The 227,652-nt window shown below is 66.6% G+C and carries 238 protein-coding genes, 4 tRNA genes and 1 pseudogene (2 of these 243 running past the window's edge); 112 read left to right on the plus strand and 131 right to left on the minus strand.

The features are described 5' to 3' along the window. A protein-coding gene (locus A5686_RS15075; RefSeq protein WP_067935578.1) for a glutamate--cysteine ligase crosses the window boundary here: on the plus strand, positions 1-527 show its end. The gene continues 559 nt to the left of window position 1, outside the view; only the last 527 of its 1,086 coding nucleotides appear in the window; its start codon lies beyond the left edge, outside the window; it ends in the stop codon at positions 525-527. Between the two features lie 46 nt (positions 528-573). Here A5686_RS15075 and A5686_RS15080 read toward each other — a convergent pair whose 3' ends face one another. The 3 genes from A5686_RS15080 to A5686_RS15090 form a co-directional block, all read right to left on the minus strand. Next, positions 574-1,359, minus strand: coding sequence for a sulfite exporter TauE/SafE family protein (locus tag A5686_RS15080; protein WP_067935581.1), 786 nt, complete (start codon positions 1,357-1,359; stop codon positions 574-576). Positions 1,360-1,424: 65 nt separating this feature from the next. Continuing rightward, entirely contained in the window at positions 1,425-2,366 is a 942-nt protein-coding gene (locus tag A5686_RS15085; protein ID WP_067935584.1) for a catalase family peroxidase, read from the minus strand. Positions 2,367-2,384: 18 nt separating this feature from the next. Next, positions 2,385-3,176, minus strand: a complete 792-nt coding sequence (locus A5686_RS15090) for an SDR family NAD(P)-dependent oxidoreductase (protein ID WP_067936192.1) — start codon at positions 3,174-3,176, stop codon at positions 2,385-2,387. Between the two features lie 208 nt (positions 3,177-3,384). On the opposite strand from A5686_RS15090, the gene A5686_RS15095 reads away from it, so the two are divergent. Together A5686_RS15095 and A5686_RS15100 are read left to right on the plus strand one after the other, a co-directional pair. Next, positions 3,385-3,975, plus strand: a complete 591-nt coding sequence (locus A5686_RS15095) for a hypothetical protein (RefSeq protein ID WP_067936194.1) — start codon at positions 3,385-3,387, stop codon at positions 3,973-3,975. A gap of 114 nt (positions 3,976-4,089) precedes the next feature. Next, a complete protein-coding gene (locus tag A5686_RS15100; RefSeq protein WP_067935586.1) occupies positions 4,090-5,649 on the plus strand; it encodes a long-chain-fatty-acid--CoA ligase in 1,560 nt (519 codons plus the stop codon). A gap of 31 nt (positions 5,650-5,680) precedes the next feature. On the opposite strand, the gene A5686_RS15105 is transcribed toward A5686_RS15100, so the two are convergent. The 3 genes from A5686_RS15105 to A5686_RS15115 all read right to left on the minus strand — a co-directional run bounded on the left by A5686_RS15105 (position 5,681) and on the right by A5686_RS15115 (position 7,356). After that, on the minus strand, positions 5,681-6,505 hold the full coding sequence (locus A5686_RS15105; RefSeq protein WP_197520595.1) for an enoyl-CoA hydratase/isomerase family protein: 825 nt from the start codon (positions 6,503-6,505) through the stop codon (positions 5,681-5,683). Between the two features lie 93 nt (positions 6,506-6,598). Then, complete coding sequence (locus tag A5686_RS15110; protein ID WP_067935592.1) at positions 6,599-6,892, minus strand: hypothetical protein; 294 nt, start codon at positions 6,890-6,892, stop codon at positions 6,599-6,601. Positions 6,893-6,918: 26 nt separating this feature from the next. Continuing rightward, positions 6,919-7,356, minus strand: coding sequence for a hypothetical protein (locus A5686_RS15115; protein ID WP_067935595.1), 438 nt, complete (start codon positions 7,354-7,356; stop codon positions 6,919-6,921). A 349-nt stretch (positions 7,357-7,705) separates the two neighbouring features. On the opposite strand from A5686_RS15115, the gene A5686_RS15120 reads away from it, so the two are divergent. The 13 genes from A5686_RS15120 (at position 7,706) to A5686_RS15175 (ending at position 15,321) form a co-directional block, all read left to right on the plus strand. After that, positions 7,706-8,887 carry a site-specific integrase gene (locus tag A5686_RS15120; protein WP_067935597.1) on the plus strand — a complete coding sequence of 394 codons (1,182 nt, stop codon included), beginning with the start codon at positions 7,706-7,708 and terminating at the stop codon, positions 8,885-8,887. A 161-nt stretch (positions 8,888-9,048) separates the two neighbouring features. Continuing rightward, positions 9,049-9,258, plus strand: a complete 210-nt coding sequence (locus tag A5686_RS15125) for a helix-turn-helix domain-containing protein (RefSeq protein ID WP_067935599.1) — start codon at positions 9,049-9,051, stop codon at positions 9,256-9,258. Between the two features lie 11 nt (positions 9,259-9,269). Beyond that, positions 9,270-9,530 (plus strand): hypothetical protein, encoded by a 261-nt coding sequence (locus A5686_RS15130; RefSeq protein ID WP_156750078.1) that lies wholly within the window; start codon positions 9,270-9,272, stop codon positions 9,528-9,530. A gap of 35 nt (positions 9,531-9,565) precedes the next feature. After that, entirely contained in the window at positions 9,566-10,153 is a 588-nt protein-coding gene (locus A5686_RS15135) for a hypothetical protein (protein ID WP_067935606.1), read from the plus strand. A 111-nt stretch (positions 10,154-10,264) separates the two neighbouring features. Continuing rightward, positions 10,265-10,687 carry a hypothetical protein gene (locus A5686_RS15140; RefSeq protein ID WP_067935609.1) on the plus strand — a complete coding sequence of 141 codons (423 nt, stop codon included), beginning with the start codon at positions 10,265-10,267 and terminating at the stop codon, positions 10,685-10,687. Continuing rightward, on the plus strand, positions 10,680-10,877 hold the full coding sequence (locus tag A5686_RS15145; protein WP_067935610.1) for a hypothetical protein: 198 nt from the start codon (positions 10,680-10,682) through the stop codon (positions 10,875-10,877). The genes A5686_RS15140 and A5686_RS15145 overlap by 8 nt, the downstream gene beginning before the upstream one ends. 12 nt (positions 10,878-10,889) lie before the next feature. Continuing rightward, positions 10,890-11,051 (plus strand): hypothetical protein, encoded by a 162-nt coding sequence (locus tag A5686_RS27270; RefSeq protein ID WP_156750079.1) that lies wholly within the window; start codon positions 10,890-10,892, stop codon positions 11,049-11,051. Between the two features lie 38 nt (positions 11,052-11,089). Beyond that, entirely contained in the window at positions 11,090-11,284 is a 195-nt protein-coding gene (locus A5686_RS15150; protein ID WP_067935613.1) for a hypothetical protein, read from the plus strand. Further along, positions 11,281-11,568 (plus strand): hypothetical protein, encoded by a 288-nt coding sequence (locus A5686_RS15155; RefSeq protein ID WP_067935616.1) that lies wholly within the window; start codon positions 11,281-11,283, stop codon positions 11,566-11,568. The genes A5686_RS15150 and A5686_RS15155 overlap by 4 nt, the downstream gene beginning before the upstream one ends. Before the next feature lie 136 nt (positions 11,569-11,704). Continuing rightward, positions 11,705-13,132 (plus strand): phage major capsid protein, encoded by a 1,428-nt coding sequence (locus A5686_RS15160; protein ID WP_067935619.1) that lies wholly within the window; start codon positions 11,705-11,707, stop codon positions 13,130-13,132. Positions 13,133-13,679: 547 nt separating this feature from the next. Further along, positions 13,680-13,898 (plus strand): hypothetical protein, encoded by a 219-nt coding sequence (locus tag A5686_RS15165; protein WP_067935620.1) that lies wholly within the window; start codon positions 13,680-13,682, stop codon positions 13,896-13,898. Further along, positions 13,895-14,287, plus strand: a complete 393-nt coding sequence (locus A5686_RS15170) for a hypothetical protein (protein ID WP_156750080.1) — start codon at positions 13,895-13,897, stop codon at positions 14,285-14,287. The genes A5686_RS15165 and A5686_RS15170 overlap by 4 nt, the downstream gene beginning before the upstream one ends. Positions 14,288-15,009: 722 nt before the next feature. Then, positions 15,010-15,321, plus strand: coding sequence for a hypothetical protein (locus tag A5686_RS15175; RefSeq protein ID WP_067935626.1), 312 nt, complete (start codon positions 15,010-15,012; stop codon positions 15,319-15,321). A gap of 154 nt (positions 15,322-15,475) precedes the next feature. Here the strand turns inward: A5686_RS15175 and A5686_RS15180 are convergent, their stop codons facing one another. From A5686_RS15180 to A5686_RS15190, 3 genes are all read right to left on the minus strand, one after another. After that, positions 15,476-16,168, minus strand: a complete 693-nt coding sequence (locus A5686_RS15180) for a DUF732 domain-containing protein (protein ID WP_067935629.1) — start codon at positions 16,166-16,168, stop codon at positions 15,476-15,478. 105 nt (positions 16,169-16,273) lie between these two features. Then, complete coding sequence (locus A5686_RS15185; protein ID WP_156750081.1) at positions 16,274-16,627, minus strand: hypothetical protein; 354 nt, start codon at positions 16,625-16,627, stop codon at positions 16,274-16,276. 178 nt (positions 16,628-16,805) lie between these two features. Further along, positions 16,806-16,877: transfer RNA gene (locus A5686_RS15190), tRNA-Val, on the minus strand. 180 nt (positions 16,878-17,057) lie between these two features. Here A5686_RS15190 and A5686_RS15195 point away from each other — a divergent pair. From A5686_RS15195 to A5686_RS15210, 4 genes are all read left to right on the plus strand, one after another. Next, positions 17,058-17,130 (plus strand) — tRNA-Gly (locus A5686_RS15195). Between the two features lie 28 nt (positions 17,131-17,158). Next, positions 17,159-17,232, plus strand: a tRNA-Cys gene (locus tag A5686_RS15200). Between the two features lie 16 nt (positions 17,233-17,248). Continuing rightward, a tRNA-Val gene (locus A5686_RS15205) sits at positions 17,249-17,323 on the plus strand. 282 nt (positions 17,324-17,605) lie between these two features. Continuing rightward, positions 17,606-17,944, plus strand: a complete 339-nt coding sequence (locus A5686_RS15210; RefSeq protein ID WP_156750082.1) for a hypothetical protein — start codon at positions 17,606-17,608, stop codon at positions 17,942-17,944. A gap of 674 nt (positions 17,945-18,618) precedes the next feature. Here A5686_RS15210 and A5686_RS15225 read toward each other — a convergent pair. After that, positions 18,619-19,641 (minus strand): hypothetical protein, encoded by a 1,023-nt coding sequence (locus tag A5686_RS15225; RefSeq protein ID WP_067935643.1) that lies wholly within the window; start codon positions 19,639-19,641, stop codon positions 18,619-18,621. A 596-nt stretch (positions 19,642-20,237) separates the two neighbouring features. Here A5686_RS15225 and A5686_RS27275 point away from each other — a divergent pair. The 4 genes from A5686_RS27275 to A5686_RS15245 all read left to right on the plus strand — a co-directional run bounded on the left by A5686_RS27275 (position 20,238) and on the right by A5686_RS15245 (position 23,641). Beyond that, positions 20,238-20,693: a hypothetical protein gene (locus tag A5686_RS27275; protein WP_156750083.1), complete on the plus strand. Its 456-nt coding sequence runs from the start codon at positions 20,238-20,240 to the stop codon at positions 20,691-20,693. 816 nt (positions 20,694-21,509) lie between these two features. Next, positions 21,510-21,839 (plus strand): YegP family protein, encoded by a 330-nt coding sequence (locus A5686_RS26685; protein ID WP_082947661.1) that lies wholly within the window; start codon positions 21,510-21,512, stop codon positions 21,837-21,839. Continuing rightward, on the plus strand, positions 21,836-22,063 hold the full coding sequence (locus A5686_RS15235) for a hypothetical protein (protein ID WP_067935648.1): 228 nt from the start codon (positions 21,836-21,838) through the stop codon (positions 22,061-22,063). Before A5686_RS26685 ends, A5686_RS15235 begins: the two co-directional genes overlap by 4 nt. A gap of 1,284 nt (positions 22,064-23,347) precedes the next feature. Beyond that, positions 23,348-23,641 (plus strand): DUF732 domain-containing protein, encoded by a 294-nt coding sequence (locus A5686_RS15245; RefSeq protein WP_067935654.1) that lies wholly within the window; start codon positions 23,348-23,350, stop codon positions 23,639-23,641. An 85-nt stretch (positions 23,642-23,726) separates the two neighbouring features. On the opposite strand, the gene A5686_RS26690 is transcribed toward A5686_RS15245, so the two are convergent. The 7 genes from A5686_RS26690 to A5686_RS15280 form a co-directional block, all read right to left on the minus strand. Continuing rightward, the gene (locus tag A5686_RS26690) at positions 23,727-24,002 is read right to left on the minus strand and encodes a WhiB family transcriptional regulator (RefSeq protein ID WP_082947643.1); all 276 of its coding nucleotides are present in this window, start codon (positions 24,000-24,002) and stop codon (positions 23,727-23,729) included. A 471-nt stretch (positions 24,003-24,473) separates the two neighbouring features. After that, a complete protein-coding gene (locus tag A5686_RS15250; protein ID WP_231986381.1) occupies positions 24,474-25,145 on the minus strand; it encodes a hypothetical protein in 672 nt (223 codons plus the stop codon). A 618-nt stretch (positions 25,146-25,763) separates the two neighbouring features. After that, positions 25,764-26,549: an SDR family NAD(P)-dependent oxidoreductase gene (locus A5686_RS15255; RefSeq protein ID WP_067935657.1), complete on the minus strand. Its 786-nt coding sequence runs from the start codon at positions 26,547-26,549 to the stop codon at positions 25,764-25,766. A 1,132-nt stretch (positions 26,550-27,681) separates the two neighbouring features. Continuing rightward, complete coding sequence (locus A5686_RS27280; protein ID WP_156750084.1) at positions 27,682-28,020, minus strand: hypothetical protein; 339 nt, start codon at positions 28,018-28,020, stop codon at positions 27,682-27,684. 119 nt (positions 28,021-28,139) lie between these two features. Then, positions 28,140-28,352 carry a CsbD family protein gene (locus A5686_RS26695; protein WP_082947645.1) on the minus strand — a complete coding sequence of 71 codons (213 nt, stop codon included), beginning with the start codon at positions 28,350-28,352 and terminating at the stop codon, positions 28,140-28,142. Positions 28,353-28,551: 199 nt separating this feature from the next. Beyond that, a complete protein-coding gene (locus tag A5686_RS15275) occupies positions 28,552-29,331 on the minus strand; it encodes a hypothetical protein (protein ID WP_197520584.1) in 780 nt (259 codons plus the stop codon). A gap of 298 nt (positions 29,332-29,629) precedes the next feature. Next, positions 29,630-30,088 (minus strand): universal stress protein, encoded by a 459-nt coding sequence (locus A5686_RS15280; RefSeq protein ID WP_067935671.1) that lies wholly within the window; start codon positions 30,086-30,088, stop codon positions 29,630-29,632. Positions 30,089-30,234: 146 nt separating this feature from the next. Here A5686_RS15280 and A5686_RS15285 point away from each other — a divergent pair, with 146 nt between their 5' ends. Beyond that, positions 30,235-30,756, plus strand: a complete 522-nt coding sequence (locus A5686_RS15285; protein ID WP_067936199.1) for a hypothetical protein — start codon at positions 30,235-30,237, stop codon at positions 30,754-30,756. 68 nt (positions 30,757-30,824) lie between these two features. Here A5686_RS15285 and A5686_RS15290 read toward each other — a convergent pair whose 3' ends face one another. Next, complete coding sequence (locus A5686_RS15290; protein WP_067935673.1) at positions 30,825-31,325, minus strand: hypothetical protein; 501 nt, start codon at positions 31,323-31,325, stop codon at positions 30,825-30,827. A 94-nt stretch (positions 31,326-31,419) separates the two neighbouring features. Further along, positions 31,420-31,653 carry a hypothetical protein gene (locus A5686_RS15295; RefSeq protein WP_067935676.1) on the minus strand — a complete coding sequence of 78 codons (234 nt, stop codon included), beginning with the start codon at positions 31,651-31,653 and terminating at the stop codon, positions 31,420-31,422. 340 nt (positions 31,654-31,993) lie between these two features. On the opposite strand from A5686_RS15295, the gene A5686_RS15300 reads away from it, so the two are divergent. The 4 genes from A5686_RS15300 to A5686_RS15315 all read left to right on the plus strand — a co-directional run bounded on the left by A5686_RS15300 (position 31,994) and on the right by A5686_RS15315 (position 34,267). After that, on the plus strand, positions 31,994-32,212 hold the full coding sequence (locus tag A5686_RS15300) for a hypothetical protein (RefSeq protein WP_067935679.1): 219 nt from the start codon (positions 31,994-31,996) through the stop codon (positions 32,210-32,212). A gap of 372 nt (positions 32,213-32,584) precedes the next feature. After that, positions 32,585-32,947, plus strand: a complete 363-nt coding sequence (locus tag A5686_RS15305; RefSeq protein WP_067935683.1) for a DUF732 domain-containing protein — start codon at positions 32,585-32,587, stop codon at positions 32,945-32,947. Between the two features lie 37 nt (positions 32,948-32,984). Further along, complete coding sequence (locus A5686_RS15310) at positions 32,985-33,302, plus strand: hypothetical protein (RefSeq protein ID WP_156750086.1); 318 nt, start codon at positions 32,985-32,987, stop codon at positions 33,300-33,302. A 44-nt stretch (positions 33,303-33,346) separates the two neighbouring features. Continuing rightward, complete coding sequence (locus A5686_RS15315) at positions 33,347-34,267, plus strand: cation diffusion facilitator family transporter (RefSeq protein WP_067935687.1); 921 nt, start codon at positions 33,347-33,349, stop codon at positions 34,265-34,267. Positions 34,268-34,336: 69 nt separating this feature from the next. On the opposite strand, the gene A5686_RS15320 is transcribed toward A5686_RS15315, so the two are convergent. Continuing rightward, positions 34,337-34,681: a DUF732 domain-containing protein gene (locus A5686_RS15320; RefSeq protein ID WP_067935690.1), complete on the minus strand. Its 345-nt coding sequence runs from the start codon at positions 34,679-34,681 to the stop codon at positions 34,337-34,339. Positions 34,682-34,728: 47 nt separating this feature from the next. After that, the gene (locus A5686_RS15325) at positions 34,729-35,046 is read right to left on the minus strand and encodes a DUF732 domain-containing protein (protein WP_067935693.1); all 318 of its coding nucleotides are present in this window, start codon (positions 35,044-35,046) and stop codon (positions 34,729-34,731) included. A 102-nt stretch (positions 35,047-35,148) separates the two neighbouring features. On the opposite strand from A5686_RS15325, the gene A5686_RS15330 reads away from it, so the two are divergent. The 3 genes from A5686_RS15330 (at position 35,149) to A5686_RS15340 (ending at position 37,051) form a co-directional block, all read left to right on the plus strand. After that, the gene (locus tag A5686_RS15330) at positions 35,149-35,910 is read left to right on the plus strand and encodes a Clp protease N-terminal domain-containing protein (protein WP_067935697.1); all 762 of its coding nucleotides are present in this window, start codon (positions 35,149-35,151) and stop codon (positions 35,908-35,910) included. Positions 35,911-36,002: 92 nt separating this feature from the next. After that, positions 36,003-36,515 (plus strand): hypothetical protein, encoded by a 513-nt coding sequence (locus A5686_RS15335; RefSeq protein WP_156750101.1) that lies wholly within the window; start codon positions 36,003-36,005, stop codon positions 36,513-36,515. Next, positions 36,503-37,051 (plus strand): GNAT family N-acetyltransferase, encoded by a 549-nt coding sequence (locus A5686_RS15340; RefSeq protein WP_067935701.1) that lies wholly within the window; start codon positions 36,503-36,505, stop codon positions 37,049-37,051. Before A5686_RS15335 ends, A5686_RS15340 begins: the two co-directional genes overlap by 13 nt. Here the strand turns inward: A5686_RS15340 and zapE are convergent. Continuing rightward, complete coding sequence (gene zapE / locus A5686_RS15345) at positions 37,029-38,150, minus strand: cell division protein ZapE (protein ID WP_156750087.1); 1,122 nt, start codon at positions 38,148-38,150, stop codon at positions 37,029-37,031. The genes A5686_RS15340 and zapE overlap by 23 nt on opposite strands. On the opposite strand from zapE, the gene A5686_RS15350 reads away from it, so the two are divergent. Genes A5686_RS15350 through msrB form a run of 4 tightly spaced genes read left to right on the plus strand, consistent with a single transcriptional unit; the run spans position 38,149 to position 42,342 of the window. Continuing rightward, complete coding sequence (locus A5686_RS15350; RefSeq protein WP_067935709.1) at positions 38,149-38,946, plus strand: pyrimidine reductase family protein; 798 nt, start codon at positions 38,149-38,151, stop codon at positions 38,944-38,946. The genes zapE and A5686_RS15350 overlap by 2 nt on opposite strands. A 14-nt stretch (positions 38,947-38,960) precedes the next feature. Beyond that, the gene (locus A5686_RS15355) at positions 38,961-40,526 is read left to right on the plus strand and encodes an alpha/beta hydrolase (RefSeq protein WP_067935711.1); all 1,566 of its coding nucleotides are present in this window, start codon (positions 38,961-38,963) and stop codon (positions 40,524-40,526) included. Positions 40,527-40,554: 28 nt separating this feature from the next. Continuing rightward, positions 40,555-41,907: an arabinofuranan 3-O-arabinosyltransferase gene (gene aftC / locus A5686_RS15360; RefSeq protein WP_067935714.1), complete on the plus strand. Its 1,353-nt coding sequence runs from the start codon at positions 40,555-40,557 to the stop codon at positions 41,905-41,907. Between the two features lie 24 nt (positions 41,908-41,931). Further along, on the plus strand, positions 41,932-42,342 hold the full coding sequence (gene msrB / locus A5686_RS15365; protein ID WP_156750102.1) for a peptide-methionine (R)-S-oxide reductase MsrB: 411 nt from the start codon (positions 41,932-41,934) through the stop codon (positions 42,340-42,342). Between the two features lie 144 nt (positions 42,343-42,486). Here msrB and A5686_RS15370 read toward each other — a convergent pair whose 3' ends face one another. The 4 genes from A5686_RS15370 to hemE are packed head-to-tail and all read right to left on the minus strand — an operon-like array spanning position 42,487 to position 46,359. Further along, a complete protein-coding gene (locus tag A5686_RS15370; protein WP_067935718.1) occupies positions 42,487-43,239 on the minus strand; it encodes a class I SAM-dependent methyltransferase in 753 nt (250 codons plus the stop codon). Next, positions 43,236-43,931 (minus strand): hydrogen peroxide-dependent heme synthase, encoded by a 696-nt coding sequence (gene hemQ / locus A5686_RS15375; RefSeq protein WP_067935721.1) that lies wholly within the window; start codon positions 43,929-43,931, stop codon positions 43,236-43,238. The genes A5686_RS15370 and hemQ overlap by 4 nt, the downstream gene beginning before the upstream one ends. Positions 43,932-43,936: 5 nt before the next feature. Next, positions 43,937-45,313, minus strand: a complete 1,377-nt coding sequence (locus A5686_RS15380; protein WP_067935723.1) for a protoporphyrinogen oxidase — start codon at positions 45,311-45,313, stop codon at positions 43,937-43,939. Then, positions 45,310-46,359 carry a uroporphyrinogen decarboxylase gene (hemE, locus tag A5686_RS15385; protein ID WP_067936203.1) on the minus strand — a complete coding sequence of 350 codons (1,050 nt, stop codon included), beginning with the start codon at positions 46,357-46,359 and terminating at the stop codon, positions 45,310-45,312. Before hemE ends, A5686_RS15380 begins: the two co-directional genes overlap by 4 nt. Positions 46,360-46,446: 87 nt before the next feature. Between hemE and A5686_RS15390 the strand changes: the two genes are divergently transcribed. The 3 genes from A5686_RS15390 (at position 46,447) to A5686_RS15400 (ending at position 49,347) form a co-directional block, all read left to right on the plus strand. Further along, positions 46,447-47,256, plus strand: a complete 810-nt coding sequence (locus tag A5686_RS15390) for an enoyl-CoA hydratase/isomerase family protein (RefSeq protein WP_067935726.1) — start codon at positions 46,447-46,449, stop codon at positions 47,254-47,256. A 119-nt stretch (positions 47,257-47,375) separates the two neighbouring features. After that, a complete protein-coding gene (locus A5686_RS15395) occupies positions 47,376-48,011 on the plus strand; it encodes a DUF3000 domain-containing protein (protein WP_156750088.1) in 636 nt (211 codons plus the stop codon). A gap of 1 nt (position 48,012) precedes the next feature. Then, complete coding sequence (locus tag A5686_RS15400) at positions 48,013-49,347, plus strand: ribonuclease D (protein WP_067935728.1); 1,335 nt, start codon at positions 48,013-48,015, stop codon at positions 49,345-49,347. A 65-nt stretch (positions 49,348-49,412) separates the two neighbouring features. Here the strand turns inward: A5686_RS15400 and dxs are convergent, their stop codons facing one another. From dxs to A5686_RS15420, 4 genes are all read right to left on the minus strand, one after another. Then, a complete protein-coding gene (dxs, locus tag A5686_RS15405) occupies positions 49,413-51,338 on the minus strand; it encodes a 1-deoxy-D-xylulose-5-phosphate synthase (RefSeq protein ID WP_067935731.1) in 1,926 nt (641 codons plus the stop codon). Between the two features lie 38 nt (positions 51,339-51,376). After that, positions 51,377-52,849: a cation:proton antiporter gene (locus A5686_RS15410; protein ID WP_067936205.1), complete on the minus strand. Its 1,473-nt coding sequence runs from the start codon at positions 52,847-52,849 to the stop codon at positions 51,377-51,379. A gap of 221 nt (positions 52,850-53,070) precedes the next feature. After that, positions 53,071-54,249: a class I SAM-dependent RNA methyltransferase gene (locus A5686_RS15415; protein ID WP_067935734.1), complete on the minus strand. Its 1,179-nt coding sequence runs from the start codon at positions 54,247-54,249 to the stop codon at positions 53,071-53,073. 41 nt (positions 54,250-54,290) lie between these two features. Further along, on the minus strand, positions 54,291-56,285 hold the full coding sequence (locus tag A5686_RS15420) for an APC family permease (RefSeq protein ID WP_067935735.1): 1,995 nt from the start codon (positions 56,283-56,285) through the stop codon (positions 54,291-54,293). Positions 56,286-56,412: 127 nt separating this feature from the next. Here A5686_RS15420 and A5686_RS15425 point away from each other — a divergent pair, with 127 nt between their 5' ends. Continuing rightward, entirely contained in the window at positions 56,413-57,078 is a 666-nt protein-coding gene (locus tag A5686_RS15425) for a TrkA family potassium uptake protein (protein WP_112710436.1), read from the plus strand. Positions 57,079-57,112: 34 nt separating this feature from the next. Continuing rightward, positions 57,113-57,790: a TrkA family potassium uptake protein gene (locus A5686_RS15430; protein ID WP_067935741.1), complete on the plus strand. Its 678-nt coding sequence runs from the start codon at positions 57,113-57,115 to the stop codon at positions 57,788-57,790. A gap of 56 nt (positions 57,791-57,846) precedes the next feature. Here the strand turns inward: A5686_RS15430 and A5686_RS15435 are convergent, their stop codons facing one another. Both A5686_RS15435 and A5686_RS15440 read right to left on the minus strand, forming a co-directional pair. Continuing rightward, a complete protein-coding gene (locus A5686_RS15435; RefSeq protein ID WP_067935743.1) occupies positions 57,847-58,503 on the minus strand; it encodes a DUF3159 domain-containing protein in 657 nt (218 codons plus the stop codon). Between the two features lie 53 nt (positions 58,504-58,556). After that, positions 58,557-58,925, minus strand: coding sequence for an OB-fold nucleic acid binding domain-containing protein (locus tag A5686_RS15440; protein ID WP_067935746.1), 369 nt, complete (start codon positions 58,923-58,925; stop codon positions 58,557-58,559). A gap of 138 nt (positions 58,926-59,063) precedes the next feature. Here A5686_RS15440 and A5686_RS15445 point away from each other — a divergent pair, with 138 nt between their 5' ends. Then, the gene (locus tag A5686_RS15445) at positions 59,064-59,762 is read left to right on the plus strand and encodes a hypothetical protein (protein WP_067935749.1); all 699 of its coding nucleotides are present in this window, start codon (positions 59,064-59,066) and stop codon (positions 59,760-59,762) included. 4 nt (positions 59,763-59,766) lie between these two features. Here A5686_RS15445 and A5686_RS15450 read toward each other — a convergent pair whose 3' ends face one another. Beyond that, entirely contained in the window at positions 59,767-60,543 is a 777-nt protein-coding gene (locus A5686_RS15450) for a DUF3710 domain-containing protein (RefSeq protein ID WP_082947647.1), read from the minus strand. Next, positions 60,540-61,004, minus strand: a complete 465-nt coding sequence (gene dut, locus A5686_RS15455) for a dUTP diphosphatase (RefSeq protein ID WP_067935755.1) — start codon at positions 61,002-61,004, stop codon at positions 60,540-60,542. Before dut ends, A5686_RS15450 begins: the two co-directional genes overlap by 4 nt. A gap of 25 nt (positions 61,005-61,029) precedes the next feature. Here dut and A5686_RS15460 point away from each other — a divergent pair, with 25 nt between their 5' ends. After that, positions 61,030-61,515: a DUF3093 domain-containing protein gene (locus A5686_RS15460; RefSeq protein WP_067935756.1), complete on the plus strand. Its 486-nt coding sequence runs from the start codon at positions 61,030-61,032 to the stop codon at positions 61,513-61,515. A gap of 9 nt (positions 61,516-61,524) precedes the next feature. On the opposite strand, the gene A5686_RS15465 is transcribed toward A5686_RS15460, so the two are convergent. After that, positions 61,525-61,827 (minus strand): DUF4193 domain-containing protein, encoded by a 303-nt coding sequence (locus tag A5686_RS15465; RefSeq protein ID WP_036468275.1) that lies wholly within the window; start codon positions 61,825-61,827, stop codon positions 61,525-61,527. A 193-nt stretch (positions 61,828-62,020) separates the two neighbouring features. Between A5686_RS15465 and cei the strand changes: the two genes are divergently transcribed. Next, a complete protein-coding gene (gene cei / locus A5686_RS15470) occupies positions 62,021-62,671 on the plus strand; it encodes an envelope integrity protein Cei (protein WP_067935759.1) in 651 nt (216 codons plus the stop codon). A 9-nt stretch (positions 62,672-62,680) separates the two neighbouring features. Here cei and A5686_RS15475 read toward each other — a convergent pair whose 3' ends face one another. After that, positions 62,681-63,550, minus strand: coding sequence for an inositol monophosphatase family protein (locus A5686_RS15475; protein WP_067935762.1), 870 nt, complete (start codon positions 63,548-63,550; stop codon positions 62,681-62,683). Between the two features lie 102 nt (positions 63,551-63,652). Here A5686_RS15475 and ppgK point away from each other — a divergent pair, with 102 nt between their 5' ends. The 11 genes from ppgK to A5686_RS15530 all read left to right on the plus strand — a co-directional run bounded on the left by ppgK (position 63,653) and on the right by A5686_RS15530 (position 74,113). Next, a complete protein-coding gene (gene ppgK / locus A5686_RS15480; protein WP_067935764.1) occupies positions 63,653-64,462 on the plus strand; it encodes a polyphosphate--glucose phosphotransferase in 810 nt (269 codons plus the stop codon). A gap of 176 nt (positions 64,463-64,638) precedes the next feature. Beyond that, entirely contained in the window at positions 64,639-66,171 is a 1,533-nt protein-coding gene (locus A5686_RS15485; RefSeq protein ID WP_156750089.1) for an RNA polymerase sigma factor, read from the plus strand. 91 nt (positions 66,172-66,262) lie between these two features. Further along, on the plus strand, positions 66,263-67,180 hold the full coding sequence (locus tag A5686_RS15490) for a tyrosine-type recombinase/integrase (RefSeq protein ID WP_231986383.1): 918 nt from the start codon (positions 66,263-66,265) through the stop codon (positions 67,178-67,180). A 173-nt stretch (positions 67,181-67,353) separates the two neighbouring features. Further along, the gene (locus tag A5686_RS15495) at positions 67,354-67,641 is read left to right on the plus strand and encodes a hypothetical protein (RefSeq protein WP_231986384.1); all 288 of its coding nucleotides are present in this window, start codon (positions 67,354-67,356) and stop codon (positions 67,639-67,641) included. Positions 67,642-68,059: 418 nt separating this feature from the next. Beyond that, positions 68,060-70,606 (plus strand): AAA family ATPase, encoded by a 2,547-nt coding sequence (locus A5686_RS15500; RefSeq protein ID WP_067935769.1) that lies wholly within the window; start codon positions 68,060-68,062, stop codon positions 70,604-70,606. 237 nt (positions 70,607-70,843) lie between these two features. After that, a complete protein-coding gene (locus A5686_RS15505; RefSeq protein WP_156750090.1) occupies positions 70,844-71,233 on the plus strand; it encodes a hypothetical protein in 390 nt (129 codons plus the stop codon). Further along, on the plus strand, positions 71,230-71,724 hold the full coding sequence (locus A5686_RS15510) for a WhiB family transcriptional regulator (protein ID WP_082947664.1): 495 nt from the start codon (positions 71,230-71,232) through the stop codon (positions 71,722-71,724). Before A5686_RS15505 ends, A5686_RS15510 begins: the two co-directional genes overlap by 4 nt. A 25-nt stretch (positions 71,725-71,749) precedes the next feature. Further along, positions 71,750-72,193 (plus strand): helix-turn-helix domain-containing protein, encoded by a 444-nt coding sequence (locus A5686_RS15515; protein WP_067935777.1) that lies wholly within the window; start codon positions 71,750-71,752, stop codon positions 72,191-72,193. 30 nt (positions 72,194-72,223) lie between these two features. After that, positions 72,224-72,799, plus strand: a complete 576-nt coding sequence (locus tag A5686_RS15520) for a hypothetical protein (protein WP_156750091.1) — start codon at positions 72,224-72,226, stop codon at positions 72,797-72,799. Positions 72,800-73,390: 591 nt separating this feature from the next. Further along, positions 73,391-73,750 carry a hypothetical protein gene (locus A5686_RS15525; RefSeq protein ID WP_067935783.1) on the plus strand — a complete coding sequence of 120 codons (360 nt, stop codon included), beginning with the start codon at positions 73,391-73,393 and terminating at the stop codon, positions 73,748-73,750. Then, the gene (locus tag A5686_RS15530; RefSeq protein ID WP_067935785.1) at positions 73,751-74,113 is read left to right on the plus strand and encodes a hypothetical protein; all 363 of its coding nucleotides are present in this window, start codon (positions 73,751-73,753) and stop codon (positions 74,111-74,113) included. 48 nt (positions 74,114-74,161) lie between these two features. On the opposite strand, the gene A5686_RS15535 is transcribed toward A5686_RS15530, so the two are convergent. After that, positions 74,162-74,836 carry a hypothetical protein gene (locus A5686_RS15535; RefSeq protein ID WP_082947649.1) on the minus strand — a complete coding sequence of 225 codons (675 nt, stop codon included), beginning with the start codon at positions 74,834-74,836 and terminating at the stop codon, positions 74,162-74,164. An 86-nt stretch (positions 74,837-74,922) separates the two neighbouring features. Between A5686_RS15535 and A5686_RS15540 the strand changes: the two genes are divergently transcribed. After that, on the plus strand, positions 74,923-75,735 hold the full coding sequence (locus A5686_RS15540) for a GAF domain-containing protein (protein ID WP_082947650.1): 813 nt from the start codon (positions 74,923-74,925) through the stop codon (positions 75,733-75,735). 462 nt (positions 75,736-76,197) lie between these two features. Here the strand turns inward: A5686_RS15540 and A5686_RS15545 are convergent, their stop codons facing one another. The 3 genes from A5686_RS15545 to A5686_RS28435 form a co-directional block, all read right to left on the minus strand. After that, on the minus strand, positions 76,198-76,542 hold the full coding sequence (locus tag A5686_RS15545; RefSeq protein WP_156750092.1) for a hypothetical protein: 345 nt from the start codon (positions 76,540-76,542) through the stop codon (positions 76,198-76,200). A 170-nt stretch (positions 76,543-76,712) separates the two neighbouring features. Then, a complete protein-coding gene (locus A5686_RS26705) occupies positions 76,713-78,866 on the minus strand; it encodes a serine/threonine-protein kinase (protein ID WP_369829713.1) in 2,154 nt (717 codons plus the stop codon). A 561-nt stretch (positions 78,867-79,427) separates the two neighbouring features. Next, on the minus strand, positions 79,428-79,628 hold the full coding sequence (locus tag A5686_RS28435; RefSeq protein ID WP_369829714.1) for a hypothetical protein: 201 nt from the start codon (positions 79,626-79,628) through the stop codon (positions 79,428-79,430). Positions 79,629-79,827: 199 nt separating this feature from the next. On the opposite strand from A5686_RS28435, the gene A5686_RS27625 reads away from it, so the two are divergent. Continuing rightward, on the plus strand, positions 79,828-81,600 hold the full coding sequence (locus A5686_RS27625) for a serine/threonine-protein kinase PknH/PknJ (RefSeq protein ID WP_197520585.1): 1,773 nt from the start codon (positions 79,828-79,830) through the stop codon (positions 81,598-81,600). 943 nt (positions 81,601-82,543) lie between these two features. Continuing rightward, complete coding sequence (locus tag A5686_RS15560; protein ID WP_067935798.1) at positions 82,544-82,918, plus strand: RidA family protein; 375 nt, start codon at positions 82,544-82,546, stop codon at positions 82,916-82,918. Here A5686_RS15560 and A5686_RS15565 read toward each other — a convergent pair. After that, the gene (locus tag A5686_RS15565; protein WP_067935801.1) at positions 82,906-83,286 is read right to left on the minus strand and encodes a DUF952 domain-containing protein; all 381 of its coding nucleotides are present in this window, start codon (positions 83,284-83,286) and stop codon (positions 82,906-82,908) included. The two genes, A5686_RS15560 and A5686_RS15565, sit on opposite strands and share 13 nt — an antisense overlap. 132 nt (positions 83,287-83,418) lie before the next feature. Here A5686_RS15565 and A5686_RS26715 point away from each other — a divergent pair, with 132 nt between their 5' ends. Beyond that, complete coding sequence (locus A5686_RS26715; protein WP_082947666.1) at positions 83,419-83,604, plus strand: hypothetical protein; 186 nt, start codon at positions 83,419-83,421, stop codon at positions 83,602-83,604. Positions 83,605-83,670: 66 nt separating this feature from the next. Continuing rightward, the gene (locus A5686_RS15570; RefSeq protein ID WP_067935802.1) at positions 83,671-84,675 is read left to right on the plus strand and encodes a YihY/virulence factor BrkB family protein; all 1,005 of its coding nucleotides are present in this window, start codon (positions 83,671-83,673) and stop codon (positions 84,673-84,675) included. Here the strand turns inward: A5686_RS15570 and A5686_RS15575 are convergent, their stop codons facing one another. Beyond that, positions 84,676-84,915, minus strand: a complete 240-nt coding sequence (locus tag A5686_RS15575; protein ID WP_067935806.1) for a DUF3039 domain-containing protein — start codon at positions 84,913-84,915, stop codon at positions 84,676-84,678. It abuts the gene before it with no gap. Positions 84,916-84,973: 58 nt separating this feature from the next. Here A5686_RS15575 and A5686_RS15580 point away from each other — a divergent pair, with 58 nt between their 5' ends. From A5686_RS15580 to A5686_RS15590, 3 genes are all read left to right on the plus strand, one after another. After that, a complete protein-coding gene (locus A5686_RS15580; RefSeq protein WP_197520586.1) occupies positions 84,974-85,408 on the plus strand; it encodes a DUF3099 domain-containing protein in 435 nt (144 codons plus the stop codon). A gap of 169 nt (positions 85,409-85,577) precedes the next feature. Further along, the gene (gene sigB, locus A5686_RS15585) at positions 85,578-86,537 is read left to right on the plus strand and encodes a sigma-70 family RNA polymerase sigma factor SigB (protein ID WP_067127016.1); all 960 of its coding nucleotides are present in this window, start codon (positions 85,578-85,580) and stop codon (positions 86,535-86,537) included. 128 nt (positions 86,538-86,665) lie between these two features. After that, a complete protein-coding gene (locus tag A5686_RS15590) occupies positions 86,666-87,355 on the plus strand; it encodes a metal-dependent transcriptional regulator (protein ID WP_067935812.1) in 690 nt (229 codons plus the stop codon). A 19-nt stretch (positions 87,356-87,374) separates the two neighbouring features. Here A5686_RS15590 and A5686_RS15595 read toward each other — a convergent pair whose 3' ends face one another. Next, entirely contained in the window at positions 87,375-88,433 is a 1,059-nt protein-coding gene (locus A5686_RS15595; protein WP_067935813.1) for a DUF4192 domain-containing protein, read from the minus strand. A gap of 113 nt (positions 88,434-88,546) precedes the next feature. Here A5686_RS15595 and sthA point away from each other — a divergent pair, with 113 nt between their 5' ends. Then, positions 88,547-89,962, plus strand: a complete 1,416-nt coding sequence (sthA, locus tag A5686_RS15600; protein WP_067935814.1) for a Si-specific NAD(P)(+) transhydrogenase — start codon at positions 88,547-88,549, stop codon at positions 89,960-89,962. A gap of 163 nt (positions 89,963-90,125) precedes the next feature. Here the strand turns inward: sthA and A5686_RS15605 are convergent, their stop codons facing one another. Next, complete coding sequence (locus A5686_RS15605) at positions 90,126-90,962, minus strand: serine protease (RefSeq protein ID WP_067935815.1); 837 nt, start codon at positions 90,960-90,962, stop codon at positions 90,126-90,128. Positions 90,963-91,199: 237 nt separating this feature from the next. On the opposite strand from A5686_RS15605, the gene A5686_RS15610 reads away from it, so the two are divergent. From A5686_RS15610 to A5686_RS15620, 3 genes are all read left to right on the plus strand, one after another. Beyond that, a complete protein-coding gene (locus A5686_RS15610) occupies positions 91,200-92,171 on the plus strand; it encodes a proteasome assembly chaperone family protein (protein ID WP_067935818.1) in 972 nt (323 codons plus the stop codon). Between the two features lie 63 nt (positions 92,172-92,234). Then, positions 92,235-93,266, plus strand: a complete 1,032-nt coding sequence (locus A5686_RS15615; protein WP_067935821.1) for an alpha/beta fold hydrolase — start codon at positions 92,235-92,237, stop codon at positions 93,264-93,266. Between the two features lie 45 nt (positions 93,267-93,311). Further along, entirely contained in the window at positions 93,312-93,998 is a 687-nt protein-coding gene (locus A5686_RS15620) for a PhzF family phenazine biosynthesis protein (RefSeq protein ID WP_067935824.1), read from the plus strand. Between the two features lie 11 nt (positions 93,999-94,009). On the opposite strand, the gene A5686_RS15625 is transcribed toward A5686_RS15620, so the two are convergent. The 3 genes from A5686_RS15625 to A5686_RS15635 all read right to left on the minus strand — a co-directional run bounded on the left by A5686_RS15625 (position 94,010) and on the right by A5686_RS15635 (position 95,655). Next, positions 94,010-94,495 (minus strand): peroxynitrite isomerase, encoded by a 486-nt coding sequence (locus tag A5686_RS15625; RefSeq protein WP_067935830.1) that lies wholly within the window; start codon positions 94,493-94,495, stop codon positions 94,010-94,012. Positions 94,496-94,547: 52 nt separating this feature from the next. Further along, the gene (gene nrdR / locus A5686_RS15630) at positions 94,548-95,012 is read right to left on the minus strand and encodes a transcriptional regulator NrdR (protein WP_067935835.1); all 465 of its coding nucleotides are present in this window, start codon (positions 95,010-95,012) and stop codon (positions 94,548-94,550) included. A gap of 148 nt (positions 95,013-95,160) precedes the next feature. Then, positions 95,161-95,655, minus strand: a complete 495-nt coding sequence (locus A5686_RS15635) for a LysM peptidoglycan-binding domain-containing protein (protein ID WP_067935838.1) — start codon at positions 95,653-95,655, stop codon at positions 95,161-95,163. 290 nt (positions 95,656-95,945) lie between these two features. Here A5686_RS15635 and lexA point away from each other — a divergent pair, with 290 nt between their 5' ends. After that, positions 95,946-96,644 carry a transcriptional repressor LexA gene (gene lexA / locus A5686_RS15640; RefSeq protein WP_067935841.1) on the plus strand — a complete coding sequence of 233 codons (699 nt, stop codon included), beginning with the start codon at positions 95,946-95,948 and terminating at the stop codon, positions 96,642-96,644. A gap of 17 nt (positions 96,645-96,661) precedes the next feature. Here the strand turns inward: lexA and A5686_RS15645 are convergent, their stop codons facing one another. From A5686_RS15645 to A5686_RS15675, 7 genes are all read right to left on the minus strand, one after another. Next, complete coding sequence (locus A5686_RS15645; protein WP_067935844.1) at positions 96,662-98,842, minus strand: LGFP repeat-containing protein; 2,181 nt, start codon at positions 98,840-98,842, stop codon at positions 96,662-96,664. 652 nt (positions 98,843-99,494) lie between these two features. Next, positions 99,495-100,655: an acyl-CoA dehydrogenase family protein gene (locus A5686_RS15650; RefSeq protein WP_067935847.1), complete on the minus strand. Its 1,161-nt coding sequence runs from the start codon at positions 100,653-100,655 to the stop codon at positions 99,495-99,497. Between the two features lie 142 nt (positions 100,656-100,797). Further along, positions 100,798-102,237, minus strand: a complete 1,440-nt coding sequence (hflX, locus tag A5686_RS15655; protein WP_067935849.1) for a GTPase HflX — start codon at positions 102,235-102,237, stop codon at positions 100,798-100,800. A 45-nt stretch (positions 102,238-102,282) separates the two neighbouring features. Then, positions 102,283-103,155, minus strand: a complete 873-nt coding sequence (gene dapF / locus A5686_RS15660) for a diaminopimelate epimerase (RefSeq protein WP_067936215.1) — start codon at positions 103,153-103,155, stop codon at positions 102,283-102,285. 4 nt (positions 103,156-103,159) lie between these two features. Beyond that, positions 103,160-104,107 (minus strand): tRNA (adenosine(37)-N6)-dimethylallyltransferase MiaA, encoded by a 948-nt coding sequence (miaA, locus tag A5686_RS15665; RefSeq protein WP_067936218.1) that lies wholly within the window; start codon positions 104,105-104,107, stop codon positions 103,160-103,162. A gap of 8 nt (positions 104,108-104,115) precedes the next feature. Then, positions 104,116-104,808 carry a hypothetical protein gene (locus A5686_RS15670; protein WP_067935851.1) on the minus strand — a complete coding sequence of 231 codons (693 nt, stop codon included), beginning with the start codon at positions 104,806-104,808 and terminating at the stop codon, positions 104,116-104,118. 74 nt (positions 104,809-104,882) lie between these two features. After that, complete coding sequence (locus A5686_RS15675; RefSeq protein WP_067935852.1) at positions 104,883-105,860, minus strand: DMT family transporter; 978 nt, start codon at positions 105,858-105,860, stop codon at positions 104,883-104,885. A gap of 633 nt (positions 105,861-106,493) precedes the next feature. Between A5686_RS15675 and A5686_RS15680 the strand changes: the two genes are divergently transcribed. Next, positions 106,494-107,822, plus strand: a complete 1,329-nt coding sequence (locus tag A5686_RS15680; protein ID WP_067935855.1) for a DUF349 domain-containing protein — start codon at positions 106,494-106,496, stop codon at positions 107,820-107,822. Here A5686_RS15680 and A5686_RS15685 read toward each other — a convergent pair. The 4 genes from A5686_RS15685 to recA all read right to left on the minus strand — a co-directional run bounded on the left by A5686_RS15685 (position 107,819) and on the right by recA (position 111,575). Beyond that, positions 107,819-108,445, minus strand: coding sequence for a hypothetical protein (locus A5686_RS15685; RefSeq protein ID WP_369829710.1), 627 nt, complete (start codon positions 108,443-108,445; stop codon positions 107,819-107,821). The genes A5686_RS15680 and A5686_RS15685 overlap by 4 nt on opposite strands. A gap of 8 nt (positions 108,446-108,453) precedes the next feature. Further along, entirely contained in the window at positions 108,454-109,986 is a 1,533-nt protein-coding gene (gene miaB, locus A5686_RS15690; protein WP_197520597.1) for a tRNA (N6-isopentenyl adenosine(37)-C2)-methylthiotransferase MiaB, read from the minus strand. A 61-nt stretch (positions 109,987-110,047) separates the two neighbouring features. Beyond that, positions 110,048-110,569, minus strand: coding sequence for a recombination regulator RecX (recX, locus tag A5686_RS15695; RefSeq protein ID WP_067935863.1), 522 nt, complete (start codon positions 110,567-110,569; stop codon positions 110,048-110,050). Further along, the gene (gene recA / locus A5686_RS15700) at positions 110,535-111,575 is read right to left on the minus strand and encodes a recombinase RecA (RefSeq protein ID WP_067351039.1); all 1,041 of its coding nucleotides are present in this window, start codon (positions 111,573-111,575) and stop codon (positions 110,535-110,537) included. The genes recX and recA overlap by 35 nt, the downstream gene beginning before the upstream one ends. A gap of 280 nt (positions 111,576-111,855) precedes the next feature. Here recA and A5686_RS15705 point away from each other — a divergent pair, with 280 nt between their 5' ends. Both A5686_RS15705 and A5686_RS15710 read left to right on the plus strand, forming a co-directional pair. After that, positions 111,856-112,521, plus strand: coding sequence for a (2Fe-2S)-binding protein (locus A5686_RS15705; RefSeq protein WP_067936220.1), 666 nt, complete (start codon positions 111,856-111,858; stop codon positions 112,519-112,521). 56 nt (positions 112,522-112,577) lie between these two features. After that, a complete protein-coding gene (locus A5686_RS15710) occupies positions 112,578-113,204 on the plus strand; it encodes a flavodoxin family protein (protein ID WP_067935866.1) in 627 nt (208 codons plus the stop codon). A gap of 10 nt (positions 113,205-113,214) precedes the next feature. On the opposite strand, the gene A5686_RS15715 is transcribed toward A5686_RS15710, so the two are convergent. Genes A5686_RS15715 through A5686_RS15725 form a run of 3 tightly spaced genes read right to left on the minus strand, consistent with a single transcriptional unit; the run spans position 113,215 to position 114,940 of the window. After that, the gene (locus A5686_RS15715) at positions 113,215-113,421 is read right to left on the minus strand and encodes a DUF3046 domain-containing protein (RefSeq protein WP_067935869.1); all 207 of its coding nucleotides are present in this window, start codon (positions 113,419-113,421) and stop codon (positions 113,215-113,217) included. Positions 113,422-113,454: 33 nt separating this feature from the next. Next, the gene (locus A5686_RS15720; RefSeq protein ID WP_067935871.1) at positions 113,455-113,727 is read right to left on the minus strand and encodes a hypothetical protein; all 273 of its coding nucleotides are present in this window, start codon (positions 113,725-113,727) and stop codon (positions 113,455-113,457) included. 46 nt (positions 113,728-113,773) lie between these two features. Further along, complete coding sequence (locus A5686_RS15725) at positions 113,774-114,940, minus strand: glycosyltransferase (RefSeq protein ID WP_067935875.1); 1,167 nt, start codon at positions 114,938-114,940, stop codon at positions 113,774-113,776. A gap of 50 nt (positions 114,941-114,990) precedes the next feature. On the opposite strand from A5686_RS15725, the gene A5686_RS15730 reads away from it, so the two are divergent. Next, a complete protein-coding gene (locus A5686_RS15730) occupies positions 114,991-115,422 on the plus strand; it encodes a limonene-1,2-epoxide hydrolase family protein (RefSeq protein WP_067935878.1) in 432 nt (143 codons plus the stop codon). Positions 115,423-115,440: 18 nt separating this feature from the next. Here A5686_RS15730 and A5686_RS15735 read toward each other — a convergent pair whose 3' ends face one another. The 4 genes from A5686_RS15735 to pgsA all read right to left on the minus strand — a co-directional run bounded on the left by A5686_RS15735 (position 115,441) and on the right by pgsA (position 118,256). Further along, positions 115,441-116,250, minus strand: coding sequence for a hypothetical protein (locus A5686_RS15735; RefSeq protein ID WP_067935881.1), 810 nt, complete (start codon positions 116,248-116,250; stop codon positions 115,441-115,443). 10 nt (positions 116,251-116,260) lie between these two features. Continuing rightward, on the minus strand, positions 116,261-117,088 hold the full coding sequence (gene pspA, locus A5686_RS15740) for a phage shock protein PspA (RefSeq protein ID WP_067935884.1): 828 nt from the start codon (positions 117,086-117,088) through the stop codon (positions 116,261-116,263). A 134-nt stretch (positions 117,089-117,222) separates the two neighbouring features. Beyond that, complete coding sequence (gene clgR / locus A5686_RS15745; RefSeq protein WP_067935887.1) at positions 117,223-117,549, minus strand: transcriptional regulator ClgR; 327 nt, start codon at positions 117,547-117,549, stop codon at positions 117,223-117,225. 116 nt (positions 117,550-117,665) lie between these two features. After that, positions 117,666-118,256 (minus strand): CDP-diacylglycerol--glycerol-3-phosphate 3-phosphatidyltransferase, encoded by a 591-nt coding sequence (gene pgsA / locus A5686_RS15750; protein ID WP_082947653.1) that lies wholly within the window; start codon positions 118,254-118,256, stop codon positions 117,666-117,668. A 38-nt stretch (positions 118,257-118,294) separates the two neighbouring features. On the opposite strand from pgsA, the gene A5686_RS15755 reads away from it, so the two are divergent. Further along, positions 118,295-118,828, plus strand: coding sequence for an amino-acid N-acetyltransferase (locus A5686_RS15755; protein WP_067935892.1), 534 nt, complete (start codon positions 118,295-118,297; stop codon positions 118,826-118,828). Between the two features lie 64 nt (positions 118,829-118,892). Here the strand turns inward: A5686_RS15755 and A5686_RS15760 are convergent, their stop codons facing one another. Continuing rightward, positions 118,893-121,391 carry a DNA translocase FtsK gene (locus A5686_RS15760; protein ID WP_197520588.1) on the minus strand — a complete coding sequence of 833 codons (2,499 nt, stop codon included), beginning with the start codon at positions 121,389-121,391 and terminating at the stop codon, positions 118,893-118,895. Between the two features lie 163 nt (positions 121,392-121,554). Here A5686_RS15760 and A5686_RS15765 point away from each other — a divergent pair, with 163 nt between their 5' ends. Genes A5686_RS15765 through A5686_RS15775 form a run of 3 tightly spaced genes read left to right on the plus strand, consistent with a single transcriptional unit; the run spans position 121,555 to position 123,580 of the window. After that, entirely contained in the window at positions 121,555-121,872 is a 318-nt protein-coding gene (locus A5686_RS15765; RefSeq protein ID WP_067935895.1) for a putative quinol monooxygenase, read from the plus strand. Next, positions 121,872-122,702, plus strand: coding sequence for a mycofactocin-coupled SDR family oxidoreductase (locus A5686_RS15770; protein WP_067935898.1), 831 nt, complete (start codon positions 121,872-121,874; stop codon positions 122,700-122,702). The genes A5686_RS15765 and A5686_RS15770 overlap by 1 nt, the downstream gene beginning before the upstream one ends. 5 nt (positions 122,703-122,707) lie before the next feature. Beyond that, the gene (locus A5686_RS15775; RefSeq protein WP_082947654.1) at positions 122,708-123,580 is read left to right on the plus strand and encodes an SAM-dependent methyltransferase; all 873 of its coding nucleotides are present in this window, start codon (positions 122,708-122,710) and stop codon (positions 123,578-123,580) included. Between the two features lie 210 nt (positions 123,581-123,790). On the opposite strand, the gene A5686_RS15780 is transcribed toward A5686_RS15775, so the two are convergent. From A5686_RS15780 to A5686_RS15810, 7 genes are all read right to left on the minus strand, one after another. Further along, positions 123,791-125,467, minus strand: a complete 1,677-nt coding sequence (locus A5686_RS15780) for a ribonuclease J (protein ID WP_067935903.1) — start codon at positions 125,465-125,467, stop codon at positions 123,791-123,793. Between the two features lie 19 nt (positions 125,468-125,486). Next, complete coding sequence (gene dapA / locus A5686_RS15785) at positions 125,487-126,389, minus strand: 4-hydroxy-tetrahydrodipicolinate synthase (RefSeq protein WP_067935906.1); 903 nt, start codon at positions 126,387-126,389, stop codon at positions 125,487-125,489. 62 nt (positions 126,390-126,451) lie between these two features. Beyond that, entirely contained in the window at positions 126,452-127,216 is a 765-nt protein-coding gene (gene thyX, locus A5686_RS15790) for an FAD-dependent thymidylate synthase (protein ID WP_067936225.1), read from the minus strand. Positions 127,217-127,226: 10 nt separating this feature from the next. Next, entirely contained in the window at positions 127,227-128,483 is a 1,257-nt protein-coding gene (locus A5686_RS15795; RefSeq protein WP_067935909.1) for a winged helix-turn-helix domain-containing protein, read from the minus strand. Between the two features lie 36 nt (positions 128,484-128,519). Next, positions 128,520-129,230: a cell division protein DivIVA gene (locus A5686_RS15800; RefSeq protein WP_067935911.1), complete on the minus strand. Its 711-nt coding sequence runs from the start codon at positions 129,228-129,230 to the stop codon at positions 128,520-128,522. A gap of 69 nt (positions 129,231-129,299) precedes the next feature. After that, a complete protein-coding gene (locus A5686_RS15805) occupies positions 129,300-129,824 on the minus strand; it encodes a dihydrofolate reductase (RefSeq protein ID WP_067935914.1) in 525 nt (174 codons plus the stop codon). A gap of 61 nt (positions 129,825-129,885) precedes the next feature. Then, entirely contained in the window at positions 129,886-130,686 is an 801-nt protein-coding gene (locus A5686_RS15810) for a thymidylate synthase (protein ID WP_067935915.1), read from the minus strand. A 153-nt stretch (positions 130,687-130,839) separates the two neighbouring features. Here A5686_RS15810 and A5686_RS15815 point away from each other — a divergent pair, with 153 nt between their 5' ends. After that, positions 130,840-131,589, plus strand: coding sequence for a dienelactone hydrolase family protein (locus A5686_RS15815; RefSeq protein ID WP_067935916.1), 750 nt, complete (start codon positions 130,840-130,842; stop codon positions 131,587-131,589). On the opposite strand, the gene A5686_RS15820 is transcribed toward A5686_RS15815, so the two are convergent. The 4 genes from A5686_RS15820 to A5686_RS15835 all read right to left on the minus strand — a co-directional run bounded on the left by A5686_RS15820 (position 131,578) and on the right by A5686_RS15835 (position 135,341). Further along, the gene (locus A5686_RS15820; RefSeq protein ID WP_067935919.1) at positions 131,578-132,189 is read right to left on the minus strand and encodes a glycosyltransferase; all 612 of its coding nucleotides are present in this window, start codon (positions 132,187-132,189) and stop codon (positions 131,578-131,580) included. The two genes, A5686_RS15815 and A5686_RS15820, sit on opposite strands and share 12 nt — an antisense overlap. A 73-nt stretch (positions 132,190-132,262) precedes the next feature. Then, positions 132,263-133,366, minus strand: a complete 1,104-nt coding sequence (locus A5686_RS15825) for an acyl-CoA dehydrogenase family protein (RefSeq protein ID WP_067935922.1) — start codon at positions 133,364-133,366, stop codon at positions 132,263-132,265. Then, positions 133,363-134,562 (minus strand): acyl-CoA dehydrogenase family protein, encoded by a 1,200-nt coding sequence (locus tag A5686_RS15830; RefSeq protein WP_067935925.1) that lies wholly within the window; start codon positions 134,560-134,562, stop codon positions 133,363-133,365. Before A5686_RS15830 ends, A5686_RS15825 begins: the two co-directional genes overlap by 4 nt. Continuing rightward, on the minus strand, positions 134,559-135,341 hold the full coding sequence (locus tag A5686_RS15835) for an SDR family oxidoreductase (protein WP_067935928.1): 783 nt from the start codon (positions 135,339-135,341) through the stop codon (positions 134,559-134,561). The genes A5686_RS15830 and A5686_RS15835 overlap by 4 nt, the downstream gene beginning before the upstream one ends. A gap of 134 nt (positions 135,342-135,475) precedes the next feature. On the opposite strand from A5686_RS15835, the gene A5686_RS15840 reads away from it, so the two are divergent. After that, positions 135,476-135,805 carry a PE-PGRS family protein gene (locus A5686_RS15840; RefSeq protein WP_067935932.1) on the plus strand — a complete coding sequence of 110 codons (330 nt, stop codon included), beginning with the start codon at positions 135,476-135,478 and terminating at the stop codon, positions 135,803-135,805. A gap of 3 nt (positions 135,806-135,808) precedes the next feature. Here the strand turns inward: A5686_RS15840 and A5686_RS15845 are convergent, their stop codons facing one another. Together A5686_RS15845 and A5686_RS15850 are read right to left on the minus strand one after the other, a co-directional pair. Next, positions 135,809-139,054: a carboxyl transferase domain-containing protein gene (locus A5686_RS15845; RefSeq protein WP_067935935.1), complete on the minus strand. Its 3,246-nt coding sequence runs from the start codon at positions 139,052-139,054 to the stop codon at positions 135,809-135,811. Next, the gene (locus tag A5686_RS15850; protein WP_067935937.1) at positions 139,051-140,574 is read right to left on the minus strand and encodes a class I adenylate-forming enzyme family protein; all 1,524 of its coding nucleotides are present in this window, start codon (positions 140,572-140,574) and stop codon (positions 139,051-139,053) included. The genes A5686_RS15845 and A5686_RS15850 overlap by 4 nt, the downstream gene beginning before the upstream one ends. Before the next feature lie 44 nt (positions 140,575-140,618). Here A5686_RS15850 and A5686_RS15855 point away from each other — a divergent pair, with 44 nt between their 5' ends. Next, on the plus strand, positions 140,619-141,452 hold the full coding sequence (locus A5686_RS15855; RefSeq protein WP_082947655.1) for an acyl-CoA thioesterase domain-containing protein: 834 nt from the start codon (positions 140,619-140,621) through the stop codon (positions 141,450-141,452). A gap of 45 nt (positions 141,453-141,497) precedes the next feature. After that, positions 141,498-141,989: a hypothetical protein gene (locus tag A5686_RS15860; protein ID WP_067935939.1), complete on the plus strand. Its 492-nt coding sequence runs from the start codon at positions 141,498-141,500 to the stop codon at positions 141,987-141,989. On the opposite strand, the gene A5686_RS15865 is transcribed toward A5686_RS15860, so the two are convergent. The 6 genes from A5686_RS15865 to A5686_RS15890 form a co-directional block, all read right to left on the minus strand. Then, positions 141,986-142,387: a flavodoxin family protein gene (locus A5686_RS15865; RefSeq protein WP_067936229.1), complete on the minus strand. Its 402-nt coding sequence runs from the start codon at positions 142,385-142,387 to the stop codon at positions 141,986-141,988. The genes A5686_RS15860 and A5686_RS15865 overlap by 4 nt on opposite strands. Positions 142,388-142,449: 62 nt before the next feature. Next, positions 142,450-142,905 carry a hypothetical protein gene (locus A5686_RS15870; RefSeq protein WP_067935943.1) on the minus strand — a complete coding sequence of 152 codons (456 nt, stop codon included), beginning with the start codon at positions 142,903-142,905 and terminating at the stop codon, positions 142,450-142,452. Next, positions 142,902-143,639, minus strand: coding sequence for a 4-hydroxy-tetrahydrodipicolinate reductase (gene dapB / locus A5686_RS15875; protein ID WP_067935945.1), 738 nt, complete (start codon positions 143,637-143,639; stop codon positions 142,902-142,904). The genes A5686_RS15870 and dapB overlap by 4 nt, the downstream gene beginning before the upstream one ends. An 87-nt stretch (positions 143,640-143,726) precedes the next feature. Further along, positions 143,727-144,281 carry a hypothetical protein gene (locus A5686_RS15880; protein ID WP_067936231.1) on the minus strand — a complete coding sequence of 185 codons (555 nt, stop codon included), beginning with the start codon at positions 144,279-144,281 and terminating at the stop codon, positions 143,727-143,729. Positions 144,282-144,402: 121 nt separating this feature from the next. Further along, the gene (locus A5686_RS15885) at positions 144,403-145,485 is read right to left on the minus strand and encodes a dihydrodipicolinate reductase (protein WP_067935947.1); all 1,083 of its coding nucleotides are present in this window, start codon (positions 145,483-145,485) and stop codon (positions 144,403-144,405) included. Beyond that, the gene (locus A5686_RS15890) at positions 145,482-146,489 is read right to left on the minus strand and encodes a Rieske 2Fe-2S domain-containing protein (RefSeq protein ID WP_067935950.1); all 1,008 of its coding nucleotides are present in this window, start codon (positions 146,487-146,489) and stop codon (positions 145,482-145,484) included. Before A5686_RS15890 ends, A5686_RS15885 begins: the two co-directional genes overlap by 4 nt. Positions 146,490-146,610: 121 nt before the next feature. On the opposite strand from A5686_RS15890, the gene A5686_RS15895 reads away from it, so the two are divergent. Continuing rightward, complete coding sequence (locus A5686_RS15895; RefSeq protein WP_067935954.1) at positions 146,611-147,261, plus strand: TetR/AcrR family transcriptional regulator; 651 nt, start codon at positions 146,611-146,613, stop codon at positions 147,259-147,261. A 199-nt stretch (positions 147,262-147,460) separates the two neighbouring features. On the opposite strand, the gene A5686_RS15900 is transcribed toward A5686_RS15895, so the two are convergent. The 5 genes and pseudogenes from A5686_RS15900 to A5686_RS15920 all read right to left on the minus strand — a co-directional run bounded on the left by A5686_RS15900 (position 147,461) and on the right by A5686_RS15920 (position 153,296). Next, positions 147,461-148,537 (minus strand): PDR/VanB family oxidoreductase, encoded by a 1,077-nt coding sequence (locus tag A5686_RS15900; RefSeq protein ID WP_067935957.1) that lies wholly within the window; start codon positions 148,535-148,537, stop codon positions 147,461-147,463. A gap of 12 nt (positions 148,538-148,549) precedes the next feature. Then, positions 148,550-150,307: an SDR family oxidoreductase gene (locus A5686_RS15905; protein WP_067935959.1), complete on the minus strand. Its 1,758-nt coding sequence runs from the start codon at positions 150,305-150,307 to the stop codon at positions 148,550-148,552. A 4-nt stretch (positions 150,308-150,311) separates the two neighbouring features. After that, positions 150,312-151,220 (minus strand): metal-dependent hydrolase, encoded by a 909-nt coding sequence (locus tag A5686_RS15910; RefSeq protein ID WP_067935962.1) that lies wholly within the window; start codon positions 151,218-151,220, stop codon positions 150,312-150,314. Between the two features lie 127 nt (positions 151,221-151,347). Then, a pseudogene (locus A5686_RS15915) lies at positions 151,348-152,811 on the minus strand (flavin-containing monooxygenase). 23 nt (positions 152,812-152,834) lie between these two features. Further along, positions 152,835-153,296, minus strand: coding sequence for an SRPBCC family protein (locus A5686_RS15920; protein ID WP_067935964.1), 462 nt, complete (start codon positions 153,294-153,296; stop codon positions 152,835-152,837). Positions 153,297-153,386: 90 nt separating this feature from the next. Here A5686_RS15920 and ald point away from each other — a divergent pair, with 90 nt between their 5' ends. Then, positions 153,387-154,502, plus strand: a complete 1,116-nt coding sequence (gene ald / locus A5686_RS15925) for an alanine dehydrogenase (RefSeq protein WP_067935967.1) — start codon at positions 153,387-153,389, stop codon at positions 154,500-154,502. 14 nt (positions 154,503-154,516) lie between these two features. Here the strand turns inward: ald and A5686_RS15930 are convergent, their stop codons facing one another. The 5 genes from A5686_RS15930 to A5686_RS15950 all read right to left on the minus strand — a co-directional run bounded on the left by A5686_RS15930 (position 154,517) and on the right by A5686_RS15950 (position 161,209). Then, positions 154,517-155,542, minus strand: a complete 1,026-nt coding sequence (locus A5686_RS15930; RefSeq protein ID WP_067936234.1) for a nitronate monooxygenase — start codon at positions 155,540-155,542, stop codon at positions 154,517-154,519. Between the two features lie 19 nt (positions 155,543-155,561). Beyond that, a complete protein-coding gene (locus tag A5686_RS15935; RefSeq protein ID WP_067936237.1) occupies positions 155,562-156,944 on the minus strand; it encodes a pitrilysin family protein in 1,383 nt (460 codons plus the stop codon). Next, positions 156,922-159,177, minus strand: a complete 2,256-nt coding sequence (locus A5686_RS15940) for a polyribonucleotide nucleotidyltransferase (protein WP_197520589.1) — start codon at positions 159,175-159,177, stop codon at positions 156,922-156,924. The genes A5686_RS15935 and A5686_RS15940 overlap by 23 nt, the downstream gene beginning before the upstream one ends. A 397-nt stretch (positions 159,178-159,574) precedes the next feature. Then, the gene (gene rpsO, locus A5686_RS15945; protein ID WP_067935973.1) at positions 159,575-159,844 is read right to left on the minus strand and encodes a 30S ribosomal protein S15; all 270 of its coding nucleotides are present in this window, start codon (positions 159,842-159,844) and stop codon (positions 159,575-159,577) included. 390 nt (positions 159,845-160,234) lie between these two features. After that, a complete protein-coding gene (locus tag A5686_RS15950) occupies positions 160,235-161,209 on the minus strand; it encodes a bifunctional riboflavin kinase/FAD synthetase (RefSeq protein ID WP_067935976.1) in 975 nt (324 codons plus the stop codon). A gap of 110 nt (positions 161,210-161,319) precedes the next feature. Between A5686_RS15950 and mntR the strand changes: the two genes are divergently transcribed. Then, entirely contained in the window at positions 161,320-162,012 is a 693-nt protein-coding gene (gene mntR / locus A5686_RS15955) for a manganese-binding transcriptional regulator MntR (RefSeq protein ID WP_067935978.1), read from the plus strand. A 92-nt stretch (positions 162,013-162,104) separates the two neighbouring features. On the opposite strand, the gene A5686_RS15960 is transcribed toward mntR, so the two are convergent. From A5686_RS15960 to A5686_RS15980, 5 genes are all read right to left on the minus strand, one after another. Continuing rightward, on the minus strand, positions 162,105-163,367 hold the full coding sequence (locus A5686_RS15960; protein WP_067935981.1) for an acyl-CoA dehydrogenase family protein: 1,263 nt from the start codon (positions 163,365-163,367) through the stop codon (positions 162,105-162,107). 7 nt (positions 163,368-163,374) lie between these two features. Then, entirely contained in the window at positions 163,375-164,577 is a 1,203-nt protein-coding gene (locus tag A5686_RS15965) for a lipid-transfer protein (RefSeq protein ID WP_067935984.1), read from the minus strand. A 171-nt stretch (positions 164,578-164,748) separates the two neighbouring features. Then, positions 164,749-165,666 carry a tRNA pseudouridine(55) synthase TruB gene (gene truB / locus A5686_RS15970; protein ID WP_067935986.1) on the minus strand — a complete coding sequence of 306 codons (918 nt, stop codon included), beginning with the start codon at positions 165,664-165,666 and terminating at the stop codon, positions 164,749-164,751. Then, a complete protein-coding gene (locus tag A5686_RS15975) occupies positions 165,663-166,343 on the minus strand; it encodes a 4'-phosphopantetheinyl transferase (RefSeq protein ID WP_067935987.1) in 681 nt (226 codons plus the stop codon). Before A5686_RS15975 ends, truB begins: the two co-directional genes overlap by 4 nt. Then, complete coding sequence (locus tag A5686_RS15980) at positions 166,340-167,317, minus strand: metallophosphoesterase (protein ID WP_067935989.1); 978 nt, start codon at positions 167,315-167,317, stop codon at positions 166,340-166,342. Before A5686_RS15980 ends, A5686_RS15975 begins: the two co-directional genes overlap by 4 nt. A 159-nt stretch (positions 167,318-167,476) precedes the next feature. On the opposite strand from A5686_RS15980, the gene A5686_RS15985 reads away from it, so the two are divergent. Next, the gene (locus tag A5686_RS15985) at positions 167,477-168,064 is read left to right on the plus strand and encodes a DUF3558 domain-containing protein (protein ID WP_067935992.1); all 588 of its coding nucleotides are present in this window, start codon (positions 167,477-167,479) and stop codon (positions 168,062-168,064) included. 27 nt (positions 168,065-168,091) lie between these two features. Here A5686_RS15985 and A5686_RS15990 read toward each other — a convergent pair whose 3' ends face one another. After that, a complete protein-coding gene (locus A5686_RS15990) occupies positions 168,092-168,661 on the minus strand; it encodes a DUF1802 family protein (protein ID WP_067935995.1) in 570 nt (189 codons plus the stop codon). Continuing rightward, positions 168,658-168,927 carry a DUF2277 domain-containing protein gene (locus tag A5686_RS15995; protein ID WP_067936240.1) on the minus strand — a complete coding sequence of 90 codons (270 nt, stop codon included), beginning with the start codon at positions 168,925-168,927 and terminating at the stop codon, positions 168,658-168,660. Before A5686_RS15995 ends, A5686_RS15990 begins: the two co-directional genes overlap by 4 nt. A gap of 101 nt (positions 168,928-169,028) precedes the next feature. Between A5686_RS15995 and A5686_RS16000 the strand changes: the two genes are divergently transcribed. Then, positions 169,029-169,778: an enoyl-CoA hydratase gene (locus A5686_RS16000; protein WP_067936000.1), complete on the plus strand. Its 750-nt coding sequence runs from the start codon at positions 169,029-169,031 to the stop codon at positions 169,776-169,778. Positions 169,779-169,836: 58 nt separating this feature from the next. Next, positions 169,837-170,418 carry a hypothetical protein gene (locus A5686_RS16005; RefSeq protein WP_067936005.1) on the plus strand — a complete coding sequence of 194 codons (582 nt, stop codon included), beginning with the start codon at positions 169,837-169,839 and terminating at the stop codon, positions 170,416-170,418. Positions 170,419-170,595: 177 nt separating this feature from the next. Here A5686_RS16005 and A5686_RS16010 read toward each other — a convergent pair whose 3' ends face one another. The 6 genes from A5686_RS16010 to rimP form a co-directional block, all read right to left on the minus strand. Continuing rightward, the gene (locus A5686_RS16010; protein WP_156750096.1) at positions 170,596-171,606 is read right to left on the minus strand and encodes a bifunctional oligoribonuclease/PAP phosphatase NrnA; all 1,011 of its coding nucleotides are present in this window, start codon (positions 171,604-171,606) and stop codon (positions 170,596-170,598) included. Then, positions 171,581-172,069, minus strand: coding sequence for a 30S ribosome-binding factor RbfA (rbfA, locus tag A5686_RS16015; protein WP_067936009.1), 489 nt, complete (start codon positions 172,067-172,069; stop codon positions 171,581-171,583). Before rbfA ends, A5686_RS16010 begins: the two co-directional genes overlap by 26 nt. Continuing rightward, positions 172,069-174,804, minus strand: a complete 2,736-nt coding sequence (gene infB, locus A5686_RS16020) for a translation initiation factor IF-2 (protein WP_067936012.1) — start codon at positions 174,802-174,804, stop codon at positions 172,069-172,071. Before infB ends, rbfA begins: the two co-directional genes overlap by 1 nt. An 85-nt stretch (positions 174,805-174,889) precedes the next feature. Then, the gene (locus tag A5686_RS26735; protein ID WP_197520590.1) at positions 174,890-175,249 is read right to left on the minus strand and encodes a YlxR family protein; all 360 of its coding nucleotides are present in this window, start codon (positions 175,247-175,249) and stop codon (positions 174,890-174,892) included. A gap of 72 nt (positions 175,250-175,321) precedes the next feature. Then, positions 175,322-176,377 carry a transcription termination factor NusA gene (nusA, locus tag A5686_RS16025; protein WP_067936016.1) on the minus strand — a complete coding sequence of 352 codons (1,056 nt, stop codon included), beginning with the start codon at positions 176,375-176,377 and terminating at the stop codon, positions 175,322-175,324. Next, complete coding sequence (gene rimP, locus A5686_RS16030) at positions 176,374-176,907, minus strand: ribosome maturation factor RimP (protein WP_067936019.1); 534 nt, start codon at positions 176,905-176,907, stop codon at positions 176,374-176,376. Before rimP ends, nusA begins: the two co-directional genes overlap by 4 nt. Positions 176,908-177,123: 216 nt before the next feature. Between rimP and A5686_RS16035 the strand changes: the two genes are divergently transcribed. Both A5686_RS16035 and A5686_RS16040 read left to right on the plus strand, forming a co-directional pair. Further along, entirely contained in the window at positions 177,124-177,654 is a 531-nt protein-coding gene (locus A5686_RS16035) for a hypothetical protein (protein WP_067936021.1), read from the plus strand. Continuing rightward, the gene (locus A5686_RS16040; protein ID WP_067936024.1) at positions 177,651-178,097 is read left to right on the plus strand and encodes a ferritin-like domain-containing protein; all 447 of its coding nucleotides are present in this window, start codon (positions 177,651-177,653) and stop codon (positions 178,095-178,097) included. Before A5686_RS16035 ends, A5686_RS16040 begins: the two co-directional genes overlap by 4 nt. 108 nt (positions 178,098-178,205) lie before the next feature. Here the strand turns inward: A5686_RS16040 and A5686_RS16045 are convergent, their stop codons facing one another. The 8 genes from A5686_RS16045 to mqo all read right to left on the minus strand — a co-directional run bounded on the left by A5686_RS16045 (position 178,206) and on the right by mqo (position 188,768). Continuing rightward, positions 178,206-179,954 (minus strand): proline--tRNA ligase, encoded by a 1,749-nt coding sequence (locus A5686_RS16045; RefSeq protein WP_067936030.1) that lies wholly within the window; start codon positions 179,952-179,954, stop codon positions 178,206-178,208. A 46-nt stretch (positions 179,955-180,000) separates the two neighbouring features. Continuing rightward, a complete protein-coding gene (locus tag A5686_RS16050; RefSeq protein ID WP_067936036.1) occupies positions 180,001-181,617 on the minus strand; it encodes an MFS transporter in 1,617 nt (538 codons plus the stop codon). Positions 181,618-181,650: 33 nt separating this feature from the next. Then, positions 181,651-182,856, minus strand: coding sequence for a uroporphyrinogen-III C-methyltransferase (cobA, locus tag A5686_RS16055; protein ID WP_067936039.1), 1,206 nt, complete (start codon positions 182,854-182,856; stop codon positions 181,651-181,653). 9 nt (positions 182,857-182,865) lie between these two features. After that, a complete protein-coding gene (locus A5686_RS16060; protein ID WP_067936241.1) occupies positions 182,866-184,293 on the minus strand; it encodes a cobyrinate a,c-diamide synthase in 1,428 nt (475 codons plus the stop codon). Next, the gene (gene cobO / locus A5686_RS16065; RefSeq protein ID WP_067936046.1) at positions 184,290-184,904 is read right to left on the minus strand and encodes a cob(I)yrinic acid a,c-diamide adenosyltransferase; all 615 of its coding nucleotides are present in this window, start codon (positions 184,902-184,904) and stop codon (positions 184,290-184,292) included. Before cobO ends, A5686_RS16060 begins: the two co-directional genes overlap by 4 nt. Positions 184,905-184,923: 19 nt before the next feature. Continuing rightward, positions 184,924-186,765: a magnesium chelatase subunit D family protein gene (locus A5686_RS16070; protein WP_067936049.1), complete on the minus strand. Its 1,842-nt coding sequence runs from the start codon at positions 186,763-186,765 to the stop codon at positions 184,924-184,926. Continuing rightward, on the minus strand, positions 186,762-187,232 hold the full coding sequence (locus A5686_RS16075) for a GNAT family N-acetyltransferase (RefSeq protein WP_067936052.1): 471 nt from the start codon (positions 187,230-187,232) through the stop codon (positions 186,762-186,764). The genes A5686_RS16070 and A5686_RS16075 overlap by 4 nt, the downstream gene beginning before the upstream one ends. A gap of 102 nt (positions 187,233-187,334) precedes the next feature. After that, on the minus strand, positions 187,335-188,768 hold the full coding sequence (gene mqo, locus A5686_RS16080) for a malate dehydrogenase (quinone) (protein WP_369829711.1): 1,434 nt from the start codon (positions 188,766-188,768) through the stop codon (positions 187,335-187,337). A 203-nt stretch (positions 188,769-188,971) separates the two neighbouring features. On the opposite strand from mqo, the gene A5686_RS16085 reads away from it, so the two are divergent. Both A5686_RS16085 and mtr read left to right on the plus strand, forming a co-directional pair. After that, entirely contained in the window at positions 188,972-189,985 is a 1,014-nt protein-coding gene (locus A5686_RS16085; RefSeq protein ID WP_067936245.1) for an alpha/beta hydrolase, read from the plus strand. Between the two features lie 4 nt (positions 189,986-189,989). Further along, the gene (gene mtr / locus A5686_RS16090) at positions 189,990-191,369 is read left to right on the plus strand and encodes a mycothione reductase (RefSeq protein WP_067936057.1); all 1,380 of its coding nucleotides are present in this window, start codon (positions 189,990-189,992) and stop codon (positions 191,367-191,369) included. A gap of 2 nt (positions 191,370-191,371) precedes the next feature. Here the strand turns inward: mtr and A5686_RS16095 are convergent, their stop codons facing one another. Beyond that, on the minus strand, positions 191,372-191,863 hold the full coding sequence (locus tag A5686_RS16095) for a Fur family transcriptional regulator (protein WP_067936248.1): 492 nt from the start codon (positions 191,861-191,863) through the stop codon (positions 191,372-191,374). A 158-nt stretch (positions 191,864-192,021) separates the two neighbouring features. Between A5686_RS16095 and A5686_RS16100 the strand changes: the two genes are divergently transcribed. The 21 genes from A5686_RS16100 (at position 192,022) to A5686_RS16200 (ending at position 211,957) form a co-directional block, all read left to right on the plus strand. After that, positions 192,022-193,134 (plus strand): HoxN/HupN/NixA family nickel/cobalt transporter, encoded by a 1,113-nt coding sequence (locus tag A5686_RS16100; RefSeq protein WP_067936059.1) that lies wholly within the window; start codon positions 192,022-192,024, stop codon positions 193,132-193,134. Between the two features lie 102 nt (positions 193,135-193,236). After that, entirely contained in the window at positions 193,237-193,572 is a 336-nt protein-coding gene (locus A5686_RS16105; protein ID WP_067936062.1) for a hydrogenase maturation nickel metallochaperone HypA, read from the plus strand. Positions 193,573-193,584: 12 nt separating this feature from the next. After that, positions 193,585-194,358, plus strand: a complete 774-nt coding sequence (gene hypB / locus A5686_RS16110) for a hydrogenase nickel incorporation protein HypB (RefSeq protein ID WP_067936065.1) — start codon at positions 193,585-193,587, stop codon at positions 194,356-194,358. Between the two features lie 264 nt (positions 194,359-194,622). Further along, positions 194,623-195,678 carry a hydrogenase expression protein HypE gene (locus tag A5686_RS16115; RefSeq protein WP_067936068.1) on the plus strand — a complete coding sequence of 352 codons (1,056 nt, stop codon included), beginning with the start codon at positions 194,623-194,625 and terminating at the stop codon, positions 195,676-195,678. Between the two features lie 103 nt (positions 195,679-195,781). Continuing rightward, on the plus strand, positions 195,782-197,581 hold the full coding sequence (locus A5686_RS16120) for a nickel-dependent hydrogenase large subunit (RefSeq protein WP_067936071.1): 1,800 nt from the start codon (positions 195,782-195,784) through the stop codon (positions 197,579-197,581). Between the two features lie 3 nt (positions 197,582-197,584). Then, positions 197,585-198,517, plus strand: coding sequence for a NifU family protein (locus A5686_RS16125; protein ID WP_067936074.1), 933 nt, complete (start codon positions 197,585-197,587; stop codon positions 198,515-198,517). Then, positions 198,514-199,158, plus strand: a complete 645-nt coding sequence (locus A5686_RS16130) for a DUF5947 family protein (RefSeq protein ID WP_067936079.1) — start codon at positions 198,514-198,516, stop codon at positions 199,156-199,158. Before A5686_RS16125 ends, A5686_RS16130 begins: the two co-directional genes overlap by 4 nt. Before the next feature lie 11 nt (positions 199,159-199,169). Continuing rightward, entirely contained in the window at positions 199,170-199,811 is a 642-nt protein-coding gene (locus tag A5686_RS16135; RefSeq protein ID WP_369829712.1) for a DUF6084 family protein, read from the plus strand. Then, positions 199,808-201,139 (plus strand): hypothetical protein, encoded by a 1,332-nt coding sequence (locus A5686_RS16140; RefSeq protein WP_067936081.1) that lies wholly within the window; start codon positions 199,808-199,810, stop codon positions 201,137-201,139. Before A5686_RS16135 ends, A5686_RS16140 begins: the two co-directional genes overlap by 4 nt. Before the next feature lie 149 nt (positions 201,140-201,288). Beyond that, positions 201,289-201,783, plus strand: coding sequence for a hydrogenase maturation protease (locus tag A5686_RS16145; RefSeq protein ID WP_067936082.1), 495 nt, complete (start codon positions 201,289-201,291; stop codon positions 201,781-201,783). A gap of 3 nt (positions 201,784-201,786) precedes the next feature. Next, the gene (locus A5686_RS16150) at positions 201,787-202,053 is read left to right on the plus strand and encodes a HypC/HybG/HupF family hydrogenase formation chaperone (RefSeq protein WP_067936083.1); all 267 of its coding nucleotides are present in this window, start codon (positions 201,787-201,789) and stop codon (positions 202,051-202,053) included. A gap of 1 nt (position 202,054) precedes the next feature. Further along, complete coding sequence (gene hypF, locus A5686_RS16155) at positions 202,055-204,424, plus strand: carbamoyltransferase HypF (protein ID WP_067936085.1); 2,370 nt, start codon at positions 202,055-202,057, stop codon at positions 204,422-204,424. After that, entirely contained in the window at positions 204,421-205,152 is a 732-nt protein-coding gene (locus A5686_RS16160; protein WP_067936088.1) for a HypC/HybG/HupF family hydrogenase formation chaperone, read from the plus strand. The genes hypF and A5686_RS16160 overlap by 4 nt, the downstream gene beginning before the upstream one ends. After that, positions 205,149-205,823 (plus strand): SIS domain-containing protein, encoded by a 675-nt coding sequence (locus tag A5686_RS16165; RefSeq protein WP_067936091.1) that lies wholly within the window; start codon positions 205,149-205,151, stop codon positions 205,821-205,823. Before A5686_RS16160 ends, A5686_RS16165 begins: the two co-directional genes overlap by 4 nt. Continuing rightward, on the plus strand, positions 205,823-206,935 hold the full coding sequence (gene hypE / locus A5686_RS16170) for a hydrogenase expression/formation protein HypE (RefSeq protein WP_067936092.1): 1,113 nt from the start codon (positions 205,823-205,825) through the stop codon (positions 206,933-206,935). The genes A5686_RS16165 and hypE overlap by 1 nt, the downstream gene beginning before the upstream one ends. Positions 206,936-207,000: 65 nt before the next feature. After that, positions 207,001-207,273, plus strand: a complete 273-nt coding sequence (locus A5686_RS16175) for a HypC/HybG/HupF family hydrogenase formation chaperone (protein WP_067936095.1) — start codon at positions 207,001-207,003, stop codon at positions 207,271-207,273. A 12-nt stretch (positions 207,274-207,285) separates the two neighbouring features. Continuing rightward, complete coding sequence (gene hypD / locus A5686_RS16180; RefSeq protein ID WP_067936097.1) at positions 207,286-208,416, plus strand: hydrogenase formation protein HypD; 1,131 nt, start codon at positions 207,286-207,288, stop codon at positions 208,414-208,416. After that, positions 208,413-209,159, plus strand: coding sequence for a DUF6390 family protein (locus A5686_RS16185; RefSeq protein WP_255405014.1), 747 nt, complete (start codon positions 208,413-208,415; stop codon positions 209,157-209,159). The genes hypD and A5686_RS16185 overlap by 4 nt, the downstream gene beginning before the upstream one ends. Positions 209,160-209,180: 21 nt before the next feature. After that, positions 209,181-210,305, plus strand: a complete 1,125-nt coding sequence (locus A5686_RS16190) for an alkaline phosphatase family protein (RefSeq protein WP_067936106.1) — start codon at positions 209,181-209,183, stop codon at positions 210,303-210,305. 99 nt (positions 210,306-210,404) lie between these two features. Continuing rightward, positions 210,405-210,848: a hypothetical protein gene (locus tag A5686_RS16195; protein WP_231986385.1), complete on the plus strand. Its 444-nt coding sequence runs from the start codon at positions 210,405-210,407 to the stop codon at positions 210,846-210,848. 155 nt (positions 210,849-211,003) lie between these two features. Beyond that, positions 211,004-211,957, plus strand: coding sequence for a PPE family protein (locus tag A5686_RS16200; RefSeq protein ID WP_156750097.1), 954 nt, complete (start codon positions 211,004-211,006; stop codon positions 211,955-211,957). On the opposite strand, the gene A5686_RS16205 is transcribed toward A5686_RS16200, so the two are convergent. The 13 genes from A5686_RS16205 to dxr form a co-directional block, all read right to left on the minus strand. Next, a complete protein-coding gene (locus tag A5686_RS16205) occupies positions 211,954-212,733 on the minus strand; it encodes a 3-oxoacyl-ACP reductase (RefSeq protein ID WP_067936256.1) in 780 nt (259 codons plus the stop codon). The two genes, A5686_RS16200 and A5686_RS16205, sit on opposite strands and share 4 nt — an antisense overlap. A 3-nt stretch (positions 212,734-212,736) precedes the next feature. Next, positions 212,737-214,101: an aldehyde dehydrogenase gene (locus A5686_RS16210; protein WP_067936108.1), complete on the minus strand. Its 1,365-nt coding sequence runs from the start codon at positions 214,099-214,101 to the stop codon at positions 212,737-212,739. 1 nt (position 214,102) lies between these two features. After that, entirely contained in the window at positions 214,103-214,864 is a 762-nt protein-coding gene (locus A5686_RS16215) for a gamma-glutamyl-gamma-aminobutyrate hydrolase family protein (RefSeq protein WP_231986390.1), read from the minus strand. Next, the gene (locus A5686_RS16220) at positions 214,830-216,224 is read right to left on the minus strand and encodes a glutamine synthetase family protein (RefSeq protein ID WP_067936110.1); all 1,395 of its coding nucleotides are present in this window, start codon (positions 216,222-216,224) and stop codon (positions 214,830-214,832) included. The genes A5686_RS16215 and A5686_RS16220 overlap by 35 nt, the downstream gene beginning before the upstream one ends. A 20-nt stretch (positions 216,225-216,244) precedes the next feature. Continuing rightward, a complete protein-coding gene (locus A5686_RS16225; protein ID WP_067936111.1) occupies positions 216,245-216,796 on the minus strand; it encodes an alpha/beta hydrolase in 552 nt (183 codons plus the stop codon). A 130-nt stretch (positions 216,797-216,926) separates the two neighbouring features. After that, positions 216,927-218,432: a cobyric acid synthase gene (locus tag A5686_RS16230; protein ID WP_067936114.1), complete on the minus strand. Its 1,506-nt coding sequence runs from the start codon at positions 218,430-218,432 to the stop codon at positions 216,927-216,929. Positions 218,433-218,442: 10 nt separating this feature from the next. Continuing rightward, a complete protein-coding gene (map, locus tag A5686_RS16235; protein ID WP_067936117.1) occupies positions 218,443-219,300 on the minus strand; it encodes a type I methionyl aminopeptidase in 858 nt (285 codons plus the stop codon). Between the two features lie 135 nt (positions 219,301-219,435). Next, the gene (locus A5686_RS16240) at positions 219,436-220,020 is read right to left on the minus strand and encodes a DUF1707 domain-containing protein (RefSeq protein ID WP_067936120.1); all 585 of its coding nucleotides are present in this window, start codon (positions 220,018-220,020) and stop codon (positions 219,436-219,438) included. Between the two features lie 35 nt (positions 220,021-220,055). After that, positions 220,056-221,870 (minus strand): penicillin-binding transpeptidase domain-containing protein, encoded by a 1,815-nt coding sequence (locus tag A5686_RS16245; protein ID WP_067936259.1) that lies wholly within the window; start codon positions 221,868-221,870, stop codon positions 220,056-220,058. Positions 221,871-222,044: 174 nt separating this feature from the next. Further along, positions 222,045-222,899, minus strand: coding sequence for a GNAT family N-acetyltransferase (locus A5686_RS16250; RefSeq protein WP_067936123.1), 855 nt, complete (start codon positions 222,897-222,899; stop codon positions 222,045-222,047). Between the two features lie 49 nt (positions 222,900-222,948). Beyond that, on the minus strand, positions 222,949-224,127 hold the full coding sequence (gene ispG / locus A5686_RS16255) for a flavodoxin-dependent (E)-4-hydroxy-3-methylbut-2-enyl-diphosphate synthase (protein ID WP_067936124.1): 1,179 nt from the start codon (positions 224,125-224,127) through the stop codon (positions 222,949-222,951). Positions 224,128-224,147: 20 nt separating this feature from the next. Beyond that, on the minus strand, positions 224,148-225,371 hold the full coding sequence (locus tag A5686_RS16260) for an RIP metalloprotease (protein WP_067936261.1): 1,224 nt from the start codon (positions 225,369-225,371) through the stop codon (positions 224,148-224,150). 20 nt (positions 225,372-225,391) lie between these two features. Beyond that, positions 225,392-226,639: a 1-deoxy-D-xylulose-5-phosphate reductoisomerase gene (gene dxr / locus A5686_RS16265; protein ID WP_067936127.1), complete on the minus strand. Its 1,248-nt coding sequence runs from the start codon at positions 226,637-226,639 to the stop codon at positions 225,392-225,394. 84 nt (positions 226,640-226,723) lie between these two features. Between dxr and A5686_RS16270 the strand changes: the two genes are divergently transcribed. Continuing rightward, entirely contained in the window at positions 226,724-226,978 is a 255-nt protein-coding gene (locus tag A5686_RS16270) for a DUF2631 domain-containing protein (RefSeq protein ID WP_067936130.1), read from the plus strand. 15 nt (positions 226,979-226,993) lie between these two features. Here A5686_RS16270 and A5686_RS16275 read toward each other — a convergent pair whose 3' ends face one another. Further along, on the minus strand, positions 226,994-227,652 hold the 3' portion of the coding sequence (locus tag A5686_RS16275; RefSeq protein WP_067936132.1) for a cytochrome c biogenesis CcdA family protein. It continues 202 nt past the right edge of the window; the window shows 659 of its 861 coding nt (coding positions 203-861); the start codon falls outside the window, past its right edge; its stop codon occupies positions 226,994-226,996.

Here is a 227,652-nt window from a genome sequence, read left to right on the forward strand (position 1 = left end):
TCTTCGCCTCACCCGACGAATACGACGATGCGGTGCGCATGTTGGTCGACACCGGGGTGATCCTGGATAAGGACATGATCTATTGGGACATACGTCTTTCGGCGGACTTTCCGACCGTGGAGGTCCGGGTGGCCGACGTTCCGGCCACGGTCGCCGAGACGGTGCTGCTTGCCACCCTGATCAGGGCGGCCGTAATGACCGCGCTCGACTCGCCCGATGACGCGCGGCGGTTGCCGCCGGGTGCGCTACGCGCGGCGTACTGGAAGGCCGCTCACGACGGGTTATCCGGTCACGCATTGGATTTGGTCCACGGATGCGGTGCGGTCCGGGCCGGTGAGCAATTGGGAGCGCTGGTGCAGCGGGTGCGCCCCGCGCTGGAGTCGCTGGGCGAATATGACGGCGTCGTCGGCGAACTCGAGCGCGTCCTATCGGACGGTAACGGGGCGATGCGTCAGCTGCGGGCGTGGCGCAAACACCATGACGTGCGCGACGTCATCACCGAAGCCGCCAGGGCCACGCTGAGTTGAGGAATGCCTTGCGCGGGTCAATCACGTTGTCGCACATGATGTCTCGTCACGCCACGGCGAGCAGGCGATACAGACCGATCAAACCCACGACCACGATGATGGCGCGCAGCGCGTTGCCCGGCAACCGGCGCCCGTAACGCGCCCCGAGCAGCCCGCCGATCAGTGAGCCGGCCGCGATCAGCCCCGCCGCGGGCCAGCTGATCCGGTCGAACGCCACCAATGTATAGGCAACGGCGGCAACCACATTCACCACCAGTGCCAGCAAGTTCTTGGCCGCGTTCATGCGCTGCACCGACTCCGGCAGCAGCGCACCCATCAGGCCGACCAGCAGGATGCCTTGTGCGGCGGTGAAGTAGCCGCCGTAGACGCCGACGGCGAAGGTGCCGAACACCAGCGTGGCCATCCGGCGGGGGCTGACGTGCTCGGGCGCCCGTCCCGCCTCCTGGGCGCGGCGGGCCGTCCACGCCTGGATCCGCGGCCCGACAACCACCAGCACCAGCGCCAGCACCAGCAACACCGGGACGATCTCGGCAAACACCCGCTCGGGCAGGTGCAGCAACAGATAGGCGCCCAGAACCGCGCCGGCCAGCGATGCCGGGAGCTGCCATCGCAGCCGATCCCACTGACCGCGCAGCTCGGTGCGATAGCCCCAGGTGCCCGAGGCGCTGCCGGCGACCAGACCCGTCGCGTTCGACATGGTCGCCGTCACCGGCGGGTAGCCGAGCGCGACCAGCGTGGGGAAGGTGATCAGGGTGCCGGACCCGACCAGCGCGTTGATCGCACCAGCCCCCAGCCCGGCCAGGCATATGAGGAACATCTGGAATGGCGACACCGAAGAAAAACATTAGCTTGCCGCCGATTTCGAGCGCGAGCGGCCATCGCCCCGGGCGCTGCGGGTCAGGCGGGCGGAGCTTCGGCGCCGCGTTCCACACCGGTACGCAGCTTCACCGAGGCCGAATACACCAGGGTCCGAAAGTGCAGGACAGGATCGTCGGAGGGCTCGATGCCATCGGTCACGCGCATCGGGTCGAACACCACGATGTCGCCGCCATGCTCACGCTCGGTGTCCAGGCCGGTGATCGCCAGCGTGCCGACGGTGACGATCTGCGTGCTCTGCCAGGCCGCTGACGGGTCCACCGTCGAGTCGGTGGGCCCGGCGATCTGCACCCGGAAATCGAACCGCACGGGCCCGCCGTCGAGGCGGGCCTTGAGCTCCTCGGTGAGGAAGTCCGGATCTTTGTCACGGGCATCGGATCCCGACAGGTATTCCTCGGATACGGTCGGAACCAGGTGGTAGCGAACGAATCTGGCGCCGCCGTCGGCGGCGATCCAACGGAAGGCGTGCAAGCCGTGGTATTCGGTGGTGGCGTAACTCGCCGGGATGCGGCTCGCCTCCCGCAGGATGGGCAACGCGCCGAGCAGCTTCGGATGGGTGAGCAGGTGTTTGGCCATGCGCAGCGGCGTCGTCAGGCCCGGCCGCATCGCCTTGAGCAGATCGATGAAGCCGTCGGGCGTGCTGGAGACGAAGAGCCGGGCGGTCTGCGCCGAGACGTCGGTGGTGGAGCCGTCGGGCAAGGTGAACTTCACCGCCATCCCGCGCACACCGGACGCGCCGTCGCGCTGCTCGGGGTTGCCCGACCCGTTGGAGAAGCGGATCAGCGCCGGAACGGTCGAACCATCGAGATGCTGTGCGCGCGAAAGCATGAGCGCGTCCGGGGTCGCGGTGAACGTGCCGCGATACAGGGTCCCTTTGGCGTGCAGTGCGCGACAACCGGGCTGGGCTCCCCCGGTGCCCCGGATCGCCTCGATCGCCTCGTCAGGAGTAAGTGCACCGCTCATGGACGAATCTTAGTTGGATCAGTCGGGAAAGCCGAAGAGTTCGACAACACCGTGATCGCGACCGGCGGTGTAGCCGCCGTCGACGGCAAGGGCCTGGCCGCTGACGAACGAGGCGTCGGGAGACAGCAGGAAGGCGGCCATAGCGGCGATCTCTTCCGGCTGCCCCAGCCGCCGCAGCGCGTGCTCCTTGGTGATGGAGGCCAGTGCACCCTCCATGCCGGGGATGCTGAAGACGCTGTGCGCCATGGGCGTTTCGATGAAGCCGGGACAGATGACGTTGGCCCGGATGCCGCTGGGTCCGTAGTCGAGCGCGATATTCTTGGTCAGCAGCACGACACCGCCCTTGGCCGCGTTGTACGAGCTGCCGCCGGCGGTGCCCTCCAGGCCCTCGACGCTGGCGACCGTCACGATCGAGCCGCGTTCACCGTCAGCTCGAGGTTGGTCGATCATCCTGGCCAGCGCCGCCTTGGCGATGAGGAAAGTGCCGGTGAGGTTGATCTTGATCACCCGGTCCCATTCGGCGCGCTCCAGCAGGTGCACGGGGCCTCCGCCCGCGACACCGGCGGCGTGAAAGAGGCCGTCGAGGCGGTCCGGCACGGCGGCCAACACCGCGGCGATCGCGGCTTCGTCGGTCACGTCGGCGGACACGAAGCTGAACCGCGGGCCCAGGTCATCGGGCGGGATGGCCAGGTCGGCGCCGATCACGCTGCCGCCCTCGGCCAAGAGCCGCCGCGCGGTGGCGAGCCCGATTCCCGACGCGGCGCCGGTCACGACGAAGGTGCGGGAACGGGCGCGGTCGGGGTTCACCATCGTCGGGTCCTTGTCTGGGTCGGTCAAGCCGGTCAGCCCCGTCATGGTGACACACGTTCGCGCCGTTAGCTTTACAAATGCATTCGCCGGCTCGACAGGCGGGTTGCGTCACCGCTAAAGCAAACCCATCTTGGACATTGGCGCCGCAGCTGGAGCACGATAAGCCAGCGGGCTAATTTCGCGGCGTCCGGCGGCGTTAGGAATGGTGATGTCAACAACTCAGCCTGGGGCCCTTGCCCGTCGGGTCGGGCTGCTAAGCGCGGCCGCCGTGACCGGCGTGGTCGTCCTGGCCTCCACCGCCAACCGGGTCGAGCCCACTGCCACGCCGGCACTGACCTCCGACGACGCGATTGCCATCGCGCCGGGCGTGTCGGTGACCCCCGCGCCCGGCTGGACGCTCGGCAATCGCGGCCCGAACTGGGTGGCGCTGAACAACGCCGACACCAGCGCGCAGCTGCGGATCACCGTCAAGCCCGCGGCCGCCACGGATGCCGCCGGGCTCCTGCAGGCCGACATCGACCACTTCACCGCCGGCGCCTCGGCCATCTTGACCGATGTGAACCGCCTGAACCCGCCCGACACCAAGGCGCTGTCAGGGGCCAACTTTCAACAGGAAGCCTCAGTCAACTACACCGCGACCGTGGTGAACCCGCAGGGCTCGATTCCGGTGATCGGCACGTTCACCGAGCTGTTGAACACCTCGAACGGCCGATCGGCGTTCATCGACTTTCGCCAGGACAGCAGCGCGACCACCCAAGCCGCCGGCGACGGTGGAATGATGATCAGCTCCATGGAGTGAGGCGCCAGGGACCCGCGAAGGCGCCTCGGCGTCGCGTGCGCAGAACCGGGCGCGTATGACCGTGCGCAACGCATCCGGTATGACGAGTGAGAACAAATCGAACGCGGAGGGTTCATGCCACCAGTTGACACGACGACCGGCGCTGCGGAAACGCTCGCCGCCATCGTCGAGCGCCACGCACAGTGGCGGCCCGACGCGATCGCCATCCGCTTCGGCGAACGCCAGTGGTCCTGGGCCGAGTGGAGCTCGCGGATTCGTCGCACCGCCGGCGCGCTGCGCGCCGCCGGTCTCGAGCGGGGCCAGTGCGTGGCCTTCCTGGACAAGAACCACCCCGCCTGCCTCGAAGTGCTCATCGCCGCCGCCTCCGTCGGTGTTGTCACCACCGTCGTCAACTGGCGGGTGATCGGCGACGAACTCGTCCACGTCCTGGCCGACAGCGGCGCCCGCATGCTTCTGGTCGGCGCTGAGCTGCGTGCCGCGGCCGAGGCGGCCGCCGAGCGGGTACCGGGCGTAAACCGCATCATCGAGATCGGCGACGAGTACGAATCGCTGCTCGCCGCGGCGGTACCGACGCGAGCCGACCTGAGCGTCGATGAGAACGAGACGGCATTGGTGATCTACAGTTCCGGCACCACCGGACGCCCCAAAGGCGTGCTGCTCAGTCAACGTGCGCTGGTCAATCACGCGTCGAACCTGGCCCCCGCGTTTCCGTTCGCCGAGGGCGAGGCGAACCTGGTGGCCATGCCGTTGTTCCACGTCGGCGGAATCGGCTATGCGCTGTTTGGAATCCGTTCCGGTGCACCGACATTCATGACCCGCGAGCCCGACGCCGCTACGCTGATCGGCGCTGTGCGCGCTGGAGCGACCCACGCGTTCTTCGTCCCGCCGGTGATCGCCCGGTTCCTGGACGCGGGTGAGGCGGCGGCTGCGGCCATCGCCGGCTTGCGCTATATCGTCTACGGCGCCGCACCGATGCCGCTGCCGTTGTTGCATCGAGCGCTATCCACCTGGCCCGACACTAAATTCGTGCAGGTGTATGGGCAGACGGAACTGTGCGGCGCGGTCACAGCGCTGTCAGACGACGATCACCGCGATGCGGCGCGGCCCGAGTTGCAGCTGGCGGCCGGAAAGCCGGTGCTGGGCTGCGAGATTCGCGTTGTCAATCCAGAGAACGGAAACACGTTGCCGCCCGGGGAATCCGGCGAGGTGTGGGTACGAAGCAACCAGAACATGACCGGCTACCTCAACCGCCCGGACGCGACGGCCGAAACCATCACCGCCGACGACTGGGTTCGCACCGGCGACATCGGGCGCCTGGACGCCGACGGTTACGTCTACATCGAAGACCGCATCAAGGACATGATCATCACGGGTGGGGAGAATGTGTACGGCCCCGAGGTGGAAAGCGTGCTAATCGAGCATCCCGCCGTCGAGGACGCCGCGGTGATCGGGGTGCCCGACGACTTCTGGGGCGAATCCGTCAAGGCGATCGTGGTGACCGGAGGCGGAATCGACCCCGACGACATCATCGAATTCTGCCGACAGCGGCTGGCCCGCTTCAAATGCCCGCGCACGGTTGACTTCGTGCCGGAGCTGCCCCGCAACGCGAGCGGAAAAATCTTGAAAACTCAGCTGCGGGAAGCGTTTTGGCGCGGCCGGGCGCGGGGCATATGAGTACTCGCTTGGTGCGTCGCGGCGCTTCGCTCTACAGGCGTCCCTCGACACGCAGTTCCGGATGCACCCAGTCAGGTGAGCGGCGTTCCTTGAACGCGCGGAACCCTTCGATGGCTTCGGCGTCGGAGAGGCTCGCGGTCATGCCGATGCGGTCATAGAGACCCAGATAGCTGTCGATGCTGGACTTGATGACGCCACGGGCGCGCGGGGCAGTTCGGCAGCATTGCGTAAGTATGTCTTTCGCCGCATCCAGCAGCCCCTCGTGCGGAACCACCCGGGTGACCAAGCCCCAGTCGAGGGCTTCGACCGCGGTGAGCACCCGACCGGTGAACATGAGGTCGCGGGTGCGCACCGGTCCGATGACGCGGGTGAGCACCTGGCTGTAGTAGGTATCGGCGTAGCCGCGGAACAATTCGGGCACCCGGAAGGTCGCCCGATCGCTCACCACCGACAGGTCGCTGCACAGCGCGATCTGGAATCCGCCGCCCTGGCATAACCCATTGACCGCCGAGACGATCGGCTTGCCCGAGGTGCGGACCGCATCGAAGGGCGTCACGTCCATGCCGAGCGCGGAACCGAAGGTGATCCAGTTGTCCTCGCCTCCCCCGCCGCCCATGTCGCCACCGGGCGCGAAGACGTCGCCGGTGCCGGTCAGCACCAGCCCAGCCAGATCCGGGTCCTCGTTGAGACGTCCTACCGCATAACGGATTCCGAAATACATCGCCGGGCTCAGGGCGTTGCGTGCGTCGGGCCGGTCGATGGTGCAGACCGCGATCGGCCCCTGGCGCTCGAAGCGCAGGTACGGCGTACCCAGCCAATCGCCTTCGGGTGGACGGGGGGTGCTTTGCGGTGTCAGCGCCACGGGACTCCTCTCGGGTCGGCGTCGCCGCGGATGCGCCACGCCGCAACGCCGCTACTGTAGCTCTTACGGTATCCGCGGTGTAAGCGACTACACGTAAGGCAGCGTGGCCGTCTCGGTGGTCGCGGAGGAGTCGGCTACCACCAAGGCCAGCTTGCTTTGCAGGGCGGACGTGGTGTCTCCCACCGGCTTATCGCAGATTCTGCACAGCGTCGTGAAGTTCGGCTGTTCGTCTTCGTCCGGCCAGAACCGGCGCGGCCCGAACTGAGCCCCGGGGTCGAACTGCACCGCCTGATGAGGGGCGTCCTTGAGAACGCGCCCGACGGGATGACTGTGCGGACATTCGAGTTTCAGCATGCCCACGCCCTCGTAATCGCCGGCCATGGTTCACCGTCCTCTCTGGTGCGTTGTCAGCGGAGGATCTGCGCGAGCTTGCGCCATCGCCGGTGCCGGTGGCGAAACACGACCCGGACGAAGGCGCGGGTCAGCAGCCCGTGCAGGCCGTCGTCTGTTTCGATCTCGTCGGTGTAGCGGCAGCTGCGCTCGTCGATGGGTTCGAACGTGAGGCGGTGGTTCCAGGTGCGAACCGGTCCACCGTGCTCGTTGGTATAGATCTCGGTCGGCTCGAGCCGCTTGATGGTGAGGTGGTGCGTCCAGGCCGGGATCACCCCGAACCACCAGAACCGCGCCGACCCCCGCGTGCCGACCTCGATTCGTTCCGGGACGTCGAGGCGGTAGACCCGCAGCACCGGGCTGAGGACGTGCCGCATCAGCTCAGGCTTGCGCGCCAGCGCGGCGGCGGTGTCGGCGGGGATCGGCAGCTCGGTAGTTAGGGTTACCTTACTCATGCAGTTTCATGGTGGCTTAGCGGGCGCGATCAGGCAAGGGCGCCGTGGTTCAGTGGGTGTCTGGAGAGACCGGAGCGGCGCCTGGGCCCGCGCCGGTAAAGAGCGTTCGACAACAGGGAGTCGGGAACTGGTCGATGAGAGGCCAACCATCCGATGACCTGGATTGATTTGTGGTCCCGGCTGGGATCGAATTAGCCGCCTATGTAGTTAGTCCACACATCCTATACCAGTCATAATATGCCTTTTACCTGCTGATATACTGAGCATACGCCGGGGACAGCAAGGGACACAAGTGCCCCCACCCGGACATGCGGATAACATACGGATAACATCACGGAGGGCGTATCTAGTGGCCGGGAAGAAGGGGCACCGCGGCTGGGGCTGGCTTCGCCAGAGCGGCCGGCGCCCACCAAAGCGCTGGCACGCTTCCTACATCGGCCCGGACGGTATTCGCCATAACGCCCCTGGGGGCACCTTCGGCGCCAAGATGGACGGGCAGGCGTGGCTGGCGGCGGAACGGCGGTTGATCGACCTCAATGTCTGGACCCCACCGGCACAGCGCGAGGCTGAGAAGGCAGCCCATGGCCTGACCCTCGCCGACTACACGCCGACATGGATCGAGCAGCGGACGGTCGGCGGGCAGCCACTCAAGCCGCGAACCAAGAGCCATTACACGAAGCTGTTCAGAGACCACATCAAGCCGACGCAGCTCGGCAAGCTCCCGCTGAGCAACATCACAGTCCAAGCCGTGCGCCAGTGGCACGCGACCACGCTTGTCGACAAGCCCACCTATAGGTCTCACGCTTACGGACTTCTCCATGCCGTTCTAGCGACCGCGGTCAGTGACGGATACCTCTCGTCGAATCCTGCACAGATCACCGGCGCCGGAAGCAGCGCGAGTAAGAAGCGGGCCGTGATCCTCGACGTTCCGGAGATCGCTCAGCTTGCCGACAAGATTGACGAACGGTTCAAAGCCCTAGTCCTAATCAGCGCGTGGTGCGGCCTGCGTTGGGGTGAGGTAACCGAATTGCGGCGCAAAGATTTCAGCGCTGACTGTGCGCTCATCACGGTAGAGCGCGGCGTCATTCACCGCGACGGCAAGTGCATCGTGGACACCCCGAAATCGAAGAAGGGGCGTACGGTCGTCACTCCCCCGCATATTCGGCCCGCCATCAAGCATCACTTGGCAAACTACGTGGCCAAAGGCCCTGAAGCGCTTGCCTTCCCGCCAGATCGCAGTTGCCATCTATCCGACAAGACATTTCGCCGCTACTTCAAGGCGGCACTGGCCGCGATCGGGCGCGACGGAAAGAAGAAACCGCGCCCGGCAATCCACGACCTTCGACACTTTGCGGGCACTCAGACGGCCCGCGTCGGGAACCTTGTCGAAACCATGGGCCGGTTGGGGCATTCCACGGTCAAGGCCAGTCTGATCTATCAGGGGATCGTAAGCGGCCGGGACGCCGAGATTGCCGAGGCGTTGTCGACGCTGGCCGGTTCAACATCGAGAGCTACGCCTGCGTCCACATAACGACCATGCTGTCCAACCTCGCGCGCTGTGTTTTGCGCCACTTGGCTGCCGCTTAGCCGCAGGTCGCAGCCTCCCTGTATGCGTCAATGCCTACGCGCACAACGGATTTGGTCACTCTAGAACCGCGGGAATAGCGGGGTGGCCGTGGGATAGTTCTAGTTATGAACATATCTGGCCAGGTGACGGACTTGGAGTCGCTTCCCGTCCGCATCAGTATCGCACAGGCAGCCAACGCGTTTGGGCTGTCCGAGAAGACTATCAGGCGTTGGGCATCCGATGGGACCGTCCAAGCATACCGATTGGGCAAGCGCGCCATACGGATTGACCGGGACAGCTTGCTTGCGGTCCAGCGGCCGATCGGGGTTGCGTGATGAGCATGGACATGTTTGACACGTCAGACGGTCACACACTCTCCGTGCGAGTGCTCGACGGCACCAAGATCGAGCTTCGCAAGTTCAACCCCAATGGCGAGCCGGTCGTCACCCCCGTGGAGCTGTCCACCGCAGACGCGAAACGGATTCTCAAGGCCAAGCCCACCGAGCCGGGGACGGCATGGCACATCGGCAAGGGCCTGACAATGGCACCCCCTGATGTGGATAGGACCGCCGAAGCGCTGAATTCTGCTCTCGCGAATTTATCGTAGTTCGAGGATGCTGATTCGATAGACTTAGGATAGGAATGGTGGCAGGACGGCCACAGATTTGGACCCCGTTTGCGCGCATTTCATGGGCGCGGGATTACCAGTATACCGACGATGGGCGTATTCGCGATAAGCACCGGAACGTGCTTATCGACTGCGACTATAACGTTTCTCTGCGACTCTATGGCACTGACCGCAAGATCACTTTTCCGCGCCGCGACGTACTCGCGCTCGAATACTTCGGCTTTCCGCCGAGATATCAGTGCATCATTTGCGACAGGGTTTTACGCCATGGCGTCGTCCACCTCAACGGGAACTGGCGAGACTTTTCGCGGGACAACCTGAAATATCTGCCCAGCTTCGAGGCTCGCGAGCACGAGATGGCACACATTCGCTGGGCGATGACCTCCAACGAGGTCCCGCCCTATGGACGGACCAAGCGCAAGTGCTCGCTAATTGACCCGTTCCTCCTCGGCCTTGATCTCGAATGGGGGCCGACGCTCAGGCGGCACATTGAAGATGACGACAATTGGGGCTCAACGTGGGAAGAAGTTCCATTTCTCGGCGACAACGACAGGTCCGCGATCCATCACGTAACGCGTTACATAACCAGTGACGGAGGATAAGGATAAGGATAAGGCTTTACAGGATTAGGCACAGGCCAAGGAATCAGGCCTTAGGCCCAAGGCCTAAGGCCAAGGACCAGGCAAAGGAAAGAAGCTCGGAAAGAATGAAAAATGACAGAAGTTGCGGGTATCAAGGGCACCGCGCTGGACACCCGAATCAAGCACTCGATGCTGACCGATCCCGTTCTGCAGGCGGAACTGACCGGGGACGAGTTCCGCGCGTTTGTGAATCTCACCTGTTTTGTCGTGTCCCTAGTGAGCGATGGAGCGTTTAATGGCCTTCAGGCTGAGTTGCTGGTCCCCCACCTGGACCGTCCCACGCTCCACAGGTTTGTTGCGCTTGGCCTAATTGAGGCGGATGACGACGCCAACTGCCTGATGGCTGGTGAGCGTTGGCAGTGGCAGAGTACCCGCGAACAAATCGAGCGGATGGCCAAGGCGCGGCGTGACAACGCCGAGCGCCAGGCCGAATGGCGCAAGCGCAAGGCGCGGGATCTTGAGTCGCAGCCACCATGGGGAACTGGGAATGATTAGAGCAATCAAAAATAGTGACATTATCGTTGCGAGCCGCCCGAATGGCGGTTTTGCAATTGAGGCGGGTATCGGCCGGCATCGCCGGCATATCTTATTGACCGACGCCGAGGCGGCCTCGTTGGCCGCCGAGTTGACGGATTTAACCGCGCCCCGTATCCAACGTTTCGTTGGCGGGGTGGAGCAGTTTTGAAAGTAGGAAATCGTGAGTGATGATGTCACGTACGCGGACATTATGTTTGACAATAATGGTCATGTGGGGCTGCGCTTTGATAATGGGCAGATATTCTCGATGCCCGCGCCGCTGGCTGCCCACCTAGGTCGCAATCTGGTGGATTGCGCCCAAGAGGTCAGGCAGGTGGTATGAGTAATAAGAACGTTGGATTTTTACGCACACCGAACGGCGTGAAGCTGATTCATGGAAAGTTCTCCTGTCACATCACTTACGACGAGATTGCCCAGCTCAATGCGTTTGTCGCGTCCGGCGCCCGCGCCAGCTCCGACAAGCTTCAGCAGAACTTCGAACGGGCCAGCCTGCGGTCCGTTAAGACTGACGAGCTGGAACGCGAGCTGGAACGCCGCGCAGAGGTCAGCGCATGAGCGGCAAAGCGCCTAACCTCAACCAGGTCCGCGCCAGGATGAACCGCACGGCCAATGTCGCCGCCGCGCTGAAAGATTGCAAGGCCGCCGAGCTTGAAGTGTTACGCAACGAGTTCGAAGAGTGGTCGAATTACAAGTACCACCATGGGGTTGCCGGCGTGGGGAAAGCCCTCGCAATCTTGGTAGACGCCGCGCGGGCGAGACGCGAGTATGAACGCGCCGTCACGAGGCAGGAATTCGACGCCATTACGGCTGGCCTAACGTTCGGATATCCCGACCGCTAAAAGAACTTCTCGGCGCTGATTCCGGCACGGATGGCGCGCCACTTACAGCCCCTTTGCTTCTCCCGGCACCGGAGCGGCAGCGCTCGGCACGGGCGTTCCCCTGATCACATAAACGCAAGGAAAAAACACTTCTCACATGGAAGACAAGCTCAATTACAACGACGTGACCGATATCAACGAATTGCGCAGAGCCCGCGACCAGCTCAACACCACGCGGCGGGCAATCGTCCGCGCAGTCGAGGCGCGAGGCGACGACCGCCTAACCCCAAAAGAAACCGCGCGTTACCAGAGGCTCTCAACTGCGCACGGCATCCTTGAACAGCGTATCGAGGATGCGGAGCGGATGGGTATCAATGACCCGGTAAGCCGAAAGCTCGCTGGCGCCCTGGCTGACGCCGCTGGCGGCCAGACACGCGGCCCCGTAATGCGCATGCTCGACGGACACGTGCGGGACGGGCGCCTACCGGCCGGGGCGGCGGAAACCGTCGAAACGCTGATGAACACCGGGACCACAACGTCGCGTTCGTGGACTGCCCGGTGGGCCGCTGCCGCGGGGTCCGACGATTACGCCCTCGCGTTCGCGAAGCTGGTCGCCAACCCACAGCAGGGGCATCTGGTTTGGACGGAGCGCGAGGCTCAGGCTTTCCGTGATGTCGAGGGGCTGCGGTCCGAGCAGCGTGCCATGGGCATCGGATCGGATTCCGCTGGTGGGTACATGGTGCCGCTGACATTGGACCCCGCAATCCTGCTCACGTCGGACGGTTCGATCAACCCACTGCGGCAGATCAGCCGAAACGTCACCATCAGCACCGATGCATGGCACGGCGTTTCCAGCGCCGGCGTGACCGCGGAGTGGATCGCCGAAGGCACAGAGGTTGCCGATGCAACACCGACGCTGGCTCAGCCGGAAATCCCGGTGCACAAAGCAGACGCGTTCGTGCCGTTCAGCTTTGAAGTCGAGGGCGACGCGCTGAACCTCATGGCCGAATTGCAGCGCCTGTTGGTTGACGCGGCCGAGCAGTTGACCGCGACCGCGTTCACGACCGGCAGCGGGTCCGGGCAGCCGACCGGCATTATCACGTCGCTGGTGGCATCCGGTACCGAAGTTGTGGCCGGAACGGGCAGCGAAGCTCTGGCGGCGGCGGACATCTATAAGTTGCAGAACGCATTGCCGCCGCGGTTCCAGCCGCGCGCAGCGTGGAATGCCAACTTGAGCATTCTCAACACGATCCGGCAGTTTGAGACGACCAACGGCGCCAAGATGTTTCCGGAGCTGCAGGCGAATCCGCCGATGCTTTTGGGCCGCAACGTCTTCGAGAACTCGAATATGGACGGCACGATCGACGCATCGGCCACCGCGAACAACTATGTTGCGCTCTATGGCGACTTCAGTCAGTTCGTGATCGTCAACAGGATCGGGTCCACCATTGAGCTGGTTCCCCACCTGTTCGGCAGCAATCACCGGCCCACCGGCCAGCGCGGCGCCCTGTTGTGGTTCCGCACCGGATCGGATGTGGTCGTGCCCAACGCGTTCCGGTTGCTGAACGTGCCGACAACCGCCTAGTAGAAACTTCGTGACCGGGGTCTCCCGCGATGCCAGGGCGGAGACTCCGGTCACGAACCAAACGTCCGGCGCCGAGCGCACGCCGGACCACAGCCGCCGCGTATGGGGTCGGTTTACCTTTCCCCGGCCCTGGCTCGCCGAGTGCACTTCGCGTGCAGCCGCTTAAAACGCGGCGCCGCGATGCGGCGAGCCGCGCGGCGGCCCAACCTCTACTCGATAGGAAAATCTGTTGTACGGCTGGCGTTTTTGGCAGATCGGCACGGGCGCAGACGGCGGTCAACGACTCGTCGCACCCTTTGTCTCCGCGCCGAAATGGCGCCTCGATAACCCTGGAATCACCCGCCCGACAGTGACACCCGGCGCCGATGGCACATTTCGGGCCGAGTGCCCCTACGGCTGCGAGAACATTCCGGGGCGGTGCGGGCTGTGCGGGCTGTACTTCTGTGATTCGCCCGCGAGTCTGTTGAAACTCGCACCCCGGAACAACGGGTTTGTCGACCTGCGTCACCCCGCCTTCGCGGTCACGCTCGGTGAGGTAACAGGGCCTATGTTGGCCGATCCCTGGCACTTCCCCGAAGTCTGGAACGCGCACATTGGCAGCCGGCACGAGGGCAGCTTTCGATCTGCTGCGTACCGGGTTCTCGCCATAGCAGGCACGGCGGTTGCCGGCCTGCGCCACTATGGCGTGCCGATCTACGAGGGCGTGCCGACGCTGAAACACCTGCAGCGCGCCGAAAGACGCTGGCGCACCGAGAGTCAGTCGTGAGGGCTGACCGCATCCCGGCCGCGATCGTTGACGTTGATGACACGCTGGTGGACGCACGTGGACGCAGGATTGCGCAGGGTATCGAGTTCGCCTCTCGCCAGTACCGCGCAGGCCGAACCATTGTGGTGGTTACCGCCCGCGAGGCGCGACTGTACCGGCAGACAACGCGCTGGTTGGCGATGAACCTGCCCGTGCCGTTCGTGGGTCCGTTCCATCGCCGCAACGGCGACACACGGCCCTTCGCGGTCGTGAAAGCCGAGATATACCAGCTTCTGAGCCAGCGCTTCGACATACGCGCGGCCATCGATGACAACCCCGACGTGCTCGCGGCGTGGCGTCGGCTGGGCATTCCGGAAGTCGAAGCCGTACCAGCCCGGCAACCCAGCTAAACGTAGGTACGGCTATTGCGCGCCGCAGTGCGGGCAGCTGGTGTCAGGTCCGGGCTGGGGAGGCTGCCACCACCGCCACCATCGGCGCCGAGGTGGCGGTTCGATCAACGCGGGAACGTAGGGTCGCTCGTTGCCGCAAACGTTGCATGGAACGGTTGGTGGGTTGGCCATGCCTCTACACGGTACGTTTGCGCGGCAGGTTTTAAAGCCGTTTCAGGGTTGGCGCATCGGACCAACGCCAAATCGCTGCGCACATGGCTGGCTTGAACCCAACCATGCAAGCGATAACCAGCAAGATCAGAAACCTTGCGACCCGTGGTTGCAAGTCGCCGATCCAATTGCGGTTAGACGGTGGCGGTTTGACGCTGCGGTGTTGGTCATCGAAATATGTTGTCTAGCAACGGCTTTGATGTAGAATCGAGGCATGACCATCCACCCCGGGCCGCCCTCGAAAGTTCGCGCGGCCGCACGGGGGGTGACCTTGGTCATGAGATTTTCCGTCCCCGCGATGCGTAAGGGTCGAAAAAGGCGTTTCCGCAGGTGAGGGGCTATTTCCAGCGCAAGGCGTGAACCCGAAAAGTGTTGTGCGCCAACACCATTGTATAACCGAAATATGCTGGTAACCAATACAATTCGTGAATCAGAGAGACATGATGGAGTCCAAACCGCCACGTGCGCCAAACGGCCTCAAAGCGCGTGGAAAAGCACTTTTCCGCCAAGTTATGACGATTTATGTGCTCGATCCCGCCGAGACCGTGCTGCTCGTCGAGGCATGCAAGACTCTCGATCGCATCGACGCCATGGAAGCCGAACTGAGCCGCGATGGATTGACCGTCGCCGGGGGCCGTGGCCAGCTGCCCAGGCCGCACCCGTTGCTGCCTGAGCTGCGCGAGACCCAGAAGCTCGCCAGCCGCCTGGTTGCTGAGCTGGCGTTACCGCTGCCTGGTGAGCAGATCGGACGGCGCCGCAGTCCGCAAGCGAAGGCCGCGGCCGACACCCGTTGGGGCCGCGACGCGAAGCTGGGGTTCGCCTGATGGCACAGCTCCGCGACGATGGACGCGACGACTGCACCTGCATGGGATGTGCGATCACTCGGATTCGCATGGTTCGCTGGGACCGCCAGCGTCAGTTCCGTCCCGATCTTCCGCCGCCGGAACCGTGGGTCCACATGAACCCGCGGCGGCGCAGCTAGTTGAGCAAGCTCCGATACTCCGGGCAGTACGCGACAACCACATACGTGAGCATGGTCCGTATCTGCGCAGGAGTCAGCAGGGCATCTCGCAGCTGGCTTTCAACGATGATGGTGTTGAGGCGCGTCGTGTCGCCGGTACTGACCGCCCGGCAGACCCAATAAGCCTGGTCGTGCATTTCCTGGGGAGAGTTCGTCGAGATTATGCCGTCGCGTGCAAGCAGCTGCACGTACGTGTCATACGCATGGGCCGGCGGGTCCGGAAGTGGCGGGGGGACACCAGCCGCGGGAGGGGATGGCGCTTGCGGCGGTGGGCTCGGCGCCTCCTCATGCTGGGCCGGCGGACCCGGCGACGGCAACGCCTTCTCGGCGGTCGACTCCGGTACGCGTGCTGGCGGCGCCGCAGAGGCTACAACCTCCCTGCTGGGCGGCGCAGCTGCCGTCACAGGCGTGGCCCATTGTTCTTCGTAGAACAGGGTCGCCAGCCAGCCCGTCGCGCCCGCCAAGGTGATCACGGTGACGGCGAGCGTGGCCCAGCGCACCCGGTCGCGCCACGGCGACACCCCCGGTGGAGTTTCAGGTTGTTCGGCCGACCACGCGAGTTCTGCAACATCGGCGCCGCTCGCGCCTGGCACGACAGTGGTGTTGGCGTCATCGGTGATGGCGAGTTGGGTGTCCTCGCTCCCACTCATCGCCAACAACCACCTTTCAAATCCCGCGAAGCGTTGGCTCAATCGTGGCCCAATCATCCCCCTGGGGACTGACACAAAGGCCTGAATTGGCGTGATAGCCGTTCACTAGAGCGTTGCTGGGTCCATCAGGCTGCGCAGCTTGTTGCGAACCTCGCCAAGCGCCGCGATCAGCTCGTCGGTGTCGGCGAGGGTCAGCGGGTGGTCGGGGTCCGATTCCACGTGGACGTAGGGATTGGCTATTTCGCCGCTGGGGCGCTGGAACGCCAGACCGAAAACGGTGACGTGGCGAGGCTCAGCCAGTTCGTCGGGATACCCCACTAGGGTGACCTCCCAGTCACCGACGCTGAGCCAACGGCCCCTGCCACCGGGAAACGTGCGCCACTTGTCCGCCCACACCGCGCCGTCGGGCATCGGTACAGCGGACTCAGCGAAGGATGCGTCGTCGGTAATATTCGGCATGTCCAACTCCTACTAGTTGGGCCATACCCCCGGGGCGGTTTTGCCGACCGTCGCCGGGGGCTTTCCGCGGGTTGCGGAAAGTCTCTTGAGGCGGCCAACCGCGAACCGGATAACACCGAGATAACACCAGGCTTGTATCGCAAGGCCAGAAACCATAAGCTAGCTGCGACAACAGAAGTGGTCCCGGCTGGGATCGAACCAGCGACCTTCCGCGTGTGAAGCGGACGCTCTCCCACTGAGCCACGGGACCGGCGCCGAGACGGCGAACGACGTCGAAGATTAGCACGCGCCAGCCATGACGATACCGGCCGCATCGTGTGCCAGGTCGCCGCGCTAGCCTGGACACGGCTTGTACCGAGAAATTTGTATGTGCCCGCTCACGTGGACTATCGTCGTGCTTCGCACCGGGCGACGATCTCGTCCGAGGCGCGCGGATGTAGCGCAGTTGGTAGCGCATCACCTTGCCAAGGTGAGGGTCGCGGGTTCGAATCCCGTCATCCGCTCGAAGGTGCAAGTGGCATGGACCCCAACGGTGGAGTGGCCGAGTGGTGAGGCAACGGCCTGCAAAGCCGTGCACACGGGTTCGATTCCCGTCTCCACCTCCAATTTTTGGGTTTCCCGGCGCGATTAGCTCAGCGGGAGAGCGCTTCCCTGACACGGAAGAGGTCACTGGTTCAATCCCAGTATCGCGCACCAGAGTTTATGCAGGTGAGACGCGGTATCTAGATAGACTCACCAGTGGTCATGCAATAGTCATGCAATAGCCCTCCGGGTTTCGACCGATCGACTCGGAGAGGAATCGTCGTCATGGCCGCAAACACCTTCCCCAAACCCGCTGGCGCACTACGTGTCTACGAATGGCAGCAGGTCCCACTGCCCCGGACGGCTCCCCCAACGCCTACCGCCGCTTCGTTAGCAGCTCGTGGGGGTTTGGCGCCGGCGCGGTCACTGTCGACGGCGTGCAGCACGGCGATGGCAGTGTCGAGCGATTCATCTTCGTTGAATAAGGATCTTGGGTTTGACGACTTGAGCAGCGAGCAGGCTCGCCAACTGGCGCGGGCGCTGAACGCTGCGGCCGGCGATGTTGACCGGCTGAACGACGCCGAGGCACCGCCCACGCCGGATGAGGTCTACCCACAAGGCCTTGAGCGGATTGGAATACAGCCTGTCCACCGTGCGGGCGCTATCCGTGAGGGGCATTTAATCTGCGACGATTTCGCCAACGAGTTCAGCGCCGACGAGTCAATGCGCGCGGGGATGACAAGCAACCCCAGCATCCCCCTCGCCATCGCCAAAGGCATCACACCGGCGCCGTGACTGCGTACTGCCCGGAGTATCTGAGCCTGCTCAACTAGCGATACCGCGCCCGCACCTGGTCAGACATTGCGTTCACACGGACTCCATGTTGGGTTGATCCCAGAGTCCTGAATAAGCGAAAGCCCCTGCCCGATGTCAAGTAGGCTTTTATCTCCGCGACCTTGAGCTTTTGGTCAAGGGTGAGTCGGTCGTAATTGCCGTCGATCGCGTTCATGTCGTCGAACGCGGAGGCCCACAAGTTCATTCGTGTTTCCTACCCCTGTGCGCCACAAAGTTCATTCCGCATCTCGTTAGCCCGTTGCGTCAACCGTACTTGTCTTCTGAGCTGATTGGTTTTGCCTTGGGCGCCAGCCGCCCGGCCCAGCCGACAACGGCGCGCTCCAACACAGAGAAGCGCAGCTGCACGTTGGCACTGTCGACGGGGCGGCCCGGAGCGAAGCGGAAGGATACTCCGCAACCAATGGAACTCCGACCCATTGCCGTCACCACCGCGAGCGGCCACGCCAACTTTTGAGGGGGCATGGGGGTGGCGGGATGGTCATACCTTCGATTTTACCGCAATTACATTGCCGCACAACAAGTTCGAGCATGATTGTCCAAGGGTTCGCGGACGAATTCTAATCCCCCATTGACGGAGCTAGCCGGTCGAGTCGCATACTCGCCGACGGGCAGCACTACAGAAAAGACATGATCTTCGCGCCCAGAGATTCTTTTTCGCTACGCACGTACGTTTGCGCAAGCCGTTTACGGTCATCCGGCGACAGCCGATACCTGCGGTCAGGGTCATCCCACAGGTCAAAAGTTTGGACCACCCAGTACACGCAGAATTCCAAGAGCACCGCGCCTTCAACGTAAGTGCCCCACAGGTCCCCGAAAACTATGGGCCACCTTAAGTGCACCGCCAGTATTCCGAAAAATGTCAACAGCATCACAACGGCCCACACCCAGTAAAAGACCTTGTAGATGCAATGCGAGTGTGTCTCTCGGCTGGCGACGACTGCGGTGGCGAATACGGTGGCGATGAAGGATGAGAGCAGCAAAACCCCAGCCGCGCCGTGCGCATAGTCTCGTGAGTCAACCTTAGGGGTGCAAAGGGCGATCAAACCGACCACCACGACCAGCCAGAGAACGAACCGCGCACACTTTCCCCCAGGGCTCTTCTTCTGCAGGATTTTGTCGCCGTTCTCGTTCCTCCGGTCGTAGTGGTGCTGGAACAACGTGATTAGCCACGCCACAGCGAGAGCCGCGACGATTGCCACCAGGTTGGGCCTGATCACGGTCGCTACCGCTACTTTGACCTCGTCCGGGATAAAGAGAGGCGGCGGCGTGCATAACTTGATATAGCTTTCCCGCTGCGGTACCAGCGCTGCGGTCAGCGCAGCAACACCAGCCAGTGTCAGTAGAGCGTTCTCCGTGTCGGTGCTCCCTCGGTAGACGAAGAACAGCGTCGCAAGTCCCACGAGCCCGGCGACGAAGATGCTGTGCGCGGAGGTGTAAAAGTACTCGCTGAGGGCTCCTTGCCAGCAGTCTTTGCCTGTTGGCCTTCGCATATATGTGCTTTGGATAATGATCGACGCCGTGAGCATGACAGCTGTGATGGCCAAGCCGATACGCAAGTTGCGGTACACGGCAAGGGTGGTGGGCACGACAGGCACCACAAACTCGTCATCGTTTCCTGTGATAACTGGTTGGTTCACGCGCAAATCCCCTTATGCCCGTCTTGGCTCACGTCAGTCATCTCCGCAAACTGATGGACGCCAAAGGGGGCAGTAACCGTAGCCCCGGTGATAATCCCTGCGGCACCGGCGGCGACGACTAGCGCGCGAATCACGATGTCTTTCATCCCTTCTGATGGTGACCTCGCTGTGAGGTCGCAGGGAAATGTAGCGTGCGCTCGCTTCGCTCGCGGTGGTTTTGGTCGCTTCCAAGAAATGATCTAGAGGGGGCCGTTCCCACGGCGCACGCTGATGCCTACTGCGAACTCGGCAACATGCTCATTCCACAGGAAGTGCACCATGTGGGCCCCTACCGTGACGCTACGTGCGCGGCGGTCGCGGATATTGTCACGACCAGTCAGAAAAGCGACTGCATTTCCGCCGTGGCCAACTACGTCGTGAGTCGCGGTTACGACCCTTCTGTGGTAAGGACATCGCGCTTCACAACTGCTAACGGCGCACAGCGACAGCGAATTCACCAATCTTGATGTAACTAGCTGCACGAGCGTTTACGCTCCTACTCGACGTATCGGGCACGTCGCCAAACGCTACCGCCGCTGATAACGAGGTTTGGGAGCATGGGGTTTCGTGCAATTTTCGCTGCCTCGGCAGTAGTCACCGCGGCCGTCATCGGATCAATATCGTTTTCCGCGCCGTTGGCAATTGCGGATGCAGGGCAATATGTTCGGACTGAGTCGGGCGTAATGCGCTGTCTGGTGATGGCCAATGATCAAGGCCACGATGGAGGCCCAGCAGTCGCCTGCGAGCATGGACCGGGCTTCCCCCAAGCGCCCGTGGGTCCGTCCGGACTGCATCTAGATCTGGCAGTAGCGCATGCCTCAGGTGCTTTCAATTGGGACGACGGCAACATTGGCGGTGGCGGTGAGCCGCAAAACGACCTTGTCCTCAACTACGGCCAGACCTACCACATTCAAGGCTGGACGATCCTGCCCGGCAGCGACGGCACTCGCTTCACCAACGATGGAACCGGGCACGGAATGTTCGTCAGCATCGAAAACGTTTCACCGTTCTGATTCGACAATTCATTACGGAGCGAGTGGCATTCCGTCGTTGCAGACTATCGCGGCCGGAATGCGGGGAACCCTCACCGTTTACGCTCGCTGCGCCAATGCCTTTCGACGCTTCGTCGACTTTCCAGCGTCGAGGTGCCTTGGTAGACGGGCACGCCATAGTGTGTGAGGCCGGCGACCGCCGTGCCCGCTATGGCGGGACCCGATACGCGGCGCAGCGGTAGCTGCCAGCGTGCGTGCTCACTATAGGAGCCCACGGGTCTGGGAAAGGCCATTGATCGGGCAGAACGGGTCCGCGAACTTCGCCAAGCGAAACGTCACCACCCCAGAAGGAGCAGCGGCCGCAAGAGCGGACATCCCTGCAGAATCGCACAGCAGACGCACTCCTACCTGCCACATCCGCGAATCCGGCTAAGAGCCCCGCCCCGAGGCGCTTACAGCTCGGGCGCGACATCGAGACCATCGACTCCGGCCGCCGCGCCTGCCCTCGATTCTGAATTCATTCTGGGGGCGCCCGCTGGATCTTCTACGCTGACACTGGCGAACGAGCGGCCGGTCGGGCGCCAGCGGCGACCCGGCCACCAAGGAGCCATACCGACGCATGATCGGAACCTTGCAAGCACTCCTGGTAGCTCGTGGTTCTGCTGGGGCCTTGTACACACTCGGGCGAGAGAACTTCGGTGCCACTTGGGCGGGGCGACGGACCGATACAGCAACCCAGATCTTCCGGTTTCTCAGTGCCTCCGCGCTCTTTCACGCGTTATTTGCTCCCCTTACTTCATCGCGTACCACAAGTTGATCGTCACTGACACCCTCGGCTTGAGCACGGACCATCCCGGCAACTTTCGGTTCCACCTAAAGGCCGCCAACTGCGAGACCATTGCCGGCCGGGGCTACAAGACAAAGGCGAGTGCCGAGAAGGGCATTGAGGCCGTCAAGACAAGCGCGTCCGCCGCGAATGTTGGACCTGACCGAACGGGAGTCGGCGCACAACTAGCGCGCTCGCCAGCTTCAAGCCTCGCACGCCACCAATACGCTGCGCGTGGCAGGCAACGGTGTGCCGCTTACCTCAATCTCCGGTGTCGCGCGCCACGCAGTCCTAGGCTCAGAGGGTCACGAACCGCGATACCGGAGGAGAGGCAAAGATGAGCCAGGATGACTTAAACACCGCCATCGAGCAACTTCGCTCTGCGCTCGATGAGTACAAAGCACAGAAAAACCTGAACGCTTTTCGCCTATTTCATATGAGCGTGGGCGTTTCAACTACTTCAACACTTCAGCTAAAGGAAGCGGAATACCTTGAGGCGCTCGGCGCCGCAGTGCTCGCCATCGGCGAAGAGATCCGGCAGATCCCCGCTTACGGAACTGTTTAACCGTGCGGGATTAAGCAGCGTGACGTGCTGACGATGCTGTTCGCCATAAGCTCCGGCGCGACATCGAGATTGTGGCGGCTCCGCCGTGCGGGGTGGGAGCGGGGCGGGCGGCTGCCGTCGATTCGACTGGCGGACGCGCTACTGGAGTGAGCGCCGGGAGCTGAGCGATCAGGCTATTGCTCTGGAGCCAGAATTTTCACAATTCCGCCAAAAGTCCGTGGTGAGTTGCAAGCTCAGGGTGTGATGCCTGGTGCGCAGATGGTCGCATTCAAGGACGCAACGCAGGCTGCATATTGCCCCGATCTCGATCAGGTTTTCCAATCGATGTCGAACCCGCACGATCCAAACGATTCGTTTCGAGAAGTTGACGTGCGGTCGCATTCGCGCGTAGTTCCGTGGTCCCAAAAGTCTTTCCGGCGGTTTGCAGATTATTGCACATGCGTCAAAAGACCACGATAACATCAGCTAGCCAACGGTAATTCTTTGCCGTTGGGTAGCTCTAGAAGCAGAAAGGCGTGAACCGATGAGCGCGAGCAGCAAGAAAATACTGAAAGCTGTTGCAGCGGCCGCAGTGCTGACCGGTGTGATGCTGGGATCGTCGGGCTGCATAACGATCGACCTTGGAGGACCAACCAAAGTCGCAACAGAGTAATTCGCTGGCCGCGGCGCCTAGGACTGTCGCGCCTGCGCCCAAGGTCGGCAGCGACGGCATGCATGCCGTCAGACGTTGCCCCGGTCGTAGATCGTGCGCACCGGTGCAAGCCGCCTGTGACGACTGCGCGCTGACGCAGAAGTCAGCTGGCCGACAAAGATGCAGCACCGTCGCGGCTGCCGACTGACTCGAAATCGCCTTGGGTTGCGCAGGATTCGCGCCGACGCCAACGTGATCTGGCGCCGGCCCCGGCCTGTCGCCAAACCGCGTCGGCGTCGCCTCGGTCCGCCGCTTTCATGAGATGGTTGGCTCGCTGTGTCAGCTCATCTTTGCTCATGCCAGTCCCCGCTTTTCGAACTCAAGGTATTCGACGTTTTTAACCGATGCCGCTGTCCGGGACGAATCGATATCTGCCCATCCGGACTCTCGTGCGTGCGTAGTTGAGTACCTGTGTTAGGCGTTCAAGGGCGGCCTAGTGATTCGGCGCCGCTTGTCCATGGCGGATTGGCGAACTGCACCTCGCGTTTGTTGACCTGCGACCTGATCCGAACTAGCGGAACCGTAAAAGGAAGGCGGTTGCGCGGTATGGCCGCCAATGGTGACTATTGGTGCAGATACGAAGGGAACCGACCATGAGGAAGCACATAATCGCTCCCATCGCCTGCTGTGCGGTCGCCATTTGCACACCTGGCCACGCAAACGCGTCACCAAACGATGACAGCTTCCTGGTCGCCCTCCGCGACAACAATGTCGTGGTGCCCCTATCGGTAGACCCGATTCAGACTGCGCACTGGGTCTGCACGGCCCGGAAGAATGGACAGGCAACCGAAGAGATCGCTCACACAGACCGGGTCGCGCGTTTCTCCAGTCCGGCCGCGTTCGTGGACCTGGCTATCGAGTACTACTGCCCGCAGTTTCCGTCCTGACTAGCGGTGCCAGTCAAAATGCCGTGCCGCCGAATCGACGTGGCAGACGCGGTGCTCGATTGACGCCCCCGCCAATTCGTGGCTGCTATCCGGCGGAGCGAGCATTCGCGCGTGTCGGAAAATCCCTCCACGACACCACCTCGGGATGCTTTTTAAGCAGAGCCCTGCGCTGACGCTCCGTCATGCCGCCCCACACCCCGAACTCAACCCTGTTATCCAGCGCCTCGGCCCCGCACTCTGTCATCACTGGGCACCGACGGCAGATAACCGCAGCCTCACGCTGTTTGGCCCCCCGCACAAATAGTGCGTCGGGATCTGTTCCCCTACAGAGCGCCTTCGATACCCAAGCGCGATCGTCCATGGGCCCAGCGCCCGACGTGCTGTTTGCGGGCGCAAGATTTATGGGCCGTGCGGCCCGTCTTTCTGCTAACAACGAGCTGATCCTTCGTCCCGGCCGGCCGCAAAATTTTGCGACCGCCTCCCCTGATGCCTGGGGTGTGCGCCACATCGGCCCGGATGTGTGGCGTGACCCACGTTGCATAAATTATGCGATTCGGCATCGATTGCGCAACCCGATTCTGGCACGCGCGTACCTTTTGCATGATCAAACCCCGGAGTTGGCAGACCCGCACTCTGGCGACGTTTCTTCAAAGCTGCGGGATGGGTAGGCAGTGTTCAGCAGCGCGGCGGGGCTAGCACCGCCAGCGCTGCTAGCTCTCGGCGGTCAACAAAGCGGCCGCCGAGGGCGCTTTTACTCAAGCAGTTGCCCTGCAGCGCAACGCCATTAACCCGTGTTCCCGGGGTTCACGCTCGGGTCGTCGACGTCCGACAGTCAGTACTCAAGCCCGTATCCGCCGCGCAAGTCCCGGTGCGCGGCCTCTAGGGTGCGGTCGCACAGGTCCACGAGCGCGTCGAGGTCGAGATCCGATTCCCGGCCCAACCTGTCCAGCCACACCGTCTCTACCTTCCTCAGCTCGGACCACTTGAGCTCGCCCTCGTAGTACACGGTCACGTCCTCCTGCGGGGCAGGGCAGGCAGTGGTCTGCGCCAATTGCCGCTTGCATGAATCCAATTGGGTCAGTGAGTAGCCGTGCTCGCGGAACTGACGATCCCACTGGTCGAGCAGGAGACTTACCGCGTCACGCACCGGTGGTGCGGCGTAGACCATCAGCTCGGCTACCCCATCGTCGAGGCCCAGCCGCATGCGGAAGTCATACAGCTCTCGGATGGCCTCGGCGCGGCGCTGGCTGGCGATCTCCTCGGCGGTGCCGGACCCCTCGTATTGTGCCGCGCGTTTGACATATATGGTCGCGGAGATCAGCGACTTCAATACGGCCTTCTTGTCATCGGCCGCCCGCTTCTCGAAATCGAGGACACGTTCGTGACGGCGGTCTGCCACCTTATTCCTGGCGTCGATACGCTTCGTCCAGATCGCGACGGCGGCGCTCGAAATCACGGATGCAAGCGGTACGAGCGCGTTGCCCACCAACGTCATCCAGTTCATTCGTCGACCCCTACCCGCAGTAGCCAGGGGGCGGCGACGGGGCGTTACGCGGGACCGCCCCGGTTTGATTACAGAGGCCCGATTCTGAGTGCGGATTTTGAGATGCCGTCGGGTTTGGTCGGGGTGGATTCGGCGAGGCGGGGTCTGCGTTGGCTGTGGCCGCGGTCAGTCCCATCACCGCCATCGCCAACCCAGCGGCAAGCAGAATTCTGGCGGCGAATTTCGTCAGTTTGGGCTCAGTGGTGCGGTCGAGGTGATCGGTCGGAGTCATGATGTTCCTTTTGTGGTCGCGGCCCCCGGTGGGCCGCCCTGCAGGTAGGACCATCCCCGCCAATTGGACAGGTCTTCGACGACGCTTTCGGGGCACCGTTTGGCGCGGGGCCGGGGATCTGTGCAGGTAGTGGGGGGGCCCGTACCTAGTTCGAGGCTATTCCCGGGGCCACAGGGTGTCTCGCGTTTTGTGGAATTGAGCGGTCGGCGGACTCGAGACCATTGATTTCCGAGTGGCGGCGGTGGCGCTTCACCATGCGGCTCCGAGCAGAGCGAGCCGCTGCGATCGATAGTCACGGCGGATGTGTGCTGCTGTAAGACGGCTGCGGCGTGATGTGCCGATGGCAATCAAACGGTGGCGACGTATCCGCCGTCGATGCGGTAGTCGGATCCGGTGACATTTCCCGCACGGTCGCTGGCGAGGAACACAACGAGGTCGGCGACCTCCTCCGGAGTGGTGAACCGCCCCGTTGGCGCGGAGCTTGCGAGCTCCGCCCTGACCTCGTCGGCCGTCTGACCTTTGACCGCGGCGAACCCGTCGGCCATCCCACCCCGCTCCATCCACTTCTCGGTCGACACCGCGCCCGGGCTGACCGAATTGACGCGAATGTTTTTCGGCGCCAGATCTTTTGACAATGCCTTGGCAAAGTTGGCGACGGCTGCCTTCGCGGCGCAGTAGTCGTAGGTGTTCGGGCCAGGCGAATAGGCGCTGATCGAGCTGACGATGACGATCGAACCGCCCCCGCGCCGCTCGATCTCTGGCAGCGCCGCGCGGGTCGGGCGGACGACAGCCATCACGTTGAGATCCCACGACTTCTGCCATTCGTCGTCCGAAATGCCGGCGAGTCCATCCGGCCGGACCGTGGCGCCGCCGACGTTGTTGATCAAAACGTCGATCCCGCCGCGGCGGCTCGCCGCCGCGATCAGTTCTTCGGCAGCACCGGGCTGGGTAAGGTCCACCGACACATACGACACCTGCCCGCTTTCCTCAAGCAGGGGCAGCCCCTTACCAGGCGTCCGTGACCCGGCTACCACATGCGCGCCCGCGTCGACGAGGGCCTTGGTCACCGCGAAACCGATGCCTTTGCTGGCCCCGGTGACGACGGCAATCTTTCCCGACAGATGCAGCTCCATCTGCGCTCCTTCAACCGCCGTGCGCGCATGACGCTACTCCGTGGCTTCGGCTGGTGGCGGCACTTCCTCGTGCTGCGTGGGCGCCTCGCGGGCCGTTGCCCCCTTCAGATGATGCGCAGAGGATCGAGTGGAACTCATGCGGCGAAGTGACCAACGTCACGTTTAGAATCCTGCTATGGGTTGGGCGAACACTCGTTCACTACCTATCGTGGAAGCGTGCAGCACAAAAGGGGGGTCAGTGGAGCAGCTTTGTGATGATCTACGCCGATTCGCTATTCAGATACGGCAGATCGGGTTTTCCGTCAACGGCGGCGTGGGGGAAAGAGAATGCCTGGACCTCAGCGATCGTATGCTGGCAGCGGTTCAACGAGCTGAGTCCAGGAAAGGCTGAGCCTTAAATCGTCCAGGCAACTTCGATTTCCCGTCCCGGCGGGCCACTTCGAGGGACTGGCGGCTTATCGACTGGAGTGCATCGCCGGGCAGTCTCCGCGCCAACACGCTGGGTTGCGTCTGGTTTCCTCGTTGCTGACCAACACCACCAGAGCCACACCCAAGAGAATCAACAACGGCACGAACACCAGCGGGTACGCAGCGACCACGGCCAAGCCGATGAGCGTTGCCGGTACCACCAACAACATTGCCGCCGTCGGACCCCGATTGTTTGAGTCGACGCTCCTCGCGACCCTCACGAGGGCCGCGAACGCCGCAGTCGCCCATGGATGCTGATCCGGCCACCTACCATACGAGCGACGGGTCTTGAGGCCGCAACCCATGCAGATCTGCCCACTCACCCGCTTATGGTGTCATCGCGTCGGCAGATCAGCATCTCCAGGGCTTACCGTGACGCGTTCGACGTCGCCGCATCATTCCCAAGCCGGCGACGTCCGCGGGAACGGTGCGACCAGGGCGATAGTCGCCCACCCCGGGAGCGCGGCAAAGCCGTTGTCCCTTTGATGAATTGGTAGCGTTACTCGTCGCCTGCGGGTATGGCCGGAACAGCTCTACGCGGCTGGGAGCAACGCCGCGGCGGTTGTTTTCCCTTTGAGCCTGCATGATCTCCGGGTGGACGAATACCGCGTTTGGGACACCGAAGCCCTATCGCAAATCCACGGACTTGGTGGTGGGGCTGAATTCACGCCGCCGAGTTATTAAAAGAGCGTTTGCGCGATTTGCGCAATATTGCGCACATGTCAAAAGAGCGCGATAACATCAGCTCACCGGCGGGAGCTTTTGCCACGGTTATCTCTACCAGCAGAAAGGCGAAACCGATGAGCGCAAGCAAGAAGATTCTGAAAGGCGCCGCACTGGTCGCGGTGTTGACCGGTGTGATGCTGGGGTCGTCGGGCTGCATAACGATCGACCTTGGGGCACCAAACTCGGCCTTGATGAAGTAACTGAGCCGCCTCGGCGCTGCAGATGTCGTTGTTCTAATGGCGGCATCGGATGGTGTGGGCGACAAAGGGTCGGACATCGAGCGCACCAGTGCAGGCGTGCGACGACTCACCGCTGACGTCGCACTGGGCTGCCCGGCAAAGTCGCCAGCAGCTTCGCCGCTGTCGGCTGACTGGATTTCGCCCGCGAGTTAATTGGCTATCTTGGTCGACGCCGTCGAGGTATCTGACGGGGCCGTCGCGGACGGAATGCGTCCTTGACCTTTTCACCCGCGTCTCTCAGGTGAGCCGCCCGCTGATCAGCTCTGCCCTCAGCCTCCAGCACTGGATCGTTGGTCGCGCGGCCGAACGCGACCTTGATTTTTCCCGTGACCTGGTCCACCTTGTTCCGGTCTTTATTCGCAGCGCTCACCAGCGTGTCCTTCTCTCCCAGTTCGGACTATGCGTTATTACGGGCTACCCCATTTCGACCTGACCCACTCCGCTGGGCAACCGTGGGCGCGAGCGGATGTGGTGACCACGTTGGCCGCCGCTTTCTCATAGACGTGGCGGATGCGCTGCCGAATGGGGACGTGCTGAACCGCGAATGGGCTGTGACCCGGTGCTTTGTCCTAATGGTGGCTCGACTCGTCCATCACGGCAAAATCTAGCCACATGCGCTTTTTAATCGCGCCTAAATGAGCCAGCGCGACGACGATTAAACTACTGAACGCACCGCCTGAAATCCCCACCAGCAATGCCATCAACACTTTATGTTGAGGTGCCAGTTCCCAGCGTTGGAGAATGGGCGCAGCCAGCCCTTCATAGACTCCGACCAAGACAGCAAACGACGCCACTGGAATTTTGAACAACAGAAACCGCTGCTGTCCGGTAGTTAATTCTATCCCCAAGTGCGGCAAAAATTTTATCGCGAAAGAATAAAGCGAACCCGTCAGCAGGACGCTGCCTGCCGCGGAGACGAAGCCAAAAATCATCAAATTTACTACCAACGGAAAGGTAAGAAAATGAGCGATACATAGCTGTATCCAGAAGATGACTGCTAGTAATACGCCGCCCCAGATTCCCACGATCAAGGGGTTGAGAACGCGCGCTATGACCGCATCACCCAGCCGAATTTTGATTTTTGGAAAAACGATCCGGTTCAACAACAAACAAATTATCGACGCCCCGACGAAGCCTATGACCAACCCATAGATACCAACAAGAAGCATCCTGCTTGCGAACGCCGCGAACTGTCCAGCAGCAGTCGCAGTCCGAGAAGCTTGGCCTACTTTAGGTCCACCCTGCGAGAATAAAGACAGTAAAGGAACTGTGATACCTTCCAGTATCGCGAACAACCAGACCAAATGCCACGAAAGGTTGACGTCGGCTCTTAAATATCGCTCCGTCATCGAATTTCTGTCATTGGTGGCACACTCCCTTGACGGTTCATTCGGCATTGCTCGACGGAACCCCGTAGAGCGCGACCTGAACGCGTATCGCTTGCCGCCATTCGCGTTCATCAGGACATGCCCCTCATCGCAGGTGTGGGCGCTTAGCCAACGTCCAAACAATATCGCCATCACCGGCCGGGCGGATTAATTCAGCCGTCTGCTGCGGTCACGGCGCGCATCATTCTGCCGCATTCTGGTGAACGGCAGGCTGAGCTTGGACGTCGTAATCCGACCCCGAACGATGCGAAAGGATGCCTCAGCCGCTGGTGTGGACGATCAATACGTCGGTCTTGGCCCTGCGGGAGACTTCGGACGGGACGGATCCCAACAGCCGACCGGCGACGCTACTGAGTCCGACGTTGCCGATGACCAGCAGGTCGGCAGCCACCTCTTCGACCAGCTGCACCAGCGCGTTGACCGGGGCACCGACGACCGGCTTCTCCTCGACGTTCTTGGCACCGGCTTTGTGCGCCCGCTCCCGGGCGTCCTGCAGGATCGCGTAGTAAGGCGCCTCACCCACCAAGCGGTAGTCCTCGCCGTGGTCGCTCCCCGGCGGGATAGCGTAGCGACCCTTTTCTTCGCGCACAGGCGTATGCGCCGTCACAACAATCAATGTCGCGTCGTGCTCCGCGGCGATCGCGCCCGCGCGCTCCACCGCACGCAGCGACGAGTCCGAGCCATCGGTGCCGACCACGACGGTCCTATAGGCGGTCATTTCCCGCCCAGTGTAAGGCCCACGGGGGCGCATTGGAGTGAAAATCGATTTGTTCCGCAACCGACCTTTCGAGCCGAATCAGCCCGCGCCCGACCCGCCGGACTTCACAGATGCGCTATCTTCGCGCGGTGACCAGATCCGCGCACGTGAGCGCTTTCGCAGCGGCGCTTGGGCTGTCAGCCTGGTTGACCGCGCCCCACGCAGCCGCCGACCCGACAGCTCAACAGTCGCCTTTCCCGACCGCAAAAGCCGGCGCCACCATTCACGTCACGGAATACAGCACGGCGACAGCCGACGTCACACTCAATAACGCGACCTGGGTATCGTCCGGCTGCTACGGCGGTGGGGGTTGCAACGTCATCGAACTCACCGTTGCCGGCAAGTCCGACGTGCCATTCAACTACAGCCAGACGTCCGTCACCGCCGCCTCCTCCCCGTGGAAGCAGGACCCGAATAGGGATGTGGAGGCAGGCTCGTCCCTGAACGATTACCAAAAGATCAACAAGATGCCGCCGCTGCGCACGGGTAGCGTCACCAACGGCCAAACCGCCCACGGGTTCATCGCCTACGCCGGCAACATCAACCAAGGCGACGTATATATCGAGTTCAATGATCCCGATGCCCCGGCTGCGCCCACCCCACTAGCGGGCTGGAAAGTTCACACCTGAGCGTGACGACGGCCAGGCATCGGATCGGTGAGAAGCGCTGCGCCACAAGGGATACTGATACAGCGGGTTCACACGCGCTCGGCCCGCATTTCCATGTCGATCGTCCCCTGGCACGCGCCGCTGAGGATGTCGGTGTGCATAATCCCCGCGAGCGATCCGTCTGGTTGGGGCGTGTAGCGCACCTCGGCCCGGGCCGGATTCCATTGGATCGTGGTATCGGGCATCATGCAGTCCCATTGGAAGTCGGTGACCTGCGACCAGGACTTCCCGTCCCAGGTGAACTGAACCGGCTGCGGAACCGTCGGGTTGGTGGGTGGAGGACCACTGACGATGGTGGCGACGCACTTCCCGTTGGTGCAGCTCGAGCGGAATCCGTAGGTCTCGGTGTGCTGCGTTTCCGGATCGCCGACCGCCATGCTGGTGCCGGCCTTGGGGCCGACCATGAACGTGATCGCGTACTGGCCGTTCCAGGACGGATTGTCGGCGAAAGCAGTCGACGGAAGCGACAGGGCGATCGTCAGCGACGCGGCGGATAAACCCGCGAGGCTCTTCAAACAGTGTGAAGCCATAATCCCTCCTCCGAGGCCGTGCCGATTCAATCGTCGTATGCCGGACCGTCGCCGACAAGGTTCTTGGCGATTGACTCGGCGCACGCGGTTCGCGTTACCAGCCCCACTCGTCTTCGTCGAGGACGTCCACGGTCAGAGCGTTGTCGGCAGGGCCCTTCGTCCCGTACGTGAAGGTGATCAGGGTGCGGTCGTCGTCAAGGGGTTCAGTCGCTATCACGGTAGCGTGCCCGACCTTCATGCGGATCCTGTCGCCAGGCTGCAGTTCGTCAACGCGTTTGAGGGTCACGGTCAAACCGTCAGCGTCCCACGATGAGATGGCCGAAGCCATTGGAAAACACTGGTTCTCACGGCACCTGGTGCGGTGCCGCCGGCGGTTTGCGGCGGTTCGTTGAACCAGGTGGGCGAGCTCGAGGTTCAGCAGTCAGCAGCATAGGTCCATTGGGCTGAGCTGGCCGTGGTCGCGGAGTGTTCGAAGATGATTCTCGTCATTGCCACGCCAGTATCTTTCAGAGCGACCTTCTCGGGGGTAAAAACGCCGCGGCGCCGTTAGTTGTAGCCGCGCCCCAGGGACGTTACCAATAAGTTGCTGAAGCATTCCCAAGGCCCGCGCGTGCAGGTGCGGGGGCCGGCCATGTCACGTGGCGCCGTCCCAGAGGAAAATGTGTGACGTGAGTTGGACGAGATATACCGGCAGAGCGGTCGCGGATGTCCGCCTGACCGGCGCCGCCCTGCACGCCGAGCTCGAAGACCGCATCCGCGTGGCCAACCCGCATCTGACGGATGTTCGGCTCGAGGTGGCAACCGCGACCGAAACTTACGACGCCGAACGGACCCGACGCTGGTATGAAGTCACCTACCTGGCCGAAGACCCGGAAGACAATTCGTAGCCCGTAGGCGCGGGGGCGGCCCATTTGCCCGCGCGGTCAACCTTCGCGGCGCTGAATTCGCTCTGCTTGCCACCGCAAGGAGCGCACAATGCGGTCAATCATCCCCACAATCGTGGCGATCGGTTGCGTTCGACCGCTTCGCCGGTCGGTTCAAAGCGGCTCGGGTCCAGATGCGACAGCAGCCGCGAACGACGCGCTGGCCACGTTGGGGTCACCGGATGGCCGGGGCAAGACCACCCACTGCTCGTCCTGACCTCTCAAGCCGGCCCCCGAGCTTGTGATAAGAACCCACGCATTGCGACTATCGTTTATTCAAGTCGTCCTTGATTGCCCGCCGATTGGTCCTCGCACAGAGGGGAGGCGTTTAGTTCGATGAAGGTTGGTCGTGGGTTGCCGACCTTGTCTGCGATTGTTTTGTCCACCGCCGCGCTGGTCTTCGCGGCCCCGGCGGCAGCGGATGATAGCGACGACGCGTTCATCGCAGGGTTGTCCAAGGGCGGAATCACCATGCCCGACAACGACGATGCCATTGCGAAAGCGCGCACGGTGTGCGCCAGCATTGCCACCAACCCGAACGCATCGGTGCTGGCAATCCAGCTGGCCAGGCAAACGAGCCTTTCCGTCAAGCAGTCCGCCTATTTCGTCGGTCTGTCGATAGCTGTCTACTGCCCGCAATACAGGGAGGATATCGATCCCTCGGTGATCTGGCTGCTGCCTGGGCCGCCGCTCATGTGAGCTAAGCTCTTGTAGCACAACGGATTTCAATCTATCAGTGCTGCCCAACGCCCCTGCGCAAATCGGGTACGCGACCCCTAGACCGCCCCTCAACCCGGTGATCGCGGAGCAGAAACAACGCCTGACGGCCGAGAGCCAGCCTGCTCACATCCGCCGGCTGCCCAGTAACGTTCGCAACGGCATCGATGCCCCGAAACATTGTGCAAACCAGATATTTTCACCAGGGTGGAGTGTCGTCTGCTGCGACCTGGACCCGGGCACCGATCCTCGAGACACACTTGCCGAGGTCGATTCCCGTCAACCGGTGCTGTGGTGGGATCAACGCGATCGGGTGACCGTGTACGAACGCGCGTAAGCGCGAGACTTGGGGGCCGTCGGTGAGTCGGGCATGCTGGCGGTATGCATGTGATCAATGGGGTCCGCGACCCGGCGGCAAGCTTTCCCCTGCATACCGCGGCGGACGACGCCGGCGAGCGCCGGCAGGCCAATCGCGCCGTTGCCGTCAGCGCCGTCGGGCTCGCGCTGACCGGGCTGGTCGAGTTGGTCATCGCGCTGCTGTCCGGCTCGGTGGCGCTGCTGGGCGATGCGCTACACAACCTGTCGGACGTCTCCACCAGCGCGCTGGTCTTCATCGGCTTCCGCGCGTCGCGCAAGCTGCCCACCGAGCGCTACCCCTACGGCTACGAACGTGCCGAAGACCTCGCCGGTCTTGGTGTGGCCCTGGTGATCTGGGGCAGTGCCGTTGTCGCCGGCTCCGAGAGCATCACCAAGCTGCTTCGCCACGGCGGCACCGGTTACGTGGGTTGGGGCATCGGCGCGGCGGTTGTGGGCGTGATCGGCAATCAGCTGGTGGCGCGATACAAGCTGGTGGTGGGCAGGCGAATTCGGTCGGCGACCATGGTGGCCGACGCCAAGCATTCCTGGCTGGACGCGTTGTCGTCGGGAGGCGCGGTTGTCGGGCTGGTCGGCGTGGCGCTGGGCTGGGGCTGGGCCGACGCGGTCGCGGGGATCGTCGTCACCGGGTTCATCTGCAGTATCGCCTGGGAGGTGACCGCCGACATCGCGCATCGCATGCTTGACGGCGTGGACCCTCACATTGTCACCACCGCCGAGGCCGTCGCCGCCTCGGTCCCCGGTGTCACGCATGCGCACGCCCGGGCCAGGTGGACAGGGCGGACGCTGCGCGTTGAGGTGGAAGGCTTTTTGAACGCCGACACCCCGCTGGCGGCGGCCGACCAGATCGGCCGCAGCGTCGCTGCGGCGCTGACGCCTGAAATCCCGGAGATGCAGAGCTTCACGTGGACGGCCCGCGCCGCCTAGGTGACCAGGCGTATCCCGCGGTGAAGACCACGACAACGGCCGGGGAGACGGGGCGCGGCCCGGATCGGCTCAGTTGCCGGCGGCGCCGTCTGGCTTGGGACCGCGATCCTCGCCGGTGATGTACTTCGGGCAGTAATGGGCGGCCGAGAGATAGGTGAACTTGGCCGCGCCGGCGCCCTGAAAGGCCGGATTCTGGTTACGCAGGTCCGTCACGATCTTCGCGTCGGACTGGCCGTCGTCGAGCAGCTCACACACCGACTTGCCGATGGTGATCGCGTTGCCGCCGTCCTGATAGGTGATACCGGCGTCGCGGAGGTCTTTGAGAAAGTCCTGATCGTTATCGATGTCCGCGTGCACCGGCGCGGCCAGGACGATCATGGCTGCGAGGCTGGTCAGCCCCAGGAGAAATCGCATAACGCAGTGATTGTCGCAAACCCATCGCCGGTTGGCACGTCGGCCTACTAGGCGTTCGGCGTGCTCGTCGTGATGGTGTTCGGGCAGTACGTGCTGGCAGCGATGGCGGCGAACTGGTTGGCCTTGTCCTGGCTCAGCGCGGAGTTCTTGGACAGCAGCGTCTTGACCACATCGGGCATCTCCGTGCCCTGACCGACGGTGTCGCACACCCATTTGCCCGCGCCTACGGCCTTGCCCGGGTCGGAAAAGGTGATGCCCGCCGCCCGCAGCGAAGCGATGAACGAGTCGTCGGTGCTGTCGGCGTGCACCGGTGCGGCCAGGCCGATCACGACGGCCAGACCACACAGCGTGAGCAGTGGCTTCATGACTGACAGATTCTCCCAGAGCGGTCAATAGTCCGCACTCCCTTCGGCACTGGCGTCAACCCAAGGTTGACTCCAACACTACGTCAACTTACGGTTGACGGTATGTCCGATCCCATCCGCATCGCCTACCCGGTCCGTCTCGACGAGCTGATCAACGCCATCAAGGCGACCCGCCCGGATGTATTGGATCAGCTCGCCGACGCCGTCCTGGCCGCCGAGCATCTCGGCGAGATCGCCGACCATTTGATCGGCCATTTCGTGGACCAGGCCCGCCGCTCCGGAGCGTCCTGGACCGACATCGGCAAGAGCATGGGCGTCACCAAGCAGGCCGCCCAGAAGCGGTTCGTGCCGCGCGCCGAGCCCGCCGCCGTCGATGTCGAACAAGGGTTCGCGCGCTTCACCCCGCGGGCGCGGGGCGCGGTGGTGGCGGCCCAGAACGCGGCGCACGAAGCGTGCAACAGCGAGATCACGCCCGACCACCTGCTGCTCGGTGTGCTCAGCGATGCCGCCGCCCTCGCGACGGTGTTGCTGCACCTGCAGAACGTCGACACCGGCGCGCTGCGTGCCACCGCGACCGAAGCGATCACCGCGTTGCGTGTGGATGGCGAACCGCCACAGCTCATTCCGTTCAGCGGGCCGGCTCGCAAGGCGCTGGAACTCGCCGTGCGCGAGGCGCTTCGGCTGGGCCACAACTACGTCGGCACCGAGCACCAACTGCTCGCGCTGCTGGAGCTGGAGGGCGGGGACGGACCGCTGCACCGAGGCGGCGTCGACAAAGACCGGGTAGAGGCTGATCTGCTCACGGCGCTGCAATCCCTCGCCGGCGGGCCGAACGTCGCTCCGGGCCCCGCCGCGGACGGCTGACCGGTGTCGCCGACCCGCCCCTTCGGCCTTTCCGCGTGTGCGATCATGCGAGGGTCCCTGCCACGACGCCAAGGAGGCCAGACATGGCGAAGATGCACCGCTGGCTGATGCTCGCGTCCGCCGTTCTCATTGCCGGTGCTGTCGCCGCAATTCCGATGCCCCGGGCGTGGGCCGGTGACGCGCCGATCGGCCACATCGGTGACACGCTGAGGGTGGACAACGGCACGTTCATCGCCGACGTCACCGTGAGCGGGGTGGGGTCCTGCGACCCGCCGCCGGGATTCGGCTACACGCGCGAAGGCACCTATAAGGGCTTCCCCGGCAGCAGCGTCGAGCGCGCCGACGTGACCATTCGCGCGATCCGGGTGCCCAACCCGTACGTGATGGCGACCGTGATGGATTTCAACGGCGTGACCCCGAACGCCGACGCCTACAAGCCGCGGGCTTCCGATGCGCCCGACGCGCTGGACAATGTGCTCGTCAATGCCCCAAACGGGGCGATCGTGCGCGGCGGCGTCTACTGGGACGCTTACCGCGATCCCGTCTCCGCCGTCATCCTGTTGGACAAGAAGACGGGCTACCACCTCGCGCAATGGAACCTCTGACCGCGACGTTGCAGATCGCGCCGGCGGGCCCCGGTGACGCCCTTGAGCTGGCTGCCGTTGCGGCACAGACCTTTCCGTTGGCATGTCCGCCCGCGGTGAGCGCGGACAACATCGCGTCGTTCATCGAAGCAGACCTGTCGGCAGACCGCTTCGACGAGTATCTGAGCGATCCGGATCGCGCCATCGTCACCGCGCACCAAGGCGGCCGAATTGTCGGTTACGCCATGCTGGTTCGCGGGGTTTCCGATCACCCCGGTGTGCAGCGAGCAGTGCGCAACCGCCCGGCGGCCGAGCTGTCGAAGATGTATGTGCTGCCCGACCGCCACTCCAGCGGGGCCGCCGCGGCACTGATGGAACGCATGCTGGCCGTTGCGACCGACTGGGGCGTTCGATGCGTGTGGCTGGGCGTGAACCGGGCAAACCAACGCGCCCAACGCTTTTACGTCAAAAGCGGATTCAGCGTCGGCGGCACCAGGACCTTTCAACTGGGCACCGACGTCGAAAGCGACTATGTCATGCTCCGCGAGCTGGGTTAGCCGCGACGGTGAGCGCCAGGAGCCGGGAAATGGCCCGTAGGTACTTTTTCCGATAACCCCCGGCTAGCATCTCCTCGCTGAAGATGCTGTCCAGCTTGGCACCCGAGGCCACTACCGGGGTACCCGCGTCATAGAGTCGATCGGTCAGCGACACCAGCCGCAACGCGACGTTCTGATCGTCGATGCCGTGCACGCCCGTCAAAAACACCGCACTGACCCCCTCGATCAGCGTCAGATAACGCGACGGGTGCATGGTGGCCAAGTGCGCACAGAGCGCACCGAAATCGTCGAGCGTCGCGCCGTCGACCCGCGCGGCGCGCGCTGCCACCTCGTCGTCGGAAAGCGGTTGGGGCGCGGGCGGCAGGCCGCGGTGTCGGTAGTCGGGTCCCTCGATCCGCACGGTGGTGAAAATACTTGCCAGCGTGTTGATTTCGCGCAGAAAATCCTGCGCCGCGAAGCGGCCCTCACCGAGTTCCTCGGGCAGCGTGTTGGAGGTGGCGGCCACCGACACGCCGCGCTCGACCAGCGACGACAGCAACCGTGAGATCAGCGTGGTGTTGCCCGGGTCGTCAAGCTCGAATTCGTCGATGCAGACCGCCGTGTAGTTGGCCAGCAGGTCGACGCATTCGACGAAGCCGAACACCCCCGCCAGCTGGGTCAGCTCGCCGAATGTCGCAAATGCCTTGGGAGCCGGGCCCTCCGGTGGCCCGCCCGGTCCTTCACCCGGCAGCTGGTAGTAGGACGACGCCAGCAGGTGCGTCTTGCCCACGCCGAAGCCGCCGTCCAGGTACAGCCCGACGCCGGGCAGAATCTCACGCCGGCCCAACAGCTTCCGACGACCGGCGCGCCGCTCGACGGCCTGGCGGCAGAAGTCCTGACACGCCACCACCGCGGCGGCCTGCGTGGGCTCCGCCGGATCGGGCCGATACGTCGCGAAGCTCACTTCGGCGAAGGTCGGGGGCGGTCGCAATTGGGCGATCAGCCGTTCCGGCGACACCGTCGGATGCCGATCCACCAGGTGAGCCACGTCGCCCAAAGCGCCCGCGGAGGTGGACCCGTGCATGCAGGAACTGTAGCGGCGTGCTGCAATCAGACTCATGCCCGACTCTGGCGGCCCCGAGAGTTCTGCGAGCTCCGCGACGTCGGAGACGCCGCTGTCTCTGCTCGGTTCGGTACGCGGACTCGACGACCGCGACCTCGCGCGGCTCTACGGCTATCCTGAACACGACCGGACGTGGGTGCGGGCCAACTTCATCACCAGCGTCGACGGCGGGGCCACCTCGGGCGGCAGCAGCGGCGCGATGGGCGGTCCGGGCGATCGGTTCATCTTCAACCTGCTGCGTGAACTCGCCGACGTCATCGTGGTGGGCGCGGGCACCGTGCGGATCGAGGGTTACTCCGGCGCGCAGGTCGGTGTCGCTGCGCGGCAGCGGCGGCAGGCCCGCGGACAGAGCGAGGTCCCGCAGCTGGCAGTGGTGACCGGATCGGGCCACCTCAACCGGGACATGGCGGTGTTCACCCGCACTGAGGTGCAGCCGCTGGTGCTCACCTGCACCGCGGCGGCCGAGCAGACGCGCCGTGCGCTCAGCGGCCTGTGCGAGGTGCTCGACTGCTCCGCCCGCGATCCCGGGAAGATCGATGAGGCCACCCTGCTGGCGGCCCTCGGCGCACTCGGCATGCGCCGCATCCTCACCGAGGGCGGACCGATGCTGCTGGACTCGCTGATGCAGCGCGACATGCTCGACGAGCTGTGTCTGACGATCGCGCCCTGCCTCGTCGGCGGCCAGGCACGACGCATCGCGACAGGCCCGGGCCAGCTGCTCACCCAGATGCGGTGTGCCCATGTCCTGACCGACGACGCCGGCTACCTTTACACCCGCTACGTCAAGGCCTAGCTACTGTGGTCGGCATGAGCCGGCCGTACACGTGTGCCACGATCCTGGTCACGGTGACAGCGTTGCTGGCCGGCTGCGTCCCGGGCCTGGCCGCCGACCCGAGGTTCGCCACCAATTCCGGTGCGCGACCGCAGGGGGCGGCGACGTCGAAGCCGCCGCCCAGCGGCCCACCCGCGATCGCCGCACCCAAAAACGACCTGGCGTGGCGCGACTGCACCTCACGGGTGTTCGCCGACGCCTCGGTTCCCGCCGCCGCCGGTGTCCGGCTGGACTGCGCGAGCTACGACGCCGACCTGGATCCGGTCAACGGGGGCGGTGGCAGCCTCAGCATCGGTGTGGTACGTGCCCGCTCGAACCAGACACCCCAGGACGCCGGCCCGCTGATCTTCACCACCGGCTCCGATCTGCCGTCGTCGACGCAATTGCCGATCTGGCTGTCGCGGGCGGGCGCCGACGTGCTCGCCACCCACCCCATCGTGTCCGTCGACCGCCGGGGCATCGGGATGTCGAGCCCGATCGACTGCCGCGACAAATTCGACCGTCAGCAGATGCGCGACCAGTCGCAATTCCAGACCGGCGACGACCCGGTGGCCAACCTCTCCGACGTCTCCAACACCGCGACCACCAACTGTGGTGACGCCGTCGGGATCGGCCCGAACGCGTCGTCCTACGACGACGCGCACGCCGCCTCTGACATCGAGCGGTTGCGCACCCTGTGGGACGTGCCCGCCCTCGCGCTGATCGGCATCGGCAACGGCGCGCAGGTGGCGCTGGCCTACGCCGGATCGCGGCCGGACAAGGTGGCGCGCTTGATCCTCGATTCACCGGTCGCGTTGGGCACCAACGCCGAGGCCGCCGCCGAGCAACGGGTCAAGGGACAGCAGGCCGCCCTCGACGCCTTCGCCGCGCAGTGCATCGCCGTGAATTGTGCGCTGGGTGCGGACCCGAAGGGTGCCGTCAGCGCTCTGCTGGCCGACGCCCGGGCGGGTAAGGGCCCCGGCGGCGTGTCGGTCGCACAGGTGGCCAACGCGATCACCGTCGCGCTCGGTTATCCCGCCGGCGGCCGCGTCAACGCCACCACCAACCTGGCCAACGCGCTCGCGGACGCCCGTTCCGGCGATGCCAACGCGCTGAACAACCTGATCAACCACGCCAACGCCCTCCAGGACTCCGACGGCCAGTTCGTCAACGTATGCAGCGACGCGGTCAATCGCCCCACGCCGGACCGGGTTCGCGAACTCGTCGTCGCCTGGGCCAAGCTCTACCCCGACTTCGGCACCGTCGCAGCGCTCAACCTGGTCAAGTGCGTGCACTGGCCCACCGGCTCGCCACCGCCCACACCGAAGACACTCAAGGTCGACGTGCTGCTGCTCGGTGTGCAAAACGACCCGATCGTCGGTACCGACGGCGTCGCGGCGACCGCGGCCAGCATCATCAACGCCAACGCGGCGAGCAAGCGGGTCATGTGGCAGGGCATCGGCCACGGCGCCAGCATCTTCTCGGGCTGCGCCGTCCCGCCGCTGATCGGCTACCTCAACAGCGGCAAATTGCCCAACACCGACACCTATTGCCCGGCCTGACGCTGCTTTCCGGCTTGCGTGGCTGCCGGTGTACGGTGCGCTGGTGACGGCAGCTGAATCGACCCGAACCGGCTTGCGTGATTGGACCCTGGCCGCCTTTAGACCCCGCACCGGCCCGCTGAACACGTCGACGGTGCTGCGGTCGGCGTTGTGGCCGGTGGCCATCATGTCGGTGTTGCACCGCAGCATCATCCTCACCCTCAACGGCAACATCACCGACGACTTCAAACCCGTGTACCGCGCGGTGCTCAACTTCCGGCACGGCTGGGACATCTACAACGAACACTTCGACTATGTCGACCCGCACTACCTGTACCCGCCGGGCGGCACACTGTTGATGGCGCCGTTCGGATACCTGCCCTTCACGCCGTCGCGCTACCTGTTCATCCTGATCAACACCGTGGCCATCCTGATCGCCTGGTATCTGCTGCTGCGGATGTTCAAATTCGCGCTGACTTCGGTCGCCGCGCCCGCGCTGCTGCTGGCCATGTTCTGTACGGAGAGTGTGACCAGCACGCTGGTTTTCACGAACATCAACGGCTGTGTGCTGCTGGCGGAGGTGCTGTTCTTTCGGTGGCTGCTGGACGGAAGGGCCGGGCGCCAGTGGTGGGCCGGCTTGGTGGTCGGCCTGACGCTCACGCTCAAACCGGTGCTGGGCCCGCTGCTGTTGTTGCCGCTGCTGAATCGCCAGTGGCGGACGCTGGTGCCGGCCATCGCGGTGCCCGTCGTCGTCAACGTGGCCGCGTGGCCTTTGGTGAGCGATCCCATGGACTTCGTCACGAAAACGGTGCCCTACTTCCTGGGCACCCGGGACTACTTCAACAGCTCCATCGAGGGCAACGGCGTCTACTTCGGCCTGCCGACCTGGCTGATCGTCTTCATGCGAATCCTGTTCACCCTGCTGATGATCGGTGCGATGTGGCTGCTGTACCGCTACTACCGCACCCGCGACCCGCTGTTCTGGTTCGCCAGCTCGTCGGGTGTACTGCTGCTGTGGTCCTTCCTGGTGTCGTCACTGGCCCAGGGCTACTACTCGATGATGCTGTTCCCGTTCTTGATGACGGTGGTGCTGCGCAACTCGCTGATCCGCAACTGGCCGGCCTGGCTCGGGATCTACGGCTTCATGGCGCTGGACGACTGGCTGATCTACAAATACATGCGCTACGGCCGAGCGCTGCATTACCTCAAGATCACCTACGGCTGGTCGCTGCTGTTAATTGTTGCCTTCACCGTGCTGGTCTTCCGTTACCTGGACGCCAAGGCCGAGAACCGGCTGGAAGACGGCATCGATCCCGCGTGGCTGACGGCCCAGCGCGAGCGCGACGCGGTGACCGCAGGCGTTGGGGAACCGGAAGCGGCGGGTCACCGCCATTCGAGCTAGCGTGGGTGCATGACCTCCCCCGACGTGTCGCGGCCCAAGGTGCGACTGAGCGACGACGAGTGGCGCAAGAAACTCAGCCCGGAAGAATTCCACGTGCTGCGCCAAGCCGGCACCGAGCGGCCCTTCACCGGTGAATACACCGACACCAAAACCGAAGGCGTGTACGAGTGTCGTGCCTGTGGCGCCGAATTATTCCGCAGCACTGAGAAATTCGAGTCGCATTGCGGCTGGCCGTCGTTCTTCGACCCGGCCGAATCCGACGCGGTGATCCTGCGGCCCGACCATTCCATGGGCACCACGCGCACCGAGGTGCTGTGCGCGAACTGCCATAGTCACCTCGGCCACGTATTCGCCGGTGAGGGTTACCCGACGCCGACGGATCAGCGCTACTGCATCAACTCCATCTCGCTTCGGCTGGTGCCGACGGGAGGGTAGCCCGCCGTCCGTCCCGCGCTCGCGACACGTCTCGGGCGTTTGCGGTCCGTCCCGGGCGGTCGCGACACATAAACCACGCACACGACACGCCCAGATGCACATGCGTGGTTTATGCCTCGGCCGGGCGAGCGGCGTGGCGCTCGCTCAGTCCACCCGGGTGGCGTGCACTTCCCAGAACGGGGCATGCGCCCGCTCGCCCTCGAGCCACGGCTCGATCACTCGGAAACGCTCCAGCAGTTTCTCGGCCTGATCGGCCATGTCTGGATTTCGCTTGGCCATCGCCTCGATGGACTCGACGCTGACGTTGACCCGGTAGGTCGTCGTGCCCAGGTACGTGATCTCCCAGCCACCGTCGGGAAGCACATCGCGAAAGTCGTTCTCGGACAACGACCGCAGCATCTTGAAGCCGTTGACGTTGTGTGCACCGAACTCGAACATGTACAGCCGCGCCCCCGGCTTGGTGGCGCGGTGCAGCGCCTGTACATAGGACCTGCGCAGCTCGGGCTCGGTGCTGAAGGTGTGGTAGAAGGCGCAATCGACCACCGTGTCGAACCGGCCGTCGAACCCGTCCAGCTTCGTCGCGTCGGCGAGCTCGAAGTTGACCGAAACCCCGGCCTTTCGGGCGTTCTCCTTGGCCCGCTCGATGGCTCCCGCCGAGCCGTCGATGCCGGTCGCCGAATACCCCTTGGACGCGTAATGGATGGCGTGATGCCCCGGACCGGTGCCCGGGTCGAGCACCTCACCACTGATGGCGCCCACCGCGACCAGCTGCTGCACCACCGGCTGCGGGCCGCCGATGTCCCACGGCGTGGCGGCCGGCAGGCCGTGCGACGTCCGCTGGTCGCGGTACATCTCCTCGAAGCGGGTGGGATCGTTCGGGTCGAAGGGGGTTGTCACGGCAGGGCATTCACCAGCTGCTCGACCGGAACCCGGGGGCCGGTGAAGAACGGCGTCTCTTCGCGGGTGTGCCGGCGAGCGTCGGTGGCGCGCAGTTCGCGCATCAGGTCGACGATGCGGTGCAATTCGGGAGCCTCGAAGGCCAGCAGCCATTCATAGTCGCCGAGCGCGAACGCCGGGACGGTGTTCGCGCGGACGTCCTTGTATTCGCGCGCGGCCATGCCGTGCTCGGCGAGCATGCGGCGCCGTTCCTCGTCGGGCAGCAGGTACCACTCGTAGGACCGCACAAACGGATATACGCAGATGTAGGCGCCGGGTTCCTCGCCGGCCAGGAACGCCGGGATGTGGCTCTTGTTGAACTCGGCCGGCCGATGCAACGCCACGCTGCTCCACACCGGCGAAGTGGCCCGCCCCAGCGCGGTGGTGCGCCGGAAATCGGCGTAGGTGGCCTGCAGCGCCTCAACCCGTTCGGCGTGGGTCCAGATCATGAAATCGGCGTCGGCCCGCAGTCCCGCGACGTCGTACAGGCCGCGCACCACGACGCCGCGCTCCTCCTGCTGCTTGAAGAACGTCGACGTTTCATCGATGACGTCGTCCCGCTGGTCACCGAGCTCACCCGGCTCAACGGAGAACACCGAGAACATCAGGTAGCGGATCGTGGAGTTCAGCGAGTCGTAGTCCAGCTTGGCCATGGAACCTATCGTGCCACCTGCACGTCCAAGTCTCCGATAGCCCTGATCACACGTTCGACCGCGCGCCCGGCGGCACCGACGCACGCCGGCACGCCGATGCCGTCGAGGTAGCTGCCGGCCACCGCGAGCGTCGGGGGCAGCCCCGCGCGCACCTCGGCGACCAGACCGGCATGGCCGGGCCCGTACTGCGGCATCGCGTCGATCCAGCGCCGGGTGCGGACGTCGATGGGCGCGATGGTCAACCCGAACACGGTGGCCAGGTCACCCAACGCCCAGGTCAGCAGCTCGGCATCGGACGTGTCGGCCGCCACGCGGTCGCCGAACCGCCCGAACGACAGCCGCAGCAGTTGCGCGTCACCGCCAATACCCCACTTGCGTGACGACAACGTGATGGCCTTGGCCCGCAATGGCTCACCGGTGGCCACCAACACGCCCGAGCACTCCGGGAACGCGGTCTCGCCCGGCACGGCCAGCGCCATTACCACCGACGATGCGCTGCCGATGCGCCCGGCGGCCGAGACGCTGCGCGGGGCGATCTCCGCCAGCAGGCGGCTACACTCCCCCGCCGGCACGGCCACGATCACCGCGTCGGCGGACCAGCGAGTGCCGTTGCCGTCGATCACCGCCCAGCCGGCGCCGGCACGCTCGAGCCGCGACACCGCGGCGCGAACCCACCGCGGCCGACCGCGCGCGACCAGCTCATCGATCAGCACCCGATAGCCGCCCTCGAGCGACCCGAACACCGGCGCACCGGTGGCCGGCGGCAGCGCCTGTGCCACGGCGTCCGTCAGGCTGGTGGCGCCGCGGTCCAGCGCCGCCGCCACGGTCGGGGCGGCCGCGCGCAGGCCGATGGTGGCCGCCGAACCGGCATAGACCCCGCTCAGCAGCGGATCCACCGACCGGGACACCACCTGGTCGCCGAATCGCTCACCCACCAGGTCGGCGACCGCAGGGTCGCTGCCCGCCTCCCACACCAGCGGACGCGTGGGTTCGGCCTCGATGCGGGCGACCGTCGCCTCGTCGACCAGTCCCGCCACCGACGCCGCCGACGACGGGATGCCGACGACAGTGCCGGCGGGCAGTGGGCGCAACTCTTGCCGGCTGTAGATCAACGGGCGTGCACCGGTCGAAACACGCTGGCGCTCAGTCAGATCAAGTTCAGCCAGCAACGCCGGCAGCTCGGGGCGACGCAGCACGAAAGCCTCGGCGCCCAAATCCATCGGCAGCCCGCCGACCAGCTCGGTGCGCAGTACCCCGCCGAGCTTGTCGCCCGGATCGAACAGCGTGATCGACGCATCGCCGCCGCTGGCCATGCGGAGCCGATACGCCGCCGTAAGGCCCGAAATACCGCCCCCCACAACGCAATACGAGGGAGGACTCATAGGGAGTGGACCAGCGACACCAGGTTGGTCAGCACGCCGGGATCCGTTTCGGGCAGCACGCCGTGGCCGAGGTTGAAAACGTGACCGGCCGCGCCGGCGTCGACAGCGCGGCGGCCGTCCTCGACGACAGCGCGCGCCGCGCGTTCCACGACCGGCCAGCCCGCCAACACCGCCACCGGATCGAGGTTGCCCTGCAACGCCGTGCCCGGGGCCACACGGATGGCCGCGTCGGGCAGGGAAGTTCGCCAATCCACGCCGACCACATTCGCACCGACCGATGACATGGCGCCCAGCAGTTCGGCCGTGCCGACCCCGAAGTGGGTCATCGGCACGCCGTAATCAGCCAGCGCGGCGAACACCCGGGCGCTGTGCGGCTGCACGTAGGTGCGGTAATTCGCCAGCGACAGCGCCCCCGCCCACGAGTCGAACACCTGAATGGCGTCCACCCCGGCCTCCAGCTGCACCCGCAAGAACCCGACGGTGATGGCGGTCAGCTTCTCCATCAGCGCATGCCAGGTGTCCGGTTCCGCAAGCATCATCGCTTTGGTGCGCGCGTGGTGTCGACTGGGACCGCCCTCGATCAGATAGGACGCCAAGGTGAACGGGGCACCGGCGAAGCCGATCAGCGGAACGTCGCCGAGCGCGGACACCAGCAGCGACACCGCGTCGGAAACCGGCACAACGCGTTGCCGCTCAAGGGGTTTGATTGCGGCCACATCGGCCGCGGTGCGCACCGGCGACTCGATGACCGGGCCGACCCCGGCGACGATGTCCAGGTCGATACCAGCACCGAGCAGCGGCACCACGATGTCGGAGAACAAGATCGCCGCGTCGACGTCGTGGCGGCGCACCGGTTGCAGGGTGATCTCACAGACCAACTCGGCGTCCAAGCATGCCGACAGCATGTCGGTCTGGGCCCGCAGCGTCCGGTATTCGGGCAGCGAACGTCCCGCCTGCCGCATGAACCACACCGGCACCCGGTTGGGTTTGCGGCCGGTCACGGCCGCCAGATACGGCGACTCTGGAAGGTCGCGGCGAGTACTCATCAGCCCCAATGCTGCCATGACCGAAGAACACCCGACGCCGCTGCGTACTATCGACGACCGCAACCGTTTGACGTCAGGAGCTCGGAAATGCCAGTGAGTCAGCCCCCTGCGAGTTACGACGAGTTTCCCAGCCTGCGCTGCGAGCTCGGGGAGAACGGCGTGCTGACCCTCGTCCTCGACTCGCCCGGGCTGAATTCGGTGGGGCCGCAGATGCACCGCGACCTCGCCGACATCTGGCCGGTGATCGACCGAGATCCCGCCGTGCGCGCCGTCCTGGTGCGTGGTGAAGGCAAGGCCTTTTCCTCCGGCGGCAGTTTCGACCTGATCGACGAAACCATCAACGACTATGAAGGCCGCATCCGCATCATGCGCGAAGCCCGCGACCTGGTGCACAACATGATCAACTGCGACACACCCGTCGTCTCGGCGATCCGCGGGCCCGCGGTGGGCGCGGGTCTGGTGGTGGCCCTGCTCGCCGACATCTCGGTGGCGGGCCGGACCGCAAAGCTCATTGACGGGCACACCAAGCTCGGCGTCGCCGCCGGTGACCACGCCGCGATCTGCTGGCCGCTGCTGGTCGGCATGGCCAAGGCGAAGTACTACCTGCTGACCTGCGAGACGCTGCTGGGCGAGGAGGCCGACCGGATCGGGCTGGTGTCGGTCTGCGTCGACGATGACGACGTGCTGTCCACCGCCACCGGCATCGCCGAGAACCTGGCGCAGGGAGCGCAGAACGCGATCCAGTGGACCAAGCGCAGCCTCAACCAGTGGTATCGCATGATGGGCCCCACCTTCGAGACCTCGGTGGGCCTGGAATTCCTCAGTTTCAGCGGACCCGACGTGCAGGAAGGCCTGGCCGCGCACCGCGAGAAACGCCAGGCTCGTTTCGCCCGCTGACTGCGTCCTGAGCTGCACATATAGCTTTGGTGGAGGCCTGGTAACGGCTTGGTCGCGGCGGGTTTGAACGCGGCGCGCCTGTCGCGGCGTGTCGGGCAGTAGGTCTACCGTCGATCCCTGTGACCCGTGCCGTGACGACGCGAAGCGGTCGGGATGAACAGGAGCGGCGCGAAGTGACCTCATCCGAACCGGCCCCATTCCGCGAGGCGGTAGCGGCGATGAACGCCGTCGTCGTGCGGCCGGAGATCGAGTTGGGACCCATCAGGCCGCCGCAACGCTTGGCCCCCCACAGTTACGCGCTGGGCGCCGAGGTCAAACATCCCGATCGCGACATCATCCCCGAGCGGTCCGAAGGCGACGCCTTCGGACGGTTGATCCTGCTGTACGACCCCGAAGGGGCCGACGCGTGGGACGGCACCATCCGCATGGTCGCCTACATCCAGGCCGACCTTGACCCCAGCGAGGCGGTCGACCCGCTGCTGCCCGAAGTAGCGTGGAGCTGGCTAGTCGAGGCACTGGAGTCACGCATGGAACAAGTAGTCGCCCTGGGCGGCACCGTCACCGCCACCACATCGGTGCGCTACGGAGACATCTCCGGGCCGCCGCGCGCCCACCAGCTGGAGCTGCGCGCGTCCTGGACCGCGACGTCGCCGGCGGTCGGTGCGCATGTCGAGGCGTTCTGTGAGGTATTGGAGCATGCCGCGGGCCTACCGCCAGCCGGAGTCACCGACCTGAGCTCACGGTCACGCGCCTAGCATGGGTGAACCGTCGGCCGACGGGCCGGGTAGCAGCGCGCCCGGCGACACAGACACCGACGCCGAACCCACCCCGCTGCCGCATCCTTCCGAAGGCGTCCCGCCCATCTCGGTGAGCGTCCACGAAATCGAGGCCGCCGCGCAGCGGCTGGATCGCGGGCACGGGCCCTTCGCGGTGGACGCCGAACGTGCATCGGGTTTCCGCTACTCCAACCGGGCCTACCTGATCCAGATCCGGCGGGCCGGCTCCGGCACCGTGCTGATCGATCCGGTGAGCCACGGCGGCGACCCGCTCGAGGCCCTCCGGCCGGTGGCCGAGGTGCTGAGCAACGACGAATGGATCCTGCACTCCGCCGATCAGGACCTGCCGTGTCTGGCCGAGGTGGGCATGCGGCCGCCGGCGCTGTATGACACCGAACTGGCCGGACGACTGGCCGGGTTCGAACGGGTGAACCTGGCGACCATGGTCGAGCGGCTGCTGGGCTTCGGGCTGGCCAAGGGCCACGGCGCGGCGGACTGGTCCAAGCGGCCCCTGCCCGCCGAATGGCTCAACTACGCCGCCCTGGATGTGGAACTGCTCATCGAGCTGCGTACGGCGATCGCCGACGTCCTGGCCGCGCAGGGCAAAACCGATTGGGCCGCACAGGAATTCGATTACCTGCGCGACGTCGGTTTGACGGACCAAGGCGCCGTGCGACGGGACCGGTGGCGGCGAACGTCGGGCATCCATCGGGTGCGCGATCAGCGTCGCCTGGCCGCGGTCCGCGAATTGTGGTTGACGCGCGACCGCATCGCGCAGCGCCGCGACATCGCGCCGCGCCGCATCCTGCCCGACTCGGCCATCATCGATGCCGCGCTGGCCAACCCGACGACCGTCGAGGAGCTCGTCGCGCTGCCCGTGTTCGGTGGGCGCAACCAGCGGCGCAGCGCCGCGACGTGGCTGGCGGCGCTGGATGAGGCCCGGCGGACCAAGAACCCACCCCCGGAAAGCGAGCCGCCGAACGGTCCGCCGCCGCCGGCGCGGTGGAGCAGGCGCAAACCGGAGGCCGCCGCCCGGCTGGAGGCCGCCCGCTCGGCGTTGTCCCAGGTCTCCGAGCGGGTCCACGTTCCCACCGAGAATCTGGTCTCGCCGGACCTGGTGCGACGGCTCTGCTGGGACTGGACGGCCACGCCCGACCCATTGGACGCGGTCGAGACGTTCCTGCGTGCCGGTCAGGCCCGGCCCTGGCAGCGGGAGTTGGTGGATCCCGCCCTGGCCCGGGCCCTGCAGGCGCCGCCCGCGCCCGCCCAGGACGGTGACGTCGAAATCGACGCCAGCGCGGAAAAGTTCGAGTAAGGGCCGCGGCAGCGTCGATTTCGAATGGGGGCCAGCCGCTCCCCCGGACCCGTCGCGCTCGCGACTTAGTCCAGGTGCTCGCGGATCTCCGCTTCGGTGACACCGCTGCCCAGCGCCGCGACCCAGCCGGTGATGCGGCGGGCCACGTCTTGGTCTGTCAGCGCCAGATCCGACAGCAGCTCACCGCGGGAGGCGTGCTCGTAGAACTCCTGCGGCAGTCCGACGTCGCGGCACGGGACGTCGATCTCGGCGCCGCGCAGGGCCGCGGACACCGCCGAGCCCACCCCGCCGTTGACCCCGTTGTCCTCGCAGGTGACGACGAGCTTGTGCTCGGCCGCCAGTTCCAGAACGCGCTCTGAAACCGGCAGGACCCAACGCGGGTCGATCACGGTGACGCCGATCCCCTGGTCCTGTAGTCGCCCGGCTACGGCCAGTGCCATCGGCGCGAACGCGCCAACGCCGATCAGGAGCACGTCGTGGTTGCACCCGCTGGCCGGGACCGCGAGCACGTCGACACCGGAGATGCCCGATCCGCGGCGCTCGATCGCCGGAATATCCTCACCCACATCACCTTTGGGGAAGCGCAGTGCCGTGGGGCCATCGTCGACCTCGAGCGCCTCGCCGAGTTCTTCGCGCAATCGGGAGGCATCCCGGGGTGCGGCCACCCGCATGCCGGGCACGATGCCCAGCATCGACATGTCCCACATGCCGTTGTGGCTGGCGCCGTCCGAACCGGTGATGCCGGCCCGGTCGAGCACCATGGTGACCGGGAGCTTGTGCAACGCCACGTCCATCATGATCTGGTCGAAGGCCCGGTTCAGGAATGTCGAATAGATCGCCACCACGGGATGCATGCCGCCCATGGCGAGGCCGGCCGCCGACGTCATCGCGTGTTGTTCGGCGATGCCTACGTCGAACAAGCGGTCGGGGAACTGCTGCCCGAACGGCGTCAGCCCGGTCGGGCCGGGCATGGCCGCGGTGATCGCCACGATGTCGCGGCGCTTCCTGGCGTAGCCGATGAGGGCGTCGGAAAACGTCGCCGTCCAGCCGGGTCCGGCGACCTTGGTCGCCTGTCCGGTGACCGGGTCGATGACGCCGCACGAATGCATCTGCTCGGCTTCGTCGTCCTCGGCGGGGGCGAAGCCCATCCCCTTGCGAGTCACCACGTGCACGATCACCGGGCGACCGAAGCCGCGGGCGTGTCGCAGCGCCGCCTCCACCGCGCGTTCGTCGTGCCCGTCGACCGGGCCAACGTACTTCAGCCCCAGGTCGGTGAACATCAGCTGCGGCGACAACGAGTCCTTGATGCCGGCCTTGACGCTGTGCATGACGCGGTAGGCGATCTTGCCGACCAGCGGCAGCGCGCGCAGCGCGTCGCGGCCCTTCGCCAGGGCCTGCTCGTAGGCCGGCTGCAGCCGCAGCGAGGCGAGATGGTCGGCGACACCGCCGATCGTCGGGGCATAGCTGCGGCCGTTGTCATTGACCACGATGATGACCGGCCGGCCCGAGGCGGCGATATTGTTCAGCGCCTCCCAGCACATGCCGCCGGTGAGCGCGCCGTCGCCGACCACCGCGACAACGTGGCGATTGCGGTGCCCACTCAGTTCGAAGGCCTTGGCCAGACCGTCGGCGTAGGACAACGACGCACTGGCGTGGCTGGACTCGACCCAGTCGTGCTCGCTCTCGGCTCGCGACGGATACCCGGACAGTCCACCCTTCTTGCGCAGGCTCTCGAACTCGAGGCAACGGCCCGTCAGCATCTTGTGGACGTAGGCCTGATGACCGGTGTCGAAGATGATCGGATCGTGGGGTGAATCGAACACCCGGTGCAGGGCGAGCGTCAGCTCAACCACGCCCAGATTCGGCCCCAGATGCCCCCCGGTGGCAGCAACCTTGTGAATCAGGAACTCGCGAATCTCGGCAGCCAGCTCGCGAAGTTCATGTTGGGAAAGGTGCTGCAGATCAGCGGGCCCGCGGATCTGTTCCAGCATCCAGTCAGTCTACGCAGCGCTTACGAGAACAACAGGATTCACCGCTCCCGCGCGGGGCCGAACAGATCCGCCAGCGTGTCATGGAGGTCGGGATCCGCCAGGATGACGACTTCGTCCCCGGCCTCGAGTTCGGTGTCGCCTCGCACCGGCACCAGGCCGGTGGTGCGGACCACGATGCTCACCCAGATGTCACCGACCCGGTCGCCGAGACCTTCGACTGTGGAGCGCTCGGCAACGGAGCCGGCCGCGACGCTGAAGCGGTGGACCCCCTGCGGTTCGTCGGCCAGTCGCACGCCTATCTGCCAGGGCCGGGTCTGGACGGTGCGCATGGGCAGCTGCAGCAGTCTGGCGACGCCGGGTACCGAGCTGCCCTGCACCAGCACTGAGAAGATGACGACGACGACGACGATGCCGTACAGCCGTTCGGCGTCGGCGACGTGTGCGGCTCGGAGGAACTCGCCCAGCAGGATCGGCACGGCACCCTTGAGCCCGGCGAACAGAACGAAGATGCGTTCGTTTCGCTCTAATCGGACGGGAACCAAACAAGAGCCCACCGCCAACGGACGAATGACCGCTGTCAGCGCCACACCGAGGGCAACCCCGGGAATCCATACCTCGGGGTGGCCAAGGACATCGAGGTCGACGGTCAAACCGAGAACGGCAAACGCGACGATTTCCGCCAGGCCCGCCAGGGCGGCGTGGAATTGCTTGATCTCGGGTTTGTAGGGCGCGCGGGCGTCGCCGATCACGATGCCGGCCACGAACACGGCCAAAAATCCCGAGCCGTGCGCGAGCGTCGTGATGCCGTACAACATCAGACAGAATGCCAGCGTTCGTAACGAGTAGAGGCCCTCGCTCGGCAACGCGACCCGGCGCATGAAGACGAGTAGGACACGGCCGCCGAGCGCCCCGACGGCCAGGCCGACCGCCATCTGCAGAGCGAATTGTGTTCCCACGCTGGCGAATCCGGCTGCGCTGAGACCACCGGCGGCGATCAGGCTGGACATCAAGGAGATGCCGACCGGATCGTTGGCACCTGACTCGCCTTCCAGGATGGTGCCGCTGCGGCCGCGGATCTCGCGTTTGCCCAGCACAGAGAAAACCACGGCCGGATCGGTCGGAGCCACTGCTGTGGCCACGAGCACCGCGGGAAACCAGCTGATTCCGCATACGTAGTGCAGCACCAGCGCCGCCCCTGCCGCGGTGAGGGCGGTGCCCACGACGCCCACCGACAGGATCGGGACGGCCGCCGCGCGGAAGCGCGAAGGACCGATGTGCATGCCGCCGTCGAACAACACCAACACCAGCGCGATGGTGATCACCCGTTCCACGATTCGCTCGGACGGAGGCTGCACCGCGGGCACGGCGTGCACCACGAGGGCGGCTCCGCCCAGCACGAGTAGTGGCACCGGGATCTTGACCCGCTCGGTTAGTCGATTCGCCAGCACCGCAACCAAACCGACCGCACTGGAGAACAAGATGATCAGCGCGTAGCGCAGAGTTTCGGTCACGATGTCAGCGCTCGAGACCGGGTGAGGACGTGCCGCGCGCGCAATCGACATGACTCGACAGCCACGGGCCGTTCTGTGAGGGTAAGCACGCGCGCCTTTCGATCGGTCGATAACGACATCGCCGACCAGACTTCCCGGCACACCGCGACGCAGTCTAACCGGTCGTGAGAGTCACTCGCTCCCCATTGCGGTGACGCGCCCGCTGGGCCGCCAGAACCTCCCTAGCGCGTCAGCAGCGCGACGCATTCGCTGTGATGGGTCAGCGGGAACGCGTCGAACACCTTGATCTTCTCGACGGTGTAACCGTGGCCGCGGTAGATTCCGATGTCGCGTGCGAAAGATGCTGCCTCACAACCGATGTGCACCACCCGCGGGACGTCGGCGGCGGCCAGCAGGTCGATGACCTCGCGACCGGCGCCCGCCCGCGGCGGATCCAGCACCGCCACGTCGGCGCGCCCTCGCTGCGCCGTCAACGCGCGGCGCACCGAGTCGGTGACGATGTGCACCTGGGTCAGATCGGCCAAGGTGGCCCGGGCGGCCCGGGTCGACGCGCGCGAGGTGTCCACGCTGAGCACGCGCCCGGAGTGCCCGACGGCAGCGCCGAGCACCGCCGCGAAAACGCCTGCGCCGCCGTACAGATCCCACGCGCGCATCCCCGCGGCGGGCTGCGCCCAGTCGGCGACCAGCTCGCTGTACACGTTGGCCGCATCGCGGTGCGCCTGCCAGAAGGCGGTCACCGGCACCTGCCAACTTCGCCCGGCCACGCGCTGCACCGCCTCGTAGCGGCCCTCCACGACCTTGGTCGCGGTCTGCCTGCCCTGCCGCAGCGTGCGCACCACGTGGCGCACGCCGTCGTCGTCGACGGCCACGTGCAGCTGGGCGCCCGGCGGCCAATCGATTTCGGCGATCCGGTCGAGCATGCCGCCCGCCAGCTGGGCACACCGCAAATCGCTCACCAATTCCTCGCTGTGGTATCTGTGAAACCCCGGGCGGCGGTCGGGGCCCACGCCGAGCCGAACGCGGGTGCGCCACCCCGTCGGCGCGGAATCCGCCAGCGGTTCGGCCTCTCCGCTCCAGCGATGCCCGCCGAGGCGCTCGAGCTGATTGGCCACGATTTCGGCCTTGAGTGTGCGGGCCACCTCGGGGGCGGCGAACGCCAGATCGCAACAGCCGGCGCCGCCGACCCCGGCGATGGGGCACAGCGATGTGATGCGACCGGCCGCCGGGTCGATAACCTCGATAACCTCTGCGTGCCAATAAGATCCGCGATCCGCGGTGACGCGGACACGAACCCGCTCGCGAGGCAAGGCGTAGCGGACGAACACCACCCGCCCTTCGTGGTGCGCGACGCAACTGCCGCCGTTGGCCGGGGCATCGGTGGTCAGGGTCAGCTCCCCCATCGGGGGTGGCGCCGCGCGCGGCGCGCGTGCCGATTCGCGGGTCAATCGAAGATTCCCCGACGAGCGTCACCCGGCGCCATGTGCGGCTGCAGGGTTTTACGCCGCTCCGACGAACTCAACTGCCACGGAACCGAAGTGACCATGACGCCCGGCATGAACAGCAGGCGGCCCTTGAGCCGAAGGGCGCTCTGGTTGTGCAACACCTGCTCCCACCAATGGCCGACCACGTACTCCGGAATGAACACCGTCACCACGGTGCGCGGCGACTCCTCCCTGGCCCGTTTGACGTATTCCAGTACGGGACGGGTCACTTCGCGATACGGCGACGCGATGACCTTGAGCGGGACGCTGATATCGCTGTCTTCCCATTTGCGCACCAGATCGCGCGTTTCCGCGTCGTCGACGCTGACTGTCACGGCCTCCAGCACATCGGGCCGGGTGGCCCTCGCGTAGGCGAGCGCACGCAGCGTCGGCAGGTGCAGCTTCGACACCAGCACCACGGCGTGGTTACGGCTGGGCAGTACCACATTCTCCTGGGCGGCCGCCTGCTCCGCCAATTCCCGGTTCACCGTGTTGTAGTGCCGGTGAATCATTTTCATGAGTCCGAACAGCAGGCTCATCGCGAACAGGGCGATCCACGCTCCGGCCACGAACTTGGTCACCAGAACCACCAGCAACACCGTGCCCGTCGATAGCAATCCGACCGTGTTGACCACCCGCGAGCGCATCATCTTGCGCCGCACCCGCGGATCGCTTTCCGTGCGCAGCAACCGGGTCCAGTGCCGCACCATGCCGATCTGACTCAACGTGAAAGAAATGAACACGCCGACGATGTACAGCTGAATCAACGCGGTCACCTCACCGCGGAACGCGATGATCGCCAGCAGCGCTGCCCCGGACAGGAACAGGATTCCGTTGGAGAACGCCAATCGGTCTCCGCGGGTGTGCAATTGGCGGGGCAGGTAGCTGTGCTGCGCCAGGATCGAGCCAAGCACGGGAAAGCCGTTGAACGCGGTGTTGGCCGCCAGCACCAGAATTAGGGCGGTCACGGTGGCGATCAGCAGGAACCCGATGTGAAAGCTGCCGAACACCGTTTGGGCCAACTGGGTGACCAGGGTCTTCTGGTAGTAACCCTTGGGCGCGCCACCCAATTGCCTCGCGGGATCCTCGACGAGTTTGACCCCGATCTTCTCGGCCAGCACGATGATGCCCATCAGCAGGGTCACCGCGATGCCGCCCAGCATCAGCAGCGTCGTCGCGGCGTTGCGCGACTTGGGTTTCTGAAACGCCGGCACGCCATTGCTGATCGCCTCGACACCGGTCAGCGCCGCGCAGCCCGACGAGAACGACCGCGCCACCAGGAACGCCAACGCGAAGCCGACGACCTGGCCGTGCTCGGCATGCATTTCGAAACCCGCCGACTCGGCCCGCAGCGGATTGCCCAGCACGAAGATCCGGAACAGCCCCCAGCCGATCATGACCAGGACTCCGACGATGAACGCATACGTCGGGATAGCGAACGCCAACCCGGACTCGCGCACGCCGCGCAGGTTTAGCGCCATCACCAGCAGGATGGACACCACGCAAAAAAAGACCTTGTGCTGGGCCACGATCGGAATCGCCGAGCCGATGTTGGCCATCGCGGAGGCCGTCGAGACCGCAACGGTCAGAACGTAATCCACCATCAGCGCGCTGGCGACCACGAGGCCGGCCGTGTCGCCCAGATTGGTGGTCACCACCTCATAGTCGCCGCCGCCGGACGGGTAGGCATGGACGTTTTGCCGGTAGCTGGCCACCACTACCAGCATCACTCCGGCCACCGCGAGCCCGATCCACGGCGTCAGCGCGTACGCGGTCACCCCGGCCACCGAGAGCATCAGGAAGACCTCCTCGGGCGCATACGCAACCGAGGACAGCGCGTCGGAGGCGAACACCGGCAAGGCGATCCGCTTGGGCAGCAGCGTGTGACTCAGCCGGTCGCTGCGAAACGGCCGACCGATAAGCAACCGACGGGTGGCGGTTGAAAGTTTGGACACGAGAGCCAAGAGTAAGCCCAGACGGGTTTGGCGGTAGCGTTCGTAGGAGAATGTTTGCCGACCGAAACGGCTGGCCGACGTTGGGTTACCGGAGAAGGGCGCAGGACGCGGTCGAGAGGACCTCAAGTTGCGAGTAGTGGTGATGGGCTGCGGGCGGGTCGGTTCTTCGGTCGCCGACGGGCTCTCGCGCATCGGTCACGACGTCGCGGTCATCGACCGTGACAGCACCGCCTTCAACCGGCTCAGCCCCGAATACGCCGGCGAGCGGGTGCTGGGGCAGGGATTCGACCGAGATGTACTGCTGAGGGCACGCATCGAGGAAGCGGACGCGTTCGCCGCGGTGTCATCGGGCGACAACTCCAACATCATCTCCGCGCGGCTGGCCCGCGAGACGTTCGGCGTCAAGCGGGTCGTGGCGCGCATCTACGACGCCAAGCGCGCCGAGGTCTACGAGCGGTTGGGCATTCCCACCATCGCGACCGTGCCCTGGACCACCGACCGGCTGCTCAACGCGCTGCTGCGTGAGTCCGAGACGGCCAAGTGGCGCGATCCCACCGGCACGGTCGCCGTGTCCGAGGTCGTCTTGCACGAGGACTGGATCGGGCATCGCGTCACCGATCTCGAACAGGCCACCGGCGCCCGGGTCGCGTTCCTGATCCGTTTCGGGGCCGGCGTGTTGCCAGAGCCCAAGTCGGTTATCCAAGCCGGCGACCAGGTGTACGTCGCCGCGATCTCCGGCCGCGCCGCCGAGGCGGTGGCCATCGCCGCGCTGCCGCCCAGCGAAGACTTGTGACGAATTCGAACGAGCGGCTCGAGGAGCGGCGTACATGAAGGTAGCTGTTGCCGGCGCCGGCGCCGTCGGCCGCTCGGTCACCCGCGAACTCATCGGCAACGGCCACGATGTGACGCTGATCGAACGTAATCCCGATCATGTCGACGTCGACGCCATCCCGGCCGCGCACTGGAGGCTGGGCGATGCCTGCGAACTGAGCTTGCTCGAGTCGGTGCGCATGCAGGAGTTCGACGTGGTAGTCGCCGCGACGGGTGACGACAAGGCCAACGTGGTCCTTAGCTTGTTGGCCAAAACCGAGTTCGCCGTGCCGCGGGTGGTGGCCCGGGTCAACGATCCCCGCAACGAATGGCTGTTCACCGACGCCTGGGGGGTTGACGTGGCGGTGTCGACGCCGCGCATGCTGGCCTCCCTGATCGAAGAGGCCGTCGCCGTCGGTGATCTGGTGCGGCTGATGGAATTCCGCAAGGGTCAGGCCAACCTGGTCGAGATCACCCTGCCCGACGACACCCCGTGGGGCGGCAAGCCCGTGCGCAAGCTGCAGCTGCCGCGGGACACCTCGCTGGTGACGATCCTGCGCGGGCCCCGGGTGATCGTTCCCGAGGACGACGAGCCGCTGGAGGGCGGCGACGAGCTGCTGTTCGTCGCCATCGCCGAGGCGGAAGAGGACCTGCAGAAGCTGCTACTGGGCAGCCACAGTCCGTCCGGGGAGTAGCGGCGATCGCCGGCGCGGCGGAGCCGGGCGCAGCGGGTCGCCACCATCAGGATTGGTCAGTCGGTAACGGCACCGGGTTCGATCTCGACCGCGGGGACGCCCGCAGCGGCGATGGCCCGTCGCGCCGACTTGATCGCCGCGTAGGTCGCCAACGCGGCCAGCACGGTCAGCGGCCAGCCCATCGCGATCCGTGCCACCGCTAGCCAGCCGGTCCGATCGGCGTCGTAGAGCAAACCCTGAACGACGAACCGGGCTGCGAACACCAGCACCCAGCCCACCGAGGCGATGTCGAACGCATAGACGGCCCGGGGCACCTCGCGCCAACCGTCACCCCGCCCGGTGGTCCAACTCCACGCGTAGCCGACCATCGGCCGGCGGATCACGACCGACGCCGCGACGACCACCGCCCACACCAACGACATCCAGATGCCGAGCAGGAAGTAGCCTTTGGACTCCCCCAGCACATAGGCGATCAGCGCGCATAGCGCGACGCCGAAGAAGCCGGAGAACGCCGGCTGAGGCGAGTCGCGGCGCATGAGCCGCCACACCAAGATCAGCGCCGCCACCCCCAGCGCGGCCACGATCGCGGGAACCAATCCCGACACGCTCGAAACGACGACGAACACCACCACCGGCAGCGACGAATAAATGACTCCACTGACCCCGCCTGCCTGAGCCAGCAGACGTTCCGGGTTCATGCGGTTGGTGGTCATTTGTTCCGACGAACCCGACTCGCGCGGGGTTGACCCCAGATGCTTAGGGTCGGTCACCGTTGAATTTCGTAGTGCGGGTTGTAGATCGCTTTGGTTCCGTTCTCCAGCTTGCCGAGGCGCCCGCGCACTCGCAGGGTACGGCCAGAGTCGATGCCCGGTATGCGGCGTTGTCCCAGCCACACGAGCGTGACGGTGTCGCTGCCGTCGAACAATTCGGCGCGCACCCCGCCGGCGCAGGCCCTGCCGTTGCACTCGACGCTACGAAGCGTTCCCACCATCGTGACTTCTTGGCCACGCTCGCAGTCAACCGCGCGTTGCGCGCCGGTGCTTGCGACCTCGTCGGATAGCTCCTCCGAGTCGAGTTGTTCCGGATCCTCCGTCAACCGACGGCCGAGCCGGCGTAGATACCCTTGGGCCCCCATGGCCACTCCTGACAAATGCTGATAAGCCCCGACGCTTCCATCTATGCCAACGGACACCGTAGACCTGTTGGTTCCCCGGCGCCAACTGACTCAAACGTCGTGTTGGAGGGCCGGTGAACGGCGGGGCACTATCTAGAGGTGGTGGTCGATCTACGCGGTGTTACGACGGTGTTGTTGCCCGGGACCGGCTCCGACGACGACTACGTTCACCGGGCATTTTCCCGCCCCCTGTCCGAGATCGGCGCGGTGCTGGTGACCCCGCGGCCGCGGCCCGAGCGGTTGATCGAGGGCTACCGGGCGGCGCTGGATGACGCTGCGCGTGCGAAGCCGATCGCCGTGGGCGGGGTTTCGATCGGCGCCGCGGTGGCGGCTGCCTGGGCGCTGACCCATCCCGACCGGGCAGTCGCGGTGCTGGCCGCGCTGCCGGCCTGGACGGGCGCGCCCGGGGCGGCGCCCGCGGCACTTGCGGCGCGGTATTCGGCGGCGCAGTTACGCACCGACGGGCTGGCGACGACCACGACCCAGATGCGGGCGTCCAGCCCGCCGTGGCTGGCCGACGAGCTGACCCGGTCTTGGGGCGCGCAGTGGCCACATCTGCCGGATGCGATGGAAGAGGCGGCCGCCTACGTCGCGCCGAGCTGCGACGAGCTGGCCGGACTGGCGGTGCCGCTGGGCGTGGCCTCCGCGGTCGACGATCCGATCCACCCGTTGCAGGCCGGCCTCGACTGGGTCGCGGCAGCGCCGCGGGCGGCGCTGCAAACGGTGACGCTGGATCAGATCGGGACGGATCCCGCCGCCCTGGGCGCAGCCTGCCTGAGCGCGCTGGCCGACCTGTAGCCGGTCAGCCGCCGGTCGTGGTGCGCAGTTGTTGCATCGCCGACCCGTCGGCGCTGCGGCGCGCGGCCGGCTCGCTGGGCGGCGCCTGTTGCCCTTCGGCCCGTTGGGCGTCGTCCTGCTGTGCGGCCTGTTGGGCAGCGGCAGCTTCGCGCAGCTGCTGCGCCATCGGCTCGGGTAGCTGGACGGTCAGCGGTGTGCGCACCGGCAACGGCGTGTCACCGCGCCGAACCACGGTGTCCGCCAAGGCCGCTCGCGCCTCCTGCTCCAGGGCTTCCATCGTCTCCTGCGAGCCGTTGATGACGCAGCGGATCATCCATCGGTAGCCATCGACCCCGATGAAGCGCACCACGCCCGCGGCGGTGCCCACCACTTCGCGACCCCACGGCCCGTCCTTGATGCTCACTTGGGCGGAGTCGTTGCGCAGCGATTCGGCGAGCTCGCCGGCCACTTCACGCCACAGGCCACCCGTTTTCGGCGCGGCGTAGGCGGCGATGGTGAAACGGCCGTTCGGCGTGACGACCCAGACCGCGCTGGGCACACCGGTTTCGGTCAGCTCGACCTGCAGTTGGCCGGCCTCCGGCATGGGAATGAGCACCGAGCCCAGGTCAAGCCGGGCCAACTCGGCGACCGCGGGGTCGTCGAAGTCCTCGATATCGAAGGGGCCCTCGAGCTCTTCGGGCGCCGACTCGTCGGCGTCGCGGGTCGCGACCTCGTCCGCCGCTGATGTGTCGGCACCGGGGGTGTCGTCGTCTTTGGGTGTGCGTTTACCGAATGCCATCACAAACTCGCATGTCCGCCGGAGGAACCGTGACCGCCGTCGCCACGGGATGTTTCGGCCAGCCCGGCGTCGTCGAACGACGAGACTTCGACCAGCTCCACTAATTCGACTCGCTGCACCAACAACTGGGCGATCCGGTCGCCGCGGTGCACCACGATCGGCTCAGTCGGGTCCAAGTTGATCAGCGCAACCTTGATCTCGCCGCGATAGCCTGCATCGACGGTACCGGGACTGTTGACGATCGAAAGTCCAACTCGCGCAGCCAGTCCCGACCGTGGATGCACCAAGCCGACCATCCCGAACGGAATGGCCACCGCGATCCCCGTTCGCACCAGGGCGCGGCGCCCGGGCTCCAGTTTCACGTCTTCTGCGCTGTAGAGATCGATCCCGGCGTCGCCCTCATGGGCGCGGCTGGGCAGCGGAAGCTCCGGATCAAGACGGACGATGGCCAAACTGGTCGACACGGGGCCACAGACTACCCTTGACTGCGTGTCCGATACGCGCGTCGCGCCGCACAACGTGCGGTATCGCGAACGATTGTGGGTTCCGTGGTGGTGGTGGCCCCCGGCCTTCGCGCTGGCGGGCATCATCGCTTTCGAATTCAACATGGGCGTCACCCGCCACTCGACCTGGTGGCCGTACGCGACGCTGTTCGCGGTCGCGGCCGCGGCGCTGCTGTGGCTGGGCCGCATCGAGATCCGCGTCACCGAAGACCCCGCGGCGCCGGGCGAAACACAGCTGTGGGCCGGGCCGGCGCATCTGCCGATCACCGCGATCTCCCGGTCCGCGGAAATCGCGCCCTCGGCCAAGTCCGCCGCGTTGGGCCGTCAGCTGGACCCGGCGGCCTACGTCCTCCACAGGGCATGGGTGGGACCGATGATCCTTGCGGTCCTCGACGATCCGGACGATCCGACGCCGTACTGGCTGGTGAGCTGCCGTCACCCCGAACGAGTGCTGTCGGCACTGACACGGTGAGTGCGGCCGTCAGGCCGCGCAGTCGGTACAGATCATCACGCCGTTCTTCTCGCTGGCCAGCCGACTGCGGTGTTGCACCAGGAAACAGCTCGAGCAGGTGAACTCGTCGGCCTGCTTCGGAATCACTCGCACCGACAGTTCCTCACCGGACAGGTCGGCACCCGGCAGCTCAAAGTTCTCAGCGGATTCAGATTCGTCGACATCGACAACGGCCGAAGCCGCCTCGTTCCGTCGCGCTTTGAGCTCCTCCAGCGAGTCCTCCGAAACGTCGTCGGTCTCGGTGCGCCGTGGAGCGTCATAGTCGGTAGGCATATCTCTTCCCCTGCCCTATAGCCTCTGCATCCCCGCGATATCCAAGCATCGCTTTGTACCAGCGTCGAACGCATCCACCAAATGATTCGTGCCCGTATCGCGGTGCATTAAGGTGTGATTTACCTCACATTCCTATTCTTACCCTTGCGCTCGTCTCTGAACAGTGGGTTTAGCGTGCGGTTAGAGTGCACCTGTGGTCACGCAAATCACCGAGGGTACAGCGTTTGACAAGCACGGTCGGCCTTTTCGGCGCCGCAACCCCCGGCCCGCGATCGTCGCGGTGGTCGTTCTCGCAGTGGCCACCGCGGTGATCTGGACGATCGCGCTGACGCGCCCCGCAAGGGTGCACGAGGCCGCGGTGTGCAATCCGCCGCCGGAGTCGGCCGGCTCGGCACCGGCCCAGCTCGGTGAGCAGGTGTCACGCAGCGCCATGATGGACGTCACGCCAGCCAAGCTGGCGGACACCAAAGTTCGCGTCCTCAACGCCAGCGGCCGGGGCGGCCAGGCCCCCGACGTCGCGGGCGCCATGAAAGACCTCGGCTTCGCGCAACCCACCGCCGCCAATGACCCCCTCTACGCGGGCACCAGACTCACTTGTCAGGGCCAAATCCGTTTCGGCACGGCCGGACAGGCCACCGCGGCCGCCGTGTGGCTGGTCGCGCCGTGCACAGAGCTGTTCAACGACAACCGCGCCGACGACTCGGTCGACCTCTCCCTGGGCACCGACTTCAGCGCGTTGGCCCACAACGACGACATCGACGCCGTGCTCGCCACCCTGCGTCCGGGCGCCACCGAACCCTCAGATCCCACGCTGCTGGCCAAGATTCACGCCAGCAGCTGCTGACGCCGACGGTCAATCCAGAATCGGATCTGTGCCGTTGAAGCGCTCCAGAACGGCCAGCAGTTCGTCGGCGATTCCGGGCGCGGCGGCCAGCGCAAGGCCGGCCCCGGCCACGCCGGGCGCGGGCAGAACCACCCGGGCTCCCGCCTCCGCCGCGATCAGCGCACCCGCGGCGCGATCCCACACCTGCAGACCGTGTTCGTAGAAGGCATCCAGGCGGCCCGAGGCGACCATGCACAGATCCAGTGCCGCCGAGCCGATCCGACGAACATCGCGGACCACCGGCAGCATGCGCGCCAACAGTGCCGCCTGCGCCGCGCGGCGCTGCCGGGAATAGCCGAAACCGGTGCCCACCAACGCCATCGACAAATCGTCGACGGCGGCGCTCTGTAGCGACTGCGTCCCCTCGTCATCGGTGACGTGCGCACCCAGCCCCACCGCCGCCGAGTACACCCGGTTTCCGACGACGTCGGCGACCGCCCCGGCGACCGACTCACCGTTGATCTGTGCGCCGACCGACACGGCGTAGGCGGGGATGCCGTAAACGAAATTCACAGTGCCGTCGATGGGATCGAGCACCCAGGTGACCGATCCGGCCGGTGTGCCCGCCGGATCGGCAGGCCCGCCGCCCTCCTCGCCGAGAATCGGGTCCCCAGGCCGTAATTCGGCCAGCCGGTCGCGCAAGAGCCGTTCGGTTTCCGTGTCGACGACGGTCACCGGATCGGTCGGGGTGCTCTTCGATCGCACCGCGCCACTGTCATCACTGGCCGCGTCGGCGCCGAAAACCTCTGCCCGCCGACGCCTCACGAACGCGGCGGCCTCCGCGGCCAAGGTTTCAGCGACGGAACGCAGCCGCACGAGCTCGTCATTCGAAGGGGTCACCGGTCTATCGGATCACAGCCGCCACGCTCGCGCAGACGCCCACGGGCCGCACCGCCGCGGCGCTAAGGTGAGCGGACAGCCCAGTCACGCCGAGGAGATTCGATGACCAGCACCGACTCGATCACGGATACGCCCGGTACCGCTGCCGGCGATGGCAGGCCACAGCGTCGCGGGTTCGGCATCGACGTCGGCGGCAGCGGCATCAAGGGCGGCATCGTCGACATGGACACCGGACGGTTGATCGGCGAGCGGGTCAAGCTGCTCACCCCGCAGCCCGCGACGCCGTCGGCGGTGGCCAAAACCATCGCTGAGGTGGTCAACACTTTCGGGTGGACCGGCCCGCTCGGAGTGACCTATCCCGGAGTCGTCACGCACGGTGTCGTGCAGACGGCGGCCAATGTGGATAAGGCGTGGATCGGCACCAACGCGCGCGACGTCATCAGCGCTGAGCTGAATGGTCAAGACGTCATCGTCCTCAACGACGCCGACGCGGCCGGGCTGGCTGAGGAGCATTACGGTGCGGGCAAAAACCAGTCGGGCCTGGTGGTGCTGCTGACCTTCGGCACCGGGATCGGTTCCGCGGTGATTCACAACGGGACGCTGATCCCCAACACCGAGTTCGGCCATCTCGAGGTCGGCGGCAAGGAGGCCGAACAGCGGGCGGCGTCCTCGGTGAAGGAGAAGAACGGCTGGTCCTACGAAAGGTGGGCCAAGCAGGTGACCAAGGTGCTGGTGAGCATCGAGAACGCGGTCTGGCCCGATCTGTTCATCGCGGGCGGCGGAATCAGCCGTAAGGCCGACAAATGGTTGCCGCTGCTGACCAACCGCACCCCGGTCGTGGCCGCGGCCCTGCTCAACACCGCTGGGATCGTCGGCGCGGCGATGGCCGCGACCTCGGACGTGACCCACTGATTTCGCCCGGCAGAGCCGTAGTACCGCGCACTGTCGTTACAATGGTGCTCGGCGAACGCCCAACCGACAGCGTGCGACTACTCACGCTGATACCAACGCCGACATCGACATAGCAGACACTTTCGGTTAACCATGCCCAATACCCACCGAAGGTGAGCCCAAACGAAGGGGTGTAAGTGGCAGCGACGAAAGCAAGCCCGGCGACGGATGGGCCGGTGAAACGCACCGCCACGAAGTCGTCGTCGTCCCCCGCCAAGCGACCGGCTGCCAAGGCTGCGAACGGCTCGGCGCCCGCCAAACGCGCCGCCAAGACGGCATCGCCGACCCCTAAGTCCAAGGCCGACCCAGCGGCCGACCCCAAGAAGACCCGCGCCGCTGCCAAGGGCGCCGGCGCCAAGGCGCCGGCGGCGCGCGGAACCAAAGCGGCCAAGGATGGGCCGGCGGATCCCAAGGCCCTCGATGCCGACGGCGCCGTCGAGGATCTCGACGGCGAACCCGACCTCGATGTCGAGCCCGTCGAAGACCTCGACATCGAGGCCGACCTGAGCCTCGACGACCTCGAGGACGACGTAGCGCCCGACGGCCAAGACTCCGATGAGAGCGAGGCGGACGCCGGCGAGGGCGAGGAAGAGGCCGCTGCGAAGTCCGCCAAGGGCGGCGAGGCTGCGGCAGAGGACGACGAGGAGATCGCCGAGCCCAGCGAAAAGGACAAGGCCTCCGGCGATTTCGTGTGGGACGAGGATGAGTCCGAGGCGCTGCGGCAGGCCCGTAAGGACGCCGAGCTGACGGCCTCCGCCGACTCGGTTCGCGCCTACCTCAAGCAGATCGGTAAGGTCGCGCTGCTCAACGCCGAGGAAGAGGTCGAGCTGGCCAAGCGGATCGAGGCCGGACTATACGCGACACAGCTGATGACCGAGATGACGGAGCGCGGCGATAAACTGCCCGCTGCGCAGCGTCGCGACATGGTGTGGATCTGCCGCGACGGCGACCGTGCGAAGAACCATCTGCTGGAAGCCAACCTGCGACTGGTGGTGTCGCTGGCGAAGCGCTATACCGGGCGGGGCATGGCGTTCCTGGACCTCATCCAAGAGGGCAACCTGGGCCTGATCCGCGCGGTCGAGAAGTTCGACTACACCAAGGGTTACAAGTTCTCCACTTACGCGACGTGGTGGATCCGTCAGGCCATCACCCGCGCCATGGCCGACCAGGCCCGCACCATCCGCATCCCGGTGCATATGGTCGAGGTGATCAACAAGCTGGGCCGTATCCAGCGCGAGCTGCTGCAGGACTTGGGCCGCGAGCCCACGCCTGAAGAGCTGGCCAAGGAAATGGACATCACGCCCGAAAAGGTGCTCGAGATCCAGCAATACGCCCGCGAGCCGATCTCGTTGGACCAGACGATCGGTGACGAGGGCGACAGCCAGCTGGGCGATTTCATCGAGGACAGCGAGGCCGTGGTGGCCGTGGACGCGGTGTCGTTCACGCTGCTCCAAGACCAGCTCCAGTCGGTGCTCGAGACCCTGTCGGAGCGCGAGGCGGGCGTCGTGCGGCTGCGTTTCGGTCTCACCGACGGTCAACCGCGCACGCTTGACGAGATCGGGCAGGTCTATGGCGTGACCCGTGAGCGCATCCGCCAAATCGAGTCCAAGACCATGTCGAAGCTGCGCCATCCCAGCCGCTCCCAGGTGTTGCGCGACTACCTGGACTGAGGAATACCTCCGGTTACTTGCCTGAACAGCAGGTTTGCGGGTCAATCAAGTTATATCACACTAGCATGTTGCTGTCAGTTAAGATAACGATGTGCCTCGCCGCAAACCTCTCCCCCAGCCGCAGCTAGAACTGGCCGAGCTGCTGCCCTCATGGGTCCTGGCCATGCGCGCCGAGCGGAAGTCCGCCCAGACGATCAAGGGCTACACCGACGGCGTCCGCGGTTTCATCCGGTGGTGCGACACCAACGGCCACACGCCGGCAATGGAACGCGACCTGGTGAAAGGCTACGTGGCCGATCTGCTCGACAACGGCGCTGAGCCGTCCACCGCCCGGGCGCGCCAGCTGGGGGTGCGTCGCTTCTCGGCCTGGCTGACCGAAGAGGGCGAATTCAGCGACGACCCCCTGCTGGGCCTGAAGGCGCCGAAGCTGGACACCAAGGTCACCCAATCGCTCGACGCCGAGGAGCTACGGCGGCTCATCGCCGCCTGCGGCGGCAAGGACTTTCGCGACCGCCGCGACGAGGCCATCGTGCGGATGATGGTCGAAACCGGCATGCGCGCAGGCGAAGTCTGCGGCCTAACCGTCGCCGACGTCGACCTCCCGCGCGGGCTGGTCACCGTCCGACGCGGCAAGGGCGGCAAGGGCAGGATCGCCCCGATCGGCCCGCAGACGGTACGCGCGGTTGACCGCTATCTGAGGATGCGGCGAACGCACCGCCTGGCCGACACTCCCGCGCTGTGGCTGGGCGACCGCGGGAAGGGACTTGAATACTACGGCCTGTGGTCTGCGTTGAAGTACCGCGCCAATCTGGCCCGGCTGGAGCATTTCCACCCTCACCTTTTGCGCCACACTGCGGCGTCGCGTTGGCTGGCGGCCGGCGGATCGGAAGGCGGTTTGATGGCGGTTGCCGGCTGGTCCAGCCGCGACATGCTCGACAGGTACACCCGGTCCACGGCCGCCGAGCGCGCCGCCGAAGAAGCGCGCAAGCTGGCCCTCGACGACATCTGACCGACGCGCTAAAAGGGCAAAAGTAGGCAACGCATACAGCAGCGCCGTGCTTACCCGGTTATAGTCAAGGCATCGACCGGCAGACCTAACGCAAAGAACACACCGCTGGGCGAACCGCCTCCCTTTGTTGGAGGCAAGCACCGCAAATCCCCCCAGCACTGAAGGTGTGTTCAATGGCCGCCCCCAAAACACTTGACGGCGCGCAGCGTTCGCTGCGCGCGTCGCTCGCCGCGCACGAATCGTGGGCTAAGACCGAGGACCGCGGGGCACGTACCGCAGCCGGCACCGCCGCCTCGATGGCCCGCTTCGACAAAATCGTTGACCCCGACGGCAAACTGACGCCCGCCGAGCGCGCCAAAAGGGCCGAAAACGCCCGCCGCGCAAACTTTCAGCGGATGGCGTATCTCAGCGCCCGCGCCCGGCAACGCCGCCGCAACCCTATCGACGGAAACGATGCCTAGCCAACAGCTTTCGGACCCCGGCTGCACCGAACGTCCAGAAAGCAGCGACCACCTTGACAATAAAAGAAGAAGGGCCGGACCATCGGCCCGACCCCTCAACACCTGCCCCTGAGTATACCCCACGCGGGTATCACGCGCACGATGGCTGGCGAGCCAACCTAGCGCGCATGGCCAGTAAAGCCGCCGCCAGCCCAGATTTCTACGAGATCGCCGGCGGCACAGTACAACACCTCGCCAGCGGCATAAAAGCGGACGGAAGCGATTCTGTCGCAGCCCAACACGACCGGACCGCCGCCCACTGGGCAGCATGTTTCGTCGCCGACGCGCACCGCGCAGCCGCCGACCCGAACCACTACCGGTTACAGCCGCCCGGTGTTCGGCTCCTGGCTGACCGTATTCGCGCAAAAGGTAGGCAAAAATGAGCGCGCCGCCACTGACTGAGGTGCTCGGCTACGCGCCAGGCGAACACATCTCGCTGAACCACCAGCCCAACGGTGGCGAATTCAGCAGTCAAATCGCGCCAGTCGCGGACATCGGACGGCGCCTCGCCGAATTGCCGCGCAACGTCAATGTTTGGTTCGGTGTCAACCCCATACGGGCGAATGTCACCGGACGAGGCGGCGCCCGCGACATCACCCGGCTCGCAGCGCTTTACGCCGAATTCGATCTCAAGCCCGGCGGATGCCCAAACCTGACGACCGTTCACGCGATCATCGGCGCGCTGTCCGAACTGGTCGGCACAGCGCCTTCGGCGCTCATCCACTCCGGTCACGGCATCCACGCCTACTGGCCCATCGAAGACGGCCACATCAGCGACGCTTTCACCATCACGGACGCACAAGCGTTGCTGCGCCGGTTCGGTCGCCTCGTAGCCGCGGTCGCGGCACGCCATAACGCGAATGTTGACAACGTGTTCGACCTCGCGCGGGTGCTGCGAGTGCCCGGGACGGTCAATCACAAAAACGATCCAGCCCCTGTGCAGCAGTTGGACATTCAACCCGGCGCGCCGTTGACCGTCGCAGAGGCAGACGAACGGCTCAACGAGGCCGGCATCTATCAAACCGACAGCGACGCCCGAGACACCACCACGATCGTTGCGGCGCCGGACAGTTGGCCGACACCGCCGGAACACACCTGCTCCTACACCGCCACAATGGCGGACGGGTGGGCGACCGACACCCCACGCGAACGGCACCCATGGTTCCTGTCCAGCGCAATACGGCTCGAATGCGCCCGCCGCTACGGCTGCATCACCCCGGGCGATTACCAGGCGGCGCGACAGCGCCTTGAACAGCGATTCCACCACCTTCTCAAGAACGGGGAACCGCAGCGCCAAGCCGGAGCCTGCGAAATCGACGACATGTGGAAAGAAGCCATCAACCGCGCCGCATGTAAGACCAGCGACGCTTTCAAGGCCGAACTCGGTGCCCACGAACATCACAGCGCGGCGTCGACCATAGACGCACCCGGCCAGCAGCCGACACCGCGAACCGTGGCCGAGCAAGCGGGTGCCCGGCCGCGCATATGGCAGGCCGGCTCTCTCAAATCCGCTGCCGCGCCCCGATGGCTCGCCCAAAAACGCATTCCTCAAGGGCAAGTTTCGGTGTTAGTCGGCGACGAAGGCATCGGCAAAAGCCTTTTCTGGGTGTGGATTATCGCCCACGTCACAACCGGCCGCCCGCTACCCGAATTCGGGATACCCGCACGCAAGCCCGGCGTGGTTCTAATCGTCATCACCGAAGACGCATGGGAAACAGACGTCCTCCCCCGGCTTGACGCCGCAGGCGCTGACCTCGACAACGTCCGTGTCTTGTGCGAGGACGCAGACGGCAGCGGCGCCCCCATCTTCCCCCGAGACTTCGACCTCATCAGAGGCAGCGAAGAACCCCTCTCCGTGATCGTCGTCGACGCTTGGCTTGACACCGTGGCGGCGGGGCTTGAGGTCCGCGACACGCAGCAAGCCCGCCAGGCATTGCATCCATGGAAGGAAATTGCCGCCACGACCGACGCTGCCGTACTGCTGGTGGCTCACACCAACAGGGTGGCGTCCGGCAGCGCACGCGACCGGATCGGCGCCACGGCCGCGTTACGTCAAAAGGCGCGCATGCTGCTGCTCGCGCAACTCGACGAGGACGACAAGCTGACTGTCGGCCCCGAAAAGGCCAACGGGGTGCGCACCGTCACCGCTGCCGCGTTCACCACCACCGGGGTGCAGTATTTCAAGCCGACCGACGACCATGACGGCACCGTTCCGGTGCTCACATACACCGGCGACACGGGACGCACCGCTAAACAGATTCACGAAGATGTGCATGCCGCGCAACGGCAGCGCAGCAAAGCGGCAGAGCCTGACGACGAGGTGTCGATGTGGTTGCGTGACGCGATCACGGCCACGGAGCGCTGCTGGGCTGCGCCCGCCTACGACGAAGCCGAAATGCGCGGCTGGTCGACTGACAAAGTTAAACGAGCAAAGAAAAAGCTCGGGGTTATTGCGCGCAAAGATGAAGTGGAAGGCCGATGGTATTGGACGCTGCCAGGGCAAGGGGGCGCGAAGGGAGCGGATTCGGCCCTATACATCGCGCACCCCCGCTCCCTTGCTCCCTTCCAGGTCGCGGAAAACGGCGGCGCCGGCGCCCGCACCCCCTCTGACCTGCAAGGGAGCGGGCAGGTTTTTGGCCCCACCCCCTCTGACCTGCAAGGGGGCGAATCCACTCCAGCAAGGATGGAAGAAAAAATACCCTCTGACCTGGAAGGGGGCGAAGGGAGCGGGGAAAAGATATCTATAGAGCCTGCGCCCCCTTGCAGGTCAGCCAACAGGCTACGCCCCGATGGCCAGCTGGACATGACAGCCCCAGAGGGGGACAGCAAACAATGCGCCAGCGGAGGCTGCAACGCGGAACTGCCCTGGCGGGGGGACAACGAATCCCGTTTTTGCCCCGCCTGCTTGTGGGCAGGTGCAGCATGAGCCAGCAACCTAATCGCGCGGCCCGTCGGCGCGCTGAACGTGCCGCGCGGAAGTCCGCCACCGCGATCCTCAACGCGATTGATCGGGGCCGCCCGGTCGTCGGCCTCACTGGTGCGTGCTCCGACTGCGGGGCGACTGGCTCGCTGACGCCGATCAGCGCGGGGCAGGTACTAGCCGAGGTGTGGCATGACCCGTCATGCCCGGCCGCCCGCGGCGTAGTCGCTTGGAGACCCGAAGGTGCCTAGCCATACACCCAGCGCGCCGCCCATGCTGCTGTCAGCCCGCGCCGAAGCTCAACGGCGCGGCGTCCGGCACGACCAAGTGCTTGCGGAGCGCCGCTTGCTGCCGCTGCCGGCCGGGCAGCGCGTCCTGGGCCGTGATGGGGCGCGGACGTGGCCGGCGCGGGCGTTGACGCCCACTGCGCGGGCTGAACGGGACGCGGCGATCCGGGCAGCGGTGGCGGCGGGTGTCAAGCAGGACGTGATCGCTGAACACTTGGGCATCAGTAAGGGCACGGTGTCGCAGATCGCGGCGGGGGTGCCTGGACGGCGGCGGCGCGGGGCGCTGGGCCGCAAGAAAGTTGCGCTTGATTCCACGCTGACGGCCGAATGGGGGTTGCGCCGGTGAACGCCGACGACGTACAGCGGCTGTTCGCGTCGATGCTGTCTGTCCCGCGGCTGGCCGGGGCGGCGTGCCGGGGCCGGCCCGAGCTGTTCGACCTCGACCACCGCTCCTGCCCTGACGAAATCGAACGGGCGCAGCGCATCTGCAGCGCCTGCCCTGCCATGGCCGCTTGCCGGGCGTGGATCGACGCCACGCCTGAGCAGCGGCGGCCGACCGGTGTGGTCGCAGGTATGCTGCTCGGTCCGCCCGCCCCGGCGTCATCGCAATCCAAGCCGGCGCCGGACCCTTCGGACGATGGTGCCTGGCTACTGGAGTTCTTGGCGGCCCGCGGTGGCCGGGTGGAAGCGCGCGCGGTGATCGCTGCCGCACAAGCGGTCGGGATGTCGGCGACCCGGGTGCGTGCGGCTCGTTCGCGGGTGGCGGCTACGGAGCCTACGACGCATGGGCGCCGCGCTGTCTGGTTCGTGCCGGTCGACGAGGGGCGGTCGGCATGACGCGCGTCAGCAGCGACGGGCGGCCATGAGCGGCTCACGGCGGCCTGCGGCGGCCGACTGGTCAGAGCGGATCACCGCGCAGATCAACAGATACGACGGGTCGGTTACCTTGCCTCAGCGGGCGGCGCAATGGCTGCACGCGAGGGCCGCAGTGCCGTATGAACAGCGAGAACGTCTGCGCGACCGCGACCCGAAACTGTATGCGGCAATAGCTGCGCTGCGGCTGTCGGCGCTGAGTGATCCCGAAAGCTGGCCGGCCACTTCCGATCTCGGAAAGGAATTGGCCAACGAGGATGCACAGCAGCAAGAATCGGAATGGTTGACCAGCAAGCGCGCCGCTGAAATCGCAGGTGTCACCGACCGCTGCATCCGCGGATGGATTCGCAACGAACGACTTCCAGCCCGCAGGCACGGCCACACGTGGCGAATCAGCCGCACCGACCTACTAGCAGCCATACACACCGCTTGAAACCGAAAGGGAGGCAAAGGAATGCCCAGCGTGCAACTTGAAGACGCCAAAGCGGCGATGGCGGCTATCCGGGGCAGCTTCGCCCGAGAGGCCGCCACGATACGCAACAGCAGCAAGTACAGCGACGAAGGTCGCGCGCAGCAGCTCGCTAAATCACTGCTTGCGCACCGCAAGCAGGCAGCCGCGTTGCGCGCCAACTTCAGCGCCGACAACGAGGACGTCCGGTCCGTATCTGTTTCTCGACTCTTCGGCTTGCCCAAGAACTCCGACGCCGCGACCGTGATCGCCTACCGCGACGCCGCCGACCGGGCCGTGAAACTAGCAGACGCCCACGAAGCGAAAGCGACCCTGACCCGAGCAATCGAAATGGGCGATAGCCTCATGGCCCGAGCTATCGCCGGCCACGCGGAAAGGCGCAAATGGGGCGCAGTCACCGATGCCTACGCCGCACACGCCGGACTGGAAGACGACCTGGCAGACCTGCGGTCGGTGCCCACCGGCGGCCTGCTCAAAACCGGACTCAACGCACTCTTCGCCGTGCCGACCCCGGCCGAATTGCACCGCACGACCGACAACGAGCTGCAGCGCATCGCAGACGGCGACTAGCCCCATGACGCTCTACACGCGTACGTCCATAGACCCGTGCGGGTTAGGCGCCAGCCTGTGTTCATGGCCGCTGGCGTGGCAGCCTGGCCGCACGGCCGCCGGGCCTCGTTGCTCTGTCGGAGTGGCGCGGCCTTGCGGCAGCCAACCCCATAGACGCGATCTGAGCTGTCGGCACGTTACTCCCGAATCGTCCGTGCCGGCAGCTAGCGATCGCACCGCCGCCGCGCGCGATACATCCGCTGGTCGCGCGCGGCGGCAACCCACCAGCCCGTGCCGCCCGCCGCGCATGCATCCATTGGACTGATGCGGGTAAAAGTTTGCTGGGAAAGATTGCGTTTGCCCCGCTACTTGCTGGCTCAGTGGCGCAGCCCGACCAACTGATCGTCAATGTCGAACGCACAGGCGAAAGATACCGGGGGGAAGCCCATTGAACTGCGGAAACACGCCCCGGCCGACATAGCGTAAACCCCTATCTTGAGAGCGCGGGGAACTTCTGGAAGGACATTCGAACATGCAATCGAACGCTATGCGCGGCGCGGAAGTTTGCTGGACGCCGGCGCTGAGTTGGCCAAGTTTGCTGGGAGGGTTGTCGTGAGCGCCGGCCAGCAGTTACGCGCCGCGCTGGACGCCGCCCTGAAACGCGAGAGCAAGAAACTGGGCCAGCCCGTGCGCTGGGATGAGCGAGAACGGCAGCACGTCGATGCGGCGTGCCGGGCCGCCGACGCCGTCGAACTACTCGACCAGCGGATCACCGCGGAACAGGCCGGCGAGCAGCGCGGCTCAATTATCGTCAAATACCTCGCCGAACGCCGCCTACAGGACGACAAAGTCAGCGAGCACCTTCGGTGGTTACAGCTCGACGAGTTCGCCCCGCTCAAAAGCCCGCAGCATGTCGCCGCCGGCCAGGCCCGCTGGGCCGGCGTGCAACGCGGCCGCAAAGGCACCGCGTAAATGCCCGTCCCGGTCAGCGACGGCGCCGGCCGCCAGTCCGGCGTGTACGCCTGGCTCCTCGACCGCGAAGAAGCCGAGCACCAAGACTGGCAGGCCAGTATTCATAGCCAGCTGCCCGGCGGCTATCCCCGGATGCGGTTTCTTGGCGCGCTGCGCGCTGGCCGGCCGGTGTCGGTTGTGGTCGCACAGTTACCGGGATGGGCGCGCCCGCACGGTTATCCGCTGCCGCCGAAGTCGCGCGCCGACATGACCGATGAACACTGGCGCCGCGGTAGCGAGGCTGTCACCATCCACACCAACGACCGGATGGAGTCCGGTGCGGGTGCCGGCTCCGATGTACTCGCCGACTACACAGATTTGTGATGCGCCCATGTCCTTGGACTCGGTGCGCTGCATTTGAGCTAGGTGCGCTCACTTGATCCGGTCACGCTGTTGACGTACCGACTCAACAACCTCGTAGGAGATTTGCCGTACCGCGTACGGGACTGGATTAGACAAGGGAATTTCTTCGGCATCGCCCTTTCGGTGGACCCATCCCATCGAATTGCTATTGGCGATCTTGTCGTAGGCCGCTTTAATTTGCGGATCGACGTGCGCCCCACCCTCTTGGTTGGCTAACGCGAGCACAAAGTCCTTGCGGCAGAACAGTGTTCCATCGCTGTCCTTGGACACCGGATTTGCCCACCAGGCGTCCGTGTAGATGCGAGAACCGCGTGGCAGATTGCCGACCGTCGTCCGTATGCGTGTCGGCGGGCGGTCGCCCAGCGGCGCCTGGTATGACGCGTTCCCTTCACCGATGTCGATGCCCATCAGGACCAGCCCAAGTGTCGGAGCGAGGTTTTTCGGGTGAGGCATGCCAGCAGAGTCCACCCAAGTCAGCTTGTCCCGCAGGTCGAGCTGGTTCAGCAGGGCGTGTGATCCTCGCGGGTGGTTATCCGCGGTGTGGTGGAACAGAACTCGCAGAGTGACGGCAAGGCGCTTCGCCTCACTCAGGTGGCCTTGGTCGAATGAATCATTCGACCGCTCCAAGAAGTCGATCTGCTCCCCAAAAGATTCCAGCAGTTGTTCACGTGTGCGTGATGGCATGGCCGGGACGCTACTCGGAAGGTACGACAACCTGGCTCGGCGTGTTGATCGCCCCGACGCTCTGGGCTTGTTAATACGATCAGGTGATGCCCGCCGGCGCTCCTGAGTCGTTCTTGGGTGGTCTTATCGTCTGGATCGGTCCGCATCTCGAGCGATCTCGGTGGGTGCGAACAGCCCGTTACTTGCTGCCTGTCATGGCGGCTGCTGCAACCGGGTTGTCTGGACAGTCTCATGGGGCCGCTAGCGTCGTGTGGCTCGGCGTAGGTATCGCGTTGCTGGCACTTGCAGCGACCGGTGAGATTTTCCGCGATTCATACCGTAGCCGGCTTCGGCAAGAGCAGGAGGAGGGCGCTGCAGGTCAAATTGTCGCGTTGCGTGATGCTTTGAGCCCGATCGCGGAGGCGATCGCGGATATGCACACGTTAACTGAGTCCGCACGTCGTGAACGTGTGAACGGCATCGCACAGAGAAGCGCTGACGCCTTAGCCCTGGTCATGCACGGTATTCCCGGCTTTCGGTCAGTCGTCTATCGGCAGGACGATCCGATGAATTCACTTGAAGTCTTGGCTCGTGCGGGGCGCAGTGAGCGCGAGCCGCAAAGATTCACCCGGGGCGATGAACGCGGCAATGCGGCGTTTGCGACAGTCGAACGGCGCGAACCCTGTTTTGTCAGGGACGTCAACAATGATGACGAGGTGGCTGGACTCGATGGCGCTTACTCGGGAACACGAACTGGCTACCGGACGTTTATAGCCGCCCCTATAGCCGACAGACAACGAACTTACGGGATGGTGACGGTAGACGCGCCTAATCCGGGCGACCTATTGCGATCGGACCAGCACCTGGTCATGCTGGTTGCGGACCTGCTGGCGATCGCGTTTGCTTCGATTCATCAGTGACGAGTCCGGTAGACTCGTTACAGAAGGGGTAGGTGTGACGGACATGTATGACACCACACAACCTGTGGGCCGGAAAGAGCGCCAGGACGCCGACATCTCGTCGCCCGCGGCAGTTGAACGCATCTGGCGTGACGCGCGCGAGGAAGCGCGCCAAGAAAGCGTGGACCGAGAGCGCCGCGCGGCGCGTGGCGGCCGTGTCCCGTTTGGCTTCTCAGATAGCCACTGAAGCAGTCCCTGGGTAGACGATCGAAAGGCCCTCGGGATCTCCACCGGGGGCCTTCGGTTATTCGCTGGGTAGGCGTCGGCGCCTTTACGTCACTCCGCGATTCCAGTCCTCGGGCGGCAGCGAGACTCGCGCGGAGGAGGTGGAGGCGCGGTCATTCGGCCTGCCACGCAAAACGGCGACGTTTGATTCGCGGGTGAGTTGGTCGAGGGTGTGCTTCGACTCGCTTGTGCAAGCGGTCAGTGCAGCAGGTGGGCGACAAAAGCGATCAACGCAACCGCGCCAATAATGGCGGCGCCGACGACCAGTATCGCCTGGTTCTCTGACATCCGGCCAAGCCAGTTCGCGTTCGGTGAGGTCGGCATCCGGTTTGCGTGTTGCACCTGGCCGTACTCGTCCACGCTGACCATGGTGCGCTTTTCGCCGCCGTTAGCCGCCAGGATGATCCATACCGGCAACCATAGGCCGCATAGCAGCACCGTAATCAGCAGGTGCAGAACATGGTTCACCGGCTTGCCCGTGACGACGATCGCCGACGTCGGCATGCGGGCCTCGATGCGGCCGCCGCGCACCGCGATCGCCATCAGTTCTCGATCGAGCGCGCTCGCCCGCTGTGATTCGGACAGCAATGCTGCTTCACCTCCGGTAGGGCCATCGAGACGGCTCACAGTAACAACCCCGCATTCCCTGTGCAGGCACAAGAAACCTTGCTCTAGCGAGTCTCATAAAATGCGATCCCTTCTAGTACAAAGCATCAGAACAGCGCTGGATCGGCCAGGACGACGCTCGGGGGCGCATCACCCGTCCGCGTGGCTACAAAGGGCGTGCGCAACGTCACTGTTCCTGGATCGCCGCATTGATTTGCCAGGACTGTCATGACCTGAACGCCGTGGAGCGTGCCATCGGGCTGTGGCTCCAACGTGAAACCTATCGTGCTGTTGTACGTTCCGGTTCCTGGCGAGGGGCATTCGGCCGGTGGCTGAATGTAAGGCGTGTCACGCCAATTGCCATCGGCGAAATGGAGCACGTCAGCAGAACCTGTGGCCTCTTGTTGATTTTCGTCGGCTAGTGCCGCACCGGTCGCGACGCATCCCGTTGATGCACACATGGAATGAAACGCCCACCAGTGGATCGCCTTCCTATCGTCGGCTGCCGGGGCGCCGTTGATCGTCTGCTTTCCATAGTCGTAGTCCCAGCGATAGGTGCCGTCGAGTACCGGACCCGCCTTTGGTGGGGCCAGTGTGGCCGCGGCCGGAGCGTCGACAGCGGCCGCTGGATCGTCCACAGTGACGCCGGTGGGCACATCACCGGTCCGGCTCGCCACGAAGGGGATCCGCTTCACCAATCCCTGACCGCCGCATTCATTTGTGAGTACAGTGAGCGTCCACACTCCGCGCAGCGTGCCATCGGGCTGCGGCTGTAATGAGGAAGTGCTGAGTTCGGTGTCTGCGCCTGGACCGACTTTGCCGTCGGCTGCGAGGCACTGCTTCTGGTCGACTTGGATCCGAGTCGGGTCCTGCTGCCAGCGGCCGTCAATTAGATGCAGAACGGGTGTTTTCACGGCTGGGGTAAGCGCGACTTGCGGGTTACGTGGATCAAGTTTGGTACCCGTGGCGGCGCATTGCGCGGATTTGCAGAGCGAGCGATAAGCCGACCAGCTTGTGCTGTCGGGATATTTATCTAACCGTGGAGCCGGCGCGCCGTTGTTCGTCCCTGTCGTCCAGTCGTAGACCAGACGATAGGTGCCGTTGAGTACAGCAGCCGGCGCCGAAGGGGCCGAGGCTGTGTTGTTCGTCGGCGTGACTTGGTAGACGGTGGCCGCAACGGCGGCGAATACCACAACAGCCATTGCCCCGGCGAAAAGAATCCGGTACCGCGTATGGCGCTGTCTCTCCGTCGTAGCTGGCTCAGCCTCCGATGGAGGGCTTTCCTTCGGCGGCGGTGGCGCCTCCGCGGCGGCCGTCGTTTCTGCTGTCGGGCTGTGTCGTCCCGACTGCGCTGATCCAGCGACAGGGGCGGCGACGGTGACACCCGCCTCGGTACCGCGGTCACTTTCCGCGGCGCTGGCAGCCCGTTCACTTAGCGCCTTCGCGAACTCGCGGCACCGGCTGAATCGGTCGGCCGGGTCCTTGACCAAGGCAGTCGACAACACGTGATCGAGGTACGCCAAGTCGGGTCGGCGCTCGCTGAGCTTCGGTGGTGCTGCGTTGAGATGTTGACTGATCACAGCCACGGGGTTGGAGTGTTGGTACGGAGGTACCCCTGTGAGCAGGTGAAATGCTGTGGCGGCCAAGGCGTATTGGTCGGCGCGGCCGTCGATGTCTGCACCCATCAACTGCTCAGGTGCGGCGTAGGCAACAGTTCCCACGGTGAGGTTAGTCGCGGTCAGTCCGCTGACGTCAGCGAGCTGACGCGCTATCCCGAAATCGGCCAACAGGATTCGTCGTTCACCGTCCTCAGGTTCTGCAAGCAAAATGTTGGCCGGCTTCACGTCGCGATGCAGCAGCCCGCGCTGGTGGGCGTAGTCGAGCGCCCCGGCAATTGCGGTGACGATGGCGCACACGTCCGCAACTGGCATCCCACTCGAATACCGGTCTTTCATCAATTGGCCGGCGTCGGTGCCTTCGACATAGTCCATCGAGATCCACAGTTGGCCATCGAACTCGCCGCGGTCATGCACTCCGACGATATGCGGGTGCCACAGTGTGGCAGCGAGGTCAGCTTCGCGGTTGAAGCGTTCCCGAAACTCCCGGTCGGCGGACACACCGATCGGAAGGATCTTCAACGCGTCGCGGCGCGGCAGCCGGGGGTGCTGGGCCAAGTAAACTTCGCCCATGCCGCCCGAACCCAGCAGCCGCAGGATGGTGTAGCCAGCGAAAGTCGCGCCGATCACGATGAGACTGTAAATCCATACCGTTGCAACGATGCGAGGTCGGTTCGCGCATTCGCAACTACCTCCGGGGGCGGAGTCCACGGTTTAGCGCCGCAGGGCAGCGCGACTATCAGCCAAGACCCGCTGTTGTCGGACTTCGTCGCGTAGGCAAGTACCTGATAGCCCTTGAAACCGCGATTGGCAATATCTATGCCCCTCAAGGCATCTGACGTATAGCTACCCAGAGTGAAGAAGATACTTTTATTACATCCACCTTCGCCTGAGTTGTCGTACAAAGTGCACGTCCCAGATGATGATGCGTTTATCAAGGGCGCCTGAGCTGATGGCACACGCAAAAAAGTGCCTGTGCCGTCGGGTCCGTTGACATTACTTCCCGGATTCGAGCTGTTGCAGATGCTCGCCGCCCAGTCGGCGGGAGTATCACCGCGGGCTTGCGCCGGGCTGACGACGACGGGCAGCCCAACGACGACTATTGCCGCACCTATCCATTGGGACCTGATCGACACAGACATGGCTTAATCCCCCGAGGTTCGCTGAGTCATTGACGTGATCGCTCCGCGCTGCGGCGTTAGCACTTCACCCCATGCTGCCGGGCGTTCCGGCGGGCACCTGCATGCCCATCCAGTTGCATGGAGTCCAGGTCCGCCACGCAAACAGCGCGCACTGCTGCTCAGGCGTCAACGGCCCCGGACCTGCGCACGGCGGCGTCCCAGCCGTACCGCATACAGGATCGGCTGAAGCGGTAGGCATGCCGGCAAAGGTGCCTGCGCCGACCATCGATGCGATGGCTATGAGGAATGCGGCGATGAAGAGTTGTGTGCGATTCATGGCGAACTCGGATCTGTAGGCGATGGCCGTTTCTAGTTTGGTGACGTGCCCGATTCGTCGATCGGAGCGTAAACGCTCGCGCGGTTAGTTACACCGGGATTTGTGGAAATGCCCGTTGGGGATGGCGTGAATCGCTAGCATCCTGACCGTGGCAGGGGAGGACGCTGCGGAGGGGACGCCGTTTGGTCGCTACCGCTTGGTGCGGTTGTTGGGCAGGGGCGGCATGGGTGAGGTGTGGCGCGCATATGACACCGCCACCGACAGGATCGTCGCCATCAAGCTCTTACCGGCGCATTACTCTGACAATGACGAGTTTCGGCGGCGGTTTCGTCGTGAAGCTCACGCGGCTGCTCGGTTAGACACACCGCACGTGGTGCCGATTTATGACTATGGGGAGATCGACGGCCGCCTGTTCGTGAGTATGCGGCTGATCGGGGGTCGCGATCTGCAAGCCGCGCTGGCCGACGGGCCGATAGCGCCGGCCCGCACGGTGCGCATCATCGAGGGGGTCGCTGACGCTTTGCATTCCGCCCACAAGGTGGGCCTGGTGCATCGTGATGTCAAACCGTCCAACATTCTGCTGGACGAGAATGATTTCGCCTACCTGATTGATTTCGGCATCGCTCGCGCCGCCGATGAAACGCGAATGACCAAGTCCGGCTACGCGCCCGGCACCTTTCAATACATCGCACCTGAGCGTTTAGGCGCCCGCACAGAAGAGGACGCTCGCGCTGACATCTACTCGCTGGCCTGCGTGCTGTATGAGTGCCTGACCGGGCGCCCGCCGTTTGAAGCGGTCACGATGGCGGGGCAGGTCGCCGCGCACCTCCATAGTCCGCCGCCCCAACCATCGATCAGCAGGCCGAACGTGCCGGCGCAGTTCGACGCGGTGATTGCCAAAGGGATGGCTAAAGACCCCGACGACCGGTATGCGACTACCGTCGAGTTAGCAGACGCCGCCCACGATGCCATCACCGTCCCCATCCAGCGACCGCAGCCAGGACCGCCGTCCAACACCCACACCGAGCAAGCAGATACTGTCGCGTCTGGGGTCCCGTACGACGAGCCACCTCAACCGCCGAGCGCCCACGCCGACGAAACCCGGACATTAGCCGCAACCGTCGAGGGCCAGGACAACAAACCCGCTGACGCGCCCACACAGTTAGCCCCCACCCAACCGGCTGGGGTAGCGAAGTCCGCGCCCCCACCGGCCACCGCGGCGCCATCGCGAGGTTGGTTCGCCACGTGGGGCTGGGCGCTTTCCCTTGTCGCCGCCATTGTCGTTATCGGCACTGCTATCCCCATCATGGTCTTCGTTGGGCACTCCAAGAAAACCCCCAACGCGCTGGATGGCCTGCTGCTCAGCCCCGACCAAATCGGTGCCGTGATGGGCACGAGCGGAATGGAGTCTAAGGGAGGTGTTTTCAGCAACGCATGGTCAATCAACGTGACGGTTGTAACCCCGGCCAACATTAATTGTCTCGCCGTCGCGTACGCAGCGGAGAACACCGCCTACAAAGGAAGTGGGTGGACGGCCATGCGCGCACAGGAGGTGCGCAATTCAGGGAGCCAGCTCATTCAGCTCGTCAGCCAGAATGTCGTAGCATTCTCGTCGGCGGATGCTGCGGCGGCGGTCTACGCTGCCTCGTCACGAAGTTGGTCGGCCTGCGCGAACACTCGGTGGACCGAAACATCGCGCGCCGACGGATCAACCACGATGTGGTCAGCCGGGTCGGTGTCCGACCAGAACGGGTGGCTGACCATATCGGCTACGAGAGAAGACATTCCGACAATTACCAGGCAGCGCGCGATGACCGCGCGAAAAAACATCGTCATCGACGTCTCCACGGTTTCCGATAGGCCGTCCTCTCAGCTCGCCGTCGATATTGCCAAGCAAATCGCCGCCAAAGTACCAACTTAAGCGGCGGCAGTTGCGCCCTTATCGCTAGCTACCTCCCAGAGAATGCCAGCTCAGCGACCATATGCCCATATGTGTGGCCACGGAGCCCGTCACAGGTCCAAAACACATGTGACACCTGCCAGAAGTCTGTTGCGCGATACCGGGATTGAACCAGAGGTCTCTTCGACTACGAGTTAAGCGCAGGCGCGCTTTGCAGTGCGTCAAGCACGCGCCGGTCGTGGCGACTTGATCGAGCGGCCTCTGAGATGTCCATTCTAACTTTGTCAGTCCAAGATATTTGAGTGCGTAGGCATTTCGGCTACCTGCATAGCCGCAGGGCAAGGACGCCGTATATCAGCGCCTAGTGCGCGACTACCTGGACTGAGCGGCGGACATGCAGGTATCGCCGTCGCAGCGGCCCTAAGCGGGCCGTTTTGAGTCAGCCGGCCACAGCGAAGGTACTGATCGCGCTGCCGGCCAAGCGACATTGCACGTCAGTGCACGCTTCGCGAACCGGCCTGACGGGTCGTGACGACGATGACTGACGAATCAACTGTGGGGATGCAGAAGTAGCACAGACCTGGCTCGAGCGTGGGATAGCTGCACTCGGGGCAGAGATCAGGACATAGCAACGTAGTCGACATGAATCGATGTTGAGGCCACGGATTCTCCCGCGCCACGTCCAGCGAGAAATGGGTATGTATGCGCCACACAACTGATGCTCAATCGATGCTTGTCGGTCCGGGTGGCGATCAGAGGTAACTCATGAGCGGCCATGATGAGAAACCGATATGTTCGGCCGCTGCACTCGTCCGGCCCTGACGGCCAAGCAAATTTCGGCCGCTACTCCAGAATGCTTGGCGTGCAGTCTATTTCGACTTTCACTGCGGCGCCTCAGTCGAACGGCCGCTGCCAGCAGAGAATTCGGCTGCGCCACCGGCACCTCCGACGTACGGTGACTCCCATGTCAACCAACCGCAACCTGGTCTCTGGAGAATCCGCCTTCGAGTCGGCGGTGGGTTATTCGCGCGCGGTGCGGATCGGCCCGCATGTCGCGGTGGCCGGAACAACCGGCGTCGGACCCGCCGGGGACATCGTCGCTCAGACACGGGATGCTTTGCGCCGCATCGAGATCGCGTTGCATCAAGCGGACGCGACGCTCAGCGATGTGGTGCGCACCCGCATCTACGTCACTGACATCTCGCGCTGGCGCGAGGTGGGGGCCGTGCACGAGCAAATCTTCGGTTCGATACGCCCCGCGGCCACTATGGTCGAAGTGTCGGCGCTGATCGCCCCCGAGCTGCTGGTGGAGATCGAGGCCGACGCCTATGTCGGCTGACCCGATTCGCCGCCCACGATCGGTGCGAATGCGCCGTTGTCTGCCGGCGGGTAGGCGGTGACCCGGACCACAGCGGCCACCGGCAGCGGACCGTACAGATGCGGGAACAACATTGACTCCGGATCCGTTGCCACTCCCGGCTCCCATCGCAGCGGCGCGTCGAGCCGGGCCGGGTCGATGTGCAACAGGACCAGGTCGTCACGACCGCGGTAGAGACGGTTGGCGGGCAGGTGCACCTGCTCCGGCGTCGACAGATGGATGAACTCGCCGCCACTAGCGGTCCCCGGGTGAATCCCGCCGCGCTGGCGGGCCAGCGCCCACTCTTCGGTGCCGCACAGGTGCACCAGGACATCGGGGGCGAAGGTCACAACCGGACACCCTAGACACCGCTTAAACCAAACCTGACCACGCCGTGAGAAACGACACACCCGATAACGATCGGGGAACAAGGCGAAAACGCCATACGTCTGAGAAAGTGAATGTACGAGAACGGAGAAGCCATGAATGCAACTCTGACGAGTCCAGAACTGACCAGAGCCGACCGCTGCGACCGCTGCGGTGCCGCGGCTCGTGTACGCGCCAAGCTGCCTTCAGGACTAGAGCTTCTCTTTTGCCAACACCACGCCAACGAGCACGAGGCGAAGCTGACCGAGCAGGACGCGGTGCTGGAGATAAGCGAAAGTTAGTCCGCAACGAACTCGCCCATCGCCAATGTGGGCGATGCGAGCGTTCTTCGGTAATGCTGGACGGGTATGAGCGAGCAGGTCGCAAAACCGTCGCGCCACCACATTTGGCGAATCACTCTGAGGACTCTTTCTAAGAGTTGGGACGACTCGATTTTCTCTGAGTCGGCTCAGGCTGGTTTCTGGTCGGCGTTGTCACTTCCGCCGTTGTTGCTCGGGCTGCTGGGCACCCTGGCGTATGTGGCTCCGCTGTTCGGGCCGGACATGCTGCCCAGCATCCTGCGTCAGCTGATCTCGACGGCACACAGCGTGTTCTCCCGCAGCGTGGTCAACGAGATCATCGAGCCGACCGTGCGTGACATCGCCAACCACGCCCGCGGCGAGGTGGTGTCGCTGGGTTTCATCATCTCGTTGTGGGCGGGGTCGTCGGCCATCTCGTCGTTCGTTGACTCCGTGGTCGAAGCGCACGACCAAACGCCGTTGCGCCACCCGGTGCGCCAGCGCCTGTTCGCGTTGTTCCTCTACGTGGTGGGGCTGGTGTTCGTGGTGGCGACGGCGCCGTTGGTGGTCTTGGGACCGCGCAAGGTCGGTGAGCACATCCCGGTCAGCCTGGCCAACGTGTTGCGCTACGGCTACTACCCGGCCTTGATCCTCGCCTTGATGTTCGGGGTCGTGATCTTGTACCGCGTGTCGTTGCCGGAACCGCTGCCGACGCATCGGCTGATCTTCGGTGCGGCGCTGGCCACCGCGGTGTTCGTGGTCGCCACCCTGGGCCTGCGGATCTACCTGCAGTGGATCACCAGTACGGGCTACACCTACGGCGCGCTGTCCACGCCGATCGCATTTCTGCTGTTCTCGTTCTTCGGCGGCTTCGCGATCATGATCGGCGCCGAACTCAATGCCGCCATCCAGGAGGAATACCCCGCGCCCAGGACGCATGCGCACCGGCTGCGCAGATGGCTGCTGTCGCGCTCGCCCGCGCTGGCGAAGGCGGCGGACACGCTGTCGAATCCCGTGACCAAGAATCCCATCACCGCGCAACGCGACGTCGCGCCGGCGGAGCCTCCCGGCTGATCAGTCCTTCTTCATCCGGTCGTAGATCCGCTTGCAGTCCGGACAGACCGGTGAGCCCGGCTTGGCAGCTTTGGTGACGGGAAACACCTCGCCGCACAGGGCGACAACGTGGTTGCCCATCACCGCGCTCTCGGCGATCTTGTCCTTCTTGACGTAGTGGAAGTACTTCGGGGTGTCGCTGCCGGTCCCGTCGTCGACGCGTTCGTCGGTGTCGGTGCGTTCGATCGTTTGGGTCTGCATACCTGACATTGTGCACTGCCCTGCAGGCCCTGAAACCGGCTGAGCCGGAATCGGTGAGTTGTGGGACAGTGGAGAAATGAAGCACGGCTCCGATCCGGGGTTCGATGACTTTGACGGCAACAAAAGCCGCCCAGTGCTCATCACCGCCGCGGCGACCTCGTATGAGGAGCAGCACCGTGCACGGGTCCGTAAATACCTGACCTTGATGGCTTTCCGCATTCCGGCGCTCATCTTGGCCGCGGTCGCTTACGGCGCATGGCACAACGGGCTGATCTCCTTGGCGATCGTCGCGCTGTCAATCCCGCTGCCCTGGATGGCCGTGCTGATCGCCAACGATCGGCCGCCGCGCAGCGCCGACGAGCCTCGCCGGTTCGACAGTGCCCGCCGACATGCCCCCCTGTTCCCCCGGGGCGAACGGCGCGCGCTGGAGCCACTCCGCCACCCGCAGCCGGAGTGGCCGACGGATGGCCGTGAAGGAACCGATCACAGCTAGCCGCCGTTTCCCCTGACGATGGTGCCGCCGACCGGACTTCTCAGGACATTCTCAGGTCAGCGGCACATTTCTGCACGTCAACGCGTGTGAGATACGGAATCGCTGGGAACTCTCAGTGCTGATCTGTCGTTGAACTCGATGACAGAACAAAGCCGAACGGGAGGTCGCTATGGCGAACGCCAGCACGAGCAGATTTGACGGCGATCTGGATGCTCAAAGCCCCGCAGCGGACCTAGTGCGCGTATATCTGAACGGAATCGGTAAGACGGCACTTCTCAACGCCGCCGGCGAAGTTGAACTTGCCAAGCGCATCGAAGCCGGGCTTTATGCCGAACACCTGCTCGCAACGCGTAAGCGCCTCGGGGAGAACCGTAAACGCGATCTGCAGGCCGTGGTTCGTGATGGCCAGGCGGCGCGCCGCCACCTGCTAGAGGCGAATCTGCGTCTGGTGGTGTCGCTGGCCAAGCGTTACACGGGCCGCGGTATGCCACTATTGGACCTGATCCAGGAGGGCAACCTGGGGCTGATCCGCGCGATGGAAAAGTTCGACTACACAAAGGGATTCAAATTCTCGACCTACGCGACGTGGTGGATCCGTCAGGCCATCACCCGCGGCATGGCCGACCAGAGCCGCACCATCCGGCTGCCGGTTCACCTGGTTGAGCAGGTCAACAAGCTGGCGCGGATAAAGCGCGAGATGCACCAGAATCTGGGACGCGAGGCCACCGACGAGGAGTTGGCCGCCGAATCCGGCATTCCGGTCGAAAAAATCAATGACCTGCTCGAGCACAGCCGCGACCCGGTAAGCCTGGACATGCCGGTCGGCTCCGAGGAGGAAGCCCCGCTGGGCGACTTCATCGAGGACGCCGAAGCGATGTCGGCCGAGAACGCGGTGATCGCCGAGCTGCTGCACACCGACATCCGCAGCGTGTTGGCGACTCTGGACGAGCGTGAGCACCAGGTGATCCGGTTGCGTTTCGGCCTGGACGACGGCCAGCCGCGCACGCTGGACCAGATCGGCAAGCTGTTCGGCCTGTCTCGCGAGCGGGTCCGTCAAATCGAACGGGACGTAATGTCGAAACTCCGCAACGGTGAGCGCGCCGACAGGCTACGGTCGTACGCGAGCTAAGGCCCACCCAAGCTAGGTAGCAGACAGTATGCCCGCCGCGCCAGCGGCGGGCATACTGCTTGCCTGGGAGGCGTTGCAACCATTCGCGCAGCTGGGCAAGTAGACTCAGCGTCGACGGAGGGTGCTGAATGAACGACCTGGTTGACACCACCGAGATGTACCTGCGGACCATCTACGACCTCGAAGAAGAGGGCGTTACGCCGTTGCGAGCCCGAATCGCCGAACGTCTCGATCAGAGCGGGCCGACTGTCAGCCAAACCGTGTCGCGCATGGAGCGGGACGGTCTACTTCACGTGGCCGGTGACCGCCACCTCGAACTCACCGACAAGGGCCGGGCGCTGGCCATTTCCGTGATGCGCAAGCACCGCCTCGCCGAACGCTTGCTGGTCGACGTGATCGGCCTGCCCTGGGAAGAGGTCCACGCCGAGGCGTGCCGCTGGGAGCACGTGATGAGCGAGGACGTCGAGCGTCGCCTGGTGAAGGTGCTCAACAACCCGACCACCTCACCCTTCGGCAACCCGATCCCCGGGCTTCTGGACCTGGGCGTGGGCCCCGAGTCCTGGTCCGAGGACGGTCCCCTGGTCCGGCTGACCGAGTTGCCGCCTGGCGCGCCCGCGGCGGTGGTGGTGCGCCAGCTGACCGAACACGTCCAGGGCGATATCGACCTGATATCACGGCTGAAGGACGCCGGCGTCGTCCCCAACGCGCGCGTCACCGTCGAGACGAGCTCCGCCGGGGTGACCATCGTCATTCCTGGCCACGAGAACGTCACGCTGCCGCACGAGATGGCGCACGCGGTCAAGGTCGAGAAGGTCTGAGCCGGGCTGTTCCTGCCACCTACCCCGCCCTGCGCCCGAACTGCCTGCGCGGCGGTAGCTGCACCCCAAACCGCTTTGCCAGGCGGTAACCGGTTAACGCCAGGTCCCTGATGTCCTCGGGCCGCAGACCCGATTGCAAGGCGGTGTCCAGCATGCCGGCCATCCGATGGTCGGGCTCACAGCGCAGCGCCTCCTGCAGTGACACCCCGGCGAGCGGACCGTCGCCGCGGGCATACGCGCTGAACGCGATCAACACCAGCGCCTCGACGCGCCACGGCGAGGGCAACGTGCGCGCCAGCAGCGCCCAGAGCGATTCAATTTCGCCGGCCCTCTCCCCGACCGCAAGGGCATAGAGCATGTCGCGCACCTGCGCGTCGCTCAGTGCGCAGCCCAGCGTCGCCAACTCCGTTTCGGACAGCGATTCCCCGGCCGCGACCCGGGTGGCGGCGGACATCGCCGTCTCTAGGTCGGCACGGGTGCAGCGGATCGGATGCGCCCGATGCGCTGCGCGACGCCGGGCGGCCTGCCGCCGGAGCGCGCCGACCAGCGCGTCGCTGCGCGCCGGATCGCCGGGCGCGATGACCGCTTCCAGGTCGGCGCGACGCGGATAGAGCCGTCTGCCTTCCAGGACCGCCGCGGCGGCCAGCGGGGAGGCCGCGGGATCATCGACCAGGCCGCTCGAACCGCAGCCCTCGGCGCAATGCCACCGGCCGCCCAGGGCCACCTTGTCGACCAGATGTGTGGCCCACAGCTCGATGTTGTGCTGCGACAACGCTTTATCGAGTACGGCGGACAGCTGCCGGTATTCCTCGTTGCAACTCGGACAGTAGGCCCCGTCCGCGTCGACGATCACCGCGATCACGGCCTCGGGGGCCGCCGCGGCGGTGACCTCCGCCAGGTGCCCCAGCCGATCGACAAGCTCGTCGGAAAGGTCGACCCGCATCACCGAACCGAGCCTCCCGTCGCCCAAAGACACTAATATCAATGAATTTTCGGGAACGAAGCCGAGGACGGCCGGCAGCGCGGCGATGAGTGCGCCGGGGCGGGAAAGTTCGAAGTCTTCTCGATGCGTCGTCATGAGCACCCACGCTGACGGCCGCCACCGTCAAGCGGCGCACACGTGCGCGGACCCGGCAACCGACCTGTGGATGAACCCAGCACTGTGCGTTGTGCTGCCTTAATGTTTAAGCCATGAGTTCGGCGCAAGAGTACGACATGGTGGTGATCGGGTCCGGGCCCGGCGGACAGAAGGCCGCCATCGCGTCGGCCAAGCTCGGTAAGTCGGTCGCCGTCGTCGAACGCGGACAGATGCTCGGCGGTGTGTGCGTCCAGACCGGCACCATCCCATCGAAAACGTTGCGCGAGGCGGTCCTGTACCTCACCGGGATGAGCCAGCGCGAACTCTACGGCGCGAGCTATCGCGTGAAGGAGAAGATCACTCCGGCCGATCTGCTGGCCCGAACCCAGCACGTGATTGGCAAGGAAGTTGACGTGGTGCGCAACCAGCTGATGCGCAACCGCATCGACCTGCTGATCGGTCACGGGCGTTTCGTCGACCCGCACACCATCGAAGTCGAGGACCCGTCGCGGCGCGAAAAGATAACCATTACGGGTAAATACGTGGTCATCGCCACCGGCACCCGGCCCGCGCGGCCCTCCGGCGTCGAGTTCGATGAACACCGGGTGCTCGACTCCGACGGGATCCTCGATCTCAAATCACTGCCCGCCTCGATGGTGGTGGTCGGCGCCGGCGTCATCGGCATCGAGTACGCCTCGATGTTCGCCGCGCTGGGCACCAAGGTCACGGTGGTGGAGAAGCGCGACGACATGCTCGACTTCTGCGACCCGGAGGTCGTCGAGGCGCTGAAGTTCCACCTGCGCGACCTGGCGGTGACGTTCCGGTTTGGGGAGGAGGTGACCGCGGTCGACGTCGGATCGGCGGGCACCGTGACCACCCTGGCCAGCGGCAAACAGATTCCCGCGGAGACGGTGATGTATTCGGCCGGGCGGCAAGGCCAGACCGATCATCTCGATCTGCACAACGCCGAGCTGGATTCCGACAACCGAGGCCGGATCTTCGTCGACGACAATTTCCAGACCAAAGTGCCCCATATCTATGCCGTCGGCGACGTGATCGGCTTCCCCGCGCTTGCCGCGACGTCGATGGAACAGGGACGCCTGGCCGCCTATCACGCGTTCGGGGAAGCCTCCGACGGCATCACCGAGTTACAACCCATCGGCATCTACTCCATCCCGGAGGTCTCCTACGTCGGCGCCACCGAGGTGGAGTTGACGAAGGACTCAGTCCCCTACGAGGTCGGTGTGGCCAGATACCGGGAGCTGGCGCGCGGCCAGATCGCCGGCGACTCCTACGGGATGCTCAAACTGCTGGTGTCCACCACGGACCTCAAGTTGCTCGGCGTGCACATTTTCGGCACCAGCGCCACCGAAATGGTGCACATCGGGCAGGCCGTGATGGGGTGTGGCGGCACCGTCGATTATCTGGTGGACGCTGTATTCAACTACCCCACGTTCTCCGAGGCGTACAAGGTGGCGGCGCTCGATGTGATGAATAAGGTCCGGGCGCTCAACCAGTTCCGGATTTAACCCCAGGGTGGCGACCCGCTACGCCCGGCTCCGCCGCGCTGGCGATCACCACTTAACCCCAGGGTGGCGACCCGCTACGCCCGGCTCCGCCGCGCTGGCGATCGCCACTTAACCCCAGGGTGGCGACCCACTACGCCCGGCTCCGCCGCGCTGGCGATCACCACTAACAGGTGTCTTGAAGGTCGTTCGGGACCGGATCGCCGGGCCCGCCGGCCTCGGCGCGGGCCAGTAGCTGGCCGGTTTGCGCGTCGAACGGCGCCGAGTACGACATGTTGGCGGCGCAGCCGCCTCGCTCGAGGCCGCCGATCACCCCGATCAGTGTGGTGCCGCTGACCCAGGGCGCACCGCTGGTGCCGTCCACCAGCCCCTCACAGGCCAAGGCCGGAAACCCGGTGTCGGTGACTGACGTGCTGGCCTGACACCCGATGGGCGAGCCGCCCACCCCGGCCGGATAGCCCAGCACGGTGACGCGGCTGCCCGGCGGCGGCGTCACACCTAGTGTCAGCGCCAGGCCGGCCTTGGACTCGACGGGAGCGCGGGCGTCATTGCTGACCCGCGCAATCGCATAGTCGGCGCGCGGATCTTTACTGGCCGTCCAGCGTGGGTCGAGGTAGACCGCGTCGGCCTTCCACACATCGGCGGGGCCGGGTGCGGCATCCCCGGCGAAACCGGGAACAAAGGTGATCAGCGAAGCACCGGCCAGGCAGTGCGCGGCGGTCATGATCAGGTTGCCTCCCGGCGAATGCACCACCGAACCGGTGCACACGTGTAGCGGGCCGCCGTCGATGAAAATTGCCCCGATGCGACGATCCGGCTCGACCGGACCAGCGACGGCCTTTTGCTCGGGCTGGCTGAGCCGCTGCACCGGGCCGCCGACGCGCGGAGGGGACACCGGCGCACCCGAAACGTGATCGACCGGACGGTGACACGACGTCAGCGACATCGCCACCCCCACCACCGTGCAGAGCATCAGGATCCGAATGCGCATCGCCTTCATCATGCCTGACCAATGCACTGCAGGCCGACTTGCGCACATCGTGGTGCGTCACGTGGGTTGCCGGCGTATGGGGGTCGGGGGCGGCCCGCGTGAGGTCTCGTTTGCGGATTACGAGTGAGAATTATCCCGTTCCAGCTAACAGCGTGAATGCGAAGTTCGCTGATAGATGTTGGTGCCGCCCGATTCGGGGGACACTTGGTAGGGCACCCTGAAGAGACCCTCGAGAGGAGGCGATTGAAGATGGCTCACCATCAGGACCCAGACGATCAGTACCAGCAAGGGCAGGCTGGCATGTACGAGCTCGAGTTGCCGGCGCCGCAGTTGTCGACGTCCGACGGCCGCGGCCCCGTGCTGGTGCACGCCCTGGAGGGCTTTTCCGACGCCGGCCATGCCATCAAGCTGGCGGCCGCGCACCTCAAGGCGGTGCTCGACACAGAGCTGGTCGCATCCTTTGCGATCGACGAATTGCTGGACTACCGTTCGCGGCGGCCACTGATGACGTTCAAGACCGATCACTTCACCCACTACGAGGATCCCGAGCTGAGCCTGTACGCGATGCGCGACACGATCGGCACACCGTTCCTGTTGCTGGCCGGCATGGAACCGGATCTCAAGTGGGAGCGCTTCATCACCGCGGTGCGGCTGCTGGCCGAGCGCCTCGGCGTGCGCCAGACCATCGGCTTGGGAACGGTCCCGATGGCGGTCCCGCACACCAGGCCGACCACCATGACCGCACACTCGAACAACCCGGAGTTGATCGCCAACTTCCAGCCGTGGATTGCCGAGATCCAGGTGCCGGGCAGTGCCTCCAACCTGCTGGAATACCGGATGGGTCAGCACGGGCACGAGGTCGTGGGCTTCACGGTGCACGTCCCCCACTACCTCACGCAGACCGATTACCCGGCCGCCGCGCAAGCGTTACTCGAGCAGGTCGCCAAGACCGCGTCGCTAGAACTTCCGCTGACCGCGTTAACCGAAGCGGCCGAGGTGATTCGGGCCAAGATCGACGAGCAGGTGGAAGCGAGCACCGAGGTCGCTCAAGTGGTGGCCGCGCTGGAGCGCCAGTACGATGCCTTCATCGACGCTCAGGAGAACAGATCGTTACTGACTCGCGACGAGGATCTGCCTAGCGGCGATGAGCTAGGCGCAGAGTTCGAGCGATTTCTGGCCCAGCAGGCGGAGAAGAAGTACGACGACGACGACAAGTCCTGACCCATTCATCGTGACGCCCTAGCCAGACCGCCCTTAGCCCGGCCCGACACCAAGGTTGGCGATATGACCGAGCGGAAGCGCAATGCCACGCTCCGCCCGGTGCGTGAAGTCACCGCACCCAAGCTCGAGTACCGCACCATTCACGGTTACCGCCGGGCCTACCGTATCGCCGGTTCCGGACCGGCGATTCTGCTGATCCACGGCATCGGCGACAACTCCACGACGTGGAATACCGTGCAGGCCAAGCTCGCCCAGCGGTTCACAGTGATCGCCCCCGATCTGCTCGGCCACGGGCAATCCGATAAGCCGCGCGCCGACTACTCGGTGGCCGCGTACGCAAATGGGATGCGTGACCTGCTCAGCGTGCTCGACATCGAGAGGGTCACAATCATCGGTCACTCGTTGGGTGGCGGTGTGGCTATGCAATTCGCCTACCAATTCCCGCATTTGGTGGAACGGCTGATCCTGGTGGGCGCCGGCGGCGTGACCAAGGACGTCAACTTCGTCTTACGCTGGGCCTCGCTGCCGATGGGCAGTGAGGCGATCGCCCTGCTGCGGTTGCCCCTGGTGCTGCCGGCGGTTCAGATCATGGGACGTGTCCTGGGCATGGCGCTGGGCAGCAGCGGGCTGGGCCGCGATCTACCCAACGTGCTGCGCATCCTCGACGACCTGCCCGAGCCGACGGCGTCCGCGGCGTTCAGCCGGACGCTGCGCGCCGTGGTGGATTGGCGCGGTCAAATCGTCACCATGCTCGACCGATGTTATTTGACCGAAGCCATCCCGGTGCAGATCGTTTGGGGCACCAAGGATGTGGTGGTTCCGGTTCGGCATGCGTGGATGGCGCATGCCGCGATGCCGGGCTCGCGTCTCGAAATCTTCGAAGGCTCCGGCCACTTCCCCTTCCACGATGACCCGGCCCGCTTCATCGATGTCGTCGAGCGCTTCATCGATTCCACCGACCCCGCCGAATACGACCAGGCCAGTCTTCGCGAACTGCTTCGCACCGGCGGTGGCGAGCAGGCCGTCTCGGGTCCCGCGCCCACTCGCGTCGCCGTGCTGAACGCCATCGGTTCCGACGAACGCAGCGCCACCTGATCACCTCGATCGATGTGGGCCGATGCGGCGCCGTACAGTCGGCCCATGGGAATCGGCGTGACGGTGTTGCGGGTGTTCACCGATTCGGACGGCGACTTCGGTAATCCCCTAGGCGTGGTGGACGCCGGCCAGGTCGAGCCCGCGCACCGGCAGCGGCTGGCAACCCAATTGGGCTACAGCGAGACCGTTTTCGTCGACCTCCCGGCCCCCGGCTCCACCACGGCGCACGCCACCATCTACACCCCGCGAACCGAACTGCCGTTCGCCGGCCACCCGACCGTCGGCGCGACGTGGTGGCTGCGCGAGATCGGTTCGCCGATCAATACGCTGCGGGTGCGGGCCGGGATCGTGCCGGTCGGTTACGACGACGACCGCGCCAGCATCAACGCTCGCGCGGAATGGGCGCCCGACATCGCGCTGCACGAATTCACTTCGGCCGGCGAGGTTCTCGCCGCCGACCCGGCCGACTATCCCGATGACACCGCGCATTACCTGTGGGCCTGGACCGACCGGGCGGCAGGCTCGCTGCGGGCGCGCATGTTCGCGGCCAACCTCGGTGTGGTCGAGGACGAGGCGACCGGCTCGGCGGCGATGCGGATCACCGACTACCTGAGTCAGAGCCTGCGGATTACCCAGGGCAAGGGCTCCGTCATCGACACGACCTGGAGCGCCGAGGGCTGGGTCCGGGTGACCGGGCGGGTCGTCAACGACGGTGTGAGACAACTTGACTGACGCCTGCGTGCTCAGCGCTGCCGGTGCAGCACGGCGGTGAGGTGGTCCTGCAGCGGTTGCCCGACCGCACTCATCTGCACCGTGTAGGAGAGCTCGTCACCGTCGATGCGGAACGAACGGCCAAGCGCGGTCACCTCTTTAGCGCTGGGTGTCAAACCGACCGCCGTGGTCGACATCTGCATTTCGATGCGGTCACCGCTCACCGAGTAGGTGCCGACCTCGATCTCGGTGATACCGCTGGGATGCGCCAGAACTATTTCGAGATGACCCGGCTGTGGCACGCGAAGAAAACCGGTTTCGGCGTGCAACGGCTTGCCGTCGGCGACGGCCTTGGTTTTCTGCCCGTAGGTGAGAAACGGCTTACCGACATGGCCGAACACGACTTCTTCGAGATAGTCGAAGGGCGGGATGGTGGGGTACTTGCCCGCACCCTGGCCGGACCAGGTCCCAAGGAGCGGGGCCAACGCCGCAAGGTCGGGATGCAAGTCAGGAGGCATGAAGCCGAGCCTAGCCCGCTGAGGAGCCGGGCAATCCGAGGACGCCGACCCGTCAGCCTGGGGCTGCTACTCCGCGGTGTTCGCGTAGCGCCTGAATCTCGCGTTCGAAGTCGTCCGCGGACTCAAACGACCGATACACGGAGGCGAATCGTAGGTAGGCCACCTCGTCCAGGTCACGCAACGGACCCAGAATGGCCAGGCCGACTTCATGACTGGGTATCTCGGGTGAGGCCGCGGCGCGCACGGTGTCTTCGACCTGCTGGGCCAGCAGGTTCAGCGCATCGTCGTCGACCTGGCGCCCCTGGCACGCCCGGCGCACGCCGCTGATGACCTTCTCCCTGCTGAACGGTTCGGTGACGCCGCTGCGCTTGACCACCGCCAGCACCGCGGTCTCCACGGTGGTGAAGCGTCGCCCGCATTCGGGACAGGATCGGCGGCGCCGGATGGCCTGCCCTTCGTCGGTCTCGCGCGAATCGATCACCCGCGAATCGGGATGGCGGCAGAACGGACAGTGCATGACCGCTCCTTCATCGCGCCGACAAGGTACCGCTGGACTTTGAGCGTACCCGCGCGTCGAACTACACAGCTAATGAAGCCGCCGGCCGTACGAACTCGGCATTGGCATCCCGGATCCGCAGCCCATAGCCCTTTTTTCACAACGTTGCTCAGCCGACCGGAGCGATCAGGGTCTGTCCCGCCATGAGGTTCGACGAGTGTAGATCGTTGAGTTCGCGGATGCGGTCGGCGACCTGGGTGGTCGGCGCGTCGGGCGCCACGCGATGCGCGAAGTCTTGAAGCGACTCGCCCGCATCGACGCGGACGATGGCGAGCCGGTCGGGAACGTGGGCCGCAGAGTTCGTGGAGTCGCCGTTGAGGACCTGCCCGACATTGGCGACGAGACCCAGCCACAGCGTGATTGCCCCGGCGGCCAGCGCCAGCCCGATGGTCGATGCCCAGGTGGTGGCGCGCCTGCCGTGGCGAGCGACGGACATCGCCACCCCGGTGCCGCCGTAGCGCGTGGCCGCATTCGTCGGCCGCGTCGGCGTGGGCCGGCGGGTCCGGGCCAGCCCGTCCCGTCCGTAGCGAGCACCCTGGACGGGTCCATTGATCGGGCGCCGAAGACTGCTGGTATGCGGCGCAGGCGGGTGGATGACTGTCATCTTCGTTCCTCCGGTCAACTAACTCTCGCTCGTGTGTTCGACCCTAATCGCCTGTATGTTCGAAACCGAACATTTGAGCGAAGCGTGTCGCACGAGCAAACGCTAGATCACACCACCGACAAGTTCGTCGGCCTCTACCACTGTCACGAGGCAACAAATACCCGATATCCCGAAGAGTTACACACTTGTGATTCATCGGCCTCGGGCCTTTTAAGCGAGCTGAACCGAGCGGCGACACGCTACTCGAACACATGTTTGATTCTTGCTCGCGCTGCGGCTACATTCAGTGCATGGGCGACATCAACGACGTTTCATCGGCCGGTCCCCAGGCCCGGCTGCACTCCGTGGATCCCTCGCTGACCGAACGGCAGCGAACCATTCTGAATGTCATTCGCGCCTCGGTCACCAGCCGCGGCTACCCGCCCAGCATCCGGGAGATCGGCGACGCCGTCGGTCTGACGTCGACGTCATCGGTGGCGCACCAGCTGCGGACCCTGGAGCGCAAGGGATACCTGCGCCGCGACCCCAACCGCCCGCGCGCCGTCGATGTCCGCGGCGCCGACGACGACGTGGCCGTGCCCGCCACGGAGGTGGCCGGCTCGGACGCCCTGCCCGAACCCACGTTCGTCCCGGTGCTCGGGCGCATCGCGGCCGGCGGGCCCATCCTCGCCGAAGAGGCCGTCGAAGACGTCTTTCCCCTGCCGCGCGAATTGGTCGGTGAAGGCACGCTTTTCCTGCTCAAGGTCGTCGGTGACTCGATGGTCGATGCCGCGATCTGTGACGGCGACTGGGTGGTGGTGCGTCAGCAGAACGTCGCCGACAACGGCGACATCGTCGCGGCGCTGCTCGACGGTGAGGCCACGGTCAAGACCTTCAAACGCGCCGGCGGTCAGGTGTGGCTGATGCCGCACAACCCGGCGTTCGATCCCATCCCGGGCAACGACGCGAGCGTGCTGGGCAAGGTCGTCACGGTTATTCGCAAGGTCTGACGCGGGAGCGGACCCAGTCAGTCGGCCCTGGTGAAGCCGTTCGCCTGCGCGACTTCTTCGCTGGACAACCAAATTTCGGCGAGCGTGTCCTGATACAGGTCGCTGTCCGGCATGTAATACAAGCCGTAACGCGCGCTCGCCTTGACGGGATATCCGTCGGGCGCCTGGTACGGGTCATCGAGCGGCAGGTGGATGGTGGGTCGCCCGTCCGGTCCCGCCATACCGTTCTCCGAGGCGTCCTCGGCGGCGTGCCGACCGCTTCGTGACGGAGTCTTTACGCCCGCCTCGGCGACCACGGCGGCTCCTACCGCGGCGTCGGCCGCGGCATCCGGTGCGGGCTCGACGTCCGGTTCCGGGAGGTCGAGGTATTCGTCTTCTGGCTCAGCGGTTTCCAGGGCGCTGGCCACGGCATCGTCGTCCGCTGGGGTGGAGGGAAGGACGTCTGGGTACTCGTCTTCCGGATACGTCTCCTCCACATAACCGGCATCGGGATCCTCGGCGTCGAGATAGGCGGCGTCGTCCGCCGTCTCGGGCTCGGCGACATCCGGAACGGCGTCGGTGTAGTCGGTGTAGTCGTCCCCGGCATCGGGATAGGCGGCCTCCGGCAGCATCTCCTCGGAGACGACCGGGATCGAGTCGGTGTCGACCGCGTCGGGGTCTTCCTCGTCGAACCCGTGGTCGCCTCCGACGGCAACTTGACGTTGCCAGCCGACCGGCCCGGCCTCCGGCTCCGGTTCGGGCTGGCGCGGCGCGGCTTGTCCAAACGAGTCGGCGGTGACGTCGGAATCGTCGTGTCCCCAGCGCTCGTCGGCGTCGTAGCCGAAGTACCCCTCGTGGCCGGGCGCGTAGGCCGCGGCGTCCTCGTGGTCGGGCCGGCGGCGCCGCCATACGAACAGCACCCACGCCAGCAGCACGATCAGCGCCACCACCGGAAGGGCGGCAACCAGCCACCACCAGTGCCAGGTGGACTTCTTCGCGTGCGGCGGCATAGCCGAGTTGCTCGGCTGGTCCTGACCCGACACCTGCAGGCCGGACAGCAGCTTCGCCAAGTTGGCCGGCTCCGTGCTGAACGTGTTCTTTGCCCGGTTCCACGAAATCTTGCCGCCGGTGAACTGCTGGGAGATGACATCGCCGTTGACGGCTTGGTCGGCGACGGGGGCACCGAGTTTTCCGGCCGGAGCGCGCAGCTTGTCCCACGCAGTCTTCATCGCCCCGCGTACGACGAAGGCGCCGTGGTCGGAAGTCCAGAAGATGACCGGCTTGTCGGCCGCGGAGAAGGTGGCGATACGGCTGGAAGGCCCTATGCCGCCGTCGGTTTCGTTGGTGGTCGGGAAGCCCAGGTCGCTGCCGACCGGTCCGCCCAGTGACTCGTACTTGGCCAGTATGTCGCTTTCGAGGGCGTTCGCGCCGGTCGCTGGGGTGAAGAACACCTTGCCGCCGGCGAAGTTCTGGGCGATCCCGTCCCCGCCGACCCGATATTGCCCGCCCTGCTTGGCGCCCAACGGCCCCGTGGGTCCCCCGGCCGCGCGCCAGGCGGTGTTGATCGCGGCGGTCGGATCGATCGCTACCTGTAGGCCCTTGAGCTGGTCGGCCAGTGCCGGCGGTTCGGTGGTGAACTGCTTCGTCTGCCGGTTCCACGAGACCTGGCCGCCGCTGAATTTCTGGGAGGACACCTCGCCGCTGTACGTCTCGTCGCCGACCGGTACGCCCAGAACCCCGCCCGAGCTGCCCAGCTTGTCCCAAGCGGTGTTGAGTGCGCCACGCACCACGTGCGCGCCGTGTTCGGGCGTCCAGAAAATCACCGGCTTGTCGCTGGCTGAGAAGGTGATCACCCGGCTGTCCGGACCGGAGAGGCCTGGAACCTCGTCGATGGCCGGGAAGCCCAGATCGCTGCCGGCCGGTCCACCCAGCGACTCGTACTTGTCCAGGACGGGCCCGTAGGCGAATTTGGCTCCGGTGGCCGGGGTGAAGAACATCTTGCCGCCGTCGAAGTCCAGAGCGAAACCATCAGCGACCGGGTACACGTCGCCCCTACGGGCGCCCAGTGGCGAGGTGTCGCCGCCGGCCTTATCCCATGCGGCCATGATCGCGGCCTCGGCGTCGCCTATCGGACTCGCTATCGCGGTGGGCGCCAGCAATACCGCGGCCAATGCCGTCGTCGTCAGGCTGACCAGCGCGCTTCCGATCAGCTTGCGCATATGGCCTCTCTGCACTTCACCAAGCCTCCCAGCCGGCGGACATGGCCCATCCTGCGGCTATGCCCTTGCCTGCATAACCGGCGAGCGGGCGGTACTTGCGCCGGAAATGGACCCGCGCACAACCAGCCTTATCGTCGGGCTCGCATAACTTTGCTCCAACCGCCAAGAAATGCGAAGTCAAATCACGAATTTTACAAAAACGGATACCACACCGATGTCGAAATGATGCCGACCCATGGCTCGATCGCGATCCGCCGTGGCACCGTTCGTGCGGTGTTGCGGATACCGCACGGCAACGCGGCGGGAAGGCAAAATCGAATAACGAGGCCGGACTGCCGACTCGCGCAGCAGAATTGCGCCGGCCGCGGCTGCGCGGCGCGCATGAGCGGACGGCGCGATAGCGGGCCTGACTACGCGTGCTCACGCGGTCGGTATATCCGAAATCCATGGGCCGACGGTACGTGAGCCATCGGCGCATTCACGCTCTACCCCGGCACAACCGACCATTGCACGCATTGGTCGGTTCGTCGGCAATAGCGACGTGCGAGTCAACGAACGAATGTCCATCGCGTCCCGCCAGTGCCGGAGGCCCCTGCGCCGACAGCGTCGCGCCTATCCGAATCGCGCGTCTGCTATCCAGCAAAACGAAAGGCTAGACGCCGAGGCTGCGGCCGATGATTTCCTTCATGATCTCGGTCGTGCCACCGTAGATCGTTTGCACCCGGGCATCCAGATAGGCACGGGCCACAGGGTATTCACGCATGTAGCCATAACCACCGTGCAGTTGCAGACAGCGGTCGATCAGATGCACCTGCTTTTCGGTGCAGTACCACTTGGCCATGGCGGCCTGCTCGGCGGTCAGCTTGTGGTCCAGGTGCAGGCGGACGAACTCGTCGACCATCATGCGGACCACGGTAGCCTCCGTCGCCAGCTCGGCGAGCACGAAGCGGCTGTTCTGGAAGCTGCCGATCGGCTTACCAAAAGCCTTGCGCTCCTTGGTGTATTGCAGGGTCTGCTCGAGCACCTGCTCCATGGCCGCGGCGGCCATGATGGCGATCGAGATGCGTTCCTGCGGCAGGTTCTGCATGAGATAGATGAATCCCATGCCCTCCTGGCCCAGCAGGTTTTCGGCCGGCACCTTGACGTCGGTGAACGACAACTCGGCCGTGTCCTGGGCGTCGAGCCCGATCTTGTCCAGGTGGCGCCCGCGCTCAAAGCCTTCCATGCCCCGCTCGACGGCGAGCAGCGAGAAACCCTGAGAGCCCTTTTCCGGGTCGGTCTGCGCGACCACGAGCACCAGATCGGAGTTGATTCCGTTGGTGATGAACGTCTTTGAGCCGTTGAGCACGTAGTGGTCGCCCTGCTTGACCGCACGGGTCTTGATGCCCTGCAGGTCGCTACCGGTTCCCGGTTCGGTCATCGCTATCGCCGTGATCAGCTCTCCGGTGCAGAATTTCGGCAACCAGCGCTGCTTCTGCTCCTCGGTGGCCAGCGCCAACAGGTACGGCGCCACGATGTCGTTATGCAGGCCGAAACCGATGCCGCTGTACCGGCCGGCGGTGGTCTCCTCGGTGATGATCGCGTTGTACCGAAAGTCGGGGTTGCCGCCGCCGCCGTACTCTTCCGGCACTGCCATGCCGAGGAAGCCTTGCTTGCCGGCCTCGAGCCACACACCCCGGTCGACAATCTTCTCCTTCTCCCACTCGTCGTGGTAGGGCGCGACGTGACGCTCGAGAAAGCCCCGGTAGGACTCACGAAACAGGTCGTGCTCTGACTCGAAAAGAGTGCGCTGGTATTTGATGGCGCTGCTCATAAAAGACCTCCGGCGACTGGGGTTACTGCAGCCCAACATATACCAACCAGACGGTTGGTAGGCAGCCGGCGGGCTGACCTATTGTCGGCTCGGGTGCGTCGGGCAGCACTGCTCCGCGCGGCTCAACTGGGGGAATGCGCGTTCAGTGCGCGGAGAACTCGCGCAGCCGGCCGGCCAGCGCGAGCGGAACCCGGGCCCTGATGCGGGTGCCCTCGGCGTTGTGCTCCTCCCGCTGTACGCGCCCATCGGCGTGCAGCCGGGCCACCAGGTCGCCGCGGTGATACGGGATCACCACGTCGACGGCGGTGTCGGCGGGGACGGCGAGTTCGGCGATCCGGCGGCGCAGGGCGTCGATTCCGTCGCCGGTGCGCGCGGACACGAACATGGCGCCCGGCAGGGCATGGCGAAGCTTGGCCAGCGTCAAATCGCTTGCGGCGTCAACCTTGTTCACCACCACCAGCTCCTGCGGCGCGTCGCCGTCGTGGTCGGCCCCATAGTCGGCCACGACTTCGGAGACAACCTGGCGGACCGCGTTGATCTGCGCGAGCGGGTTGACGTCGGAGCCGTCGACGACGTGCACCAGCAGATCGGCGTCGACGACCTCTTCCAACGTGGAGCGAAAGGCTTCGACCAGTTGGGTGGGCAGGTGCCGGACGAACCCGACGGTGTCGGTGAGCACGAACGGCCGGCCGTCATCGAACTCGGCTCGTCGGGTGGTGGGTTCCAGGGTGGCGAATAACGCGTCCTGTACCAGCACCCCGGCCCCGGTCAGCGCGTTGAGCAGGCTCGACTTGCCGGCGTTTGTGTAGCCGACGATGGCGATGGCGGGCAGGTCGCTGCGCACCCGCCGGCTGCGCTGGGTGTCGCGGACCTGTTTCATGTCCTTGATCTCGCGGCGCAGCCTGGCCATGCGCTCGCGGATCCGCCGCCGGTCGGTCTCGATCTTGGTTTCACCGGGACCGCGCAGGCCCACGCCTCCCCCGCTGCCGCCGGCACGGCCACCAGCCTGGCGCGACATCGACTCACCCCAGCCACGCAGCCGCGGCAGCATGTATTCCATCTGGGCCAGCGAGACCTGCGCCTTGCCCTCTCGGCTGGTGGCGTGCTGGGCGAAGATGTCGAGGATCAGCGCGGTGCGGTCGATGACCTTGACCTTCACCGCCTTTTCCAGCGCGGTCAGCTGCGCCGGGGAGAGTTCACCGTCGCAGATGACGGTGTCGGCGCCGGTCGCCAGCACTACTTCGCGGAGTTCGGCGGCCTTGCCCGAACCGATGTAGGTCGACGGGTCCGGTTTGTCGCGGCGCTGGATCAATCCCTCGAGCACCTCGGAGCCGGCGGTTTCGGCCAGGGCCGCGAGTTCGGCCATGCTGGCCTCGCTGTCGGCGGCGCTGCCGTCGGTCCACACGCCCACCAGGACGACCCGCTCGAGCCGGAGCTGGCGGTACTCGACTTCGGAGACGTCGGTGAGTTCGGTGGACAGGCCGGCCACGCGGCGCAGCGCCGACCGGTCTTCGAGGGCGAGTTCGCCCGTGCTGGGCTCCGGGATTGCCGAAGCGCGGTCATGAAATTCAGGTTCTGTCATAGGCAATAAGAGATGATGCACGCGAAAACGGTGTCGCGCATCTGATTAACGCTGCTGTTCGCCCCACCATTCCTCGCTGATTTCTCCCTCGGCTACCAGTATGGACGGTCCTCGCAGGAAGCTGGTGGCGTCGGTGATGGTCACGACGACCTCACCGCCGGGCACCCTAACGGTCAGGGTGCCGGTGGCCACACCGGCACCGGCCAGTGCGGCGACCGCGGCGGCGACCGTTCCGGTGCCGCACGAGCGGGTTTCGCCCACTCCCCGCTCATGCACGCGCATGTGCACCGCCCCATCGACTGGTGCGGTGAGGATCTCGACATTCACCCCATCGGGGAATTGGGCCGGATCGAAGCTCACCGGCGCGGCAACGTCCAGTGCCGCCAGCGCCTCGGCGGTCAGTTGTGGGTCCACGCAGGCCAGGTGCGGATTGCCCACATCCACTGCCAGGCCCGCGAACCGCCGGCCGCTTACGACCGCTTCGCCGGGGCCCAAGGCATTGGCCTTGCCCATGTCGACGCTAATGTCGGCGGTGGTCGCATCGGCCCGATGCACCGCGACCGGCCTCGGGCCGGCCAGCGACCCGACCACGAATTCGTCGCGAGATTCCATGCCGCAGGCGCGCAGGTAGTGCGCGAAGACTCGCACGCCGTTGCCGCACATCTGGGCGACGGAGCCGTCGGCGTTGCGATAGTCCATGTACCAATCCCCGACCCCCACTCCGTCGGGCACCCGGTCGAGCACGCCGGCCGACAGCGCCGCACCGGCGGTGGTGATGCGCAGCACCCCGTCGGCGCCCAGGCCGCGGCGCCGGTCGCAGAGCGCGGCCACCCGCGACTCGGTCAGGCTCAGCTCCGCCTGCGGGTCCGGCAGCACCACGAAGTCGTTCTGGGTACCGTGGCCCTTCGCGAAGATCACCTGCTCAGGATACGTGGCGCCACGCCCGCATGGCGGCGTCGACGAGTGCGCCGCCCTCCGCGCCGGCATCGAGCCACTGCACGCGGTGATCCCGACGAAACCACGACCGTTGGCGCCGGACGTAGCGTCGGGTGCCGACGAAGGTCTGCTCGCGCGCGTCCCGCAGTTGATCTGCGCTGGGGCCCGCCGGACCGCTTGCATCCAGCGCCGTCAGCACCTGGGCGTAGCCCAGCGCGCGCGAGGCGGTGACCCCGTCGCGCAAGCCTTTGTCCAGCAGCGCGATCACCTCGCCGACCAGCCCCCCGTCGAACATGGCATCGGTGCGCCGGGCCAGCCGCTCATCCAGAAGTGTTGTGTCGCAGTCCAGCCCGACGATTGCGGCGTCCCACCTGGGGGCGCCGATCTGCGGTGCGGAGGCGGCGAACGGCTGGCCGGTCAGCTCGACGACTTCCAGGGCCCGCACGGTGCGGCGGGCATCGGTGGGCAGGATCCACGCGGCCGCGGCGGGATCGCGCCGGGCCAGCTCGGCGTGCAGCTCGCCCACCCCGATCTCGGCGAGCCGCTGCTCCCAGCGCGCGCGCACCGCGGGGTCGGTGGCGGGAAACGACCAGTCGTCGAGGAGCGACTGGATGTAGAGCATGGAGCCACCGACGATGATCGGCAGTGCGCCCCGGCCCGCGATCGCTTCGACGTCGTCGGCGGCGGCAGCCTGATAGCGGGCGACCGTCGCGGTTTCGGTGACGTCGAGGACATCGAGCTGGTGATGTGGGATGCCGCGGCGGGCGTCGATGGGCAGCTTGGCGGTGCCGATGTCCATGCCGCGATAGAGCTGCATCGCGTCGGCGTTGACGACCTCGGCGTCCACGCCGAGCCGCTCGACCCGTTCTGCAAGGTCGAGGGCCAACTGCGACTTGCCGGTGCCGGTTGGGCCGATGATGGCCAGGGGGCGCACGGCGGCCGTCACAGCTGCCAGGCGCCGGCGAAGTAGCCCACCCCGTAGGGCGCCCCGCGGTAGAACTCCTTGGCTGATCGCGGTCCGGGCTCGGCCAGCCCGGCGAGCACCTGAAACGCGACCCGCCCCAGGATCTGGGGTGGCAGGCGGCGCAGCGCGGCGATATCGCCGAGGGCGAGCGCGTCGTCCAGGGCCTCTTGCGCGTCGGCGTACTCGGGGTGGTATCCGCCAGGGGCCGCCGGTGTGAGCGTGTTGGCGCCATCGGCGACCACCAGCACCCCGACCGGCTGGGCCACCCGATCGATCTCGGCGCGTAGATGTCTGCCGAGACTCAGCGCTGCGTCGGATTCGCGATCGGTGCGGTAAATCCGGACCTGCGCGCTGGCGTCCGGCTGCGCCTGGCCGCGCACCCACCCGGCTATCAGCGCACAGACCGGAAACTCGACCGGCGGGACCGCCTCGTCGCTTCGCGCGGAAAGCCGGACGCGCACGTCCACGCCGAAACCTGCGAAGGTGCCCACCAGGTCCGGACTCAGTACCCGGTCGTCGGGCCCCGTCCCTATTGCTACCCAGCGGTCGGGCAGCAGGGCGGCCGCAGCAAGCGTCGCCGCGGTCAGGTCGGCCACCTCGGCGGTGGCCGTTCCGGCGAGATCGGGGACGAGGACCGGCGCCGACGGGACGATCGCAATCGCGCTCAGCACGCCACCAAACTAACGTGACCGCGCTGGCGGCCGGGCATCAGTTCACGCTGGCCGGGCCGTCCGAGCGCCGGACCTCAATGACGGAAGGCGTCCGCCACCATCAGACGATCGCTGGGTGGGCCGAAGTCGTCGTCTTCGGTCACCGTCCGGGCCGGTATTTCTCGCGGGGCACCACCGGACCCCCGATCGGCCCGGTCGATGGTGGCGGCCTCGCCGCGGGCCAGTGCGATGGTGGCGATGAAGACCACCGCCACCGCCGCGACCAGTAGGAAGGCCTCGGGGCCGCTGGCGTTCAGCGTCTCGCCCAACACCAGCACCCCGAGCAGGCCGGCGACCACCGGCTTGGCCACCGTCATCGTCGGCAACGACGCGGTCAGCGCGCCGGCGCGGAAAGCCGATTGCTGAAAGATCATCCCGGCCAGAGCCACCAACAGCCAGGGCACGAATTCGGGCGATGTCAGCACGCCCAGCGGGCCGTTCTCGGAGATCTCGACGATGCCCTTGGTCAGCACCGCGAACAGCGCCAACGACGAACCCGCCACCACCGCTAGCAGCACGGCCGAGAATGGGCTGCCGGCCCGCAGTCGCGCGGCCACCACGCAGGCCACCAGCAGCGGCACCATAACCATGGCGACGATGATCCAGGCTTGCAGCGGCGCGCGCTGGTGACCGGCGGCTGGGTCGCCGACGGTGATGACGACGGCCAATGCGGCGGCCAGGGTGAGCGCCCACGTCCATTCCCTTGGCGTCACCCGGCGGTTGACGAGCCGCGCGTAGATGGGCAGCGCGAACAGCAGGGCCGTCACCTGCAGGGCGGTCACCATGACGACCGAACCCCATGCCAGGGCGGCTGCCTGCAGGCTGTAGTTGGTGATCGCGGCCAGTCCGCCCAGCCACCACCGGGTGTCCCGCAGCGACATGCGGAATAGTTCCAGGTGGCCGACCGGCTTGTCGGTGATCTCGTGCGCGGAACGCTGACGAATCACGTCGCCAACCGCCGATGCCAGCGCCGCGCACAACGCAAGTAACGCCGCGACATCAACTTTTGACATGATCGATCCCTCCGCTTACACCCGTCCGACCCAGCTTTCCCCGTGGCGCAAGCAAATACACGCACAATTCGCGTTCAGTTCAACTACAAAGTTATGACGTTCAGCACCTGGCCGGTTGCGCCGCGGGTAACCGTTCAACTATTACTTCAGCAATCTATGTAACTCGTGGGATTACTCTAAGAGACCTACACAGGTAGCTGTGTGCGCCCGCTAGCTCCTTCGCTGCCAGCCGTTTGGGCTTGGCATCACTCTGCGCAATGGGATAAGCGTCACAAACATCGGCTTGATCGTCGGCGAGTCGTCCGCGTTTGGCCGGAAGCGGCTTGCCCCTGTGCGATGCGCCAAAGACCGAAGACGACTCACCAGCGTCCGACAAACTGCGACGCCGCGACGCGATAGCAGGACGGCCCTCTGCCGGCGCGGACCCGGCGAAGTGGCCGCGCCGCCGTCGGGCCGGTCGGGAATGGCAAGGTGGCGGCGCGTACCAGAGCAAGCTGCTTGAATACTGTTGAAGCACCTATTGGGAGAACCCGGCCACGGGCACCCGGCAGACGCAGGAAACGGTGCCGCTACGCGCGGCAGGCGCGCGGGACATGGACCGCGCGGAACGGTTGAAAGGGTAGTGACGAGCGCATGACGGCTGACCAGCCTCGCGACGATTCAGCTCGGCCCGCGCCGCGCCCGGGACCCCGTCCCGGGCCCCGGCCGGCAGCGCGGCCCACCACCGCTCACCCGCTGGCGATGCCGCCGCCCAGCAATCCCCACCAGTTCGGTCGCGTGGACGACGACGGCACGGTATGGCTGGTCAGCTCCGCCGGCGAGCGCGTCGTCGGCTCCTGGCAGGCCGGCGATCGGGAGGCGGCGTTCGCCCATTTTGGCCGCCGCTTCGATGACCTGGCCACCGAGGTCACCCTGATGGAGGAGCGCCTGGCCTCCGGGTCCGGTGACGCGCGCAAGATCCGGGCTCATGCGGCCGAGTTGACCGAGACGTTGCCGACGGCTGCAGTGCTCGGCGATATCGACGCGCTGGCGGCCCGGTTGGCCACCATCGTCGAACATGCCGAGTCGGCCATCGCCGCGGACCGCTCGCGGCGCGAGGAGCATCGGGCCACCCAGACCGCCCGCAAGGAGGCGCTGGCCGCGGAGGCCGAGGACTTGGCCGCCAACGCGACGCAATGGAAGGCGGCGGGTGACCGGTTCCGCGCGATCCTCGACGAGTGGAAGACGATCAGCGGAGTGGACCGCAAGGTCGACGACGCGTTGTGGAAGCGCTACTCCGCGGCCAGGGAGGCTTTCAACAGGCGGCGCGGATCGCATTTCGCCGAACTGGACCGGGAGCGCTCGGGAATACGCCAGGCCAAGGAACGCCTGTGCGAGCGGGCTGAAGCGCTGTCCGACTCGACCGACTGGACCGCCACCAGCGCCGAATTCCGCAAGCTGCTCACCGAGTGGAAGGCGGCCGGGCGGGCCAGCCGGGAGGTCGACGACGCCCTGTGGCGTCGTTTCAAGGCCGCTCAGGACGTGTTCTTCACCGCGCGCAACGCTGTGACGGCGGAAAAGGACGCGGAGTTCCGCGCCAATGCGACCGCCAAAGAGGCGCTGCTGGCCGAGGCGGAGACGCTGGACACCAGCAACCACGACGCAGCCCGCGCGGCGCTGCGCACGATCACCGAGAAGTGGGACGCAATCGGCAAGGTCCCACGCGAGCGGTCCGCCGAGTTGGAGCGGCGGCTGCGCGCGGTCGAGAAGAAGGTGCGCGACGCCGGCGACGCCGGTTGGTCAGACCCGCAGGCGCAGGCCCGGGCCGAGCAATTCCAGGCCCGCGCCGAACAATACGAGCAGCAGGCTCAGAAGGCAGCGGCGGCGGGGCGAACCAAGGAAGCCGAAGAGGCCAAAGCCAACGCCGAGCAGTGGCGACAGTGGGCCCAGGCGGCCGTCGAGGCCCTGACCCGCAAGCCCTAGCGGCGGTCAGATCCCGCAGTGCCGGGATCGTCCCGGGTTTCCGGGGCTGCGGGCGCCGCCGGGTTGTCCAGACCATCCAGCAGGGTGATCGACTGGTGCGCCGCCGCGACGCGGCGGCGCTGCTGCTCGGCGGCGAGTTGCACGATGGTGCGCGACCAGACCACGCGGGCCCAGTGGTAGATGAGCACGAGCACGGTGAGCCAGGCGACGATCAGGCCCCAGCCCGGACCCGGGTGCCCCGCGGAAACGGTCTGACGCGACCAGATCGCCAGCATGCCCGCGGCGCCCGCAATGGCGGTGCCCGCCAACGCGACCCAGGCCAGTGCCCAGCGCCGCGTCACGAGCGCCAGCATCGAGAAGCCCACACCGAACACCAGTGCCAGCCAGGCGAACACCCGCGAAGGCAGGGCCACAGCGGCCGCGCCGGCGTGGTGGCTGCCGAACAGCACATCCCAGCCGCGGACGTCGCCGGTGTGCGGCAGGATGAACGACGCCAGCAGCACGAACACCAGGATCGACACGAAGAAGGCCCGTGGCCCGGGGTCGATTCCGCGCGCCACCCGGCGCTCGGCGGCCTCGATCTCGGTCCGCAAGGCGCCGAGCTGCATGTCGTCGTTGTTCATCTCTTTTTTCACAGTGCACATCCAAGGGGTTCGGGCGGGCCGACGGGCGGCCCGACGGCGGGCATGCCAAGACCGATGCCGCGCGGGCGCTGCCCGGCGGCATGAGCATCACCCGCTCGGGTGCGGCGATGCGTGACGATGCCCGCGTCGGCGATCAGGTGGTGCGGCGCGGCCTCGGTGACCACCGTGGTGATGACGTCACCGGGCCGTACCGTGGTGTCGTCGGGCGTGTCGACGGCGAAGTGCACCAATCGGCCGTCGCGGGCCCGCCCGGTCATCCTCGCGGTGCGGCTGTCCTTGCGGCCTTCGCCCGTGGCGACCAGCAGTTCGACGGTCTGTCCGATCAGGGCCTGGTTACCCTCCAGCGAGATCGCCTCCTGCAGTTCGATCAGGCGCTCGTACCGTTCCTGCACGACGGCTTTCGGTATCTGCCCGTCGAGGTCGGCGGCCGGGGTGCCGGGCCGCTTGGAGTACTGGAAGGTGAAGGCCGCCGAGAACCGAGCCTGGCGCACCACGTCGAGCGTGGCGGCGAAGTCCTCTTCGGTCTCTCCGGGAAATCCCACGATCAGGTCGGTGCTGATGGCGGCGTGCGGCATGGCGGCCCGAACGCGGTCGATGATGCCGAGGTAGCGCTCGGCGCGGTAGGACCGTCGCATCGCGCGCAGCACCCGGTCGGATCCGGACTGCAGTGGCATGTGCAGGGCGGGGCAGACATTCGGCGTCTGCGCCATCGCCTCGATGACGTCGTCGGTGAATTCGGCCGGATGGGGCGAGGTGAACCGCACCCGCTCCAGCCCGTCGATGTCGCCGCAGGCCCGCAGCAGGCCGGCGAAGGCGCCGCGGTCGCGGGGTAAGGCCGGGTCTGCGAAGGACACCCCGTAGGCGTTGACGTTCTGTCCCAGCAGCGTGACCTCGAGTACGCCGTCGTCGACCAGCGACCGAACCTCGGCCAGGACGTCGTGCGGGCTGCGGTCAACCTCTTTGCCCCGCAGCGACGGGACGATGCAGAAGGTGCAGCTGTTGTTGCATCCGACCGAGATGGAAACCCAAGCAGCGTAGGCGGATTCGCGCGCGCTCGGCAGCGACGACGGGAACTCCTGCAGCGCCTCGGCGATTTCCACCTGGGCGACCTTGTTGTGCCGGGCGCGCTCCAGCAGCGTTGGCAGCGACCCGATGTTGTGGGTGCCGAAGATGACGTCGACCCAGGGCGCCTTGCGCAGCAACGCATCCCGGTCTTTTTGGGCCAGGCAGCCGCCGACGGCGATCTGCATCGTGGGATTGCCGCGCTTTCGCGGAGCCAGATGGCTGAGGTTGCCGTAAAGCTTGTTGTCGGCGTTCTCCCGTACCGCGCAGGTGTTGAACACCACGACATCGGCGTCGACGCCCTCGGCCGCGCGCCGATATCCGGCCGCTTCCAGCAGGCCCGCCAACCGCTCCGAGTCGTGGACGTTCATCTGGCAGCCGTAGGTGCGGACTTGGTAGGTGCGCGGCGAGGCGGCGTGGGTCGCCGCATCCGCGGTCCGGCCGGCCTGCGCCACCATCGAAGTCACGGGGCCATGGTACGGCGACGGGTCGGTGCACGGGAAACCGCACGTCAAGGGCCTAGACCCGGCGGCGCTCCCGCTCGGCGGCCAACTCGGCAAAAACGACCTCGCCCGCCGAGTTCTGGCTGTAACCACGGCGCGCCAGCATTCCCACCAGCCTGCGAGCCACCCGCGCATCGTCGCCGTCCAGCGTCTCCCGGCGCAGCTTGGACCGGACCAATTGCTCCGCCCGATCCCGTTCGGCGCCGGCGTCGAGCCCGGCCAGCGCCGAGGTGATCACGTCGTTGTCGACGCCCTTGCTGCGCAGCTCGGCGGCCAAAGCGCGCTTGCTTTTCCCGGCGTTCGATCGGCGCGACTGCACCCACTGCTGGGCGAAGTCGGCGTCGTCGACCAACCCGACGCAGGTCAACCGGTCGAGCACCCGCTCACTGACGTCGTCGGGATAGCCGCGTTTGGCCAGCTGGCCATGGAGCTCGGCCCGGGTGCGCGCTCTCGCGGTGAGCAGGCGCAGGCACAGCGCCCGCGCCTGCTCTTCGCGGGAGGGCTCAGAAATCGACGGGGGCGGGCAGGACGTCGTCATCGGTCACGACCGCGCCAATGCCGAGCTTTTCCTTGATCTTCTTCTCGATCTCGTTGGCGACTTCGTCGTTTTCCATCAAGAAGGTGCGGGCGTTCTCCTTGCCCTGGCCGAGCTGCTCACCCTCGTAGGTGAACCAGGAACCGGACTTGCGGATGAAACCCTGCTCCACGCCCATGTCGATCAGCGAACCCTCCCGGCTGATCCCCTGGCCGTAGAGGATGTCGAACTCGGCCTGCTTGAAGGGCGGCGCCACCTTGTTCTTGACGATCTTGACCCTGGTGCGGTTGCCGACCGCGTTGGTGCCGTCCTTGAGCGTCTCGATCCGGCGCACGTCCATGCGCACCGACGCGTAGAACTTCAAAGCCTTTCCACCCGTGGTGGTTTCGGGGCTGCCGAACATCACGCCGATCTTCTCGCGCAGCTGGTTGATGAAGATCGCGGTGGTGCCCGAATTGTTCAGCGCGCCAGTCATTTTCCGCAGGGCCTGGCTCATCAGCCGGGCCTGCAGTCCGACGTGGCTGTCGCCCATCTCGCCTTCGAGCTCGGCGCGTGGCACCAACGCGGCCACCGAGTCGATGACCAGGATGTCGAGCGCGCCGGAGCGGATCAGCATGTCGGCGATCTCGAGGGCCTGCTCCCCCGTGTCGGGCTGGCTGACCAGCAGGGAATCGGTGTCCACGCCGAGCTTCTTGGCGTACTCCGGATCCAGGGCGTGCTCGGCGTCGATGAAGGCGGCGACGCCGCCGGCGGCCTGGGCGTTGGCCACCGCGTGCAGGGCGACGGTGGTCTTACCCGAGGATTCCGGGCCGTAGATCTCCACGACCCGGCCGCGGGGCAGCCCGCCGATGCCTAAGGCCACGTCCAGTGCGATGGATCCGGTCGGGATGATCGAGATCGGCTGACGTGTCTCGTCGCCGAGACGCATCACTGAGCCTTTGCCGTAGCTCTTTTCGATCTGGGCCATCGCCAGTTCGAGAGCCTTCTCGCGGTCGGGGGCTTGCGCCATGGTCCTCTCCTATGGTCGGTGTTCGTCTGACCGGTATCGGTCGGTTGGCGGTGACACTAGAGAAGGGCACCGACAAGTTGGCTGGCGAACGATCACCACAGTAGCCGAACAGGTGTTCGATTCAAGTTCGACACGCCGCGTGCGCCACCGATGTGGCAGCATCGGCTACCGAAAGACGTCGAGCGGCACGCCTGAGGAAAGCGGTGCGGCCGTCGGCGCCTCCCTCATGACGCGGCTCACGACAACCGGGGGCCGGATTTCCCAAGAGGGTCGCGAAACGATGGACATCTCCACCGAGTTAGCCGAAATCGCCTCCTACGGTGGCTTTTTCGCGCTAACCGTGGGTGGTGACGCGGCGGGATGGCATCCGGTCGCGCGGTCCTACGCCGACGGCTGCGCGGACCTGATCGATGCCACCGTCCAGCGCTACCGCAGCGACGACCTGCGGATCGGCGCCTCGCTCGTTCACCTCGGCCACGCCGCCAGGCTGTGGTCACCGGTGCTCGCGTGCGCGATCGCCCACGGCGTACTGCCCGACCTCGAAAACCTGCAACGCGCCGACGGTGGCGCAGAGCTGCGGCTGCCCCGACCCGTCGGAAAACCCGTCACCTCTCCCGCGGTCGAGGCGCTGTATCGCATCGTGGTGACCGAACACATGCGCCCGCTCGCCCGCGGGCTCCCGGTCAAGCTGGCACCCGCCCTGCTCGCGGGCAACATCGCCTCGGCGCTGGTCGGAGCCGGGCAGGCCCTGCTTTCGGCGCGGCCCGACCTGCGGCCGGCGATTGTGCGGACGATCCGGTTGCTGCTGGACACCGGCGTGATGGCCGGATCCGGTGTCCTGCGCGGTCCGCAGCCGGCCTTCAGGCGTCGCAGCTGCTGCCTTTTTTACCGTCTGCCCGGGGGCTCGTTGTGTGGCGACTGCGGTCTGCACCGCACGCGGCGGTAGGGCCGATCGGACGACCCGGGCCGTTTGGCGTCGCCGTGTCAGGGTATGTGGCCGGCATGTCCTCAGCCGCAACGCAATCCCTGCGCGCCATCGCCCTGGTCTGCTCATTGAAGAAAAGCCCGGCGCCGTCCAGCAGTGAACTGCTCGCCGACCAGTTGCTCGATCAGCTGCGAAGCGCGGGCGTCGAGGGTGAGAAGGTGCGGTGCGTCGACCTGACCCTGCTGCCGGGGGTCGAAGCCGACATGGGGCCGGGTGATGAGTGGCCGGCCCTGTTGAACAAGATCAAGGCGGCCGACATCGTCATTGTGTCGACGCCCACCTGGGTCGGTCACATGTCCAGCGTGGCGCAGCGCGTCCTGGAGCGCCTCGATGCCGAGCTGTCCGACACCGACGACGCGGGAAGGCCGCGGATGGTGGGCAAGGTGGCCCTGGCCGCGGTCGTCGGAAACGAGGACGGGGCGCACAAGATCGTCGCCGACCTGTTTCAGGCGCTCAACGACATCGGGTTCTCGATCGCCGCGCAAGGATGCACCTATTGGAACGGCGAGGCCATGCAGGGCACGGACTACACCGACCTGGACGACGTGCCGGAAGCCGTCGCATCCGCTACCGGCAATGCGGTCCGCAACGCCGTACACCTGGCCACGGTGTTGCGGCAGAACACCTACCCGGCATACGAATAGTTCGCCGCGCTCACCACTGTTCCCGAGGCACGTCGAAGTCCACGCACAACGCCCGCCATACGTCGCGGGGCTCGACACCCGCCTCGATGGCTTGAGCGGCCGTGCGTCCGCCGAATCTGCTCAATACGTGATCCACCAGCACGGAGGACCCGTAGGTGGCGCCAAAGCGCAGGACTACCCGTTCGTGAAACTCAGTCAGCCGCACGTCAGTCAACATACCCAGCCTGAGTCCTCGGACTGCCGAAACCGGCTACCTCCAGCTGGCCGGCAGGTCGATGATGTGGTTTGGGCAGTCCTCCTGCACCGCGATGGACATCACGTCGCGTGCGCGTTGGGCCGACATGGTCGCGCGCAACTGCATGAAGGCGTATTCGGCCGGCGCGAGTCCCTGTTCGGCGGCGGACGGATCGTCCATCAACTGGCACGCCTGGTGTTCCTCGGGACTGTCGGCGCGTGCGACGGCCGCACCGGCCAGGGTCCCCACCAGCAGGGCGGCGCCGGCGATCGTCGTGATGATCTTCATCGGGTGCCTCCCGCTGAAGCATAAATCGGCGGGGATTGTGCGTTAGTCATCCGGCCACCGCGAGCGCGTCGCGGCACACCCGGACCGGATCGGCGACGTCGGCGATGCCGGCGGCCGCCGTCCGCGCCGCCGCCCGGTAGCGGGGCGAGGACAGCACCTCGTTGACTGCGGCCACCAGCGCGTCAGCGGTCAGCGGCCGGATCAGCCGCGCGCTGCCCTGCCGCAGCACCCGGTTGGCGATCTCCCACTGATCACCGCCGCCTGGCACCACCACCAAGGGCACACCGGCGAGCAGCGTCTTGGCCACCATGCCGTGACCGCCGCCGCAGATCACCAGGTCGGCATGCGCCAACAATTCGTCCTGACGTCCCAGCCCGACCGTCGCCCACGGCGGCACCGTCAGTTCCGGTCCGTCCAACCGCGACACCAGCAGCCGCGATCCCGGCGGCAATGTCTGGCCCGGCGTCAAACACGCCAACGCGACCTCGGCGAGGCCCTCGGTCCCGATCACGGCGGTCGACGGCGCAACGACCACCACCGGCCCGGACCCGGGCGGGACCTCGAGGGTCCGGTCGGTCGGCTCGAAATGCAACGGCCCGACGACGACGGCCTCGACGGGCCAGTCGGGGCGGGGAACTTCCAGCGCTGGCAGCGTTGCGATCAGCCGCCGCAGCGGCCCGGGATCGCGCGCCGGCAGCCCGATCTCGACGCGCGAGTCCGCTCGCTGCTGCAGGCCCGTGCGCACGGATCGCGCCGTCAACGCGCGCATCGCGGCATCGCGCAGCCGGCCCCGGATGCCGGTGCCCGGTGCCAGCCCACTGCCGATCGGCGGCAGTCCTTTCGACGGCAGGTACAGCGGATGCGGGTTGAGTTCGATCCACGGGATGCCCAGCAGCTCGGCGGCCATGCCGCCGCCGGCGGTGATGACATCCGACACCACCAGGTCGGGCGCCAGGTCGCGCAGCGCCGGCACGTTGAGCACGGCCATTCGCGCGGCGCGCCGGTGAATTCTGGCCCCGGCGTCGACGTCGTCGTCGGTGGCCGCCAGCCCGTCCAGCGCGACGCCGTCGATGCCGGCGCCACGGGCGGCGTCGAGCCATTCGGCACCGGTGAACAGGGTGGGTTCGTCGCCGGCCTCGGCGAAGCGCCGGCACAGCGCAATCGCCGGGAACGAATGCCCGGGATCCGGCCCGGCGACCACGGCGACGCGCATCGTGCTCACCCTGCCACAGCGCCCGATTGCCACGCGCCTACGCTGACCAGATGACCGAGCTAACTGGCACAGCCGTCGCGAACACGCGCACGGTAGAGACTTTTCTGAACGCCCTGCAGGACGCGGACTTCGAAACCGTCGAAGCGTCATTCGACGACAACCTCGTCTACGAGAATGTCGGACTGTCGAGGGTCCGCGGCGGTCGCCGAACAGCGAAACTGCTGCGCCGCATGGAAGGTCGCATCGGGTTCGAGGTCAAGATCCACCGTATCGCCGCAGACGGCGCCGCGGTGCTCACCGAACGCACCGACGTGCTGATCCTCGGACCACTACGGCTGCAGTTCTGGGCCTGCGGGATCTTTGAGGTCCACAACGGGCGGATCACGCTGTGGCGCGACTACGTCGACGTGTTCGACATGACTAAGGCGCTGCTGCGCGGTCTGGCCGCATTGGCGATACCGTCGCTCAGACAGACTCTCTGATCTGTCCGCGTCGCCCGATCACTGATGGCGCGGCAATCCGCCGAGTTCGTCGAACGCCTGCGCCCAGCCAACCAGGCGATCCGTCGCGTCGGCCAGTTCGGCGCGATACTGCTGCGACGTGGCGGATCCGTCGCCGTTCGCCGAGGACACCAATTGCGCTGCCGCGGTGACCATTTCGTTGTACTGGCGGACGCCGGCGCTGAGCTGGGCGGTGAACGCGTTGATGGTGGGCACCAGATACGACCGCGATCCTTCGCTGGCCTGCGCCGCCCGCTCCATCGACACCACCTGCGCGGCGGTGGACGCCATGGCCGCCGAGGTCCTGGTAGCCGCCGCGGTCAGGTCCCGGATCTCGGCGGCCGGCAGCATCGCGCCCCGCTCGATCACGGCCACCAGCGACGTAAATCCGCGCTCCGAGGCACCCAGTGCGTACATCGCAGGCCGCGCCGCCGAACCCGGCGGCGGCAGTCGGCGCACGCCGACAGTGGCCGGCGCCGGCAACGGATCGGATCGTAGCCAGCGATAGCGCATGAGCAACAGCGTCGCCGGGATGGCCATGAAAACCGCGATGCCTCCGGTGATTTCCAGCAGCAATGCGAACCATCCCCAGGCGGCGAGCAGCATCGTCACCGCCGCCCAGAACACGCACCCGGCGCTGAAGATCAGGCCCCACCGAAGCGCGCGGCGCCGGCGACGCAGCTGGCGTGCGCGCGGATCCGCGATCGCGCTGATCCGGCGGGCCACCAGGTCCGAGAGGTCGGCCGCGGTCGCCAGCCCGCGGTGCACCAGTGCACGCCACGCGCCGGGCTGTGTCGCTTTCACGGCCACGACGCTCCGACTACTGGCCAAGCGGTTTCTCGGTGACCGAGCCGCCCGCGCTTTCGGCGGGCGCAGGAGTGGCGGCGGTGGTCCCCGCGGCCGGCGTCCCACCGGTCGGCAGGGCGTCGCCACGCATCGAGGCGCGAATCTGCTCCAGCCGGGAATGGCCGGCCATCTGGACGCCGGCCTGCTCGACCTCGAGCATCCGGCCCTGCACCGAGCCCTGCGCGAGCTCGGCGGCCCCGATCGCGTTGGCATACCTCCGCTCGATCTTGTCGCGCACCTCGTCGAGGCTGGGAACGTTGCCGGGAGCGGCGAGATCGCTCATCGACTGCAGCGAAGCACTTACCTGCTCCTGCATCTTGGCCTGTTCGAGCTGGCTGAGCAGCTTGGTGCGCTCGGCAATCTTCTGCTGCAGCACCATGGCATTCTGCTCGACGGCCTTCTTGGCCTGCGCGGCCGCCCCCAGCGCCTGGTCGTGCAGCGTTTTGAGGTCTTCGACGCTCTGCTCGGCGGTTACCAGCTGGGCGGCGAACGCCTCGGCGGCGTTGTTGTACTCGGTGGCTTTCGCGGCGTCACCGGCCGCGGTCGCCTGATCGGCCAGCGTCAACGCCTGCCGCACGTTGACCTGCAGCTTCTCCACGTCCGCCAGCTGACGGTTGAGGCGCATCTCCAGTTGGCGCTGATTGCCGATGACCTGCGCGGCCTGCTGGGTCAGCGCCTGATGCGTGCGTTGCGCTTCCTCGATGGCCTGCTGAATCTGGATCTTGGGGTCTGCGTGCTCGTCGATCTTGGCGTTGAACAGCGCCGTGAGGTACTTCCACGCCTTGACGAACGGATTGGCCATGACTTAGCTCCACCTTCGCTTCTTGAGGATCCGGATGGTCCCCGGATGGGCCTGAACGGGCTGTGCGCCTGTCGCTCAATTTAACGGGTCGGCGCCGATCGCCCCACCCCTTACCCGGGATCGGTCCCCGTCGCTCAGGCCAGCGCCAACGACGCGACCGGCGGGATCACGACCTTGATGCTGGTGCTGCCCGCCCCATCCGTGGGGGCGCCGACGGCCGCCTGTTCCTCGCTGGCCATCCGCTCGCCCGCGTGGGTCAGAACAGACGACAGCGGGACGTCGAGCGCATCGCAGATCGCGTTCAGCAGCTCGCTGGAAGGCTCCTTGCGGCCGCGCTCCACCTCGGACAGGTATCCAAGGCTCACCCGCGCCGAATCGGACACCTCCCGTAGCGTCCTGCCCTGTGTCGTGCGTGCCTCGCGCAGCACGTCGCCGATGACCTCGCGCACCAATGGCGGCATCCCGCCCTCCTTCGTCCAGTCAGCCCTGCGCGGCACGTACTCAGCTTGCCTCCGGCAGGTGCTCATTAGGTGAACGCCGGCAGCGGTGGTCTGGTTCCCGATCAGCGCCGCCGGAATCAGCCGGGCGTGCGGCGCACTTCCCGGATGGTCGAGACGACGTAGTCGATACCGGTGATCACGGTCAGCACGATCGCCGCGCCCATCACCACCTCCGCGGCCACCCGAAACGACCCCGCCAGGGGCAGCACGAACAATCCGATGGCCAGGACCTGCACCACGGTCTTGAGTTTGCCGCCCCAACTGGCCGGAATGACGCCGCGGCGGATCACGGCCAACCGCAGCACTGTTACCCCGAATTCGCGGGCCAGGATAACCACCGTGACCCACCACGGCAGTTCACCGAGCATCGAGAGCCCGATCAGCGCCGACCCCACCAGGGTCTTGTCCGCGATCGGATCGACGAAAGCGCCGAATTCGGTTGCCATGCCGTAGTTGCGGGCCAGCAGGCCGTCCAACCGATCGGTGATGCACGCGGCCGCGAAGATGACGAAAGCCACCACGCGGAAACCGTTTTGGTGGCCGTCCCCGGCGAACAGGGCGAGGAGGAAGATCGGCACCAGCACCAGGCGCAGCAGGGTCAGCGTATTGGCGAGGTTGGCGATGTTTGCGCGGCCTGCCACCGGACCCGTCTGCGGCTGCCCCGACACGGCAACAGAATAACGGTTGACCAGCGCAGCCGTCGCAGATGTCCATACTGTTAGCCGTGACCCAAAGTCCGCAGCGTCATCGGCCGCTGGTTCGGCGCGCGCGAACGTCGGACGTTCCCGCGATCAAGCAGTTGGTCGACACCTACGCGGGAAAGATCTTGCTGGAGAAGAACCTCGTGACGTTGTACGAGGCCGTCCAGGAATTTTGGGTGGCCGAACACGAGGGCCAGGTGGTCGGTTGCGGGGCGCTGCACGTGCTGTGGTCGGACCTGGGCGAGATTCGCACAGTGGCGGTCAGCCCGGCGCTGACCGGCCGCGGCATCGGCCATGCGATCGTCGACCGGCTGCTGGAGGTCGCCCGCGAGCTGCAGTTGAAGCGGCTGTTCGTGTTGACGTTCGAAACCGAGTTCTTCGCCAGGCACGGATTCACCGAGATCGAGGGCACGCCGGTGACGGCCGAGGTGTTCGAGGAGATGTGCCGCTCCTACGACATCGGTGTCGCCGAATTCCTGGACCTCAGCTACGTCAAGCCGAACATCCTCGGCAACTCGCGGATGCTGCTGGTGTTGTAACCCGCCGAGCGTGATCTGAGGCCGCGATTTGAGCCGATTTCTCGCCCTGCGTTCACGTTCGGCGCTATTCGGACCCGTCGTCCGAGCCGTCCGAGCCCCGGATCAATGCCAGCGTTCCGGCGAGTTCGTCGGGCTTGATCAGCACCTCGCGGGCCTTGGAACCCTCCGACGGTCCGACGATGCCGCGGGTCTCCATCAGGTCCATTAGCCGTCCGGCCTTGGCAAACCCGACGCGCAGCTTGCGCTGCAGCATCGAGGTGGAGCCGAACTGGCTGGACACCACCAGCTCGACGGCCTGCAGGAACACGTCCATGTCGTCGCCGATGTCCGGGTCGACGTCCGTGCGCTCCCCGGTGGGCTTGGCGGTGGTGACGCCCTCGGTGTACTCGGGTTCGGCCTGGTCCTTGCAGGCGGTCACGACGGCGTGGATCTCCTCGTCGGTGATGAAGGCGCCCTGCAACCGGATCGGCTTGTTGGTGCCCATCGGCAAGAACAGGCCGTCGCCCATGCCGATCAGCTTCTCCGCACCGGCCTGGTCCAGGATGACGCGGCTATCGGTCAGCGACGACGTGGCGAACGCCAGCCGCGACGGCACATTGGTCTTGATCAGACCGGTGACGACGTCCACCGACGGGCGCTGGGTCGCCAGCACCAGGTGAATGCCTGCGGCTCGGGCCTTTTGGGTGATCCGGACGATCGCGTCCTCGACGTCGCGCGGCGCCGTCATCATCAGGTCGGCCAGCTCGTCGACGATCGCCACCACGTACGGGTAGGGCCGGTATTCACGCTGGCTGCCCAGCGGCGCGGTGATGACACCGGACCGCACCTTCTCGTTGAAGTCGTCGATGTGTCGCACCCGGGACGCCTGCATGTCCTGGTAGCGCTGCTCCATCTCCTCGACCAGCCACGCCAGTGCCGCCGCCGCCTTCTTGGGTTGGGTGATGATCGGGGTGATCAGGTGAGGAATGCCCTCGTATGGCGTGAGTTCCACCATCTTGGGGTCGATCAGGATCATCCTGACCTCTTCCGGGGTGGCGCGTGCCAGCAGCGATACCAGCATCGAGTTGACGAAGCTGGACTTACCCGATCCGGTGGAACCGGCCACCAGCAGGTGCGGCATCTTGGACAGGTTGGCCGAGATGAAGTCGCCCTCGATGTCCTTGCCCAGCCCGATCACCAGCGGGTGGTGATCGCGCCGGGTCGACGGGGCGGTCAGTACGTCGGCCAGCCGCACCATTTCCCGGTCGGTGTTGGGCACCTCGATGCCCACGGCCGACTTGCCAGGGATCGGCGCCAGCATGCGCACGCTCTCGGTGGCCACCGCGTAGGCGATGTTCTTTTGCAGCGCGGTGATCTTCTCGACCTTCACGCCCGGTCCCAGCTCGACCTCGTACCTGGTGACGGTCGGCCCGCGGGTGCATCCGGTTACGGCGGCGTCGACCTTGAACTGGGTCAGCACCTCGGTGATGGCGTCGGCCATGACGTTGTTCGCGGCGCTGCGTTTCTTGGGCGGATCGCCCGCCACCAACAGGCTGAGCGAGGGCAGCGTGTAGGGCCCCTCGACGATGCGGTCCAGTTCCACAGTGTCGTGCTTGCCCGCCGACCGTCCACGCTTGCGGCTCCGCAAGGCCGGCAGGGCGGACTGGACGGCGGGTTCGGGCATGGTCGGAATGTCGTCCTGCAGCGCGGCCTGGGCATCGTCGTCCGGCGACCATGCCGGCGGCTCGTCCTCGGGGATCGAAGACGCGTCGTCGTAGTAGTTGTCCGCTTCGGCGCCGTCGTCGAACTCGTCCGCGTAGTCGTACGGCTCGTCGTCGCCGACCAGCCGGGTGCCGAACATGGCGCGAACCGCGTCGGGCAACTCCCGGATGGTGGTCCCGGTCAGCAGCAACAGACCGAACATGAACCCGATGAACAACAACGGCGCGGCGATCCAGGGCGTCAGCCCGTCCGAAAGCGGGCCGCCGATGGCGAATCCGATGAAACCGGCCGCGCGGCGGCGCGCTTCCGGGTCCCCCGGCGACCCGGACCACAGGTGGCGCAAACCGAGTACCGACAGCGTGATCAGGCTGGTGCCCAGGATCAGCCGGGGGCGCACATCCGGGTCGGGTTCGGTGCGCATCAGGGTCACCGCCACCGCGGCGGTGGCGACCGGCAGCGCCAGCACACCAGCACCGATGAAGGTCCGCAGCAGCGTGTCGACCCAGGTGCCGACTGGTCCGGCGGCGTGAAACCACGAACTCGCGGCGACCACCACGGAAAAGCCCAGCAACAGCAGCGCGATGCCGTCGCGGCGATGCCCGGGATCGATGTCGTGGGCCCGCCCGATGGAGCGAGCCGCGCCACCGGTCCCCCGGGCGGCCATCAGCCAGACCGCGCGCATGGCGCGACCGCAGGTCAGGCCGGCCCCGACCAGCGGCGCGTGATTGCGCCGCCTGGCGGCCGGTTTCCTGACCTTCTTGCGGGGCGCCGCCGGCCGAGCACCCCGGTTTCCGGTGGCGCGTGAAGTGGCCTTTGACCTGCTCGTTCGGCTTCTGGAGCGGGCGGCGGTCTTACTGGGCATGACGGCAAGAGTAGTCGCAACGACATCATCTACACCACCCGCCACACTGGTAACGGTGTGGCTTGTCAGGCATGGTGCTATTCGGGTGCGAAATCGCGTGAGTAGGGTGACATTCGGTTGCGAGAAGCCGTGCTCACCCCCACAGCGCCCCAGGAGGCCATCAATGCCCGCCGTCGTTGTCGTCGCCACCCTGACTGTCAAACCTGAGTCGGTAGACACCGTTCGTGACATCCTCACGCGGGCGGTCGAAGAAGTGCACGACGAGCCGGGTTGCCAGGTGTATTCGCTACACCAGTCGGGCGAGACCTTCGTCTTCGTCGAGCAGTGGGCCGACGCCGAGGCGCTCAAGGCGCACAGCACCGCGCCGGCGGTCACCAAGATGTTCACCGCGGCCGGTGAGCACCTGGCCGGTGCCCCCGACATCAAGATGCTGCAGCCGGTCCCGGCGGGCGATCCGGCCAAAGGACAGTTGCGGCCCTGATGGCCCGCTCGCCGGTAGGCCCGCTGAAGGGCAAGGTCGCCTTCATCACCGGCGCCGCCCGCGGGCAGGGCCGCGCGCACGCGGTGCGGCTGGCGGCCGACGGCGCCGACATCATCGCCGTCGACCTGTGCGACCAGATCGCCAGCGTCCCCTACTCGCTGGCCACACCCGAAGACCTGGCCGCCACCGTGAAGCTGGTGCAAGACACCGGCGCTCGCATCGTGGCCGCTCGTGGCGACGTCCGCGACCGTGAATCGCTGGCGGCCGCCTTGCAGGCGGGCCTGGACGAGTTCGGCCGCCTGGACATCGTGGTGGCCAACGCCGGTATCGCACCCATGCAATCCGGTGACGACGGCTGGCACGACGTCATCAACGTCAACCTCACCGGCGTGTACCACACCATCAAGGTCGCGATACCCACGATGGTCAAGCAGGGCACCGGCGGGTCGATCGTGCTGATCAGTTCGAGCGCGGGGCTGGCCGGGGTCGGCAGCCCGGATCCCGGTTCCGTCGGCTACGCCGCCGCCAAGCACGGGGTGGTCGGGCTGATGCGGGTCTACGCGAATCTACTTGCCGGGCAAATGATTCGGGTCAATTCGATTCACCCGTCCGGCGTCGAGACTCCGATGATCAACAACGAGTTCACCCGGGAGTGGCTGGCCAAGATGGCCGCCGCGACCCAGACACCGGGCGCCATGGGCAACGCCATGCCGGTGGAGGTGCTGGACGTCGAGGACATCGCCAATGCGGTGGCGTGGCTGGTGTCGGACCAGGCGCGCTACATCACCGGTGTCACCCTGCCCGTCGACGCGGGATTCTTGAACAAGTAATCGCCATGGCACGGAACCCGGTTGCGCAGACAGCTTTTGGCCCGATGGTGCTGGCCGCCGTCGAACAGAACGAGCCTGCAGGCCGCCGCCTGGTCGACGACGACCTCGCCGAACTGTTTCTGCCCGCACCGCTGCGGTGGCTCGTCGGGGCGACCCGGTTCGCGCCAATTCGCCGGCTGATGATCCGCGGCTCGGAGTTCACCGGCCCGGGATTGTGGGCGAATCTGGCCTGCCGCAAGCGCTTCATCGCCGACAAGCTCACGGAGTCGCTCGACGACATCGACGCCGTCGTCATCCTCGGAGCGGGCCTGGACACCCGCGCCTACCTGCTGACGCGGCGGGTGCGCATCCCCGTGTTCGAGGTCGATCTGCCGGTGAACGTCGCCAGGAAATTCAAAACGGTCCGCCGGGTGCTCGGCGAGCCGCCACTGTCGGTTCGGTTGGTGGCGTTGAACCTTGAGCACGACGACCTGCTCACGTCGCTGGCCGAGCACGGTTATCGCACCGACTACCGGGTGTTCTTCATCTGCGAAGGCGTCACCCAATACCTCTCTGAGGCGACGGTCCGGCGCACGCTGGACGGGTTGCGCGCGACCGCACCCGGCAGCCGTTTGGTGTTCACCTACGTCCGTAGCGATTTCATCGATGGCACCAACCGGTATGGCACCCGCACGCTGTACCGCAATGTGCGCCAGCGCCGGCAACTATGGCAGTTCGGCTTGGAGCCCGACGAAGTCGCGGCGTTTCTCGACGAGTACGGCTGGCGGCTGGTGGAGCAGGCCGGTCCCGACGAGCTCGCCCATCGGTATGTCGAGCCCACCGGCCGCAAACTCAAAGCGTCGCAACTGGAGTGGTCGGCCTACGCCGAGAAGATCTGACGGAGTCGCAGACCTGATGATGGCGACCCTGCCCACAACGGGAGGTGCGTCCATTCGCCCGGCTCGGACGATGCGGCGACCCGCTGCGCCCGGCCTGGACGATGCGGCGACCCGCTGCGCCCGGCTACGCAGCGCTTGCGATCGCCGCGGCCGCGCTTGCGATCGCCGCGGCCGCGCTTGCGATCGCCGCGGGCGCGCTCGTGATCGCCACTAAACCTCGATGACCGTTGGCACGATCATCGGCTGCCTTCGGTAGGTTTCGCCCACCCATTTCCCCACGGTCCGCCGCACGCCCTGGGCGATGCGACTCGGATCGGTGATGTTTTCCGCCTGCAGCGCTTCCAGCTCGGCCTCCACCCTGCGCACCGCGGGCTCGAGGGCCTTGGGGTCCTCGGAGAATCCGCGCGAATGCAGGTGCGGCGGGCCGACCGGACGCCCGGTACCGCGCGCGACCACCACGGTTACCGCCACGAAGCCCGACGAGAGAATGAGCCGCTCACCCAAGGTGATGTCGCCGACGTCGCCGTTGATCAGCCCATCGACGAACATCTTGCCGACCGGCACCGCGCCCGCGATCGAGGCCTTGCCCGCGACCAGGTCAACGCTCACCCCGTTTTCGGCCAGCAGGATCGACTCCTCCGGCACGCCGGTGCGGGCCGCAAGTTTGGCGTTGGCACGCAGCATGCGCCACGTCCCGTGCACGGGCATAACGTGACGCGGCCGAATACCGTTGTACAGGAACAACAGTTCCCCCGCGTACGCGTGACCCGAAACATGCACGCGCGCTTGGGCATTGGTGACGACGCGCGCGCCGATCTTGGCGAGCTCGTCGATGACGCCGTAGACCGCTTCCTCGTTGCCCGGGATCAGCGATGACGCCAACACCACCAGGTCACCCGCGGTCAGCGTGATGCTGCGGTGTTCCCCGCGCGACATCCGCGACAACGCCGACATCGGTTCGCCCTGGGTGCCGGTGGTGATCAGCACCACCCGGTCGGGGGGCATCATCTCGGCGGCGCCGATGTCGATCACGTCCGAGTCGGCCACCCGCAGGAATCCGAGTTCCCGGGCGATCCCCATGTTGCGCACCATGGATCGGCCGACGAACGAAACCCGGCGACCCAACGCTACTGCGGCATCGATGATTTGCTGCACCCGGTCCACGTTGGAGGCGAAGCACGCCACGATGACCCGGCCGTCGGCACCGCGGATCAAACGGTGCAGCGTCGGGCCCACTTCGCTTTCCGACGGCCCGACGCCGGGATGCTCGGAATTTGTTGAGTCGCAAAGGAACAGATCCACGCCGGCGTCGCCGAGCCGGGACATGCCGGGTAGGTCGGTCGGGCGGCCGTCCAGAGGAAGCTGGTCGAGCTTGATGTCACCGGTGTGCAGCACCGTCCCCGCCCCGGTGTGCACGGCGATCGCCAGCGCGTCGGGAATGGAGTGGTTGACGGCGAAGTACTGGCATTCGAACACGCCGTGACTGCTCTTCTGGCCCTCGGCGACCTCAACGAACACCGGTTTGAGGCGGTGCTCGCGGCACTTCGCCGCGACCAACGCGAGCGTGAACTTGGAACCGACTACCGGGATGTCGGGGCGCAGCTTGAGCAGGAACGGAATGCCGCCGATGTGGTCCTCGTGGGCGTGGGTAAGCACCAGCGCCTCGATGTCGTCGAGTCGGTCCTCGATATGACGCAGATCCGGCAGGATCAGGTCGACCCCGGGCTCGTCATGGGTGGGGAACATCACACCGCAGTCGATGATCAACAGCCGGCCCAAGTGCTCGAAAACCGTCAAGTTACGGCCGATTTCGCTGATGCCACCAAGCGCAGTGACCCGCAACCCTCCCGTGGCCAAAGGGCCTGGCGGGGCGAGGTCTACATCCACTTCCGGGAAACTCCTTGGGTCACCGCAGCACCGAGGCCGCACGCATGTCGGCGGTCAACTCGTCGAGTTGCTCTGGCGTCGCGGGCATTTGGGGCAACCGCGGATCGCCGACGTCGATACCTTGCAGACGCAGGGCCGCCTTGGACAGCGTCACCCCGCCCAGGCGGGCCATCGCATCACACAGCGGGGAGACGGTGCCGTTGATCTTGCGGGCGGTGGCGATGTCCCCGGAGCTGAATGCGGATAACATTTGCCGCAGCTGTCCGGCGGCCACGTGAGAAATCACGCTGATGAATCCGGTGGCGCCCATGGCCAGCCACGGCAGGTTCAGCGCATCGTCGCCCGAGTAGTAGGCCAGGCCCGTCTCGGCGATGATCTGCCCACCGCTGTGCAGGTCGGCCTTCGCGTCCTTGATTCCGACGATGTTCGGATGGGCGGCCAGCTCACGGATCGTCTCGGGCTGGATGGGTATCACCGAACGCGGCGGGATGTCGTAGAGCACCACCGGCAGCTCGGTCGCGTCGGCGACGGCGGTGAAGTGGGCGATCAGCCCGCTCTGGGGTGGCTTCGAGTAGTAGGGCGTGACCACCAGCAGCCCGTGGGCGCCCTCGGCCGCGCAGGCCTTGGCCAGCCGCACGCTGTGCGCGGTGTCATAGGTGCCCGCGCCGGCGACGACGTGGGCCCGGTCGCCGACCGCCTCGAGCACTACGCGCAGCAGCTCAAGCTTCTCGTCATCCGTGGTTGTCGGCGATTCGCCGGTGGTACCGGAGACCACCAGCCCATCACAGCCCGCGTCGATCAGGTGATTGGCCAGCTGTGCGGCAGCGGCGGTGTCAACGGAGCCGTCGTGGCCAAACGGTGTGACCATGGCGGTCAGCAAGGTCCCCAACCGTGCTGGGGCGTCGAATCCGACCGTGCTCACGGTGTTCAGGTTACCTGGCGCCGGCAAGGCAATTAGCATCCATGTAGCTGCGCGCCGGCGCGTCAGGCTTCGGTCGCCAGTGGGCTGGTCGCGACCTCCGAGCCGTCGGCCAGGGTGGAGATCTCGAAGTCGGCGAACACCGCGGGCGCCACCCCCGTCAGCTGGCGCAAGCACTCGATGGCGAGCCGCCGAATTTCGACGTCGGCGTGCTCGCTGGCGCGCATCGCGATGAAGTGGCGCCACGCTCGGTAGTTGCCGGTGACGACGATGCGGGTTTCAGTCGCGTTCGGCAGCACGGCGCGGGCGGCCTGGCGGGCCTGCTTGCGACGCAACACCCCTAGCTTTTCGCCGGGCTCCCCCACCATGAACTTCGCTTCCAGCTTCGTCAGCAACTCGGCGTAGGTGGCGCGGCTGGCGTCGGCCGCGGCAGCCAGGATCTGCTGCAGTTCCGCATCGTCTTCCATGCCCGGCGGCACGACGACGTGCGATTCCCTCTCGGGGACGTAGCGCTGCGACAGCTGCGAATAGGAGAAGTGCCGATGCCGAATCAGCTCGTGGGTGCACGACCGCGAGATGCCGGTGATGTAAAAAGACACACTCGCGTGTTCGAGGACCGAGAAGTGGCCGACGTCGATGATGTGCTTGATGTAGCCGGCGTTGGTCGCGGTCCTGGGGTTGGGTTTCGACCAGCTCTGGTAGCAGGCGCGCCCGGCGAACTCGACCAGCGCGGGCCCACCGTCGGCGTCGGTGTCCCACGGCACATCGGGGGGCGCCAAGAAGTCGGTCTTGGCGATCAGTTGCACGCGCAGCGGCGCGATCTCGGCCACGGCGCTCACCTTAAAGCGTGCCGACCGGATCGGCGCCTCTGACCCGCTTGGCCGCCGCGTGCAGCTCGCCGGACAGATCACCGCGACCGGCGACGCTGAAACCGCCTAGGCCCAGCCAGGACGCCATGGACGCCAGCTCACCGGCCAGCGCCGCGGCGACGCCTTGCCGTGGGGCGCGGCCGGCAAGATGAGCCTCGCCGAAGGCACCGAGGACTTGCAGCCTGTTGGCGGCGCGGTCGGCCTTGAGGTCGACGCGCGCCACCAATCGTCCGTCCATGAGCAGCGGCCACACGTAGTAGCCGTATTGCCGCTTGGCTGCGGGGGTGTAAATCTCTATGCGGTAATGGAATTCGAATAGTCGCTCGACGCGCGGGCGGAAGAATATGAGCGGGTCGAACGGGCACAGCAACGCGGTGCCGCGGTCGGTGCGGGGCACCGTGCGGCCCGCCCGCAGATAGGCCGGTGCGGACCAGCCGTCGACGTCGACGGGCTCGATGTCGCCACCGGCTTCCAATGCGGCGAGCGCCGGTTTGACCTGTTGGGCCGACAGCCGAAAGTAGTCGCGGATGTCGGCCTCGGTGCCCACGCCCAGCGCGGTGGCCGCCCGCAGCGTCAGTTCGCGGATCGCCTCGTCGTCGTCGACCTCGCGGGCCAGCACGCTGGCCGGCAGTACCCGTTCGACCAGGTCGTAGTGGCGAGCGAAGCCCACGCGGGTGGCAGTGGTGAGCACCCCGGCGGAGAACAACGCCTCGGCGACCCACTTGGTGTCGCTGCGCGTCCACCAGGTGCCCTTCTTCCGGCGCGGTTCGGCGGCCAGGTGCGCTTCGATCTGGCCCGCCGTGCTCGGTCCGAGCTCGGCGATGGCGGCGATGATCTCGTCGGCCAGCCGCGGGTTGGCCTTGACGATGTGGGTGCCCCACCGGCCATGCCGGTACTGGCGCATCCGCCAGCGCAACAGGGGCCAGTCCTCGACGGCCATCAGCGCGGCCTCGTGCGCCCAGTACTCCGCCAGCAGCCGCGACGACCGGGGCCCCCAGGCGGCCCGGTCGAGCACGTCACGGTCGTAGGGGCCGAGCCGGCTGAACACCGGAGCGTAGTGTGCCCGCACCGCCACCGAGACCGAATCCAGTTGCAGCACTTGGATCCTGGAGATGAGCCGCTTGAGGTGTGCCCGGGTGATCTCAGCTTGGGGCCGGGGGTCGGTAAATCCTTGGGCCGCAACGGCTATCCGCCGAGCTTGGGCTGCCGATAGCCTGCGAGTCGACACGGCGCCGAGAATACCGGTCGTGTCCGACGTGCTGCCTTACGACGCTGAGCCCGCGCTGACTTTCTCGTCCGAGAGCACCGCAGAGTCCGCCTCGGACGCATTCTGTTGTTCTTCGTAGGCACACTCGAGAGCGTCCGGAACTGTTTCCAGGTCGCGGTATACGCCCATCAGTTGCTCGAGAATCCTGATCCGTTGCCGACTCGCCTCTTCCACGGCCCGGCGAGCCTCGTCACGATCCCGGTCCGCCCTCTGCTTCGCCTCCGCGAGGAGCCGCTCACGCGCCTGCTGGGCGTCTTCGCGCAGGCCGGTCAACTCGGCCTCGAGCTTTTCCTTGGTCTTCTGATACTCGGCTTCCATGGCTTGCCGCTGCGCGGCCATGTCCGACAGCATCTGCTCACGCTTCCGCGCAGTTTCCTCGGCCTCGGCCTCGGCCGCCGCGATCAGCGCATCCGCTTCGGCCCGTGCCTCGGCCTGCATCTCGGCCACCTCGTCGACCGCGCGGCTCAGCATTTTCGCCAGCCGCTGCTGCACCGCGTGCGGCGCTGGCGAGGTGTCCGTCAGCACGGCGACTTCCTTGCGCAGCGCGGCCGTTTGATCGCCGGATTCCTGCAGGCGGGCCCGTAGGCTCTCGACGTCGGCAAGCAGCAGCTGCTGCTTGGTGGTCAGCATCTCGATGTGGGCGTCGACCGCGGCCGCGTCGTAGCCCATGAATTTTCGAGAGAACGTCTTCACGGGTTCGGTTTGCACTGCCAGTTCCCCCTTCTCTCCAAACGCCTGGTTGACCCCACCGACGACCCCGAGTCCGAGTATGTCAGGTCAGGCCGAGGGCGCTAACGGGTGCGTGGCGGGCCGACGATAGCTGTGGAAGCGATACCGCAGCCCCGAACGGCTGGCCTGCCACTCCCCCGTTTCACCTACCCAAGTGTCGTCCAGCGTCGGCGCCACCGCATCGTCGTCATCGCGCCGCAAATCGATTTCGATCTCGGTGACCTCGCAGCGGGTTGCGTACGGCAACGCCAGCAAATAAATCTGTTCGCCGCCGATGACCCAGGTCTCGGGGCCGCCCTCGACATGGGCGAGGGCTTCCTCCAGGGTGCCGGCCACCCGCGCGCCGTCGGCGACGAAACCGGGGTCTCGGGACAGGACGACGTTGTGACGGCCCGGCAGGGGGCGCACCTTCGCCGGCAACGAATCCCACGTCCGCCTGCCCATGATCACCGGGTGCCCCAGCGTCACCTCCTTGAACCGGATGAGATCTTCCGGCACTTTCCAGGGGATGTCGCCACCGCGCCCGATGACGCCGGAGGTCGACTGAGCCCACACCAGGCCCACCTCGGTCATACGCGCTACTCCTTGATCCCAGCTTGCAGGGCGCCCGAGCCGGCGTCGTCGCCGGCGCGCTTCATACAGCGACTGGGGCTTTGATCGCCGGGTGGGGGTCGTAGTTCTTTACGACAACGTCGTCGTAGGTGTAATCGAAAATCGAATCCCGCGCGCCCAGAACGAGTTCCGGGTATGGCCGGGGGTTGCGACTCAGTTGCAGCCGCACCTGCTCGACATGGTTGTCGTAGATGTGGCAATCCCCGCCCGTCCACACGAACTCGCCGACCGCGAGGCCGGATTGGGCGGCCATCATGTGCGTCAGCAGCGCGTAGCTGGCGATGTTGAACGGCACACCCAGGAACAGGTCGGCGCTGCGCTGGTAGAGCTGGCAGCTCAGCCGCCCGTCGGCCACGTAGAACTGAAAGAAGGCATGACACGGCGGCAGCGCCATCTGCGGGATGTCGCCGACGTTCCACGCGGACACGATGATGCGCCGCGAGTCGGGGTCGGTGCGCAGCAGGTCCAGAGCCGCGCTGATCTGATCGACGTGCTCGCCCGACGGCGTCGGCCAGGACCGCCATTGCACACCATAGATCGGTCCGAGATCGCCTGTGCTGCTTGCCCATTCATCCCAAATGGTAACGCCGTGCTCGTGCAGCCAGGCGACGTTGGAATCGCCGCGCAGGAACCACAGCAATTCGTAGATGACCGACTTGAGGTGCACCTTCTTGGTGGTGAGCAGCGGGAACCCGGCCGACAGGTCATAGCGCAGTTGCTGACCGAACAGGCTGCGCGTCCCGGTGCCGGTGCGGTCGGATTTGGCCGTTCCCTTGTCGAGCACCAAGCGGAGCAAATCTTCGTAGGGGGTCGGGACCGGCACGCCGTCAGCTTAGCGGCGATCGCAAGCGCGGCGTCGCCGGGCGCGGCGGGTCGGCGCCGACGAATTAGCGGCGATCGCAAGCGCGGCGTCGCCGGGCGCGGCGGGTCGGCGCCGATGAATTTGGGTCTAGGCGCGCGGAGTAGAACGGGTGGCATGCCGAACATCATCGACGTCGTCACCACACCCGACGGCACCTGCACGGTGCACCTGTTCACCCCCGACGGCCCAGACTCGCAAGTCCCATGGCCCGGCGTAGTGATGTATCCCGACGCCGGCGGCGTGCGTGACACGTTCGAGCAGATGGCCGCCAAGCTGGCCGGGTTCGGTTACGCCGTGCTGCTTCCGGATGTCTACTACCGCACCACCGACTGGGCGCCGTTCGACATGGCCACGGTCTTCAGCGACTCGAAAGAACGCGCACGCCTGTTCTCGATGATCGGCAGCGTCACCCCGGACCGGATGGCCACCGACGCCGGCGCGTTCTTCGACTATCTCGCCGCCCGACCCGAGGTGGCCGGCGAGCGATTCGGGGTGTGCGGCTACTGCATGGGCGGCCGGACGTCGCTGATGGTGGCCGGGCGGGTGCCCGACCGGGTGGCCGCGGCGGCCTCCTTCCACGGCGGCGGCCTGGTCACCGACACCGACGACAGCCCGCACCTGCTCGCCGACCGGATGAGCGCCACGGTTTACGTGGGCGGCGCTAAGGACGACGCGTCGTTCACCGCCGAAGACGCCGAACAGCTCGACAAAGCACTGACGGCGGCCGGTGTCGAGCACACCATCGAGTGGTATCCGGCGGGGCATGGATTCGCGGTGCCGGACAACGCGCCGTACGACGTCGCCGCGGCAGAGCGGCATTGGGAGGCGATCGCGGAGGTGTTCGCTTCCGCGCTACCGCGTTAAGGCCGTCATCAGCAGTGTCGCGGCCACCGACACCCCGTCGGTGCGGATCGTTGCGGCCACCGACCTCGCCCTGGCGCGGGTCTGGTCGGTCAGGACCGCCGTGAGCGCGGTCGACAGCGATTCGGAGCTGGGAGCGGGACCGTCGTGCGCGGCGCCGATGCCCAGGTCGCGCACCCGGGTCGCCCAGTAGGGCTGGTCGGCCCCCTGGGGCACGACCACCTGCGGGGCGCCCGCCCGGGCGGCCGTCGTAGTGGTGCCCGCCCCGCCGTGGTGCACGACGGCGGCCACCCGCCCGAACAGAGCCTGGTGGTTGACCTCCCCGACAGCGAAACAGTCGTCCCGGTCGTCGATCGGGTCCAAGCCGGCCCAGCCGTGCCGGCGCAGTTCCTCCTCGGACGGCATCGCCCCCGTGTTCATCGCCCGCAGTGATTCGCCGAACGGCAGCAGCGGCATTCCGACCCCGGCCAGCAGCTCAACGAATTCGGCGTCCGGCGGCGCGCTGACCCGCGCGTCGACGCCGAGCGCGCGCAAATGCACCGCGAGCGCGGCGAGCGGCTCGACGCCTCCTCGCGAGTCGTACGCCGACAGCAACACTTGCATTCGCCAGCTCCGAAAGACGTGTGGTCGGCAAGCTCTATCGTCGGCGGGGCGTTGGTGCGCATCGCCGGAAGGGTCAGAAAGCCGGCAGGTCCACCAATTCGGCCAGTCGGGCGCGGTGACGGTAGCCGGTGCCGAACGCCAGCTGGTCGCTCTTGGCCCGCTTGAGGTACAGGTGCGCGGGATATTCCCAGGTCATACCGATGCCACCGTGCAGCTGTATGCACTCTTCGGCGGCGTGCACGGCGACCTCGCCGCAGTAGGCCTGGGCGATCGCCGCCGCGGCGTCCGCGTCCTCGGCGCCCCGCGCGCAGGTGTCGGCCGCGTAGCGCGCCGCGGCGGTAGCCGCGCCGACCTCGAACCACAGATCCGCCAGCCGGTGCTTGATCGCCTGGTACGAGCCGATCGTGCGGCCGAACTGTCTGCGTTGCCTGACGTATTCCAGCGTGGTTTCGAAGCACCATTGGGCGACCCCCAGTTGCTCCGACGCCAGCAGGGCCGCCCCGGTCCGGATGGCTTCGGCGATTGGCTGGTCACCCGCCCCGACCCGGGACGACGGCGATCCCGAAAACGACACGGCGGCAAGGGGTCTGGTCATATCCAGCAAAAGCAGCGGTGAAATCCGCACCCCCGCGGCGTCGCGGGCCACGGTGTGCAGCTCGAGCCCCTCACGACCGGCGACCGGCACCACCAGCACATCGGCGACGTCGGCACCGGCCACGCTGCTGACGGACCCACTGAGTCCGTCGGCTTCGGCGCTGACCGCGGTAACCGGGTCGCCCGGGGCGCTGGACAGCGGGACCACCAACGCCGCGGTCAGCTCGCCGCGGGCCAGAGCCGGCACGGTCGCTGTGTCACCGGCACGCAGCAACGCGATCGTCGCCAGGACCGCGCTGGACAAATACGGCACCGGCGCAACGGCCCGGCCGATCTCCTCCATCACCACGGCGGCCTCGCGGACGCTCGCGTCGGCGCCACCCAGCGACTCGGGAACCAGCAGGCCCGCCACGCCCAGTTCGGTGGCCAGCGTGTGCCACACGCCCGAAAAGTCTTGTGGTTGCTGGTCATAGAGGCCCATCACCGATTCGGATGGGCACCGCTGGGCGAACAGCTGCCGGACGCCGACCCGCAATGCGTCTTCGGTGTCGGAGTACAGCAGGTCGGCGGTGTGCTCGCTCATCGGGGGAGATCCTTCCAGGCGGCGTCTTTGTCGACACGATGTTCACCCGGCAGGCCAAGGATCCGCTCGGAAATGGTATTGCGCAGGATTTCTGACGTACCGCCCTCGATCGAATTGCCGCGCGCGCGCAGGTAGCGGTAGCCGGGCCCGCGACCGACCAGGTCGACCGTCTCGGGTCTGCGCATGGTCCAGTCATCGTAGAGCAGCGCTGCTTCGCCGTGCAGCTCGATCTCGAAGCCCGAAATCGCTTGTGCCAACTTGGCGAACGCCACCTTCATACCGGCACCTTCGGGGCCGGGCTGACCGGTGGCCGCCTGTTGCCGCAACCGTTCGCCGGCCAGCCGAAGGACCTCCGCCTCGACCCACAGCCGCATCAGCTGGTCGTGCATGGCGGGGTTGCGCAGCGCCGGCTCGTCGCGCCAGGCCGCGGTGACCTTGCCGATGTGGCCACCTTCCCGTGGCACCCCGGCGCGCGAGCCGATGGCGACGCGTTCGTTGTTGAGGGTGGTGGTGGCGACCCGCCAGCCACCGCCCTCCGGGCCGAGCCGATTGGCATCGGGCACCCGGATGTCGGTGAGGAACACCTCGTTGAATTCGGCCTCACCGGTGATCTGACGCAACGGCCGGATCTCGACACCGGGTTGCGTCATGTCGCAGAGAAAATAAGTCAGGCCATGGTGTTTGGGCACCGACGGATCGGTCCGTGCGACCAGGATGGCCATCTGCGCGTGCTGCGCCTGCGACGTCCACACCTTCTGCCCGTTGATAATCCAATCTTCAGGGTTATGCGCGTCGCGCACCGCACGGGTGGCAACCCCGGCCAGATCGGACCCGGCGCCCGGCTCGCTGAATAGCTGGCAGTAGATCTGTTCGCCGGTGAACAACGGGCGCAGAAACTTTCGCTTCTGCTCGTCGGTGCCGAACGCCGCGATCGTCGGCGCCGCCATGCCCATGCCGATGTAATTCTTGCGGGTCCCGCCCACCGGTGCACCGGCGGCGGCCAGCCGGGCATCGACTCGCTCCTGAGCGGTGCGCGGCAGATCCAGCCCGCCGAAACCGTGCGGCAGGTGCACCCAGGCCAGGCCCGCATCATATTGCGCGCCAAGGAAATCCCGCGGATCGCTGGTGACCGGATCGTGTTCGTCGAGCAGTGCCTGAACCCGTGCGTCCAGGTCGGCCGTATCGACGGCGGTCATTGCCCGCCGCCGGGTGCGGACTGGAATCCCTGTGCGGCGCCGAGCAGCAGGCCACCGTCGATCACCATGGCCTCGCCGGTGATCCAGCTCGCCGCGTCGGAGACCAGGAAGGCGACGGCGGCGGCCACGTCGACGGGCTCCCCGATGCGCCCGAGCGCGATTGACGACGCCAGCGGGTCCTCGTTTCCCTTCCACAGCGCCTCGGCCAGCCGGGTGCGCACCACACCCGGGCAGATGGCGTTGACCCTGACGCGCGGCGAGAGTTCCAGCGCCAGTTGCTTGGTGACGTGGATCAGCGCGGCCTTGGTGGCGTTGTACATGCCCATCGCCGGGGATTGATGCATGCCCCCGATGGAGGCCGTGTTGACGATCGTCCCGCCGTGCTCACCCATCCACGATTTGACGACGAGCGAGGTCCACAGCAGCGGCGCCCACAAGTTGACGTCGAAGATCTTGGTGAAACGATTGTGATCCTGATCGATCAGCGGACCGTAAGCCGGGTTGGTTCCGGCATTGTTGATCAAGATGTCGACGCTGCCGAAGCGCTCCAGCGTGAGCTCGATGCAGCGCCGCGCCGCGTCCTCGTCGACCGCGTGGGCACCCACCCCGAGGGCCTGCTTCCCCACCTGGGCGGCGGCCTCGTCGGCGGCCTCCTGCTTGCGCGCGGTGAGCACCACGTTGGCCCCCGCGACCGCCAGCTGCTGGGCTATCGAAAGGCCGATTCCGCGCGACGCGCCGGTGATGATCGCGGTCCGGCCGCTCAGATCCTGTGAGGTCATGGTGTCAGGCCTTCCGTCGCGGTGAGAGCCGCCCTGCGGCAGCGCAGACTTGGTTCGCTGCCGAATTTTATTCACGATGTTTTGGACACGTGTTGAGGTGGTACGCCACGCGCATGTTATCGAAATTGACCCTCATGAAACCGCTGGTTGTCGCAGGTGCCGTCGCCGCGGCCATCGCCGCGGCGCCCGCGGCCGCTGCTGATGTCTACCTCGCCGGACCGGCCGCCAACTCCCCCGTGCCCACGCACGTGACCTTCAAGGACGACCCGGGTGGCGGCGGCTGCGACGCTAACGGAAACTGCGGCTCGGGCGGCCAGTTCAACGGCCCCGGCGGCGGTCCGGGCGGCCAGGGCTGTGTCCCGGGCGTCGGCTGCGGCTCCGGCGGGCAGAACGCGGGCCCCGGCGGCATTCCCGGCGGACAAGGCTGTCTGCCGGGCGTCGGCTGCGGTTCCGGCCACGCCTAACCGCTAGACCCGTCGGCCTCCCGAGAGCCTGGTGATCCAGGCCCGGGAGGTTGCCGGGTCTATCACGTCGTCCAGTTCGAACGTGGTGGCCGACCGCAGCGCCTTTCCGTGCTCGTAGGCAGCGGCCACCAGGCGGTCGAACAGTCTTTGTCGCTCGACGGGACCGCCTGACTCGTCCGCGGCGGCCAGTTCCTTGCTGAACCCAAGGCGCACAGCGCCTTCCAGGCCCATCCCGCCGATTTCTCCGGTCGGCCAGGCGATGGTGAACTCCGGCGCGCGGAATGAACCGCCCGCCATCGCCATTGCGCCAAGCCCATATCCCTTGCGCAAGATGATCATTCCCAGTGGCACCGTCAGCCGCGCCCCCAGGACGAACATCCGGCCGAAGCGACGAACCGCCGCTTGAATCTCCGCGTCGGGCCCGACCATGAAGCCCGGGGTGTCGCACAGCGAGATCACCGGCAGCCTGAACGACTCGCACAAGGCCAGGAAGTCGCCGGCTTTGTCGGCGGCCTCGGCATCGATCGCGCCACCGAGGTGATGGGTGCTGTTGGCGATCAACCCGTACGGCACTCCCTCGACGCGCACGAGCGCGGTGACTATTCCGACGCCGTAGTCTCCCCTGAGCTCGAGCACCGATTCGACATCGACGATCGCCTCGATCGCCCGGTGCACGTCGTAGGCGCGTAACCGGTTCTGCGGCACCACATGCCGGGCCAGCCGCGGATCGGGCGCCGCCCAATCACCCACGGTGCCCTGAAAGTAGGACAGGTACCGCTTGGCCAGCGCGACCGCATGCGCCTCGTCGCGGGCGACCAGGCTGACCACGCCGTTGCGGCGCTGCACGCCGATCGGCCCGATCGCCTCGGGCGGATACACGCCCAGCCCGCCGCCCTCGATCATCGCCGGCCCGCCCATCCCGATGTTGGCGTCCGGCGTTGCGATGATCACGTCGCACACCCCGGCCAGCGCGGCGTTGCCGGCGAAGCAGCGGCCCGAAACGACCGATACCAGCGGCACTTTCCCGCTCAGCCCCGCCAGCATCCGGAAGGTGGGGACGTCCAGCCCGGCGGCGCCGCCGACGTCGGTGTCGCCCGGCCGCCCGCCGCCGCCCTCGGCGAACAGCACCACGGGCAGCTGCTTTCGCGCCGCGAGGTCGAATACGCGGTCGGTCTTGGCATGGTTGCGCATGCCTTGCGTACCGGCCAGCACCGTATAGTCGTACGACACCACGACGGCCTGCGCCGCGGCCCTGCCGAACCGCTCCGCGCCGATGGTCGCCAGCCCGGCGACCAGGCCGTCGGCCGGGGTGTTGACCATCAGGTCCTCCTCCGAGCGACGGCTGCGCTGCGCTGCAATGGCCAGCGCACCGTATTCCACGAAGCTGTCAGGATCGACGAGGTCGGCGATGTTCTCCCGCGCGGTGCGCCGACCTTGGTTGTGCCGCTTGGTAACCGCCCCTTGACGGCCTTCATCCAGGGTCAGCGAATGCCGATGCAAGACCTCGTCGAGGTCGGGCCGTGGCCGGTCGAGGTCCATTGTCGCCGCGAAGGATTCGCTGTCGTCGTTGCCCGTCGTGCGGGTGAAGACCAGCAGCGGGTCTCCGGTCCCGACCACCTGCCCCGGTGTCACCAGGATCCGGACGGTTCGCAGCGCGTCCGGTGCGACGAGCACGTGCTGCATCTTCATCGCTTCCAGGACAACCAATTGGCTGCCCGCGGCGTATTCGGCTCCCTCGGAGGCCACCTCGACCACGGTCCCGGCCAGCTGCGCGCGCAGCGCGTCCTCGCCGGGATAGAGCTCGACCGCGGCCACCCGCGGTTCTTGCTGGTGAGACAGCGCGGCTTGGGCCAATTCGGGCAGCTTCTCATCGAGAAATCCGGTGCTCACCCAACCGGATTCGACTCGATCGTCGCTCAGCAGCGCGCGCAGGAATCCGATGTTGGTGGGGACGCCCTCGATGCCGAACTCGGCCAGCGCGGTGCGGGCCTTGCGCACCGCCGACCGCCATGACGACCCGTGCACATCGACGATGAGCTTGGCCAGCAGCGAATCGTATTGGGGGCTTATCGCCAATCCGGTCCGGCCATACGTGTCGACGCGCACGCCCGGACCGCTCGGCGGGGAGAACACGGCGAGCGTGCCCGAAGACGGGACGACCGACAGGTCGGGGCCGAAGGTCTCCATATTGATCCGGAGTTGGACGGCGATGCCGTGGTGTGCGGCCGGCTCGCCGATGACCTCCAGCCCGTCGGAGTCGGTTCCGGCCGCCAGCCCCAGCTGGTAGAAGGATGCGCCGCCGGCGATCGCCAGCTGGACGGCCACCAGGTCGAGCCCGGTGGTTTCTTCGGTGACGGTGTGCTCGACCTGGATTCGTGGGTTGACCTCGAGGAAGACGAACTGCTCACCGGAGACCAGGAATTCGACGGTGGCGAGCCCGTGCAGGCCCACTCGGGCGCACAGCCGCACCGCCGCCTGGTGCAGGGCGCGGCGCAGCTCATCCGAAAGACCTTGAGCGGGAGCGATTTCGATGAGTTTCTGGTAGCGCCGCTGAATGCTGCAGTCTCGGTCGCCGACGGCGTGTGCGTGCGTCTGGTGCCCGGCCGGCGCGGCGACGACCTGCACCTCGATGTGGCGCGCATCGGTGAGCAGCGCCTCGGCGAACAGCGCGGGATCGCCGAACCCCAGCTGGGCTTCGGCGGCGCAGCGCTGATAAGCGTCATCGATCTGATCGGCGTTGTGCACCTTGCGCATTCCGCGCCCTCCGCCACCTGCGATGGCCTTGATCATGATGCCGCCAGCCTGCTCGGCGAAGAATGCCCTGATGTCCTCGACGCTGCTGGGCCCCTCGGTAGCCGGTAGCACCGGCACCCCGGCGGCGATCGCGGCGCCACGTGCCGATGTCTTGTTGCCGAGCAGCTCGAGCACCCGGGCGTCTGGTCCCACGAACCTGTAGCCGCCCGTCGCGCAGGCCTCGGCGAATTCGGCCTTCTCGCTGAGGAATCCGTATCCGGGATGAATCAGATTCGCACCTGAGCTTTTCGCCGCAGCCAGCACGGCGGACTGGTCCAGGTAGGCACGCGGGCCGGCCCCCGGCAGGCCGATCGCCTCGTCGGCCGCGTGCACATGCGGGCTCTCCGCGTCGTCCTCGGCATAGACCGCGATGGTGCGCATGCCCAGTTCGATTGCGGTGCGGATGATTCGAAGTGCGATCTCGCCGCGGTTGGCGACCAGCAGGCTCGCACTCATCGCAGTGGCTCGCCCCACCGGACCTGCTCGCGGAGTCTGGCCTTGAGCAGTTTGCCGCCGGCATTGCGCGGCAGCGCATCATCGACCACCGTGACATATTGCGGCACTTTGAAATCGGCCAGCCGGCCGCTGCAGTGGTCGAGCACCGCCGGAACGTCGATCTCGTCACCGCCGCCGAACAACACCGCCCCCACCTTCTCCCCCATGACGTCGTCGGGAACCCCGAGCACGCAGGCGTCGGCCACGCGGGGCGCCGCCAGCAGCACCGCCTCCACCTCGACGCTGGAGACGTTCTCACCACCGCGATTGATGATGTCCTTGAGCCGGTCGACGATGTACACCCGGCCCGCATCGTCGACGCGCACCACGTCGCCGGTGCGCAGCCAGCCGTCCGCGAAGGTCGTGGCGGTGGCCTCCGGCCGATTCCAGTAGCCGGTGGTCACGTTGGCACCCCGCGCCACCAGCTCCCCCACACCGGGGTCGTCGCCGATCGGGATCACCCCGAGGTCCACCGAGGGCACCGCATAGCCGACGGAGTCGGCGTGCTCGACGGCCTCGCTGTCGGGCAGCGCGGTCATCAACGATGCGGTCTCCGTCATGCCATAGCCGTTGAACACCGTGGCGTGGCCAAATGCGTTTTTCACCGACCGCACCAGCGACGGGGGGATCGGCGCGCCGCCGTAGCCCACCCACCGCACGTTCGACACATCCAGCGCGGCAAACGCGCTGTGCCGCAACAACAACGAGTAGACCGCCGGGACTGTGACCATGACCGAAATGCGCTCGGCGGTCAGCGTGGTGAGCAACGCATCCAGGTTGAGCGCCGGCATGATCACCGAGGCTCCCCCGAGCCGTGCGGCGGCCAGCAGTTGGGTGTTGCATCCCGTCACGTGGAACAGCGGTACCGAGATGAGCGTGCGCATCGCCTCGCCGAGATCCCGTGGCTGTTGCAGACAGCGAATCGCGTTTTCGGTGTTGGTCAGGAACGCCTCGTGCGTGGTCGGCACCCCCTTGGGATGGCCGGTGGTGCCGGACGTGTAGAACAGCGCTGCCGCGTCGGCGCGCCCGAGTTGCTCGGTCACGTACGGCCGTCCGTCCGGCAGCGCGGCGTCCGGCGCCAGATCCACCTGCGCACCGGAGTCGGACAGGACGAACTCGACCTCGGGCTGCGCCGATCGCGTATTGACCGCCACCACAACGCCGCCGGCCATCACCGTGCCCCAGAACGCCAGCGCCCAGTGGATGCCGGCGGGGTAACGCACCGCGACGCGGTCGCCCGGCTTCAGGCCACCCGCGCGCAGCCCACCGGCCACTCGCGCCGCGCGATCCCACAGCTGCCGGTACGTCAGCCGCCCACCGCCCAGCTCCACCAGGGCCTCGGCGTCCGGTCGGACGTCGACCTGTTCGGCGAGCATGTCCAGCAGCGTGGCGGGCAGCTCGTCATAGCGCGGAATGCCGTCGCGGCCGCGTGATACGCCGGTCGTCGCGAAGGGATTGCGGTCGCGGGGAATTTCGATCACAGCATGCCCGGTCCTTACTAATCCGGTGTCCTATCGTGATAGCGGTGACGATCGAGGATTCCGCCATCATGCCCGAGGCGTTCTTCACTGTAGACGGCGACTCCTATGTTCCGGGCCAGCTGACGCAAGGCCCGTGGGGCGCGGCGATGGGCGGCCAGATCGTGGGGGGCCTGTTGGGTTGGGGCATAGAGCAATCCGGCATCGATCCGGACCTGCAACCTGCCCGCTTCACGGTTGACTTGTTGCGCCCGGCCGCGCTGGAGCCGGTGCAGATCCAGACCTCGGTGCAGCGCGAGGGTCGGCGCATCAAGCTGGTCGACGGCAGCCTGATCCAGAACGGCACCGTCGTCGCCCGGGCCAGCACGCTGTTCCTGCGTCGCGGTGCTCATCCCGACGGGCAGGTGTGGTCGTCGCCGACGCAGATGCCGCCGCTCCCGGGATCCTCGGACGGCTTTCCCGCCCAGATGCCGTTTCTCATCTGGGGGTATGGCGCGACGTCGCAAGGCAGCCCGGGAATTGCCGCAGGCGAATGGGAGCAGAACCACTCCCAGAAGTTTGCCTGGGCGCGACTGTTTCGGCCGATGGTGCACGGGCACCCGCTGACGCCGTTCACCCGTCTGGCCTTCGCCGGCGACATCACCAGTTCGCTCACCCATTGGGGCACCGCTGGATTGCGCTACATCAACGCCGACTACACCGTCACCGCGAGCCGATTGCCCGACGGGGAATTCCTCGGTCTGGCCGCCCAGAGCCACTACGCCACAGCCGGGGTCGCCACCGGTGCTGCGACCCTGTTCGACCAGCACGGGCCGATCGGTACCAGCTCGGCGCTGGCCCTGGCTCAACCGGCCGACGCCTTCAAACCGACCTACGCCTAGGCGGGCACCCTGGACTCGCGAACCGATTCACGGGAGCCTTGACTGGTGAGCCACCGCGTTCCGGACCGTCGCCTCGCGGCGGCCGCCGTCTCCTTCCTCGGCTATACCGCGGTGATGCTCGTGCTGGAACATCGCATGCGCCGCAGCGGCGGGCCGGGGATCATCGCATTCGAGTTGGCCGGCAGTGCATCTCGGGCCGAAGACATCATGAGCCGGTGGGGAAGCGACGGTCAGCGGGCCGCACGCCTGTCGCTGTGGCTCGACTTCGGTTACATGGCCACCTACGGCGTATTGACGGCGCTACTGGTCGACCGCGCGCGCCGGCGGCGCGGCCACCCGGCCGGTTTGCCCGCCGCGGCGCTCGTCGCCGTCGCGGGTGATGCGGTGGAGGGGGTCTCACTGCTGAGCGTGCTGCGCGGGAGGCGTATCGGCGTGCATGCCCGGCGCGCACAGGTCGCCGCGCTGGTCAAGTTCGCGGCCCTGGTGGGGGCGCTGGGATACGTCGCGGGGGGCATCAGGCCGTCGAGACCCGACTAGTCCATCAGCTGTGCCGCGATGGTCGCCCCGAGCTCCCAGCACGCTTGCAACTCATCCTTGCTTGGTTTGCCCGAAACGATCACGGTCTCTGCGGCTTTGGACCACCCGAGCCCGGTGGTGATGGTGTCGACGGCACGCTCGGCGCCCTCGGTGCCCTCGTTGCCGTGCAGGTACAGCCCGAACGGTCGCCCTCGCGTCGAGTCGAGCAGTTGGTAGTAGGCACAGTCGAACGCGTGCTTGAGGGCACCCGAGATGTAGCCGAGGTTTGCCGGGGTGCCCAGCAGGTAGCCGTCGGCGGCCAGCATCTCGGCCGGCGAGACCGTCAGCGCCGGTCGCCGCAGTACCTCGACGCCCTCGATGTCGGGGTCGGTGGCGCCGGAGACCACGGCCTCGAACATCTCGTGGGTGTGCGGCGACGGCGTGTGATGCACGATCAGCAGCGTCTTGCTCGGTGTTTCGCTCACGGTTGGCCCTGCAGGTGAACCGCCGTCTTCATCGCCTCACGGGCGCGGCGGCGATCTCCCGCATAGTCATAGGCGCGGGCCAACCGGTACCAGCGCCGCCAATCGTCGGGGTGGTCCTGGACTTCGGTGCGCACCGTGGCGAACAGTTCATCGGCCGCGTCGCGCCGGATGCGGCCCGACGGCCGGCGCGGCAGCGCGCTGGTGTCCAGTTCCATTTGTTCCGCCGCGATCAGCCGGGCCAGCTTCTGGTGGGTGAATCCGGCGCGCAGGGTGGCGATCATCGCCCAGAGCCCGATCACGGGCAGGATCAACACCGCCAGTCCGAGGCCGACGGCGGCCGCGCGGCCGGAGCCGATCATCGCGACGGCCACGCGCCCCAGCAGTACGAAGTACACCAACAGCGCGACGCACATGAAGGCGACGAGCAACTGGGTGCGCAGGGCTTTGGTCATTGCAGATTGAGCAGGGCCTCGAGACCCACCGTCAGGCCGGGGTGGTCCTGGATGCGCCGCACGGCCAGCAGCACACCAGGCACGAACGAGGTCCGGTCGATGCTGTCGTGGCGGATGGTCAGCGTCTCCCCCTCGGTGCCGAACAGAATCTCCTGATGGGCGACGAGCCCGGCCAGCCGCACCGAATGCACCGGAATGCCGTCGATGTCGGCGCCGCGCGCGCCCGGCAGGGCGGTGCTGGTGGCATCCGGGTTGGGCGGCAATCCCTTTCGCGACTCGGCAATAAGTCTTGCGGTGCGCGCCGCGGTGCCCGACGGGGCATCGGCCTTGTGCGGGTGATGCAGCTCGATCACCTCGGCCGAGTCGAAGAACGGCGCCGCCTGCTTGGCGAAGTGCATCGACAACACCGCCCCGATCGCGAAGTTCGGCGCGATCAACACCGAAGTGCCAGAGCTGTCGGCGAGCCAATCCTGCACCTGCTGCAGCCGCTCGGCGGTGAAGCCCGTGGTCCCGACGACGGCGTGAATTCCGTTGTCGATGACGAACTTCAAGTTGCCCATCACCACGTCGGGGTGGGTGAAGTCGATGACGACCTCGGTGTCACCCTCGGTCAACAGGCTCATCGGATCGCCGGCGTCCACTTCGGCCGACAGGCTCAGATCCTCGGCCGACTGCACGCCCGCGACCATGGCCGAACCGACCTTGCCTTTGGCTCCCAGCACTCCTACCCGCATGAGTTTCACCCTAGACCCGGTCAATTCTGCGCCGCGGCGTGCGTCGAGTTATTTCATGACAACTCGGACGGGGGTTTCGCGCGCCGATCAGGTGTGGACGATCCAGCCCGCCTCGGTGTAGGGAGCGGGTTGTTCGGGATCGTTGATCGTGATGTACAGGTCGCCTCCCGTCGGCATGACGAAGCCGACGAATCCATGCGCGGTCTGCCCGTCGTGCAGGCCGCCCGCTTGCAGCGCGGGCATCTTGTTCAGCCTCCGGTAGTCGACCGCAAGCGATGACGGCTGGGGCGCGTCGACGGGATGGGTCCATGGCTGATCGCCGCCGCCGTATCCGGCGAACATATAGCGCTGGTCGAACTGGAAGAACCGGTGGGACGTCGCGGTGATAGTCAGTTCCACCACGTTGCAGGCAGAGTCAGGCGTCGGACTCGCAAAATGAGAGGCGCACCCCGGCGGTAACCACGTCGCACTGTCGACGGTGATGTCGGCGGTCGCGCCGCCGGCCGACCGCGCATGCACGGGCACGCCCAGCTGACCGATCGGGAACGGTGGACTCTCGGCCGCGGGCTCAGCCGAACCAGAGGGGCACGAGGATGCGGCGATGACCACGGCGGCTGCCGCATTTACAAATCCCGCGCGCACCACGTGAGATTACCCGCAGCGTTGCTCGGAAAAACAGGGAACTGTCTGATGCCGGCGGCATGCCAGCCCGTTTGCGCAAGTGGAGCACGTTCAGCGAGACGGCTTGCCGCCGGCGGAAGGTCTACTTCTTGAAGCGCCCGGCGAACCCGCGCAGCGGTAGGTCGGCGCTGGTGATGAGCCCCGGTGGCGCCGCGACCACCGACTTGATCGAAGCAAGCGCCGGCATGCCGGTGACGGTCATGCCGATCGAGGCGAAGTTGTCCGGGTTGGACAGATCGACGCCGGGCTTGGGGAAGATCATGTGCTTGTTGTAGATGCAGGGGTCGCCCTGGATCTGAGTGATGTAGCAGCCCTTGATGTTCCAGCTGGGATCGGTGTGGGGAGTCATCTGCCATTCCAGGTGCGTTTCCACCCGCGGCACGCCGTCGACCATGCCTTGGTACTTGATGTAGTTACCGCCCAGCGAACCCTTGGGCAGCGTGTACCACCCCAGGTCAACATCCTTGGTGCACGCGCCCAGCTCGTAGCTGAACTTGACCTCATCCAGCCGCAGGTCGAAGCAGTCGGCCATCATGTACACGCTGTCGGCGAACACGCGGGTGTACTTCTCCAGCTTCGAGGGGATTTCGGGGTCGTCAACCGGCTGGCCGTAACCCACCTCGATCCAGGTGTCCTTGGAGTGGTGGCACGACACGTCGACGGATTCGATCGTGGTGACGTTCTGGATCTCGGCGACGTCGGCCGAGCACACCACGCCCAGGATCTGGTTCAGCCCCGGGTTCATCCCGGTGCCGTAGAACGTGGCGCCGCCCTTCTCGCAGGCTTCTTGCAGCAACTGAGTCACCGGCTTGCCTGACGGGTGCGGGTGATTCTTGTCGCGGTGCCAGCCGGTGATCCAGTCGGCGGTGGTGACGATATTGACGCCCGCCTCAAGCACTTTGACGTAGAGGTCCTCGTCGGGGAACACGCCGTGGAACGTCAGCACATCGGGCTTGGCGGCGATGATCTCCTCGACCGTGCCGGTGAACGCGACCCCGTTGGGCGCCAGCCCTGCATACTCTCCGGTGTCCTTACCGACTTTCTCCGACGAATAGCAATGCACGCCAACGAGTTCGATGTCGGGTTGGGCGGCGATCCGCTTGATCATCTCCGAGCCGACGTTGCCGCTGCCGACCTGAAAGACACGGATCGGTGCTGTGCTCATTGGCTTACGCCTTCCTGCGATGCGAACGCCTCGGGATAGAACTGCTTGGCCCACTTGCGAATTGCGGTGAAACCTTCGTACTCGTCGGCGGCCAAAGCCGGCGGATCCGAATAACGCTGGTGCTGCCAGATCTCGATGTCCTGCTCGAACTGGCGGATGACTTCGCGCCCGAACTCGTCCGCCCTGGCGGCGGCGCGGTCCTGGTCTTTGTGCGGCGTCCGGCCGATGTAGACCATGAACCGCACGTCCGAGGAGAACTCGTCGACCGGCGTGATCGCCGAGATGGTGCGGTTGTCGATCATGCCCCAGCTCTTGGTCACCGCGATGCCCAATCCGCCGTTGATGGCCTGCACGCCGCTGTTGACGTCCTCGATCAACTGGGCGTCGTCGCCCGCGAAGGTGATGGTGAAGTCGACATAGGACACCGGCCCGGCGAAGTCGTGGCGGGTGAACACCGGCACGATCGGGGTGTTGTGCACGTACTTGAAGTGCGCGAAATCCACCCCGTTTTCCAACACGTATTGCGGGTGCAGTTCGAGGGTCTCGCGGTACAGCCGCTGCTGCGGGTAGTAGTCGGCCGCGCTGCTGCCGTCCTCGAACGCGGCGAACACGTCCGGCGCGTCGAAATAGGGCTCGCGGCGGTCCACGTCGTGCCAGATGTACACCGACGCGTTGCGCTCGACCACCGGGTAGGTGCGAATGCGGCGGCCACGGTTGGGCCGATCCTGGTACGGGATGCAGACGTTGCGGCCGTCGGCGCTCCACTGCCACCCGTGGAACGGGCACTGCAGTGTCTCGCCGACGACCTTGCCGCCATAGCCCAGGTGCGCGCCCAGGTGCTCGCAGTAGGCGTTCATCACCGTGAGCTCGCCGGATTCGGCACGCCAGGCGACCATCTCCTGGCCGAAGTACTTCATCTTGTGCACGTCGCCGACGCCGATCTCGTCGGACCAGGCGACCTGGAACCAGCCGGTCGGTGTCATCGACAACGGTGGCTTAGCCATCGAGCCCTGCCATGTGAGCTGCCCTCCCTCGCGTAGGAATGATAGGCCGCACCGGGAGAAAATCAAAGTACCCTCTATGAAACTGTTCATACCGCCGCGCGTCAGTGGATAGGATCGGCGGATGACCCGTCAGAGCAGCGCGGCCGGCGTTGCGGGCCGGCGCCCCAATCGGCGGGGCAACGCGACCCGCGAAAGCATGCTCGAGGCGGCGTTACGCTCGCTGGCCTCCGGCGAGCGGGGCTCGGTCTCCGCCAACCGCATCGCCAAGGACATCGGCGCCACGTGGGGAGCGGTCCAGTACCAGTTCGGCGACACCGATGGGTTCTGGGCCGCCGTGCTGCACCGCACCGCGGAACGCCGCGCCGCGACCTTCTCGACGCTGTCCACACCCGTCTCGCCGGATGCGCCGCTGCGCGAGCGGGTCGGCGCCATCATCGATACCCTCTACCGCGGCCTGGCGTCCCCGGATTCACGGGCGATCGAAAACCTGCGGGCCGCGTTGCCGCGTGATCCCCAGGAGCTCGAGCGGCTCTACCCGCGCACCGCCGCCGAGCTGTTTTCCTGGGGCAAAAGCTGGCTGCAGACCTGCCAGCACGCCTTTGCCGGTCTGTCCGTCGATCCGGATCGGGTTCGTGAGGTCGCCGCCCTTATCCCCGGTGCGATGCGCGGCCTGGTCTCGGAGCGTCAGCTGGGTTCCTATGCCGACCTCGACATGGCGCGCCGGGGTCTGACCAACGCCCTGGCCGCCTACCTCGAGCAGTCGCGGCCGTAATGGCCGACGTCACGATCCGCGTTGCCACGTCAAGTGATTCGCCGATGTGGCCGCGCTGCACTATCCGGTGTGGCGGCGATCCTGGTCCGGGATACTGCCGGACCAGGTACTCGACGCGCTCACGTCGCCGAAGGCCTTGGCCGTGCTGCTCTATCCCCGAGACCTCAGCCGCCCTGGTTGGCCCCACTGTGCTACCGCCTCAGGCGTCGATGACCACCCGCTCACCGTCGGCGCGCGAAACGCACACCAGCATGCCGTCGTCGCCCGGGTCGGCGCGGCCACGGTGATCCACTTGTCCGGCAAGCACTTTGACCCGGCATGTCCCGCAGAATCCTTGCCGGCACGAGTATGGGGTGGTCGGGTCCCTATCGAGCATCACTTCGAGCGCGGTGCGATTCGCCGGTACCGCAAGCAGCTGCCCTGATCGTGCGAGCTCCAGCTTGAACGGCACGCCGTCGACGACGGGTGCCGGGCTGAACCTTTCGTAATGCAGTGGCGCACCAGCATGCTCGTCGCGGGCGATGCGGACGGCTTCCAGCATGGCGCTGGGCCCGCAGACGTAAACGGCGGTCGCCGGTCCCGCCCCGTCCAACAGCTCCGCCACGGTGGCAAAGCGGCCGTGCTCGTCGTCGGCCCACACCGTCACCCGGTCCGGCCCCAGCGACACGACCTCGTCTAGCAGTGGCATGTACTCGCGGCTGCGGCCGGTGTAGATTGCGCGCCAATTGATTCCGCGCTGCGCCGCCACCTGGATCATCGGCAGGATGGGCGTCACGCCGATGCCGCCGATGACGAACAGAACGTCCCGCTCGGCGGTGCCGAGGTAGAACGCGTTGCGCGGACCTTCGAACGACAGCGTGTCGCCCACATCGAACGTCTCATGCATCTCGATGGATCCGCCTCCGCCGTCGGCGATCCGGCGAACGGCGATGCGGTATTCGGTGCGCCGCCCGGGCGCACCGCACAACGAGTACTGCCGGCGCCGGCCCGAGGGCAGCAGCACGTCGATATGGCCGCCGGGCGTCCAGGATGGAAGCAGCCCGCCGTCGGGGTCGGCCAGGGTCAACGCGACGACGTCTGGCGCGGCCATCTCGCGCTTGGTCACCACCGCGGTCAGCTTGCGCTGCACCGGTTTCACCCGCGACGGCGACCACCGTGACAGCGTGGCAAAGCCTTCGAACACCGCCCGGACGCCCCACAGCAACGACCCGAATCGGTCGTGGTCACGCCGTCCGTACAGGTCGGCGGGTCTGCTGGCCCAAATGCTCTCCGGCATTGAAACGGTCCCCTATTTCTGCCGAATGTCCAAGCGCGCGAACAGCCGAATCGCCCCCGGGCTGATGCGCCGCATCGCATAGCCGATCCGCGACTCCGCGGCGATCGGCAGCACGGCCGGAGCGGTCTTGACGGATTTGACGATTGCCCTGGCGGTCGCTTCGGGGGTGAAGTTGCGGCGCCGATAGGCGGCGTCCGCCTTGCCCCGCGCCCGCTCCTGCTGGTCCGCGCTCATCCCCGCGTAGATCGTGCTCTTGGCGATGTTGGTGTTGACGAATCCCGGGCACACCGCCGTGACGCTGATCCCCTCGTCGGCGAAGTCGGCGCGCAACGACTCGCTCAGCGCCAGCACCGCCGCCTTCGTGGTGCTGTAGGCGACCATGGACTTCGACGGTAGGTAAGCCGCCGCCGACGCCACGTTGATGATCGTGCCGCCCTCGCCGCGTTCGACCATCTGCGCCCCGAACGCCCTGCTGCCCGAGATGACGCCGTGAACGTTGACGCCCATGATGGTTTCCCAGTTCGCCGAGCTCGTCTCCAGGAACCGGCCCGCCATCCCGATGCCGGCGTTGTTCACCAGGATGTCGACCACCCCGTGTTCGTTGCGCACTTGCGTCGCAAGCTCGTTCATGGCGGCCTCGTCGCTGACGTCGACCTGGTAAACCGCCGCCTCGGCGCACGCGGCGCGCACGGCGTCGGCGGTTTCGTTGGCAGCGGCCAGATCACGATCGGCGAGCACGATCTTTCGGGCGCCGTGCCGAGCCAGTTCCACCGCCGTGGCTCGCCCGATTCCGGCGCCGGCGCCGGTGACCAGCGCGAGTTTGCCCCGCACCTCACGCCGCGCGCCGCGCACTTCGGCCGCTCCCGCGCCGGGCGCACCGTCGACGTTGCGGTCGACCCACTCGGCGGTCAACCGGGCGATGACATCCGGACGCGATGTAACCACCCAGTGCCCGCCTTCGATCTCGATCACCCTGCCGCCGCCCGGAATTGCCCCGGTGAACCGTTGCAGCGCGGGTGTGACGAAGATGTCGCGGCGCGGCGCCAAAGTCTGGACGGCGACCTTTGTCTCGGGGAGCTGGCGTCCGGGCGCCACCATCGGCGCCGGCATGTTCGCCCGGTACAGGTTGAGCCCGTACACATAATCGGTGACCGAGCGCAGGGTGTCGTGGTGCTGGCTGCGCGTGCTCGACCGGCCGATGCGCTCAAGTGCCTCAATGGCTTTCACGCCGACGCGTGAGCGAAACGACAGTTCCGGCACGCCAGGGCACAGGAAGAAGCCGATGTAGCCCGATGCGATCAGTTGTCTGATGACCTGGGCCGCGGTGCGCGGCGTGCGCGCCGACCGCAGGAATGCGCCGGCGTAGTTCAGGTGCGGGCCCGAGATCGAAGTGAGGGAAGCGACTTTGCCCATCACCGATTCGTCGGTGACCGCCGCCCATGCCTGAATCGATCCCCAGTCATGGGCCAGCAGATGCACCCGACCGACACCCAGGCTGTCGATCACGGCACCGAGGTCGCAGACCAGTTGCGCAAAGAGGTATCCGGATCTTTTTGCGGGACGGGTTGATTCACCGGCCCCACGTACGTCGTAGGCCACCACGTTGTAGGGCTTGCCGGTCAGTTCGTGGGCCACGCCGTCCCAGACATGGTGGTTGTCCGGAAATCCGTGAATTGCCAAGATGGTTGGCCGCGCCGGGTCGATGTCGGTGTACCGGTGCACGGCCAGCGTGACGCCGTCGCTGGCGGTGATGGTCGACGTGATGGCCATCGGTTCAGTGCGAGGCGCGCGCGGCGGGTGAGATCGCCAGGTAGTCGACGGCCAGCCCCAGCCCACCGAGCTGCGAGGGGTGGAAGCCCGGCCGGTAATAGTTGCCGACCGCCCGGATGAAGCGCATCGGCCCGGGCACCAAACCGCGGCGCGCGGCGGAGAAGTAGTCGCGCCAGCGCGGCTTGGTGCCGGGCGGCAGCTCGGGATCCAGCGAGTACATGAACCGCACACCGCGAATCCACAACAGCAGCATGGCCGGCGTCACGACGAGCTGGGCGCGCACCTGTCGCCAGTAACCGGCCTGCAGATGCTTCATGGTGTCGAAGGCCACCGCCTTGTGCTCGACCTCTTCGGCGCCGTGCCAGCGCAGCATGTCCAGCATCACCGGATCGGTAGCGATATTGTCGTGGGCCGGCGAGTCGAGAATCCACTCCCCCAGGATGGCGGTGTAGTGCTCGATCGCGGAGACGAGCGAAACCTGCTCGAGGAGCCAGCTCTGCTGGCGACGCCGACTCCAGTTGGGCCGCGGCCCCAGCAGCCTGTCGAACAGCCACTTGATCTGGCCGGTGTACGGGGTCAGGTCGATGCCGCGCGCGGCGAAGTGAGCGAGCACGTTCGCGTGCGCCTGCGAATGCACGGCCTCCTGGCCGATGAAGCCCTGCACGTCGAGGCGCAGCTGGTCGTCCTTGATCAGCGGCAGGGTCTGCTTGAACACGTCGACGAAGAACTCTTCGCCGGCGGGCAGCAGCAGGTGCAGCACGTTGAGGACATGGGTGGCAAAAGGCTCGCCGGGCACGTAGTGGAACGGCAGCTGCGCCCAGTCGAAGTCCACATCGCGGGCCTCGAGAACCAGTCGTTCGTGGTCCAGCGAGGCGTCATGCGGACCCGCTGCTTGGTTGTCGACGGTCAGCATCGTGCGTGCCCCCTACCTCAGCGTTTAGCCCTCGATCACGGTCTTGCGGCGGACGTGGCGCGTCCCAAGTATAAGTACGCCGCGCAGATATGCGAAACCGCCGGTACTGGGTTCTTTGCGATCGTGCTCACCCGGCCGCGACGTGCCGGCGCAGCACGTACTGGCCGGGGTCGGGGTTGGCCAGCATCCGGCGGTGTTCGGCGGGCGTGAGGGGCCACACCTCGGGCACGCCGTCCTTGTTGAGGTACCAGCTGTTACAGCCGGTGGTCCACACGGTGTCCGGCATCGCGGCGCGCAGCTTCGCGTTGAAGCTTTCGGTCGCCGCGGCCGTCGGCTCGATCGTGTCGAATTCGCGGCGACGCCAGCGCTCGATCCAGGTCAGGATGTGGTCGGCCTGCGATTCGGCCACGGTGGTCAGCGCGAGGTTTCCCACCGGGCTGTGCGGCCCCAGCATCATGAAGAAGTTGGGAAAGCCGGACAGCGCCACGGTTTGGTAGGCGCGAGGACCGTCGCGCCAGACGTCGTTGGCGCGAACGCCGTCGCGGCCGATCAACTCCATCGGCCGGAAAAATGCGTGGGTGTCAAACCCGGTGGCGAGCACGATGATGTCGACGTCGTGCAGGACGCCATCGCCGGTGACGATGCCGCGCCGTTCCACGTGGTCGATGCTTGCCGTCACCAGTTCGACGTCGTCGCGCTGCATGGCCCGGTAGAAACCGTTCGACATCACCAGGCGTTTGCAGGCCGGTGTGTAATCGGGAGTCAGCGACCGTCGCAACTCGGGGTCGCGGATTTCCCAGAGGCTGGCGCGGCACAGCGCTGCCATGATCTTTCGGCGCAGGCCCGGCTTGGTCAGTCCGACCGCGAAGAAGTCGTACCCGAGGCTGTAGATGCGATACGCCAACTTATCCAGCCACGGCATCTTGCGCCGGGTGATCCCAGTGAAGCCGCTGTAGCGCGGATTCGCCAGGCGCAGCACCCATTGCGCGGTGCGCTGGAACAGCGCGACGTGGCCGGCCACCCCGGCCAGCCCGCACACCAGCTGCACGCCGGTCGACCCGTTGCCGACGATCGCGATGCACCGGCCCCGCACGTCCACACCGTGATCCCAGCGCGCGGAGTGAAACACGTTGCCGCCGAAGTCATCCAGGCCCGGGATCGATGGGAGTCGCGGGTGGTGCAGCACGCCGGTGGCCGAGATCAAGAAGTCGACCGTTGATTCGTCGCCGGCGTCGGTGCGCAGTAACCAGCGGCCGTCGTCGAAGCGCGCCTGGACGATCTCGGTGCCGAACCTGATGCGTTCCCGCAAAGCGAAACGGTCGGCGACGTCTTGGAAATAGGCCTGGATTTCACCGCCGGGTGAGAACAGGTGCGACCAGTCGGGATTTCTGGCGAAGCTGTACTAGTAAATACGCGACGGGATGTCGCAGACCAGACCCGGGTAGGTATTGTCGCGCCAGGTGCCGCCCACGTCGTCGGCTTTCTCATAGACGGTCACATTGCTGATACCGCTGCGCAGCAAGGCAATTGCGACGCACAGCCCGGACATACCGGCTCCGACGACGGCTACGGCGGGATCGCGTCGCGACATCGGTACCCCCGGGGTTTGTTCGTCTATTCGGTCTCGGCGCGCTGCTTGAGGCGTTGCAAGGTGAGCCGGATGTGCTCGGTGTTGGCGGTCACCCGATCGGTGACGCCGGTGGCCCTGCCCGCGACCTTGCGGAACCACCCGGGCCTGCGGTCCCAGGTGCTTTCGGTGACCTCACACCCGCCGTCGGCGGCGACGATGTCGTATTGCCAGCGCGCGATCGGAAAGACGGTATGGCTCACGTCGAACGCGAAGCGGCGGCCCGGTTCCGCGTCGGTGACCGTGCACTTGGTGCTCCAGCGGCGGCTGCCGTTCTCGTTGTGGCCGGTGAACACCGCGCCGGGCCGCACCGCTTCGCCTTTGCGCCACTGCATCGCGACCGCCTCCTCGGCCAGGTCGGCCAGCGTGGGCAGGTCGGTGATGAGCCGGTACACCACCTCGGGCCGGGCGTCGATCTGCACGGTGGCCGAAACGCACGGGTCGGTCATTCGCCGATCATAGCCAGCAAACAGCCAGCTTTTGCGGCTCCCGCGAAGTTTCTTCACACTTGAACGTGAACCGGCAACCAAGGGGCGATCATGCGAGTCGGCGTACCGACCGAGACCAAGACCAATGAGTTCCGGGTCGCCATCACCCCCGCCGGCGTCGCCGAACTGACCCGCCGGGGCCACGACGTGTTTGTGCAGGCCGGTGCCGGAGAAGGTTCGGCGATCACCGACTCGGAATTCAAGGCCGCGGGCGCCCAACTTACCGAGACGGCCGAACAGGTCTGGGCAGACGCGGACCTGCTGCTCAAGGTCAAAGAGCCGGTACCGGCCGAGTATGACCTGTTGCGACGCAACCAGATCCTGTTCACCTTTCTGCACCTGGCCGCATCACGGGCGTGCACCGAGGCGCTGTTGGCATCCGGAACGACGTCGATCGCCTACGAGACCGTCCAGACCGCGGACGGCACACTGCCCTTGTTGGCCCCGATGAGCGAGGTCGCCGGACGGCTGTCCGCTCAGGTGGGGGCCTACCACCTGATGCGCACCCACGGGGGGCGCGGCGTGCTGATGGGCGGTGTTCCGGGCGTCAAGCCCGCCGACGTCGTGGTGGTGGGCGCGGGCACGGCCGGCTACAACGCGGCCCGGGTCGCCGGCGGTATGGGGGCGTCGGTCACGGTGCTCGACGTGAACATCAACAAGCTTCGGCTGCTCGACGCGGAGTTCGGCGGCCAGATCCGCACCCGCTACTCGTCGGCCTACGATTTGGAGGGCACCGTCAAGCGCGCGGACCTGGTCATCGGCGCCGTGCTGCGGCCGGGCGCGAAGGCGCCCAATCTGATCCCGAATTCCCTTGTCTCACAAATGAAGTCGGGAGCCGTGCTGGTGGACATTTCGATCGATCAGGGCGGTTGCTTCGAGGACTCCCGCCCCACCACGCATGACGACCCCACCTTCGCGGTGCACGACACCGTGTTCTACTGCGTGGCCAACATGCCCAGCGCGGTGCCCAAGACATCGACGGTGGCACTGACCAACGCGACCATGCCGTATGTGCTCGCGCTCGCCGATCGCGGCTGGCTGGCGGCGTGCCGTTCGGATCCTGCTCTGGCCAAGGGTCTTTCGACGCACGGCGGCGCGCTCCTGTCCGAACAGGTGGCCACCGACCTCGGCATGGCGTTCACCGAGCCGGCAACCGTTCTGGCCTGACCGGTGCGTGCGGGCTAACTGGTGGCCGCGAGACCGGCGATGATGTCGGCCGCGGGGCCCGCGCAGGCGTTCTTGAACGACGTCCCGGCCCACAGGGGCATCCCGTTGGGATCTTCGATCGCGGCCGCCGCCTCCCGGATCGGTGAGGTCATCTGGTTGACCTCGGGGTAGCCGAGCGGCGCGACGTGATCGAGCATGCGGGTGAAGTCGTTTTCCAGGCCGCGCGCGTAGCGGCCCGAGAATGCCCGCGTGACAACGGTCGTCGCGAACAGCGGGTTTTTCAGCGCGACGCGGTGTGCGGAGTTGGTGCCCGCCTCATCGGCGAGCAGTAGCGCGGTGCCGACCTGGGCCGCCACCGCTCCCCTGCGCAGCGCGGCCCCCACTTCGTCGGCGGTGCCCAGTCCGCCCGCCGCGATGATCGGAATGTCATGCGCGTTGCGGATGCGGTCGATGAGCTGATGCAGCGACTCGTTGGCGGGCTCCATGTCCGGTGCGAAGGTGCCGCGGTGCCCCCCGGCGGCGGGCCCTTGGACCACCAGGCTGTCCGCGCCCGCCGCGACGGCGACTCCCGCCTCGTAGGCCGTTGTGACGGTGACCATCACCAGCAGGCCCAGCGCGCCCAGCCGCCGGATCACGTCGGGCGGCGGCGCGCCGAAAGTGAAGGACACCAGCTCGGGCCGAAGGTCGGCCACCACCTCGAGCTTCTGTTCCCACTCGTCGTCGTCACCGTGCCGCGGGTGACCTACCTCCACCTGGTAGTGCTCGGCGATTTCTTCAAGTTCGGCCGCGTAGTAGTGCAGGGCCACCCAGTCGGCGACGCTGGGTTGGGGCACAAACAAGTTCACTCCGAGCGGGCCGGTGGTGGCCTTGCGCGCCGCCACGATGTCGTCGGCGAGCTGCTCGGCACTGCGGTGCCCACCGGGGACGAATCCGAGCCCGCCGGCATTGGACACCGCCGCCGCCAAGGCGGGGGTCCCCGGCCCGCCGGCCATGGGAGCACCCACGATGGGCACGTTGATGTCCCAAAAGCCCAGCACCATCTGGCCCAGTACCATTCGGTTAACTTACCATCGCCCGAAGTTGTTGGGGCAGTGACCGTTTGGCCGCGTAGGGTCCCAGAACCGCGGCGCCGTAACGCTGCCCGAGCAGCCGGTGGGCCACCGCGTTGACCTCCTCGACGGTCACCTGATCGATTTGCTGCAGGGTGTGCTCGATGCTGCGGTGTCTGCCGTAGTTGAGCTCGCTGCGGCCCAGCCGGCTCATCCGCGAGCTGGAATCTTCCAGGCCGAGCACCAGACCGCCGCGCAACGATCCCTTGGCGATGCGGCATTCCGACTCGGAGATGCCGTCGCGCGCCACCGATTCGAGCACGTCGCTGGTCACCGCCATCACTTCGGCGAAGCGTTCGGGCTGACAGGCGGCATACACCGACAGCGCACCGCTGTCGGCGAAGACATCCACCGTCGAATACACCGAGTAGGCCAGCCCGCGCAGCTCTCGAACCTGCTGGAACAGCCGCGAACTCAGGCCGCCGCCCAGCGCGGTGTTGAGCACCGACAGCGCCCAGCGATGCTCCCAGCGACGGCCGGGGGTGCGGACGCCCAACGACGCGTGAGCCTGCTCGGCATCCCGGTTGCCCAGCAGCAGGCGGGGGCCGCCGGTGACCCGTCCGGCACCCTTGCGCGGGGCGATGGGTTCGCGGCCGGGAACCAGATGCGGCCCGAAGTGCCGGCGCACCAAGGCGACCACCTCGCCGTGGTCGACATTGCCGGCCACCGCCACCACCATCCGCTCGGGGGTGTAGCGCCGGACATGAAACGAGTGCAGTTGGTTTCGCGTCATCGACGCCACCGACTGCGCGGTGCCGATGATGGGACGGCCCACCGGGTGGTCACCGAAGAGCGCGCTCAGAAACAAGTCGCCGAGCGCGTCCTCGGGGTCGTCGTCGCGCATCGCGATCTCTTCGAGGACCACGTCGCGTTCCAGCTCGACATCACTGGCCGCGCAGCACCCGTTGAGCACCACGTCGGCGACCAGATCGACGGCCAGCGCCAGGTCGGTGTCGAGCACGTGGGCGTAGTAGCAGGTGTGTTCCTTGGCGGTGAACGCGTTCAGCTCTCCCCCGACGGCGTCCATCGCCTGCGCGATGTCCACGGCGGTGCGGCTAGGGGTTGCCTTGAACAGCAGGTGCTCGAGGAAGTGCGCGGCCCCGGCGACGGTGGCACCCTCGTCGCGCGAGCCGACACCGACCCAGACCCCGACGGATGCCGAACGCACCGAGGGCAGGTACTCGGTGACCACTCGCAAGCCGCCCGGCAGCGTGGTGCGCCGCAGCGCGGCTTTTGGCGTCGATTCCGCCTCAGCGGCCTTGCCCCGGCGCAGGGCGCCGGCCCGGCCGGGACGCGTCCCGGCCGACGAGTCAGCTGCTCGCCGTTGCGGCATCGGCAGGGGCGGCCGCCGGAGCATCGGCGGGAGCCGCGTTGTCTTCCTCCACCAAAACCAGCGAGATCTTGCCACGCTTGTCGATGTCGGCGATTTCGACGCGCAGCTTCTCGCCGACGTTCACCACGTCCTCGACCTTGGCGATCCGCTTGCCCTTGCCTAGCTTGGAGATGTGCACCAGGCCGTCACGCCCGGGCAGCAGCGACACGAATGCACCGAAATCCGTTGTCTTTACCACGGTTCCGAGGAACCGTTCGCCAACCGTCGGCAGCTGCGGGTTCGCGATGGCATTGATGCGGTCGATCGCGGCCTGCGCCGAGGGCCCGTCGGTGGCGCCGACGAACACGGTGCCGTCGTCCTCGATGGAGATCTGGGCGCCGGTCTCCTCGGTGATGCCGTTGATGACCTTGCCCTTGGGCCCGATGACCTCGCCGATCTTGTCCACCGGAACCTTGATGGTGGTGACCCGCGGTGCATAGGGGCTCATCTCGTCGGGAGCGTCGATCGCCTCGGCCATGACCTCCAAGATGGTCAACCGCGCGTCCTTGGCCTGCCCCAGCGCGCCGGCCAGCACCTGCGACGGGATGCCGTCGAGCTTGGTGTCCAGCTGCAGCGCGGTGACGAAGTCCTTGGTGCCGGCGCACTTGAAGTCCATGTCGCCGAACGCGTCCTCGGCGCCCAGGATGTCGGTCAGGGTGACGAAGCGGCGCTCGGTCTTGCCGTCGACCTCGACGTCATCGGACACCAGACCCATCGCGATGCCGGCCACCGGAGCCTTCAGCGGCACACCGGCATTCAGCAGCGACAGGGTGGACGCACAGACCGAACCCATCGAGGTCGAGCCGTTGGAGCCCAGCGCCTCGGACACCTGACGGATGGCGTACGGGAACTCCTCGACGCTGGGCAGCACCGGAAGCAGGGCACGCTCGGCCAAGGCGCCGTGCCCGATCTCGCGCCGCTTGGGTGAGCCCACCCGGCCGGTCTCGCCGGTGGAGTACGGCGGGAAATTGTAGTGATGCATGTAGCGCTTCGTGGTTTCCGGTCCCAGCGAGTCGATCTGCTGAGCCATCTTGACCATGTCCAGGGTGGTCACACCCAGGATCTGGGTCTCGCCGCGCTGGAACAGCGCGCTGCCGTGCGCCCGCGGCACCACGGCGACCTCGGCCGACAACGCGCGGATGTCGGTGATGCCGCGGCCGTCGATGCGGAAGTGGTCGGTCAGGATGCGCTGGCGCACCAGCTTCTTGGTCAGTGACCGGTAGGCGGCGCTGACCTCTTTTTCGCGGCCCTCGTAGGTGTCGGCGAGCCGCTCCAGCACCTCGGCCTTGAGCTCGTCGGTGCGCGCGTCGCGCTCGGCCTTGCCGCCGATGGTCAGCGCCTTGGCCAGCTCGTCGGTGGCCACCGAGGCCACCGAGTAGTAGACGTCTTCCTGGTAGTCCGGGAACGTCGGGTACTCGCCGACGGGCTTGGCGGCGGCCCCGGCCAGCTCCTCCTGCGCGGTGCACAGCACAGCGATGAAGGGCTTGGCGGCCTCGAGCCCCTCGGCCACAACGGTTTCCGTCGGAGCCTGGGCGCCGCCCTCGACAAGCTCGATGACCTTGTCGGTGGCCTCGGCCTCGACCATCATGATCGCGACGTCACCGTCGACCTTGCGGCCGGCCACCACCATGTCGAACACCGCGCGCTCGAGCTGCTCCACGGTGGGGAACGCCACCCAGGTGCCATCGATGAGCGCGACCCGCACCCCACCGATGGGACCCGAGAACGGCAGGCCGCTTAGCTGGGTCGAGGCCGACGCGGCGTTGATCGCCAGCACGTCGTACAGGTCATTGGGATCCAGGCTCATGACCGTGACCACGACCTGGATTTCGTTGCGCAGCCCGGAAACGAACGACGGGCGCAGCGGCCGGTCGATGAGCCGGCAGGTGAGGATCGCGTCGGTGGAGGGACGACCCTCGCGACGGAAGAACGAACCGGGGATGCGGCCGGCGGCATACATCCGCTCCTCGACATCGACGGTCAACGGGAAGAAGTCGAAGTGCTCCTTGGGGCTCTTGCTGGCGGTGGTCGCCGACAACAGCATGTTCTCCTCATCGAGGTACGCGACCACGGCACCAGCTGCCTGCTGGGCCAACCGGCCGGTCTCGAAACGGATGGTGCGGGTGCCGAAGCTCCCGTTGTCGATGGTGGCGGTCGCCTCGAACACGCCCTCTTCAATTTCAGCGACAGACATGGACGTCCGTACGGCCTCTCTTATTCGGCTGTTTCGCGTCGTCACGCGCAACCTGGAGAGGCCCCGCAGGGTTGCTCACCGACCCGTTGGGTCCGCGATCACCCTGGAGAGCTTTCGGAGAAGAGCAGTCTGTATACGGCTACGGCCATCGATCGAAGCGGCCGACCTGCCCCAGATCCGGAGAGCCCGGCAGCCACTACCGAAGACCGCCCGATGCAGACTGGGCTGCTCCCTCGGGGGTGCGTAGTGACACGCTGGAACGGCACACGCGGATCTGCGTGACCGCACCGTTCGTTCGGGCCGAACAGGCCCAGAACGTCCTCACTCTACACGGGCCACCCCTGCCCGCCATATTGCTCGGAACGTGCGGGCCGCGGATGCCCCGGCAGAGGTTGTGTCAGCGACGCAGGCCCAGCCGCTCGACCAGCGAGCGGTACCGCTCGACATCGATCTGAGCGACGTACTTGAGCAGCCGGCGCCGGCGTCCGACCAGCAGCAACAGCCCGCGCCGCGAGTGGTGGTCGTGCTTGTGCACCTTCAAGTGCTCGGTCAGGTCGGCGATCCGCTTGGTCAGCAGCGCGACCTGCGCCTCGGGCGAACCGGTGTCGGTGCCATGCAGGCCGTAGTTGCCCAGGATCTCTTTTTTCTGGTCGGCTGTCAGCGCCACGAACTATCTCCATCAATCGGTCCGCGAAAGGCATGTTCAAGGCGCGGCCACCGCGAACCGCAGCACGCGCCGATGTCGTCCGGCAGTTTAGCAGCGGCGCAGCCACCGGGCACAAACGGCGCGGCGCCCGCACTGGGCGCGTGAGCCCCATCCGCCCCATTGGTCCCTGCCTTGGAGAACACTGGTTTTGCCCACCTTCCAGCGACAACCGCGGGCTTACGCGTTGTCGCTGGAAGGCGGGCACATCGAGTACCCCTGCGCAGAGACTGGTGTGGCGGATGTGACCGCAGTGGGTCAACCCGCGGACAGCGCAGTGGGTCAACCCGCGGACACCGCAGTGGGTCAACCCGCGGACAGCGCAGTGGGTCAAGCCGCGGACAGCAAAGCGGGTTAACCCGCGGACAGCAAAGCCCGAGCCCGGTCGGTGTCCTGACCCATCGCGGCCACGAGTTCCTTGACGGAGTCGAACTTGTGCTGACCGCGGATCCGGGCCACGAAATCCAGGGCCACATGCTGGCCGTAGAGATCGGCCGTGGTGTCCAGGACGAACGCCTCGACCGTGCGGGTGCGCCCGGAAAAGGTCGGGTTAGTGCCGACGGACACCGCCGCCTGGTAGCGCTCACCGGGGACGACGGTGCCGGTGGCCGGTCCGTGGCCGAGCACGGTGAACCACGCGGCGTAAACGCCGTCGGCCGGGATGGCCGAATACATCGGCGGCGCCACGTTGGCGGTCGGGTAACCCAGCTCGATGCCGCGCCCGTGGCCGCGCACCACCACACCTTCGACGCGGTGCGGGCGGCCCAGCGCTTCGGTGGCCGCCACCATGTCGCCGGCGTCCACACAGGACCGGATGTAGGTGGACGAGAAGGTCACGGTCTCGTTGCTGTGATGCTCTGACAGCAGCGACATCGACTCCACGGCGAACCCGAAGCGTTCCCCCGCGCGCCGCAGGGTCTCGACGTTGCCCGCCGCTTTCTTGCCGAAGGTGAAGTTCTCCCCCACCACGACCTCCACGACGTGCAGGTTCTCCACCAGTAACTCGTGCACGTAACGCTCCGGGGTGAGCTTCATGAAATCGGTCGTGAACGGCATCACCAGGAAGACGTCGACGCCGAGCTCTTCGACCAGTTCGGCGCGCCGGGTCAGCGTCGTCAATTGCGCGGGATGGCTGCCGGGGTAGACCACTTCCATGGGATGTGGGTCAAACGTCATCAATACCGTCGGGACGTTGCGGGCCCGCGCCGCCTTCACGGCATGCGCGATCAGCTCGGCGTGGCCCCGATGCACGCCATCGAACACACCGATCGTGAGCACACACCTGCCCCAGTCCGTGGGTATCTCGTCTTGGCCGCGCCACCGCTGCACGCCGCAAGCCTACGGCGCCGAGTGATCCGCCGGGAGATCCAGAGGGCCTGAGCCCCGCCATGATGTCGGGGAGCGGCCGGATCAGGCGTGGGTTGCCTAAACTTCTGGTTGTGAGGCCTGACGAAGAGCGTGGCGGTATCACCGCGGTCGGCCAGGACTATCTCAAGGTCATCTGGAATGCCCAAGAGTGGTCACGGGAGAAGGTCAGCACCAAGATGCTGGCCGAGAAGATCGGGGTGTCGGCCAGCACCGCCTCGGAGTCCATCCGCAAGCTCGCCGAGCAGGGCCTCGTCGACCACGAGAAGTACGGCGCGGTGACGCTGACCGAGGCGGGGCGGCGGGCGGCCCTGGAGATGGTGCGCAGGCACCGACTACTGGAGACCTTCTTGGTCAACGAGCTCGGCTACGCCTGGGACGAGGTGCACGACGAGGCCGAGGTGCTCGAGCACGCAGTGTCCGATCGCTTGGTGGCCCGCATCGACGCGAAACTGGGCTTCCCGCAGCGCGACCCCCATGGCGACCCGATCCCGGCCTCCGACGGCCAGGTGCCCACCCCGCCGGCCCGCCAGCTGTGGGCGTGCGACGACGGTGACACCGGCACGGTCGCCCGCATCTCCGACGCCGACCCCGAGATGTTGCGCTATTTCACCGATGTCGGCATCAACCTCGATTCCCGCCTGCGGGTCCTGACCCGTCGCGAATTCGCCGGCATGATTTCGGTCGCGATCGACTCCGGCGACGGCGCCGAGACGACGGTCGACCTGGGCAGCCCGGCCGCCCGGGCCATCTGGGTGACGGCCTAGCGGCGCCGATCTTCCATCTCGCGCCCAGCGTGAACTCATGGCGAGTTTTCGCGACATTTTTCGCCCTGACGTCACGCTCGGCGAACAGACGCTCAGTCGGCCAGCAGCCCCTTGGCGATGTGGGTGACCTGAACCTCGTTGCTGCCCGCGTAGATCATCAGCGACTTGGCGTCGCGGGCCAGCTGTTCCACCCGGTACTCGGCCATGTACCCGTTGCCGCCGAACAGTTGTACGGCCTCCATCGCCACCTCGGTGGCCGCCTCCGACGAGTACAGCTTGATCGCCGAGGCCTCGGCCAGTGTCAGCGGCTTGCCGCCCTGTTGGCGCTCGATGGTGTGAAAGACCATGTTCTGCACGTTCATCCGGGCAATCTCCATCTTGGCCAGCTTGAGCTGGATCAGTTGGAATTGCCCAATGTTCTTGCCCCACAATGTCCGGTTCTTGGCGTAGTCCACGCACAAGCGGTGGCATTCGTCGATGATGCCCAACGCCATCATCGCGATCCCGATCCGCTCGGCGGCGAAGTTGGCCCTAGCGCTGTCGCGGCCGTCGCCGTCGGCGTGCTGTTCGCTCTCGCCGAGCAGCCGGTCCGGGCTCAGCCGCACGTTGTCGAAGAACAGCTCGCCGGTCGGCGAGGACATCATGCCCATCTTTTTGAACGGCTTGCCCTGCGTGAGGCCCGGCATGCCGGCATCGAGCACGAAGACCAGCACCGGCCGGTTGCGCTTGTCGACACCGGGGTCACCCTCGTCGAGTTTGGCGTAGACGACGAGAACGTCGGCGCATGGTCCGTTGGTGATGAAGGTCTTCTGCCCGTTGAGGATGTAGTCCTCGCCGTCGCGCTTGACGTAGGTTTTCATGCCGCCGAAGGCGTCCGAGCCCGAGTCCGGCTCGGTGATAGCCCACGCCGCAATCTTTTCCAGCGTCATCAGCTCCGGCAGCCAGCGTTCCTTCTGCGCCAGCGTCCCGCGGCTCATGATGGTCGCCGCGCCAAGGCCGAGGCTCACCGACGCAGTGCTGAGCAACCCGATGCTGACCCGGGCGATTTCGGACACCAACACCGCGATCATCGACCCCTGCGCGCCGCCACCGAAACCGCCTGCTTCATCCGGCATTTCGTCGCGTTCATCGTCGACCTGTTCGCCGTTCTGCTTGGCGCGCTCGCGGTCCAGCATCTTCTTGACCGACTCGGCGGCCATGGTGTCGAGGCCAAACTGGCTGAACAGCTTGCGCACGATCGGATACGGCGACATTTCGCCGGTTTCCAATTCGTCCAGATGCGGGCGGATCTCTTTGTCGACAAACTGGCGGACGGCATTCTGGACCATCAGGTCGGTGTCGGACCACTCGATCATGGCGCCCTTAACGCTCGGCGCGCTGATAGGCGGTGACGACAGCGGCGCCGCCCAGCCCGATGTTGTGTTGCAGTGCGGCGCTGACGTTGTCGACCTGGCGCTTGTCCGCTGTCCCGCGTAGCTGCCAAGTGAGCTCGGCGCACTGCGCCAGCCCGGTCGCGCCGAGCGGGTGCCCCTTGGAGATCAGGCCGCCGGACGGGTTGACCACCCAACGACCGCCGTAGGTGGTGTCGTTGTTATCGATCAGCTTGGGCGCCTCGCCCGGACCGCACAGGCCGAGGGCCTCATAGAGCAGCAGTTCGTTGGCCGAGAAGCAGTCATGCAGCTCGATTACCTGAAAGTCCTGCGGGCCGAGCCCGGACTGGTCGTAGACCTGTTGTGCGGCTTGAACATTCATGTCGTAGCCGATGAGGTTTTTCGCGCTGCCGTTGAACGTCGACGCGAAGTCGGTGGTCATGGCCTGGCCGACGATCTCCACTGCCTGGCCGGCCAGACCGTGGCTTTCAACGAAGCTTTCCGAGGCCAGGATCGCCGCGCCCGAACCGTCCGAGGTCGGCGAGCACTGCAGCTTGGTCAGCGGGTCGGAGATCATCCGCGCCGCCAGGATGTCGTCGAGCGTGTAGGACTCCTGGAACTGGGCGAACGGGTTGTTGACCGAGTGCTTGTGGTTCTTGTAACCGATCTTGGCGAAATGCTCTGCGGTGCTGCCGTATTGCTTCATGTGCTCGCGCCCGGCAGCGCCGAACATCCACGGGGCGACGGGCATGGCGAACTCGTCGATGTCGGCCATCGCCTTGACGTGCTTGGCCATCGGCGATTCGCGGTCCTGGGCGCCCCCGCCTAGGGAGCCAGGCTGCATCTTCTCGAAGCCGAGTGCGATCGCGCAGTCGACGATGGCGCCGCGAATGGCCTGCGCGGCCAAGAAGAGCGCCGTCGAACCGGTGGAGCAGTTGTTGTTGACGTTGATGACCGGGATGCCGGTCATGCCCAGCTCGTAGAGCGCCCGCTGTCCGGACGTCGAATCACCGGCGACGTAGCCGACGTAGCCCTGCTGAACCTCGCGGTAATCGATGCCAGCGTCCTTCAGGGCATTGGTTCCCGATTCCCTGGCCATGTCGGGATAATCCCAGCCCTCACGGCGCCCCGGCTTTTCGAACTTCGTCATGCCAACGCCGACGACGTAGACCTTGTTGGACGTTTTGGTGGACATTTCAGCCCCTTCCGTAGGCCGCCTAGATACCTCAGTGTGCAACGTAGCCCAACCAACCGTTGGGCCGGGGGCCGTTAGATCGTCGCCGGACGCAACCCAAAGGCCCGACTCCTCCTCAGGACGTCCCGTCCCGCATCGTCGCCGGACGCAACCCAAAGGCCCGACTCCTCCTCAGGACGTCCCGTCCCGCATCGTCGCCGGGCGGATGACCACCACCGACTTCGTGCGCGCGCCCTCGTCGCGCAGCAGCGCCATCACCCGGCCGCCGGGGTCACAGGCGGCGTAGACGCCGTTGAACCCGGCCGGCGCCAGGGGCCGACCGTTGGCGGTCGCCTCGGCCTGCTCGGCGGACAGGTCGCGGCGCGGGAAGATCGCCAGGCAAGCCTCGTCCAGGCTGTAAGTGAGTCGCGGGCGCTCCGCCAATTCGTCGAGCGGGTACGCCTGATCGAGCACGAAGCGCCCGACACGGGTGCGCCGCAACGCCGTCAGATGCCCGCCCACCCCCAGCGCGGCGCCGACATCGCGGGCCAGGGCGCGAATGTAGGTTCCCGATGAGCAGTCGACCTCGACGTCCAGGTCGACCACGTCCTGGCCGGCGGGCCCGGGCCGGATGTCGCACACCTCGAACCGGTCGATGCGCACCGGCCGGGCCTTGAGCTCGACGGCCTGGCCCTCGCGGGCCAACCGGTAGGCGCGCTTGCCGTCGATCTTGACAGCGCTGACCGTCGACGGCACCTGTTCGATGTCACCGCGCAGGCCGCCCACGGCGGATTCGATCGCCTCGCTCGTCAGGTGCCGCGCCGAGACACGGTGCAGCAGTTCGCCCTCGGCATCGTCGGTGGATGTGCTCTGCCCCAGCCGGATGGTGGCGGTGTAGGACTTTTCGGTCGCGGTCAACAGGCCGAGGATCTTGGTGGCGCGCTCGACGCCGATCACCAGCACGCCGGTGGCCATGGGGTCCAAAGTCCCCGCGTGCCCCACCCTGCGCGTGGAAAAGATCCGGCGGCAGCGGCCGACCACGTCATGACTGGTCATCCCGGGCGGCTTGTCGATGACGACTATTCCGGGCCCGCTGGGGCTTTCGCTCATAGCACGATCGCGGTGAGCACCAGCCCTCGCTCGACCGACCATCGACCCCTGAGCGCGGTCAGCGGCGGACCCGACCGCGCCTCCGGATCGATCAGGATTTTGGAGACGAACACTCCGGTCGTTCCCCCATCGGGCGGGTCGAGGTCGAACACGACATGAGCATCTTCGAAACCCAGCCATCGCTTGGTCAGCGGAAACCAGGCCTTATAGGTCGCTTCCTTGGCGCAGAACAAGATTCGGTCCCAATGCAGCCCGGCGGGCAAGGCGGAGATCTCGTGTCGCTCCTCTTCGAGCGTGATCGCGTCCAGCACACCGTCGGGCAGCACGTCGTGCGGTTCGGCGTCGATGCCCACCGAGCGCACCGCCTCGGTGCGGCCCACGACCGCACCCCGATAACCCGCGGTGTGGGTGAGGCTGCCCACCACGCCCTCGGGCCAGCAGGGTTCTCCCTTCTCGCCCTTGAGGATCGGCACCGGTGGCAGGCCGAGCTCGCCCAGCGCGACTCGGGCGCAGTGCCGGACGGTAATGAACTCGTTGCGGCGCTTGGCTACCGACCTGGCGATCAGCGGCTCTTCTTCGGGCAGCGGCGCGAGACCGGGCGGATCGGAATACACCTCGGAGTAGGCGAGACCGTCCGTCACCGGCAGTACCGCGGAAACCAGCGTGTCTTCCGTCATCGTGATTGCCGCTGCCGCAACCGTTCCCGGAACTGCGCGGCCTGTCGCCGCATCTCGGGAGTGATCTCGAAGTGGCCGCCGAAGTCGTTGAGGTCCCCGGGCGCATACTGCGGATCCGGCAGCACCTGCCGCAGCCAGCTTGGCGGCCTGCGGCGCCGCCATTCCCGCGGATAGCCCACCGACACCTCCTCGAAGCGCACGTCGTCATACCAGGTGGTCCGCGGGATGTGCAGGTGGCCGTAGACTGAGCAGACAGCGTTGTAGCGGGTGTGCCAGTCGGCGGTTTTGGTGGTTCCGCACCACAGGGAGAACTCCGGGTAGAACAGAGCGTCGCAGGGGTCGCGGACCAGCGGGAAGTGGTTCACCAGGACGGTCGGTGTCATCCAGTCCAGTTCTTCCAGGCGGGCACGGGTGATCTCGAGACGCTGGCGGCACCACGCTTCACGGGTGGCGTACGGCTCCGGGGAGAGCAGGAACTCGTCGGTGGCCACCACGTTGCGCTCACGCGCGATGGTCAGGCCTTCGGCTTTGCTCGTGGCCCCCTCCGGCAAGAAGCTGTAGTCATAGAGCAGGAACATCGGCACGATCGTGGCCGGGCCGCCGCGCTCCGTCCAGACGGGGAACGGGTGCTCTGGCGTGACCACACCCATCTCGTCGCACATGTTGACCAGGTACTCGTAGCGCGCCTTGCCGAAGACCTGCACCGGGTCGCGGGTGGTGGTCCACAACTCGTGGTTGCCCGGCACCCAGATCACCTTCGCGAAGCGCCGTCGCAGCAGGTCAAGCGCCCAACGGATCTCGTCGGTGCGCTCGGCGACATCCCCGGCGACGATCAGCCAGTCGTCCGGATGGGACGGATGCAGCGACTCGGTGATCGGCTTGTTGCCAAGGTGGCCGGTGTGCAGGTCGGACACCGCCCACAGTGTCGGTTGCCCACCGTTGGTCGGTTCCCGTCCCGATGTATGCCCAGCCACGATTAACCACCCTAACGACCCCAACGGAGCAAGCCCGTGTCGTGGGCGTCATCTCGACCGGCCAGCGGGCGAGTTAGAACAAGTTCAGGTTTGCCTGTGACGTCCCGCGCGGGACTTGTACACTCCCCCGAAAGGACCGCTGGGGCGTCAGGGGGTGTCGTGTTCGCCAATGTTCGTCTGATGGGCGCGCTGGGTGCGCTGCTCACAGCGGCCATCGGGGGCACGATGGGTCTATTGACCGCCCCGGCAGGGTCGGGCGTCGGCGATCGGCCCGTCGAACTGAGGTCGACCGCCCAGCCGATGGAAACGACCATGAAGAGCCCGATCGTGGCGACCACCGATCCGCGCCCCTTCGACGCGTGCGAGGACATTCCGTTCGATGTCATCCAGCGGCTCGGGCTGGGATTCACGCCGCCCGAGCACGAAGACGGGCTGCGCTGCCACTTCGACGCAGGGAATTATCAGGTGGCCGTCGAGCCGATCATCTGGCGCACCTACGAGCAGTCATTGCCCGCCGACGCCGTCGAGACGACGATCGCGGGTCACCGCGCCGCGCAGTACTGGGTGCTCAAACCGACCTACCACAACAGCTACTGGTACTACTCGTGCATGGTCGTCTTCAGGACCAGCTACGGGGTGCTGCAGCAGGCGCTTTACTACTCGACCGTCTATTCCAATCCCGAGGTCGATTGCATGCAGACCAATCTGCAACGCGCCAACGACCTCGCCCCGTATTACAAGTTCTGATCCGGTCGCGTACCCCCGGCGGAGTTGTCACCCAACCGCGGCGCGGACCCGGGCGGCGACCGCGGCTAGCGCCACGTCGTCGTGCACCGGCGCCGCCGACGGCGCCCGCACCGGTAGCTGCACCCAGCTCTTGCAGCCGCCGTATTCCGGAGTCCTGATGATGCGCACCGGATCGAGCAGCGGTCTCACCGACACCACCAGCACGGCCAGTTTGTGCTTGGGACGAAAGTCGAGCCGGTCGGCTCGTACCGAGTCGGCGGTCCAGATGTGCAGATCTTCGATGGCCGAAAGGCCGTCCGGGCGCTCAACCGGCACCGCCGCAACAACTTTCGCGGCGGCCCGGATCACCAACTCGTCGTCGGTGCTGTCGGCGGCGGCGGGTGCCAGCAGGTCCTGGTGCTCGGCGCGCACCCGCTCGGCATGGCTGTGCGCGACCGTCGGGAACAGAAGGAATTCGCGCGCGGCCAGTTCGAATCGCTTCTCGCCGATGCCGCCCTTGCGCAGCAACACTCGCTGGCGGCCATCCAGCAGGGCATGCACCGCAGCGCTCCACTCCTTGAGCGCGGGAATTGTGGGAGATTCGGTGGCGACGTTCATTTCGCGGCCGCCATCCGCGCTACCACCTCGGGACGGCGCAGCGGCGGAACCGTCTTGGGCGGCTGGCGCCGCGCAGGCAGCTGCCCCAGCAACCGCGTCGTCGTCTCGGTGACCTCGGCGACCGCCACCTCGAACGCATCGGCATTAGCGGCCGAGGGGTGGGTGATGCCGCTGACCTTGCGCACGTATTGTCGGGCCGCCGCCGCGATTTCCTCGGCGGTGGCCGCTGGCTGCAGACCGCGCAGTTCGGTGATATTCCGGCACATCTTTTCCACGATAAGCGCTGCTCGGCGCCACCGCTTCCCGACGGTTCCGCCGGCGGCGAGGCGGCGCCCGGTTGATCCGGGCGCCTGGCTACGGTGATGTGATGACCGACGAGATCCTGCTGATCGACACCGACGAACGAGTGCGCACCCTGACCCTCAATCGGCCCCAGTCGCGCAACGCCCTGTCTTCGGCATTGCGGGACCGCTTCTTCGGCGCATTGGCCGACGCCGAAACCGACGAGGAGGTCGACGTCGTCATCGTCACCGGCGCCGACCCGGTGTTCTGCGCGGGACTGGATCTCAAAGAACTGGGCGGCTCCTCGGCGCTTCCTGACATCTCGCCGCGGTGGCCGGCGCTGACCAAGCCGGTGATCGGTGCGATCAACGGCGCCGCGGTGACCGGCGGGTTGGAGTTGGCGTTGTACTGCGACATCCTGATCGCCTCGGAGAACGCCCGCTTCGCTGACACGCACGCACGGGTGGGCCTGCTGCCCACCTGGGGTTTGAGCGTGCGGTTGCCGCAGAAGGTGGGAGTCGGGCTGGCCCGGCGGATGAGCATGACCGGTGACTATCTGTCGGCCGGTGACGCGCTGCGTGCCGGGCTGGTGACCGAGGTGGTGCCCCACGACCAGCTGCTGCCCACCGCGCGGGCGGTGGCGGCGTCGATCGTCGGAAACAACCAGGATGCGGTGCGGGCGTTGCTGGCGTCCTATCACCGCATCGACGACGCGCAGATCAGCGCGGGGCTGTGGCAAGAGGCCACGGCGGCCCGGCAGTTCCGGACCAGCGGGGACGATATCGCCGCCAACCGGGAGGCCGTGCTGCAACGCGGGCGCTCGCAGGTGCGTTGACGTCGCGATCTGCGCCAGTCCGCCCCCGCCGATCGGGCCCACCCCATACGATCAGCTGATGAATACGGTCGTCGGAATCGCCGCGCGGATGCTGTGCGGCCTGACGCTGGCGGCCGCGTCGGCGATCGCGGTGTTCGCGCCGCACGCGGGCGCGCTGCCGCCACCGGGATTTCCCAACCTCGACACCTTCACCGCCGTACCGGCCGACGGCTACCTGGTCGCCGGCGCGCCGGGGAGCCCGCCACGGGTCAGTTTCTCGGCGGGCCCGGCCCTGGTCTGTGACTTCTACGGCGGACCGCCGCCCGTACCCCAGCCGTCGCAGGACATCAAGTGCAAGGGCGACATGGTGGGGATGGACGACGTACCCGTCCCCGGCGGCCGTCCACGACCCGGCGATTGTCTCGTGGGTTCGGTGGACTTCAAGGGCCCCGGATACCAGTTGAGCCGCATGTCCTACGGCGGATGTGACGGCAACCCGGCCCAGTTACCGGCCGGGGGCAAGGCGCTGGCGGTGGGCCAGAAGTTGACCTACCTCAACGTCACCTGTGCGGTGGGAGCCGACGACCTCGTCGCCTGCCTGGACACCACCAGCGGCGACCACGGATTCGTCGTCCAGCGCTCGGGAAGCTGGGCGTTTTAATTAGATGGTGGTGACCCGCTGCGCCCGGCTTCGCCGCGCTTGCGATCACCACGAACTCACATGGTGGTGACCCGCTGCGCCCGGCTTCGCCGCGCTTGCGATCACCACGAACTCACATGGTGGTGACCCGCTTCGCCCGGCTTCGCCGCGCTTGCGATCACCACGAACCAGATGCTGCTAGTCGAGGGCGGTGCGCAGCGACGCCACCGCGGCCTCGATCGAGCCGCTGGTCGAGTAGCCGGCCGCCAGCCGGTGCCCCCCGCCGCCGAACCCGGACGCGACCGACGCCAAATCCACCGCGGCTTTGGCCCGCATCGACACCGACCACTGCTGCGGCGCGACCTCTTTGAATACCGCGGCCACCTCCGCCTGCTGCGTGGTCCGCACGATGTCGACGACGCTTTCGACTTCCTCTGGCCGTGAACCGACCCAATCCTGGTGGTCGACAACGGCATACACCAGCCCGCGGCCGCCCGCGGCCTCCGGCAACAGCTGGGCGGAGGCCAGCACCCGCGATAGCAACGGCAGCCATCCGAACGGGTGGCTGTCCAGCAGGGTGCGGCTGATCGCGGCGTTGTCGACGCCGCCGTCGACCAGCCGAGCGGCCAGCCGCAGGGCTCGCCCGCTGGCCCAGCGGAACGAGCCGGTGTCGGTGGTCAGTCCGGCATAGATGCAGTGCGCGACATCGGGATCGATGGGCTTGCCCCAGGCGTCGAGAATGTCGGCGATCATCATCGTCGTCGAATCGGCAGACACGTCAATGAAATTGGCGGTGCCGAAGACATCATTGGAGGCGTGGTGGTCGATGACCAACACCTCGTCGGCCGCCACCGCCAAGTCGCTCAGCGCGCCCAGCCGCTTGACGCTCGGAACATCAACGGTGACAACCAAATCGGCGTCGCGACGCATCGCATCGGGACTGACCAGCAGCCCGCAGCCGGGCAACGACGCCAACGACTCGGGCAGTCCCGCCGGCTCGGCGAAACTCACCTCGACGTGCTTGCCGCACTTGTCCAGCACCAGCCCCAGCGCCAGCCCAGCGCCGATGGTGTCGGCATCGGGATGCACGTGTGCGATCACCGCGACCGTGTCGGCGTGCGACAGCAATTCGACCGCGCCTGCGGCGTCGACGCGCGCCCCCACCCTGGGGCCGCCGCCCAGCTCAGTATTCGTGTTCGTTGTCGTCACCGATACTCCCGTCGAAGCCGGGCTCCCCACCCGATCCGCTCTCCCGGTATGGATCGGCCTCCCCAGCCGGCTTGGCCCCCGAACGGACCCGCGCCAGATCAGCATCCGCCGCGCGCGCCCGCGCGAGCAACTCGTCCATTCGCTGCACGTTGTCCAACGTGGTATCGCGGGTGAACGTCAGCGTGGGCGTGAAGCGCACGCCGGTGCCGGCCCCGACCATCGTGCGCAGCGCGCCCTTGGCCCGTTCCAGGGCGGCCGCAGCAGCCCCGTAATCCGGCTCGTCGTCCAGCGTGCGTCCCATCACCGTGTAGAACACCGTGGCATCGTGCAGATCGGCGGTCACCTTCGCGTCGACGATGGTGACCCCCTCCAGCCCGGGATCCTTGATCTCGAACTCGATCGCCGAGGCGACGATCGTGTTGATCCGCTTGGCCAAACGGCGCGCCCGGGCCGGGTCGGCCATCAGGTGCGCTCCTTCTGGACCAACTCGTAGGACTCGATGATGTCGCCTTCCTTGAGGTCGGAGTACCCCAGCGTCATACCGCACTCGAAGCCCTCGCGGACCTCGGTCACGTCGTCCTTCTCCCGTCGCAGCGAGGTGATCGTGAGGTTGTCGGTGACCACGATGTTGTCCCGCAGCAACCGCGCCTTGGCGTTGCGGCGCACGATGCCGCTGCTGATCATGCAACCGGCGATGATGCCGACCTTGGAGGACCGGAAGATCGCCCGAATCTCGGCGCGACCCAGCTGGTTCTCCTCGTAGATCGGCTTGAGCATGCCGCGCAGGGCCTTCTCGATCTCGTCGATCGCCTGGTAGATCACCGAGTAGTAGCGGATCTCCACACCCTCGCGGTTAGCGAGCTCGGTGGCCTTGCCTTCGGCACGTACGTTGAAGCCGATGATCACCGCGTCCGAGGCCGACGCCAGGTTGACGTTGGTCTCGGTGATGCCGCCGACGCCGCGGTCGATGACGCGCAGCGCCACCTCGTCGTCGACCTGGATGCCCATCAGGGCCTCTTCCAGCGCCTCGACCGTACCGGCGTTGTCGCCCTTGAGGATCAGGTTCAGCTGGCTGGTTTCCTTCAGCGCCGAGTCCAGGTCCTCCAGGCTGATCCGCTTGCGGGAACGCGCGGCGAGCGCGTTGCGCTTGCGGGCGCTGCGCTTGTCGGCGATCTGGCGGGCGATGCGATCCTCGTCGACGACGAGCAGGTTGTCACCCGCCCCGGGCACCGACGTGAAACCGATGACCTGCACCGGCCGCGACGGCAGCGCCTCTTCGACGTCCTCGCCATGCTCGTCGACCATGCGACGAACCCGGCCGTACGCGTCGCCGGCGACCACCGAGTCGCCGACCCGCAGCGTGCCGCGCTGCACCAGCACCGTGGCGACCGGACCGCGACCGCGGTCCAGGTGCGCCTCGATCGCCACACCCTGGGCCTCCATGTCGGGGTTGGCCCGCAGGTCCAGGGCCGCGTCGGCGGTCAGCAGCACCGCCTCGAGCAGCTGCTCGATGTTGGTGCCCTGCTTGGCGGAGATATCGACGAACATCGTGTCGCCACCGAAATCCTCTGCCACCAAACCATATTCGGTGAGCTGCCCGCGGATCTTGGCCGGGTCGGCACCCTCAACGTCAATCTTGTTGACCGCCACTACAATCGGCACGTCGGCCGCCTGGGCGTGGTTGATGGCCTCCACCGTCTGCGGCATGACGCCGTCGTCGGCGGCGACCACCAGGATGGCGATGTCGGTGGCCTTCGCACCGCGGGCACGCATGGCGGTGAACGCCTCGTGACCTGGGGTGTCGATGAAGGTGATCGGCCGTTCGACCCCGTCGTGTTCGACGGCCACCTGGTAGGCACCGATGTGCTGGGTGATGCCACCCGCCTCGGCTTCCCGCACGCTGGCGTTCCGGATGGTGTCCAGCAGTCGGGTTTTACCGTGGTCGACGTGACCCATCACGGTCACCACCGGCGGCCGGGTCTGCAGGTCTTCCTCGCCGCCCTCGTCCTCGCCGTAGCTCAGATCGAAGGACTCCAGCAGCTCGCGGTCTTCGTCCTCGGGGCTGACGACCTGGACGACGTAGTTCATCTCGCTGCCCAGCAGCTCGAGCGTCTCGTCGCCAACCGATTGCGTGGCGGTGACCATCTCGCCGAGGTTGAACAGCGCCTGCACCAGCGAAGCCGGGTTGGCGTTTATCTTGTCGGCGAAGTCGCTCAGCGACGCGCCGCGAGCCAGGCGGATGGTCTCGCCATTGCCGTGTGGCAACCGCACTCCGCCCACCACCGGCGCCTGCATGTTCTCGTATTCGGCGCGTTTCGCCCGCTTCGACTTGCGGCCCCGTCGCGGCGCACCGCCGGGACGGCCGAAAGCGCCGGCGGCACCGCCGCGCTGGCCGGGACGGCCACCGCCGCCACCACCGGGACGGCCACGGAAACCGCCGCCGCCTCCGGGCGGGGCACCGACTCCACCGCCACCGCCGCCGCGGTAGTTGCCGCCTCCTCCGTCACGACCGCCGGGACCACCGGGACGGCCACCGCCGGGACGCGGCGCGCCGGGCCGAGCCGGGCGGCCCGGCCCACCGGCACCGGCGGGTCGAGGCGGCATGTTGCCCGGGGAAGCGCCGCCCGGCCGCGGCGCGCCGGGGCGGGGTGCTCCCGGACGGGGCGCCTGCGGACGCGGGATGGACCGGTCGACGGGCTGCGCCGACGAGAACGGGTTATTGCCGACGCGCGGGGCGCGGGGCTTGGGCATCGGGCCCGGGCGCGGGCCCGGCGTCATACCGGGGCGCGGCGCTTGCCCGGGCGCGGGCGGTTTCGGCTGCCCCGGAGACGGCGCGGACGGATGTGTGGGAGCGGGGCCCGGGCGGGCCGGGGCCTCGGCGGAGGCCTGGGGACCGGCGGGCTTGGCGGGCGTCGCCGTCGCTTCGCCGTTGCCACCCGCGCTGCCGATGGCGCTGTCGAGGGCCTTGTCGAGCGATTTGTCGGGGGCCTTGGCGGCCTTGGCCGCGGCTTTCGCGGGGGCCTTCTCGGCGGCCTTGCCGCCGCCGAAGGACTCGCGCAGCCGACGAGCCACCGGGGCTTCTACCGTCGACGATGCGGATTTGACGAATTCGCCCTGATCATTCAGCCGGGCGAGAACTTCCTTGCTGGTGACACCGAGTTCCTTAGCCAACTCGTGTACGCGGGCCTTACCTGCCACTACATCTCCTGTCTATGAGGCGACAGTTGTGGGGCCGCGCCTCGGGGATTAGCTGTAACGCATAGGAATGCGAGTCATCGGGACTTCACGGTGTGCTCATGTTCTTTGCTACCTGTTCTGTTGCCGGGCGGCCGGACGCACAGAGAAACTCTATGTGCTCGACCACCGCGGATGTATCCGGTGAACCGGTGATGCGCAGCGCTTTTGTGAAAGCCCGCCGCCGGATTGCCTGTTGTGCGCACTGCGGTCCGGGATGCAGCCACGCACCCCGCCCCGGCAGGCTGTTACCTGTGTCAACGATCACGGCGAAGCCACCGTTCCCGTTCGGCACAGCCACCACTCGAAGCAGCTCGACGGCCAGCTCTCGCTTCCGGCACCCGACACACGTCCGTACGGGTCCACCCGCATGACGGTGCGCCAAGGTCGAAGGCTCACGCTGGATCACGGCTCAGTCTAGCGTCACCGAATCGATGGTCAGAACCACCCGAGGGTGGGCAGCTGCAGGCCCGCCCGGGCGCTAGCGGTCGTGCGCCATTCCGTGGGTGGCACCGTGTTCGGACTGGCTCTCCGAATGCCCCCCGGGACCGCCGGGCGAGTCCCCGCGGATGTCGATGCGCCAGCCGGTGAGCCGGGCCGCCAGGCGCGCGTTCTGGCCCTCCTTGCCGATGGCCAGCGACAACTGGAAGTCGGGTACCACCACGCGAGCGGCGCGAGCCGCCTGGTCGATGATCGAGACCGACACCACCTTCGCCGGCGACAGCGCGTTGGCGACAAAGCGCGCGGGATCCTCGTCGTAGTCGATGATGTCGATTTTCTCGCCGGACAGCTCGCTCATCACGTTGCGGACCCGCTGCCCCATGGGACCGATGCAGGCGCCTTTGGCGTTCAGGCCGGGAAGGTTGGACTTCACCGCGATCTTGGAACGATGGCCGGCTTCCCGGGCCACGGCGACGATCTCCACCGATTCGTCGGCAATCTCGGGAACTTCCAGCGAGAACAACTTTCGAACCAGGTTCGGGTGGGTCCTCGACAGGGTGATCAACGGCTCCCGAGCCCCGCGGGTCACCCCGATCACGTAGCACCGAACGCGGTTGCCGTGCTCGTAGCTTTCGCCCGGAACCTGCTCGGCCGCCGGAATCACACCCTCGGACGCCTTCGTCTCGGTGCCCATCCGGACCACGACCAGGCCGCGCGCATTGGCCCGGCTGTCACGCTGGATGACGCCCGCGACGATCTCCCCCTCGCGGGTGGAGAACTCGCCATAGGTCCGCTCGTTTTCCGCGTCGCGGAAGCGCTGCAGCATGACCTGGCGGGCGGTGGTGGCGGCGATTCGCCCGAAACCCTCGGGGGTGTCGTCCCACTCGCTGATGACGTTGCCGTCTTCGTCGGTCTCCCGGGCGATCACCCGGACGACTCCCGTCTTGCGGTCGATTTCGATCCGCGCGTCGTTCTGGTGACCTTCGGTATGCCGGTAGGCGGTGAGCAGCGCCGACTTGATCGTCTCGAGCAGCTCGTTGACAGAGATGCCCCGATCCACCTCGATCGCGTGCAGTGCGGCCATGTCGATGTTCATGCTCCGGTCTCCGTCCTCCGGGCCTGACCCATACTCGCCAGTTCCAGCTCCGCTTGGTTAGGAGGCGAAAACTCCACCTGGACAACAGCTTTCGCAATGTCACCGAGTGGGATCTCGCGCACCGCCCAGTCCCGCCCGGCGCGGACCACCAGCGAGATCGCCCCGTCGGTCGTTGCACCGACCCGGCCGGTCAGCTTCGATCCGTCGGACAGGACGACGTCGACCTTGCGGCCGCGGGCCCGGCGGAAGTGCTTCGCGCTGGTCAGCGGGCGGTCTACGCCCGGCGAGGAGACCTCGAGCACGTAGTGGTCGGAGATGGTGTCCACGCCGTCGAGCAACGCCGATGCCGAGCGGGACAGCGCGGCTGCAGTGTCCAGATCGAGGCCGTCGTCGCCGTCGGCGATCACCATGATTCGCGGGGGGCGGGTCCGGGCGTTGATGACCACGTCTTCGATCTCGAAGCCGGCGCGCGCAAACTCTGCACCGAGTAGCTCGATCACCTGCGTCTGCGACGGTAGCCCGGTGGTCACGGCGAGCTCCTCATCTTGAGTTGTCCGGTCATCTGGCGGATGTCGGCGCCCCGTTGGCTTCGCAGATGACTTCCGGTGTCCGGCGGTTCCGACCGTTGCTGTCAGTGGCTGCCCTCTGCGCGAACCAGCTATCAACGATACGCCAGGATTCGCGGTTGACGGCGTGATCGCGTCCTGGCGTCTCGCCCGTCTTCGCCCCGATGGCAGGATGTCCTTGTGCCTAGCGCAGTTCCGTTCATCAGCAGGCGAGACATCCTCGCCGGTGGTGTGGCTTTGGCTGCGCTCGGGGCCGTGCCGACCGCCTGTGGCAAGCCCGCGCCCAAGCCCCCGCCAGTCGAGCAACTGCTGGGGCCGCTCGATCAGGCCCGCCACGACAGTGCGCTGGCGGGCGCCGCCGCCGCGGCCGTCGGGAACCCGCCGCAGGTCGCCGCCGCGCTGGCGGTCGTGGCCAACCAGCGCGCCGCGCATGCCCGCGCGCTGTCCGCGGAGATCGCGCGCGCGACCGGCAAGCTCGCCACGTCGTCCTCGAGCGAAACGCCCACCCCCAGCCAGGCCCAACCGGCCGGGCCGCCACCGCCCCCGCCGCCGGTGTCAGACGTGATCGACGCGTTGCGCGCCTCCGCCGACAGCGCGAGTCGATTGGTGGGCACCGAATCGGGCTACCGGGCCGGACTGCTCGCCTCGATCGTCGCATCCTGCACGGCGTCTTACACGGTTGCGCTAGTGCCCGGGGGGCCGTCGATATGACCTCCGGTAAGGACGCCGACAACACGGCTCTGTGCGACGCGCTGGCCATCGAGCATTCGACGATCTACGGCTACGGCATCGTCTCCGCGCTGTCGCCGCCCAGCGTGAACGACATGGTGGTGGAGGCGCTCACGCAGCACCGCCAGCGCCGCGACGACGTCATCGCGATGCTGAACGCCCGCAAGGTGACCGCCCCGATCGCCGCGCCCGGCTACCAGCTGCCCATGGTGGTGGGCGGTCCGGCCGATGCCGCGCGGCTGGCCGCACGGATGGAGAACGACGGCGCGGGGGCGTGGCGCGTGGTCGCCGAGCACGCGGAGACCGGCGCCGACCGTGCGTTCGCGTCGACGGCCTTGGTACAGAGCGCGGTCATGGCCGCCCGGTGGAACCGCGTGCTGGGCGCCTGGCCCATCACGACCAGCTTCCCCGGCGGCAACGACTAGTGGAGATCGCGAGCGCGGCGAAGCCGGGCGAAGCGGGTCGCCACCATCGGGACTAGTGGAGATCGCGAGCGCGGCAAAGCCGGGCGAAGCGGGTCGCCACCATCGGGACTAGCCGCCCAGTGCCGCCGCGATGTCGGCGGCCAGCGACGGTCCGGTCGCCAGTTCGCGGGTTTGGCCGCCGAAGCGATTGCGCAGCTCCACCACGCCGTCCGCCCAGCCCCGCCCCACCACGACGATCCACGGCACGCCGAGCAGTTCCGCGTCCTTGAACTTCACGCCAGGTGAGGCTTGGCGATCATCGAGCAGCACTTCGATGCCCAACCCGTCCAACTCGGCGGCGAGATTACCGGCACCCGTACGGGCTTCCGCGTCTTTGTTGGCGATCACCAGATGAACGTCGAACGGTGCGACGGCCGACGGCCAGCGCAAACCCAGTTCGTCGTGGTGCTGCTCGGCGATGACGGCCACCATCCGCGACACCCCCAGGCCATAGGAGCCCATGGTCAGGCGGACCGGCTTGCCGTCCTCACCGAGCACATCGACGGTGAAGGCGTCGGTGTATTTACGGCCGAGCTGAAAGATGTGGGCGACCTCGATACCGCGCGCCGAGACCAGCGGGCCCGCGCCATCCGGCGACGGGTCACCGTCGCGCACCTCGGCGGCCTCGATGGTGCCGTCGGCGGTGAAGTCCCGGCCAGCCACCAATCCGACGACGTGCCGCCCGGTTTCGTCGGCCCCGGTGATCCAGCTGGTGCCCTCCACCACCCGCGGATCGACCAGGTAGCGAACGCCGTTGCTTTGCAACGCTTTCGGCCCGATGTACCCCTTCACCAGAAAGGGGTACTTGGCGAAGTCGGCATCGTCGAGCAGCGTGTATTCGGCCGGTTCCAGCGCCGCGCTCAGCCGTTTGTCGTCGATCTCACGGTCCCCCGGCACCCCAATGGCCAGCAACTCCCACTCCCCGCCGGGCTGGCGGACCTTGAGCAGGACGTTCTTCAGCGTGTCGGACGCGGTGACGGTGCGCCCCAAGTCCGCCTGGTTGGCCCAGTCCACCAGGGTGGCGATGGTCGGGGTGTCGCCGGTGTTGTGCACAACCGGCTCGGGCAGCCCATCGATGGGCTGAGCTTCCGGGCGGGCGGTGACGACGGCCTCGACGTTGGCCGCATACCCGGACTCCAGGCACCGCACGAACGTGTCTTCACCGACCGCGCTTTCGGCCAGAAACTCCTCCGATGCGCTGCCGCCCATGGCGCCCGACACGGCGGACACGATGACGTAGCGGACCTGCAGGCGCGAGAAGATCCGCTGATAGGCCTCGCGGTGCGCGTGGTAGCTGGCCTTGAGGCCGGCGTCGTCGATGTCGAACGAGTAGGAGTCCTTCATCAGGAACTCACGGACCCGCAGGATGCCGGCCCGCGGCCGCGCTTCGTCACGATATTTGTTCTGGATCTGATACAGCAGGACAGGAAAGTCTTTGTAGGAGCTGTATTCACCCTTGACGGTCAGGGCGAACAGCTCTTCGTGGGTGGGGCCCAGCAGGTAGTCATTGCCGCGACGGTCTTGCAGCCGGAACACAGAGTCGCCATATTCGGTCCACCGGTTCGTCGTCTCATAGGGTGCGCGCGGCAACAGGGCGGGAAACAAAATCTCTTGTCCGCCAATGGCGTCCATCTCCTCGCGGACGATGCGCTCGATCCGGCGCAGCACCCGCAATCCCAGCGGCAGCCAGCTGTACAGCCCCGGCGCGACGGGCCTTATGTAACCTGCCCGGATCAAAAGCTTGTGGCTGGCGACTTCGGCGTCGGCGGGATCGTCGCGCAAGGTGCGCAAAAACAACTGGGACATCCGGGTGATCACAGCGGGCCAGCCTAGCGTGCTGCGAAGAGGGTCCGTGCGGGGTGAGCTAGAGCTCCCCGGCGTCCATCGCGTCCTTGACCTCCTGCGCGTGCGCAACCTGGTCGGGGGTATAGCCGATCAGCAGCGCTGCGCCGCCGACGATTACGGCCACGCCGGCCACCCACAGCAGCCCATAGGTGTAGCCGTGGTCCAGCGCGGACAACTGCGCATCGCTCATGAACTTCACCGGTCCGTTGGTGCCGCCCAGATACAGGGTCCGAGAGGTGATGACGGCCTGGATGACGGCCAGCACCAGCGGGCCGCCCAGGCTCTGCAGCATCAGCGTCACCGCCGATACCGGACCGATCTGATCGAAGCCCACGCCGGCGATGGCCGACAGCGTCAGCGGGACGACGGCCATACCGATGCCGATCCCGCCGACCACGATGGGCAGCACCAGGTTGGGGAAGTACGCGACACCGCGGTGCATGAATGCCCAGCCGTACAGCATCGCCCAGAACAGCAGGATCCCGCCCCCGATGGTCAGCACCCGCGGCGAGAACCGCGACACCAGCTGCGAGGAAACGCCGAGGCCGATTCCCATTGCGATGACGAACGGGATGAAGCCAACGCCGGCGCGCAGCGCGCTGTAACCGAGGATGTCTTGTACGTACAGACCGATGCACACGGTCAGGCTGAACATGAGCCCGCCGGCCAGGAAGATGGCGGTGAAGGTGACCGACCGGTTGCGGTCACGGAACAGGTTGAACGGGACGACGGGGTTTTCGGCCGTGCGCTCGACGATGACGAAGGCGAGGGCGGCACCGAGCGCCACCACGCCAGACCCGATCGTCGTGATCGACACCCAGCCCTTTTCCGGACCCATCGAGAAGGCGAACACGGCCGCGGTGCATGCCAGGGTGGCCAGCACGGCACCGGTGGCGTCGAGCTTCATTCGCTCGCGGTTGGTTTCGCGCAGCGCGGTGCGGGCCAAGTAGATCATCACCAGGCCGATCGGCACATTCACCAGGAACGCCAGCCGCCACGACACTTCGGTGAGGGCGCCGCCGACCACCAGACCCATCACCGACCCGACCGCCGTCATCGCCGCGAACACCGCAGTCGCGAAGTTACGGGCGGGCCCCTTGGGGAAGGTGGTCGCCACCAGCGCCAGACCGGTCGGCGACGCGATGGCCGACCCGATGCCCTGTGACAGCCGCGCGATGACCATGGTCGCCTCGTCCCAGGCGACCGCGCACAGCACAGATGAGATGGTGAAGAGCGCAACACCGACGATGAATGTGCGCTTGCGCCCAATGGTGTCACCGAGGCGACCGCCCAGCAGCATCAGCCCGCCGAACGTCAGCACGTAGGCGGTAATGACCCAGCTGCGGCCGGCGTCGGAAAGGCTGAGTTCGTTTTGGATCTTGGGCAGCGCGACGATGGCGACGGTGCTGTCCATCGTCGCGAGCAGCTGCATACCGCCGATCGCGATGACCGCCGCGATGAAGCGTCGAGAAGGCAGCCACGCCGGGTAGTACTTGCTGATGCGCTTCAGGGCGGTCTCCGCCGGGGGCTTGGAGGCGGTCTCCGCCGGGAGCGCAGTGCTCGCCGGGGCCGGACGATCGGGGCGCGCCGAGGCCAGTTTCTGCCCTGCGCGCTCTGCATCGTTGAGAGCCGTCATAAAGGGTTACCTTACAGTAATCTTAAGAACCGTTTAAAGCCCGAAGGCCGCCACAGCACCGATCACGATGATCGCGGGAGGTCGGATACCGTCGGCACTCATCTTCTCCGGCGTGTCGACCAGGGTAGCCCGCAAAGTGTGTTGAGCGGCAGTTGTTCCATGCTGAACCACCAGCACCGGAGTATCCGCAGGTCGTCCGCCTTTGAGCAGGGCGTCGACGAAAAGTTCGATGCGTTCGACCGCCATCAGCAAAACAATCGTGCCTGACATTGCGGCCAGTGCATCCCAATTCACTAACGATTCGGGATGGCCGGGCGGCAGATGGCCGCTGACCACCACGAACTCATGATTTATCGCGCGGTGAGTGACCGGAACGCCCGCCAAAGCGGGCACTCCTATGGCACTTGTCACACCGGGCACCACCGTCACCGAGATTCCGGCCTCGACGCACGCCAGCACTTCTTCATATCCGCGAGCGAACACGAAGGGATCGCCGCCTTTGAGACGCACCACGAAGCTGCCGGCGCGGGCGCGTTCGATCATGACGTCATTAATGGCGTCCTGGGCCATGGCCCGCCCGTATGGGATCTTGGCGGCGTCGATGACTTCGACATGTGGGGGCAGCTCGGCCAGCAGCTCCGGTGGCGCGAGACGGTCGGCGACCACGACGTCGGCCTGGGCCAGCAGCCGCCGGCCGCGCACGGTGATCAGTTCGGGGTCGCCGGGCCCGCCGCCGACGAGCGCGACGCCGCCCTTGACCGCGTCCGAACCCACCGGGCTGTCGGGCGTGATGAGCCCGGTCTGCAACGCCTCGCGGATGGCCGAGCGGATCGCCGCCGACCGGCGGTGGTCGCCGCCGGCCAGTACGCCGACGGACAACCCGGCATAGTCGAAAGACGCTGGGGTCACTGCGGTCCCCTCGACCGCGATATCGGCGCGGACGCAAAAGATGCGGCGGCTTTCGGCCTCGGCGACCACGGCCTCGTTCACTTGTGCGTCGTCGGTGGCCGCGATCGCGTACCAGGCTCCGTCGAGGTCGCCTTCGCGGTATTCGCGTAGTGCCAGGGTGATTCCCGTCATCGCTTCGACCGACCTGGTGGCGCTACGGGAGATGACGTGAACGTCGGCGCCGCTGGCGATGAGCAAGGGCAGCCGCCGCTGGGCAACGGTGCCGCCGCCGACCACGACGACCTTTTTGCCCGCCAGCCGCAGCCCAGCTAGGTAGGCGCTCTCGGTCACCCGGCAAGCCTAGTGGCGATCGCGAGCGCGGCGAAGCCGGGCGCTGCGGGTCGCCACCATCGATCTAGTGGCGCTGGCGTGTGCGACGAAGCGCGCCACCGCCTGCGGCGCGGCGGCCGGATGGGTGTGCAGATATGACGCGTGCACTCCGGCGTGCACGACGCCGTCGCGCACCCAACCGCCCGCCCGGTCGCCGTCGTGGACCTGGTACATCCAGGCGGGTTGATAGTCCTCAGTGAATGTGACTGTGGTGCGGTGGAATTCGTGCCCCACCGCATGCTGGCCGGCGGTGTACAACGACGAATCCGCCACGGCGACGGCATCGCGATACGCCAGGGCCAGGTGCGACGTGAATCGCCCCTGCCCCGCCAGCACGCCGCACATCGGATGGCCGTCGAGCTCGGAGACCAGGTAGATAAGCCCGGCGCACTCGGCGTGTATCGGCGCACCGGCGGCGGCGAGTTCGTTGATCTGCCGGCGCACGATCTCATTGGCCGACAACTCCGCGGTGAACTGTTCGGGGAAACCGCCGGGCAGCAACACCGCGTCGGTGCCGTCGGGCAACACATCAACGAGCGGATCGAATTCGGTGACCTCGGCGCCCGCGGCCCTCAGCAGCTCCGCGTGTTCGGCGTAGCCGAAACTGAATGCCTTCCCCGACGCCACCGCGACACCGGCACATCCCCCGGGCGTCTCGCCGACCGCCGCCGCGGGATCCCACGGCGGCTGGGCAATTCGGCTGCCGGCGATCGCGGCCAGGGACGGCAAATCGACGTGTCGAGCGACCAAGGCGGTCATCGCATCCACCGCCGATCGCGCGCGCTGGCCGTACTCCACTGCGGTGATCAAGCCCAAATACCTTGTCGGCAGCCCTAATTCGTCCTGTCTCGGGATTGCGCCCAACACCGGAACACCGGCCTGCTCGCAGGCCTGCCGCAGCACCTGCTCATGCCGGGCCGATCCGACCCGGTTCAGGATCACACCGGCGATGCGGGTCGCGGTGTCGTACGTCGAAAAGCCATGCAACAACGCGGCGATGCTCTGGCCTTGGCCGCGCGCATCGACGACCAGGACCACGGGCGCGCCCAGCAGGCCGGCGACGTGGGCCGTCGACCCCGGCGCGGGAGTCGTGGCGGTTTGCCCGATCCGGCCGTCGAACAGTCCCATCACCCCTTCGACCACCGCAATGTCGGCGCCATTTGCACCGTGGGCGTACAGCGGGCCAATCAGGTCCTCGCCCACCAGGATGGGATCGAGGTTGCGGCCGAGCCGGCCGGCGGCCAGACCGTGGTAGCCGGGATCGATGAAGTCCGGGCCGACCTTGAACGGCGCCACGGTGTGGCCCGCGCGCCGCAGAGCTCCCATCAAACCCGTTGCCACCGTAGTCTTTCCGCTACCTGATGCCGGAGCGGCGATGACGACAGCGGGAACACTCACCACTCGATGCCCTTTTGCCCCTTACGCCCGACATCCATCGGATGCTTGACCTTGGCCATCTCGGTCACCAGGTCGGCCGCGTCGATCAGACGCGGCGGCGCGTCGCGTCCCGTGATGACCACGTGCTGATGACCGGGTCGGGAGGTGAGCCGCTGCACCACCTCATCGACGTCCACCCAACCCCACTTGAGCGGATAGGTGAACTCGTCCAGGACGTAGAAGTCGTGTCGCTGATCGGCCAGCCGGCGCGCGATCTCCGTCCATCCATCGGCCGCCGCGGCCGCGTGATCGATGTCGCTGCCCGCCTTGCGCGTCCAGGACCAGCCCGCACCCATCTTGTGCCATTCGACGGGTCCACCGATCTGGTGCTGGTCATGCAACTGGCCCAGCTGGCCGAAAACCGCCTCCTCGCCCACTTTCCACTTAGCGCTTTTGACGAATTGGAACACCGCCACCGACAGCCCGGCATTCCAGGCCCGTAACGCCATTCCGAATGCCGCGGTGGACTTTCCCTTGCCGTCGCCGGTATGGACAGCCAGTACCGGCGTGTGACGGCGCGCCCGCGTAGTCAGGCCGTCATCGGGAACTTGCAGTGGAACGCCCTGTGGCATCAGCGCTTATCCTTTCCGCTCACGCCGCGTCGCGCACCGCGCGCGTCAAGGAATCCGCGTGCAACTGCTCGAGCCGAATGGCCGGCGCGCCGAGTTGGCGGGCCAGTTGCTCGGCCAGGCCCAGCCGCACAAAAGATGTTTCACAGTCGACGACGACGGCGGCGGCACCTTCGGCGACCAACCGTGCCGCCGCGGTACGGCTGCGGCCCAACGGATCCGGGCCGGCCGTGGCGCGGCCGTCGGTCAGCACCACCACTAGCGAGCGCCGGGCTCGGTCACGCGCCTTCTCCCGGACGATGAGTTCACGGGCGGCCAGCAAGCCTTCGGCCAGTGGAGTCTTTCCGCCGGTGTCGAACCGCGCCAGTCGCCGCCCGGCGATGTGCGCCGAGGAGGTCGGCGGCAATAACAGCCGTGCTTGCTGTTCGCGGAAGGTGATCACGGCGACCTTGTCGCGACGCTGATACGCGTCGCGCAGCAGCGACAGCGTGGCGCCGCTTACCGCCGCCATGCGATCGCGCGCGGCCATCGAACCCGATGCGTCAACGACGAAGATCACCAGATTGCCTTCGCGTCCCTCGCGCACGGCGCGCCGCACATCGTCGGGCTGCGGTCGTAGCGGTCCGGCGCCGGCACTTTCGGCGGCCGAGAGCAGGGTGGCGAACAGGTGCAGCCCGTGCCCGGCGCAGCTCGTGTCGTCCGCGTCGGCGGCGCCGATCACGCTGCCGCTCGCGTTTCGGGCCCGTGACCGCCGTCCGGGCGACCCCTCCCCCAGACCCGGAACGCGAAGCGCGCGGGTGCGGAAGGTTCTCGACGGCGGCGCGCTGGGCCGGGTCTTAGGCCGCTGCGCCTTAGCGTTTTCCGGTGAATTGCGTTGCGGAGCATCCTGTTCCGGCTCGGTGCGCTGACCGCCGCCTGGCGGGTCGGGATCGGGGTCCGGATCGGAACCGGCTTGCGCCAGGGCCTCGTCCAGTTGGTCGCGGTCGATGCCCGGGTCGTCGAAGGGATCTCGGCGGCGCCTGTGCGGCAGCGCCAGTTCGGCGGCCACCCGGATGTCCTCTTCCACAACGCTGTCGGCGCCGCGCCAAGCCGCGTGCGCGACGGCGGTGCGAGCGACCACCAGATCGGCGCGCATGCCGTCGACGTCGAACGCCGCACACAACGCCGCGATGCGGCGTAACTCGTTGTCGGGCAAGACCACACGGTCGAGGAGCGCACGTGCCGTAGCGATCCGACGGGCCAGCTCGGCATCGGCGTCGGCATAACGCTCGGCGAAACCGTCCGGGTCGGCCTCGTACGCCATCCGCTGCCGGATGACCTGCACCCGCACCTCGACGTCGCGCGACGCGTGGACGTCGACGGTTAGCCCGAACCGATCCAGCAGCTGCGGACGCAGTTCGCCTTCTTCGGGATTCATGGTGCCGATCAACACGAATCGGGACTCGTGCGAATGCGAGATACCGTCGCGCTCGATGTGCACCCGCCCCATCGCCGCGGCATCGAGCAGCACGTCGACCAGGTGATCGTGCAGCAGGTTGACCTCGTCGACATAGAGTACGCCGCCGTGCGCGCGGGCGAGCAGGCCAGGCGAGAACGCGTGCTCGCCGTCGCGCAGCACCCGCTGCAGGTCCAGCGAGCCGATCACCCGGTCTTCGGTTGCCCCGAGCGGCATTTCGACCAGGCCGGCGTCGCTGCCAGTGGCCTCGGACAGCAACGTCGCCAGGCCACGCACGGCGGTCGACTTGGCGGTGCCCTTCTCGCCGCGGATGAGTGCGCCACCGATCTCCGGGCGCACGGCGCACAGCAGCAGGGCCAGGCGCAGCTGGTCGTGCCCGACGATCGCGCTGAACGGGTAGGGCTTCACGGCGTCTCCGCCATACCCGAACCGGGCCGCAGCATGGGCACGTGCGGAACACCGTCGTCGAGGAAATCGTCTCCGTCGCGGACGAATCCGTGCTGGGCGTACATCTCCGCCAGATAGGTCTGCGCATTGATCCGGCACGGGTAGTCACCCACCTCGGCCAGCGCCGCGCGCAGCAGCCGGGTGGTGTGACCCTGACCGCGCGAATTGCGCTTGGTGCACAACCGCCCGATCCGGAACACCTTTTCTCCCCCGGCATGTTCCTCCATCAGCCGCAGGGTCGAAATCACCTCGCCAGCAGGCGTTTCCAGCCAGAAGTGCCGAGTTTCCGCGAGCAGGTCACGCCCGTCCAGCTCCGGATACGGGATCGCCTGTTCGACAACGAAAACCTCCACCCTGAGCCTGAGTAGCTCGTAGAGTGTCCGGGCGTCAAGGTCTTTGGCCCAAATACGTCGCAGTGCTTCTGTCACTGGCGCCGCTCCTCCTCATCGCTGCGCTCTGCATCGTCGTCAGCGCGTGTCACTGGCGCCGCTCCTCCTCATCGCTGCGCTCTGCATCGTCGTCAGCGCGTGTCATGGGGCGGCGCCCAACCCCAGCGTCTTCGTTCCCCAGGAGAAAACCTCGTCGTACAGCGCCGGTTCATCCGACAGCGTCGCCCCCAGGGACGGAACCATCTCCTTGAGCGCGGGCAGCCACGAGGCAAAGCGGTTGCCAAAGCAGCGTTGCAGGACGCCGAGCATGATAGGCACCGCCGTCGACGCTCCCGGGGAGCCGCCGAGCAGGCCCGCGATGCTGCCGTCGGCGGCGCCCACCACGGTGGTGTCGAAGTCGAGCACACCGCCCTTGCGCTTGTCCCGCCGGATCACCTGCACGCGCTGGCCGGCCAGCGTCAGCTCCCAATCCGGAGCGACCGCGGTCGGAGCGAATTCGCGCAGCATGCGAAGCCGGCCCGGTTCGGACAGCCGCAGCTGGCCGATCAGGTATCTGAGCAGCGTCAGCTGACTGACGCCGACACCGAGCAGTGAGGCCAGGTTGTCCGGCTTGACCGAGCGCGGGAGATCGGTGAAGTGCCCGTGTTTCAAGAACTTCGGTGACCAGCCGGCGTACGGGCCGAACACCAGCCAAGGCTTGCCGTTGACGTAACGCAGGTCCAGATGCAGCGCCCCTAGCGGGGGGGCACCCGGTGCGGGCACGCCATACACTTTGGCCCGGTGTGCGGCGGTGAGCGCCGCGTTGCCGGCGCGCAGGAACCGACCGCCGATCGGGAATCCCGCGAAACCCCTGACCTCGTCGATGCCGGACTTCTGCAGCAGCGGCAGCGCATCACCGCCGGCCCCGACGAAGACGAATTTAGCGTTCAGGCGGTGCTTTTCGCCGGTGCGCCGGTTGCGGATCGATAGCGTCCACGTGCCGTCGGACTGCCTTGACAGGTTGCGGACCTCGTGGCCGAACAGCGCGGTCGCGCCGCTGCGCACACAGAAACCTACGAGTTGTCGTGACAGGGCGCCGAAGTCGACGTCGGTGCCGTTGGGCGCCCAGTTGAGAGCCGTCGGTTCGGAGAAGTCACGTCCGGCCGCCATGAAGGGTAACCGGCGGGCGAACTCGCCCGGGTCGTCGATCAACTCAGTGCCGGCGAACAGCGGGTTGGGCGCCAATGCCTGCTGTCGGCGCCGCAGATAGTCGACCCGCTGCGCGCCACGCACGAAGCTCGCATGCGGGACTGCGGTGACGAAGCGTCGGTCGGTCAAAATCCCGTTCTCGACGGCGTAGGCCCAGAACTGGCGGGTCACCTGGAATTGCTCGTTGATGCGCACCGCTTTGCTGATGTCGATCGAGCCGTCGGCGCGCTGCGGGGTGTAGTTCAGCTCGCACAGCGCCGAGTGCCCGGTGCCCGCGTTGTTCCACGGGCTACTGCTCTCGGCGGCGACGGCGTCCAGACGCTCCACGAAGGTCATCGACCAATCCGGCTGCAACCGGCGCAGCAAGGCTCCCAGCGTCGCGCTCATGATGCCCGCGCCTACCAGCACGACGTCCGCTGACGTGGCTTTGGCTAGCGATGACACCGGCTTGCTGGTCCTTCCCTCGACTGGGCCGATCCCCAGGCTATCCCGAGGCAACGAGCCGCGAACCACGTGCGCCGCCCCGCACCCAGCAAAAGCTCTAAGCTGGCCTCGTGACTGGCAGGGTGACCGCCGAAGTGACCGGCTGGGTGCCCGATGTCCTCCCCGGTTACCAGCAACGCACCATTGCGCTCGGGGCCGACCCGGCGGGTGAGGGCGACATCGTCGCGACGCTGATACGGCGCGGACCCGAACCGCAGCAGGCGAGCGGCGAAATGGCGCCCGCAACGCACGCGGTGCTCGCGGTGCACGGCTACACCGACTACTTCTTCCATACCGAGCTGGCCGATCACTTCGCGGCTCGCGGCTTCGCCTTCTACGCGCTGGACCTCCACAAGTGCGGGCGATCGCATCGCGACGGGCAGACGCCGCACTTCATCACCGACCTCAAGAATTACGAGACCGAACTCGATCAGGCGCTGGCCGGCATCGCGGAACACCGCCAGGTGCTGCTGTACGCGCATTCCGCGGGCGGGCTCATCGTGCCGCTGTGGCTGGACCGGTTGCGCCGGCGAGACCCTACCGTGCACGCCCGCGTGGGCGGCCTGGTGCTCAACAGCCCGTTCTTGGAGCTGCCAGGGCCGCCCATCCTGCGGCATTCCGTGACGGTGGCGCTGATCGCCGGCCTGTCGCGCGTGCGGTCCAAGGGCGTGGCCCGCTCGCCCGGTGAGGGTGGTTACGGCACCACCTTGCATCGCGCCTATGCCGGCGAATTCGACTACAACCTGCAATGGAAACCCGTGGGCGGGTTCCCCATCACCTTCGGCTGGCTGCACGCCATCCGCCGCGGCCAGGCCCGCCTGCATCGCGGTCTCGACGTCGGCGTGCCAAATCTGATCCTGCGATCGGATCACAGCGTGCACGAGAGCTCCGATCCGGCGTCCATGCAGTGCGGCGACGCGGTTCTCGACGTCACCCAGATCGCCCGCTGGGCGGGCTGCATCGGCAACCGCACCTCCGTCGTCCCGGTGACCGACGCCAAGCACGACGTGTTCTTGTCGTTGCCCGGGCCGCGCGAAGTCGCCTATCGGGAACTGGATCTGTGGCTGGACGGCTACCTGTGCACCAAAGATGATGCCTCGGCGTCGCTGCGAAAGGGGTGACGGCTTGGAGACCTACGACCTCGCGATCATCGGAACCGGTTCGGGCAACAGCATTCTCGATGACCGCTTCGACGAAAAACGAGTGGCGATCTGCGAAGAGGGCACCTTCGGTGGCACTTGTTTGAACGTCGGGTGCATCCCGACCAAGATGTTCGTCTACGCCGCCGAGGTCGCCCAGACGATCCGGGACGCGGCGCGCTTTGGCATCGACGCACACATCGACAGGGTGCGCTGGGACGACATCGTCTCGCGCATTTTCGGGCGCATCGATCCGATAGGAGTCGGCGGTGAGGACTATCGCAGCGCCGCGCCGAACGTCGACGTTTACAAGCAACACACCCGGTTCGGTCGGGTCCAATCCGACGGGCGTTACCTGTTGCGCACCGATGCCGGCGACGAGTTCACGGCCGACCAGGTGGTGATCGCCGCTGGGGCGCGGGCCGTGGTGCCCCCGGCGATCCTCGAGTGCGGCGCCCGGTACCACACCAGCGACACGATCATGCGCATCCCAGAACTGCCAGAGCATCTGGTGATCGTCGGAGGCGGTTTCGTGGCGGCCGAATTCGCCCACATCTTCTCCTCCCTGGGCTCGCGCGTCACCCTGGTGGTCCGGGGCGCCACACTGCTGCGGCATCTCGACGACGTCGTCAGCGAACGTTTCACCCGGATCGCGTCGAGCAAATGGGAATTGCACACCCACCGCAACGTCGTGGGCGCCGAAAATCAAGGTTCGGGCGTCGCGGTGCAACTCGACGACGGGCGCACCGTGCACGCCGATGCGCTGCTGGTGGCGACCGGCCGGGTGCCCAACGCGGATCAACTCGACCTCGAGCAGGCCGGCGTCGCCGTCGAGGACGGCCTGGTGGCCGTCGATCAGTACCAGCGAACCACGGCGCGCGGGGTTTTCGCCCTCGGCGACGTCTCGTCGCCGTATCAGCTCAAGCACGTCGCTAATCACGAAGCGCGCGTCGTGCAGCACAACCTGTTGTGTGACTGGGACGACACCGAGTCGATGGCCGTCACCGACCATCGCTACGTGCCCGCGGCGGTGTTCACCGATCCACAGGTCGCCTCCGTCGGATTGACCGAAAACGAAGCCATCGCAAAGGGGTTCAAAGTTTCGGTGAAGATCCAGGACTACGGCGACGTCGCCTACGGTTGGGCGTCGGAGGACACCACCGGGATCGTCAAGCTCGTCGCCGAGCGCGGCACCGGGAGGCTGCTGGGCGCACACATCATGGGCCATCAGGCCTCATCCATCATCCAGCCGTTGATCCAGGCGATGAGCTTCGGCCTCACCACGCCGGAGATGGCTCGCGGACAGTACTGGATCCATCCGGCGCTGCCCGAAGCGCTGGAGAACGCGCTACTGGGTCTGCGCTGACCTCAGCCCCGGCGCGGCCGGAGGTCGGACTTGTCGTCCTGGCATTGCGGACACAGGCCGTGCAGCGTCAGCCCGGCGGCCTCCGAGAGCGCGAACGAGCTGCCCGCCATCGCGTGTTCGAGCGCCGAACTCAGCTGCCGGGCGGGCACCTCGATGATGGTGCCGCAGTTGGTACACACCGCGTGATGATGCGGCACAGTGGCCAACCCGTAGGTCGTCACACCGCCGTCGAGTGTCAATGCGTGCAGCACACCCTGATCGACGAGGGTGGTCACGGTGCGGTAGACGGTCGCCACGTCGGGTGCGTGGGCCCCGGTAGGCAGGCACTCCCGCAGCCGCCGGTAGATCTCGGCGACCGGGAGGTGACCGTTGACGGGTTCGAGCACCGCCAGCACCTGGATGCGGGAGGCCATTCGCCGCAGCCCCCGGGCGCGCAGAAAATCGCCGATCCTCTCGGTGACCGACGCATCCAGTGCCGACGGCTTGGGCGCCACGCGTTTCAGTGTCGCGCCCAAGCGGTCGGATCGCCAGTGTTCGACGCAATCTAGACTCCGCGGTTCCTGCGACTCGCTTGCATCTGGCAAGCCGTGGAACTTACAGTCGTGCCGGTTGTTCTCAGCCGATACCGCAAGGACGCGCCGGAAGGACCCCAGTGGCCAGTACCGAGATCGCCTGGCGGCCGTCAAGGACCACCGGGCCTCTCGGCGCCCTGACGCCCGCGGAATGGGGCCGACTTGCATCGATGCTAGCGGTGATCGTCGCGTTGCACCTGCTCGGCTGGCTCACCATGGTGGTCTTCGTCGCACCGGCCCAATACAGCCTGGGCGGCAAAGCTTTTGGCGTCGGAATCGGATTGACGGCCTACACCCTGGGCATGCGCCATGCCTTCGACGCCGACCATATCGCCGCCATCGACAACACCACTCGAAAGCTGATGAACGACGGGCAACGACCGCTGGCCGTTGGCTTCTTCTTCTCGCTGGGCCACTCGACGGTGGTCTTCGGGCTGGCGGTGCTGCTGGCGTGCGGGGTGAAGACGGTTGTCGGACCGGTCAGCGACGACTCCTCGACACTGCACCACTACACCGGGCTGATCGGCACCAGTGTCTCGGGTGTGTTTCTGTACGCGATCGCGCTTCTCAACGTCATCGTTCTGGTCGGCATACTGCGCGTCTTGGCGCGGCTACGCCGGGGCGAATACGACCCCGGCACCGACGCGGCCGAATTGGAGCGGCATCTGGACAACCGTGGTCTGATGAACCGACTGCTCGGCCGCTTCACGAAGTCGATCACCAGGTCCTGGCACTGTTACCCCGTCGGCTTGCTGTTCGGGCTCGGGTTCGACACCGCCACCGAGATCGCGCTGCTGGTGCTGGCCGGCACCAGCGCCGCCGCCGGGCTGCCCTGGTATGCCATCGTTTGCCTGCCGGTGCTGTTCACCGCCGGCATGTGCCTGCTGGACACGATCGACGGTTCGTTCATGAATTTCGCCTACGGCTGGGCGTTTTCCAACCCGGTGCGCAAGATCTACTACAACATCACCATCACAGCGCTGTCGGTGGCGGTCGCGTGGGTGATCGGCAGCGTCGAACTGCTCGCCCTGTTGGCCGACCAGTTCGGCTGGCGAGGCTCGTTCTGGAACTGGATCGGCGGGCTGGACCTCAACACCGTCGGCTATTTCGTGGTCGGCATGTTCGTCGCGACGTGGGCGGTCGCTCTACTCGTGTGGCGTTACGGGCGCATCGAAGAAAAGTGGACCGCGTGAGCCGGCCGGCAAAGGGCTGACCACAAACCGCCCTTCGGGTGTAGAACAGTGCTCATGGGCTCGTTGGCCTGCGCCCAGCTCACGGATCGGCGGTGACCGGCAATGCATGAGCTGTCGCTGTGCGAAGCGATCGCCGGTGTCGTCAAGGATCACGCCGACGGTCGGCACGTCGACGTGGTGCGGGTGCGCGTGGGCGCCCTTCGGCAGGTGGTGCCGGAGTCGCTGTCCTTCTGCTGGACGCTGGTCCGCGACGCCGAGGACATGCCGGACGCCGAACTGGAACTCGAGTGCGTCGGCGCCGAAGTCAAGTGCCGGGCATGCGGCGGGCAATCCGACATCACCTCGCCGTGGTCGATCTGGTGTCCCCGGTGTGACAGCTCCGACGTCGAGGTGCTGCGCGGCAACGAATTCTTGGTGACATCATTGGATGTCTCGTGAAAGGCGTTGACGATGGGTAGATTTCATCGACACGACGACGGAACCGTGCACGCCCACGAACACGATCACCTTCCCCACGATCACGAACATGGCGATCACAGCCGCTATCAGACCGGCAGTCAGCGCATCGACGTGCTGGAAGCGATCTTCGCGGAGAACGACGTGCTCGCCGACGCCAACCGGGCGGCCTTCGAGAGCAATGGGGTTCGCACCCTCAACCTGATGAGCTCCCCGGGGTCGGGCAAGACCACCATCTTACAGGCAACGCTCGACGAACTCGCCGGGGAACTGGCGCTGGGGGTGATCGAAGGTGATATCGCCACCGACCTGGACGCGGCAAAGCTCATCGGGCGCGGCGCCCAGGTCTCACTGCTCAATACCAGCAACGGATTTGGCGGCGAATGCCACCTCGACGCTCCCATGATCAACCGCGCGCTGTCAGGTCTCGACCTCGCCGCGCTGGACCTGGTGGTCATCGAGAACGTCGGAAATCTGGTCTGCCCGGCGGAGTTCGACGTCGGCGAGCACGCCAAGGCGATGGTGTATTCGGTGACCGAGGGCGAAGACAAGCCACTAAAGTATCCGGTGATGTTCCGGTCCGTGGACGTGGTGCTGCTCAACAAGATCGACTTGGTGCCCCACCTCGAGGTGGATGTCGACACGTACATCGCCCATGTCCGCAAAGTGAATGCGACAGCGACGATTTTGCCGGTCAGCGCGCGCACCGGCGATGGCATGAGTGCCTGGTTCGGCTGGCTGCGGCGCTTCGCCACTGACGCGGCCTGAACGGCGCGCGTGGGCTCGGGCCGGTGCGATCGCTCCTGCGAAACATTCGCAAGACTCGCTAATTCGATGCTGCCGAACGCCACTGATCGGCCAGGCACGACACGGCTTTTCGCCGCTGTGCAACCCGCGGACAGTAGCGAGTACCGGCGAACCGTTGACAACGCCCGATAGCGGGAGTAGACCCAAAAAATAGCGCTGCGCAAGTGGGCCGACGGTCGACTCCGGTGGCGCAGGAGCCCCAGCCCGGCTCCGGAAAGCTGCAGCATGCCAACAGAAGCAGCAGTCAAGGCAGAACAAACATTGATCCATGTTCTATGGATTAACGCGGGCCTCAGTTGTGACGGTGATTCGGTGGCATTGACTGCTGCCACCCAGCCCAGCGTCGAGGAGATCGCTTTGGGTGCCCTGCCCGGACTCCCCCAGATCGCCGTGCACTGGCCCCTCATCGACTTCGAATGCGGACCCAACGGAGGGGCGGACGACTTCTTGGAGTGGTTCTTCAAGGCCGACCGCGGCGAGTTGGAACCGTTTGTGCTCGTTGTCGAAGGATCCATCCCGAACGAGAAGATCAAGGACGAGGGCTACTGGTGCGGCTTCGGCAACGACCCGGCCACCGGGCAGCCGATGACCACCAGCGAATGGCTCGACCGGTTGGCGCCCCAGGCCACCGCCATCGTGGCGGTCGGGACCTGCGCCACCTACGGAGGAATTCACGCGATGGCGGGCAACCCGACCGGGGCGATGGGCGTGCCGGACTACCTCGGCTGGGACTGGAAGAGCAAGGCCGGCATTCCGATCGTGTGCGTGCCCGGCTGCCCCATCCAACCGGATAACCTGTCGGAGACGCTCACCTACCTGCTCTACATGGCGACCGCTCAGGCGCCGATGATCCCGCTCGACGACGCGCTGCGCCCGCAATGGCTATTCGGCAACACCGTGCACGAGGGTTGCGATCGAGCCGGCTACTACGAGCAGGGTGACTTCGCCACCGAGTACGGGTCACCGAAATGCATTGTGAAACTTGGCTGCTGGGGTCCAGTCGTCAAATGCAATGTGCCCAAGCGCGGATGGATCAACGGCGTCGGGGGCTGCCCCAACGTTGGTGGAATCTGCATCGGTTGCACGATGCCGGGCTTCCCGGACAAGTTCATGCCGTTCATGGATGAGCCACCCGGCGGCAAGATCTCGAGCACCGCATCGGGTCTGTACGGGGCCGTGATTCGCAGTCTGAGGGGTATCACGGAACGCACCGTCGACAAGGAGCCGCGGTGGCGCCACAACGGCGATCAACTCACCACCGGAGCGCGCCGCACCTGGTAGGTCACCTACCGGTCGGCGCGCTCCTACGCCAAAACTCGTAGCCGAAGAGCCGTCGCCGCATCAGCCAACGCTGACAGCAGCCAAAGCGGGAAGAAGTAGCGCGATGACAACCATCATTCCTGACCCCACCCACGCCAAGCGGGAGCCCGGCCAACTGGTCGACATGGCCTGGGATCCCATCACCAGGATCGTGGGCAGCCTGGGCATCTACACCAAGATCGACTTCGAGAACCGGGAAGTCGTCGAGTGTCACAGCACCTCGTCGATCTTCCGCGGCTACTCGATCTTCATGAAGGGCAAGGACCCCCGGGACGCCCACTTCATCACCAGCCGCATCTGCGGCATCTGCGGCGACAACCACGCCACGTGTTCGTGCTACACGCAGAACATGGCTTACGGGGTCAAGCCGCCGCATCTGGGTGAGTGGATCGTCAACCTCGGCGAGGCAGCGGAATACATGTTCGACCACAACATCTTCCAGGAGAACCTGGTCGGCGTGGACTTCTGCGAAAAGATGGTCTCCGAGACCAACCCGAGTGTCCTATCGCTGGCCGAGAAGACGCCGGCGCCGCACGCGGACGCCCACGGCTACAAGACGATCGCGGACATCATGCGCTCGCTCAACCCGTTCAGCGGCGAGTTCTACCGCGAGGCGCTCGTGGTCAGTCGCTGGACGCGAGAGATGTTCTGCCTCATGGAGGGCCGCCACGTGCACCCGTCCACGCTGTACCCCGGCGGCGTCGGCACCGTGGCGACCATTCAGTTGATGACCGACTACATGACGCGGCTGATGCGCTACGTCGAGTTCATGAAGAAGGTCGTGCCCATGCACGACGACCTGTTCGACTTCTTCTACGAGGCCCTGCCCGGCTACGAGAACGTCGGGCTGCGCCGCACCCTGCTCGGTTGCTGGGGGTCCTTTCAGGACCCGGAGGTGTGCAACTTCGAATACAAGGACATGGAGCGCTGGGGTAACGCGATGTTCGTCACGCCGGGCGTGGTGGTCGACGGCAAGCTGGTCACCCACTCGTTGATGGACATCAACCTCGGCATCCGAATCCTTTTGGGCAGTTCATATTACGACGACTGGACAGACCAGGAGATGTTCGTCAAGACCGACCCGCTGGGCAACCCGGTGGACCGGCGCCATCCGTGGAACCAGCACACCAACCCGCACCCGCAGAAGCGGGATATGGAGGGCGGCAAGTACAGCTGGGTGATGTCACCGCGTTGGTTCGACGGCAAGGACCACCTCGCGCTGGACACCGGCGGCGGACCGCTGGCCCGGCTGTGGTCGACGGCGCTGGCCGGCCTGGTCGACATCGGGTACGTGAAGGCGACCGGCGACAGCGTCAAGATCAACCTGCCCAAGACGGCCCTGAAGGGGCCCGTCGAGTTGGAGTGGAAGATCCCCAAGTACGGCAGCAACACGATTGAACGCGACCGGGCGCGCACCTACTTCCAGGCCTACGCGGCGGCGTGCGCCTTGCACTTCGCCGAGAAGGCGCTCGAGGAGATTCGCGCCGGGCGCACCAAGACGTGGGAGAAGTTCGAGGTGCCCGATGAGGCCATCGGATGCGGCTTCACCGAGGCGGTGCGCGGTGTGCTCAGCCACCACATGGTGATCCGGGACGGCAAGATCGCCAACTATCACCCGTACCCACCCACACCGTGGAATGCCAACCCGCGCGACAGTTATGGCACACCGGGTCCGTATGAGGACGCGGTTCAAGGGCAGCCGATCTTCGAGGAGAACGGCCGGGACAACTTCAAGGGCATCGACGTCATGCGCACGGTGCGCAGCTTCGATCCATGCCTGCCGTGTGGCGTGCACATGTACCTGGGGAAGGGCAAATCCCTGGACAGACTGCACACGCCGACCCAGTCACCCGTCGGGGAGTGACACATGGCGGATCGCCCGGACAAGTCCGCGAATGACGCGCAGTGGCGTGAGGCGGGCGATCGGATCCAGACACTGCTCGATTCCTGCGCAGCAGGCGGGACCGCCGCGTATGACCGTGCACAGCAACTGGTTCGCGAAGTAGTCGGGCTTTACGGCGCCGGACTGGAGCGGATCGTGCGGATGGCCGGCGATCCCGTACCGGAAGGGGGGCTGGTCGAGCGGCTGGCCACCGACGACCTGGTGGCCAGCCTGCTCCTTGTGCACGGTCTGCATCCGCATGACGTGCACCGCAGGGTGTCCGACGCGCTGGACCGGGTGCGACCCTACCTGGGTTCGCACGGCGGGGACGTCGACCTGCTCGAGGTCGTTTTGGGCGAACGCCCGGAGGAATTCACCGTGCGGCTGGCCTTCAAGGGCAGCTGCAAGAGCTGCCCGTCGTCAACGGTGACACTGGAGCTGGCCGTGCAGGATGCGGTCCGTGCGGCCGCACCGGAGGTCTCCTCGATCGAGGTGGTGACCGCCGAAGCCGCGACCACCTCCGCGAGTGTCATTCCCGCCGAATCGCTGCTGGCGCGCCTGCATTCCAACGGACATGGGCCGACGGTCTGGCACCCGGCACCCGAACTGGCCGAGCTGACAGCCGGCGAAGTCGCGGGATTCGCGATCGACGGGGTAATGGTGCTGGCTTGCCGTGTCGGCGACCAGACCTTCACCTACCGGGATCACTGCCCGGTGTGTGAGGATTCGCTGGCCGGTTCGCAACTGCACGATCGAATGCTGCGTTGTGCGGGCTGTGGGACGGATTTCGACGTCGTTGGTGCGGGAGCCGCCGCGACCGGTGGCTCGGCGGGCCATCTCGATCCGATTCCACTGCTGAGCCGCGACGGCCTGCTCTCGGTGGCGTTGAAGGCCGACGTGATGGGGGCACCGGCATGAGCACCCCGTTCGAGGTTTTGGCCCGGATCAGGAGCGACCGGCGCGCGCCTGAACCCGCGGGCGAGCGCTGCGAGATGTGCGCGGAGGCGATCGCCGACGAGCACCAGCACGTGGTCAACGTGGCCGGACGCCAATTGATGTGCGTCTGCCGCGCCTGCTATCTGCTGTTCACCGACACCGAAGCCGACCTGCGTTACCGCGCGGTGCCGGACCGGTATCTGTCGTTTCCCGACTTCGCCCTGGATCGCCTGGTGTGGGAGGCACTGCAGATCCCGGTCGGGGTCGCCTTCTTCTTCACCAATTCCGCCCTCGGGCACACCGTCGCCTTCTACCCGGGTCCGGCCGGGGCTACCGAATCCGAGCTGGACATGGAGGTCTGGGACACCATCCGCACCGCCGACCCGCGGGTGGGCCTACTCGCCGACGACGTGGAGGCCCTGCTCGTCCGGGTTGCCGACAGTGCCCAGGATGGCGAATTGTCGCAGCCACAAACATATCTGGTACCCATCGACGCCTGTTACGAATTCGTCGGACGCCTGCGCATGATGTGGCGCGGCTTCGACGGCGGCCAGCAGGCCCGCGAATTCATTGACGGCTTTTTCGACCGGCTCGCCACCCGGGCCACCGAGACACCGCGATGAACGGCCCGCCGATGAATGTGAGCTTCGCGGTCCTGGACGTGTCCGCCGAACCCTACAGCGTCAGCCCGATCCTCACCGCCCGCGTCGAGGTCACCGCCAGCGGCGACGATCCCGTGCACGCCATTGCCCTGCGGTGCCAGGTAAGAATCGAACCGCTGCGCCGTTCCTACTCGGACGCCGAAGCGGCCGGGCTGACGGACTTGTTCGGCGGGCGCGAACGCTGGGCCAGCACCCAACGCACCTTCCTTTGGCAGCATTGCGCCACGATGGTGCCGGGGTTCACCGGTCACACGACCGCGACCCTGCCCCTGGAATGCACGTACGACTTCGAGGTGGCCGCCGCCAAATACCTGCATGCGTTGCGCGACGGTGCGCTGCCGCTGCAGTTCCTGTTCAGCGGCACGATTTTCGTCAAGTCAGAGCGGGGATTCTCGGTTCAGCAGGTGTCGTGGGACTGCGAGGACAACTACGCCATGCCGGTCACGGTTTGGCGTGACCTGATTGCGCAGCACTATCCCAACAGCGGCTGGATTCGGTTGAGCCACGAGACCATCGCGCAACTGGCCGATTACAAGTCGTCCCACGGGATGCTCGACTTCGACCACGCGGTCACCTCATTGCTCGAAGTCACCGATCGGGAGGTGACGCGATGACGTCGAGCTGGGACCGGGCCCGCGCCGTCGCCGATGCGGTGCTCTACGAAGGCTACCTGCTCTACCCTTACCGAGGGACGTCCAGCAAGAATCAATCACGCTGGCAATTCGGCGTTTTGGGGCCCCCCGGTGCCGTCGAATCCGGCCTGGGCGAAGACGACACCGTGTCCGCGGATTTCCTTATCGACGGCGCCCAGGCGCTGACGCTGGTGGTGCGGTTTCTGCAGCTGCAGCACCGACGCGCCGAACGAGCCATCGGTGCAGGCGATTTCAGACCCGTCGATGAACTGCGGACCGCGGCCGGGTCGTGGCTGACCTGGGACGAAGCGGTGGAATGCGAAATCTCCTTCGGTCCCCTTGCGTTCGGCGATCAACCCTGGTCGCTGCCGGTGACGGCTGACGCGGCGACCGACATCGAGTTCCTCGACGGCGGCCGACTGGTTCGCGAACGACACGAGATACGCGGCGTATTGACCGTCGCCAGCGAACCCGACGGCGACCTACGCCGGGTTTCGGTTCGGGTCGCCAACACCGGTGCGCCCGCACGCGATAAGGGGGACGCGATCGCGCGATCCATGATCGGAACGCACCTTATCGCCGAAGTCGTTGGCGGCCGGTTTATTTCCTTGCTCGAGCCGCCACAGTCCGCGGTCGATGCGGTGGCCCGGTGCGGCCGGCATCGCTGCTTCCCGGTGCTGGCCGGCGCCCCGGGCACCGACAACACGCTGCTGATCTCGCCGATCATCCTCTACGATCATCCCGAGGTCGCCGAACAGAGCGACACCGCCCTGTACGACTGCACGGAGATCGACGAGATCCTCACCCTGCGCGTGATGACCATGACCGATGACGAGAAGGCGCAGGCCCGCGCGACCGATCCGCGGGCCGCGCGAATCATCGACGAATGCGACGCCATGTCGCCGGAGGCCATGGCACGACTGCACGGGGCGCTGCGCGATCCGCACGGGCTCAATGTCTCCGCTGGACTTCTACCCGAGATCCCCGACGGAGTAGAGTGGTGGGATCCATTGGCCGACAATGCCGTTCGCCCTGAGATCGACGCGGTGCTGGTGAACGGGGTCCGGATCGCGCGAGGCAGCAAGGTCCGGTTGCGCCCGCGGCGCAACGCCGACGCCCAGGACATCTTCGTCGCCGGCAAGACCGCCCGCGTCACCTCGGTACACGAGGACGTCGAAGGCAACAAGCACGTCGGCGTCGTCGTCGACGAGGACCCGGCCGCTGACCTGCACGACTGGTACGGACGCTATCTGTACTTCTCCCCCGACGAAGTCGAACCGCTGCAGTCGCAGCACAGCACGAACCCCTGAAAGGAGTTCATTATGGAAGTCCTAGGTTGGATCTTCATCGCCATTGTCGCGCTGGTGGTAGCGATCGGGCTGGCGCTCGGCGCGATGTCGGTGCCGGATGCCCGCCGCTATCTCAAGTTGAGGCGCATGTAACCGATGCGGGTGTCACCATGACGACGCGCATTTTGGTAGCCGGGATCGGCAACATTTTCCTGGGTGACGACGGGTTCGGTTCGGAGGTGGTTCGCAACGCCGAGCTGCCCCAGGATGATCCGACAATCCAGGTGATCGACTACGGAATCCGGGGCATGCACCTGGCATATGACCTGCTCGAAGAGTGGGACACGCTGGTCCTGGTCGATGCCGTGCCGAGCCGGGGCCATCCCGGCACGTTGCACGTCTTTCAGGCCGACCACGAGTCCTCACCCGCGCCGAACGGCCTGGATGGGCACAGCATGGACCCGGCCGCTGTCTTCGCCAGCCTGCGAGCGCTGGGGGGCCATCCGCCCTACACCGTGGTGGTCGGCTGCGAAGCCGGCAGCGTCTCGGAGGGCATTGGTCTGACCGAACCGGTCGCACAGGCCGTCCCCCGGGCGGCGCGGGCGGTCGAAGAGATCGTCGCGGCGCTGCATGACGCGCCTGCTGCGGCCGAAAAGGGGCACTGAGCCATGTGTTTGGGCATACCGGGGCAGGTCATCGGAATGTTGGACGGTTTCGAGGGACAGCTTGCACTCGTCGAGGTCACCGGCGAACAACGCAAGGTCAATGTCGGCATGTTGCCGGACGAGACGTTCGCGCCCGGCGACTGGGTGATCATCCACATGGGCTTCGTCGTCGAGAAAACCGATCAGGCCGGGGCCGAACAGGCGATGGCCGGCCTGGAGCTGATGGGCCGCGGCAGCACCGGCGAACCATCGCCCCCGGAGGCCGGTTGATATGACCGATACCCCTTTGCTGTCGCGGCCCGGCCCCCCTGATACCCAAGTGCGGCAACGGGTGATGGTGACCGGCGTGGTGCAGGGGGTCGGCTTCCGTCCGTTCGTACACAGGATCGCGACCGAACTGGGCCTCGCCGGATTCGTCGGTAATGACTCGGCTGCGGTCTTTCTCGAGGTGCAGGGCCGGCCCGCCTCCGTGGCGGAGTTCGGGCGGCGGCTGCGCGCAGAGGCGCCACCCCTGGCACGGATCACCGACGTGCGCGTCGCCGACGTCGCCGCCAGCCCCGCGTGTCCACCCGAATTCCGCATCGTGCCAAGCCAGCTGGCCGCCGGCACCACCACCCCGATCCCGCCCGACATCGCGGTGTGCGACGACTGCATCGCCGAACTGTTCGACCCGCACGACCGCCGCTATCGGCATCCGTTCGTGACGTGCACCAACTGCGGACCTCGGTTCACCATCATCACGCGGCTGCCCTACGACCGCCCGGCGACGACGATGTCGGGCTTCGGCATGTGTGCGCGCTGCGCCACCGAATACCACGATCCGGCGAATCGCCGATTCCACGCTCAGCCGATCGCCTGTCCGGATTGCGGGCCGAGCCTGTGGTTCGCATCGCCGGCCGGCCGGGTGAGCGGCTCGGACTCGGCGCTGGCCGCCACTCAGGTCGCGCTGGCATCCGGCGCCGTGGTGGCCATCAAGGGAATCGGCGGCTACCATCTGGCCTGCACCGTCGACAACTCAGCGGCGGTCGACGCATTACGAGCGCGCAAAGCGCGCGGCGCCAAGCCGTTCGCCATGCTGGTTCGCGATCTCGACGTGGCGCGCCGCTACGCCCACGTCGATGACGCGGAGGCCGCGGTGCTGTCCGGTCCGGCCCGCCCGATCGTGTTACTGCAGCGACGTGCCGGCGCCCCGGTCGCGCCGACCGTCGCGCCCGGCAGCCCGCTGCTGGGTCTGATGCTGCCCTACTCCCCCATCCATCACCTGCTCCTAGCGCCGGTTCCCGACAACCCCGCGCCGGTGCCCGACGCGCTGGTGCTGACCAGTGCCAACCGCTCCGATGAGCCCATCTGCTTCACGGATAGCGATGCTAGACATCGGCTTTCGCCGCTATGCGACGCCGTGCTCGATCACGACCGCCCGATTCACGTGCCGTGCGACGACTCGGTGGTGCGCGTCGTCCACGATGAGGGGGGGCCACACGAGCTGCCGATCCGCCGGTCCCGTGGTTACGCACCGCTGCCGATTGACTTGAAGCTCGACGCCCCAGCCGTGCTGGCGGTGGGCGGCGAACTGAAGAACACCTTCTGCCTTACCGATGGCCACCGGGCCTACCTGTCCGGCCACATCGGCGACATGGCCACCTGGGAGACGCTGCGGGCGTTCGAGCGGGCGGTGAGCCAGCTCAGCGAGATCCGCGGCCGCCCAGTGCGGTTGGCCGCCGACCTGCATCCCGGCTATCACACCCGAAGCTGGGCCGAGCGCCAGGCGGACGAGCGGCCGCTCGATCTGGTCCAGCACCACCACGCCCACGTGGTGTCGCTGCTGGCCGAGCACGGGCGCCTCGGCGAACCCATCGTCGGGGTCTCCTTCGACGGCACCGGTTACGGCTGCGACGAAACGATCTGGGGTGGTGAGATTCTCACCCTGGACACCCGAAGCCACCGTTTCGTTCGGTCCGGACACCTATTGGCGGTGCCGCTGCCCGGTGGCGACGCCGCGGTGCGCAACCCGTGGCGGATGGCGCTGTCCCAGTTGCGGAGGGCCGAGATCGACTGGACCCCCGACCTGGCGCCGGTGGCCGCCGCGACCGCCGACGAACTGCGCCTGGTCCGTTCGCAATTGGAGACCGGCGCGGGTTGCGTGCCGTGCTCGAGCATGGGCCGCCTGTTCGACGCGGTCGCCTCCCTACTCGGGGTGCGACACCGCATCGACTACGAGGGGCAGGCCGCGATCGAGCTCGAGGCGCTGGCGCAGTCGGCGGGTCAAGCAGGAACACAGCCGGCGTTGCCGCTGGCGGTGTGCCCCGATGGGGTGATCGACCCAACCCCGATGGTGCAGACCATGGTTGCGGCGCTCTACGCTGGAACGGCACCGGCGGTGCTCGCCGCGGCGTTTCACCGGGCGGTCGCCGTCGCCGTCACAGAAGTGGTCACCCAGGTGGCGGGCGACATTGCGCTGGTGGGTCTCACCGGCGGGGTTTTCCAGAACGTTCTGTTATTGGACGCCTGCCGTTCGCAACTGCAGCAGAACGGGTTTGAGGTTCTCACCCATCACACCGTGCCGCCGAACGACGGGGGGCTGGCCCTGGGCCAGGCCGCGGTCGCGGCGCTGACCGGGCGGGAGGAGGCGTTGACACGATGATCACCACCGCCATCGATCGCGGGCTGAGTGCCGAACTGGCTGAGGACCTGGCCGCCACCGCTCTGACGCTGGCCAAGCGATTCGCCGCGGGCGCCACGATGTGGTCCATCGCGCCGTCGTGGGAGCCCCACGCGCTGCACATCGCGGTCGAATTCGTCCATCCGGTGATCATGGGCAAGCGGGCCCTGCCTGCCGTGGCCCTGACCGGACCCAATCTGGTGGATCTGGTGCGGGTGTCGGTGCGGCCCGGCGACATCGTGGTCGCGATCTCCGGTGCGGACAATGCGGACGTGCGCTCGGTGATGCGCCGCGGCCCGGCCTGGGGCGCCACCACGATCTGGATCGGCAGCGGCGAGCCACCTGCGGCGGCCGCGGCCGATCACGTGCTGTGGCTCGATGATCCGGACCCGCGCGTGCCCGCCACCGGCGGCTTCGTGCTTTTCTACCACCTGTTGTGGGAGCTGACCCATGTGTGTTTCGAGCATTCAGGGTTGCTCAAACCCCAGAGCGACGACGACGGAGTGTGTGTCACGTGCAGCGACGAAGGCCGACTGGGTGAAGTGGTGAGCGCTTCGGTCGACGGTCAGGCAAGGGTACGCACCGCGCGGGGCATCGAGGATGTGGTCACCACACTTGTCGAGCCCGTCACGCCCGGCGAGCTGGTGCTGGTGCATGCCGGCACGGCGATCAGCCGCATCGACGACGAAGAGCAAGAAGGTGTTTCATGAGCGCCGCTGACGAGCCCACCAACTTCTTGTATCCGTTCATCGACGCCGAAGAGGACGACCCCTCAGCACTGCTCGCCGACCTTGCCGCGTCCGCACAGGCCAAGGCGGCCGAAAGCCTCGCGCTACGGCGCGCCACGCTGGAGGCCAACGCCGGCCTGCTGGCGGTGGCCGCCGCCGAGTCGGCGCGCCGATTCGCCGCCGGCGGAAGGATGTTCACCTTCGGCAACGGCGGCAGTTGCACCGACTGCACCACGCTGGCGCGATTGTTCGCGCGGCCACCGCTCGGCAAGCCGCTTCCGGCGTGGTCGTTGACCGCCGATCAGGCGATTCTGACGGCCCTGGGCAACGACGTCGGTTTCGAGCTGGTGTTCGCCCGCCAGCTCATCGCCCGGGCGAGGGACGGCGACATCGCGATCGCGATGTCGACCAGCGGCAATTCACCCAACTTACTGACCGCACTGGCCGAAGCCCGCAACCGCGGCCTGTACACCGTCGGCTTCGCCGGCTACGACGGCGGCGCCTTCGTTGACAACCCCAACGTGGATGCCTGCTTCGTCGTTCGTTCGCAAAGCGTGCACCGGATCCAGGAGTCTCAGGCGCTGCTGGGTTATCAGTTGTGGCTGTCAGTTCACGAATGTCTCGGCGACGATCAAGGTTTGGGGGCGGCATGATGAACAAGTCGGCGGGTGACTACCTGTCGTCGGGACCGCGATTCGGCGAAGGCGATGTGATCGAGCGGATCGAGTCGTTCCGCCGGCGTCGCCCCCGACTCCTCGACGACCATGTGACCCTGGCGCACGGCGCGGGCGGCAAGGCGTCGGCGGCGCTGGTGGACGCGGTATTCGTGGAGGCGTTTCGCAATCCATTGCTCGAATCGCTGGGCGACGGCGCCGTCCTGACCCTGCCGAGCGGTGAGCGGGTGGCGATGTCGACGGACTCGTTTGTGGTGCAGCCCCGGCGGTTTCCCGGCGGGTCCATCGGAGAACTCGCCGTCCACGGCACCTGCAACGACCTGGCGGTGGCCGGTGCCGTACCGTCCTGGATCTCGGCGGCGTTTGTGCTCGAAGAGGGTTTCCCGATCGCGGAATTGAGGGAGATCGTCGCCGACATGGCCACCGCGGCCGCCGCCGCCGGCGTGCAAGTCGTCACCGGTGACACCAAGGTGGTACCCAAGGGTGCGGCCGACGGGCTGTTCATCACCACCGCCGGAGCCGGCGTCATCCCCGCGGGCCGCACGCTGTCGGCACAGGCGGTGTGCGCCGGAGACAAGGTGCTGCTGTCGGGGTCGATGGGCGATCACGGCATGGCGGTGATGCTCGCCAGGGGCGATCTGGCCATCGAGGCCGACATCGCCTCCGACACCGCGTCGGTCAGCCCGTTGGTGGAGTTGTTGATGTCGGCCGCCCCGTCCACGCGATGGATGCGGGACGCGACGCGCGGCGGCGTGGGAACGGTATGCAACGAATTGGCGCAGGCCTGCGGCCTCGGGGTGCTGCTCGACGAGGAGCGACTTCCGGTGGCTCCCATGGTCAATGGCGCCTGCGAATTACTCGGCATCGACCCGCTCTACGTCGCCAACGAGGGCAAGTTCGTTGCCGTCGTCGCGCCGCAGGAAGCCCAGGCCGGACTGGAGGCGTTGCGGTCGCATCCGCTGGGCGCCGGTGCGGCCGAGGTCGGGGAAATCGTTGCCGAACCCGCCGAAAGCGTGGTGCTGCGTACCGGGTTCGGCGGCACCCGGATCGTCGACATGCTCGTCGGGGATCCGTTGCCGCGAATCTGCTGACGTGGCGATCGCAAGCGCGGCGAAAGCCGGGCGCAGCGGGTCGCCACAAGAGAAAGGAGCTGGCCATGTGTCTGGGGATTCCGGGCCGGATCGTGGAAATCACCGATCCCGCCAACTGTTTGGCCAAGGTCGACGTCAGTGGCGTGCAGCGGGTGATCAGCGTCCGGCTGCTGGAGGACGACATGCCCGCACCGGACGACTGGGTGCTGGTGCACGTCGGGTTCGCGATGGCCAAGATCGACGAGACCGAGGCGCTGCTGACCCTGGCCGCCATCAAGAAACTCGGCGACACCTACACGACCGAAATGCAGGCCTTCGATTCGTCGGCCATCGTTTGACGAGGAGCGGCAATGAAATTCGTTGACGAATTCCGCGACCCGGCCGCGGCGCGCAAGCTGCTGGCGGCCATCGAGCATCTGGCCGGGACGGGCGGTGAAAACTTCAAGTTCATGGAGGTGTGCGGCGGGCACACGCACACCATCTACCGGCACGGCATCGAACATCTGCTGCCGGACAGCGTCGAACTGGTGCACGGCCCGGGCTGCCCGGTCTGCGTGATCCCGATGGGACGCATCGATGACGCGATGTGGCTGGCCGGCCAACCCGACGTGATCTTCACGTGCTTCGGGGACATGATGCGCGTGCCCGGTTCGCACGGCAGCCTGCTGGACGCCAAGGCCCGCGGGGCCGACGTGCGATTCGTCTACTCGCCGCTGGACGCGTTGAAGATCGCGGTCGACCATCCCGACAAACAAGTGGTTTTCTTCGCCATCGGTTTCGAGACCACCGCGCCGTCGACAGCGGTGACGCTGGTGCGGGCGCGTGAGTTGGGCCTGCGCAATTTCAGCGTCTTCTGCAACCACGTCACGATCGTGCCGCCGATCAGGGCCATCCTGGAGTCGCCGGACCTGCGGCTGTCGGGATTCATCGGCCCCGGGCACGTGTCCACCGTGGTGGGCAACCGGCCGTACCGCTTCGTTCCCGAGGTGTATCGAAAACCGTTGGTGGTGGCGGGTTTCGAGCCGCTGGACATCCTTGCCTCGGTAGCGATGTTGCTGCGTCAGATCCGCGAGGGCCGCTGCGAAGTGGAGAACCAGTACAAGCGGGTGGTCCCCGAGCACGGTAACCCGGCGGCCCTGGCGCTGATGGGCAAGGTGTTCGCGCTGCGCCCGCACTTCGAATGGCGTGGGCTGGGATTCATCTCGCAGAGCGCGCTGCGGCTACACGACGATTTCGCCGAGTTCGATGCCGAGCTGCGGTTCGCGATGCCCGGCGTGCGAGTCGCCGACCCCAAAGCCTGCCAGTGCGGTGAGGTGCTCAAGGGTGTGCTCAAGCCTTGGGAATGCAAGGTTTTCGGCACCGCATGCACACCGGAGACCCCGATCGGGACGTGCATGGTGTCCCCGGAGGGCGCCTGTGCGGCGTACTACAACTTCGGCCGCATGCACCGGGACGCCGTCAAGCTGGTGGGGCGCACTTGACCTGTGACAAGGGCGCAGAGATGTTCGCCCGCTACGCATATGCGCCCAATGCGCTCGGCTATTGCGGTCCGCCGTTGGGAGCGACCTTGCGGGACGGCTCGGTCGACGAGGTGCGCCGGGCAGCGACGAGATTCTCCGGCGCGTGGCCGTATCTGCGGGTGCTGTCGAAACTGACCGGCATCGCCGACCCGCTGGACTATCGTCTGGTCGAGTCGTATTGGCTCGGCGGCGGCGCCGGCGCAGGCCTGGACCCGCAGGAATTCTTTGACGCGCTGCTCGCGATCATCGGCCCGCAGGCGGGCCACTACTGGTCGCATCTCACCACGGAGCTGGCTTGCGAGGCCGCCGGCAATCACTGCTTCCACGTGTTCGGGGTGTACCCGTGGACGCGGTTCTTAGGCGGCGGAGGCCGCAAAATTGATGTCGAGCAGCCGCTGAACGTGCTCGATAACTGCCGAATCACTTCCGGGACAGTGGTTTCCCGCGACGGCGATCGCGTCGAGGTGTTGTGCCAAAGGCTGGCGTGGGATGGTCAGGCCCTCACGCTGTCCAAGCCGTCGGCGCGCGTGCTCGAAGTGTGGACTGACGGGTACAGCGGGGTGCCCGACGTGGCTGCCGGCGACGTGGTCGCGATGCACTGGGGCCGGTTGTGCGGCCGGCTGTCGCCGGCGCAGCTTCGTGCGCTGACCGATAGCACCAGTCGGCAGCTGCTGGTGACCGGCCAGCGACTGGCGCGCGTCTGACTTCGCCGCCAGACTGGCCCGGTGCCCGGTTCTCTCTGCGACGTGCTGCCCGCGGCGGCCGCCCTGCTCGAAATCGAAGGTGCCGTCGACAAGCTGGCGGTGGCGGACTGGGTTGGCGCCGACCGCATCGACCGCGTGCTGGTCGTGCTGGTGGATGGGCTGGGCTGGCACCTGCTTCCGCAGCTGGCCGGTAGCGCGCCGCTGCTGGAAGCCGTGCTGAGGGGCAGCACCGGGCGGCTGACGCGGCTGGACTGCACCTTCCCGTCGACCACGCCGACCAGCCTGGTGTCGCTGGGTACCGGCGCGCTGCCGGGCGAGCACGGCATCCTGGGCTTCACCGTCAGGGTGCCCGGCACCGACCGGGTGCTCAGCCACGTCCACTGGCGTGCCGACCCGTCCCCCGCCGTGTGGCAGCCGGTGCCGACGTGGTTCGAACGGCTCAAAAACGCCGGCGTCAGCGCGCGCGCCGTGCTACCCGCCCTGTTCATCGGCAGCGGGCTGACCGAGGCAGCGTACCGCGGAGCCCAATTCCACCCAGCCGGCCCCACCGACAACTACGCGCGGCTGCTGTCCGACGAGCTGCGCGCGGCGCCCGGGCTGATCTACGGCTACACCGCGGAGCTCGACACCGCCGCCCACGTCTTCGGTATCGGCTCCGAGCAGTGGCATGCCGCGGCGACCAATGTCGACACACTGCTGTCCCGCCTGCTCGACACGCTGCCCGCGAACACGGCGGTGCTGGTGACCGCCGATCACGGCGGCCTCAACGTCCCACCCGAGGCCCGCATCGACCTCGACACCGACCCCAGGCTGGCCGAGGGCATCCGGGTGGTGGCCGGCGAGCCGCGGGTGCGGTATCTGCACACCGAGGCGGGCGCCGCACGCGACGTGCAAGCCGCGTGGGGCGAGCTGCTGGACGGCCGCGCCACCGTATACAGCCGCGAGCAGGCGACGGCGACCGGCATGTTCGGGCGGGTCACCGCGCGACACAGCCAGCGCCTCGGCGACGTGGTCGTCGTCTGTTCGGGCGACACCGCGGTGCTGGCCAGCGCGCATGAGCCGCCGGAAGCCGCTCTCCTGGTCGGCTTTCACGGTGGTGGCACGGCGGCGGAGATGGCGATTCCGCTCATCGTTTTCCGGCCATAGCTGCGCAAACACACACCGGACTCGGATCGAGTTCACAGGTTGCTACGACCCTTCACCGAATTTTCCCGCGGTACATTCGGTGCACTGTGGTTTTCGGGGGTGTTGGCGAAACTCGGCGATGGCAGCGGGCCATCGCGGTTGCCGCAGCTCTCGGTATTCATCGCCCTGATCACGGGCTCGGCGCTGCGGCCCGGCTTCGCGGCGGCGGCGCCACCGGAGCCGGCGGCTTGGTCGGAGGCAACGAGCGGCCCGCACCCCGGACAGATGCCCGATCTCCCCGGCTCCCTCAGCCGGCCCGCCCTGACCGTTTCGCAGCCTTCGGCACCGGCGAACCAGACCAACAAGAAGCCCTTCCGCAGCGCGTGGACGACGAAAGAACGCCCCATGACGTGGAACCGCTTGTCAGCACAATCGGTGCTGCCGCCCGCGCCATGGTCGTTCACGCCGATAGGGTTTGCCACCGGCGGCGTCCCAGCCCGCGCGCCCGCGGCCATCGCGTCCGACCGAGATATCTTGACCGAGATCTGCGTCGCCCGCCGCTGATCGTGCGCCCGGGCTGCGCGTGTCCTGCCGATGCATGGTGGGTTTCCGCGACACGTAGCCGCCCCAAGGCTGGTAACCATCGTGTCAATCTTGTGAAAGAAGACCTTCATGTTGTCGGGCACCACTGACACCGTCGCAGGCAGCCGGAGGCTGTAATGGATTTCGCGACGCGACCTCCGGAGATCAACTCCGGGCGGATGTATGCCGGTCCCGGCACGGGATCGATGATGTGGGCCGCTGCCGCGTGGAAAACGTTGGCAGCGCGGCTCTTCACCGCGGCCGCCGACTACCGGGCGATGACCGCGCAGCTGGCGGCCAGCGGCGTGGGCTCGGCCCTGACGGAAGCCGCGACGCGGTATGTGGACTGGCTCGACACCGTCGCGGCCCGTAGTGAGCACGCGGCCACCCAGCTCGAGGCGGCAGCCTGCGCGCATCAGTCGGCCTTCACGGCCATGGTGGCGCCAGCGACGATCGCCGGCAACCGCACGCAACGGATGTTGTTGGTGTCGAGGAACTGTCTGGCCCAGAAGAGCGCGGCGATCGCGAACGTCGATGCCGAGTATGACGCGATGTGGGCGCAAAACGCCGCAGCCATGCACGCCTACGCCGAATCCGCCGCCGGTGCGGTCGCATTGGCTCCCTTCCCCGCTCCGGCTGGCGATTTTGATGTGACAAAACGCAATTGGACCCTCCAGTCTGCGCCGGACGTCATAACGGCCGGCTGCGAAGTGATGTCGGTGATACCAGAGGCCCTCAGACGCCTCGCGTCGTCGCTGACAACGTTGGAAGCGTCCCTATCGACGGTCACCCCGGCGCTGTCCAAGCTGAACTCGGTGACCGCGCCGTCGGACTACGCGATCGGCCACCTCAATTCGATGAACAAAAGGGCGGCCCTGCAATTACTGTTCCCCAAGCCGGCCGCCACCCACCGCGTGTGCGCGGGCCTGGGTCGCGCGGCGCCCGTCGGTGGGCTGTCGGTACCGCGCACCTGGGCGGCCGCCGCCCCCACGATGGACCGGCTGCGCGGGGACCGGCTCGGCGAGCCAACCCACCTGGTCGCGGTCAGCGAGCCGCCCGGCTCACATGCGGCCGACAAGTACGGCGGTTAAAGCGGGGTGACATAGGCCGCGCTGATGCCGCCGTCGACCATGAACGTAGCAGCGGTGATGAATGACGCGTCATCGCTCGCCAAAAATGCCACCGCCGAGGCGATTTCGCTGGGGTCGGCGAAGCGGCCGACCGGGACGTGCACCAGCCGGCGAGCCGCCCGCTGGGGGTCCTTGGCGAAAAGCTCCTGCAGCAGCGGGGTGTTGACCGGACCGGGGCACAACGCGTTCACGCGGATGCCCTGCCGGGCGAACTGCACACCCAACTCACGCGACATCGCGAGTACGCCGCCCTTTGAGGCGGTGTATGAGATCTGCGACGTCGCCGACCCCAGTACGGCCACGAACGACGCCGTGTTGATGATCGAGCCTTTCCGCGCGGAAACCATGTGCCGCAACGCCGCCCGGCAGCACAGATATACCGACTTCAGGTTGACGTCTTGGACGCGTTGCCACGCCGGCAGTTCGGTGTTCTCGATGAGGTCGTCGTCGGGTGGTGAGATGCCGGCGTTGTTGAACGCGATGTCGATGCGACCGTAAGTCCGCGCCGCGGTGTCGAACAGCGCGTTGACCGCGGCCTCGTCGGACACATCGGTGGGCACGAACAAGCCGGACAGCTCGTCGGCCGCGGCGACACCCGCCTCGCCGTCGATGTCGCCGACCACGATCGCGGCACCCTCGGCATGCATCCGCCGTGCCGCGGCCAGCCCGATACCGCCGCCGGCGCCGGTGATGACGGCCACGCGGCCCGCCAATCGTTGCGTGAGATCGACCGCCACCACCTACTCCTCTGCTATCGCGATGAACACGTTCTTGGTCTCGGTGAAGTGCAGCGGCGCGTCCGGGCCCAATTCGCGGCCCAGCCCCGACTGCTTGAACCCGCCGAACGGCGTGTTGTACCGAACGGACGAGTGCGAATTCACCGATAGGTTCCCGGATTCGATCGCCCGGGAGACGCGCAGCGCACGGGACAGATCATCGGTCCAGATCGATCCGGACAGTCCGTAGCTGGTGTCGTTGGCCAAGCTGACGGCGTCGTGTTCGTCGTCGAAGGCCAACACCGTGACCACCGGGCCGAATATCTCGTCGGTGACGCTCCGGTCGGTGCGCTGCGGCGTCAGAACGGTTGGCGGGAACCAGAATCCGCGGCCGGCCGGCGCGGTGCCACGGAACGCGATGGGGGCGTCGTCAGGCACATACGACGCCACCTTGTCGCGATGCGCGGCCGACACCAGCGGACCCATCTCGGTGTCGCGGGATGCCGGGTCACCGACGACGACGCTGGTGACGGCCCGCTCGAGCAGCTCCATGAACCGATCATAGACACTGCGCTGCACCAGGATTCGGCTGCGAGCGCAGCAGTCCTGCCCCGCATTGTCGAACACCCCGGCCGGTGCGGTCGCGGCAGCGCGCTCGAGGTCGCAGTCGGCGAAAACGATGTTCGCGCTCTTGCCACCCAATTCCAGGGTCACCCGCTTCACCTGAGCGGCCGCACCGGCCATCACCTTCTTGCCCACGTCGGTGGACCCGGTGAACACGATCTTGGGGACGTCGGGATGGGTGACGAACCGCTCCCCGACCACCGCGCCCCGCCCCGGCAGCACCTGCAGCAGATCCGCGTCGAGTCCGGCTTGCGCCGCCAGCTCACCGAGCCGGATCGTGGTCAGCGGCGTGGCCTCCGCGGGTTTGATCAGCACGGCGTTGCCCGCGGCCATAGCGGGTGCGAAACCCCACGATGCGATGGGCATCGGAAAGTTCCACGGGGTGATGACACCGACCACGCCCATCGGTTCGTTGAACGTAACGTCCAGGCCACCGGCCACGGGAATCTGCTTGCCGGACAGGCGTTCCGGACTTCCCGCGTAAAAGTTCAGCACGTCGCGGACGTGACCGGCTTCCCATTCGGCCGCCGCGATGGGATGCCCCGAGTTGGCGACTTCGAGTGCCGCCAGCTCGCGGAGGTGGGCGTCGACGGCGGCGGCGAAGGCCCGCAAGCCGGCGGCTCGCTCGGCGGGCGACAATCGCGCCCACCGCCGCTGCGCCGCCAGCGCCCGCCCGACCGCGTCGTCGACCGCGGCAGTGTCGGCCTGCTCGACCGAGCCCAACACCTCCTCTGTCGCCGGGTTGATCAGCTGCACTGCGCTCAACTCAGCTCACGCGTCCCGCATACGACCGGGCAGCGTCCACGATCGCGGCAAACAACCGCAGGTCTTCCAGCGACTGTTCCGGATGCCATTGCACCGCAAGGACGAAACGCTCGCCGGGCAGCTCCAGTGCCTCGACGACACCGTCGGCGTCCCGCGCGCTGACCATCAGGCCCTCCCCCACGCTGTCGACGGCCTGATGGTGATAGCTCGGCGCATCGACGGATTCTCCGATCAACGCGGCCAGCCGGGTGCCCGCCACGGTGCGCACCGGCAGCCTGGTGAACACCCCATTGCCCGCGCGATGCCCACTGTGCCCGAGCACGTCGGGCAGGTGCTGGTGCAGGGTGCCGCCGAGCGCGACATTGAGCACCTGTGCGCCGCGGCAGACGCCCAGCACCGGCAGGCCACGCCGCAGCGCACCCCGCAACAGCGCGAACTCCCACGCGTCGCGGTCGGTGCGGGGCGGGTCGGTGGTGGGGTGCGGTTGCTGGCCGTAGCTGGCGGGGTCCAGGTCATACCCTCCGGTGATCACCAGCGCATGCAGGCCGTCCAGTACCGATTCGATGATCTCGGCGACCACCGGCTGCGGCGGCAGCAACACCGCAATCCCGCCGGCCCGGATGACGCCTTCGAAGTAGTCGGCCGGCAGGAATCCGGCGCGAATATCCCAGATTCCGGTCTGCACCTGCTCCAGATACGTCGTCAGGCCGACCACCGGGCGCGGCGATCTAGAGGCGTTCAAACCCACGCATCCTCTCCCAATCGGTAACCACCGCGTTGAACGCCGCCAACTCCACTCGGGCGTTGTTGAGGTAGTGGGCGACAACGTCGTCGCCGAACACGTCTCGAGCCAGCGTCGAGTGCTCGAACACCGAGGCCGCCTCGGCGAGCGTGGCGGGCAGCCGCTCGACGCCCGGGGTTTGGTAGGCGTTTCCCGCGCAGGGATCCGGCAGCTCCAGACCCCGTTCGATACCGTACAGCCCGCCGGCGACGATCGCCGCCACTGCCAGATACGGGTTGACGTCGCCGCCCGGCACCCGGCACTCGAGCCTGGTGTTGGGCCCGTGACCGACCACCCGCAGCGCGCAGGTGCGATTGTCCAGTCCCCACGCCAGCGCGGTGGGCGCGAAGCTGCCCTCGGCGAATCGCTTGTAGGAGTTGATGTTCGGCGCGTAGAACAGGGTTAGGTCGCTCAAGGTGGCCAGCAGGCCGGCCAGAAACCCACAGAACGCCGATGACATGCCGTGCGGCCGGCTGGGACCGGCGAACACCGCGCCGCCCTGCGGATCGCGCAGCGATAGATGAATGTGACAGCTGTTCCCCTCTCGCTCATCGTATTTGGCCATGAACGTCAGGCTCTTGCCGTGCTGGTCGGCGATCTCCTTGGCACCGTTCTTATAGATGACGTGGTTGTCACAGGTGACCAAAGCGTCGGCGTACCGGAAACCGATTTCCTGCTGCCCCTTATTGCATTCGCCCTTGACGGCCTCGAATTGCAGACCGGCGCCGATCATTCCCTGGCGGATGGCGCGCAAGAGCGGCTCCATGCGCGACGAGGCCGAGATCGCGTAGTCGATGTTGTAGTCGCTGGCCGGGGTCAACCCCCGGTATCCGTTGGCCCATGCTTGCCGGTAGGGCTCGTCGAACACGATGAATTCGAGCTCGGTGGCGACGTCGGCGGCCAGGCCGCGTTCGGCCAGCCGGCCAAGCTGGCGTCGCAAAATCGCCCGCGGCGACACGGTCACGGGGCTGCCGTCGGGCCAGCCCACGTCGGCGATCACCAACGCCGTCCCTGGCAGCCATGGGATGCGCCGCAGGGTGGACAGGTCGGGCGTCATCACCGTATCGCCGTAACCGGTGTCCCAACTCGAGATCGCATAACCGCCGACGGTGTTCATGTCGACGTCGACGGCGAGCAGGTAGCCGCAACACTCGGCGCCGTGTGCGGCCACGTCGTCGACGAACCGCCGCGCGTCGATCCGCTTCCCGACCAGCCGGCCTTGCATGTCGGCGAACGCCACGATGACCGTGTCCACCTCGCCGGTGCCGGCCAGTCGTTCGAGCGCGGTCAATGACAACATCGCGGCATTCGGTTCGGTCACAGCACTTTCTTCACTGGCCATGACCGTCAGTCAACCAGGCGCTACCAGGTACTGGCGCGCAAAATGATCTCAGCGGCCAGTTGCGCCGTCGACTCCTGCACGCTGCGCCGACCCAGCTGCACCACGCGGTATTCGGCGTAGACGTAGCGCTGGCTGGCCTGTGCCACGGCCCGCGCGGCCGGCGAGCTGACCAACACCGTCGTGCCGACCTCGACGGGCGGGCAATGTCCGTCGGTGAAGGCGCCTTCGTAAGCGGTGGCCTGGGGATGGCCGCGATCGATCACCACCAGTCCGACGAAACGGCCCAGCCGGGTTGCCGTCAGTTCCCACGCCAGTTCTCCTCCGGCGCGGTCCCCCATCACCACGGCCCACCCGATGCCCAGCGCGTCGAGGATGCCGATCACCGACTTGGGAGTCAGGCGGTGATCGAAGCCGATCACGACCGTCCGAAGCGACGCGGTGTGCAAGCGTTCGCAAACGGCGTCGTAGGCCGCCGGGATACGGTCCTCGTCGCCCAATATGACGACGACGACGCCGGTCTCCGGGCCGGCTATAACCACCGGCACGGGGAAACCGTCCAAGGTGGTCATCATCGAGGACACCCCAGCACGCTACAGCCAAACGGCATACGAACGCGATGATTCTGGGCATTTTGATGCGCGGACCCAGCTTTTTGACCGCGCCGTAAACCGCGGCATTTGCGCCGCCTTGATGGCGAATGACCTACGGCCGCAACCCACTTACGAGATGCGGCCGTCGTGGCGGCGGACCGTCAAGCAAGCTGAGAATACCGTCGATGTCGAGATGGGACTCCAGCAGATCGGCGGCGAGGTCGAGCTGGGCGTCGCGGCGCGCGGCGACGTTGACATCGGCGACCTCGAAGCCGGCGCGGCCGGCGGCGTCGGCGACCCGATCGAGCCACACGCGCCGGAAATCATCGTTGTCGAGCAAGCCGTGCCAATGGGTCCCAAAGACCGCGCCGCGCACCACCCCCTGCGGGTGCGGATCCGCTTCGGATGCGAACCAACTCTGTTCCCCGCAGCGGGCGACCCGCCCGTGATGGATCTCGTAGCCGGTGAGCGGTTGCTGCCAGCGACGCAAGGTCTTGTCGGGATCGAAGGTGATGTCGACGTCCAGCAGCCCAAGCCCGGGTACGCCCACGATCCCGGATTCCACCGGATCGTCTAAACGGTCGCACAGCATCTGAAATCCACCACAGATTCCCAGCACTGGCTTGCCGGCACGAGCATGCGTGGTGATCGCGTCGGCCAGCCCGTGATCGCGCAGCCAAGACAGGTCGGTGACGGTGGCTTTGCTGCCGGGGATGACGATCAGGTCGGTGTCGGTGAGGTCGGCGGGGTCGGTGACCCAGCGAACCAGCACCCCCGGTTCGCAGGCCAGCGCCTCGACGTCAGTGGAGTTGGAAATCCGGGGCAGCCGAATGGCGGCCACCCGCAGCCACTGATCACCGCGCGGGGGCGTCGGCGTGCCGATCACGCGGTGCGCGACTGCCGACAGCGAGTCCTCGGCGTCCAGCCACAACTCGTCGGCGTACGGCAGCACCCCGTAGGTGGGGCGGCCCGTCATGTCGTGCAGCTGGCGCAACCCGGGTTCGAGCAGCGCGGGGTCACCGCGAAACTTGTTGACGATGAAGCCGGCGATCAGTGCCTGGTCGTCGCGCTCGAGCACCGCGACCGTCCCGAACAGGTGCGCCAGCAGGCCGCCCCGGTCGATGTCCCCGACCAGGAGCACCGGTAAATTCGCGGCGCGGGCCAGCCCCATGTTGGCCAAATCGGTGGCGCGCAGATTTATCTCGGCCGGCGAACCGGCGCCCTCGCAGATCACCGCGTCAAATTCCGCGCGCAGACAACTCACTTCCTCAAATACGATGGATGCCAGCCGGTCACGTTGCTGCACATAGCTTTCCGCGCTGACCGAGTCGGCGGCCCGACCCTTGATCACCAACTGCGAGGTGCGGTCACTGCCCGGCTTGAGCAGGATCGGGTTGAATCGCACACTGGGTTCCAGGCCCGCCGCGCGCGCCTGGATCGCCTGGGCGCGCCCGATTTCACCGCCTTCAACCGTCACCACCGAGTTGTTGGACATGTTCTGTGCCTTGAACGGGGCGACGCGGACCCCGCGGCGGGCCAACAACCTGCACAGGCCCGCCACCACCACCGATTTCCCGGCGTCGGAGCTGGTGCCCGCGACCAGCAACGCTCCGGTCATCCGGCAAACGTCATGGCAAGGTGAGGATTTCGGCGCCGGTGTCGGTGACCAGCAGCGTGTGTTCGAACTGCGCGGTCCACTTGCGGTCCCTGGTGACCACCGTCCAGCCGTCGTCCCAGATCTCGTAGTCCAGACCGCCGAGGTTGATCATCGGTTCGATGGTGAACGTCATCCCCGGTTGGATGATGGTGGACACCGACGGCTGGTCGTAGTGCAGGACGACCAAGCCATTGTGGAATGTGGTACCGATGCCATGCCCGGTGAAGTCACGAACAACGTTGTAGCCAAACCGGTTTGCATACGACTCGATCACGCGGCCGACGACCGAGAGCGCACGACCGGGCTTGACGGCGTTGATGGCGCGCATCGTCGCCTCGCGGGTGCGCTCCACCAGCAGCCGGTGTTCCTCGGAGACGTCGCCGGCCAAAAAGGTCGCGTTGGTGTCGCCGTGCACCCCGTCGATGTAGGCCGTGACATCGATGTTCACGATGTCGCCGTCTTCGATCACGGTCGAGTCGGGGATCCCGTGGCAGATGACCTCGTTGAGCGACGTGCAGCACGACTTCGGGTAGCCCTTGTAACCCAGCGTCGACGGGTAAGCGTCGTGGTCGACCATGTACTCGTGGGCGATGCGGTCCAGCTCGTCGGTGGTCACCCCGGGCGCGACGGCTTTGCCCGCCTCCACCAGCGCGCCGGCCGCGATCCGGCCGGCGACGCGCATCTTCTCGATCACCTCGGGGGTCTGCACCCACGGCTCGCTGCCCTCTTGGGCCGTGGACTTGCCGACGTATTCCGGGCGCGGGATGCGGCTGGGCACCGGCAGAGTCGGGGACAACTCTCCGGGAGCGAGTGCGGTGCGAGCGGGCATGGCGCCAGCTTAATCGCAGGCCGCGCGACCCGACCGTGCGTCGAGTGCGCATCGACGGCGTTCAGTGTGTCGTCACGGCGGGAATTCTCGGGTTTCCCCGCCCTCAACGCACACTCGACGAGGGCGGGCCGGCGATTAGAGCCGCTGGCGGCGCAGCAGCGAGCGGCGCGGTCCCCGGATGATCACCGAGCCGCACACCACCCGCCCGGTCAGCACCACGTGCGGCCGGCCCTCACCGGGCGGGTCTTTGCGCCGGTCGCTGGCGCTGCCGACGTACACCTCGACGTCATCGATGGACGCGCTCGCCCCGTCCGGCAATCGAACCTCCACCGAGCCGAATCTCATGTCGAGTTCGATGACCACCACCGGCCCCGCGAACCGGGCCTTGGTGAGGTCGAGTGCCACCGAGCCCAGCCGGCGGACCAGGGCCAGTCGGGTGGGCACCGTCCATTCACCGTGGCGCTTCAGCGAACCGGCCCAGCCGCGCAGTTCCACCCGGTCGGCCGCGGAGGTGACGATGGCGCCCGGTCCGGGCAGATCACCGACCAAGCCGTCCAGTTCGCCGCGTGTGCGCGCGTAAGACACCTGCGACGAGCGCTGCTCGAACTCGTCGATATCGATCAGCCCCAGCGCGACCGCGTTGTGCAGTCGCCGCATCGTGCCGTTGCGGTCGGCGTCGGAGACGCGCAACGCCACCATGTCGCCACCGGTATCGGTCATGTTCGCAATTTACCGCTGAAGCGGCACGGGGACCGCTAGGCCAAGAAGTTCGGCGGCAGCGCTTCGAACATGAACTTGGTCATCCGAACCGCCCACTCGGAGCTGCCGCCCCCCACGATCAGCGAGGCGAAGGCCAGATCGCCGCGGTAGCCGGCGAACCAGGAATGCGATCCGCCCGGGAACTCGGCCTCACCGGTTTTTCCATAGATCTCGCCGCAGCCGGCGATCTCCTTGGCGGTGCCGTTGGTCACCACCAGACGCATCATCGGGCGGAGCGCATCGATCATCTTCGGGCTGATAGGCGTGGTGTCGCCCTGAACCGCCGTCTGGCGGCCCACGATCAGCTGCGGGACGGGCGTCTTGCCGGCGGCGACCGTCGCCGCCACCAGGGCCATACCGAACGGGCTGGCCAGGACCTTGCCCTGGCCGAAACCGTCCTCCGTGCGTTCGGCCAGGTCCACCGTCGGTGGCACCGACCCGGTCACCGTCGTGATGCCGTCGACCTGATAGTCCAGTCCAATGCCGTAGCGGGTGGCCGCCTGCGACAGGCCGCGCGGCGGCATCTTGCTGCTGAGCTCGGCGAAGGTGGTGTTGCACGAACTCGCGAACGCGCGCGACATCGGCACCACACCGAGATCGAAACCGCCGTAGTTGGGGATGGTGCGGTGCCCGATGTCGAGGCGGCCCGGGCAGCCCAGCATGGTGTTGGGGGTGGCCATGTCGCGGTCGACGGCCGCGCCCGCGGTGATCATCTTGAACGTCGACCCCGGCGGAAACAGGCCGTTGGCGGCGGGCAAACCGTCCGCGTCAGCGCCGCCATTCTGTGCGATCGCGAGGATCTCTCCGGTCGACGGCTTGATCACGACGATCATCGCCTTGCCGCCCTTGTTGTCGACGGCGCGCTGGGCGGCGTTCTGTACCACCCGGTCCAGGGTGATCGACACCGACGGCGCCGGCGACCCTTGGACCTCGTGCAGCACCTCGACCTCGACACCGTTCTGATTGACGCTCACCACCCGCCAGCCCGCCTCGCCGTCGAGTTGGTCGACCACCGCCTTCTTCACCGCGGCGATGACCGCCGGCGCGAAATGGGGGTCGGTGGGCAGCATTTCGGGCTGGGGAGTGACCACAACGCCGGGCAGGTGCCCGAGTAGGGGGAACACCTTGTCGTTGTCGTCGGGCTGCAGCGTCACTTCCAGGTCCACCGGGTGGGGCGTCGAGCTGGCTTGCTCGGCGAGCAGCTGCGGATCGTTGAGGGTCCCGTTGAAAGGGTGCAGCACGTCGACGATCGCGTGTGCAGTGCCGGAAAGGGCCGGTCCGGCCTGGGCGGCGTCCAGCGTGTAGTGGTACAGGTAGCCCGGCACCAGCACGTCGCTGCCACCGAGCTCATTCACCGACGCGCGGTGCGGCCGGTCGGCGCGCAACGCGAACGTCTGGTGCTCGCCCAGCTTTTCGTGCAGCGCGGCGCTGGTCCACCGGACCGCCCAGTGCCCCTCGTCGCGCGCCATCTTCAGCTGGCCGTCGTAGGTCCAGGTCCGGTTCTTGGGCAGGTGCCACGTGAAGCGGTAGCCGACGGTGCCGCTGTCCTCGGCGTACTTGGCGTTGAGGACCTGAGCGTCGAGATGGGAAGCCTGCAGGCCGGACCAGGCCGCGTTGAGCGCCTCGCGGGCGTCGTTGGGGCTGTCGCTGAGCTGCGCGGCGGTCGCGGTGTCGCCGATGGCCAGGGCGCGGAAGAATTTCTCCGCCGCCGGGCCCGGGCCGTCGGGCCGGGGAGTGCAACCGGACAGAACGATCACTGCGACCAGCAGCAAACCTGATACGGATGAGGCTATTGTTGTTCTAGTTGCCATCGGTGCAAATGTTAAGAACTGCGGCCAGAACAGCACCGCCGACACACCGAGACCGGACCGTTATGCGTGAATCGAGAGCGTGCTACTTGGCGAATGTGCGGCCACCCGCACATTCGGTGCCGAGCGTGCGGCCACCCGCACACTCGCTCGGAAGTGGTGATCCGAAGGCGGAGACTAGTCGAGCAGCACCGTCGCGAAGGTGCCTATCTCGGTGAAACCCACACGGGCGTACGCGGCACGCGCCACCGTGTTGAAGTCGTTGACGTACAGGCTGGCGGTCCGTCCGGTGCCGACGATCACCGCGGCGACCGTCGCGGTGCCGGCGGTGCCCAGGCCGATCCCGCGCCACTCCGGGTGCACCCACACCCCCTGGATCTGGCCCACGCCCGGAGACTGCGAGCCGACCTCGGCCTTGAACACGACCTGGCCGTGCTCGAACCGCGCCCAGGCGCGTCCGGCCGTGATCAGGCTGGCCACCCGCCGTCGGTAGCCGCGGCCGCCGTCGCCGAGCCGCGGATCGACGCCCACTTCTCCGATGAACATGTCGACGGCGGCCACCAGGTAGGCGTCCAGCTCTTCGGGCCGGACCTGTCGCACGCCGGGGTCGAGATCGCAGCCGGGGTGAGTGGACAACGCCAGCAGCGGCTGGTGGTCGCGCACGTCACGGGCCGGGCCCCAGGCCGCCTCGAGCCGCTCCCACATGGGCATCACCAGCTCGGCCCTGCCGACCAGCGACGAGCAGCGTCGCGTCCCGCGCATGGCCTCGTCGGCGAAGGCGCTCAGATCGGCCGGCGCGCCGCGCAGCGGGATCAGATTGGCCCCGGCGAAGCACAGCGATTCGTTGGCACCGCGCAGCGTCCACAATTCGCCGCCGATCGAATTGGGGTCGATGCCGTGGTCGGCCACTCGGGCCGCGACCATGCATGACGCGACGGGATCGTCGTCGAGCACCCGCCAGACGGCGGCCGCGTCGCGCACCACGGACACCCGTCGCTCACCGACAAGGCGGAACAGGGGCGGAGCCGACATATGGCGAACTCTCTTGTGGTGCGAACTCTTCGACCGGGCGCTGGCGTTATCAGCTTACGGTGACAACAGGCGAACCGCTCGATGTTGCTTCCGGTCCGCGGTCGATGTCCGCCTCGGTATCCATTTCGGCGGCGATCCGCATTGCCTCCTCGATCAGGGTCTCGACGATCTGGGATTCAGGCACGGTCTTGATCACTTCGCCGCGCACGAAAATCTGACCCTTGCCATTTCCCGACGCGACGCCAAGGTCGGCCTCGCGGGCCTCCCCTGGACCGTTGACGACGCACCCCATCACGGCGACGCGTAGCGGCACGTCCAGACCGTCCAGGCCGGCACTGACCGCGTTGGCCAGGGTGTAGACATCGACCTGCGCGCGTCCACACGAGGGGCACGACACGATCTCGAGCCCGCGCGGCCGCAGGTTCAGCGACTCGAGGATCTGGATGCCGACCTTGACTTCCTCGACCGGCGGCGCCGACAGCGATACCCGGATGGTGTCGCCGATGCCGCGCGACAGCAGTGCGCCGAAAGCGACCGCGGACTTGATGGTGCCCTGGAAGGCGGGGCCGGCCTCGGTGACCCCGAGGTGCAGCGGGTAGTCGCATTGTTCTGCCAGCTGCTCGTATGCGGCGACCATCACCACCGGGTCGTTGTGCTTGACGCTGATCTTGATGTTGCCGAAGCCGTGCTCCTCGAACAGCGAGGCCTCCCACAGCGCCGACTCGACCAGCGCCTCAGGGGTGGCCTTGCCGTACTTCTCCATGAACCGCTTGTCCAGCGAGCCCGCGTTGACGCCGATGCGGATCGGGATGCCGGCCGCACCGGCAGCCTTGGCGACCTCGCCCACGCGGCCGTCGAATTCCTTGATGTTGCCCGGGTTTACCCGCACCGCGGCGCACCCCGCGTCGATGGCGGCGAAGATGTACTTGGGCTGGAAGTGGATGTCGGCGATGACCGGGATCTGGCTGTGCCGGGCGATCTCGGCCAGCGCGTCGGCATCCTCCTGACGCGGGCAGGCCACCCGGACTATGTCGCAGCCGGCCGCGGTCAGTTCGGCGATCTGCTGCAGCGTCGTGTTGACGTCATGCGTCTTGGTGGTGCACATCGACTGCACCGAGATCGGATAGTCGCTGCCGACCCCGACGTCGCGGACCATCAATTGGCGCGTGGTACGCCGGGGAGCGAGCGTGGGCGCCGGCGTCTGCGGCATGCCCAGGCCAATGGTCACTGTTGATTCCTTCGGTCTCGTTATTGGAAGAGCCTGATCGGATTGACCAGATCGGCGGTCACGGTCAGCAGCATGTAGCCGACCACGAACACCAGCACGACGTACGTCGCGGGCATGAGTTTGAGGTAGTTCACCGGCGCGGCTGCGACCATGCCACGTGCCGACCGAATCAGGTTGCGGATCTTCTCGAATACCGCGATGGCGATGTGGCCGCCGTCAAACGGCAGCAGCGGCACCAGGTTGATCGCGCCCAAAATGAGGTTCAGCTGGGCCAGGAAGAACCAGAACGCCACCCACAACCCGTGGTCGACGGTGTCGCCGCCGACGATGCTGGCCCCGACGACGCTCATAGGCGTCTCCGGGTCGCGCTGACCGCCGCCGATGGCGTGCACCAGCGCACCGACCTTCGTAGGGATCGCGACGAGCGCCTTGCCGACCTCGCCGGTGAGGTCACCGGTGAAGCCGATGGTGGCCGGGATCGCCGTGAGTGGTCCATAGTGCGTGGGCCCGACCTTGACCGCGCCGACGCCGATGGCGCCGACTGTCGAGGGTTGCTGCTGACCGCCCTGCGCGTTGGACCCGGATGCCAGGTAGCGCTGGGTGGGTGCGACATCGACGTAAGTGGTGATCGTGGTGCCGTTGCGCTCGGCGACGATCGGGATGTTGCCGCGCACCTTGCGGATGGCGGCAGCCATGTCCTCGAATGTCGACACCGGGGTGTCGCCGACCTTGACGATGACGTCGCCGGGCCGAATTCCCGCGAGCGCCGCCGGACCGGGTCCGGTGCAGTCCCCGATCTTGCCCGGCGCAACTTCCGGTGCCACGCAGGCGGTTTCGCCGACGACCGCCCGAGTCGGCGGATGCAGGTTCGGCAGGCCCCAGATCAGTGCGATGCCGTAGAGCAGCACGAGGCAGATGATGAAGTTCGCGGCGGGACCGGCGAACAGCACCGCCACCCGCTTCCACGCCGCCTGCTTGAACATGGCGCGGTCGGCCTCGTCGGGAGCCAACTCCTCGACCGAGGTCATGCCGGCGATGTCGCAGAAGCCGCCCAGCGGAACCGCTTTGATGCCGTACTCGGTTTCACCGCGCCGCGTCGACCACAGGGTGGGGCCGAAGCCGACGAAGTAGCGCCGCACCTTCATGCCGGTCGCGCGTGCGACCCACATGTGCCCGCACTCGTGCAGGGCCACCGAGATCAGGATGGCCAGTGCGAACAGCACAATGCCGATAACAAACATCATCTCCGCTGCGAGGACCTTTCTCACACCACTTCGGGGGCTTTTGCCGACACGGCGGCGGGCTGGGATTGTGCGATGGCGCGTCGCGCCCGCTCACGTGCCCAGCGCTGCGCGTCGAGTACCTCATCCACGTTAGCGGGTGAAACGGCCCATTGGTCCGCGGCGTGCAGCACGTCGGCGATGGTTTTGACAATCGCGGGAAACCCGACCCGACCCGCGAGGAAGGCCTCCGCCGCCTCCTCGTTGGCCGCGTTGTAGACGGCGGTCATGCAGCCACCGGTCTGCCCAGCATGCCGGGCCAGCTCCACGGCGGGGAAAACGTCGTCGTCCAGCGGCTCGAAGTCCCAGCTAGACGCCGTGCTGAAGTCACAGCTGGCGGCCGCGCCGGGGACCCGCTGCGGCCAGCCAAGGGCCAGCGAGATCGGCAGCTTCATGTCCGGGGGGCTGGCCTGGGCAAGGGTCGAACCGTCGACGAAGGTGACCATCGAATGAACAATCGACTGGGGGTGCACGACCACCTCGATGCGGTCGTAGGGAACACCGAACAGCAGGTGGGTCTCGATGAGCTCCAGCCCCTTGTTGACCAGCGAGGCCGAGTTCAGCGTATTCATCGGGCCCATCGACCACGTCGGATGGGCGCCGGCCTGTTCCGGGGTGACGTCCTCGAGTTGGGCGGTCGTCCAGCCGCGGAACGGGCCGCCGGAGGCGGTCAGCACCAGCTTGGCGACTTCCTCGGCGGATCCGCCGCGCAGGCATTGCGCCAGGGCGGAATGCTCGGAGTCGACCGGCACGATCTGTCCCGGCCTGGCGGCCTGGAGCACCAGCGGACCGCCGGCGATCAGCGATTCCTTGTTGGCCAGCGCCAGCCGGGCGCCCGACTCCAGCGCGGCAAGTGTGGGCCGCAGACCCAACGCGCCTACCAGCGCATTGAGGACGACGTCGGCGTCGGTCTCCTGGACCAGCCGGGTTGCGGCTTCCGGCCCGGAGAAGGGGACGTCGCCGGCCCGCTGGGCCGCTTTCTCGTCAGCGATCGCGATGTTGGTCACACCGGTATCGGCGCGCTGCCGCAGCAACGTGTCCAGGTTGGCGCCTCCGGCGGCAAGGCCGACCACTTCGAAGCGGTCCGGGTTGGCGGCGATGACGTCCAGCGCCTGGGTGCCGATGGAGCCCGTACTGCCCAGCACCAGCACGCGGAGCCGGTCCCGCGTTTGCCAGTCGGTCGTCGGGTTGGTCACCCATTCATTGTGCCGCCCGGCACCGGCCGGGGCCATCTCCTTCGGCCATGCCCCGCAAGCCCGCCGGGGGGTGTGCCAGAATTCTCAGGACAAGCCGATCCGATCCGAAGGGGATTCGCCGTGGCCAGTACCGAGGTGGAGCACTTCACCGGCGTCGACGCCGTCGAGGTGCCGTCGGCAGCGTGGGGTTGGAGCAGGATCAACCACCGCACCTGGCACATCACCGGCCTGTTCGTGTTCGGCTTCCTGCTGGCGATGCTGCGCGGCAACCACGTCGGCAACATCGAGAACTGGTTCCTGATCGGGTTTGCGACGTTGACCCTCGTGGTGCTGATCCGCGACCTGTGGGGCCGCCGCCGCGGCTGGATCAGGTAGCCCCGCGCGTCTGCCCTAGCGGTGCGCTCGGCGCCGCCATGCGCCGCCGATCGCGACGATCGCCAACGCGAGCACGGCGATCACCCACGGCCATATCCCGTGCTGCTGTACCCAGCCGGCCACCGCGCCCTGCAGCCGTCCGGCCGCAATGATCACCGCGTCCTGCGGGTTGCCGTTCGCACCGAACAGGCGCACCTCGTAGCTACCGTAGTAGGCCACGTACAGCCCGACCAGCACCAGCAGCGCGCCGGCGATCCGGTTGACGAACGGCAGCATTCGCCGCAGCCGCTCCACCACCGCCGAACTCGCCGTCGCGGCAGCGGCCGCGAGCACCCCGACCACCAGGGTCAGCCCCGCGCTGTAGGCGAGGTAGATCATCAACCCGGTGAGGACCGATCCGCCGCGCAGGCCGGCGGCGGTAACGGCCAGAAATGGCCCGATGGTGCACGACAGTGAGGCGATCGCATAGCTGATGCCGTACCCGTACATGGAACCCAGCCGGGCGGTGGGGGCCCACCGCGGACCCAGCGACCGCGGGGTCAGGGCCGACAGTGCTCGGCCCGACAGCAGCCACGCCCCCAGCCCGATCAGCACCACCCCGACGACCACGGTGGCGTACGGCAGGTACTGCTGCACGGTCGTGGCCGCCGAGACGGTCAGCGCGCCGAACACGC

Origin of the sequence: Mycobacterium sp. E2479 (assembly GCF_001667925.1) — a bacterium.
Lineage (GTDB): Bacteria > Actinomycetota > Actinomycetes > Mycobacteriales > Mycobacteriaceae > Mycobacterium.

Coding starts and splice junctions, on each gene's coding strand:
- A5686_RS15085 (WP_067935584.1), bottom strand. CDS start 2,366: ATGAGCGGTGCACTTACTCCTGACGAGGCGATCGAGGCGATCCGGGGC.
- A5686_RS15090 (WP_067936192.1), bottom strand. CDS start 3,176: ATGGTGAACCCCGACCGCGCCCGTTCCCGCACCTTCGTCGTGACCGGC.
- A5686_RS15095 (WP_067936194.1), top strand. CDS start 3,385: ATGTCAACAACTCAGCCTGGGGCCCTTGCCCGTCGGGTCGGGCTGCTA.
- A5686_RS15100 (WP_067935586.1), top strand. CDS start 4,090: ATGCCACCAGTTGACACGACGACCGGCGCTGCGGAAACGCTCGCCGCC.
- A5686_RS15110 (WP_067935592.1), bottom strand. CDS start 6,892: ATGGCCGGCGATTACGAGGGCGTGGGCATGCTGAAACTCGAATGTCCG.
- A5686_RS15115 (WP_067935595.1), bottom strand. CDS start 7,356: ATGAGTAAGGTAACCCTAACTACCGAGCTGCCGATCCCCGCCGACACC.
- A5686_RS15125 (WP_067935599.1), top strand. CDS start 9,049: ATGAACATATCTGGCCAGGTGACGGACTTGGAGTCGCTTCCCGTCCGC.
- A5686_RS15130 (WP_156750078.1), top strand. CDS start 9,270: ATGTTTGACACGTCAGACGGTCACACACTCTCCGTGCGAGTGCTCGAC.
- A5686_RS15135 (WP_067935606.1), top strand. CDS start 9,566: ATGGTGGCAGGACGGCCACAGATTTGGACCCCGTTTGCGCGCATTTCA.
- A5686_RS15140 (WP_067935609.1), top strand. CDS start 10,265: ATGACAGAAGTTGCGGGTATCAAGGGCACCGCGCTGGACACCCGAATC.
- A5686_RS15145 (WP_067935610.1), top strand. CDS start 10,680: ATGATTAGAGCAATCAAAAATAGTGACATTATCGTTGCGAGCCGCCCG.
- A5686_RS15155 (WP_067935616.1), top strand. CDS start 11,281: ATGAGCGGCAAAGCGCCTAACCTCAACCAGGTCCGCGCCAGGATGAAC.
- A5686_RS15160 (WP_067935619.1), top strand. CDS start 11,705: ATGGAAGACAAGCTCAATTACAACGACGTGACCGATATCAACGAATTG.
- A5686_RS15165 (WP_067935620.1), top strand. CDS start 13,680: ATGTTGGCCGATCCCTGGCACTTCCCCGAAGTCTGGAACGCGCACATT.
- A5686_RS15175 (WP_067935626.1), top strand. CDS start 15,010: ATGACGATTTATGTGCTCGATCCCGCCGAGACCGTGCTGCTCGTCGAG.
- A5686_RS15180 (WP_067935629.1), bottom strand. CDS start 16,168: ATGAGTGGGAGCGAGGACACCCAACTCGCCATCACCGATGACGCCAAC.
- A5686_RS15185 (WP_156750081.1), bottom strand. CDS start 16,627: ATGCCGAATATTACCGACGACGCATCCTTCGCTGAGTCCGCTGTACCG.
- A5686_RS27275 (WP_156750083.1), top strand. CDS start 20,238: ATGGGGTTTCGTGCAATTTTCGCTGCCTCGGCAGTAGTCACCGCGGCC.
- A5686_RS15235 (WP_067935648.1), top strand. CDS start 21,836: ATGAGCCAGGATGACTTAAACACCGCCATCGAGCAACTTCGCTCTGCG.
- A5686_RS15245 (WP_067935654.1), top strand. CDS start 23,348: ATGAGGAAGCACATAATCGCTCCCATCGCCTGCTGTGCGGTCGCCATT.
- A5686_RS26690 (WP_082947643.1), bottom strand. CDS start 24,002: ATGGACGATCGCGCTTGGGTATCGAAGGCGCTCTGTAGGGGAACAGAT.
- A5686_RS15250 (WP_231986381.1), bottom strand. CDS start 25,145: ATGAACTGGATGACGTTGGTGGGCAACGCGCTCGTACCGCTTGCATCC.
- A5686_RS15255 (WP_067935657.1), bottom strand. CDS start 26,549: ATGGAGCTGCATCTGTCGGGAAAGATTGCCGTCGTCACCGGGGCCAGC.
- A5686_RS27280 (WP_156750084.1), bottom strand. CDS start 28,020: ATGTCCGACCCTTTGTCGCCCACACCATCCGATGCCGCCATTAGAACA.
- A5686_RS15275 (WP_197520584.1), bottom strand. CDS start 29,331: ATGACGGAGCGATATTTAAGAGCCGACGTCAACCTTTCGTGGCATTTG.
- A5686_RS15280 (WP_067935671.1), bottom strand. CDS start 30,088: ATGACCGCCTATAGGACCGTCGTGGTCGGCACCGATGGCTCGGACTCG.
- A5686_RS15290 (WP_067935673.1), bottom strand. CDS start 31,325: ATGGCTTCACACTGTTTGAAGAGCCTCGCGGGTTTATCCGCCGCGTCG.
- A5686_RS15295 (WP_067935676.1), bottom strand. CDS start 31,653: ATGGCTTCGGCCATCTCATCGTGGGACGCTGACGGTTTGACCGTGACC.
- A5686_RS15305 (WP_067935683.1), top strand. CDS start 32,585: ATGAAGGTTGGTCGTGGGTTGCCGACCTTGTCTGCGATTGTTTTGTCC.
- A5686_RS15315 (WP_067935687.1), top strand. CDS start 33,347: ATGCATGTGATCAATGGGGTCCGCGACCCGGCGGCAAGCTTTCCCCTG.
- A5686_RS15320 (WP_067935690.1), bottom strand. CDS start 34,681: ATGCGATTTCTCCTGGGGCTGACCAGCCTCGCAGCCATGATCGTCCTG.
- A5686_RS15325 (WP_067935693.1), bottom strand. CDS start 35,046: ATGAAGCCACTGCTCACGCTGTGTGGTCTGGCCGTCGTGATCGGCCTG.
- A5686_RS15330 (WP_067935697.1), top strand. CDS start 35,149: ATGTCCGATCCCATCCGCATCGCCTACCCGGTCCGTCTCGACGAGCTG.
- A5686_RS15335 (WP_156750101.1), top strand. CDS start 36,003: ATGCACCGCTGGCTGATGCTCGCGTCCGCCGTTCTCATTGCCGGTGCT.
- A5686_RS15340 (WP_067935701.1), top strand. CDS start 36,503: ATGGAACCTCTGACCGCGACGTTGCAGATCGCGCCGGCGGGCCCCGGT.
- A5686_RS15350 (WP_067935709.1), top strand. CDS start 38,149: ATGCCCGACTCTGGCGGCCCCGAGAGTTCTGCGAGCTCCGCGACGTCG.
- zapE (WP_156750087.1), bottom strand. CDS start 38,150: ATGAGTCTGATTGCAGCACGCCGCTACAGTTCCTGCATGCACGGGTCC.
- A5686_RS15355 (WP_067935711.1), top strand. CDS start 38,961: ATGAGCCGGCCGTACACGTGTGCCACGATCCTGGTCACGGTGACAGCG.
- hemQ (WP_067935721.1), bottom strand. CDS start 43,931: ATGGCCAAGCTGGACTACGACTCGCTGAACTCCACGATCCGCTACCTG.
- A5686_RS15380 (WP_067935723.1), bottom strand. CDS start 45,313: ATGAGTCCTCCCTCGTATTGCGTTGTGGGGGGCGGTATTTCGGGCCTT.
- hemE (WP_067936203.1), bottom strand. CDS start 46,359: ATGAGTACTCGCCGCGACCTTCCAGAGTCGCCGTATCTGGCGGCCGTG.
- A5686_RS15390 (WP_067935726.1), top strand. CDS start 46,447: ATGCCAGTGAGTCAGCCCCCTGCGAGTTACGACGAGTTTCCCAGCCTG.
- A5686_RS15400 (WP_067935728.1), top strand. CDS start 48,013: ATGGGTGAACCGTCGGCCGACGGGCCGGGTAGCAGCGCGCCCGGCGAC.
- dxs (WP_067935731.1), bottom strand. CDS start 51,338: ATGCTGGAACAGATCCGCGGGCCCGCTGATCTGCAGCACCTTTCCCAA.
- A5686_RS15415 (WP_067935734.1), bottom strand. CDS start 54,249: ATGGGGGAGCTGACCCTGACCACCGATGCCCCGGCCAACGGCGGCAGT.
- A5686_RS15430 (WP_067935741.1), top strand. CDS start 57,113: ATGAAGGTAGCTGTTGCCGGCGCCGGCGCCGTCGGCCGCTCGGTCACC.
- A5686_RS15435 (WP_067935743.1), bottom strand. CDS start 58,503: ATGACCACCAACCGCATGAACCCGGAACGTCTGCTGGCTCAGGCAGGC.
- A5686_RS15440 (WP_067935746.1), bottom strand. CDS start 58,925: ATGGGGGCCCAAGGGTATCTACGCCGGCTCGGCCGTCGGTTGACGGAG.
- A5686_RS15465 (WP_036468275.1), bottom strand. CDS start 61,827: ATGCCTACCGACTATGACGCTCCACGGCGCACCGAGACCGACGACGTT.
- ppgK (WP_067935764.1), top strand. CDS start 63,653: ATGACCAGCACCGACTCGATCACGGATACGCCCGGTACCGCTGCCGGC.
- A5686_RS15495 (WP_231986384.1), top strand. CDS start 67,354: ATGGCCGCCCCCAAAACACTTGACGGCGCGCAGCGTTCGCTGCGCGCG.
- A5686_RS15500 (WP_067935769.1), top strand. CDS start 68,060: ATGAGCGCGCCGCCACTGACTGAGGTGCTCGGCTACGCGCCAGGCGAA.
- A5686_RS15515 (WP_067935777.1), top strand. CDS start 71,750: ATGAGCGGCTCACGGCGGCCTGCGGCGGCCGACTGGTCAGAGCGGATC.
- A5686_RS15530 (WP_067935785.1), top strand. CDS start 73,751: ATGCCCGTCCCGGTCAGCGACGGCGCCGGCCGCCAGTCCGGCGTGTAC.
- A5686_RS15535 (WP_082947649.1), bottom strand. CDS start 74,836: ATGCCATCACGCACACGTGAACAACTGCTGGAATCTTTTGGGGAGCAG.
- A5686_RS15540 (WP_082947650.1), top strand. CDS start 74,923: ATGCCCGCCGGCGCTCCTGAGTCGTTCTTGGGTGGTCTTATCGTCTGG.
- A5686_RS15545 (WP_156750092.1), bottom strand. CDS start 76,542: ATGGCGATCGCGGTGCGCGGCGGCCGCATCGAGGCCCGCATGCCGACG.
- A5686_RS28435 (WP_369829714.1), bottom strand. CDS start 79,628: ATGGTCGGCGCAGGCACCTTTGCCGGCATGCCTACCGCTTCAGCCGAT.
- A5686_RS15560 (WP_067935798.1), top strand. CDS start 82,544: ATGTCAACCAACCGCAACCTGGTCTCTGGAGAATCCGCCTTCGAGTCG.
- A5686_RS26715 (WP_082947666.1), top strand. CDS start 83,419: ATGAATGCAACTCTGACGAGTCCAGAACTGACCAGAGCCGACCGCTGC.
- A5686_RS15570 (WP_067935802.1), top strand. CDS start 83,671: ATGAGCGAGCAGGTCGCAAAACCGTCGCGCCACCACATTTGGCGAATC.
- A5686_RS15575 (WP_067935806.1), bottom strand. CDS start 84,915: ATGCAGACCCAAACGATCGAACGCACCGACACCGACGAACGCGTCGAC.
- sigB (WP_067127016.1), top strand. CDS start 85,578: ATGGCGAACGCCAGCACGAGCAGATTTGACGGCGATCTGGATGCTCAA.
- A5686_RS15590 (WP_067935812.1), top strand. CDS start 86,666: ATGAACGACCTGGTTGACACCACCGAGATGTACCTGCGGACCATCTAC.
- A5686_RS15595 (WP_067935813.1), bottom strand. CDS start 88,433: ATGACGACGCATCGAGAAGACTTCGAACTTTCCCGCCCCGGCGCACTC.
- sthA (WP_067935814.1), top strand. CDS start 88,547: ATGAGTTCGGCGCAAGAGTACGACATGGTGGTGATCGGGTCCGGGCCC.
- A5686_RS15605 (WP_067935815.1), bottom strand. CDS start 90,962: ATGATGAAGGCGATGCGCATTCGGATCCTGATGCTCTGCACGGTGGTG.
- A5686_RS15610 (WP_067935818.1), top strand. CDS start 91,200: ATGGCTCACCATCAGGACCCAGACGATCAGTACCAGCAAGGGCAGGCT.
- A5686_RS15615 (WP_067935821.1), top strand. CDS start 92,235: ATGACCGAGCGGAAGCGCAATGCCACGCTCCGCCCGGTGCGTGAAGTC.
- A5686_RS15620 (WP_067935824.1), top strand. CDS start 93,312: ATGGGAATCGGCGTGACGGTGTTGCGGGTGTTCACCGATTCGGACGGC.
- A5686_RS15625 (WP_067935830.1), bottom strand. CDS start 94,495: ATGCCTCCTGACTTGCATCCCGACCTTGCGGCGTTGGCCCCGCTCCTT.
- nrdR (WP_067935835.1), bottom strand. CDS start 95,012: ATGCACTGTCCGTTCTGCCGCCATCCCGATTCGCGGGTGATCGATTCG.
- A5686_RS15635 (WP_067935838.1), bottom strand. CDS start 95,655: ATGACAGTCATCCACCCGCCTGCGCCGCATACCAGCAGTCTTCGGCGC.
- lexA (WP_067935841.1), top strand. CDS start 95,946: ATGGGCGACATCAACGACGTTTCATCGGCCGGTCCCCAGGCCCGGCTG.
- A5686_RS15645 (WP_067935844.1), bottom strand. CDS start 98,842: ATGCGCAAGCTGATCGGAAGCGCGCTGGTCAGCCTGACGACGACGGCA.
- A5686_RS15650 (WP_067935847.1), bottom strand. CDS start 100,655: ATGAGCAGCGCCATCAAATACCAGCGCACTCTTTTCGAGTCAGAGCAC.
- hflX (WP_067935849.1), bottom strand. CDS start 102,237: ATGACAGAACCTGAATTTCATGACCGCGCTTCGGCAATCCCGGAGCCC.
- A5686_RS15675 (WP_067935852.1), bottom strand. CDS start 105,860: ATGTCAAAAGTTGATGTCGCGGCGTTACTTGCGTTGTGCGCGGCGCTG.
- A5686_RS15680 (WP_067935855.1), top strand. CDS start 106,494: ATGACGGCTGACCAGCCTCGCGACGATTCAGCTCGGCCCGCGCCGCGC.
- A5686_RS15685 (WP_369829710.1), bottom strand. CDS start 108,445: ATGAACAACGACGACATGCAGCTCGGCGCCTTGCGGACCGAGATCGAG.
- miaB (WP_197520597.1), bottom strand. CDS start 109,986: ATGGTGGCGCAGGCCGGCCGGACCGCGGATGCGGCGACCCACGCCGCC.
- recX (WP_067935863.1), bottom strand. CDS start 110,569: ATGACGACGTCCTGCCCGCCCCCGTCGATTTCTGAGCCCTCCCGCGAA.
- recA (WP_067351039.1), bottom strand. CDS start 111,575: ATGGCGCAAGCCCCCGACCGCGAGAAGGCTCTCGAACTGGCGATGGCC.
- A5686_RS15705 (WP_067936220.1), top strand. CDS start 111,856: ATGGACATCTCCACCGAGTTAGCCGAAATCGCCTCCTACGGTGGCTTT.
- A5686_RS15710 (WP_067935866.1), top strand. CDS start 112,578: ATGTCCTCAGCCGCAACGCAATCCCTGCGCGCCATCGCCCTGGTCTGC.
- A5686_RS15715 (WP_067935869.1), bottom strand. CDS start 113,421: ATGTTGACTGACGTGCGGCTGACTGAGTTTCACGAACGGGTAGTCCTG.
- A5686_RS15720 (WP_067935871.1), bottom strand. CDS start 113,727: ATGAAGATCATCACGACGATCGCCGGCGCCGCCCTGCTGGTGGGGACC.
- A5686_RS15725 (WP_067935875.1), bottom strand. CDS start 114,940: ATGCGCGTCGCCGTGGTCGCCGGGCCGGATCCCGGGCATTCGTTCCCG.
- A5686_RS15730 (WP_067935878.1), top strand. CDS start 114,991: ATGACCGAGCTAACTGGCACAGCCGTCGCGAACACGCGCACGGTAGAG.
- pspA (WP_067935884.1), bottom strand. CDS start 117,088: ATGGCCAATCCGTTCGTCAAGGCGTGGAAGTACCTCACGGCGCTGTTC.
- clgR (WP_067935887.1), bottom strand. CDS start 117,549: ATGCCGCCATTGGTGCGCGAGGTCATCGGCGACGTGCTGCGCGAGGCA.
- A5686_RS15755 (WP_067935892.1), top strand. CDS start 118,295: ATGTCCATACTGTTAGCCGTGACCCAAAGTCCGCAGCGTCATCGGCCG.
- A5686_RS15760 (WP_197520588.1), bottom strand. CDS start 121,391: ATGCCCAGTAAGACCGCCGCCCGCTCCAGAAGCCGAACGAGCAGGTCA.
- A5686_RS15765 (WP_067935895.1), top strand. CDS start 121,555: ATGCCCGCCGTCGTTGTCGTCGCCACCCTGACTGTCAAACCTGAGTCG.
- A5686_RS15770 (WP_067935898.1), top strand. CDS start 121,872: ATGGCCCGCTCGCCGGTAGGCCCGCTGAAGGGCAAGGTCGCCTTCATC.
- A5686_RS15775 (WP_082947654.1), top strand. CDS start 122,708: ATGGCACGGAACCCGGTTGCGCAGACAGCTTTTGGCCCGATGGTGCTG.
- A5686_RS15805 (WP_067935914.1), bottom strand. CDS start 129,824: ATGACCGAGGTGGGCCTGGTGTGGGCTCAGTCGACCTCCGGCGTCATC.
- A5686_RS15815 (WP_067935916.1), top strand. CDS start 130,840: ATGCCGAACATCATCGACGTCGTCACCACACCCGACGGCACCTGCACG.
- A5686_RS15820 (WP_067935919.1), bottom strand. CDS start 132,189: ATGCAAGTGTTGCTGTCGGCGTACGACTCGCGAGGAGGCGTCGAGCCG.
- A5686_RS15825 (WP_067935922.1), bottom strand. CDS start 133,366: ATGAGCGAGCACACCGCCGACCTGCTGTACTCCGACACCGAAGACGCA.
- A5686_RS15830 (WP_067935925.1), bottom strand. CDS start 134,562: ATGACCGCCGTCGATACGGCCGACCTGGACGCACGGGTTCAGGCACTG.
- A5686_RS15835 (WP_067935928.1), bottom strand. CDS start 135,341: ATGACCTCACAGGATCTGAGCGGCCGGACCGCGATCATCACCGGCGCG.
- A5686_RS15840 (WP_067935932.1), top strand. CDS start 135,476: ATGAAACCGCTGGTTGTCGCAGGTGCCGTCGCCGCGGCCATCGCCGCG.
- A5686_RS15845 (WP_067935935.1), bottom strand. CDS start 139,054: ATGAGTGCGAGCCTGCTGGTCGCCAACCGCGGCGAGATCGCACTTCGA.
- A5686_RS15865 (WP_067936229.1), bottom strand. CDS start 142,387: ATGTTCGAGGCCGTGGTCTCCGGCGCCACCGACCCCGACATCGAGGGC.
- A5686_RS15870 (WP_067935943.1), bottom strand. CDS start 142,905: ATGACCAAAGCCCTGCGCACCCAGTTGCTCGTCGCCTTCATGTGCGTC.
- dapB (WP_067935945.1), bottom strand. CDS start 143,639: ATGCGGGTAGGAGTGCTGGGAGCCAAAGGCAAGGTCGGTTCGGCCATG.
- A5686_RS15885 (WP_067935947.1), bottom strand. CDS start 145,485: ATGAGCACAGCACCGATCCGTGTCTTTCAGGTCGGCAGCGGCAACGTC.
- A5686_RS15890 (WP_067935950.1), bottom strand. CDS start 146,489: ATGGCTAAGCCACCGTTGTCGATGACACCGACCGGCTGGTTCCAGGTC.
- A5686_RS15895 (WP_067935954.1), top strand. CDS start 146,611: ATGACCCGTCAGAGCAGCGCGGCCGGCGTTGCGGGCCGGCGCCCCAAT.
- A5686_RS15900 (WP_067935957.1), bottom strand. CDS start 148,537: ATGCCGGAGAGCATTTGGGCCAGCAGACCCGCCGACCTGTACGGACGG.
- A5686_RS15905 (WP_067935959.1), bottom strand. CDS start 150,307: ATGGCCATCACGTCGACCATCACCGCCAGCGACGGCGTCACGCTGGCC.
- A5686_RS15910 (WP_067935962.1), bottom strand. CDS start 151,220: ATGCTGACCGTCGACAACCAAGCAGCGGGTCCGCATGACGCCTCGCTG.
- A5686_RS15920 (WP_067935964.1), bottom strand. CDS start 153,296: ATGACCGACCCGTGCGTTTCGGCCACCGTGCAGATCGACGCCCGGCCC.
- ald (WP_067935967.1), top strand. CDS start 153,387: ATGCGAGTCGGCGTACCGACCGAGACCAAGACCAATGAGTTCCGGGTC.
- A5686_RS15930 (WP_067936234.1), bottom strand. CDS start 155,542: ATGGTGCTGGGCTTTTGGGACATCAACGTGCCCATCGTGGGTGCTCCC.
- A5686_RS15935 (WP_067936237.1), bottom strand. CDS start 156,944: ATGCCGCAACGGCGAGCAGCTGACTCGTCGGCCGGGACGCGTCCCGGC.
- A5686_RS15940 (WP_197520589.1), bottom strand. CDS start 159,177: ATGTCTGTCGCTGAAATTGAAGAGGGCGTGTTCGAGGCGACCGCCACC.
- A5686_RS15960 (WP_067935981.1), bottom strand. CDS start 163,367: ATGATCGAGTGGTCCGACACCGACCTGATGGTCCAGAATGCCGTCCGC.
- A5686_RS15965 (WP_067935984.1), bottom strand. CDS start 164,577: ATGTCCACCAAAACGTCCAACAAGGTCTACGTCGTCGGCGTTGGCATG.
- truB (WP_067935986.1), bottom strand. CDS start 165,666: ATGAGCGAAAGCCCCAGCGGGCCCGGAATAGTCGTCATCGACAAGCCG.
- A5686_RS15975 (WP_067935987.1), bottom strand. CDS start 166,343: ATGACGGAAGACACGCTGGTTTCCGCGGTACTGCCGGTGACGGACGGT.
- A5686_RS15990 (WP_067935995.1), bottom strand. CDS start 168,661: ATGAACGTCGCCACCGAATCTCCCACAATTCCCGCGCTCAAGGAGTGG.
- A5686_RS15995 (WP_067936240.1), bottom strand. CDS start 168,927: ATGTGCCGGAATATCACCGAACTGCGCGGTCTGCAGCCAGCGGCCACC.
- A5686_RS16000 (WP_067936000.1), top strand. CDS start 169,029: ATGACCGACGAGATCCTGCTGATCGACACCGACGAACGAGTGCGCACC.
- A5686_RS16005 (WP_067936005.1), top strand. CDS start 169,837: ATGAATACGGTCGTCGGAATCGCCGCGCGGATGCTGTGCGGCCTGACG.
- rbfA (WP_067936009.1), bottom strand. CDS start 172,069: ATGGCCGACCCGGCCCGGGCGCGCCGTTTGGCCAAGCGGATCAACACG.
- nusA (WP_067936016.1), bottom strand. CDS start 176,377: ATGAACATCGACATGGCCGCACTGCACGCGATCGAGGTGGATCGGGGC.
- A5686_RS16040 (WP_067936024.1), top strand. CDS start 177,651: ATGACCTCCGGTAAGGACGCCGACAACACGGCTCTGTGCGACGCGCTG.
- A5686_RS16050 (WP_067936036.1), bottom strand. CDS start 181,617: ATGACGGCTCTCAACGATGCAGAGCGCGCAGGGCAGAAACTGGCCTCG.
- cobO (WP_067936046.1), bottom strand. CDS start 184,904: ATGCCACAGGGCGTTCCACTGCAAGTTCCCGATGACGGCCTGACTACG.
- mqo (WP_369829711.1), bottom strand. CDS start 188,768: ATGAGCGCGACGCTGGGAGCCTTGCTGCGCCGGTTGCAGCCGGATTGG.
- A5686_RS16105 (WP_067936062.1), top strand. CDS start 193,237: ATGCATGAGCTGTCGCTGTGCGAAGCGATCGCCGGTGTCGTCAAGGAT.
- hypB (WP_067936065.1), top strand. CDS start 193,585: ATGGGTAGATTTCATCGACACGACGACGGAACCGTGCACGCCCACGAA.
- A5686_RS16115 (WP_067936068.1), top strand. CDS start 194,623: ATGCCAACAGAAGCAGCAGTCAAGGCAGAACAAACATTGATCCATGTT.
- A5686_RS16120 (WP_067936071.1), top strand. CDS start 195,782: ATGACAACCATCATTCCTGACCCCACCCACGCCAAGCGGGAGCCCGGC.
- A5686_RS16125 (WP_067936074.1), top strand. CDS start 197,585: ATGGCGGATCGCCCGGACAAGTCCGCGAATGACGCGCAGTGGCGTGAG.
- A5686_RS16130 (WP_067936079.1), top strand. CDS start 198,514: ATGAGCACCCCGTTCGAGGTTTTGGCCCGGATCAGGAGCGACCGGCGC.
- A5686_RS16135 (WP_369829712.1), top strand. CDS start 199,170: ATGAATGTGAGCTTCGCGGTCCTGGACGTGTCCGCCGAACCCTACAGC.
- A5686_RS16140 (WP_067936081.1), top strand. CDS start 199,808: ATGACGTCGAGCTGGGACCGGGCCCGCGCCGTCGCCGATGCGGTGCTC.
- A5686_RS16145 (WP_067936082.1), top strand. CDS start 201,289: ATGACGACGCGCATTTTGGTAGCCGGGATCGGCAACATTTTCCTGGGT.
- A5686_RS16150 (WP_067936083.1), top strand. CDS start 201,787: ATGTGTTTGGGCATACCGGGGCAGGTCATCGGAATGTTGGACGGTTTC.
- hypF (WP_067936085.1), top strand. CDS start 202,055: ATGACCGATACCCCTTTGCTGTCGCGGCCCGGCCCCCCTGATACCCAA.
- A5686_RS16160 (WP_067936088.1), top strand. CDS start 204,421: ATGATCACCACCGCCATCGATCGCGGGCTGAGTGCCGAACTGGCTGAG.
- A5686_RS16165 (WP_067936091.1), top strand. CDS start 205,149: ATGAGCGCCGCTGACGAGCCCACCAACTTCTTGTATCCGTTCATCGAC.
- hypE (WP_067936092.1), top strand. CDS start 205,823: ATGAACAAGTCGGCGGGTGACTACCTGTCGTCGGGACCGCGATTCGGC.
- A5686_RS16175 (WP_067936095.1), top strand. CDS start 207,001: ATGTGTCTGGGGATTCCGGGCCGGATCGTGGAAATCACCGATCCCGCC.
- hypD (WP_067936097.1), top strand. CDS start 207,286: ATGAAATTCGTTGACGAATTCCGCGACCCGGCCGCGGCGCGCAAGCTG.
- A5686_RS16200 (WP_156750097.1), top strand. CDS start 211,004: ATGGATTTCGCGACGCGACCTCCGGAGATCAACTCCGGGCGGATGTAT.
- A5686_RS16220 (WP_067936110.1), bottom strand. CDS start 216,224: ATGGCCAGTGAAGAAAGTGCTGTGACCGAACCGAATGCCGCGATGTTG.
- A5686_RS16225 (WP_067936111.1), bottom strand. CDS start 216,796: ATGATGACCACCTTGGACGGTTTCCCCGTGCCGGTGGTTATAGCCGGC.
- A5686_RS16230 (WP_067936114.1), bottom strand. CDS start 218,432: ATGACCGGAGCGTTGCTGGTCGCGGGCACCAGCTCCGACGCCGGGAAA.
- map (WP_067936117.1), bottom strand. CDS start 219,300: ATGCCCGCTCGCACCGCACTCGCTCCCGGAGAGTTGTCCCCGACTCTG.
- A5686_RS16240 (WP_067936120.1), bottom strand. CDS start 220,020: ATGACCGATACCGGTGGCGACATGGTGGCGTTGCGCGTCTCCGACGCC.
- A5686_RS16245 (WP_067936259.1), bottom strand. CDS start 221,870: ATGGCAACTAGAACAACAATAGCCTCATCCGTATCAGGTTTGCTGCTG.
- A5686_RS16250 (WP_067936123.1), bottom strand. CDS start 222,899: ATGTCGGCTCCGCCCCTGTTCCGCCTTGTCGGTGAGCGACGGGTGTCC.
- A5686_RS16260 (WP_067936261.1), bottom strand. CDS start 225,371: ATGATGTTTGTTATCGGCATTGTGCTGTTCGCACTGGCCATCCTGATC.
- dxr (WP_067936127.1), bottom strand. CDS start 226,639: ATGGCCCCGGCCGGTGCCGGGCGGCACAATGAATGGGTGACCAACCCG.